Source organism: Nocardia tengchongensis (assembly GCF_054781395.1).
The window spans coordinates 111225-280523 of record NZ_BAAGUM010000019.1 but is presented as its reverse complement, the minus strand read 5'-3'; the positions used below and the strand labels follow the sequence as shown (position 1 = coordinate 280523).

Here is a 169299-nt window from a genome sequence, read left to right as displayed (position 1 = left end):
CGAGGAACTTCGCGGTCGTCTTCACCCCCGCCTTGTCGGGCAGGTTCCGGTTCTCGGCTTCCCGAACCAGCTTGTGCTCGAACGCCGCCATCTTCCGCCGCGCGACTTCCCAATCCCGCATCAATTCCACGACACCGTCATCGGAAATCGGATCGAGACTGTTGTTGAGCAGGATATCCACGGCATCGAACACCCGCTCGGCGGCAACAGCCACCGGGGTATCGAGCTCGAGAATCTCACCGCCCCAATTCATACACCAATTCTACCGCGATTCAATCTACGGAGACGGCGAATTCAATTGTTGCACAACGCGTTTCACATTCAATCTGTGTGCTGGGGCCGATTTCGACCCCGGCACACGACCGTCACGCAGGCTGAATGTCCGGTAGCTTCCAAGCCTTCTCGGAGAGCGCCGGCTGCGGCCCGTAGAAGCGGAACATGATTTCGAACGTCTTCCCGGATTTGGTAGGAATCCAGTTGGACTTCTTGCCGTCGGGCGCGCTGGGTCCGATGTAGAGGTCGACCAATCCGTCTGAATTGGTCTGCAGACCAGGGGTATTGGAGGCGCGGCTGGCCCAATCGACATCGCGGATAAGCGTATGGGTGCCGCGGTCGTAGGCGGTCGCCGACCAGTAGAGCGACACCGGAACGTGCGCCGGCACAGTGATCTTGTAGTTCTTGCCGCCCTCGAAGTCCTTGCCCTCGGAGTCGTGGATGGAAACCAGGTAGAACTGCCCCTTGCCAAGGTCTTTCGGGGCGAAGAAGGCGAACGAGTAGGCCATGCCGCGGGCGTCGACCGGATAGTTGGCAGGGTCGGCGAAGCCATCGTGCATGGCAGTGACCAGCTGCTGGTTCGCGGGAAGCGCCCAGTGGGTGCTGTCGAAATACGGGGGTTCGAAGGATTTGACGTACAACTCTTCGAGCCATTTGCCCGCATCGACCGCGGCACTGTCCAATCGGGTCAGCGTTGCCGAGTCCGGCTGGTACGGCGCGCCTTTGGTGATGCCGAGGCTGGAGAGCTGGTTGACCATCGCCATGTCGCGAGGTAGCCATCCCTCGGCTTGCACCACCCTGTTCAGCGCGGTGAAGAAGTCCCGGTTGTAAGGAATGGTGGCGTCGAATTCTTTGCCCGACGCATCGACATACGTTGTCGGGGGCGGGTTTCCGGCGGCGTCGAGGCTGTAAAGGCGGGCCCGCTTGCCGTAGTCCACGGCGGCGGCCACATCGGCGTCGGTCCCGCTCTTCAGATTTGAGCGCAGCAACGCGAATCCGGCTTTGGTTTCGGAATGCAGCGGAATGAACCCGTCGGGGATCTGCCCGTTGTAGCCGGGCGGCAGGATCAGATACCGTCCGCCCGCGCCCTTGTCGATACCGGCCGGGCCGACATCCGCCAGGGGCGTCTGCCAGCCCGAGTCGATGGAGCCCGTGATCGTGGAATCGCCTTCGGCGGGCGGGATGTCGAGCACTACCGGCCCGGCCGAGGTGTCGTAGAACGGCATCAGATAGATGGCGTTCGGGTTCGGGGTGAGGGTCTGGTTCTTCCAATCCACCAGTTTCGACCAGTAGACGATCTGGTTCGAGCCGCCGCCGATCCCGATCGCGGCCTGCAACATCCGGTCGTAGTTGACGGCGGGCATGCCCCACACGACCGCTTCGAATGCCCTGGACGAGATCGGATCGCGGTCGATGCTGGAGTCCGGCTTCGAGGATGCGTCCGATTTCGAGTCATCGTCGTCGCGCTTGGATATCGCGACCGCGCCGCCACCGATCGCCGCGCCGAGCGCCGCTGTGGCGACCGCCCCGAGCAGGGCCGCGCGCCTGGATACGGTGGGGCCGGAATCGCCGGATCTGGTTGCCGCTTCGTTATCAGGTGACATGGCCGGAAAGTAGCAGCGCGACCTCGATCTCAGCTTAATCGCCACAGGTTCGCTGCGGATCTCGAGTTCGATCGATAGATAACCGCGACGTGGCTATTCATCGGTTCCGTCGCCGCATGCTGTAGATGTGCTGATTGATAGCTGAAGCGGTATTGGCCGGAGCTGGGTCCGGGCTGGCCGTCGAACCGAGAAGGAGCGAGTGCGTGAAGACTCTGCGATCTGGAACGGCAGTGATCGGTGCGCTACTGGTGTGCGCCACCGCGGTCGCGTGCAACGATTCCTCGGGCTCGACTTCGAGCACCACCACGAGCGCTGCCGCCGGCGCGAAAGCCCAATCCGCACCGGACTATCCACCGAACCAGCCCGCGATCGTCACCGCAGAGAACTTCGCGCGCGCGGAGTCCGACCGCGAGTTCGCGATCTCGGTCGAGGAGGTTGGGATCGGCAATTTCCACCACATCCGCGAGCCCATGCCGATCGACCATCAGACCGTGGTTCGCGCGAACCGCGACACCCTCTACTCCTCGGCGGTCTTCGATCTCAACGCCGGTCCGGTCTCCATCACCCTGCCCGACGCGGGGGATCGGTTCATGTCCATGCAGATCATCGACGAGGACGAGTACACCCCGGACGTCGTCTACAAGGCCGGCACCTACACCTACGACCGCGACAAGGTCGGCACGCGGTACATGATCGCCGCGATCCGCACCTTCGTCGACCCGAACAACCCTGCCGACGTCGACGCCGTCCACAAGCTGCAGGACGCCGTCACCATCAAACAGGACAACAAGGGCACCTTCGAGATTCCCCAGTGGGACAAGCCCAGCCAGGACAAGGTTCGCGATGCCCTGATCACTCTCGCGTCGACGCTGCCCGACACCAAGAACGCCTTCGGTCCGCGCGGGCAGGTCGACGAGGTCCGCCACCTGATCACTTCTGCCTCGGCGTGGGGCGGCAACCCCGAGAAGGACGCCCTCTATCTCAATGTCACTCCGCCCGAGAACAATGGGCAGGTCAACTACAAGGTGCACGTGAAAGACGTGCCCGTGGACGGTTTCTGGTCGATCAGCGTCTACAACGCCCAGGGCTACTACGATGCGAACCCGTACAACGCGAATTCGATCAACAACGTCACGGCCAAGAAGAACGCCGACGGGTCCTTCGACATCCAGTTCGGCGGCTGCGACGGCCAAATCCCCAACTGCCTGCCCATCGAAGCCGGCTGGAACTACATGGTCCGCCTCTACCGTCCGCAGCAGAGCATTCTCGACGGCACCTGGGCCTTCCCGCAGGCGCAGCGGATCGGGTAATCCTCACCGGTGACCGCGGTGGGCCGTCTCCGGGCCGAGCGCGCGCAGTAGTTCGAGCGCTGCGATGCTCGCGGATCCCGGAGGCGGCGTGAACACGCGCAACCGCTGGTCCTCTGCCTGCGTCTGCAGCAGCTCGTAGTCGAATTCGATGGTTCCGATGGCCGGATGCACCACGCGCACTTGGCTTTCGCGGCGTACGGCCACCTCGTGCCGCTGCCACAGTTCGGTGAACTCCGGGCTCGCGGCCTGCAGCCGGTCGATCAGAGCGGTCGAGGCGGCGTCGTAGCCGCGCCGGGTGGCGGCGGCGCGCAGATCCGCGACTCGCACCCGGCCGAGGCGGTCGTGCTCGTCCTCGGGATACGCCGCGCGGACCGCGGGTTCGGTGAACCAGCGCCACGCGATATTGCGGTCCGCTTCGTCGATCGTGCACACGCATCCGAACAGGGCCTCGGCCAAGGCATTCTGGGCGAGCAGGTCACCCAGGTCGGTGATGAGCTGGACGGGGGTGTCGCCAAGTCGATCGAGCAGATAACGCAGGGCAGGCCGCACCGTGGTCCCGGCCTGTGTTCCGGCGGGCGGGCGGTGGCCGGCCAGCAGATACAGGTGATCTCGCTCGTCGGCGCTCAGTCTCAGGGCTCTGGCGAGGGCGGCGAGCAGCTGGACCGAAGGCTGGGAGCTGCGTGCCTGCTCCAGCCGCATGACGTAATCGGCTGATACCCCGGCCAGTTGGGCCAGCTCCTCGCGGCGCAGGCCCGGCGTGCGGCGGCGCGGTCCGGCGGCCAGGCCGGCCTCCTGGGGCTGGAGGCGCTCGCGGGACCTGCGGAGGAAGTCCGCCAGCTTGTCGCGATCCATCGTCATAGCGTCCATACTCCGCGACCCGGACCCACTCCTGCGCGACCGGGGACGCGGCGCCCGCACGTCGCGGCCACCGAAGCCCCTGCCGCGCACGCTAGGAGCCCCACTCCTAGGGCAAACTCTCCGCTCCTCAGCACCCGGATTTCCCGGCAACGTGTCCGGTATCGACAGACACGAAGGGAGCTGGACATGAGGGAGATCGCAGTAGGGGTCGCGCACGTGCCGTATCGGGTGCTGGGGGCGGGCCGCCCGCTGGTCCTGGTGCACGGGGCCGGTGCGGGGGCGCGAGCGTGGGACGGCGTGGCGGACGCGTTCGCGAAGTCCAACACGGTTGTGGTGCCGAATCTTTCGGGCAGCGACTCGGCGCGCGACGATGGGCGCGAGCTCACCGTCGACATTCTCGCCGAGCAATTGGCCGCCGTGGTCACCGATCTGGATGCGGGCCCCGTCGACTTGGTCGGGCATTCCCTGGGCGGCGTGGTCGTGTCCGCGCTCGCCGCGTCGCGGCCCGATCTGGTTCGCGCCGTCGTCCCGGTCGCGACCTTCGCCGGGCCGGGCGACGAATACGTGCGTAATTCACTGACCGTCTGGCGCGATCTCCTCGGCGACGCAGACACTTTCGCGCGCTACTCGATGCTGCTGGCGTTCAGTCGCGCGCATCTGCGGTCCCTCGGCTACGACGCCGTGGAGGAGCTCGCCGCCGCCTTCCGGCCCAACGAAGGCAGACGGCGGCAGATCGAACTCGCTCTGCGCCTGGACATTCGGGACCTGTTGCCCCGGATCGACGCCCGCGCCTTGGTGATCGGAGCGACCCACGACTCCTTCCTGCCCGTGGAGAACGCTCGTGAACTGGCGGCCGCCATTCCGGGTGCGGGGTACGAGGAGGTCGACACCGGACACGTCGTCATGGCCGAGCAGCCAAGGGAATTCGTGAAACTGATCCGCGACTTCCTCGCCTGACCGTAGATACGACCGGCAGACGGGAATTCGACGCCTACCGGCTGTGGTCGTATGTGCCCGCCGCCGAGCGTGCGGCCCGCGTGGCCGCAGCGGGCCTGCAGGGTGTCGCCGAGATGGTGGGCTAATCGCTGCGGGCTACGCGGCGGGCGGGATGTACTTCGCGTTGCCGTCTGATCGCCGCGTCCACGATCCCCTCCCGCGACACCATCCGAATCCCCCCGGCGCTGCCGCGAACCGGCATCGCGGTGCGGTGCGCGCGGTTGCGCCACATTCCGGCCGTCGCCGGGGCGCGGCAGGTCAGCTGGTCGGTTGCGGCCGCAGGGTGAGGCTCTGCTGGGCGTAGCCGACCGGTCCCCGCAGGTCGTGCAGGACGGTGGTGGTCAGCCCGTGGCCGTCGTGGCCGAACACGACCGAGGTGTCGAGCCCCACCCACGGGGTCTCGGGCTGCCGGTACAGGTGGACGGTCATATCCACGTTCGGGAACATCCATTTGGTGGGTTCCTGCCGGACGGCGATGCCGTTCGCGGTGTCGACCAGGGCGATGTAGGAGGCCAGGGGATCGGCCGCCTCGCCGGCGACCAGGTCCACGGGGCTGCTGATCCACGCGGTGGCGCGGCCCGGCTGGGGGATGCCGACCTGGCGGGCGTCGACCGAGGCGATGTAGCCGCCGGGCCAGACGGGGGTGAGTGACCAGGGCGCGAGGTCGTCGGGCGGGGGCAGGCGGTCGGGTTCGCCGCCGGCGACGATGCCGGTGTCCTGGGCGCCCAGGAACCAGGCCCGCGCGCTGACGGTGTCGCGGCCGCCGACGCTCACCGTGGCCTCCATCAGTTCGATGGTGCGGCCCGGCCGGATGGTCTCGACCCGAATCTCGAACTCCTCGAACGCGATCCGGCCGAGAATGTCGAACCCGATGCGGCTCATCGCGAGGTCGGGCCGCTGGGTGCGGGCGCGCAGCATCTCGTGGACGATCAGCCCGGCGACGGGGCTGAAGTGCTGCTCGTCGGAGGCCCACGCGCCGCCGGCGTGGTGCGTGGGGACGAAGCGGTTTTCGCCGACGCGCCGGAAGTAGGCGGTTTCGGGTGCGGTCGTATCCATCACGTTTCTCAACCTACGGGTCGAGTTTTGATATGACCAGTCGGTATACCACCTTTGTGGTTGATCTAACGGCCTCGGACTGCGGATATGATCGTGCGATGAGGACGACCGTGGACGAGGAGGCCGCCCCCGGGCGCGCGGCCCGCCGGCGCGATCGCCGCAAGGCGGAGATGATCGCGACCGCGCTGCAAATCCTGTCCGGCAGCGGCTATCAGGGCATGCGTTTCGAGGATGTCGCCGAGCGCACCGATATCGCCAAAGCCACGCTCTACCACTACTTTCCGAGCAAGGACGCGCTGGTCTCCGCGGCGCTGGAGAAGCTCACCGGCGATGTGCTCACCCGGCTGGGCGAGGCGCTCGACGCGGCCGCCGACCGCCCGCCCACCGAGCAGCTCCGCATCCTGATCGCCGAGCAGCTGCACATCCTGACCGTGCTCTACCCCGAAGTGGGCAAACTCTTCTCGTTCCCGGCGCCCTGGCCCGCCGAGCACAGCGAAGCGATCAAGACCATGCGTCGCCGCCACGACCGCCTCTTCCGCGAGGTCATCGACCGGGGCATCGCCTCGGAGGAGTTCGACTGCCGCGATCCCGCGGTGGCCCTGCACTGCCTGCACGGCATCCTGAATCACGCGTCGATCTGGCTACGCCCCGAGGCCGACCCCGACCATCGGACGCGTGACGTCGTCGTCGACGAATCCCTCAGGCTGTTCACTCGGGGCTGAGACGCTATGCCGTCGCGGCGGCGGGTTCGATCTTGTGGCGTCGCACCAGCAGGATGATCGCGAGTAGCGGGTAGACCAGGACCGGTAGCAGCGTGCCGGGGTAGAACGTCTGACCCGCGGTGATGGCGGTGCCGGTCAGCAGCGAGAAATCGAACAGGCCGTGCAGCACGGAGTTGAGGACGTTGCCGCGGCTGACGCGGCGGACGAGATAGAAGAAGTACCCGGCCAGGCTGACGATGATCGCCTGCGGCAGGGCCGAGATCCCGTGTCCGACAACGTTGGTCAGGTGCACCGCGCCGAAGATGATCGACGACCACAGTGCGACGCGGCCCTCGCTCAGCCCGTGCTCGCGCAGGACCGTCACGCCCAGCCCGCGGAACATGCCTTCCTCGCCCCAGCCGACGAACTGGGTCGCGATCAGCAGCACCACGACGTACAGGAATCCCTTGTCGGCCAGCTCCCCATAGTCGATGCCCACCGCGATGGCGGCTATGAAGACGATCGGCACCACCCACACCCAGCGCTGGGTCGGGCGATCGTCCCGCAGCACCGGGCGCAGCCGGCCGAGGTAGGCGGCGAGCCCGTAGACGAACACCAGCGCCAAGCCGAGCGGAATGATCATTCCGAAGAAGACGCCACGGGTGGTCTCGAAATCGCTCTCGTCGCTGAGGTTCTGTACCAGCAGGCCGATGCCCTGAATGATCGCCAGGTACACGATGACGGCAACAGCGAACAGCGGATAGGAGAACGGGCGGCGAGTCTGCGAGGGGCCGACTCGCGTGGCATCGGCGGTGCTCATCCGCAGAACGTACCGGTCGTTCCTTCCAAGTGGTGGTATTCCTGATCGCGGTGGATGTTGAGCCCGGCGGCCGATTGCAGTCCCACCCAGTCGGACGATTCCCCCGATGCCCTGCGCATCTGGCCGGGCGATTGCCAGGCTGAAGATTTGCCCCGTCAACGTGGAAGGAGCGGTGTGCTCGACCCTGCGCCGACCTCGAATGCGCCCCGATTGTCCGAACTGGGCGACGACGCGGCCGCCGTCCTGCGGATCATCGCCTACTTCGACGCCTTCGACGAGTCCGCCGCCAACGCCGACACCGTAATCCGCGCCGCCGCCCTCCTGGCCGAATGCCCGGCCGGCGCAACCTGGCCCGCCGGCCCCACGATCCGCTACGACGCCGCCGGCCGTCTGCTCCCTGCCGACCCGGCCGCACCCACCCCGGTCGGTCCCGACCCCACGGTCTGGCTCGAGCGCCCCACGGTGCCGGATCAGGCTGCGCACCAGACGTCGCCGGACTGGGCCGGACGCTGGGCAGCGGCGGACCAAGGCGAGCAGGCGGTTCCGGACCAGAGTGCGCGGCGCGGGACACCCGACCGCTCGGGTCGGCCGGGGCCGGACGGCGCACAGCCCAGGGGCGCGGCGTCGCATCCACTCGACGACGTCGTGCTGGATCGGTTGCGGCACTGCCTGCGGGTGGTGTCGGCGCGGCAGGTGGCAAATCCGCTGCGCATGGATGATCCCGCGCTGCTGGAAGTGGTGCTGTCGGAGAAGGAACGGCGTGAGGACCGGGTGCGGGCGATGCGGCTGCTCGGGCTGGATCCGGGGCGCGCCACGCGGGTGCTGGCGGTTGCCGGGCCCGGAGCGGCGGAGGCGGTTCGGATCATCGGCGAGCATGTGCCGATCCAGCGGCACGCCGTGATCGGGGCGACGACGGCCGTGCTGGTTCAGGATCTCGCGCCGCTCGACGGACGCGGATCGGTTGCGGCGCAAGGACATCGCTCGGCATCGGCGGTGGCGGCCAAGGCAGTCGCCGACAACGCGGCGTTGGCGGGCCGTACGCCTGGTGCGACCGGTATCGCTCGTCCGGCCGGCAGCGGTGGTGGGGCCGGCACGGTCGACGGAGTTGGCGCGGCCGGACCCGGGCGTCCCTCCATGGTGGATCGTGGTCTGTCGGACACCTTGAATGCCGCTGTGGTGCAGGCATTTCCGGCTTCGCAAGCCGGGGCTGTCGGTCCGTGGATCGGGGTGGGGGAGCGGTTGCCCGCGTATGCGGCGGCGACGTCGTGGGAGCAGGCGCGGCGGGCGTTGCGGTTCGCGTCGTCGACCTGGCACGGGCGGCGGGTGATCGCGTTCGAGCGGTTGGGGGCTTTGGAATTGTTGGCCGACCTTCCGGTGCAGCGGCTGCTGGGGACCGCCGATGTGATGCGCATCTCCGAGTTCGCGGCGACCGAGGCAGGCGCGCTCGCGGTCGACACGTTGGAGGCGTTCTGTGTTTTCGGTACGTTGCGGCGTACCGCGACCGAGCTGCATCTGCATCACAGCACGGTGGCCGCGCGAATCGCGCAGGTGGAGGCGGTTATGGGGTGGGATGTGGACGATGCGCTGGATCGGTTCACGGCCACGCTGGTGCTGTTCGTGCGGCGCATGGCGCTGTCGTCCGCGCAGTTGTCGGGTCCGCCGCCGGCCGACCCGACAAGCGTCGGGCAACCACGGTGATACCCGCGACGAACGGCGGGTGATCCAGGTCACCCCAATGGCCGACGATCGGTGGGCACGGCATCGCCGGTGCGGGAGAAGGAGATTCACACCATGGCCATCGTGGAACCGACCAAGACCTGGAAGCTGCTCGAGGAGCGGCTGGCCGTCACCACCAACGAGCGCCACCGCCAGGTGCTCGAGATCGTCATCGAGCACATGAAGGCCGAGGCCGTGCCGGATCTGGACGGTCTGATGAAGACGCTGGTCGCGGAGCCTGACTATCACTTCTGGCAGTTCGGTCAGGACGTCGGGCCGAAGGGCTGGGACGGGGTGCACGCCTATTACTCGGCGTTCGTGGCGAGCAAGTCGAACATCCTGGAGTTCGAGCTGGATCGCCTGCTGGTCGACGACGATTGCGTCGTCACCGAGGGCTACCTGCGTCAGATCTACCCCGGCGCGTACGCCGCCCAGATCGGCATTCCGGTCGACGACACCGAGGCCGACTACTTGATCTCGTTCCGTCAGCTGCTGCTGTGGCCGGTGGACGCCAGCGGCCTGATCGTCGGCGAGGACTCCTACCATTCGGGCCCGGTGGAGATCCGCAAGCTGTCCTTCGACGAACTGCCCAGCGAATACGTCGAACTCGTGTACCCGGGCATGTGACAGCGGCGAGACTCGGCATATGGAAGGCGAATCGGACATGACGGACCTATCGGTGGCGACCTCGGCTGCGAACGCGGCCCCGACACCGGCGCAGCCCCCGGCAACACGGCGCGCGGATATCGCGACCCTGCTGCTGGACCGCCTCGGCGACGAGCGGCTCGGGTTGCGTACCCGGGAGCAGGACTGGACCTGGGACGCGGTGGTGCGGGAGTCGGCGGCGCGCGCCGAGCTGGCTCGGGAGCTGCGGCGCGACGGGCCCTTCCACATCGGGGTGCTGCTGGAGAACGTGCCCGATTTCGTCTTCTGGCTGGGTGCGGCCGCGCTGGCCGGTGCGACCGTGGTCGGCATCAATCCGACCCGCGGAAACGCCCAGCTGGAGGCCGACATTCGCTATGTCGACTGCCAGCTGATCGTGACCGACGCGGCCGGGATGGCCCGGTTGCGCGCCCTGGATCTGGGCCTGGAATCGGACCGGTTCCTGCTGGTCGACGACCCGGCCTATGCCGAGCTTCTCGACGCGCACCGGGTGCAGCCGGTGGCGTACGCGGGTCCGGAGGCGTTGCTGCTGTTGCTGTTCACCTCCGGCACCACAGGCACCTCGAAGGCCGTGAAGTGCACCCAGCGCCGCCTGGCCGTGCTCGGTTACGCGGCCAGCGACAAGTTCGGGCACGTCCGCGAGGACGTCGACTACTGCTGTATGCCGTTGTTCCACGGCAACGCGATCATGGCGTTGTGGGCGCCGGCGCTGGTGAACGGCGCGACGGTGTGCCTGACCCCGAAGTTCTCGGCCACCGGATTCCTTTCGGACGTGCGGTATTTCGGCGCGACGTTCTTCACCTACGTGGGCAAGGCGCTGGGCTACCTGCTGGCCACCCCGGCAACCGCCGAGGACGCGGACACCACCCTGGTCCGGGGTTTCGGCACCGAGGCGTCGGTGGCCGATCAGGCCGAGTTCCGCCGCCGCTTCGCCGCCGAATTGTTCGAGGGCTACGGCTCCAGCGAGGGCCCGGCCTTGGCGGCGCTGGACCCGCAGGCTCCGGCCGCGGCGCTGGGCCGACCCGCGCATCCGGGCGTGGCCGTGGTGAATCCGGACACGCTCGAAGATTGTCCGCGAGCGGTATTGGATGAATACGGTCGCGTATTGAATCCGGACGAATCGGTCGGTGAGATGGTCGACAAGGCGGGCGCGATCGTATTCGAGGGCTATTACAAAAACGATGTCGCGGATGCCGAACGTTTGCGGAACGGCTGGTATTGGACAGGTGACCTGGGATATATCGACGAAGCCGGATTCCTGTATTTCGGCGGCCGTAAGGGCGACTGGCTGCGAGTCGACGGCGAGAACACCTCGACGCTGCTCATCGAACAGGTGGTCCGGCGGCATCCGGCGGTGATCGCGGCGGCGGTCTACGGCGTCCCGGATCCGCGGTCGGGGGACCGGGTGATGGCCGCGATCGAAGTGGCCGACCCGGATGCCTTCGACGTCACCGAGTTCGCCGAATTCCTCAGTGCCCAGGATGATCTCGGCAGCAAGGGTGCGCCCCGGCTGCTGCGGGTCTCGGGCAGTCTGCCGGTCACCGGATCGAACAAGGTGCTCAAACGTGAACTCCAGGAACAGCGCTGGCACACCGACGAGCTGCTCTATCGCTGGTTCGGTCGGGGCAAGCCCGAATATGAACCCCTGACCGATTCGGGCAAATTGGAACTCGAAGCCGAGTTCGTCTCATTCGGTCGAGCGAACCTGTTCTAACCCTGATTCGGTGACCTGCGCCGACTTTCGTTACGATGCCGTTATCGAAGGTTCTGCAGGGAGGGTTGCCTTGTCCAGTCATGACAATCACAGGTCCGAAGAGGGAACGAAGGGGCTCACCGACGGCGCGCCGTTGCATGTCGATCTCACCGATACCGATCGCCGCATTATCGACGCGCTGATGGCGCCGTCGCGGGCCTGGTTCAGCCCGCGCTTCTACGGGATGGAGAACTTCCCGCTCGAGGGTCCGGTGCTGCTCGTCGGCAATCACAGCCTGGCGGGCGGCACCGATGCCCCACTGCTCGCGCACGAGATCCTGGAGCGTCACGATCGGCTGGTGCGGGGGCTGGCCGAGAACGTCCTCATCGACGTGCCGGGTTTGCGAGATGTGTTGCACCGCTGGGGAATTGTGCGCGGCAACCGGCACAACTGCACCACGCTGCTGGAAAAGGGCGAGGCCGTGGCGGTGTTCCCGGGCGGCGGTCGCGAGGCCATGCGCGGCAAGGGGCAGAAGTACCAGCTGATGTGGGAGGGCCGCACCGGCTTCGCCAAGATGGCCATCGCGGCGGGCGCGCCGATCGTCCCGATCGCCATGGTCGGCGGCGACGACGTGTTCGACATCGTCTTCGACGGTGATCACCCGGCCATGCTGCCCATCCGTAAGGCGGTCGAGGGTCTGGGCCTGCGTTCGAGCCTGACCCCGCCGCTGATCCGCGGCCTGGGCCCGACCCTGGTGCCCAAGCCCGAGCGCTTCTACTTCTCGCTGGGCACGCCGATCGACACCAGTCCGTGGCGCGATGTCGAGGACACCGAGGTGGCCGCCGTCGAGTTGCAGGCCGTGGTGAAGAAGGCCCTCGAGGGCGAGCTCGACTTCCTGCTCGCCGAGCGTGATCGTGACCGCGGCCGCAGCCTGCTGGGCCGCACCCTGGGCCGCTTCGGCATGTAGCCCGCCACCGCTGACTTGTCGGTAGGTTTACCGAGGTTCAGCCCCTCCGTTCCGCGACGTCAATGAGGACTGTCGCAGTTCGGACCACTTTCTCGGCCCGTGAAGTTAACCTCCGTTCGACTTTCGAGTACGGTATTGAACACAGGCGATGGTGCCGATGTGGTCACTGTAGGAGGTTGGCGTGGAGCGCACCCTTTTCGAACCCGAACACGAGCTGTTCCGGGAGTCGTTCCGTAAGTTTCTCGATCAGCATGTGGCCGCGAACCACGAGCAGTGGGAGCACGACGGCATCGTCGATCGCTCGGTGTGGCTCGAGGCTGGCAAGCAGGGCTTCCTCGGCATGGCGGTGCCGGAGCAGTACGGCGGCGGGGGCGTGCTGGACTTCCGCTACAACGCCATCGTGACCGAGGAGGTCACCAAGGGCATGTATTCGGGACTGGGTTTCGGCCTGCACAACGACGTGATCGCGCCGTATCTGCTGGAGCTGGCCAACGAGGAGCAGAAGCAGCGCTGGCTGCCCGGCTTCTGTTCCGGCGAGATCATCACCGCGATCGCCATGACCGAGCCGGGCACGGGTTCGGACCTGCAGGGCATCAAGACCCGCGCGGTCAAGGACGGTGACGACTGGATCCTCAACGGCTCCAAGACCTTCATCACCAACGGCATCAATGCCGACATCGTGATCGTGGTCGCTCAGACCGATCCGGCCGCGGGCGCGATGGGCTTCTCGCTGCTGGTGGTCGAGCGCGGCATGGCCGGTTTCGAGCGCGGCCGCAATCTGGACAAGATCGGCCTCAAGGCGCAGGACACCGCCGAGCTGTCCTTCACCGACGTGCGTGTCCCGGGCAAGAACCTGCTGGGCACCGAGGGTCAGGGCTTCATCCACCTGATGCAGAACCTGCCGCAGGAGCGGCTGTCCATCGCCGTGATGGCCGCCGCCGCCATGGAGGGCTGCCTGGAGCTCACCTGCCAGTACGTGCGGGACCGCAAGGCGTTCGGCAAACCGATCGGCGCGCAGCAGAACACCCGTTTCGTGCTGGCCGAGCTGGCCACCAAGACCACCGCGGTGCGGGTCTTCGTGGACCGCTGCATCGAGCTGCTCAACGAGTCGAAGCTGACCGTCGAGGAGGCCGCCATGGCGAAGTGGTGGTCCACCGAGGAGCAGATCGACCTGATCACCAAGTGCCTGCAGCTGCACGGCGGCTACGGCTACATGCGCGAGTACCCGATCGCCAAGGCCTACATGGACGCTCGCGTCCAGACCATCTACGGCGGCACCACCGAGATCATGAAGGAGATCATCGGGCGCAGCCTGAAGCTGGCCTGACCCGGTGACGGCCGCCGCGGACCGCGACCGGAATACGTTCCGCGTCAGCGGTTTCCGCGGTGGCCGGGTCGGATACCGGCCCGAATGACCCCTCGGCCGACACGCGATGGTTTGCTCTAATGTTGCGTTATCGCCGATGGGCTCTGTCAAAATAGTCCGGAACTCGTCTTATGGCTGGACTTTCGCCTTGTCAGCGCCTACGCCACCATGGGTAGCCGCTGATGTTCCGGGGCGTCGGCAGAGCATCCTGGAGGAGTCGGGCATATGCAGGGATCGCGGAGCAACTCGCAGGGCGAGGGCGAGGTGACCCTGCCGGTGCTCCTGGCCGCCGCGGTGGCCGCGCAGCCGGACGGCGATGCGGTCGTCGACGGAGACCGCCGGATCACCTATCGCGATCTGGATCTCCGCTCGAATCAGCTGGCGCACTTACTCATCGAACTCGGGGTCGTGCCCGATGCGGTGCTCGCGATCGGCATGCCGCGCTCGCTGGAACGGGTGCTGGCGGCGTGGGCGATCACCAAGGCCGGAGCCGGTTGCCTGTCGGTGGATCCGACCCATCCTTACGAGCGCAATCGGTTCGTGTGCGCGGATTCCGGTGTGCGCCTGGGTATCACACTGGAACGATACGTAGACGAGCTGCCCTTCGAGGACATGTACTGGGTGGCGCTCGACGACCGGGCCGTCACGGGGCGGATCCGGCAATATTCGGAGGCCGGCGTCGGCGATACCGATCGGCACGTGCCGCTGCGCCCGCACCATACCGCGTGCCTCGTCTACTCCGGCGGCTCGGCCGGTCGGCCGGAAGGCGTTGCCGTCACTCACGCCGGGCTGGCCGCCGTCGCCGATCAGCGCCGTCACAACGCCGTCAGCCCCGGCGCGCACGTCCAGGGTGTCGAGCCGCGCACGTCGGTCGCGGCCATGCTCGAGCTTCTGCTTGCCGCCCCAGCCGCCAACCCGGTCATGGCCCCGCACGACGTCTCGGCCGCACCCTGATCGCCGCTGCACCCGACTTCGGTTGCACCGAGCATCCATTTGCTCGGTCTGGGCGCTCGGATCTGTCATGATCCACTCGGGACCGGCGGCCTGGCCGATTCCGGAGGAAAGGCGTGTCTCGTGAGTTCTGAGCTGATGACAAGGACGGTCGAAGACGGCGTAGCCACCCTCACCCTGAACCGGCCCGAGAAGCTGAACGCCCTGACCGCGGCCTCTTTCGAGGAACTGCGCGCCCACCTGGACGCCCTGGCCACCGCCGACGTGCGCTGCATCATCCTGACCGGCGCGGGCCGTTCCTTCTGCGCCGGCCACGACCTGGAGTCGCTGGCAGCCGGGGACGCCATGGAATCGCGCCACGCCGAGGCCCAGACCATCACCATGCTCGAGGAGTTCCCGGCGCCGGTGATCGGCAAGATCCGCGGCCACTGCTTCACCGGCGGCCTCGAACTCGCCCTGGCCTGCGACATCCTGGTGGCGGGCGACACCGCGCAATTCGGTGACACCCACAGCCAGTGGGGTCTGGCCCCGGTCTGGGGCATGTCCGTGCGGCTCCCCGAACGCGTCGGGATGGCCCGCGCCAAGGAACTCAGCTACACCGCCCGCCGCATCAGCGGCGTCGAGGCCGCCGACATCCGCCTGGTGAACCACTGCGTCTCCGACGTCGGCCTGGACGAATTCGTCGCCCGCCTCGCCGCGCAGATCGCCGCCAACTCCGCGGGTGCGAACCGAATCTACAAGTCGCTCTACGCCAGCACCCGCGAACTCGACCGCGCCCAGGCCCTGCGCGCCGAAACCGATCTGCCCTACGGCCTGCCCGACGACGCCCTGGAACGCCTGACCCGCCGCTGACCGCTCAGACCTCCAGGGTCTCCTCGATGTCGCGCAGCCGGTGTCGGGCCAGAGCCAGGTTGCCTCGGGCGCGGTCGATGGCCACGTAGAGGAACAGGCCGCGGGAACGCCGCCCGCGCAACGGGCGCACCAGGTGATACTGCGCGCCGAGGGTGATCAGCAGGTCCTCGATCTCCTCGTTGAGGCCGAGTTGTTCGATGGTCCGCAGTTTGGCGCGCACCACCTCGGTATTGCCGGCGGCGGCGACCTCCAGATCCAGGGATTTCGAGCCGCCGAGCATGCCCAGGGGCATCCCGCTGCCGTAGTCGACGACGGCGGCGCCCAGGGCGCCGTCCAGCATCATCATGTCCTTCAGGGCAACTTCCAAGTCCGCCATGGGTTTTCCTCTCCTAGCCGTGACGGGTTTGTCGCGTGCGGTGACGCTACGCCCGAACGGGCCCGGCGGTACGTGGTTTGCTGAAGAATTCCGCAAGGTACGCAATTAACAACTTACGCAATCAGATACAACGGTGGGCCGTGAAAAAACTGCGGGCGCAGCCGTTTCCGGCTGCGCCCGCAGGCTTCACATCACCGGCTCAGCCGCACAGGCTGCCCGCGGTGGTGGCCGCCTCCAGAATCAGCGCGGCCTCCGCGTCCTCGGCCGCTCCACCCGGCAGCTGCACCGACAGCTGCTCGCGCGACACCCCGGCCGCCAGCGCCGAGCAGTAGGCCTTGCCCACGTCCACGGCGGCCAGCTTCTGGTCGATATCGACCAGGACGTCCCCGTGCGCCTCCAGGTAACTCACGAACACCTGCTCAGGCGCCGTGAGCGCCCGCTCCGCCGCGGCCACTCCCGTGGACGCCCCCACCATGGCGACGGCGGCGGCCACCATTGCGAAACCCGAAGCGAGACGGCTCTTCTTACCCACGAACTCTCCTTCAACATCGAATGAACCCGGCGAGCGTACCGCGCGCCCCGGGGGCGGCGGGGCTGTCGAAGGAGGGGAGCCCGGCTACTTCAGGGCCGCGTGCAACAGCGTCACCCCGGCGGTGAGGGCCGCGCCCGCCGCCGACCAGCTGGTGCCCGCGGGCTGGGTGGACAGCACCACGACCGCGTACCGGTAGGGCTGATCGGCGGCGGGGCCGACCAGGCCGGTGGTGTCCAGGGTGGTCGAGGAGTCCAGGTCCATCCAGCCCTGTTTGACGGCCCAATTCGCGCCCGACAGCGCATCGGGGATGCCGAAGAACTGATCGGTGCCGTCGGCGGCGGTCTGCGCGGTGTTGTGCAGCGCGCCCAGGATCAGGTCGCGGGTCGCGGCGGGGGCCTGGGTGGTGATGTAGTGGAAGATCGAGACGACATCGCGTGGGGTGGTGAGGGTTTCGCCCCACTGCGCGGTGTCCTCGGGAGCGGTGGTGGCGTTCAGTCCGATGACCGCGACCATGCGGTCGATGATGGCGTTGTTGCCGCCGACGTCCCAGAGCTGATCGGCGATGTCGTCGTCGCTGGCCGAGAGCATCTGCGTGACCTTGGCGACGGTGTCCGGATCCGATTGCGCGCCGGGTTTTCCCAGCGTGTCGAGCGCGATGAGCAGTTTCACCACCGAGGCCGTGTAGAACTGCTGGTCGGCATTGAGGCTCGCGACGGCCGTGCCGGTGGTGGTGTCCACCACGTCGATTCCGACCGTGGTGCCCGGTGAGGCCGCCTGGATCGCGGTCTGCATCTGCTGCGCGATCGCCGTCGCGGAGATCGGATGCGCGGCAACGGCGGTCGTGGCGGCGGCGGCCTGCGGCACCTGACCCGGCCCGGCTTGGTCGTGCGAGGTGGCGAATGCGGCGGGCGCGCCCAGGGCGGACAGGGAGATCACGGCGGCGGTGGTGCCGGCCGCGGCCCAGTGCCATCGTGCGCGCGGTGCGCGGTCCTGAATCGAGCTCATGCTCCATTACATCGACACGAAGCTCGAGACATTTCCAGCGGAAGGCTGTCAATTTCCTGTTAACTGCGCGTCGATCTGATCTCGGTTCGGCGACGGCGCTGATCAGCTATTTTGCGGCGAACTAAGATCATTCCGGGGGTGGGAACCATCCCACTGGAGACGACAATGAGTGCATACCGTGAGATCTTCCGAAATGTCCTCATCAATAGCCTCGCCTCGATGGGATTCGGGGCGTTGGTTATGATTGTCCCGGTGTCCGCGCACGCCGACGCGGACTACGGAAACGGCTGTGTTCTGTACTCCGACAACACATCAGCAACTGTGGACTCATTGCGGTTCAGATGTGACCTCGGACAGCTGGACGCCGTCTATCGAGGCGCCCCCCTGGGCGACGTTCCGGTCGGCACGAAGGACGGCTGGGTCGCCGAGCCCCGCGGCATGCAGCCCTGGGCGCCCCTGGTCTGGATCGGCAAGAACTTCTACGGCGGTCCGGCCGGCGGATATCTGCTGAACCGCATGACCGGCGCGGGCCTGGAAGCCTGGCAGGCCAACGTCTACCCGGGTCCGTCGGTCGTCGACGGCGGGCCCACTTGGATCCTCGACTACGCCCCCTCCCCGACCCCGAATCTGTACGACGAGATCCGCGAAGTCACCCCCGGCGTATGGCTCGGGTATTCCTGGCTGCGCCAGGGCGGTGACTACGGGCAGCCGGTGAGTTTCATCCTGGCCTGACCCGGCGCGGCTTCGGATCAGAGCGCACGTAACCGTCGTGCCCGGTGGTCTCGAATTGATAGACGTGGACTCCATTGTCCACGAAAGGAATTCGATGACCACCGTGCCGCACATCCATGCTCCCGCCCCGCCGGGGCGCACCATCGGGGCCGTCTGCGCGGTCGGCATCCTGGTGGTCGGCCAGCTGTATGTGGTGCTGCCGGTGCTGAACCGGATCGCGGGGGACTGGGATACCTCCAAGTCCGCGGCCACCTGGACGACGACCGCGTTCGGGCTGGCCTACGGTGCGGGCTTCCTGGTGACCGGACCCCTCTCCGACCGGTGGGGCCGGCGGCCGGTCATCGTCGGCGGACTGGCGGCGAGCGTGATCAGCAGCCTGCTGGTGGCGGCCGCGCCGGGGCTGGTGACCGGGCTGTCGGCGCGAATCCTGCAGGGGCTCACCGCATCCTTCTTCGCACCGGCCGCGTTCGCGTACTTCTCGGAGCGGATCGCGCCCGAGCGCAGGATCTTCGCCCTCACCTGCTTGACGAGCTCGTTCCTCGGGGCGGGAGTGGTGGCACAGGTGCTGGCCCAGCTCATCGGGAACGCGCTGGGGTGGCGGGCGATCTTCGTCGCGGGCGCCGTGGCTTTCGCAGTGTCGGCGGTGACGCTGCGGTTGGTGCTGCAACCGCCCCGAGACGAGGCCGGGCTCGCGCCGGATTCCACGGAACCGACGGCCACGGCGCGGTCGGTGACACCGGGTGCGGTGTTCGGGCCCTTCCTGAGCCTGCTCCGGCAATCCCGCCTGGCCCTGCTGTATCTGAGCTGCCTGGCGATCCTGGGCTCCTTCGTCGGCGTCTACACCGGCATTCAGCTCGTTCCGCCCGACGGTGTCGGCTCCGGCAATGCCGCCCTGCTCGCGTTGCGGGCCAGTGCGATTCCCGCCATGGTGGCGATCCCGCTGCTGGCCGGACGGCTGGGGGTGATCGCCGCGCCCACCCGGCTCGTCGTCGCCCTCGGGGCGGCGGCCCTGGCCGTGGCCGTGACCGCGGTGCCGCTGGGCGGTGTGTGGGTGGCGGCGTGGTTGTTCGTGTTCGTCGCCGCCATCGCCGTGGCCGCCCCGGCGGCGGTCCAGACGATCACCGCCCGAGCCGGGGAGGCGCGCGGCGCCGCCACCGCGCTGTACACCTTCGCCCTGTTCTTGGGTGCGAGCGCGGGGCCGCAGCTGGCCGATCTGGTTGCGCGGCACGGCTATCCGGCGGTCGCGCTGGCCGTCGCCGCGCTCGCGGCCGCGGGTGCGGCGCTGGCGGCCGTCTCCGAACGCAACTGATCCAGGTTTCAATCGCCGTGGTCGAAATGATTCTCGAAAATAGCTGGGCCACTTAGCGTTTCGGTCACGGTCATCAGTTCCAGCGCGAAGCCCCGGCTCGCTGGGCGGCAACCCTCCACGACGGTGGGGTGCTCCGGGTGACGACCGGATGGCGGCGAGCGTCGCCATAAGCGTCTTGTTCTCGGAGGGAAAATGTCTGTAGCTCAACTCGATTCGGCGTCCGCGACCGCGGCGGTGGCGGACGTCGGCGAGGTGCTGCTGGTGGCCGACCGGTTCCGCGGGATCGCCGCGGATGATCGGGCCTTCACCGTGTCCGGGCTGGTGGCCGCGTTGCGCGGCGGCCGCTGGCGGGACGCGGAGGGGCCCTTGCGGGTTCGGCTCGGGCAGGGGGTGACCCGCCACGATCTCGACTACGTCGAGCATGTGGCGATCGTGCACGCCCCGGCCGGGCTGCGGATCGACGGCGCGGTCGCCGAACCGGCCCCGCGCCATCAGGTCCACAAGTATCAGCATTCGAATGTCCTGCTGGCCGGACTGGTCCGGGAATCGGAGACCGCGTTCCGGGCCGATCTGCGCATCCACGGTGACAACGAACTGTTGCTCGACCATCAGACCGGCGAGCACGTGCAGGGCATCGTGATCGTGGAGGCGGTGCGGCAGCTGTTCCTCGGCGCGTTCGAGCTGGAGTACGGCCGCCGCTGGCCCGAACAGCACTTCTACATCGTCTGGAACAGTATCGAATTGGAGTTCAAGTCCTTCCTGTTCCCGCTGCCCGCCACCCTGAACGCGACACTGACGCCGATCGCCATCGACGACCCGGCCAAACTGGAATTCACCATCGAGGTGGAGGTGCGCCAGCTCGGCCGCGCCGTCGCCACCACGCGCATCGGCTACGCCGCCCTGCCCAACGAGCGCATCACGCAGATCGAACGGCACAAGGCGGCCAAGGCGATCGCCGCCTACCTGGACGCGGCCGCATGAGCGCGGTGACGGGCGCGGCGTTCTTCGACGTCGACGAAACCCTGATCACCGTCAAGAGCATGTTCGCGTTCCTGCGCTTCTGGCTGGCCGAGAACGGCGACGACGGCAGCGAATACGCGCGGCTCACCGCGGAAATTCAGCAGCGGGCCGCGGCGGGCGCGCCGCGGGAGGAGGTCAACCGGCACTACTACCGGGCCTACCGCGGGGTCGCGACCGAAGCGCTGAGCGCGGCCGGGCAGCGCTGGTTCTCGGAATTCTCGGCGGGTGACGCTGTCTACTACGCCGACGCGGTGGAAAGGCTGCGCGCGCATCGTGATTCCGGGCACGCGACGGTGCTGCTGTCGGGTTCGTTCCGGGCGGCCGTCGCGCCGGTCGCCGCGGCCGTCGGGGCCGATCACGTCATCACCACCACGCCGGTCGTCGACGAGGACGGCGTGCTCACCGGCGAGGTGTGGCGGCCGATGATCGGTGCGGCCAAGGCGGCGGCGGTCACCGACTTCCTGCGCGAGCACGGCATCGATCAGGAGCACAGCTACGGCTACGGCGACCACGCCAGCGACCTGCCGTTCCTGAAAGCCGTCGCACACCCGGGATATCGCGGTGACGACGCCGTGCTCGCCGCGCACGGCACCGGCTGGATCCATCTCACCGATCGGGTCGGCGCGTCCGTCGGCGACCCGGGCCGTCTGCTCTCCGACGAGGAAGTGCTCTCCGTATGGTGACCAAGAGGTACGAACTCACCCCGACCACGCAGGGGCCGCTGTATCCGCCGAGCGAAGTGCTCGACGGCAAGGGCGATTTCATCGTCGTGGGATATCTGACCGAACCCGGGCCGGGCCACACCGTCACCCGGCGGTGGGGGCGGGCGATCGTCGCCGACGACACGCCGGTACCCGCCTTCGGCGGTCTGGCCCCCTACACGATCGTGCGCGAACTGCCCGAGGAGCTGACGGACGAGGATGCCGCGATTGTGTTGCACACGCTGCCGCTTCCGCTGCCCGCCAACAACTATCCGGTGGTGTTCGCGCCCGATCAGCGACCCGACGCGGCCGCGGTGACGCGGCCCAGCTACCCGTTCCACGAGACGCCGATCCCGGATTTCCGTCCCGAGGACGGGCGCAAGCTGTCCGGCCCGGTGACGCTGGGGGAGTGGCTGCGGGCGCGCGGCACCCTCGAGGTGACCGTCGATGAGGACGCGCGGCAGGGCGAGTTCCGGTTCGAGTTCGGCGGGCTCGTGCCGGATTCGCTCTACACGGTGATGTCCTTGCGGGCCAAGGACTTGGATCCGGCCGCGCCCACCCGGCCGGGGCCGCTGGGCGTGCCCAATGTGTTCGTCACCGACGAACGGGGGGCGGCGACCTATCGGGCCGTGCTGCCCAATCCGTTCCCGGATCCGGCGCTGCCGGACGCGAACCGCATCATCAGCGTGGTCGTGCTCTGGCAGAGCTATCAGCAGAACTACGGCGGCGCGATAGGACATTTCGGGCTGGGCGGTGATATCCACGCCCAGCTCAAACTGCCGGACCCCTCGTTCCAGGAGTTCGTGACCCGCGACTGAGAGCCTCGATCACCGCGCGGCGCGATAGATCTTCCGCGCGGTGATCACCAGGGGAATCTGCAGCGGGAGCCGGAGCAGGGCACCGGCTTTGAGCGGCAGGGCGCGGTCGCTGGTGAGCCAGTCGGAGGCCATGTAGAGGTTGCCGGGGAAGACCGCGATGAAGATCAGGGCGGCGAGCCGCGCGCCCAGGCCACGGGTGCGCGGGATGGCCAGCAGGGCTCCGGCGGTGAGTTCGGCCGCGCCCGAAACCTGGGTGTAGGTGCGGGGTTTGCCGGGGAGCTGGGGCGGGATCAGGGTATCGAAGGGTTTGGGCATCGCGAAATGCAGGACGCCCATGCCCAGCAGCAGGCCGGCCAGCGCGAGGGCGCGGCCGCGAATTCCATTGGTGCCGACCGGTTGGATTGTCGCAGGAGAGTGCGACAGATCTGCTGTCATTCGTGCAGCATAACCGGTCGGTATGTATCGTTCGGCGGGCGACGGCGATACGCGTTTCCACTCGGTGTGTCGCCGTGTGCGAGTGGCCGATCCCCAAGGGATGGCGCACAATTAGGCTGCTGTCCGGCACGAGCAGGGGAAGTTATGAAGGCGCACAAAGGGCTTGCGATAGCCCTGCTTGTTCTCGGCATGTCGGTCGGCTGTTCCACCGAAAGCGCCAAACATCCGGCCAACGCACCCGCCCAGGCGGTTCCGCAGCCCGCGCCCAAGGCGACCGGCGTCACCATCCCCGTCGGGCCCGGCCCGCAGGGCACCTACACCGTGCAGGCGCAGCCCGCGCCCGGCAGCTGCCACTACCGCAAGACCGCCGACGGCCAGCCGCTGCCCGACCCCGCCTGCACGCCGGGCGCGGTGAATCCCACAGTGACACCGGCGAATCTGGCCGACACCATCTGCAAGTCCGGCTACACCGCCTCGATTCGGCCCAACAGCAACATCACCGGCCGCGAGAAGACCGACAACATCAAGTCCTACGGCTACACCGGTGACCCGCGCGACGGCGAATACGACCACCTCATCTCGCTGGAACTCGGCGGCGACCCCAACGACGCGCGCAACCTGTGGGTCGAGCCGCCCTCCCCGGGTCACCAGGCCGGGGCCGGACCGAACAACCCCAAGGACGGCGTCGAGTCCAAGCTGCACACGCTGATCTGCGGCGGCAAGGTCGCGCTCACCGACGCCCAGGTCGCCATCGCGACCGACTGGACGACCGCGCTCGCGACGGTGGGCTTTCCTGACGGCAAGTGAGAACCGGGGGCGCGTCGAGTCCGGCGTGCCGCCCCGAAACGGCTTGGCGTTGGTCCCGCGAGCCTACGATCGAAGCATGTCAGCGCCGCAAGACCGCTCGACGATGATCGAGGGCCGGGTCGTGCACAAGGTGAACAACGCCCTGGAGATCACCTTCAGCGTCGGGCCCGAGGATGCGCTGGCCACCGGCGTGCAGGGCGCGGGCAACGGGTTCGGGGCCAAGGCCGCCATCCTGTTCGGCTTCAAGAACGGCGGCACCGGCAAGCACCGGATCACCTACGCCGACGGCACGGTGGTGTGGGTGGAATCCAAGGACGCCGCACCCACCGTGCTCACCCGCGGCGACGGGACCGCGGTCGGCACCATCCAGCGCGCGGACACCTCCACCGCGGTCGGCTCCACGGCCGGAACGCTTTTCCACTTCGTGCCCGACCCGGACGAGCCCCGCACCCCGGAACTGTTCCGGCTGGTGGTGCTCGACCGGATGGGCGCCGAAGTCGGCCGGCTCGACGTGGTGCGCACCGCGGGCGGGTGGACCCTGCGCAGGATGGCCGAGGACCTCTACGACGAGTCGTTCTGGTGGGATCGCGCCGGACAGCCACTGCCCGTGCCGATCCTGGGCACGCGGCTGTGGCTGAAGCATCCGCTCGACCCCGTGGAGCGCGATGTGCTGCTGGGGGTGTGCGTCGACATCGCGCTGGGGTTGCGGCCCTACGTCACGGCCATGAAATAGCGCCTCAGTCCGACACCTTGATGATCAGCTTGCCGACATTCTTGCCGGTCAGCAGGCCCTGGAAGGCTTCCACGGCCTGATCGAGCCCGTCGACGACATCCTCGAGGTAGGTGAGCTCGCCGTCCGCGATCCACTGCGCCGCCGCCGGCCGGAACTCACCGATCTGGTCCCAGAACTCCGACACGATGAACCCGCGCACGGTCAGGCTCTTGCGCAGGATGTTCGAGGTGAGCAGCGGCAGCCGGTCCGGTCCGGGCGGCAGGTCGGTGTCGTTGTAGTTGGCGACCAAGCCGCACAGCGGGACTCGGGCATAGGTGTTGAGTCGCGGCAGCACCGCGTCGAACACCGCGCCGCCCACATTCTCGAAGTAGACGTCGATCCCGTCCGGGGTGGCGGCGGCCAGCTGCTCGGCGAAATCGGGTGCGCGATGGTCGATCGCGGCATCGAAGCCGAACTTCTCGCGCAGCAGCGCCACCTTCTCCGGCCCGCCCGCGATGCCGACGGCCCGCGCGCCCTGGATCTTCGCGATCTGGCCGACGGTCGCGCCGACCGGACCCGTCGCGGCCGCGACCACCACGGTCTCACCCGGCTTCGGGCGGCCGATGGTCAGCAGACCCGTGTAGGCCGTCAAGCCCGGCATTCCCAGCACGCCCAGCGCGGTGGTGAGCGGCGCGGCGCTCGGATCCAGCTTCTGCAACGCCTGCACGTTCTCGACCGAATGCGTCTGCCAGCCCGCCCAGCCGAGCACGATATCGCCGGGACGCAGTGCGGGATCGGCGGATTCGAGCACCCGCGACACCGCCCCGCCGCACATGGTGTCGCCGACCTCCACCGGCGGCGCGTACGAGGGCGCGTCGCTCATCCGCCCCCGCATGTACGGGTCCAGGGACAGATACAGCGTCTGCAACAGCGCCTCACCCGGCCCCGGCGGCGCCAACTCCACCGTCTCGGTCCGGAAATTCTCCTGCTCCGGCATCCCGACCGGGCGGGAGGCGAGCACTATGCGAGTGGACTTCATCGTCGCAACGACCTTTCGGTAGGCATCGCGTTCATTGTGGCGATTTCCTGTGGGTTCGCGTCGGATTCCGCGCGCCCGTCCTCATCACCGGGATTCCCCAGCATGATGGTGGCATGGCTGAACAGATGAACGCATGCGCGCACTGCTGATCCTGCTCGTCGTCGTGGCGATCGCCCTGATCGCCGGCGACCGTGTCGCAGTGGGGATGGCGCAGAACGAGATCGCCCGGCAGATCGCCGCCGACTACAAACTTCCGCACCAACCCGCGGTCACCATCGACGGCATCCCCTTTCTCACCCAGGCCGTCGACGGCACCTACCAGAACATCGACATCCGCATCGGCGACTGGACCGACGCCGACATCTCCGTCGACGACCTCGACGTGAAACTGACCGGAGTCTCCGCGCCCCTGGATGATGTGCTGAACAAGCGCACCGAAAAGCTCACCGCCGAGACTGCGACCGCCACGGCCCGCGTCCCTTACGGCACCGTTCAGCGCTACGCGCCGGCCGGCGTCGAATCGATCTCGGACAGTCCCGAGGGTCTGCGCGTCGCGGGAACCTTCCCCGTGGCCGGTATCCCGGTCCCCGCAACGGTCTTCGTCACCGTCGCGCCCACCGACGACGGCATCGTCGTCACACCCGTGTCCGTGCAGGCCGCGGCCGGTGGCCCCACGGTCTCTCTGGCGGCGGTGAGCGAATCGCTCACCTTCACCATCCCTTTGGAGAAACTGCCGCTGGGTGCGCGCGTGACCTCCATCCAGCCCGCCGCGAACGGCCTGCACGTCACCGCGGAAGCCCACGCCGTCCGATTCTCCGACCTGGCCTGAGCGCGCTCAGCGTCCGAACCGCGCGTTCACCCAGGCGAGCGCATCGGGGTAGGAAGCCGCGATCAGCGACCGGTGATCGACGTCCGGGTAGGTCTTGTACGTGACAGGCTGGCCCGCCAATTGCAGCTGGGACACCATCGTGTCAGTCGCGGTGGGGAGAACGGTGGTGTCGGCCGAATCCTCATGAAGCAGTTTCTTTTGCGCTGGTCAGCAGATATCGAACGATCACTACATTAGTAGGGAGTGATCATCGGTGCGATAGATTCGGCGGACCTAGGTCTGGGGAGATCTGCTGATGACCGGGGATGAAGCCGGTTTGGGCACGCCGGTGGAGGACGTCACGAGTTTGCTGGCCGCGCAGGCGCTCGATGTTCCGGTGAAGCTGGTCGCGTGCGTCGGCTTCGGTATCGACGCGCACCACGGCGTCTGTCACGCCCACTTCCTCGAGAATGTCGCCGCGCTCGCCAAACTCGGTGCCTACCACGGGGTTTTCGCATTGACCCCCGGGATCCGGGCCGTCGACGAATGGCTCGACGCCGTCGCTCACGTGCAACGCCACACGCCCGGGCGGGAGAGCATCGTCTGTGCGTCGATCACCGATGCGGCGCGCGGGGAGTTCGGCGACCACCGTTCGGTGCCTCGGACGCGCGACGGGGAAGATGAGCTCTTCATCAATCCGCTGATGTCGATGGTGTGGGGATTCGACCTCGATGCCGTCGCGGGACAGGTGTTGTACCGCAAGGAGATCGAGGAGGCGGCGACGCCGTACGAGGTGGCGGCGGCCATCGAGGCGTTTCGGGATCGGATCGCGCTGCGGCCGTGGCGGGCGATTCCCGGCTGAGGGCCGGGGGTTACGGCTGGAGTTGGTCGGGGCGGGTTTTGCGGGCGCGGCGGGTGCGTAGCCAGCGGCGGGTGCGGAAGGTCAACCAGCCCAGCAGGATCAGGAGGAGCAGGATGGCGATGAAGGCGACCACGGGGAGGGCCAGGGCCAGGACGGTCAGGGCCAGGGAGGTGCCGTCCTCGGCGGTGGAGACGACCGGATTGCCTACGCCCGCAGTGGTTCCCGTGACGAAGGGGCGGGCGACGGTGCGGCCGGCGTGCACGCTGCCGGCGGTGACCGCGCCGAGGATGGCGGCGACCGCGGGGGACAGGTGGGAGGACAGGCTGCTCTCGGCGGTGAACAGGATCGCGCCGGACACGGGAGCCACCAGGGCGCCGATGCCGTGCAGAACCGAATCGACGGCGGGGATCTTGTCCCCGACCAGGTCGACCAGGAAGATCAGCCCGATCACGATCAAGGCCGGCGTCGAGGACAGCCACCCGTAGGAGCTGCCCAGATCGATCCAGCCGGCCCGGTCGGCGATACCCACCACCAACAGCGGCAACCAGGCATTGAGCCCCGCCGCGCCCGACAAGCCGAACGCCCCGAGGACCGCCCCGACGGCCGATGTGATCTCCATGCCCCCAGTGTGCCGCCCCACCCCGACACCAGCCGACATTTACCCACGGCCGGGCTGGGCGCGGGACCGGGAGTTCGGAGCCGGTTGCGAGACTGAGCGGTCGATTCTTAATGGGCGGTTACGGTTTGCGGTCAGGGGCGGCTTGCGGTGGCGGGGGTCGGGTGGCGGCGGGAGAATTTCGGGGTCGGCCCGGGGCACGCGGTCGGGGAGGAAGGGACCGCCATGGCGGAACGGCGACTGACGGCCGGCGACCTGCTCGGGCGCGTGCGGGCCAAGGCGGCCGAGGACGGACTGCTGTCGGTGTTGCGCGACATCGGGTTCGTGAGTCTCGGCAAGTATGGGCAGTTCCTGGTGACCGCGGTGACGGTGCCGCTGACCGCGCGGATGCTCGGCGTGAGCGGGGTCGGGCTGCTGGCCATCGGGATGTCGGCGTACTTCCTCGGGTCGCTACTGGTCGACCTAGGAATCAACACCTTCATGGCCGCGCTGCTCGACGACGACGGCATCGACGACCTGCGGGGCAGCTATCTCGCGGTCCGCGCCGCCGGACTCGGACTGCTCGGGGTGGCGCTCGCGACCGGACTCGCCTTCGGCGCCGGAACGCATCTGCGGATGATCCTGCTCGGACTGTTCGTCGGCGGATTCCTGTCGATGTCCGAGGACTGGCTGTTGGTGGGGCAGGCCAGGTTCGGAGCCTCGATGTCGTATCAGATCGCGGGGCGCGTGGTGTATCTCGGGCTGCTGGTCGCGGTGCTGCCGAGCTTCCCGCACGCCGCTGTCGTACTGCTGTGCCTACTGCTGTCGTCGGTGGTGACGGTGGCGTTGACCTGGTGGGACGCGAACAAGCGCTTCGGAAAACCCGGGCGGCCCACCAAAGTCGTGATGATCCTGCGCAAGGGCGCTCCGATCCTGGCCTCGCGCCTCCTGGTCACCAGCTACGGCCAGGGCACGGCCACCGTCTACTCCTCGGTCCTCGACGCCGCCTCGCTCGGGTTGTATTCGGCGGGAGACAAACTCGTGCGCGCGACCCAGTCGCTACTGGATTCGATCGGGCTGGCGCTGCTGCCGCGGATGGCGCGCGAGCGCTCCGAGCCCGGATTCTGGCGGCACGAGCTGCGCGCCCTGGCCGCGTGCGTGATCGTGGCGGCCGTCGCGGTGGCCGGGATCTGGATCGCCGCGCCGTTCGCCGTGCAGGTCATCTACGACGACGACTTCCGCGGTGTGGTCCCGCTGCTGCGGGTGGAGGTGTGCATTCTGGTCGCGACCGCCACCACCTCGTTCGTCACCACCGCCGTCCTGCCGGTGCGCCAGGACACCGTCGGCATCATGATCGGCGCGGTGCTCGGGACGGCGGTGGCGGCCACCGCGTTGCTGCTCACCCTGCGCACCCACTCGGTGTGGACGCTGGTGTGGGGCACGGTGGCCGCCGAATTCTGTGTCGCCGCCTGGTATCTCGCGCGGACCGGTCAGCTGGCCGCGCGCGAGCGGGTTCAGCGGGCGCTACCGGCCAGCCACTGATCCCAGGGCAGTGTCCAGTCGCCGTTCTGCCAGACCTCGAGCGTCGCGCCGCCGGTGTTGTGCACCTCCACCACGTCGCCGGGGTTGGCGAAGTTGAAGAACCACTGCGCGTTCTCCGCATTGAGGTTGAGGCAGCCGTGCGAGGTGTCGGTATTGCCCTGCGCCCACACCGTGGAATCGAGCTGGTGCAGATAGATGCCGTCGGTGCTGATCCGCGTGGCCCAGCCGATGGACTCCTTGTACCCGAGCCGGGAATTGACCGGCAGGCCATACGTGGAGGAGTCCATGATGACCGGGTTGGCCTTGTCCATGACGGTGTAGGTGCCGGGCATGGTCCAGAACGTGAAGGTCTTGCCGGCGATGGTCTCGCTGCCGCCGCGGCCCATCGAGGTGGGCATGGTGCGGATCAGCTGACCGTTCTCGAACACCTGCACCTGGTGGGTGTTGTCGTCGGCGATGGATACGTGCGAGGGGCCGATCACGAAGTTGGCCTTGGCGTCCTCCTGGCCGAACAGGCCGTTGCCGACCTCCACGCCGTACAGGTTGGCCGCCACGCTCACCTTGGTCCCGGTCTTCCAGTACTCCTTGGGCCGCCAGTGCGCATTGCGGTTGTCCAGCCAGTACCAGGCGCCCTCCACCGGCGGATCGGCGGTGACGACGAGCCGCTTCTCCGCGGCCGCCCGATCCGGGATGTCCTCGTCGAAGTGCGCGACGACGACCATGCCCACGCCGTAATTGTTGCCGTTCACGATGGCCTGACCGCCCGTGGTGTTCAGATACACCTTGGTCTGGTTCTTCGGATTGATGGTGGTGAAGCTGGAGGTGACCGGGCCGGTGGGACCGGTCACGTCCATGCCCGAAGCCTTCAGCGTGTACGTGCGCCCGTAACCCAGCTGGTCGTTCGGCTTCCACGCGGTCTTGTCCGGCGTGTAGGTGCCCTCGATGACCCTGCCGTCGTCATTGGTCAGCACGACATCGGTCAGCACACCCCCGGTCGTGCTCACTTTCACCGGCGCCGACGGGTCCACCTTGTCCGAGCCCTGCGCGGGCGTCACCACGATGGACTGCTCGACCGGTGTCCGCGGACCGACCTTCCCGCTCGGGAGATTGGACGAGCAGGCCGCCAGCACCAGGGCGAGCGTCACTATGACGCTCGCTGCGGCGTTCGTCCGAAAACGGCGGGGTGGCATGGCTTCCCTCCTGTAATCGCCGTGCGCCGCATTGCTGCACAGCATCTTGTTACTGCCCAGCCTAGTAGATTACCCGCCGTTCTAGATCTTCCAGCGCCCGGTCATGCCGACGAAATGACATCGATGTGAGACCCGCGTGCGACACGCCGTTCGGCAGTGGTCATTTCAGCGCCTGTTCTTTGATAGCGAGCTGCTGTTGCCCCTTCTGGTAGGTCACCTCGCGAATCCCCAGTGCCGCGTGCAACTTGCCCGCGGGCAGCGTCACCGGTTTGGGTGCGGGCCCGTCGCCGGGCTTCGGCAGCGGATACGCGGTGGTGGTCCCGCTGTAGAAGGTGACATTGCCCTCGGTCTTCGTGAACAGCTGGTGCACATGGCCGTTGAGGCAGGTGACCGAGGAGAACCGCTTCAGATAGCTGAGCGCCTGCGTGGCATCGTCTGTGCCCCAGCCCCATTGGGGGTACATGGCGAACAGTGGGATGTGGCTGAACACGATGATCGGTGTGTCACTGGACAATCCGGCCACGTCCTTCTGGACGAAGTCGAGCTGGTCCTGTCCGAGGTGGCCCAGGTTCTTCAAATTGAGCGTATTGACCAATCCGATCACGTGCACGCCGGCGATGTCGAAGCTGTACCAGCCGTCGCCGTGCGTTCCGTTGCCGAAGACCGACCGATATCTCGAGCCGCTGTCATCGCTCGAATCGTGTTCTCCCGGAACGGTGAACACGTGCGGCGTCGAGAGCCCGCCCATCATCTGCTTGACCTGATCGAACTGCTCCGCCGTCGCCAGATGGGTGAGATCGCCGGTGTGAATCACGAAGTCGGGCTGATACCCCAGCGAGTTCACCTGGGAGATCGCTTCGGAGAAGGTGTCGGTCACACTCGTGTTCGCGGTGCCGGTGAACCCGATGTGACTGTCGCTGACCTGTGCGAACCGTAGCGTCGGCCGCGCCGGAGCCGCCAGCGCGGAACCCGCCACGTGCGACACCACCTCGCCGCCCACCACCGCCAGGCCCACCGCCGCGCCGAACCAGGCGCTGTGCCGCATGAGCTGGCGGCGGGTCATCCCCTGCGGGTCCCGTGCCGCGTCCTCGCCGCTCACGGGGTCACCACCACGGTCGCGTGCATGAACGGATGAATCGAGCAGACGTAGGCGAAGCTGCCGGGCTTGGCGAAGGTGAAGGTGTAGGTCGCGCCGGTGCCCAGCGTCGGCGAGCGGAAGCTGCCGTCGTTCGCGACCACCGTGTGCGGTTCCTCGTCCTTGTTCGTCCAGGTCACGGTGGTTCCGGCCGCGACGGTCAGCGAGCCGGGCCCGAAGGCGAAATTGTCGATGGTGACGGCATCGGGTCCGGCCGGCGCGGGCGCCCCGGTGGCGGAGGTGCCCGCCGCCGAGGTCATGCCGGGCATGGCCGGACCCGCACCGTCCGGCACCATGCCGGGCGTGGCGGTGCCGGAAGCGAAGGTGAATCCGGGGGCGGCCGGATCCGCGGTCTTACCGCCGCCGCCGGAGCCGCACGCGGTCGCCGTCAGCAGGGCTGCCGCGGCGACGGTGGCGGCTACGGCTGCGCGCCGAGAGCTGCGGGTGGGTCTCATGGGTCCGGTCCTCCATCCGGGATGGGTCCGTTCGCTGTTGCGAACCGGTCATCTACAGATAGGGGAGGGGGTTACGCGGAACGAAAACCACTGTGCGCGAACACTGTTGACGACTAGGCGGGCTCGGTGGGCGCGAAAACCTCGATGGTGCCGTTGTTCTCGCGGACCTGGACCAGGGGCAGTGGCGCCGGGGCCACCGGCAGCTGATGGGTGACCACCTGGCCCTCGATCGAGAACGAGGTGGAGTGGCACGGGCAGCGCAGCCGCTCGGCCGGAGCGTCGAGCCACAGCTTGCAGCCCTGATGCGTGCACACCCCCGACACCGCGACCGGATTCCCCTTGTCGCGGCGCACGAATCCGTTGACCGTCCCCACGTCGAAGGCCACCGTCGCGCCCTCCGGCAGGTCGGCCGACCGCGCGATCGGCAGCCACGCTCCGGTATTGGGCGACAGCGGCGTCTGCTGGGCGGCGGGCGGGGAACCTTCCTGCCCGTGCCCGAGCAGGGTGCGGTCCGCCACCGCGCCCACCGTCGCGGCGGCCGCGGCGGCGGAGGTGCCGATCAGCAGGTTCCGGCGCCGGTAACCGTGGGCCGGAGGCGATTCCGGCTCCGGCTCGTCGAGCTCGGCCGCCAGCCGCCGGTGCAGACCGCTCAGGAACTCCTCGCTGGGCGCGTCGCTGCCCAGCCGGGCGGCGCGCAGCTCGATGGCCGTGCGCATCTCCTCGGCCTCGGTCTCGTCGGGGGTGAAACCCGTGGACTTCTTGCCGGCCAGTAGTTCGTCGACGAACCGCCGCACGTCCCGCCCGCTCACCGCACACCTCGCTCGTTCAGCTGGGACGCCATCTGCAACGCCCGATGCTGCAACACCTTCGCATTCGCCACCGTCACCCCGAGTGACTGCGCCGATTCCCGCACCGAGAGTCCTTGCAGGAAGCGCAGTTCCAGGATGCGCCGGTAGCGGTCCGGGAGTTCGGCCAGCACCGCCTTCGCCCGGGCCTGAGCCCCGGAATCGTGGAACTCCTCGGGTGGGTCGTCGGGGATGTCGTCCTCGATGGCGGTGATCTCCCGGCCCATCCGCGCCTTCCAGTGCGCCGCCAGCACGGTGCGGGCCGTGGCCCGCAGGTAGGCCCGCACCTCGGGGACGCTCGCGGTGATGCGCAGTGGTTTGAGCGCCGCGGTGAACACCTCGGCGGTCAGATCCTCGGCGTCGGGCCGGTTGCCGACCTTGCCGAACATCAGCGCGTACACCCAGGCGGCGTTGTCCCGGTACACCGCTTCCCAGCCGGGGTAGCTGTCACCGGACACCAGCCGCAACTCCCGACCCGAGCCGGAACTCGCGGCGGGCCGTGTCCGGCGCTCGGATTCGACCCGTCGCACCATGAACCGCCGCTTCCCGCATCCACCGAATACTTCGACGCGTGTTCACGTCTGTCAGTAGATAGCGGGCGGGGTTACAGCGCGACGGTTTCGGGCCCGATTGGTCCCGGACCGTGAACTAGCGGGCGGGCCGCAGCAACTCGCCGAGCACCAGGCCCCGGACGGTCTTGGCGGCGACCACCAGCCAGGCCCCGACCAGCAGCGCGTACAGGGCCACGGCGGTGACGGCGAACAGGTCCGCGCCGCTGTGCCCGTAGAGGGCGGTGCTGCCGGTGACACAGCAGCCCAGGGGGAAGGTGAAGCCCCACCAGGTCAGGTTGAACGGCATCGACGCGCGGGAATGCCAGGTGACCGCGACGGCCAACGCCAGCCACAGCATGGCGAATCCCCAGGTGGGAATGCCGAACAGCACGGCGAACACATCCATCCCGGCGGCGGTGCGCGCATCGACGACACCGGGGGCGACATGGGCCAGCGCGCTCGCGGCGGTCACCGACTGACCCAGCGGACCCAGCACCAGCCACACGGTCGCGACCATCCCGGCGGGCGGCAACCCGTGGTGCAGCAGCCGCGACCAGATCAGGGTGACGGTCACCAGCGAGGCGATCAGACTCAAACCGAACATGGCCAGACAGGCGACGAACATGGTCAGCCGCAGCTGCCCGGCGGGAGCGTGCGGCACCAGCAGCGCGCCCAGCGCCGCCGACACCATGGGCGGCACCACCGGCATCAGCCAGCCGCCGAACGCCGAATCGGCGTCGAAGCGATGACGGGTGATCATCCGATACGGAATGCTCGCCGCGGTCACCAGCCCGAGAACGGTTCCGGCCGACCACAACACCCAGTCCACGGTCACCGCCGCACCGAGCCCGATGACGTCCTTGCCCAGCATCAGGGTGCCGGCGCCGACGGTCATCAAGGCCATCGGGGCGGCGCCGTAGAACTGCATCATCACCGGGTGCATCCCGTGCCCGCGGGCCTCCTCGGGATAGCGCCGCCAATGCAGCACCCACGCCCCGGCCAGCACGATCAGGATCAGCGAGGCCAGTGCCCACGCTGCGGTCGCGGCGCCCTTCAGGCCGGGGAACTGCACCGGCAGGGTGGCGGCGGCGTTGCCGATGATCCCGGTACCCATGACCACGGCGAACCAGTTCGGTGCCAGATACCGCAACGGTTCCCGGTCCGCTCGCTGGCCCGCGCGCACCGCCGTCGCCGGGCCGGCCTCGGTGGCGGTGGCGGCTGGGGTGCGGCGGAAGCTCACTGTGGTCATGGCTCCACCCTCGTCCGATCCCGCATCCCCCGGTAGCACCCGCATTTCGATGGATCCATAGATTGGTTCTATGGCCCACCTTGCCCGGCCCTATGCCCGGCCGGACCGGGGCATCTCTGCCGGTTCGTCGCGTCAGCCGACGATCGAGGTCCGGCGCGCAGTCGGCGCGGTGCGCAGCCGGCGCACCACCGCCAGGTCGGTGGGCTGGGCATGGTCGCGGTCGTAGCGGTCGAAGACTTCCGCCAATTCCGGTGACCAGCGGGCGAATTCGGCGCGGATCGGGCCCTCGGTCCCGAGTTGGCAGACGACGCCGAGCGCGGTGAGGAAGCAGCGTGCGAAGGGGGTGAAGTAGGCGGGCATGTCCAGTTGACGGTGGACATTGGACAGGCGCGGAGCCAAAACCGAGCGGACGTGGCCGCGCAGCCAATCGGTGGTGAGACGAAACGTCGGGACGGTCAGCGGCTCGCCGACGGCATCGAGGCCCGCGGCCAGCGCGGCCACGTCGTAGTCGCGGCCGGGCCGGACGAAGGCGTGCCGCCGCACCGCCGCGTCCAGTTCGGGGATGCCGCCGTTGAACGCGGCGTCCATCACCTCGCCGACCAGTTCCTCGAAACCCGGGGGCGGCCAGGGCGTGCAGGCCCCGAAATCCACCACGCCCAGCCGCCCGTCCGGCAGGATCCGGAAGTTGCCCGGGTGCGGGTCGCAGTACAGCAGGCCGGTGCGGGTCCAGGCGGACAACAGGAATCGGATGATGAGCATGCCGACCCGGCTGCGCTCCTCCGGCGTGCCGGTGTCGATGATCCGCGAAACCGGTGTGCCGGTGAGCCATTCGGTGACGATCACGTCGCCCTGCTGGGTGATCACGTCCGGGATCGCGAAGTCCGGGTCGCCCGCGTACGCCTGCGCGAAACGCCGCTGATGCTCGGCCTCGGCGGCGTAGTCGAGTTCGTCGGCGACGCAGGTGCAGATGGCCTCGGTCACCGCGGGCACGTCCGCGCCCGGCGCGAACACGGTGGCCAGCACCGAGAGTCGGCGCAGCTGTTCGAGATCGGCGAGCACGGCGGTGTGCGCGCCCGGATACATGACCTTGACCGCCACCGGCCGCCCGTCCCGCCACACCGCGCGGTGCACCTGACCGATGGAGGCCGCAGCCGCGCGCCGGTCGTCGAATTCGGTGAAGTGCCGGCGCCAGTCCTCGCCCAGGCCCGCGATCATGGCCGCGTGCACGGTGCCGGGCAGCATGGTGGGCACCGAATCCTGTAGCTGGGTCAGCGCGGTCCGATACGGGGAGGCGATCTCGGCGGGCAGTGCGAGTTCGTAGAGCGAGAGCAGTTGCCCGAGTTTGGTTGCGCAGCCCTTCAATTCGCCGAGCACCTCGAAAATGTGCTGGGCGGTGCGCATCCGGATCTCGGCGTCCACGTCGGCGGGCGAGCGGCCCAGCGCGCGTTTGCCGACCCCGGCCGCCTGCCGCCCGGCGAATGCGACCGGGAGACTGGCGATCCGGGCATTGCGGACGGCAGCACGGATCGGCGGGCTGCCCCCGTCGCCCCCATTCCGTTCCAGGATTCGCCGAATCGGCATCTGCTCACCCCATTGTGTGCGCGGCAAGGCCATGGTGTGTGCGGCAGAGCCGGGTCTGCGGTATGGCGCATGCACGTGCAGTTTGGCACATGAAAGCTTAAACTGTCTGGGACGTATCCGAAAGTTGTCGAAAGGTGACGGGATGGGTGCCCAGACGGTCGTGGCCGATGTCGCGGACGAGCTGGCTCGCCGCGTCGCGACCGGACAGTACGCGCCCGGTGACCTGATGCCCTCGGTCCGTCAGGTTGCCGAGGAATTCGAGATGAACCGGGCCACCGCGCAATTGGTGCTGGGCCGCCTGGAGTCCTACGGCTTCGTCGACGCGCACCGCGGACGCGGGTTCAGCGTGCGGGACGTGCGCCGCACCGGCGGGGTCGACGTCTACCGGCGGCTGTTCCGGCTCTGCCTGCACGCGCCCGAAGCGGCCTCGGAGATGTTCGCCAATATCGTGGCGGCCGAACGCGGCATCGTGCTCGAGGCCCTGCTCGACTACACCGCCGGCGAACGCGGCATCGCCCCCGCGACGCTGGCCGCCGCGGTCGACGAACTCGAAACCCAGGCTCGCGCCGCCGAACCCGACCAGGCGCGCATGCTGGAGATCGAGATCGGCCTGGTGCGGGCGATTCTCACCGATCTGGGGCACACCATGCAGCGCGCGGTGTTGAACTCGGTGGGGGAGATGCTGTTCGAGGTGCCCGAGGCGGTCGGAGCGTACTTCGCGGTCTCCGCCGATCTGCACGTGCTGGTCTGGCGGTCGCTGCTGGCGGTGTGGGAATCGGCGGGCGGGCCCACGCCGGCGCAATTGGCGCTGTTCGAGGACCTGTTCGCCATGTATCACGAGAAGGTGCTGGCCCGATTCGACGAACTGGCGGGCCTGGATCCCGATTCCGGCTCCCACCGGCGCAGCGCGACGGCCTGACTACCCTCGCGCTCGCGAACCTGACGTCTCAGACACCACCCGCCATCATGGCTGCCGCGACGAGCGCGCTGATGATCGCCACCGCGAGCACGGCCAGGATGACCCGGGCGCTCTTGGTGGGTGGTTCGGCTGGTGGTTGGTCGGCCATGCGTCATCTCCTCATCGGTAACGGGTCGTGCGCCGCTATCGTATTCCGGCGGCTCCCAAGATGTTTGGTCTCCCCGGCGATCCGGCATTCAGTCTGCCTTTTCCCCGGCCACACCGGGGAAACCGGGGTGGCCGAACATCAAACGCACGACCCGCTGACCTATAGTCCGATCCGCACCGCACAAACGCCAGCCGTACCGGTCAGTAACGTCCGAACAGCACCGCCGCATTGTGGCCGCCGAATCCGAACGAATTGTTCAGCGCGAACTCCACCGGGGCCCGGCGCGCCTCGGTGTGCACCACATCCAGGTCCACCTCGGGGTCCTGGTTCTCCAGATTCAGCGTCGGCGGAATCACCTGATCCCGCAGGGTGAGCACGGAGATGATGGCCTCGAGTGCGCCGACCGCGCCCACCGAATGCCCCAGCGCCGACTTGGGCGCGTACACCGACGGGTGATTGCCGACCGCGGCCGCGATTCCCTTGGCCTCGGACAGGTCTCCGATGCTGGTGCCGGTGGCGTGCGCGTTCACGTGATCCACCTCCTCGGGCCGCACGCCCGCGGACTCGATGGCCCGGCGCATGGCCCGGGCGCAGCCCAGGCCCTCGGGGTCGGGGGCCACCATGTGATAGCCGTCGGCGGTCAGTCCGGCCCCGAGCAGCCGGGCCAGGGGCTGCGCGCCGCGGGCTCGCGCGTGCTCCTCGGATTCGATCAGCAGCAGCGCCGCGGCCTCGCCGAAGACGAAGCCGTCGCGATCCCGGTCGAACGGGCGGGAGGCGCGTTCGGGCTCGTCCAGGCGGGTGCTCAGGGCCCGCGCCATGGAGAATCCGGCGATGGCAACCGGATTGATGTAGCCCTCCACGCCGCCGGCCACCACCATGTCGGCCTCGCCGAGCACGATCGAGCGCCAGGCGTGCACCAGCGCCTCGTTGCCGGACGCGCACGCCGAGACCGGGGTGACCAGTCCGGCACGGGCCCCGATCTCCAGGCCGACCACGCCGGAGACGCCGTTGGGCATGGACATGGGGACCGCGAACGGCGACACCTTGCGGTAGCCGTGGTCGCGCATGGCGTCATTGGCGTCCACGATGGTGTCCGCGCCGCCGAGCCCGGTGCCGATGCACACACCCAGCCGGTCCTTGTCGACCTCCGGGTTGCCCGCGGTATTCCACAGACGCTTTCCCATCACGTACGACATTTGCTGCACGTAACACATGCGGCGCTTCTTGACCCGATCGAGTTCGGCGGTCGGATCCGCGGCGAGTTTGCCGCCGATGGTCACCGGCAGATTCAGCCGGGTGATTTCCGGGTCTTCGAGGGTGGCGATGCCACTGGCTCCGGACAAAAGTCCTTGCCAGGTGCCGTCGGTGTCGGGGGCGATGGAGGTGGTCATCTCGACGGCGGTGACCACGACATTCCGGAATCCGCCATTGCGGGTGGAGAATTCTGCGAGGCTATTCACTTTTCGTGTTGTCCTTTTCGGCCAATTGGCATGTCCTGCAGAGAATTCGCGAGCGCCTGCGAGGTTAGCCCGAGAATCGCCGAAGCGCGGCAGCGACACTCAGAACCCGGAAGTAACCTGTCGCGCCGAATGAGCGAAATGCGACCGACCGGATTTCGAGGGGGTCCCGGCGTCCGCTCGACTGTCGCGTCCCGACACCTCCGGGTACATTGTCTCAGACGGAGATTCGCCGCAAGGAGACCGATCGTATGACCGAGACGCCGCATCGGCCGACCGTGACCAGCCCACCCCTGTTCGCCCGCCGCTGGACCGTCGCCGACATCCCCGACCAGACCGGCCGCACCGCCGTGATCACCGGCGCCAACAGTGGACTCGGCCTGCGCACCGCGGAAGCCCTCGCCGCCAAGGGCGCCCACGTGCTGCTGGCCTGCCGCAACGAGCTCAAGGCCGCCGCCGCGCTGGAACAGGTGAGCGCCGCCGCCGCCGGCCCGAAACCCGAAGTGCTGCCACTGGATCTCGCCGACCTCGCCTCCATTCGCCGCGCCGCCGACCACCTCGACGTCCGCGGCACCCCGATCGACATCCTGGTCAACAACGCGGGCGTGATGGCGCTGCCGCGGCACCAGCGCACAGCCGACGGCTTCGACGCCCAATTCGGCACCAATCACCTGGGCCACTACGCGTTGACCGGATCGTTGCTGCGGCTACTGCTGCGCGCCCCCGAACCGCGCGTGGTGACGGTCTCCTCCATCGCCGCCTGGGGCGGCATGATCAATTGGCTGGATCCGAATTGGCGGCGCGTGTACTTCCGCTGGCCGGCCTACAGCCAATCGAAACTCGCCAATCTCCTGTTCACCGCCGAACTGCACCGCCGTGCCCGGGCCGCCGGCGCGAATCTGACCGCGGTGGCGGCACATCCGGGACTCTCGGCCACCAATCTCTACAATTCCGCCCCGGAAAAGGGCGCCGCGGCCGCGCTTGCGGCGGTGCAGCAGCGAATGTTGTTCTCCCTGGCCCAATCCGACGCCAAGGGCGCCCTACCGCAGCTGTATGCGGCGACCACGCCCGGCCTCGCCGGAAATTCCTATTGTGGTCCGGCGTTCGAGGCCTTCGGATATCCGCGCAGAACCATCCGAAATCCCTTTGCCTACAGCCGTTTCCAAGCCCGTCGGCTGTGGGAACTCAGTGAGAAGCTGACCGGAGTGACCTACGGGTGGTCGTGAACGCCAGGCCTCTCGATGACCTTGTCGTCCGGATCGTGGCGATGCTGCGAGATCAACGGCGGCGCAGCAGGATTCCGCGGATGTAGGCGGCCTGGCCGGAGTGCTGGATGTCGTCGTCGATGACGCTGATCAGGCGGACGCCCAGGGTGACGGGTGGGTCCCAGCGGGTGTCGACGATGCGGGGGAGGTCGGCGTCGGTGAGGGTGGAGACATAGGCGATGGTCTGGTCGTGGACGGCGTCGTAGTAGCCGAGCAGCAGTTCGGCGGGGACGGTGGCGAGCTGGGCGACGTCGGCGGAACTGTGGCCGTAGCCGTGGGCGGCGTCGTCGAAGGGGAGGTCGAAGCGCTCGGCCCAGCCCTGGGCGGTCCAGACCTGGTCGATGCCGGCTACATCGGCGACATGGTCGTCCTGGACGCGGGTGAGATGCCAGATCAGCCAGGCGATGGAGTTGGCGTCCGGATCGGGGCGGGCCGCCAGTTCGTCCTGGGTGAGGCCGGCGACCGCGCCGTGCACGTTCTCCTTCACCCGGCCGAAGGCGTCCACCAGCAAGTCAGCGCTCGTCATGACCTGATCCAATCGTCGCGGGGCGGAGGATATTCCGGGTGATCAGAGGCTGTAGGCGATGGCCCGCAGCACCAGCACGGCGATGAAGACGACGGTGAAAGCCAGATCGATCTGCATCCCGCCGAGACGGACCGGTTTGAGCACCTTGCGGACCGGCGCGATCACCGGCTCGGTCAGCCGGTGCACGACATCGCGCGCCTTGCCCAGCGCCGGGGGCGTATCGCCCAGCACCCCGATCCAATCGATGATCAACCGTGCGATCAGCACCAACATGAACAGCGTCAGGGCGAGCCCGAGCAGCGAACCGAGCAGTGACATGGAGAACTCCTTCTTCGTGGTCACCCTTACCGCGCTCAACGCCCGGCGTCGGTCGAAAGTGCCCCCATCGTCGATCATGGCCGCCGGGTTGGGCGGCGGGCTCGCCGCGTACGTGCGAGAATCTGGGCTGCTGTTCGCCCGGCTCACCCGCGACCGCACAAGGAGTCCCCGTGCGCATGAAATATCTGGTCGGCCTGCCCGTCGCCGTCATCTCGATGACCCCGGTCGTCGCGTCCGTCGCCGCGGCGCCCGCGCAGGCCGCCGCCCCGACCTGGACCTGCAACGCCCAGACCTGGGGCGGGGAGACGCTGCCCACCCTGACCGTCGAGGCCAAGAAGAAGCGTCAGGCGCAGGGCGTCGCGCAGACCACGTGGGGCGGGGTCGCGAAGTTCGCGACCATCGACTGCAAGCCCGGCAACTGATTCCGCTCCCGCCGCGTCAGATGGCGCGGCGGTGGTTCAGATAGCCGAAGGACGCGAGGCCCAGCGGGATCTGGCACCAGAAGGTGAGGAGCCGGAACCCCAGGGCCGCGCCGACCGCCACTCCCGCGGTCAGGCCCGCGACCGCGGTGAGACCGGCCGCGATGGTGATCTCTTTGGTCGCGACGCCGTTGGGCGAGGGCAGCAGCGGGGCCAGCGCCACGGTCACCAGTTCCACCACGAAGGTGTCCGGCAGGCTGAGATTCGCCCCGACCGCGTGCAGCACCGCCCACAACGCCACCACCATGAGCAGCGGCTGCAACAGCGCGCAGATCCACAGCGCCGCCGCCCGGCGCGGCCGGAAAGCGGTGGTGGCCACCGACTTCCAGGCGAATTCGGCATCCGAGCGGGCGCCGCGCAGGCGTGCGGGCAGTCGCCGCCACCCGCCCCGCGCGACCACCCGGCGATGCAGGGCCACGGCCGTCACGGCGATGACGGTGATCAGCGCCGCGATCATGATCAGGGTTGTGCGCCAGGGATTCTCACCCGCGAGGTGATGCCACCAGCCGGAGGTCCGGGCGCCCAGGTCGTGCCACGGCGGCTGCGCGCCGTTGCGGCGCATCAGGCCGGGCGCGGCCAGCACGGCGACCACCACCAGCGGCACACGCACCATGAGCGCGGCGAACCCCATCAACCCCATCGACGCGACCGCCCCGGTGTGGCTGAGTCCGGTCCGCCGCAGGAAGCGCAGCCGCAACAGCAACGACGCCGCGGGCACCAACCCGATGGCCGGCACCGCGAGTTGCAGCGCGAACAGCTGCCCGGTGGTCGGCTTCGCGGGAATGGATCCGCGCAGCATGAAGACCGAGGTCGGCCACAGGGCGAGGGTGGCGAGCCCGGCGACCAGCAGCCAGCGCGGATCGGCCCCGGCGAGGGCGTGCACTCCGGTCGATACCGCGTCCCGTTGCCACACCGCCGCGGCCGCCACCAGCATGGTGCAGGCGACGGTCGGTAGTGCCTTCCGCGCAGCTGCGGGAACGGCCGCCATCTGCATCTCCTCGGGTATCGCAGACGTATTTCCCCCGGTGAATCGCATACGCGCGGGTCAACATTAACCCCGTATGGCGACCCCCGAGCCGTGTTGTCCGAATTGTCCGGTGAGGCTGCAGTCACGGAACGGTCGTCTTGCATGAGCGCCCCGCCGACCGGCGATTATCCGAGTAGGCTCACGAGCGAGTGGGAAGCAAGTCGTAAGCCAGGGACACGACATGACGAAATCCATGACTCCGGCGACACCGTCCATGACTCCGCAAGCCGTGCTGACCGAACTCGAACCGGTGGCGGAGGCGAATCTGAACCGGCATCTCTCGCTGGCGAGGGAATGGCATCCGCACGACTACGTGCCCTGGGACGAGGGTCGCAACTTCGCCGCCCTCGGCGGAACCGACTGGGAACCAACCCAATCCCGGCTCAGTGAGGTGGCCCGCGCCGCCATGGTCACCAACCTGCTCACCGAGGACAATCTGCCCTCCTACCACCGCCTCATCTCGACCGCGTTCTCCCGTGAACGCGCCTGGCGCACCTGGGTGGACCGGTGGACCGCCGAGGAGAACCGGCACGGTATCGCGATCCGTGACTACCTGGTCGTCACCCGCGGCGTCGACCCCGTGGCGCTCGAGCACGCCCGCATGGTCTGCATATCCCAGGGCGTCGACGACCCCACCGGCACCGGCAATCACGCCGTCCTGCACGGGGTCGCGTACGTGACGTTCCAGGAGCTGGCCACCCGCGTCTCGCACCGCAATACCGGCAAGGTCTGCGGGGATCCGCGCGCCGACCGCCTGCTCACCCGCATCGCCGCCGATGAGAACCTGCACATGATCTTCTACCGCAACCTCTGCGCGGCGGCGCTGGACCTGGTCCCCGACGACGCGCTCGAAGCCATCGCCGCGGTGATCGAGCACTTCCGCATGCCCGGCGCCGGCATGCCCGACTTCCGCCGCAACAGCGTCCTGATCGCCAAGCACGGCATCTACGATCTGCGCCAGCACCTCGAGGAAGTGCTGCTCCCGGTGCTGCGCCAATGGAACATCTTCGACCGGAACGACTTCTCCGGCCGCGGTGAGCGCATCCGCGACGAGCTGGGCGCCCACCTCGACAAGCTCGCCGTCGACGTCGTCCGCTTCGAGGAACAGCGCGACCGCGCCCTGGCCCGAGACGCCGCCCGCCGCGACAAGTGATCGACCCGCACGACATGTGAACAGCCGCTGTGCTGTCCACAGGCCGCCGTTTTCGCCGAGCCCACCGGGTCCACCGCCGCTAGGGTGGGCACGACGAAGGGGGAAGCATGGCGGACATGCTGCGTGCCGATATCACGGCGCTTCGAATCATGGCGGCGGGAATCCGGGGTGAGGCCGCCGCCATCTCCGGTATCGATCCGGTGGATCTGATCGCGAAAGTCGGCCTGGCCATGCCGAATTCGGCCATCGGCGCGGCCGCGGTCACCATCGGTGAACCGCTTCTCACATCCTTGCGCCGGATGGGGGAGCACCTGCACTCGTTCGCCGACACTTCCGAGCGTTGCGCCACCACTTATGAGGCCACTCAACTAGCACTCACCGCGGAGCTGGACGGCTACCTCCACACCACGTCCTGACGGGCGACACCGCTCGCGCACGGCCTGATTTTGCGAATTCGACTGGAGCCGTGCGGATTCGGTGAACCGATCGGGCTCTGCGCTTACAGGTCTGGGCTGCCGAGTGCGTGTCGATCGCGCCTAGCCGCAGGATCGGGCGCTCGATACTGACCCGCTGCGTCCCTGGCCGGGCCGACGGGGATGCGCAAGGGCGACCGAGTGGCGGCCACGCCCGAGATGGTGTGCAGGGGGTGGCGCCTGGACAGCCGGTGGCGGGCGTTGCGGCGGGACAGGTTCGGGAGGTGACCGGGGCGCGGGGGAGGTGTGGTGACGCGGGCGAGCCTTTCGCAGGTGTGCGGGTGGGATCCCGAGGTCGCAGCGCGGGCCGGTGACGGTGTGGTCGTGGCCGCATCCGCGTTCTCCGAGGCGATGGCACGGGTCGGGCGGGCGGTCGACGGGGCGATCGGCGGGTGGCGGGGAGCGGCGGCGACCGCGGGAGCGCTGCGGGGGTGGGAATCTCAGGTCGCGGCGAACCACCTCGGCGCGGCGCTGCTCGATGTCGCGGATGCGCTCGCCGAGGCGGGTGCGCTCGATCGGGTGTGCGCGCTGGTCGGCCAGATCCGCGACGAGGCGCACGCCAACGGGTGCCGGATCGCCGAGGACGGCACGGTATCGGGTCCGCACTCCCAGATCGGAGATCTGGTGCTGGACTGCATCTTCCAGGCGGGATTCGATGCGAAGGCGCAGGCCTTGCAGGCGCGGCTGATCCCGCTGCTCGATACCGCCGGGGAGATCGACGAGCGGGTCGGCGCCCGGCTGGCCGCGGCCGCGACGGCACTGGCCGGATTGCGAGCCGATCCGACTGGCGGCGGACCGAGTACCCGCCTCGCCGCGTTCGTCGACCGGACCGCGAGGCTGCCCGACAATCCGAAAACCCTGAGCGCGCTGTGGAAGTCGCTCGGCCCGGCCGATCAGGACGCACTGTTCGCAGTCGATCCGCTGATCGGTGATAGGGCGGGTCTGCCCGCCCTCGCCCGCGACCATTACAACCGGCGGGCGCTGCGCAAGCTGCGCGATGCCGCCGTCGCGGCGGATCGATGGCTGGTCGAGCAGCATCCGGACTGGGTCCGCGGCGAGAATCTGCCCACAAGCAGTCAGGGCTGGGCACGCCTGCGGGAGTGGGAGAGTTCGCGTGCGCGGGTGCTCGCCGAGCTCGCGGGATACCGGGCACTGGAAGATCAAGCCGGTCCGAGTGCGGGACACCGGCTGCTGTTGACGGTCGACGCGGACGGCCACGGCGCGATCGCGCTGAACAATCCGGACACCGCGGCCAATGTCGCGACCTTCGTGCCGGGGACCGGGTCGCCGCTCACCGCCATCGGCGTCGGAATGTGGCGCGCGAGAGCCCTGCTCGACGCCGCGAGCCGGTCCGATCCGTCCGCACGGACATCGGTGATCGCGTGGTACGGCTACGACGCGCCACCGGATCCGGTCGCCGCGATGGGAGATCGGCGGGCCCGTGCGGGTGCGGCCGCATTGGATCGGTTCGAATCCGGACTGCGGGCAAGCCATGTCGGCCAGGCCGCCCATCAGACCGTGCTCGGACACAGTTACGGGAGCACGGTGATCGGAGCGGCGGCCAGCGGAGCGAACTCCTTGGCCGCCGATGATGTGGTGCTGGTGGGCAGTCCTGGGATTGGTGTTAATGATGTTTCAGAATTGCGTTTGACGGGTATTCCGCCGGGCCACAACGGCGCGCATGTCTATGCCACTGCCGATCCCGCCGATCCGGTGCCGGTGCTCGGACAGTTAGTACACGGTGTTAATCCGGTCGATCGCGAATTTCGCGCAACGGTTTTCACTTCTTCCGGAGCCACCCTGGACCTGCCTGTGTTGCGGGCCATACCGATCGATGTGCGGGCGCACGGAAACTACTGGGAGCCGGGCAATCCGGGCCTTCGAAGTCAGGGCGACATCATCGCCGACCGCTATCGCCGATGAGGCCGAACGGCCGGTTCGTTGCGGTGTGATAGCCGTAACTGATGGTAGCGGATTCGTTGCGGACCATGCCGTACCACTAGTCTGAGCGGCCGACCAAACTAGTTTGAAACGGTTGGGTTCATGCTAGGGTTTCGTGAAGTTGGAGTGGGAAGTCGGAGACAAATGCGCACTGAGAACATCAATAGGAAGTTCAAACTGCATGACGAGCGCAGGATCGCCGCCCAACTTCCGGAACAGCTTCTTGGTTTGGATGTCGTCGGTTTTGGGAAACCGGATGAGTTTCCGGGTGAGTTGCTGAGTGCCTTCGGCGAATTCGCGAACGGCTCTGTGGCGCCGCGGTCGCGCATCTACCGCAATGCCCAGCCCAATCTCATCGACGCCTGGCTGCTGGAACTGTTGCGCGGCGGGCAGATCGGTGATCGCTTCTACCTTCGCACCGGCCTCGAATACTTCCCGTGGGCCGACTGCCGTGTACTCGACCATCGCTGGCTCGAATCCCTGCGCCGCGTTCTCGGCACCAATCAGGGATTTATCGCGCATGACAAGAGCTCGGCGGTCATGACCATCGGCACCCAATACGAGGTGCTCGGATTCGTCACCGGCGCCGCGCTGCCGGGCGTCGCCGACCCCGCGCCGAGCGAGGAAGCGCCGACCCGCCGCATCGTCCATGCCCCCACCGTCGCGGCCGTCCATGATCTGACCCCGGCCGCCGCGCTGATCCCCACGCCGGACCTGTCCGCACCCGCCACTCCGGACCTGTCGATCCCGCCGGTCGCCGAGGTGCTTCCGATCCCTGAGCCGGTCGCGGTGGCCGCTCCGGAACCGGCACCGGCCCAAGCCGTCGCACCGCAGGCCGCTCCCGAGCCGGTCGTCGCCGTGTCCGCGGCCCCGGCCGACGAGGCGCCGACCCAGTTGATTGCCCGCATCGTGGATCCTGTCGAAACGGACTGAATCGGGGCGCCCGTCGGGATCGACCGAACGGGCGTGGCTCGAGATCGAACCGGCCGGGCCCGGCATACGTTGTTCGTATACGCCGGGCTTCGTTCGCCGAGTTCGAAAGAGCCGATACATGTCGACATTCAATGGGCTGCCCGCCCACGTCCTGCTGGTGCACGCGGTCGTCGTGCTGGTGCCGCTGACGGCTGGCCTGCTGATCCTGTGCGCGTTGTGGCCGGCGGCCCGCAGCCGGTTGCTCTGGCTGGTGGTCGCGCTGGCGGTGCTGGTGACGATCCTGACCCCGATCACCGTCGAGGCGGGGGAGTGGTTCCAGCAGCGGCTCGGGATGCCGCCGACGGTCGACGAGCACGCCAGACTCGGTCGTCAGATGCCGTATTTCGTTGCGCCACTGCTGATCTCGGCCGTGCTGCTGGTCTTCGTGCAGCTGCGGTCACGGCGGCAGCCGGTCGGCCGGGCGGTGGTGGCGCTGATCGCGGTCCTCGCGCTGGCGAGCGGCGGGGCGGCCACCTGGCAGACGTTCCGGACCGGGGACTCGGGGGCTCACGCGGTGTGGAACGGCGTGGTCGACCACTAGTCGGCGGGATGCGCCGCGGGGTGGAAATCCTCGGGGTGGAAACACGACTGTCGTGACCCGGCGGCCGGTCTGCGGGGCGGCCACCGAGTCACGACAGTGCGGCACGGTCAGATCTTGCGGATGACCGTGACGACCTTGCCGAGAACCTGGGCGTCATTGCCCGGAATCGGCTCGAACAGGGGGTTGTGCGGCATCAGCCACACCTGGGAACCGGTGCGCTTGAAGGTCTTGACGGTGGCCTCGCCGTCGATCATGGCGGCCACGATGTCACCGTTGTCGGCGACGTTCTGCTGACGCACGACCACCCAGTCGCCGTCGCAGATGGCGGCGTCGATCATGGACTGACCGACGACCTTCAGCAGGAACAGCGAACCCTCGCCGACCAGTTCGCGCGGCAGCGGGAAGACATCCTCCACGGCCTGCTCGGCCAGGATCGGGCCACCGGCGGCGATCCGGCCCAGGACCGGGACGTAGGTCGGGATCGGGTGGTCGTCGGAGGACTCCGCCTCGGCGTTGACCGCGCGTAGCTGCGATACGCCCCCGGTGGCGCGCACCACCGTCTCGTCCAGACCGCGGACGTCCACGGCGCGTGGACGATTCGGGTCGCGGCGTAGGTAGCCCTTGCGCTCGAGCGCTCGCAACTGGTGCGCCACCGACGACGTCGAGGTGAGGCCGACCGCATCGCCGATCTCACGGATGCTGGGCGGATAGCCGCGGTCGTGCACCGACGTGCGGATGACCTCCAGGACCCGGCGCTGCCGCACGGTCAGATCGGCGCCGGCGCCGGACGATTCGGACAGGGGGACATTACCGCCGGGACCAAGGGGCCCGTTCTCACCATCCGCGCCGCCGTGTTCGCTCACCGCCGCCGTCCTCCGTTCACTGCTGTCGCTCACCGGATTTCGTTCCGCACGCGCTGTGTCGTGCGTCCGGGCAACTCGTGACTCGACTGTAGACCGTGTGACGCGTGTGATCAAACATCTGTTCGACGCATGTCGCGGAAATCAGTGACTTTGTCGTCGGGCCATGGTAGAAATTCGAACATCAGTTCATCGAACACATGATCGAGTCAGTTGTCCAGCACCCTGCGGCCCGCCCTACACAGGAGGATCTTTCGATGCGCGCCATGGTCAGCGAGATCGACACCCTCGGAAGCGATTTGGGATTCGACAGCCTCCCCTGGGAGCTGCGTTCCGACCGGTCCCCGGCCACGCCGTCCGCGGCCGTGACGCGGCCTGTCACCGACCGCCGCCCGTGCCGGGCGCGGGTCCGGCCGATTTCTCGCGCGGGTGTTCGACGCGACCATGTCGTCGTGCGACACGCCGCGGGTCGCGTCCAGGGCCGGCATCCGCTGGACCGGATGCAGCGCGCCCAGGCCGGTCTCGCGGCGCTTGCGGTGACCGCCCTGGTGAGTGCGCTGGCCGTGGCCGGCTTGATCGGACTGGCCCAATTACGTTCCGGTGACTTCGGTTCGCAGACCACCCCGCCTACGGTGCAGGTGGTCCAGCCGCCTGCGCGGTAGCGGCGGCGGTGCTCGCCCGGTTGCCACGTCGTAGCCGGTTTTCCGTCTCGGGATACCCGGCCACGGGGTGGCCGAAATTGCAGATTGAAAACTGAAACGTGTTGCTACGGTCCCCCTGAATGTGACAGAGGCTACAGCCGCGCCGGCCGTGTGAACGGCCCGCGCGCGAGCGACAGGGGGCGTAAATGCCGAGAGTTCGAGGGTTGGTCCGGGTGGCCGGAGTGCTCACCTGCCTGATGATCGGGTTGGTGACCGCACCGGCGGTGCACGCGGAAGCCGGCTATGCCGCCTACCTTGATCTGCCGTCGGTCAACGGTGACGGCACGGGCGGCGGCGGCCTCAATCCCGCCCTGCCCCTGGATCCGGACACCCTGCGCGACGCGCTCGACGCGGCACGGGCGGCGGGCGTCGAACCGCGCCACTACGCCACGCTGCTGCATCAGTACTGGCTGGCGGTCGCCACCCGCAATGCCGATATCGATCTGGCCGGGTGGGATCCCGGACGCGGCGTCGCGGCCAACACCGCCACCTTCACCCAGGTCTACGTGAACTACCTGCGGCTGAACAACTCTCACCCGGAGTACTGGTGGACCGGCCTGGCCGGGTTGGCCGGCGGCTCCTTCGCCTCCGGCTTCTTCGACATGGGCGACGTGTCGTCGATCATCAGCGTGCCGGGCATCCACCAGCTCGGTGACGCCGTCGCCGACCTGCTGCACGGCACCCCCGCGCCGCTGCTCGACATTCTGCCCGCCGACATCCGCACGCTGGGCACCGAGGGCGAACGGCTCACCGCCGAGGACCTGGTCTGGTACCAGACCAGGTTGATGATCATGCAGAAGCACATCTTCATCGATCAGGTGCCCATGCACGAGGCCTACGCGGCGGCGGGCCGGGCCGGGGTCGAGGAGATGTACCAGGCCGGCGTGCTCGACGAGAACGCCATCACGGCCTGGCGGGAGATCGCCGACGGCACCCCCGGCGGGCTGGCCGACGCGGCACTGCGCATGACCGACCGGGAACAGAACCAGATCATCGCCGACCAGTGGGACGTCACCTCCCGAGGTCGCGGGGTCATGGGCCGGGTCCTGACCTATGTCAGCACCATCGCGGGCAAGGCCGCCGTCCCCGGCGTGCGCGCGCCCGGCGTCTTCGCGCCCACCACCCTCACAGCGGGAACCATGTCGCTGCGGGCTCCGCTGCCCGCCTTCAACTGGGCCGACCGCGACACGCGGTGGACCTACATCACGGGCGACCTGCTGCCCCGGTATCTGGAACTGTGCGCGAACCCGGCCGTCGCGAGACCGGTTCTGGCCGAACCGTTCTCCGCCATGCTGTGGCACGGGCGGCTGTTCCAGCGGTTGCCGGACCTGCTGGCCGACATGACCGCGCAGTGGCAGTTGACGACCTGATTCGGGCCCGCCGACCCGGGCGGACGCCGCGGACCGCGTCCGCCACGGTATCCTCGAGATTGCTCGAGGTTGCTGTGGAACCCAGGCATCGACGAAGGATCCCGGATGCATTGCCCGTACTGCCGCCATCCCGATTCGAGGGTGGTCGACTCGCGTGAGGCCGAGGAAGGCACCGCCATCAGGAGGCGACGTGCCTGTCCGGAATGTGGACGCAGGTTCACCACCGTCGAGACCGCCATCCTGTCGGTGGTGAAACGCAGCGGTGTCACCGAGCCGTTCAGCCGCGAGAAGGTGATCCGCGGTGTCAGCCGCGCCTGCCAGGGCCGCGAGGTCGACTCCGATGCCCTGAACCTGCTGGCCCAGCAGGTGGAGGATGCCGTGCGGGCCAAGGGTTCCCCCGAGGTGCCCAGCCACGAGGTCGGCCTGGCCATCCTCGGACCGCTGCGGGATCTCGACGAGGTCGCCTACCTGCGCTTCGCCTCGGTGTACCGATCCTTCAGTTCCGCCGAGGATTTCGAGCGCGAGATCGCCGACCTCCGCAAACACCGCGACGAACAGGCGGTCGGCGCCACCGCGGAGTAAGCGCGCCATCGGTACGGGCGGCTCGGCCGCACGTCCCACGATTCACGGTCCGGCCCCGAACAATTCGGGGCCGGACCGCTCCGTTTCCGGTGAGATGGCTGGGCCGCGGGCGCGACTCCGGGCTCGGGATACGGCCGCTCGATGTCCGGTGCCGCCGCTCGGCTCCAGCCTCGACCCCGTGCTTCCCGGTCGGCCTCCGCGCGCCGCCGCTGGGATTCGGCCGGGCTGCGGTCGCCCCGCCGATGCCGTGTATCGCGGTAGGCGCGGCGTTGTTCAGCGCTTCTGGGGTGGGCGGCGCGCGGTGTCGATCGCCTTCTCGATGCGCTTGGCCGAGACCGGGTAGGGCGTGCCGAGTTGCTGGGCGAACAGGCTCACCCGCAGTTCCTCGATCATCCACCAGATCTCGACGATGTCGCGACCCCCGTGGCGGCCCTCCGGCAGGTTGGCGACCAGGCGGTCGTAGGCCGCGTGCACGCGATCGAGTTCGATCATGCCCGCGCGGTCACGGTTCGCGGACGCCGGCAGCGCGTCCAGCCGCAGCCGGGCGGCCTCCAGATACCGTGGCAGTGCCCGCAATCGGACGCTGCCCCACTCGGAGATGAAGCCGGAGAAGATCAGATCGTCGAGCTGGTGCGCGACATCGTCGGTGGCGTCGGGGTCGCGGGAGTCGGCGAGGGCGGCGCGCACCCGGTGCGCCTCGGCCAGCACCGGCACCACCGAGCGCACGATGGCGGCCACGGCGCTGGTGAACTGCGGGCGGACCTTCTCCACCAGGGCCTGGAACTGTTCGGGGCTGCGCACCGGACCGCCGTTGGCGGCGATCAGCTCGTCCGCGGCGCAGGCCCGGCAGTCCTCGACCAGGGCATCGAGGGTGCCGTACGGATTCTGGCTCAGCGCAAGCCGATCCGTGGGCGGCAGGCCAGCGGTGACAGCGCGGGCACTGGTGGTGATCGCGCCCAGCAGCAGCGCGCGGGTGCCGGTGCGCATGGCGGTGGCCTGCTCCACGGGGGAGCTGAGCACCCGCACGGCCACGCCCTCGGATTCGGCGACCAGGGCCGGATAGCCGGTAATGGTCTGCCCGCCGACCTGGCGTTTCACCGCGGACGGCAGGGTGCCCAGGGATTCGGAGGTCCACACCGCGGCGGGGGCGCGCTCGGCGGCATTGTTGGCGCGCGCCACCGACTTCGAAACCTGTTCGGCCAGGCGGGTTTTCAGGTCGGCCAGGCTCTTGCTGCGGGCCACGATCGCGCCCGACGGGTCGGTGGCGGCGAAGGTCATGCGCAGGTGGTCGGGCAGGCCCGCCGGATCCAGCGCGGCCGCGGCGATGGTCACCGAGCCGAGCTGGGACAACTCCCGCGCCAGCCCGGTGCGCAGCGGCTCGGCGCGCGGGGTGAGCCGGTCCAGCGCCGCCTTGGCGAAGTCGGGGGCCGGAACCACGGTGCGGCGCAACTGCTTGGGCAGCGTCTTGATGAACGCGGCCGCCAGCTCCTCGCGCATGCCGGGCACCAGCCAGTCGAAGCCGACCGAGCGCACGTGCGCCAGCTGGGCGATCGGAATGTGCACGGTGACACCGTCGTCGGCCTGACCGGGCTCGAATTGGTAGGTGAGCGGTAGGGTCAGCTCACCCTGCCGCCAGCTGTCGGGGTAGGCGGTCGGATCCAGCAGCGCCGCATCCTCGTTCACCACGGTGGAGGCGGTGAAGTCGAGCAGGTTCGGCTCGTTGCGCTGGGCCTTGCGCCACCAGCTGTCGAAGTGCCGCACCGAGACGATGTCCGACGGGACGCGCCGGTCGTAGAACTCGAACAGCACCTCGTCGTCGACCAGGATGTCGCGCCGCCGCGCCCGATGCTCCAGATCGGCGACGTCGTCGAGCAATTCGCGATTGCGCGCGAAGAAGTCGTGCGTGGTCTGCCACTCGCCCTGCACCAGGGCGTGCCGGATGAACAGCTCCCGCGACAGTTCCGGATCGATGCGGCCGAAATCCACCCGGCGCTGGGTCACCAGCGGAATCCCGTACAGCGTGACCCGCTCGTAGGCGGCCGCCGCGCCCCGCTTGGCCGACCAATGCGGCTCGGAGTAGGTGCGTTTCACCAGATCTCCGGCCAGCCGCTCGGCCCACTCCGGCTCGATCCGCGCCGCGGTCCGCCCCCACAGTCGCGAGGTCTCCACCAGCTCGGCCGCCATCACCCACCGCGGCGGCTTCTTGGCCAGCGACGACCCCGGGAAGATCATGAACTTGGCATTGCGCGCCCCGAGGAACTCCCGGCTCTCCGCCTCCCGCACCCCGATATGCGACAACATGCCCGCCAGCAACGCCTGATGAATCGACGTCACATCCCACGGCAACGAGTCATCCGCGAGCCCGGCCTTGGCAGCGAGCGACTCGGCTAGCCCGCGTCCTGCCCTGGAGCCGGATGCGCCACCGCCGGAGCTGCTTCCGCGCCCGGACCCCGTACTGCGCGCCGCCGCGCTGCTGCGGTCGGCCGAGTCTCCGGCCGATGCGGCCGCGAGATCGCTACCGGCTCGTCCGCGCCGCGCCCCACGACCGCGCGCGCCGTCGCGAGCACCGCGGCCGGCTTCGAGGTCGTCGCGCCCGGAACTCGCCGCGCCGGTGGCCCTGCGCCCGCCGACCTCGTCTACGCCACCGGACTTCTCCGCGTGGCGGCTCGAATCTGCGGCGGGCCGACCATCATCCGCGCGGCGCGGGTTCCGGCCGCGGCGGTTGCCGGAACCGTCGTCGGAAGTGGTTGCGGTGCGGTCGAACTGGGCGTCGGAGCCTTCGGTGTTCCAGCCCAGTCCACGGGTGATGGTGCGGAGTTGCCCGTGCAGGTCCTGCCACTCCCGGATGCGGAGGTAGTGCAGGAACTCGTCGCGGCACATACGGCGGAACTGGTTGGAGGACAAGGCGTTGCGCTGCTCGCGCAGGTAGTCCCACAGGCGCAGGTACGACAGGAAGTCCGAGCCCTCGATGGTGAAGCGCGCGTGTTTGGTGTCGGCGGCCTGCTGGTGCTCGACGGGGCGTTCGCGCACGTCCTGGATGGACAGGGCCGCGACGATGATGAGGACCTCGGCCAGGCAGCCGCCGCGGTTGGCCTCGACCAGCATGCGGGCCATCCGCGGATCGACCGGGATCTGCGCCATCTCGCGGCCGATGGGGGTGAGGATGAGTCCCGCGTCGGGGACCTCGCGCTGCGCGGAGGCCTCGGCTTCCGCCCGGGCCAGCGCGCCGAGCTCCTCGAGCAGGGCGATGCCGTCGCGGATGGCGCGACCGTCCGGCGGTTCGACGAACGGGAAGCCCTCGATGTCCCCGAGCCCGAGCGCGGTCATCTGCAGGATCACCGCGGCCAGGTTGGTGCGCAGGATCTCCGGTTCGGTGAACTGCGGCCGGGATTCGAAGTCGTCCTCGGAGAACAGGCGGATGGCGATGCCGTCGGCCACGCGGCCACAGCGGCCCGAGCGCTGCCGCGCCGACGCCTGCGAGATCGACTCGATCGGCAGCCGCTGCACCTTGGTGCGCATGGAGTAGCGCGAGATGCGGGCGGTGCCGGGGTCGATCACGTACCGGATGCCCGGCACCGTCAGCGAGGTCTCGGCCACGTTGGTGGCCAGCACCACGCGCCGCCCGGTGTGCGACTCGAACACCCGGTGCTGCTCGGCGGCCGAGAGCCGCGCGTACAGCGGCAGGATCTCGGTGCGCGGCAGGCGCATGTCCCGCAATGAGTCTGCGGTGTCGCGGATCTCGCGTTCGCCGGACAGGAATACCAGGATGTCGCCGTCGCCCTCGGCCTGCAGTTCCCGCACCGCGTCGCCGATGGCGTCGGTGGGGTCGCGGTCGACGATCTCGGTGTCCTCGTCGTCGGGATCCTCGGAGGTGACCGGAACCTCCAGCGACAGTGGCCGATACCGGACCTCCACCGGATACGACCGGCCCGACACCTCGACAATCGGTGCGGGCGTGCCGTTCTCGTCACTGTTGGGGTCGTCTGTTTGCTTCGCAAAGTGGCGTGCGAACAGTTCCGGGTCGATGGTCGCCGAGGTGATGACGATCTTCAGATCCGGCCGCTGCGGCAGCAACTGCTTGAGATACCCGAGCAGGAAGTCGATATTGAGGCTGCGCTCGTGCGCCTCGTCGATGATGATCGTGTCGTAGCGGCGCAGCAGCCGGTCGCGCTGGATCTCGGCGAGCAGGATGCCGTCGGTCATCAACTTCACCAGCGTGCGATCCGACGCCTGATCGGTGAAGCGGACCGTATAACCGACCACGTCGCCGAGTTCGGTGCCCAGTTCCTCGGCGATGCGCTCGGCCACGGTCCGCGCGGCCAATCGCCGCGGCTGGGTGTGGCCGATGGTGCCGCGAATCCCGCGCCCGAGTTCGAGGCAGATCTTGGGCAGCTGGGTGGTCTTGCCGGAACCGGTCTCGCCGGCCACGATCACGACCTGGTGCTCGGCGATGGCTTTGGCGATGTCGTCGCGGCGCGCGGAGACCGGTAGCTGCTCGGGGTAGACGATGGCCGGGACGGCGGCCCGGCGGGCGTCCACCCGGCGCGCGGCGGCGTCGAATTCGGCTTCGAGGGAGGTGAGATCGCTGCCGCGGGCCTTGTCGAGCCGGCGACGCAAACGATGTTCGTCGCGGATCGAGAGATCGGCCAGGCGGGAACGAAGCTCGCGAGAGGTGGCGGCGGTCCTGGTCATTGCACTGTCAACGATAGCGAAGAGTCGGTCCGTGCCGGTCGGCGCGGTGTCCGGCGGCCCGGACCAGGGCTTGCCGGAAGTGTGCCGCATCGGCGTATCGTCCGCATTCGGGCCGTTCGACATGCGACGATCTGGCCATGGTCGTCAGAGGTGGTACGCCCGCGTGGATTCGGGTGCTGCGCATTGCCTTCGCAATCCTGGGCATCGTCGCGCTGGTCTGGATCCCGGCGCGCAATCTAGGGAATCCGGACTACTCGTATGTGAACTTCTTCAGCTACTTCACCATCCAGTCCAACATCATCGGTGTGGTCGTGCTGCTGGTCGGCGGCTTGCGCGACCCGGACGGGCGACGCTGGCAGGTAATCCGCGGCGCAGCCACCCTGTACCTGACCATCACCCTCATCATCTACGCCGTTCTGCTGGCGAATATCGACGTTCAGTTGCAGGAGCGATGGATCAACGACACCATGCACCGGGTGATCCCCATCGTGTTGATCGCCGATTGGTTGCTGGTGGCCGGGGGGATCAAACCGACCATCAAGCTGGTCCTGGGGTGGCTCGCGTACCCCCTGGCCTACGGCGCGTACATCTTGATCCGAGGCCCCTTCGCCGACTGGTACCCGTATCCCTTCATCGACCCGCGCGATCAGGGCTATGGGGCCTTGACCGTCGGCCTGGTGGTGATGGCCGTCGTGTTCGCCCTGCTCGGCGTCATCGTGGCGGCGGTGAACGGGCTGATCCCCAAAGCGGTCGCCCGTCGCTGAACGACGCGCGGTCGCCTCACAGCGCGCGGGTCATGAACACGCTGTGCGGGTCCTCGGCGTAGTCCGCGAACGGCCCGCAGTGCTCGAACCCGTAGCGCTCGTACAACCGCACCGCGGGCAAGTAGAACTCCGACGATCCGGTTTCCAGGCTCAAACGCCGGTACCCGCGCGCGCCGGCCTCGGCGAGGATGTGGCGCAACAACTGTGACGCGACCCCGCGCCCGCGGTAGGCGGCGGTGGTCCGCATGGACTTGATCTCCCCGTGCGCCGGATCCAGCTCCTTGATCGCCCCGCACCCGGCCAGCGCGCCACCGTCCCACGCGGACCAGAAGGTGATCTCCGGCTTGCGCAGCGCCGCCACGTCGAGGGCGTGCATGCTGTCCTCCGGCGAGTTCGCCAGCATCTCGGCCACGTGTGCCTCGAGCAGCCCGATCACCTCGGGCCCGGTCAGATCGTCCACCTCAATCCGCATGTCGCCAGGCTAGCGAGCACCCGCTCGGGCCCGGTCGCGGGACTGACCTACCGCGCCAACCAGCCGACCAGGAGTGCCGTCCGCGCCGGTGTCGCGCACATTCGCCGCACTGACCGGCCACACTCGGTGTGGCCGGAAGGGTTTCGCGATGATCTCGGGTTACCCGGCCGGTTGTTCGGAACGTCGTGGGGCGAACCGTAAGTGCACATTTCCGAGAGTGCCGGCGCGGGGCGTCGGATACGTGCACGGCGGCCCGAAGCATGAAGACGGCCCGGCAGCCGCAAGGCCGCCGGGCCGTTGCCATGCCCGCGGCGGCCCGGGTCACCGCTCGCCGGCGCCGGCCTCCAAGGCGCTCAGCCGCGCGTCGAAACTCCGCATCTCCTGCAGGATGCCCCGCATCGCCTCGGTCGTCTGCTCGACCGAATGACGCAGCAGATTGAGGCTCGCACGGAGATCGGCGATCGGGTCGACGGGCTCGTCGGTCCGCCGCGGACGCTCGGTTCGGCTGTGACGCATGCAGTGACTCCTCTGTTCGCTGTCTCGATACGAACGTTTCAGGGCAGTCGATCCAGTGAATCGGCCGGGTAATCGGTCACCAGTGGCGGTGCGCGGGCGGGGGATTCGGCAGGGGAAAGGCCGGGCGTCGGACGCTGATGCTGTCAGCATGGAAGGGAAGCCGGTCGCCGCGGTGAGAGGTGGTGGGCGTGGGGTTGTTCGTGGAGCAGTCCGGGATGGTGCGGTGGATGGCGGTGACCGCCTTCTGCCTGGCCGCAGTGCTGGTGGTCGCCAGGCTGGCGCGGGTGCGCCCGGTGGCGTGTGCCGGGCCGCGCGCGGATCGGGAGTCCGATGCCGCGCATCTGGTGATGTGCCTGGTCATGGTGGGCATGCTGGTGTTCCCGACGGCCGTGGACCCGCACGCGGTGCGCGGTGTGCTGACGGCCATGGTGGTCGTGTACACGCTGTTGCTGGGGGAGCGGATACTGCGGTGGCGCAACGGGATTGCGGACGCCGATGCCGGGGCGGCGACGCCCGGCGCGTTCGCCTATCACGTGCTGGCGGCCGCGGCGATGTGGTACGCGATGAGCGGGCACGGGACGCACGAGCAGGGTATGCCCGGGCACGGGGGCCCCGCGCCCGCCCCGCTGCTCGCGCTGGCGGCGCTGTTCGTTCTCGACGCCGTCGTCATGCTGACGCCGGGCCTGCGCCGCCGTGTGCCGGGAGTGTTCCCGCATCCCGGCGGCGCGGCCGGATCCCCGGCCGTGGTGCCGCACCTGGTGATGGACCTCGGCACCGCCTACATGCTGGTGGCCGCCGCGGCCGGCTGAGGCCGACCAGGTTCCGGCATTCGATTCCGGCGCACCCGGGGGCCGTTCGAGCTGTTCACCGTCGTAGTGGTGAGATGGTGAGTAATGGTCGGTTCGCCCGGTTGGGGGTGGCCGGTATCGGGTGATGGAGGTGCTCTGGATGGGTTCGCTGTGGCATGGCTTCGCCGATATGGGTGCGGTGGAGCGGGACGGGTCGTTCGTGGTCGCGCGCGGTGAGGGCGCGCACATCTGGGACGAAAGTGGCACGCGGTACCTCGATGCCACCGGTGGTCTCTGGTTCGCCAATGTCGGCCACGGCCGCCGCGAGATCGCCGACGCGGTGGCCGCGCAGCTGACCCAGGTCGCGCACTACTCCAACTTCGGTGACCTGGTCTCGCCGGTGACCCGCGATCTGGCCGAGCGGCTCTCCGCGCTCGCGCCGGTGCCGGGCAGCAAGATCTTCTTCACCTCGGGCGGCTCCGACGGCATCGACACCGCCGCCAAGCTGGCCCGCCGCTACTGGCAGGAGATGGGCCGCCCGGAGAAGACCATCCTGGTCGGCCGTCAGAAGGCCTACCACGGCATGCACGTCGGCGGCACCTCGCTGGCCGGGATCCCGGTCAACGGCGAGGGCTACACCGGCGTCTTCATGCCCGACACCCGCACCATCGAATGGGATCAGGCCAAGGCGCTGACCGCGCTGATCGAGGAGATCGGCGCCGAGCGCATCGCGGCCTTCTTCGCCGAACCCATCATCGGCGCGGGCGGGGTCTACCTGCCTCCGGAGGGCTACCTCACCGAGGTCCGCCAGATCTGCCGCGACAACGACATCCTGTTCGTCGCCGACGAGGTCGTCACCGGCTTCGGCCGCATCGGCGGATCCTGGTTCGCCTCCTCGCGTTTCGGCCTCGAACCCGATCTGATGACCACCGCCAAGGGCCTCACCTCCGGCTACGTGCCGATGGGCGCGGTGTTCATCGCGCCGCGCATCGCCGAGCCGTTCTTCGCGGGCGGCGTCTGGTGGCGGCACGGCTACACCTACGGCGGTCACGCCGGTGCGGCCGCGGCGGCCATGGCCAACCTGGACATCTTCGAGCGCGAGAATCTGCTCGACGCCAGCAAGAACCTGGAATCGCTACTGCACGAGCACTTCTCGCCGCTGGCGGAGCATCCGCGGGTGGCCGAGGTGCGCAGCGGCCTGGGCGCGGTCGCCGCCGTCCAGCTCGCCGATCCGGCCGAGGCCCTGGGCATGGTGAAGACGCTGCGCGCCCACGGCGTCTCGACCCGGGCCGCGGGTCAGGGCGCGCTGCAGATCTCGCCGTCGTTCGTCATCACCGAGGCCGAGGTCGCGGAGATGGCCGAGCGCTTCGCCCGCGCCCTGGGCTGATACCCGCCGACACCGCCGGCGCGAGCGTTTTCGCATCCGAATGCGCTCGCGTACGGGCGGTAGGCTGCGGCAATGGCCGAGTTCGAGAGTTATCGCGCCAACCTCGAGGTGGCCGATCTCGCGCCCACCGTCGACTTCCTGCGCGACGTGCTGGGTTTCGTGGTCGAGGTGCACGAGCCCGCGATGGGCTTGGCATTGCTGCGCCGCGACGGAGTCGGCGTGGGTGTGGTGCGCACACAGAATCCGGCCGTGAACGAGACCACCGCCGGATACGTGGGCGTCTCCGACGTGGACGCGCTGTACGCGCACTGCCGGCGCCACGGCGGTGAGATCACCACCGAACTCACCGAACACCCGTGGGGGCTGCGCGATTTCGTGCTCCGCATCCCCGGCGGCCACCGCCTCGCCTTCGGGCAGCGCATCGCCCCGGCGAGCTGAGGGCGGCGCCGGGCGCTAGATGACGATCGGGTGGTCGGCGACCACGCGGCCGCCGATGCGGGCCCAGCCGTCGGAATCCCATTCGGTGAAGATCTGTGAGCCCTGGCCCTGGGTGATGTGCAGGCCGCGGGTGAGCAGTGCGGTGAGCGCGATGGCGGCCGCGCCGGTGGCCTCGTCCTCGGGAATTCCGATGCCGGGGGCGAACATTCGGGCGCGCACGGCCCCGCGCGGTTCGTCGGTCCAGACCCAGCAGTAGTGCTGGCCGCCGGGGAAGTCGGCCGGATCCAGGGTGGCGAGCAGCGCCGCGTCCTCGAACTGGTGGAATTCGAAGGGCGGCGACCAGGTCGCGCGGGCGCGGGCCCAGGCCAGCCCGTCGCTGAGCGCCACCTCGACGGGTCCGGCCGCGACGTCGATGACCTTCACCGGACTGAGCTGCTCGTTGAGCCACCACGCGGCGCCGATGCTGGGCCGCCCGGCGAAGGGCAGTTCCACAGCGGGGGTGTAGATGCGCATCGCCGCCCGCCCGTCGGCCGGGTCGTCGACCACCGCGGTCAAGGCCTGCCCGACGCGGGCGGCGAGCGCCTGGTGGTCGATGTCCGCCACGGCGGAGTGCCGGACGATGCCGAGTGGACTGCCGAATCGACCTGCCGCGTCGGTGAACACACGCACGACCTCGATCTGGGCGCTATCACTTTCCGGAACGGTCATGTGACGCGAGCTTACCGACAGTTATCGATTCGCGGGAGGTCCGCAGGTATCGAGCATGTCGGACAGGGCGCTCTTCTCGGTGGGTTGCACGCTCAACCCCCAGCGGGCCTTCACGCTGATCCACCGGCGGGCGTAGTCGCACTGGTAGGCCTGCCGTGGCTGCCATTGATCGGGGGTCTTGGACCCCTTGTCCTGGTTGGCCTGTTTCTGGACCGCGAGCAGGTTGCCGACGTCGTTGGCGAATTTCTCCCGCTGCGCGGGCTCCCATCCGGAGGCTCCCGAGCGCCAGGCGTCGCCGAGGGCGACCACATGATCGATCTCGATGTCCGAGGACTTGAACCGGTCGTACGGCAGTCGTTCGCCGGTATACGGATCGTCCAGGGTGCCCGACAGTACCAGGCACGAATTGCTGTCTCCCACACGCGTTCCCGTGAGGTCGCGCTTCATCACCTGCTCGCGTGCGGTGCAGCCGCCGGTGAGGACGGGTTCTCCGCCGCGCCCGGACCAGCCGGGGCCGAAGGCGTTGCGGTCGTAGGACTCCCAGTTCCGGTTCCAGGCGACGGTGAGGCGGTCGAGCCCGATGCGCGCGCGGGCGGCGTCCAGGATCGGGGTGGCCGCCTGTTCAGGCGGCGGTGGCGTTTCGGAGTCGGGTGTCTCGTGGCGGTTCAGATACAGCGCCAGGCCGCCCGCGGAGAGTGCGATGACGAGCACGGAGGAGGCGAAGAGTCTGCGCCAACGACGCCGGGCAGGGGTCCGGGAGCGCGGAGGCATGCGGGGGAGTCTAAGCGGGCAATTGGTATGTTTCGGGCATTGTTGCCGGATTGAAGCAATCTACTGGCAAATAAAACCAGGGGCCGGACACCTCGAGGTGTCCGGCCCCTGAGCCGGGAACCGCGTCCCGGGCCACGCCCGATGCGGCTAGACGGTGGCCGTGGCCAGCGCCTCCGTCGACGCCACCGCCTGGCCCACACCCGCCACGATCGCGGCCGCGCGCAGCGCCTCGAAGATCACCTCGCGCGACACGCCCGCTTCACGCAGCGTGTGCTCGTGCGCCTCCAGGCAGTGCTGGCAGCCGTTGATCGAGGAGACCGCGAAGGACCACAGCTCGAAGTCGACCTTGTCCACGCCCGGCGTGCCGATGATCTGCATGCGCAGGCCCGCGCGCAGATCGTCGTACCGGCCGTCCAGGAACGCCTTGCTGCGGTAGAACACATTGTTCATACCCATGATCGACGCGGCGCCCAGCGCGGCGTTGTAGGCCTCGGCCGACAGCACGTCGGCCGCCTCCTCGGCGATCTCCCGCAGCGTGGTCGCGGACTTGGTGGCCGCGGCCGAGGCCAGCAGGGTGCCCCACAGCTGCTGCTCGTTGAGCACCGTGGTGCGCGCCAGCGAGGACAGGTTGAGCTTGAGGTCCTTGGCGTACTCGGGGAGCGAGTTCTTCAGATTATCGATGGTCACGACGAATTCCCTTACGAGCCTTGATTACACCGACGCGGTCATGAGCTCGCCGGCCTGGATGGTCGGGTCGCCCTTCTTCCAGTTGCAGGCGCACAGCTCGTCGGACTGCAGTGCGTCCAGCACGCGCAGCACCTCGTCGACATTGCGACCCACCGAACCGGCGGTGACGGACACGAACTGGATCTCGTTGTTCGGGTCGACGATGAAGGTGGCGCGGTCGGCGACGCCGTCGGCGTTGAGAACGCCGGTGGCCGCGGCCAGTTCACGCTTCAGGTCGCTCAGCATCGGGAACGGGAGCGTCTTGAGCTCCTCGTGCTGGGCGCGCCACTGGAAGTGGACGAACTCGTTGTCGACGGAGGCTCCCAGCACCTGTGCGTCGCGATCGGCGAACTCCTCGTTCAGCTTGCCGAAGGCGGCGATCTCGGTCGGGCACACGAAGGTGAAGTCCTTCGGCCAGAAGAAGACGATGCGCCACTTGCCGGCGTAGTCGTCGCTCGAGATCTGGGTGAAGTAGTCGTCGGGCTGCTGAGCGTTCACCTTCGAGAGATCACCGCCGATGACAGCCTTCAGGTTGTACGCGGGGAACTGATCGCCGATGGTCAGCAGGGCCATGAATGCTCCTCATATGTAGTCGTGCCGATTGTGTCGAGACTTCTGTATACGATCCTTGCCGAACTGCGGTGAGAGGTAAAGGTGATGGGTGGCACTACACTGATAGGCGTGACTGATCAAACTTATCAGCCCACCCTGTCACAGCTGCGTGCGTTCGTGGCCGTCGCGGAATACCGGCACTTCGGTACCGCGGCGACCCGGCTCGGCGTGAGCCAGCCCACGCTATCGCAGGCGTTGGCATCACTGGAAAACGGACTGGGGCTCTCGCTGATCGAGCGCAGCACGCGTCGGGTGCTGGTCACCGCCGACGGCAAACGTTTGCTGCCGCAAGCCATTGCCACCCTCGAGGCCGCCGACCGATTTGTCGCATCCGCTGCCGGCGAGGGTCTGCGCGGCACGCTGCGGCTGGGCATCATCCCGACCATCGCGCCCTACGTGCTGCCCACCCTGCTTCCCGAATTGCGCAGGCGGGTGCCCGCTCTCGCGCCGCACGTCATCGAGGACCAGACCGCGCGACTGCTCGACGGACTGCGCTCGGGCGTGCTCGACGTGGCCATGCTCGCGCTGCCCGCCGACGCACCCGGCCTGATCGAGATACCGCTCTACACCGAGGAGTTCGTGCTGGTGGTGCCGCGCGGCCACGACCTCGCCGGGCGTGCGGACCTGACGCCGGCGGACCTGGACGCGCTGCCGCTGCTGCTCCTCGACGAGGGGCACTGCCTGCGCGATCAGACCATGGATCTGTGCCGCGCCCACGATGCCCACCCGGGCGCGGTCGGCGACACCCGCGCCGCGTCACTGGCCACCGTGGTGCAGTGCGTCGCGGGCGATCTCGGCGTCACCCTGATTCCGGCCATGGCGGTGCCCGCCGAAACCGGGCGCGGGACGCTCGACATCGCGACCTTCGCCGCGCCGGCGCCGGGCCGCACCCTCGGGCTGGCGTTCCGTTCGTCCACCGCGCGCGGCGACGATTACCAGCTGCTCGCCGAGATCATTCGCGAAGTGCGGACGCATTGACGACAGTGCCCGAAAGGACCGTGACAATTCCGGCAACCTGCGCGGTTGCGTCACCCTGGGGCGTCTGAAACGCTCGGGCCATGCGGATTCACCACCTGAACTGCGGCACCATGGGATTCGGCGTGATCGATCACTGCCTGCTCCTCGAGACCCGCGACGCGCTCGTGCTCGTCGACACCGGATTCGGGCTCGAGGCCGTGCGGCAGCCCGCGAAGATGCTGGGTGCGAGCCGTTTCCTGATGGGTGCGAAACCGGCCGAGGGCGAGACCGCGATCCGCCAGATCCAGGCGCTGGGATTCGATCCGCGCGACGTCCGGCACATCATCCTCACCCACCTCGACCTGGACCACTCCGGCGGACTCTCGGACTTCCCCGAGGCCACCGTGCACGTGCACGGACCCGAATTCCGGGCCGCCACCGCCACTCCGACCCTGTCCGAGCGGCTGCGCTACCGCGCCGCGCAGTGGTCACACGGGCCCAAGTGGATGGTGAACGAGGTCGACGGCGGCGAGGACTGGTTCGGCTTCACCGCGGTGCGCGACCTACCCGGACTGCCGCCGGAGATCCTGGTGGTGCCGCTGCTCGGTCACACCCGCGGTCACGCCGGGGTGGCCATCGATCACGGCGACGGGTGGCTGCTGCACGCCGGCGACGCGTTCTTCACCGAATCCAGCATCCATCCCGAGGAGCCGTTCACACCGTTCTGGTGGAAGGTGTACGAGACCGGAGCCATCGCCGGGGACTCGTACCGGCTCAACCAGCGGCGGCTCCAGGAATTGCGGAAGCTGCACGGCGACACCGTGACCGTCGTCAACTCGCACGACGCCGGCCTGTTCGCGCGGGTCGCCGGGCGATGAGCGCACGGCGGGCGCGCGGGCTGCCCTTCGCGAGTGACCCGCTGTTCGTCTACGGAACCTTGCGGTTCCCGGCCGTGCTGAGCGCGTTGATCGGCCGGGTTCCGGCGATGGAGCCCGCGCGGCTGATCGGGCGGCGCGCCGCCGCGCTGCCCGGGAAGGCGTATCCGGGGCTGGTCACCGCCACCGATTCCGTGACCGACGGCTTCCTGCTCACCGGGCTCGGCCGCGACGACTGGCGGGTGCTCGACGCCTTCGAGGACGACGAATACGACCTGACGCCGGTGCCGGTCCTGGCGGGGGAGCGCGCCGGGTACGCCTGGACCTACACCTGGACCGCCGAGGTCGCCGACGATGATTGGTCGGCAGCGGACTTCGAAGCCGGGCACCTGCCGTATTACTCCTCGAAATGTGCTGCGTGGCGGCGCGATCTGATCCTGCTCAGCGAGACTGTATGACACGGGCCACACTCGTGCGGTAGAAGTTGGTCGCATGGATGCACAGCGCAGTGAGCCGACCGTGACGCGCACCGATCCGACCGTGGCGGGCGCACGCTCGCAGGCGCTCGGAGATCTGCTGCGGCGCAGCGCCGCCCGGGTCCCGGACAAGACCGCGCTGGTCTGGCGCGAGCGCCGGGAGAGCTACGCCGAGCTCGACGCGGCGGTCAACCGGGTCGCGCAGAGCCTGGCCGATCGCGGTGTGGCGCAGGGGGATCGGATCGCGATCTACTCGCACAACTGCCGTGAGTTCGTGCTGCTGTACTTCGCGCTGGCCCGGCTCGGCGCGATCTCGGTGCCGATCAACTTCATGCTCACGGCCGACGAGGTGGCGTTCATCCTCGCGCACTCCGGGGCGGTCGGTTTCATCGCCGAGGACGGCCTGGCCACCGAAGCCGCGGCCGCGGTGAAACAGCTGAGCGACAGCGAGATCCGGCTGCTCGGCTGGATCGGCCTCGGCGGCCTGCCCGCGGCCGCCGGGTGGGAGGACGTGAGCGCCTGGGAACACCACCCCGACGCCTCCGCGCCCACGGTGTTCGTCGCCGACGACGACCCGATCCAGATCATGTACACCTCCGGCACCGAGTCGCGGCCCAAAGGCGCTGTGCTGTCGAGCCGCGCCCTGATCGCGCAGTACACCAGCGTGGTCGTGGACGGCCGGATGAGCGCCGACGACATCGAGGTGCACGCGCTGCCGCTCTATCACTGCGCTCAACTGCACTGCTTCCTCATCCCCGACCTGTGGCTGGGCGCGACCAGCATCCTGCTGCCGGGCCCCGACCCGGCGACCGTGCTGCGCACCATCGAGACCGAACGCGCCACCAAACTGTTCTGCCCGCCGACGGTGTGGGTTTCGCTGCTGCGCCATCCCGGCTTCGACAGCTACGACCTGTCCTCGCTGCGCAAGGGCTACTACGGCGCGAGCATCATGCCCGTGGAGGTCCTGCACGAACTCGCCGAGCGACTACCCGGCGTCGGCCTCACCAATTTCTACGGCCAGACCGAACTCTCGCCGTTGGCGACGGTGCTCGCCCCCGAGGATCAGCTCACCAAACCCGGTTCGGCGGGCCGCCCGGCGCTCAATGTCGAAACCCGGGTGGTCGACGACGACGACAACCCGGTCGCCGTCGGTGTCGTCGGCGAGATCGTGCACCGCTCACCGCAGGCCATGCTCGGCTACTGGAACGATCCCGCCAAGACCGCGGAAGCCTTCCGCAACGGCTGGTTCCACAGTGGCGACCTGGGCGTCCTGGACGCCGACGGCTATCTCAGCGTCGTCGACCGCAAGAAGGACATGATCAAGACCGGCGGCGAGAACGTGGCCAGCCGCGAGGTCGAGGAAGTCCTCTACGAGCACCCCGACGTCTCCGAAGCCGCGGTGGTCGGCATCCCGCACGCCCGCTGGATCGAGGCCGTGGCCGCGATCGTGGTGGCGCGCACCGGAACCGCGCCGGACGCCGCCGCGGTCATCGCGCACTGCAAGCAGCGCCTCGCCGGCTACAAGGTCCCCAAGTATGTGACCTTCGTCGAGGCCCTGCCCAAGAACCCCAGCGGCAAAATCCTCAAGCGCGAATTGCGCACGCAACACGCGGATCTCGCCGCCGAGGGCTGACCGGCCGAACCGAGCGGGCTGATCAGCTGATCAGATCCACGTGCGCGATGTTCGCCCGATCGCCGGGGTCCTCGCTCGGGGCCCCGGCGAACCAGGCGTCGAGGATCTCCTCCAGCTGCGCGCGGGAGGTCAGGCGCAGGCTCAGGGCCAGCACATTCGCGTCGTTCCACTTCCGCGCTCCCGCAGCGGTATACGCGTCCACGCACAGGGCCGCGCGCACCCCGGCGACCTTGTTGGCCGCGATCGAGGCGCCCGTGCCGGTCCAGCAGCACACGACCGCCTGCTCGGTGCGGCCCTCGGCGACGTCGCGGGCCGCGGCCGCGCTGGCCCACGCCCAGTCGTCGCGTTCCTCCGGCGCCAGGGCCCCGTGCGTGATCACTTCGTGCCCGCGCCGCCGCAGCTCCTCGACCACGGCCGCGGCCACCCCGGTGTCCTCGTCGGCGGCAACCGATATCTTCATGCGGTTATTCTCCTCACCGGTGGTCGCGAGCGGGGTGGTCCGGGAACTATCGGTTCGTCACGCGGGCGAGCCCTTCGGGATAGCGGGCCCCGGCGACGGATTCGGCCGGCGCCGCGGCTTCGATGCGGGCCAGATCCTCCGCGGACAGGGCGATCTCGGTGGCGGCCACGTTCTGTTCGAGGTAGGTGCGGCGTTTGGTGCCGGGGATCGGGACCACGTCGTCGCCGCGGGACTGCACCCACGCCAGGGCCAATTGGCCCGCGGTGAGGCCCTTTTCGTCGGCCAGCTCCCGCAGGGTCGCGACGATGGCGAGGTTGGCGTCGATATTGCCGTCGGCGAAACGGGGGAGCCGGCGGCGCATGTCGTCGGCGGGCAGGTCGGCGGTGGAGGTGATCGCGCCGGTGAGGAAGCCGCGGCCCAGCGGCGAGAAGGGCACGATGCCGATCCCGAGTTCACGGCAGGCGGGCACGATCTCGGCCTCGATGTCGCGGGTCCACAGCGACCATTCGCTCTGCAGGGCGGTTACCGGGTGGACCGCGTGGGCGGCGCGGATGGTGGCGGCGGAGGCTTCGGAAATGCCGAGGTAGCGGACCTTGCCGGCCTGCACGAGTTCGGCCAGGGCGCCCCAGGTTTCCTCGATGGGCACGCCGGGGTCCACGCGGTGCTGGTAGTAGAGGTCGATGTGGTCGACGCCGAGACGGGCCAGCGACTCGTCGCAGGATTGCTTGACGTAGGCGGCGTCGCCGCGGGCGCCCAGGGTGCCTCCCTCGCCCCAGACGATGCCGAACTTGGTGGCCAGCACGACGCGGTCGCGGCGGTCGGCGATGGCGCGGCCGAGCAGCCGCTCGTTGGTTTCCGGGCCGTAGACGTTCGAGGTGTCGAGCAGGGTGACGCCGAGGTCCAGCGCACGGTGGATGGTGGCGATGGACTCGGCGTCGTTGTCCTGGACGCCGTAGGCGCCGCTCATGCCCATGCAGCCGAGGCCCTGTGCGCCGACGGTCAGTTCGCCGAGCTTCCTGGTCGCGATCATGCGATGAATCCTCCTCGGTAGGACTGGAATTGGCGGCGGGCCGCCGCTCGTGACCCCGACGCTACGACCTGGAGTGCGCTCCAAGTCAACCGTCGGCGCCCGATCAGCGGCGGTTGGGCATGTGGTGGTGCAGCAGAACGGAGAGCTGGGTGCCGGCGTCGGTGAAGGGGAGGGCGGATTTCAGGGCCCGGCTCTGCACGATCGCGCCCTCGATCACCGAGAGCGCGAAGCCCGACAGCGAGCAGGCGGTGGCGCGTTCGATGCCCGCGTCGACCAGGCCGTCGGCCAGGCGGGCGGTCCATTCGGAGAAGGCCTGACCGGCCGCGGACTGCAGCGTCGGGTCCAGCTCGTCCAGCGCCGCGGCCATCATGAACGATCCGGCGCGGAACTCGCTGGTCTCGAGTTGGCCGCGCCAGAAGCCGAGTAACTCGTCGACCCAGGCGTCCAGCGAGGGCGCGACGGGCAGGGCGTCGGACATGCGGCTGACGTGCGAGTAGACCATGCGCGACACGATGCGGGCCGCGGTCGCCACCAATTCGCCCTTTCCGGAGGGGAAGTGCTGGTAGAGCGAGTTTCTGGAGGCGTTGCTGCGTTTGAGGAGTTCGTTGAGTCCGGCCGCGTGCACGCCGTGTTCCTGGACGGTGGTGATGGTGCTCGCGATCAATCGGGCGCGTGGTCCCGCCGTCATTGCAATTTCCTCCAGCCCCAGTGTTAACCGATCAGCCCCTTGCGTGAACCGATCGGTCCATGTTAAACCTAAGCCATGTGGACCGATCGGTTCATATGGGAAAAGAGGAAATCCGCGCATGTCAGCCCAGATCGCCACCGCCTCCCCGGTAGCCCACGCCGCCCTGCTCGGCCTGGGCGTGTACCGGCCCCGCCGGGTGGTCCCCAACGCCGAGATCGTCGACCGCATCAACTCCTCCGACGAATGGATCCGGACCCGCTCCGGCATCGAAGCCCGACATTGGGCCGATGACGACGAGACCATCGTCGGCATGAGCGCCGCCGCCGCCCGCGACGCGCTCGCCGCCGCCGGCATCACCGCCGACCAGATCGACGCGGTCATCCTGGCCACGTCCTCGCAGATGGTGCTCGGCCCGTCGGCCGGCGCGGTGGTCGCCACCGAACTCGGCATGCACGACACCGCCGCCTTCGACGTCTCGGCCGGCTGCGCGGGCTTCTGCTACGCCCTGGCCAACGGCGCCAACCTGGTGCGCGCCGGACAGGCCCGCCACGTGCTGGTGATCGGCGTCGAGCGGCTCTCGGACCTGCTCGACCAGGACGACCGCACCTGCGCGTTCATCTTCGCGGACGGTGCGGGCGCGGTCGTGGTGGGCGCCTCGGACGTCGAGGGCATCGGCCCGGTGGCCTGGGGCTCGGACGGCAGCCAGACCGCGGCGATCAAGCAGGACAAGGACTTCAAGACCTACTTCGCCGAGGTGGCGGCGGCCGAGGCCACCGGCGGCACCACCGAGCGGCCCTACATCCGGATGAACGGCGCGGCCGTATTCCGCTGGGCCGTCACGTTCTTGGAGAAGGCCTGCCGCGACGCGCTCGATCAGGCGGGCGTCGGCGTCGAGGATCTGGACGCCTTCGTGCCGCACCAGGCCAACGGCCGCATCACCGACGCGCTGGTGCGCACGCTGCATATGCCCGAAAACATCGCTGTCGCAAGGGATATCGCGGAAGCGGGCAATACCAGCGCCGCGTCGATCCCGATGGCGATGGAGCAGCTGCTGCGCTCGGGCGCGTCCAAGCCGGGGGACACGGCGCTGCTGCTGGGCTTCGGCGCGGGGCTGGCCTACGCCGGCCAGGTGGTCACCCTCCCCCCGATCGCGTGACGATCGGCCCTCGTACAACGAAATCCGTTGTCTGAAACGACGAAAAACGAAGCGCCCCGCACAGCCAAGCTGTGCGGGGCGCCCGGGTGGTACCGCGTCGACTAGACGGTCACGCTCGCCCGCAGCGCGTGCGGCTCGATCGCGCCGCGGACCAGGGCCCGCTCGTCGATGGTCTCGGCCTTGTAGGGCAGCGTCGAGAGGGTCTCGGTCATCTTCGCGACCGGATCCGCGATCGCCTTCGGGGTACCGAAGATGAACGTCCACTCGTGCTCGTCGCTGACGTAGGGCACGACGGTCTCGAACAGGTTGTGGAAACGGGTCCACGAACGCTTCAGGGTCTCGTTGCGCCACATGGTCTGACAGCCGGCCTGCGCGGCGAGCACGCCGCCCTCGGCCAGCAGCGCCTTGCAGCGGTTGAGGAAGTCGTCCTCGTAGAGGCGGTTGTGCTGCGCGTCCTCGACCCGCTCGTCGGGCAGGTCGATGCAGATCATGTCGTAGCGCACGCCCGCGGCCTCGGCCTTGGCCAGGAAGTCCCAGCCGTCGGCGTAGTGCATCTTGATCGGACCGTTCTGCGCGACCGCCTCGGCCAGATCGGCCTGGCTGTAGCCGTAGGGGAGGTGCTCGGCGCACAGCTCCACCTCCAGCTGGTCGATGTCGACGTGGTCGACGAGCGAGGCGCCCGCGGCCACCGACATCTGCGAGGCGACACCCTCACCGGAACCGATGATCAGCACCTTGTCCAGCTTCGCGGCCAGCGCGTACCCCGGGACCAGCATGGCCTCGTGGTAGGTGAGCTGCGAGAACTCGGTGGACTGGCGGTCGTCGTCGGAGAACAGGGAGATGCCCTGCTCGGTCCGCGCGATCACCATGTGCTGGTAGGGGGTGTTGGTGTCGACGATGGTCTCCGTCGTGTTCCACACCCGGGTCAGACCCTCGCCGACCGGCTCGTGGATCCGGCGGGCGGTGTGGCCGCGCTGGATGACCTCGATGTTCACCGAACCCGGGGACAGCTCCTGCTGCAGCAGTTCGACGGCCTTGGTGGCGCCGGAACCGATGCTGCCGCAAGTGAATACGTCGACGAAGATGTCGCCGGACTCAGGGTAGGTGTGGATCGAGGCGTGCGACTCGGCCAGCAGAGCCAGGATGGTGACACCCTGCGGCTCGAACTTCTTGCGCACGACATCGCAGATGGTCACCCCCGCGGCGACCAACGATTTTCGCAGCGCGGTTTCGAGTCGTTCCAGGTCGTCGCAGAGACCAGCGTCGACACCACCGAACTCGGCCAGCACGTGCCAGCCGGTGAATTCTGCCGTGATCATGGCTAAAACTCACTCTCGCTCAGCGCCAGTGACATGGACTGTCAGTGGCGGAAAACCGTTGAAGGACACCGACGAATAGCTCGCCGTATAGGCGCCGGTTTCGAGGATCCGAACGGGATCACCGGCTTGCAACGTGGTCGGAAGGAGGACACGCGTGCGTTGATAGAGTACATCGTCGCCGTCACACGTAGGACCGGCAACCACTGCCTCGTCCTTCGGATCCGTGTCCCGATCGGTTTCGAATCGGTAGGCGATGTACTCGTTCTCGGTTTCGGCCATGCCGTTGTAGCGGCCGATGTCGAGGTATACCCAGCGCCGCCCGTCCGGCGCTCTGCGAACATTCACCACTTCGGCGTGAATCACACCGGTGTTGCCCACCAGGGCGCGACCGGGTTCCACGACGAGCGCGGTGTGTTCCGGGAGATAGCGGGCCGCCGCATCGGCGATCGCCGCACCCAGCTCCGAGACCCCCGGAGCTGGATCGACATACGAAATCGGCAGTCCCCCACCGATATTCACCGCACTGACCGGAATGTCCTTGACCGCCAGCGCTTCCGCGATGGCTCCGGCCTGCTCGATACCGATGCCCCAGGCCTTCGGGTCGAGCTGCTGCGAGCCGACGTGGAAGTAGGGGCCGACCACCCGCAGGCCCAGATCGTGCGCCCGCACCAGCAGCCGGGCGGCCTCGCCCGGCGCGCAGCCGAACTTGGTCCCGAACGGCGTCTGCGACTGCGGGGCCGACGACAGGAACCGGCACTCGACCTCCGAGCCCGGCGCATGCTCGGCGATGCGTTCCAGGTCGGCCTCGGTGTCGAAGGCGTAGCGCCGCACACCCGCCGCGTAGGCGGTGGCGATCTGCGAGGCCTTCTTGATCGGATTGCCGTAGCACATGACGGCCGGATCGACGCCCTGCGCGAGGCAGAGTTCGATCTCGCCGACGCTGGCGACGTCGAACTCGGCGCCCTCGTCATTCAGCAGCCGGATGATCTCCGGTAGCGGACTCGCCTTGACGGCGAAGCGAATTCGCGCCGCGGGCAGGGCGGCTTGCAGTGCGCGGTAGTTCGCGCGCACCCGGTTCAGGTCGACGACCAGACAGGGCGACTCGGGCAGGTTTGCGTCGGTCAATCTAAGGGAACTCTCCGTGGTTCGGTGGGCGAGCCGGAAAACGGCAACAGTGCGCGAGAATAGCAGCGTTCGCCCTCGAAAAACGAACCGGTGTGACCGGGGTTGCACTCAGCCCGCGCTGATCGACACCTCGTCGAAGACCACTTCGCCCGCTGCGTCCGATTCGGCCAGATCCACCACGCCGTCGAGCGACCAGCCGTGATCCCCGGCCGGGTCGTCGAGCACCTGGCGCACATGCCAGAAGCCGGGCCGCTGTTCCACCTGGAAGAGTTTCGGGCCCCGGGCATTCGGCCCGGTGCCGATGGTGGCGTACTCGTCGAAATAGGGCCCCAATTCGGCCTCCCAGTCCAGGTCGTCACCCAGCTCCTCGAGCGCCGCCCAGCGCCGCAGCGCCGCCAGGTCGACCCGGCGGAACATGGCGTTGCGCACCAGCACCCGGAAGGAGCGCTCGTTGGCCGAGATCGGGCGCACCGACTCCGCCCCGAACGCGATCTGCTGATCGTCGCCTTCGGCGCCCGGATTGGTGAGCTGCTCCCATTCGTCGAGCAGGCTCGAATCCACCTGCCGGATCAATTCGCCCAGCCATTCGGTGATGTCGTCGAGTTCCTCGGTGCGGGCCTGTTCGGGCACGGTGCGCCGCAGCGCCCGGTAGGCGTCGGCCAGATACCGCAGCACCACGCCCTCCGAGCGGGCCAGCTCGTAGCCCGACACCAGCTCGGCGAAGGTCATGGACCGCTCGACCATCTCGCGGACCACCGACTTGGGGGAGGGCTCGAACTCCGACACCCAGGGATGCCCGCCCTTGTAGGTCTCGAACGCCGGCTCGATGAGCTCGGTGGCCAGCGGCTTGGGCCAGGTCACCTCTTCGAGCAGTTCCATCCGCTCCTCGTATTCGATCCCGTCGGCCTTCATCTCCGCGACCGCCACCCCGCGCGCCTTGTGCTGCTGAGCCATCAGCAGCTGGCGCGGATCCTCGAGGGTGGACTCGATGAGCGAGATCACATCGAGGGTGTAGGTCGGCGACTCCTTGTCGAGCAGCTCCAAGGCCGCCAGCGCGAACGGCGACAGCGGCTGATCCAGGGCGAAGTCGCGCTGCAGATCGACCATCAGCCGGGCGTGGCGGCCGTCGGCGTCGGGTTCGTCGAGCTGCTGCACCACGCCCGCGTCCCGCAGCGCCCGGTACAGCCGGATCGCCTTGAGGATGTGCTTGCGCTGCGCCGCGCGCGGCTCGTGGTTCTGCTCCAGCAGATGCCGCATGGCGTAGAAGCAATTGCCCTTGCGCGCAATCACATTCAGCAGCATGGAGTTGGTCACGTTGAACCGGGACACCATCGGTTCGGGCGAGGCCGCCACCAGCCGGTCGAAAGTCTCCTCCGACCAGGACACGAATCCCTCGGGCGGCTTCTTCTTCTGGACCTTCTTGAGCTTCTTGGGATCGTCACCGGCCTTGGCGATCAGCCGCGCGTTCTCCACCTCGTGCTCGGGGGCCTGCACGACCACCGTGCCCATGGTGTCGTAGCCCGCGCGGCCCGCGCGCCCGGCGATCTGGTGGAACTCGCGGGCATTGAGCCGCCGGGTGCGCACACCGTCGAACTTGGTCAGCCCGGTCAGCATGACGGTGCGGATCGGCACGTTGATGCCGACGCCGAGGGTGTCGGTGCCGCACACCACTTTCAGCAGCCCGTCCTGCGCGAGCTTCTCGACCAGGCGGCGGTACTTGGGCAGCATGCCCGCGTGGTGCACGCCCACCCCGTGGCGGATGAACCGCGACAGCGTCTTGCCGAATCCGGTGGCGAAACGGAACTCGCCGATGGCCGCGGCGATGGCCTCCTTCTCGGCCTTGGTCGACATGTTCACGCTCATCAGCGCCTGCGCCCGCTCCATGGCCGAGGCCTGCGTGAAGTGGACCACGTACACCGGCGCGAGACTGGTGGTGACCAGGTCTTCCAGCGTCTCGGTGATGGGGGTGCGGACGTAGGAGAAGCTCAGCGGCACCGGACGTTCGGAGCCGGACACGATGGAGGTCTCGCGCCCGGTCCGCTTGGTCAGATCCTCGGCGAAGAAGTCGACCTCGCCGAGAGTGGCCGACATCAGCAGGAATTGGACGTTGGGCAGCTCGATCAGCGGCACCTGCCACGCCCAGCCGCGATCGGGATCGGCGTAGTAGTGGAACTCGTCCATGACGACCTGGCCGACCTTGGCCGCGTCACCCTCGCGCAAGGCCAGGTTGGCCAGGATCTCCGCGGTGGCGCAGATGATCGGCGCGTCCGGGTTCACCGCCGCGTCGCCGGTCACCATGCCGACCCGGTCGGCGCCGAAGACCTCGCACAGCGCGAAGAACTTCTCGCTCACCAGGGCCTTGATCGGCGCGGTGTAGTAGCTGCGCACGCCCTTGTTCAGCGCCGCGAAATGCGCGCCGAGCGCGACCAGCGACTTCCCCGACCCGGTCGGGGTGTTGAGGATGACATTGGACCCGGTGACCAGCTCCAGCAGCGCTTCTTCCTGCGCCGGGTACAGCTCGAGACCCGCCTGGCTCGCCCAGTCGGCGAAGGTCTCGTACAACCAATCCGGGTCCACGTCGGGTACGGCACGGTCGGGAACCAATTCGGACAGTTGCTGCACGCCGCCCAACGTTACCGGGCGGCGTCACGAAAGCCGGTAACGACCACTAGCGCAGCGGCGGGTTCTCCGGACCGTCGCCGTCGGCGAACCCGGTCTGCTCGGCCAGGAAGCGCTCGAACTCCGCGCCCAGCTCGTCGCCGGTGGGCAGATCGTTCTCACTGGCCAGCAGGCTGGACTGACGTTCCTGGGCGGTGACGAAGCTGTCGTACTGGCGTTCCAGCGCCGAGACCACGGTCTCCACCTCGGAATTGCCCGCGATCTGCTCGTTGACCTGCTCGCGCACCCGCGCGGCGGCGTCGGTGAGCGCGGCCAGCGGTAGCTCCAGACCCGCGTTCTCGGCCACGTTCTCCAGCAGCGTCTGCGCGGCCTCGGGGTAGGCGGTCTGGGTCAGGTAGTGCGGCACGTGCACCGAGAAGCCGACCGACTCGTGGCCGTGCTGGGCCATCCGGTACTCCAGCAGCGAGGAGGCGCTTCCGGGTACCTGCAGCTCACCGGGCCAGCGCTGGTGCTCGCCGACCAGATCCGAGTCCGAGGCGTGCGCGGTGACGCCGAGCGGGCGGGTGTGCGGGATCGCCATGGGAATCGCGCTCAGTCCGATGGTGCGGCGCACGCCCAGCTGTTCGGCTAACAGGCGCACCGCGGTGACGAAGCGCTCCCAGCGCAGATCCGGTTCCAGCCCGGCCAGCAGCAGGAACGGCGTGCCGGCGGTGTCCTTGAGTGCCCACAGGCTCAGTTCCGGCTGGGTGTAGTCGGAGAAGTGGTCGGTCTTGAATGTCATGAGCGGACGCCGCGAGCGGTAGTCGAGCAGCTCGTCCATGTCGAACGAGGCGACCAGTTCGTGCTCGAGGCTGTCCTTGAGATGCGTGGTGGCCAGGCGAACCGCGTGTCCGGCATCGGTGAAGCCCTCGAGGCCGTGCACCAGGACCGGGCCCGCGCCGTCGGCGGAGGACAGCTGCGGAGCCGGGAATTCCAGCTCGTACATTCGCGATTCGTAGTCCATCGCGTACTCCTTCCTGCGTGGCCCACTTTCGCGACCAACCCCATTGTCCCTCATGCCGTTGACAGGCGCGCAGCACCCGCACCGCTGTGCAACACGCCGGACCCGGACCCGCATTCCCGAGGCCCCCGGTACGCGGCGTGGCATTCGGTGTGAACAGCCGATTTTCGGCATAGTGGGCGGCGTGACCCAGCCCTTCCGCACCCCCGAACGCAGTCGCCGCAGGACCTCGTACACGGTGGGGGTCGTGGCGCTGGGCGGGTTGCTGGCGGCGTGTGGGACCTCGGTGTCCGGACATCCGATCGCGGCGCGCGATCCGGCGCCGGTCGCCACCGTGGACAAGGGTCTCTCGGCGCTGCTGCCGGATCCGTCACAGTTTCCGTCGCGCTACACCGCGATCGTGCTGTCGCCCGAGACGGCGGCCCAGGCCGCGAATGATCTGGAGGGGTATCTGCCGGGGGCGCAGGTGGATCCGAGCACCTGCGCGCCGGTCGCGCCGACGTCCGGGCCTGCCGTGGAGGTGGGCACCGACGACCATGGCCAAGCCACGCTCACCGTGGTCCTCACCCGATCCGGCAAGCCGCTGTCGGCCCTGCGGGAACAGTTGCAGCGCTGCGGGACCGTGCGGGTCGGGCACACCGGGGTGACCTCGGTGGTCACCACACAGCTGGATCCGCCGCCGCCGGTCATCGCCGACGACTCGCTCGCCCTGCGTCGCACGGTGGGCGCCGAGAACAATGCGCCCGGCCTCACCCGGACCATGCAGACGCTGGTGGGCCAGGTCGGGGACGTGCGGGTCGCGGTGACGTACATGACCTCCGGGACCACGTCCGACACCGCGGCGCTCGACACCCTGTTCACCGCGGCGGTCCGCAAGGTTCGCAAGGGCTGACGGGGGAGGGAGCCGACCCCCTGCCTTCTCGGCTCCCGACCCGAATCAGCAGGCCGGAAGCGGCGTGTTCGAACCCGAAGACGAACCGTTGCCCGAACCCGATCCCGCCGAACCACTTCCACCCGAGCCGGTGCCCGAACCGCTGTCGCCCGAGCCGCTGGCCGAGCCGGCGCCCGAGGAGCCGCCGGACGCGGAGCCCGGGAGCAGCGAGGAGATCGGCGGGCAGGTGCCGCCCTTGCCGACGATGTAGACGGTCTGCACCGTGGACACGCCCTGCCGGACGCCGATGGTGTACGTGCCGTCGTTACCCGGGTGCCAGGGCAGGTTCGCGGCCGCGCCGGCGCCGTACGAGGTGGGGGTGAGGGTGCCTACGACCGCGCCGTTGACCAGGAAGTCGACCGGGCTCAGCTGGTCGGAGCCGCCGAGGGAGGCCTGGATGACGCAGCCGTCGGCCACGCTGCAGGGCTTGTCACTGGTGAGGCCGGCGACCTGGATGCCTTCGATGGAGGCTCCGGCGGGCGCGGCCAGGATCGAGCCGGCCACCAGGGCGAGCGCGGCAGCCGCGCCCGCACCGACGGCCGAGCGTCGCAGATCGGGGGAGAGCTGATTTCTCACGGGTAATCCTTTCGGCGCGTTGAAGGGGTCGCGCCGGGCGGACTGTAACAGTGGCGGACTGTGAAAGTTCACGAAATCGACACTGCTGCAACGTGATTCGATTTTCGCATAACTGGGCAGCGGTTACTCGCCGGTACGGTAGCGCCGCACCAGTTCCGCGCCCAGGCGCGCGAGTTCGGCGCGCACCGATTCCGGCTCGATCACCTCGACCGCCGCGCCCCAGCCCGCCAGCTGCTGCGCGATCATCAGCGGCGTCGGCGCGGTGACGCGAGCCCGCACCCGCCCGTCGTCGGCCGGGCCGTCCAGGATGCAGTGCCGCCCTTGCTGTTTGCGCAGCACCGGCGCCAGGTCGGCCTGGATCAGCACCGTCGCCGCCAGCGTCGAGCGCTGCCGTTCGACCTGCTCCACCACCTCCGACCAGGCCGCCGACAGATCGAAATCCTGCGGCCGGAAGGCGATCTCGCCGGTGGGCTCGACCGTCGCGATCCGGTCGACCCGGAAGGTCCGTTGTCCGCGTTCGGTTCCGGCCACCAGGTACCAGATGCCGTCCTTGTCGACCAGGCCCCACGGATCGACCACCCGGTGGGTCCGCTGTCCGCCGCGGTCGTAGTCCATCCGGATCCGGTTGCGGCGCACCACGGCTCGTTGCAACTCGGCCACCATCGCCGGAGCCTGTTCGTCGGCTTCGCCCCAGCGGGCCGGGTCCACCACGATCGCGCCCGCCGCCGCCTCGGCCGCACCGCGGAACGGTGGCGGCAAGGCGCGCAACAGTTTCCGCAGCGCGGACTTGGTGGCCGGGTTCGCCGTGGTCACCGGGCCGAGCAACAGGAACAGGGCCTGGGCCTCGGTGGCGGTGAGACCGCTGAGGTCCGTGCGCGCCCCGCCGACCAGTGCCCAGCCGCCGCCGCGTCCGGGCTGCGGATAGACCGGGATGCCGGCCGTGGACAGGGCCTCCAGGTCTCGGCGCGCGGTCGCCACCGACACCTCGAGCTCGGCCGCCACCTCGGCGGCGGTCACCCGCCCCCGGGTCTGCATGAACAACAGGGTCGCTACCAGACGGTCCGCGCGCATGCCCGGAATTCTGCCCGGAAAAGTGCTCATTCGGTGAGCACTTTGCGCGTGATGATGGATTACGAACCGAGCATCACCGACCGAGGAGAACGACCATGCTGCGTGGAATGGCCACCGTCAACTACTTCGCCGACGACCTCGAGGCCGCCAAGGACTGGTACCGCGAACTGCTCGGCGTCGAACCGTATTTCGCGGTGCCGGGCGGGTACTACGAGTTCCGCATCGGTGACTACCAGGCCGAACTGGGCATCATCGCCAAGAAGTTCGCGCCCTCGCACCCGGATCTCCCGGGTGGTCAGATCGTGAACTGGCACGTCGACGACGTCGCCGCCACCTTCGCGCGGCTGCTCGAGCTGGGCGCCACCGTGTACGAGCCGATCATCGAACGCGGTGAAGGCACCGGTTTCGTGACGGCGTCGGTGGTGGACCCGTTCGGCAATGTCCTGGGCATCATGTCCAATCCGCACTACCTGGCGATCCTGGCCGAGTCCCGGGCCGGCTAGGCGCTTTTCAGTGCATGCACGTGATCTCCTTCCGGCGCCGGTGACCACCGGTGCCAGGCGGACAGTAGCAGTGCGAAACCGCCGGGGCGGTCAAAATGAAATGAATACATTTCACGTTTGCGTCCCGAGGGTTCGGGGCGGAGGTCGCGGCCGGGTCGACCCGCGGGCGGGCGCACGATAACAACGGGCACCGACAGATCCGGGCCGCGAGACCCCGGGCCACGCCGAGTAGTCCACGGCGCGCGTCCCGACGACATGAATCATCCACAGCCCCGGCAAAACCCGAGGTCGCCGATCCGGCCTCGGGGACGGGCCGGCGCACGCTCGACGGCATGAACGCACCCATCGATCCCACCGCGCCCTTCGAACCCGATCGCCCCGACCCGGCCGCCGACCCGCCACCCGAGGACCCCGGCCACTGCGGGGACCGGCTGCGGGCTCCCGGCGATCTCATCGCCGCGGTACCGGCCATGCTCGGTTTCATGCCCGTGCGGTCGCTGGTGGTGACGGTGCTGCGGGCCGACGACGAATCGCCCGGCGCCGCGGCGGTCGAGGTGCTGACTCGGATGGATCTGGACAACCCGGGCCGATCCGCGACCGGGGTGCTGGTCGAGCGGGTCGCGGGCATCTGCGTGCGGCACCGGGCCGTCGCGGCCCTGGCGCTCGTGGTGGACGACCGCGCGACCGAACCGCACGGGCGGCACGCGGGCGTGCGGGCCCGTAAGCACGGGGATCTGATTGCGGCGCTGGAACATCGGCTGGACGCCGATGCCGTGCCGCTGGCCGGGGCCTGGGCGGTGCAGGCCATCGGAGCGCGACTGCCGTGGTGGACGCTGTCGGGACCGTGGTCGCGGGGGCTTCAGCACGATCCGGCGACCTCGCTGGTGACCGTCCGGCACGTCCTCGACGGCCGGCCGCTGCGCGGCTCCCGGCGGGAGCTGACCGATGTCCTCGCCGTCGACCCGGTGGCGCGGGACGCGACCGCCGCGGCCCTGGAGATCGCGGCGACCGCGTCGGCCCGGCGGCTGGCCCGCCTCGTGCGGCACGGTGATCCGCGGGTGCAGTTGCGGTTCGAGCTGTGCCGAGTGCTGCGCTATCTGGAGCGAGTCGAGGCCGGGGCCCGGCTCACCCCCGCGGAGATGGCGGATCTGGCTGTGGCCCTGCGGGATCCGGCGCTGCGCGACATCATGTACGGTCTCGCGCCCGGCCCGCACGCCGACGGCGCGGAGGTGCTGTGGGCGCAGCTGGCCCGGGCGCTGCCCGACCCCGATCGCGCCGAAGCGGCGGCGCTGCTGGGCTATTGCGCGTACGCGCGCGGCGATGGACCGCTCGCCGGGGTGGCCTTGGACGCCGCGCTGAGATCCGATCCGCAGCATCGGATGGCGACGCTGCTGGAACTGGGGTTGCAGACCGGCATGCCGCCGGAGCGGTTACAGCGGCTCGCAGACTCCGGCCGGGAAACGGCCGCCGATCTCGGCGTCCGCCTCGGGCCGGAGTCGCGGTGACGAGGGCTGCGGTGACGCGGGCTCAGCGCGCGCTGTGCGCGCGCTCGCCCAGGGAACGCAGGAAATCCCAGGCGTCGGAGACGATCTCGTCGAGATCGGTGTGCTCGGGCCGCCAGCCGAGTTCGGCGATGGCCTTGGCACTGGAAGCGATCAGCACGGCCGGGTCACCACCGCGGCGCGGCGCGTCCACCACATCGATCGGCAGGCCGGTCACCCGCGCGCAGGCCGAAATGACCTCGCGCACCGAGAAACCGGTGCCGCTGCCCAGATTGAAGATGCGGTGCGTGCCCGGCTGCGACTGCTCGAGCGCCTTCAGGTGCGCCTGCGCCAGATCGAGGATGTGGATGTAGTCACGCACCGCGGTGCCGTCGGGCGTCGGGTAGTCGGTGCCGAACACCGAGATCGACTCGCGATGACCCAGCGCGGTCTGCAACACGAGGGGGATGAGATGGGTTTCCACCACACGGTTCTCGCCGAGCCCGGCGTAGGCGCCGGCCACGTTGAAGTAGCGCAGGCTGGTCGCGGCCAGTCCGTACGCGGCGGCGTACGAGGTGATCGCGTAGTCGATGGACAGCTTCGACGCGCCGTAGGGGTTGGTCGGCGCCTTGGGAGCGTCCTCGACGATCGGCACCTGCTCGGGCTCGCCGTACACCGCTGCCGTGGAGGAGAACACGAGCTTCGGCGTGCCCGCCGCGCGCATGGCCTCGAGCAGGGCGAGGGTCTTGACCACATTGCCGTGCCAGTACTTCTCCGGCGCCACCACCGATTCGCCGACCAGCGACTGGGCCGCGAAATGCAGCACCCCGTCGAAGGATTCGGCGGCGATCAGCTCGGCGCCGACGGTGGCGATATCGCCCTCGACGAACTTGGCGCCACCGGGAACACCGTCGGCATTGCCGGTGGACAGATCATCGACGACGACGACCTCGTGGCCGTCCTCGAGCAGCACCTGCGCGCAGACGCCGCCGACGTAGCCGGCGCCGCCGGTCACCAGAAGTTTCACGTATCAGACCAATTTCACCTGGACGGCGTGCGCCATCTCGTCGGACAGTTCGAATCCCTCGTGCCCGGGCACCGAGATGACCACACCGCCGGGCTTGTTCTCCACGGTGACGCGCGCGTCGGGCACCACACCGGCCTGCCGGAGCTGGTTGATGGTCTCCGGTTCGGTCTGGATGTGCTCGGACAGCCGGCGCACCACCACGGCCTGGGCCTGCCCGGTCGGCAGATCGCTGAGCCGGACCAGCTTCTCCTCGACACCGCTGCCGGACGTGAGACCCAGTTCGTCCAAGCCCGGAATCGGATTGCCGTAGGGGGAGGTGGTGGGGTGGTTGAGCACCTCGACCAGGCGGCGCTCGACCTCCTCGCTCATCACGTGCTCCCAACGGCACGCCTCGGCGTGCACGTTCTCCCAGTCGAGCCCGATGATGTCGACCAGCAACCGCTCCGCGAGCCGGTGCTTGCGCATCACGGCGACCGCCATGGCGCGGCCCTTCTCGGTCAGTTCGAGGTGGCGATCACCGGCGACGTTCAGCAGACCGTCGCGCTCCATCCGCGCGACCGTCTGGCTCACCGTCGGGCCGCTCTGCTCCAGACGCTCGGCGATGCGCGCACGCAGCGGCGTGACGCCCTCTTCCTCGAGGTCGTAGATGGTACGGAGGTACATCTCCGTGGTGTCGACCAGATCCTTCACCTGTTAAACCCCTTCGTCGGCACGAATTCTACCCATGCGCGGCGGCTACACCGGGCGACAGCTTATTTCGCGAACGCACAGTCAACAGCCAGGACGGGCAGCGTGTTCCCTGCAGGTTTCCTCGCGGCGTCCCGCGCGCGCACAGCGGTGCGCCAAGCCTACGAACTCGCGCGACGCATTAGCGTGGCAGGTATGCCTGGCTCCGCTGGTGGTGACCCGAACCCCGCAGTCGATGGAACGGTCGTCTGGACCGATCGATTCCTCGACTACACCTGGACCCCCGAGCATCCGATGCGGCCGGTCCGGCTGCAGTTCACCATGGCGCTGGCCGAGGGGCTGGGGCTGCTCGACGGTGTGGAGCGGCTCACACCCGTCGCGGCCGGTGAATCGGAACTGCTGCGGGTGCACACCCACGACTACATCGAGGCCGTCAAGCACGCTCGGCAACCGTCGGGCGCCGCGCCCACCGCGCCGCCCTTCGGGCTCGGCTCGGCGGACAACCCGGTCTTCCCGCACATGCACGAGGCGGCGTCGGTGATCGTGGGCGGCACCCTGGCGGCCGCGCAGGCCATCGCGGCCGGACGCACCCGGCGGGCGGTGAGCATCGGTGGTGGCATGCATCACGCCATGCCGGGCTCGGCAGCGGGGTTCTGTGTGTACAACGATGTAGCGGTGGCGATTTCGTGGTTGCTCGACAACGGTTTCGACCGCATCGCCTATCTCGATGTGGACGTGCACCACGGTGACGGGGTGCAGCGGGTGTTCTACGGGGACCCGCGGGTGCTGACGGTGTCCATCCATCAGCATCCGGCGACGCTGTGGCCCAACACCGGATGGCCGGAGGAGACCGGCATGGGCGCTGCCGAGGGCACCGCCATCAACCTGCCGATCATGCCCGGCACCCGGGACTCGTTGTGGCTGCGCGGCTTCCACGCCGTGGTTCCGGGAGCCCTGGCGGCGTTCCGGCCGCAGATCGTGATCAGCCAGTGCGGCGTCGACACCCACCGCGAGGATCCTCTCGCGGATCTGGAACTCAGCATCGACGGCCAGCGCGCGGCCTTCATCGCCATGCGTGAGCTCGCCGACCGCTACGCCGAGGGCCGCTGGCTGGCGGTCGGCGGCGGCGGGTACGGCCTGATCCGGGTGGTGCCGCGGGCCTGGACCCACCTGCTGGCCACCGCATTGGACCGCACCATCGAGCCGGCCACCGCGACACCGCTGGAATGGCGTGAACAGGTCGGCCGGTACGCGCCGATGGTCGCGGTGCCCGAGACCATGGGTGACGGCGCCGACACCAGCTTCGCGCGCTGGGACGGACCCGGCGGCGGTCGCGACACCGGCGACGAGCGCGTCGACCGCGCCCGGCGGGCCCTCGACACATCCGTATTGGCAACGCGCCGGGCAAGTTTCGGACTGCTCGGCCTGGATCCGGAGGATCCCCGTGACTGACCCCGCCGACTCGCCCTCGGTTTCCGGCAACGGCCAGGCGGCCGCCGAGGGCGGCGCGCCCCCGGCTGCCGCCCCGCCGCTGCCGCCCGACACTCCGGGCACACCGGTGAATCCGCCTCCGCCGCCGGAGCATTGGTTCGCCGACGTGCTGGCCTCCGACGGCGGCGTGGTCGGGCTGCGGCCGATCACCCCCGAGGACGCGCCGGCCCTGGAGCGCTTCCACACCGCGCTCTCGGATCGCACCCGGTATCTCCGCTACTTCGGTCCGTATCCGCGCATGACGCCCAAGGACCTGTACCGGACCACGCACGTGGACTACCGGGATCGGGTGGGTCTGGTGACCGAGCTCGGCGACGAGATCATCGCGGTGGGCCGCTACGAGTACCTGGCCGATCGCCCGGGACCGCGCGCGGCCGAGGTGGCGTTCGTGGTGGCCGACGAGCATCAGGGGCGTGGGCTGGGCTCGATCCTGCTCGAACATCTGGCGGGCGCGGCCGCGGAGAACGACATCGAGACCTTCGTGGCCGAGGTGCTGGCCGAGAACAACGCCATGGTGCAGGTGTTCCGCGACGCCGGCTATCAGGTGCAGCGCAGCCGCGACGGGTCGGTGCTGCACCTGGAGTTCGCCATCGACCCCACCGAGGCGCTGCTGTCGGTGCGGGATTCGCGCGAGCGGGCCTCGGAGGCGCGCAGCGTCGGGAACCTGTTGTCGCCCAAGTCCATCGCGGTGATCGGGGCCACTCCCTCCACCAGCCGGGTGGGCGGCGCGGTGCTGGCCAACCTGCTCTCGGGGGCCTATCAGGGGCCGGTGTTCCCGGTGAACCGCAACCGCACCGCGGTGCGCGGGGTGCGCGCGTACCCGACGGTGCGCGACATCCCCGACGAGGTCGATCTGGCGGTGATCGCGGTGCCCGCCACCGAGATCGGGTCGGTGCTCGACGACTGCATGGCCAAGGGCGTCAAGGGCCTGGTGGTGCTGACCGCCGGTTTCTCCGAGACCGGTCCGCACGGCTATCAGGCCGAGCGCGAGCTGGTCGACGCCGCCCGGGCGCACGGCATGCGGGTGGTGGGTCCGAGCGCGCTCGGCATCGCCAACACCGATCCGTCGATCGCTTTGAACGCCACCCTCGCGCCGGTGCTGCCGGGCCGCGGGCGGATCGGATTCTTCTGCCAGTCGGGTCCTTTGGGCGCGGCCATCCTGGGTGAGGCGGCGGCGCGGCAGCTGGGACTGTCCACCTTCGTCTCCGCCGGCAATCGCGCCGACGTGTCCGGCAACGACCTGCTGCAGTACTGGGACAGCGATCCCGACACCGATGTGGTGCTGCTGTATCTGGAGACCTTCGGCAATCCGCGCAAGTTCTCCCGCATCGCGCGCCGGGTGGCGCACACCAAACCCATTGTGGCCGTGAACAGCGGCCGCAACACCGCGCGGGTGGACGGGGATCAGGACCTGGATCGCTCGCTGGTGCGCAATCTGTTCGCGCAGGCCGGGATCATCCAGGTCGACTCCATCACCGAGCTGTTCGACTGCGCCATGCTGCTGGCCTATCAGCCGCTGCCCGCGGGGCCGCGGCTGGCGGTGATCGGCAACAGCGCGGCGCTGAGCTGGCTGGCGGTCGACGCGGCGCGCGGCGAGGGGCTCGCGGCGGGCGAGCCCATCGACCTCGGACCGCAGGCCGGTCCGGCGGACTATCTGACCGCGGTGGCCGGCGCGGTCACCGATCCGTCCGTGGACGCGGTCATCGTCATCTACTCGCCGCCGGTGCCCGCGGCGGTCGCCTCCTTCGCCGAGGCGATTCGCTCGGGCGCGCAATCGGATCCGGCCACCCCGGTGCTCACCACCTTCGTCGCCGATCAGGGCATGCCGAATCTGCTGGCCACCCGCGGGCTGGGCGGCATTCTCGAACGCGGATCCATTCCCTCCTACGGCGATCCGGAACGGGCCGCGCGGGCACTGGGGCGGGCGCGGCGCTACGCCGAGTGGCGCACCCGCCCGCTCTCACCGATAGCCAGGCCCGGCGGAGTGGACACCGCCCGGGCGCGGGAACTGGTGGCGGAGTGGAACTCCGGCGACACCACCCGATGGATCACCGATCTGCAGGCGGCGGAACTGCTGGGCTGCTACGGGATCGGGGTGGTGGAGTTCCGGGAGGTGCTCGACGCCGACGCCGCGGTGGCGGCCGCCGACGAGCTGGGCTTCCCGGTGGCCGCCAAGGCGACCGGCGAGATCTGGCGCAACCGGCCCGATCTCACCGGCGTGCGGCTCGACCTGTGGCGCTCGGACGCGGTGCGCCGGGCCTTCACCGACCTGGCCGAGATCTCCGGCAATCCGGTGCACATCCAGCGCATGGCCACCAAGGGCGTGGGCTGCACCTTCCGGGTGCAGGACGACCCCTCCTTCGGTTCGGTCATCAGCTTCGGCCTGTCGGGCACCATCATCGATCTGCTCGGCGACCGGGTGTACCGGGCGCTGCCGCTGACCGAGGCGGAATCGGCCGAACTCATCGACGCCCCGCGCGCGGCCCCGCTGCTGTCGGGCACCGTCGGCGGCCGCGATATCGGCAAGCCGGTCGACAAGGGTGCGCTGGCCGAACTGGCGCAACGGATCTCGGCGCTCTGCGACGACCTGCCGGAGGTGCGGGAGTTGCAGTGCGAGCCGGTACTGGCCTCGCCGGAGGGCGCCGCGGTGCTGTACGCGCGGGTGCGGATCGGGCCGGAACCCAACCGGTTCGACATCGGGCCGCGCCGGATGGGTTGAGCAACACCCCGGTCGAGTGGATCGGGCAGTGACCGAACGTCGGAGAGGTGAAGTAGTGCAGGCGAATCAGATCGAGACAGCGACCGCGCCACTGCGCGACGACATCCGATTCCTCGGCGGAATCCTGGGCGATACCATTCGCGACCACGAGGGCGCGGAGATCTTCGACCTGATCGAGCGGGTCCGGGTGGAGGCGTTCCGGATTCGCCGTTCCGAGGTCGAGCGCAGTGCGGTGGCCGACATGCTCCGCGATGTCGACATCCGCACCGCCATCCCGGTGATCCGCGCCTTCAGCCACTTCCTGCTGCTGGCCAATCTGGCCGAGGACCTGCAACGCGATCGCCGGCGCGCGGTGCACATCGCGGCGGGGGAGCCGCCCCAGGACTCCAGCCTGGCCGCCACCTACCGCAAATTCGACGACTTCGGACCCGATGGGGAGGTGGTCGCCGACCTGCTCACCGACGCGCTGGTGTCGCCGGTCATCACCGCCCATCCGACCGAGACGCGCCGGCGCACCATCTTCGACGTACAGGGCCACATCACCGAGCTGATGCGGCAGCGCCAGCGCTACAACAAGTACGAGCCCGAGTTCGCCGAACTCGAGATCGACATCCGCCGCCAGGTGCTGCAACTGTGGCGGGCGGCGCTGATCCGGTTGGCGCGCTTGCGGATTCAGGACGAGATCGATGTGGGCCTGCGCTACTACGACCTGACCTTGTTCGATGTCATCCCGCGCATAAACGACCAGGTGCGGGCCGCGCTGCGGTCCCGCTGGCCGGGCCACGACCTGCTGGCGCGGCCGATCCTGCGGCCCGGCTCCTGGATCGGCGGCGACCGCGACGGCAACCCCAACGTGACCGCCGACGTGGTGCACCGCGCCACCCACCGCGCGGGCGCGATGGCCTTCGAGCGGTATCTGAGCGCGCTCGTCGAACTGGAGAAGACGCTGTCGCAGTCGGCGCGGCTGGTGCCGGTGACCCCGGAGCTGTCGGCTTTGGCCGACGCCGGATTCGACGAGTCGCCGCAGCGCGCCGACGAGCCCTACCGGCGCGCGGTCCGCGCGATCCGGGCTCGGCTGAGCGCCACCGCCGCGCGGGCGCTGGGCGAGATCCCCGCCGACGGTATCGATGCCGGCGCGCAGCCCTACGTCGGTCCGGGGGAGCTGCTGGCCGATCTGGGCGTGGTCGACGCGTCCATGCGGGCCTCGGGTGACGGGCTGCTGGCCGACGACCAGCTGGCCACCCTGCGAGCGGCCGTGGAGACCTTCGGTTTTCACCTGCAGGGCCTGGACATGCGCCAGAACTCCGAGACCCATGAGCAGGTGGTGGCCGAGCTGTTCGCCTGGGCCGGAGTGCATTCCGACTACGCCGCACTCGACGAGACCCAGCGCGTGGCGCTGCTGTCGGCCGAGTTGACCACGCGCCGTCCGCTCGTCGGTCCGAACGCGCGGTTGAGCGAGCTGGCAGCCAAGGAGCTGGGCGTGGTGCGCGCGGCCCGGACGGCGCTCGACGATCTGGGGCCGGACACGGTGCCCAACTACATCATCAGCATGTGCACCTCGGTCAGCGACATGCTCGAGGCCGCATTGTTGTTGAAGGAGGCGGGAATTCTCGATCCGGGTGACGCGGACACCGCGCCGTCGAGTCCGGTCGGGGTGGTGCCGCTGTTCGAGACGATCGACGACCTGCGCCACGGCGCCGACATCCTCGCCGCCGCTCTCGAGGTGCCCGCCTATCACCGACTGGTGGCCGCGCGCGGCATGCAGCAGGAGGTGATGCTCGGCTACTCGGACTCCAACAAGGACGGCGGGTATCTGGCCGCCAACTGGGCGCTCTACCGCGCAGAGCAGAATCTGGTGGAGGTGGCCCGCAAGACCGGAATCCGCTTGCGGCTCTTCCATGGTCGCGGCGGAACCGTCGGCCGTGGCGGCGGCCGCAGCTACGACGCCATCCTGGCCCAACCCGCCGGCGCGGTGCGCGGCGCGTTGCGCCTGACCGAGCAGGGCGAGGTGATCTCCACCAAGTACGCCGATTCCGGTACCGCCTACCGCAATTTGGAGGCACTGGTCGCGGGCACGCTGGAATCGACCCTGCTCGACGTGGAGGGTCTGGGCGCCGATGCCGAGCCCGCCTACGAAATCCTGGACGAGCTGGCCGAATCCGCGCGTGTGGCGTACTCGAAGCTGGTCCACGAAACGCCGGGCTTCGTCGAATACTTCCGGGCGTCCACCCCCGTGGCGGAGGTCGCGGACCTGAATCTGGGCAGCCGCCCCGCCTCCCGCAAACCCACCGGCTCGGTCTACGACCTGCGCGCCATCCCGTGGGTGATGGCCTGGAGTCAATCCCGGGTCATGCTGCCCGGCTGGTACGGCACCGGAACGGCTTTCGAGCAATGGGTCGGCGACGACCCCGAACGGCTGGCGACCCTCTCCGACCTGTACCGCCGCTGGCCGTTCTTCAATACGGTCATGTCCAACCTGGCTCAGGTGATGGCCAAGGCGGACATGGACATCGCCGCCCGCTACGCCGACCTCGTCCCCGATGAGGCGTTGCGCGACACCGTCTTCAGGATGATCTGCGACGAGTTCGCCCGCACCGCACGGATGCACGCCGCCATCACCGGAGCCGACGAACTGCTCGCCGACAACCCGGCGCTGGCGGAGTCCATTCACAACCGCTTCCCCTACCTGGAACCGCTCAACCAACTCCAGGTCGAGCTGCTACGCCGCCGCCGCGCGGGGGACACCTCCGAACTCGTCGAACGCGGCATCCTGCTCACCATGAACGGCCTGGCCACGGCCCTGCGCAACTCGGGATAACCGATCCGATCGCCGATCCGCTGCCCCGGAAAGCTGGGGCAGCCCAACAAAATGGAATCCTCATGCTTCACGTTCTGTGAACGTTAGTGTTCGTGAAACCCCGGAGGCGGGGTCCACGAACAGGAGATTCAGATGAGTGCGAGTACGACGTCCCGCCATGGGATCGGCTGGGGCGCAGCGAGTGTGATGGTGGCGGCGATGCTGGCCGGCTCGGCGGTCGCGTCCGCGGCTCCGGTCACTTCCGCCGACGGCATGCTGAGCATGGAGGTCTTCCCGCCCGCCGGCGGCTATGTCGTCGGTGCGCAGGCCGGAATTCAGGCGTCGATCGTCGGCTCACTGCTGAACACCCCGCAGTCGAAGGTGACCTTCAGCGACAACGGAACTTGCTTCAAGGCATTCTTCCCCGGCATGGACGCCTCGGGTGTCGGCGCCGTGTGGGTGCCCACCACCGCCGGCACCCACACGATTACGGCCACCCAGTACGGCAGGACGGTTTCGCAGACCGTCACCGTCGCCGCCGCGCCTGCAGGCACGCCCAAGCCGACTCCGGATGCTCCGGGTTGCCGCGGCGGCGGCAGCATCGGCATCGGTGACCTCAACTTCTGACCGTCGAGTCCTGGAACGCTCCTCCGCCCGGTCGGGGCGTGGCCCTCAGGCGGTGAAGGCGGTGCGGTGGTCGCGCACCCAGTCGGCGTACGCGCGGGGCGCGCGGCCGAGGACCTGCTCGACATCACCGGTGACGACAGCGTTCCCGCCATCGCGGACGAACGCCTGACCGGCGAGAGCGCCGTCGGCGAACTCCTCGGACATGCCCGACTCCAGCATGAATTCGCGTGCCGCGTCGAGCGGGATGTCGGCGACGGCGATCGGGCGATCCAGGGCGGCGGCGAGCGCGGCGGCCTGCTCGTGGGTGGTGAGGGCCGCGGGGCCGGTGAGAGTGTAGATCCGGCCCGAATGCTCGTCCGACAGCAGTGCTTCCGCCGCCACGGCCGCGACATCGCGCGGATCGATCACACCCTGCGCTCCGGTCCCGGTCATGTTCGGGACCGGTTGCCCGGCCCGGATCGGGGCGATCCAGCTGCGCGTGTTCGAGGCGAAACTGCTGGGCCGCAGGATCGTCCACGCCACCCCGCTGTCCTGCACCGCCTGCTCACCGGGCAGGTGCCAGGTGCCGACGCGACCTAGTTCCGGATCGCCGGTGCCGATCGCGGAGAGCTTCACCAGGCGCTGGACTCCCGCGTCGCGGGCCGCGGCGACCAGGGCGCGATCCAGCTCCACGTAGTCGGGACCGAGCAATCCGACCAGGAACGCGGCCTCCGCGCCGGCGAAGGCCGCGGCCAGAGATTCGGTATCGGCGTAATCGCCGCGGACCACCTCGACTCCGGCGGGCACCCGTGCCTGCTCCGGATCCCGGCTCACCGCACGGACTTTCACTCCCCGCTCGGACAACAGACGGACGACTTCACTGCCGATGGTGCCCGTGGCACCGGTGATAACGATCATGTCCATCACCCTGCCGCCGCGCACCGGCCGGGACATAGGAAAAACCGGCACAGCCGGGGCCGTGGAAGCTGCCTAGAGTGGATTCGGTGACCACCGCGCAAACCCTGGCCCCCGCCATGTCCGCCGAGGACCTCGAGCGCCGCATCGCCCCGTCCGCCGGGCTGCGGCCGTGGATCACCGAGATCGCCCACATCCCCACGGTCGAGCCGGGTCCGGTGACGTTCACCCACATTCCGCAGGCGGCCACCACCATCGTGTTGCGCCGCGAGGAATCCGGTCGCCGGGACGCCTGGGTGCTGGGCCCGCGTACCCGCGCCACCTACGCCCACCCGGAACAGCCCGCGGGTTGCACCCGGATCCGGCTCGCGCCCGGAGCGTCGCAGCCGCTGCTGGGTATCGCGGCCGCCGAGCTGACCGATCGCGTAGCGCTGTTGTCGGAGCTGCCCGGTCCGGCGGGCGATCTCGCCGACGCGCTGCTCGCGCTGGACCCGGAGCAGGTGACGGCCTTCCTGGAAGCCGAACTCCCGCACCGGCTCACCGAGGACCCCGTCCGCCGCGACCACCGCCGATTGCTGAATTCGGCGGTGACCGCCATGGACACGACCGCTCCGATCGGCGATCTCGCCGCCGACCTGGCCGTCTCCGAACGCCAGCTGCGCAACCTGTTCACCGCCGGAATCGGCCTGTCTCCCAAGCACTACGCCCGCATCACCCGCCTGCGCCAGGTCCTGGCCGCCGCGGGCAACACCCCGTGGTCGGACGTGGCACACACCTCCGGCTACTACGACCAGTCCCACCTGAGCGCGGATTTCCGTTCGCTCATGGGCGTCGCGCCGACCGCCTACTTCCGCGGCGACATCCCGGCGCCGACCCCGTGCCAGACCCTGTCCCGGTTCTAGCCCGATCCGAGCGGCGCAATCCGGTCAGGGCAGGGTGATCAGCGGCTGGGTTTCGCCTGCGGGCCAGAGGGATTCGATGACGGCGGTGAGCCGGATGCGCGAGTCGCCGAGGCTACCGGTGAAGACGCGCCGCCCGGCGGAGCGTCACGCAGGTCGGTGGCGACCCGGGGCCGGGCACGGAAACGCCGACCGACTCTGCTCGCCCGGAGGGGACGGACTGGGGAGCGGAATCGGCCGGCGGAATCGGGCCAGCGCCTCGAGATGGCCCGATGACCGAGGTGGAGCCGGGCAGGGGGACCGGCTCCACGGGGTCGGAATTACGGGGACTAGCTGGCGTAGGCGCGCAGGCGGTCGGCGCGCTCGCCCTTGCGGAGCTTGGACATGACTTCGCGCTCGATCTGGCGAACCCGCTCGCGGGAGAGCCCGAAGAGCTTGCCGATCTGATCCAGGGTGCGGGGCTGGCCGTCGTCGAGGCCGTAGCGCAGGCGGATGACCTGCTGTTCGCGCTCGTCGAGGGTGGCCAGCACGACGCGCACGTCGCGGTGCAGCAACCCCGCGATGACCGCGCTCTCCGCGGAGGTGGCCTCGGAGTCCTCGATGAAGTCGCCGAGGGGAGCCTCTTCGTCATTGCCGACGGGCATGTCCAGCGATACCGGGTCGCGGCTGTGGTCGAGCAGATCGGCGATCTTGTCGACCGGAATGCCGGACTCGCGCGACAGTTCCGCGTCGGTCGCCTCGCGGCCCAGCTGCTGGTGCAGCTCACGCTTGATGCGGGCCAGCTTGTTCACCTGTTCGACCAGGTGGACGGGGAGGCGGATGGTGCGGGACTGATCGGCCATGCCGCGGGTGATGGCCTGACGGATCCACCAGGTCGCGTAGGTCGAGAACTTGAAGCCCTTGGTGTAGTCGAACTTCTCCATCGCGCGGATCAGACCCAGGTTGCCCTCCTGGATCAGGTCCAGCAGCGGCATACCGCGGCCGGTGTAGCGCTTGGCCAGCGACACCACGAGGCGGAGGTTCGCTTCGAGCAGATGCTGGCGGGCGGACTGACCTTCGCGAACCAGGATCGCCAGATCCTTCTTCTTCGCGGCGGACAATCGCTTGCTCGTCTCCAGCAGGTGCTGAGCGTAGAGGCCCGCCTCGATGCGCTTGGCCAGCTCGACCTCGTCGGCCGCCGTGAGCAGCGCCGTCTTGCCGATCCCGTTCAGGTACACGCGTACCAGGTCGGCGGCGGGGCTGGCGGCATCGAGGTCTTGTTCGCTGGTGCGCACGTCAGTGGTGGCGGGGCTTGTCATGACTTGCCTCCTGTCGGTGGTGTCTCGCTCCGTACAACGGGCCCGACTTCAGGAAAGTTCCCCGCCGGAGCCCCGGTAAACCGCATCTGAGCTGCGGTTTTTACGGCGCACGGCTGAGAAGTTCCTGAGAAGCGCGCGGTGCCGGGAACACGCGCCTCCGGCGGAGGGCCCCTCGGTGTCCGGGTGGTTGCCATCGCCGAACTCGAACTTCCTGACGCGACAATCGAATACGTGTGAACGGGCCTTGCGCGGGGTGTCGTCAAGCGAGTACGCGATAAAACGAAACGGGGTTCGACCGCATTCCCGCCTCCGACCGGATCGGTATCCGCGCGACATGTGATCGTGACTGACCTCACCGCCCGTCAGTGCCGGTTTCCTGCGGAAACGCCGACGGCCGCCGGGGAATGCCCGGCGGCCGTCGAAGGAAAGCTCTCAGCTGGGATGCACGAGGCCGTGGCGGACCAGCCCGGCCACCACGGTCATGACCGCGGTCTCGAATTCGGGGGTCGCGGCGTCCCCGGTCTCGCTGAAGGCCAGCAGCTCGACGAGTTCCCGCAGCGGAAGGCCGTCGGGTCGCATGCCCGCCAGCAGTGCCGCGGTGGTGTCGTCGACCTCGTGCTGCCAGCGCGGCCCGTCGCCGCGGTGCAGCCGGGCCACCGCCTGTGCCCAGCCCTCGTCGCCGGGCAGGTAGACCCGTTCGAGCGCGGTGGCCGGATCGACCCGGTAGCGCGAGTCGAGGATGAGGTCCGGGTCGGCGGCCGCGGCCCGCAGCCACGCCGAGCGCTCGAAGTAGGCCAGGGCCTCCGGGCCGAGCGGATCGTCGAAGCCGTGGGTGAGGTCCTCGGCGAGCAGTTCGGTCGGGCCGTCGATGGCGCGCAGGTAGACGAAACCGAAGCCGATGCCCTCGACCCCGGATTCGCGGAAGGCGTCGAGCCAGCGTTCGGCGCGGGCCTGGGCGGCGGGCTCGCGCGGGTCCAGTCCGGCGTCGCGCAGCCAGGTTCCGACGTAGAGGGCCGGATCGGCGACGTCGCGCTGCACGATCCAGGCGTCGATGCCGTGGTCGGGCAGCCAGCTCGCGACGCGGCTGCGCCAGTCCTGGCCTTCGAGGTGCACCCAGGACGCCAGCAGAGCGGCGGTGCCGCCGGGCGCGAGCAGGTCCGGGATGCCGGAGATGACGAGTTCGCTCGCGCCGTCGAGGGCCAGGCCGGAGTCCCGGTAGGTGTGCTCGACCCGGGCGGGCCCGACCACGAACGGGGGATTGGCCACCACCTGATCGAAGCGGCGGCCCGCGACCGGCTCGAACCAGGAGCCTTCCAGCAGCTCGATCTCGAGGCCGTTGAGCGCGGCGGTGGCCTCGGCCAGCCAGATGGCGCGCTTGTTCACGTCGGTGCCGGTGACGGTGCGCCCGTAGGCGGCGGCGTGCACGGCCTGCACGCCGCAGCCGGTGCCCAGATCCAGCACCGTGCCGGTCTTCGCGGTCGGGGTGGCGCGCAGCAGCGACAGCGAGGCCTGGCCGACGCCGAGCACGTGGTCGGCGTCGAGGCTGCGCCGGCGCATGGAGTCGTCGAGGTCCGACAGCACCCAGCGGGTGCCGTGGCCGAGGTCGATGGGCCGCAGGTCCAGGGCGGCGCGGACCTGGTCGCCGTCCTGTTCGAGGAATCCGGCCGCGACGGCGCGGTCGATGCTCACGGGTGAAAGGGCCGCTGCCGCTTCGGGTTCGGGGATCGGGTCGCCGAGCAGCAGCAGTCGCACCAGGGTGCCCAGGTCGCCGAGTTCGGCGGCCGCGCGCCGGACGGGGACGGGTTCGCCGCGGCCGAGGGCGGCGTGGGCGGTGTCGCCGAGCGCCTCCAGCAGGGTGTCCGCGTCGTAGCGGACGCGGGTCAGCGCCGCGCGTAGGTCGGGCGCGAGGTCGGCGAGCAGGGACGAGGTGGTCGTCTGATTCGTCGGCATGCCCGGAACTCTGCCACCGCTAGCTGTGGGCATCCGGCGGTGGGCCCGGTTCGGCGGTCCGGAGCCGGGTGATGCGCGCGGCCGGAACCGAAGAAACCGGTTGGTTGCTGGCCGCCGAGTGGCCCGAATCCCGGCTCACTTTCCGATCAATTCATGATCTCACCTGCGGTTATTCGCCATTGTCACAACCACTTTCGTTGCTACTGTGACCGGCATCACCAGGAGGTATCGCAGTTGACAACTGAAACCCAGACCGGCGGACCGGATCCCGACTGGCCCCAGGCCTTCGACAGCCCCGAGTTCCAGCGGCTGCGGCGTCGCTTCCGCCGCTTCGTCTTCCCCATGACCGCCCTGTTCCTGGCCTGGTACGCGCTGTACGTGCTGCTCGCCGACTACGCGCACGGCTTCATGTCGCACAAGGTGGGCGGCAACATCACCGTCGGCCTGATCTTCGGCCTGCTCCAGTTCGTCTCGACCTTCGTCATCACCGGCCTCTACGTCCGCTACGCCGACCGCACCCTCGACCCGATCGCCGAGGGGATCCGCGCCGAACTGGAAGGAGAGACCCGATGACCACCTATCTGGCCGCCGCCGTCGAGGGCAGCCGTCCCGGCCTCAACATCACCATCTTCGCGATCTTCGTCGCCATCACCCTGGGGATCGTGGTGTGGGCCAGTCGCGACAACCGCACGGCCGCGGACTATTACGCCGCCGGGCGCGCCTTCTCCGGCCCGCAGAACGGCATCGCCATCTCCGGCGACTACCTGTCCGCCGCCAGCTTCCTCGGCATCGCCGGGGCCATCGCGGTCTACGGCTACGACGGGTTCCTCTATTCCATCGGATTCCTGGTGGCGTGGCTGGTGGCTTTGCTGCTGGTCGCCGAATTATTGCGCAACACAGGGAAATTCACGCTCGGTGACGTGCTGGCCTTCCGTATGCGGCAGCGGCCGGTGCGAGCGGCGGCCGCGACCTCGACGCTGGCGGTGAGTCTGTTCTATCTGCTCGCGCAGATGGCGGGCGCGGGCGTGCTGATCTCGTTGCTGCTGGGCGTGTCCGGTTCGGCGGGACAGAATCTGGTGATCGCGGTGGTCGGCGCGATCATGATCGTCTACGTGCTGGTGGGCGGGATGAAGGGCACCACCTGGGTGCAGATCGTGAAGGCGGTGCTGCTGATCGGCGCGGCCGCGGCCATGACCGTGTGGGTGCTGGGCCGCTACGACTTCAACTTCTCCAGCCTGTTGCAGGACGCGGTGAACCACGGCGGCAAGACCGGCGCCAAGCTGCTCGAGCCGGGTGTGCGCTACGGCAAGACCGGCACCAGCAAGCTCGACTTCCTTTCCCTCGCACTGGCTCTGGTGCTGGGGACGGCCGGGCTGCCGCATGTGCTGATGCGGTTCTATACGGTGCCGACGGCCAAGGAGGCGCGCCGGTCGGTGGTGTGGGCGATCGGGCTGATCGGGGTCTTCTACCTGTTCACGCTGGTGCTCGGCTACGGCGCGGGCGCGCTGGTGGGGCCGGAGAAGATCGCCAAGGCGCCGGGTAAGGAGAATGCCGCCGCGCCGCTGCTGGCGTTGGAGCTGGGTGGGCCGGTGCTGCTGGGATTCGTTGCGGCCGTGGCGTTCGCGACGATTCTGGCGGTGGTCGCGGGGCTGACGATCACGGCTTCGGCGTCCTTCGCGCACGACGTGTACGCCAACATCATCAAGCGCGGCAGTGGCGAGAACAAGGACAGCGAGGTGCGGGTCGCGCGGATCACCGCGGTGGTGATCGGGGCGCTGGCGATCGTGGGCGGCATTCTGGCGAAGAATCAGAATGTGGCGTTTCTGGTGGCGCTGGCGTTCGCGGTGGCGGCCTCAGCAAACCTACCGACCATTTTGTATTCACTGTTCTGGCGGCGCTTCAACACCGCCGGCGCACTCTGGAGCATCTACGGCGGACTGGCCGTCACCATCGTGCTGATCGTGTTCTCCCCGGCGGTCTCCGGGGCGCCCACCGCCATGATCAAATCCCATGACTTCCACTGGTTCCCGCTCGCCAACCCGGGCCTGGTGTCCATCCCGGTTTCGTTCGCTCTGGGCTGGCTGGGAACCATGCTGTCGAGGGAGCACGACGACGGCAAGTACGCGGAGATGCAGGTGCGGTCTCTGACCGGCGTCGGAGCCGAAAAGGCTGTGCAACACTGATGTCCGAATTGATTGGCGGAAAGTTCGCTGAAAAGCGTTTCAGAATTTCAAGATCAACAATTTGAAGATCAAAAATACTGCCCCGCAACGAGGTTGGGCTGTGTATGCTATTGATCATGCACGGCCCCACTACGAGGTGGGATGACGGCGAGGCGGTGTCGTATTGGACCTCAACAAGCTCCGGATGCGGAGAGCGACTGCAATTGCAATCGCTTTCGGTGTACTGGCATTGATGGTCACGGGTGCGTTGGATCGATTGTTGCTGGGTGTTTTCATGGCCACCGGTCTCACGCTCGGCTGGGTGAATGCCCGGCTCACCTGGATGTCCATCGTGCGCATCACTGATGCGGAAACTCCCAGCAAACAGAAATTGGCGCTGTCTTCGGCGTCCCGATTGATCATCCTGACCGGACTGTCGATTCTGGTGGCATTCCTGACCCGTCCCTACGGCGTCGGAATCTTCTTCGGGCTGGCGGTCTTTCAGCTGATCCTGGTTCTCCATACCGCTCTGCCCGAGGTGAAAGGTCTTCGACAGCAGTCATGAGCATCTACGCGATACTGGCCGCCGAGGAACCCTCGGGTGAGGCCAAGATCCACGTCGGCGATCACGCCCAGGCGCACCTGCTGGGCATGACCTTCAATGTCGACACCATCGTGTCCACCGCGGTGGCCGCGCTGATCGTGCTGGGGCTGGCCTTCTACCTGCGGGTGAAGATCACCTCGGGGGTGCCCAACGGGGTGCAGCTGTTCTTCGAGACCATCACCGTGCAGATGCGCTCCCAGGTGGAGACCGCCATCGGCATGAAGGTCGCGCCGTTCGTGCTGCCGCTGGCGGTCACCCTGTTCACCTTCATCCTGTTGTCGAACTGGTTGTCGGTCTTGCCCGTTCAGTACGGTTCGGGTGAATTGATCGCGCCGCCGGCGTCGGACTTCAACTTCACGCTGGCGCTCGCGCTGTTCGTGTTCCTGCTCTATCACGCCGCGGGCGCGTGGCGGCGCGGTCCGGGCGGGCACGCGAAGCAGTTGCTCAAGGGCCACACCGGCTGGGGTCCCATGGTTTTCATCAATGTGGTCGAGGAAATCGCCAAACCGTTGTCGCTCTCGTTGCGACTTTTCGGCAACATGTTCGCGGGCGGCGTCATGGTTTCGGTGATCACGTTGTTCCCGTTCTGGATCAGCTGGGGTCCGAATGCCGTCTGGAAACTCTTCGACCTTTTCGTCGGAGCGATTCAGGCATTCATCTTCGCCCTGCTGACCATCCTCTACTTCAGCCAGTCGATGTCGCTGGAGAGTGAAAACCACTGAGCGGCTGCAGTCGTTCAGCGTTGCATCAATTTTTTTTTCACAAAGGAAGTGAACAATGGCAGACCCAGCAACCGCGAGTATCGTCCAAGGCGCCCTCATCGGCGGCGGCATCATTCTGGCGGGCGGTGCCATCGGCGCGGGCATCGGTGACGGTCTGGCCGGCGCGGCGTTGATCAACGGCGTCACCCGGCAGCCGGAGGCGGAAGGCCGCCTGCGCGTGAACTTCTTCCTGACCGTCGGTCTGGTCGAAGCGGCATACTTCATCAATCTAGCGTTCATGGCATTGTTCGTATTCGCTACTCCCGGTAAGTAGACGTCATCATGTCTCCCAGAACGGATGTGGAGGCCGCGGGGAACTTCCTGGTTCCCAACGGCACCTTCGTCGCCGAGTTATTGATCTTCCTGATCGTGCTCGCAGTCATCTGGTTCTTCGTGGTTCCGCCGATCCGGAAGGTGCTGGCGGAGCGGGAGGCACGTGTCGAGGTCACGACGGCAACCGCCAAGGAAGCCAGCGAAACCTTCGCCGAAGCCGAGGCGCGCTACGAGTCCGCGCTCGAGAAGGCCCGTGCGGAAGCGGCCGACATCCGCAACCAGGCACGGGCCGAGGGACGGGCCATACTCGACGAAATGCGCGGCGAGGCCCAGAAAGAGGCCGACCAGATCGTGGCCGAGTCCACGGCGCACCTGCGCGCCGAGGCCGACCAGGTCGCCGCCGAACTACGCGAAGCCGTCGAACCACTCGCTCAGGACCTGGCCGGCCGGGTCCTGGGCGGGAACGATCGTGCCCGGACCAGTGCGGGCCAGCAGAGAGGCAGGGGGTCTGCATGATCCTCACCGATACCCATCTCGCCGAGGGTATTTACGACATCACCTTCGATTGGCCCGTTTTTCTCAGCCAGCTGTTCGGCTTCGGTGTCATCGTCTGGTTTGTTGTGAAATACGTTGTGCCACCGGTGAAGCGGATCATGAACAACGCCCAGGACCAGATCCGCCGGCAGCTCGAGGAGAGCGACGCGGCGGCCGACCGGCTGGCCACCGCCAAAGCCGCCTACGACAATGCCGTCGCCGAAGCCCAAGCCGAACTCGAGCGCATGCGCGAGGAGGCTCGCGCCGACGCCGACCGCATCATTCTCCAGATGCGCGAGGCCGCGGCGGCCGAAGTGGAGCGGGTCCGCAAGCAGGGCCGCGATCAGATCCTGCAGTACCGCAGGCAGATGATCCGGGATCTGGAACAGGATCTGGCGGCCGCCATGCTCGCGCTCACCGAGGAGAAGGTGCGCGAGCAGATCGGGTCCCCGCAGTCGCGGGCCGACAGCATCGAGAGGTTCCTCGAAGATCTGGAGGCCCTGGCCAATTCCGGCGAGGCGCGGCGGCTGCCGCAAACCGAGCGGAAATGACCGACTCGCGGTAGGGCTCTCCGGAGTTCCTGATCACCGATCAACCCGGCACCCCGGATTCGCTCCGGGGTGCCGGGTTGTTTCACGCCGGTTGGCGGCTGGTCAGGCAGTAGGGCAGGCCGGAGGGGTCCGCCATGACGAGCCAGTGCTTGCCGCTGTCGACGCGGCTCGCGCCCAGCTCCTCGTGCCAGGTGGCGGTCGCCTCGATGTCGGTGCAGGCGATGTCGGGATGCGCGGAGGCGGGCCGGTTCTCGCCGAGGCGCTGCATCAGGAAGTCCAGGGGGATGCTGGGGCGGGCGGACAGGCGCGCGAACTCCGGGAGGCTGGTGGGCTTCCAAGCCCATCCGGTCAGTTCGCTCCAGAAACGGGACTCGGTGTCGTAATCGCTGTCGCCGATGTCCAGGCAGATCTGATCGAGGCGGCTGCGGTCACCGCCGGGGCCGGTGACGGTCGGGGTGAGGGGGCCGTTGGCGTCGCGAAACGGCGTGAAGCAGAACGGCATTCCGGCGGGGGAGCGCAGCACGGCGTAGCCGATCCGTTCGGTGAGGATGTAGTCCCCGTCGAGGGTGGCGCCGAGCCGCTCGGCGCGTTCGGTGGCGGCCACGACATTGTCGACGTCGAGATCCAGGTGGACGCGGCCGGGGCCGCCGACGGACTGCATCTTGAGCGTGGCCGCGCCGGAAGCCGGGAGCAGCGTGAGGAATTCGTCGTGCTCACCGCGCGGCGCCGAAGGGGTGGTGCCGGTGACGGTGGTCCAGAATTCGGCGCAGTCGTCGAATTCCGTGGCGGGCCGGTCGAGAAAGGCCCACACCCAGCGAATCGTCATGCTGTCTCCAGGGTTTCGCGTTTGCGGAAGGTCTTGCGGTAGGTCAGTGGCGGGACGCCCAGTTCCAGGCGCATGTGGTGGCGCAGTGAGGCGGAGGTGCCCATGCCCGCGCTGCGCGCCACCTCGTCGACCGGCAGGTCGGTGGTCTCGAGCAGGTGCCGGGCGTGGCGGACGCGCTGCTGCAGGATCCATGCGCCCGGCGCCATCCCGGTCTCGGCCTTGAAGCGGCGGGTGAAGGTGCGCACGCTCATATGGGCGTGCGCGGCAAGGGAATGCAGATCCAGTTCGTCGTCGAGATGGTGCAGCGCCCAGCGGCGGGTGGGTGCGGTGCCGTCGCTGCCCGCCTCGGGGACCTGCCGTTCGATGAACTGCGATTGCCCGCCTTCCCGCCACGGCGGCACCACGCAGTAGCGGGCCGCGCCATTGGCGGCGGCGGTGCCGTGGTCGGTGCGGATCAGGTGCAGGCACAGGTCGATCCCGGCCGCCAGTCCCGCTGAGGACCAGAGGTTTCCGTCCTGCACGAACAACTGGTTCTCGTCGAGCCGGACATCGGGGTAGAGGGCGCGGAACTGGTCGGCGAAGCGCCAGTGGGTGGTGGCACGGCGGCCGTCGAGCAGGCCTGCCGCGCCGAGTACGAAGGCGCCCGTGCAGATGGAGACGATGCGCGCGTCGGGGCGGATGGTGGCGAGGGCGTCGGCGAGCGTGGCCGGCAGGGTGCCCAGCTGTCGCGGCTCGGGGATGCGGGTGCCCGGCACGATCACGGTGTCGGCGCGGGCCAGCAGTTCCGGACCGTGTCCGGGGATGACGGTGTATCCGCCCACGGCCTCGATGGGGCCGGGGCCGAGGCCGCAGATGCGCACGTCATAGAGCGGATCACCGGCTTCGTCGGTGGCCGCGCCGAGCACCATCGACGGGATCGTCATGTCGAACCCGACCGCCGGTTCCAGGACGAGGACGGCGACGAGATGCGGTGCCGGCACGGTTGCTCCTCTCACGGTGGCTAGATCTTGACGCATTGTGGCATTCAGGCCACTCGTTCCGGTAGAGGATTTCGGTCACGATCGATCGGTGAGTGAGCTGACAGACCGCCTCGACCCGGAATCGCCGTCGGGCGCAACCCCGTTGGACGGCACACCCTCCGCCGCGCGCCGCGGACCGCATCCGGCGTGGATCGTCGCCGCGGTCGGCTTCGTCGCGCTGCTGGGCGCGGCCGGGTTCCGTTCGGTGCCCGGGGTGCTGATGGATCCGCTGCATCAGGAGTTCGGCTGGTCGCACGGCACCATCGGGGCGGCGGTGTCGGTGAACGTGCTGTTGTTCGGCCTGATCTCACCGTTCGCGGCCGCGCTGATGGAACGGCTGGGTCTGCGGCTGGTCGTGTCCTGCGCGCTGGTCCTGGTCGCGGCGGGTGCCGGGCTGACGGTGTTCATGACCCAGCCGTGGCAGTTGATGGCCACCTGGGGTGTTCTCGTCGGGGTCGGGGTGGGCTCGATTTCGATGCCGTTCGTCGCGACCATCACCGGCCGCTGGTTCGTGAAGCAGCGCGGTCTCGTCACCGGCGTGCTGACGGCGGCGGGAGCGACCGGGCAATTGGTCTTCCTGCCGCTCATCGCGAGTTTGGCGCGTGATCACGGCTGGCGGACACCCTCGCTGGTGGTGGCGGGGACGGCGTTGGCGGTGGTGCCGTTGGTGCTGTTGTTCCTGCGCGACTTTCCCAGCGATATCGGGGTGCGCGCTTACGGTGCCGAGCCCAGCAGCGCGGTGGGTGTGCGGACGTCGGCTCCCGGTGGCGCGGCTCGCGCCGTGACAGTGCTCGCGACCGTCGTCCGCAAGCCCGTGTTCTGGATGCTGGCAGGCGGTTTCGCGATCTGTGGCGCGTCCACCAACGGCCTGATCGGCACCCATTTCGTCAGCGCCGCCCACGATCACGGGATGCCCGCGACGACTGCGGCCGGATTGCTCGCGGTGGTCGGCGCTTTCGATGTCGCCGGCACCATCGCGTCCGGCTGGCTCACCGACCGCGTCGATTCCCGCTACCTGCTGGTCGCCTACTACAGCCTGCGCGGTGTTTCCCTGCTGGTGCTGCCGATCCTCTTCGGTCCGGACGTACAGCCGAGCATGTGGGCGTTCATCATCTTCTACGGCTTGGACTGGATCGCGACCGTGCCGCCCACGGTCGCCCTGTGCCGCAAACATTTCGGCGACGACGGTCCGGTCGCCTTCGGCTGGGTGTTCGCCTCGCACCAGATCGGCTCGGCGCTGGCCGCCTTCGGTGCGGGTGTCATCCGGGATGTGCAGGGGAGCTACACGACGGCCTGGTTCATCGCGGGCGCCCTGTGCGGATTCGCCGCGCTGCTCTCGGCCGCGATTCCCGTGATGGTGAAGAGCTCAGCTGTCGATGGACTTGTGAGGTCGTGACTCCAGGGCCGTCTGATCGCGCCGCCCGTCCCAGCGACTCGGTTCGTCGTGGGTGCGGGGCGGCCGGTCGTTGGCGATGAGCACCGCGATCCACGGCAGCGGCACCGAGACGCCGATGATGAGCAGCGACAGCCACCAGCTGTGCCAGATGCCATAGGCCGCGGCCGCGCCGATCAGGCACGGAATCCGGAACGACATGATGATGATGTATCGGCGAACCCGGGCCCGGTGCTGCTGTTCGAGCGAGGTCTGCGCCTCGGTGATCAGTGCCGGGTGCTTCTTCTCCTCGCCCGGAAAATAGCCCTGTGACGGCCGGGGCGGTTTCGGTATCGAACCGGCGGGATGGAACTCGACGTCCGGGCGACCCGCGCCGCTACTGCCGTCGGCCTGGGATTCGCCGTCACGCTGCATACCCCCGAGTCTTCCACTACAGCGCGTCGGATGCACACGCCGCCCGCCCCGCGACAGGCCGACCTGGCATCATTGAACCCGTGAGCACAGACACCCTGGTGCGTCCGGAAGAGACCACCGACAACTCCACCGACAACGACACCCCCAAGGTCTTCCACTACGTCAAGAAGAACAAGATCGCCGAGAGTGCCGTCATGGGCACCCACGTCGTGGCCCTGTGCGGCGAGGTCTTCCCGGTCACCCGCTCCGCCAAGCCCGGCTCCCCGGTCTGCCCGGACTGCAAGAAGATCTACGAGCAGATGAAGAAGGACTAGCTCGTTTCGCTGGTCCGGCCCGTGTCCCCTGGTCTGCCAGGGGGAGACGAGCGGCCGGACCTGGCAACCCACCGGCCTGGCAGATCTGGCCGCCACCGCCTGACAGGGCGGTGACCAGGCCGCCCCCGCTCCGAGCTCGACCTGCGCCGCGGACCGGCTCTGCGCGGATCGCTCAGGCTCGGATCGCCGGGGCGAGAGTCTGCTCGCACCAGGTGCGGAAGGTGGTCGGGCTCGTGGTTGTCGCGGTGCGGGGGACACCGTCGTCGAGGCCGTTTTCCTTGGCTCGCATCATGTCGACGTAGCCGGTGGCGATGGGTTCGCCGGCGCCCCGGGCGATCTGGATGGCGCGGAGGTCTTCGAGCGACTGCCGTCGGTAGCGGATGGGGCGGCCCAGGACTTCGGACATGATGTGCGCCATGTCGTTCGGGGTGAGGTCCTGCGGCCCGAGTACCGCGACCTCGCCGACCCCGGTCCAGGAGCGGTCGAGCCGCAGGCGGGCGGCGGCTGCGGCGATATCGCGGGTGGCGGCGATGGGAGCCGGGCGATCGGCGGCCAGGGTGCCGGTGAACTCGCCGTTGTCGCGGATCGAAACCGCCTGCCACAGTAGGTTGTCCATGAACGACGGGTTGGCGAGTGCCCGGTAGGCCACGCCGGTGCTCGCGATCAGGTCGTCCATTGCCAGTGAGGCTGTTACGTGCCCGGCATTGCCCGCGAGGGAAGTGCCGCGCCCGAGCGCCGAGACGCCGACGACATGCTTGACGTCGTGGATGGTGAACGCCTTGGCGGCGGCGCTGCTGAATCCGGAGAACGCGGAGTCCAGGCTCGGGGCGGACATGTCGGGCGGTACGAGCCAGAAGACCGCGTCTGCTCCGGCGAAGGCCCGGTCCACGACGCCGGGGTCGCCGTGGGATCCGGTGACGATGTCGACTTGGGCGCGGACCGATTCCGGAAGTCCGCCGGGGTCGCGGGCGATGACGCGCAATTCCTCACTGCGAGTAGATGTTTCGAGCAGGATGTCCAACAGCCGGCTGCCGATGTGGCCCGTGGGGGCGGTGATGACGATCATGCTTCGAGTCTCGTGACGGTTCGTCGCGGCGTCCAAGACCCTTTCCATCGATTGATACCGTAAGGGTATGGATCTGGACCTGCGCAAGCTCCGCTACTTCGCCGCGGTGGCCGAGCACCGGCACTTCGGCCGGGCCGCCGAGCAGCTCTACATCGCCCAGCCCGTCTTGAGTCGTCAGATCAAGGCTTTCGAGCAGGAGCTGGATTGCGCGCTGCTGACGCGAACCACCCGCGCCGTGGAACTGACCTCCGCCGGCAAGCAGCTCTACGAGGAGGCGCAGGGAATTCTGGCCGCCGTCGATGCGGCGGTGCGACGCGTCCACGACGCCGACCGCGACGTGCGGCGGCTGATCATCGCCTTCTCCGCCGGACTGTCGGTCTCCGAACCGATTCGGGAATTCTCCACGCGACATCCCGACGTCGAGACAGACATCGTCCCGGCGCGCTGGTGGGAGCCAGACGCACCACTGCGCGACGGCCGAGCCCAGATCGGTTATCTGCGTAAACCTTTCGACGAAACCGGAATGCGGGTCGTCCCGGTCGGCCACGACCCCCGGGTCGCCTGCCTGCCCGCGACCCATCCGCTGGCCGCCCGCCGTGAACTCACCCTGGCCGACCTCGACGGCGAACGGATGCTCGACCCCCAGAAGCGACGCGCGTCGTCGCTGGAGGAGAAATTCGAGCTCATCGCCTCCGGATTCGGCCTGGCACTCGTCCCGCTGAGCGTGGCCCGCGCCTATGTCCGCCCCGACCTCGTCCACCGCCCCGTCACCGACGCCCCGGCATCGGAAACCTGCCTGGTCGTGCCCGCGGACCAGCGCGGCAAACTCGTGCGCGAGTTCCTCGATATCGCCGTCTCGGCGTTGTGGTAGCGCTTGCTCCGCAGGATCGGCGCGCGGGTCGGCTGGGCCGCATAGACTGCCGTCATGACCGCGGCGCGTGAGATTCCCGATCCGTGGGCGGTGCGGCGCACCACGCCGCACTGGATTCCGTCGCGGGGGTTGAGCAATGGGCTCGCGGCACACGGGTGGGGAGTGCTCGCGGACTTGGACGAGTCGCAGGTCTACCGGGTGCTTTTCGCGCTGTCGGATGCGGGTATCGCGGGGTATGTGCTGCCGGTGCGCGCGACGGTGCTGGAGGCCGGTGACCCGGCGATCGTGTGGCGGCTGTCGGTCGACATCCCGCGGTATCGGGCCGCGGAGGACCTGTTGATGGAGTTGCTGCGCTACGGGCGGGCCAGGCGGTCGCGGCAGCCGGTCGAGCCGCGTCGCCGGCGGCGTCGGCGAGTGGCGCTGGTTCGCCAACCGCGGTGAGCGTTGGTCGCGCGGCCGGGTGCGGGCAGCTCGTACGGTGTGAGTCATGAGCGAACGCGTGGTGATCATCGGTGGGGACGCGGCGGGGATGGCGGCGGCGTCGCAGGCGCGCAGGTTGAAGAGCGCGGGGGAGCTGGAGATCGTCGTTTTCGAGCGGGGGCATTTCACCTCGTATTCGGCGTGCGGGATCCCGTATTGGGTGGGTGGCGATGTCGACGGCCCGGACGCCCTCATCGCGCGGACTCCGGCCGAGCATCGGGCGCGGGACATCGATCTGCGGTTACGGACCGAGGTGGTGGAGATCGATGTCGCCGGGCGGCGGGTGCGTTTCCGCGGGCTCGATACCGGGCTGGAGGGCTGGATCGGGTACGACAAGCTGGTGATCGCCACCGGGGCGACGCCGATCCGGCCCGTCCTGCCCGGCATCGACGCGGACGCGGTGCACGGGGTCCAGACCCTCGATGACGGGCAGGCGCTGATCGATACCCTGGAATCGATCCCGGGTCGGCGCGCGGTCGTGGTGGGTGCGGGCTATATCGGCGTGGAGATGGCGGAGGCGCTGATCAATCGCGGATTCCAGGTCACCATGATCAACCGCGGCGCCGAGCCGATGTCCACCCTCGACCCGGATATGGGTGCGCTGATCCGGAAGGCCCTGCAGGGCATGGGAGTTCAGGTGATCGGTGACACCGAGCTGACCGCCGTCCGCACCGACGCGCAGGACCGCGTCATCGCTGTCGTCACCGCCGACGCCGAGTATCCCGCCGATGTCGTGATTCTCGGTATCGGAGTCCGTCCCGCCACCGATCTCGCCCGCGCCGCGGGTCTCCCGCTCGGGGAGTCCGGGGGCCTGCTGACCGATCTCGCGATGCGGGTGCACGGGCACCAGAACATCTGGGCGGGAGGCGATTGCGTGGAAGTGCTCGACCTCGTCTCCGGTTCCGAACGGCACATCCCCTTGGGCACGCACGCCAACAAGCACGGTCAGATCATCGGCTCGGGGGTCGGCGGCGACTATGCCGTCTTCCCCGGTGTGGTGGGTACCGCGGTCAGCAAGGTGTGTGACCTGGAGGTTGCCCGGACCGGTCTGCGTGAGCACGACGCCCGGGTTGCCGGGTTGCAGTTCGTCGCCGTCACCATCGAATCCACCAGTCGCTCAGGCTATTTCCCCGGTGCCGCGCCGATGACGGTGAAGATGCTCGCCGAGCGCCGCACCGGTCGGCTGCTGGGCGTGCAGATCGTCGGCCGTGAGGGTGCGGGCAAGCGCATCGACATCGCCGCCGTGGCCCTCACCGCCCGCCTCACCGTCGATGAGATCGTCGCCCTCGACCTCGGCTACGCGCCGCCCTTCTCCCCGGTCTGGGACCCGGTCCAGGTCGCCGCCCGCAAGGCCGTGACCGCGGTCCGCCGCGACGCCACGGCGGGGAATCGACCGCAGTAGGGCCGCCTCTGTAAAGGGGCATGAACAGGCGGTTCGTTTCGGGCCGCCGAATGGTTCTTCACCCTGGGGGGAGGTTTTCCCACCCTGGGAGGGACCGGGTGAGCGCCGGGGTGACTGTCGACGACCCGTTCCGGCGGCGACAGTTGAAGCATGGCCGCCACCTCCGGTCGCGGATCGGCTGTCGCCGATTCGGTAGCGCGGCGCCATCGTGCGGATTCGAATGCGTCCATCGCTGTAGCCGACCGCATCGGATCCCGGAGGCCGGCCTGATCCGGATCCACCGATCCGGCATCGTCCGTGACGCAGATCGTGCCCCGGCAACGGCTGTGCGGTCGGAACATAGGATCTTCATGCAGCAGCCGGCTCCCGCGATAGTCGAATCGACCCCCGATATTCCCGAAGGCGCGTTTCCGCTGTCGGCGGCGCAGCGCGGAATCTGGTTCGCCCAGCACATAGCGGGTGATGTCCCGTTTTCCATCGCGCAGTACATCGAGCTGATCGGTCCGCTCGATATCGGGCTCCTGGAGTCGGCCGCGCGGCAGGCCGGCCGTGAGTTCGGTACCGGCTATCTGCGCCTGACCGAGATCGACGGCCAGCCGTACCAGTTCGTCGACACCGATCTCGTCGATCGGCTGGTCGTCATGGACTTCCGCGGCGAGCCGGACCCGGACGCGGCGGCGCATGCCTGGATGCGCTCGGAATATTCGGCGCCACTGCACCTTACGGCCGACCGGTTGGTGTGTGTGCGGGTGCTGCGCCTGTCCGAGGACCGCTGGTTCTGGTACTCGCGAATTCACCACATCGTGCTCGACGGTATGGGTGCGATGTCCATGATCCAGCGCACCGGCGAGCTCTACAGCGCGGCCCTGGCGGGCCGGGAACCGCCCGCCGCCAAGGCCGAGGACCTGCGCGGGATCATCGCCGCCGACCTGGCCTATCGCGGCTCGGACCGGTTCGCGGCCGACCGGGAGTATTGGCTCGAGCACCTGCACGGGGCAGCCGACCCGGTGAGCCTGGCCGGGCGTGCCGCCGACGTCGACGCGCACCCCGCCCGCGTCGCGGGAGAGCTGACGCAGGCCACCTCGGAGCTGCTCGAATCCGTCGCGAAGGCGGCGGCCTCGGGTGTCGCGCCCACCCTCGTCGCCGCGTTCGCCGCCTACCTGGCGGCCATGACGGGAACTTCGGAAGTGATGCTGAGCCTGCCGGTCTCGGCGCGCACGACGGCGGTCCTGCGGCATTCGGGCGGGATGATCGCCAATGTCGTGCCGCTGCGGCTGCGGCTGGAGCCGGCCATGACGGTCGGCGCTCTCATCCGCGCCGCGCAGGGTGAGCTGACCGGCGCACTGCGGCGGCAGCGCTACCGCCAAGAGGACATCCTGCGCGATCTGGGCAGGCTCTCGGACGCGACCGCGACGTTCGGTCCGTCGATCAACCTGATGATGGTGGACACCCGCATCGAGCTCGGCCCGGTCACCGGACGATTGCACGTGCTGTCCTCCGGCCTGATCGACGACATGTTCGTCAACTTCTATCCGGGTGTGGGCGGCGAGAGCACGCACATCGACTTCCAGGGCAATGCCAACCTCTACAGCGATGCCCGGCTGGCGGCGCACCACAGCCGGTTCCTGACCTACCTGCATCGGTTCCTGGCGGCGGGCCCGGATGCGCCGCTGTCGACGCTGTCGGTCACCTCGGACGCCGAACGCGCCGAGCTGGCCCCGGTCCGCGGACCCGCGGGCGTCGAGCCCTCGACGCTGCCGGACATCCTGCGGGCCGGCGCGCTGGTGAACGCGGACGCGGTGGCGATCGTCGCCGACGCGGCATCGCTCACCTATCGCCAGGTCGACGAGTACACCAACCGGCTGGCCCGTGTCCTGATCGCGGACGGCGCGGGCCCCGAAACCACGGTGGCCATCGCGATTCCACGGTCGATGGAGTCGGTGCTCGGGATGCTCGCGGTGGCCAAGACCGGTGCGGCCGCCGTGCCGATCGACCCCGGCTATCCGGCGGACCGGATCGAGCACATGCTCGGCGACAGCGGAGCCGTCACCGGCATCACCGTCGCCGCGGTCGGTGCGTCGCTGCCGGACCGGGTCGACTGGATGGTTCTCGACAGTGTCGAGACCGTCGGGCGTCGCGCGGCCCAGGACGCGGGACCGATCACCGACGCCGATCGCCGGGCGGCGCTGCACCCGGACCAGGTCGCGTACCTCATCTACACCTCGGGCTCGACCGGATTGCCGAAAGGCGTGGCCGTATCGCATCGCGGACTCGCGAATCTGGTCGCGGGTTCCGGCGCGGGATTCGGCGTCACCGCCGAATCGGTGATGGCGCATGCTGTTTCGCCGAGTTTCGATATCTCGGTCGAGGAGATCCTGGTGACCCTCGCGACGGGCGCCACCCTCGTGGTCGTCCCGCCGTCCGCCTACGCCGGAGCGGAGCTCGCGGATGTGCTGCGCGCGCACCGCGTCACCCACCTCAATGTCACTCCGGCGGTAGTCGGTTCGCTGGATCCCGAGATGCTGCCCGAGCTGCGCACGGTCATCGTGGGCGGCGACGCCTGCCCGGCGGACCTGGCGGCGACCTGGTCCGGGCGCACCCTCGTGAACGGATACGGGCCGACGGAGACGACGGTCACCGTGACCCTGACCGAGCCGATGGTCCCCGGCGCGGCGGTCACCCTCGGCGGTCTCACCCCGGGTGTCCGCGCACTGGTGCTCGATCCGTGGCTGCGGCCGTTGCCGGTCGGCAGGGTCGGTGAGTTGTACCTCGCGGGACCGGGTTTGGCGCGCGGCTACCATCGTCGCGCCGGGCTCACCGCGGCGCGTTTCGTCGCCGATCCCTGCGAGCCCGGACAGCGGATGTACCGCACGGGCGATCTGGTGCGCTGGGTCGCGCGCGGTGACCGGCTCGAGCTCGAGTATCAGGGCCGCGACGACTTCCAGGTGAAGGTGCGAGGTTTCCGGATCGAGCTCGGCGAGATCGACGCCGCGCTGCAACAGCAACCGGGGATCGACTTCGCGCTCACCCTCGGGGTCCGAACCCCGGGTGGCGCGACCGCGCTGGTCGCCTACGTGCTGGCCGAGCCGGGTGTGGACCTGCATCCCGAAGCGCTGAAAGCGGCTGCCGGGGAGACGCTTCCGGCGTACATGGTGCCCGAGATCGTCATCGTGCTGGACCGGGTGCCGCTCACCCCGCTGGGCAAGGTGGATCGAAAAGCGCTCCCGGCACCGGATTTCAGCCCTCGAACCAGCACGCACCGGCCGCCGTCGACGCCGAGCGAGGAGACGCTGGCCGCGCTGTTCGCCGACGTGCTCGGACTGGACACGGTCGGCGTCGACGAGAACTTCTTCGCGCTCGGCGGCGACAGCATCGTCGCCATCCAGCTGGTCACCAGGGCGCAAGAAGCCGGAATCCGATTCAGTCCGCGGGATGTCTTCGAACGCCGGACCGTTGCCGCGCTGGCCGCGGTGGCCGACACCTCGCACACGCGCGCGCTGCCCGAACTCCCCGGTGGCGGAACCGGTCTCGTGACCCTGACACCCGCGGTGTACGCGCTGCTGGACCGGGGCGACGCACTCCGATGCGGCGGTGACGCGGTCGCGGTCGACCTGCCCGGCGGATCGGATCCCCGCCGCGTCGGCGCTGCCGTGCAGACCCTGCTCGATCACCATGACCTGCTGCGCTCCCGGCTGCTGCGCACCGAGCGCGGCTGGGAATGGATCGTCGCCGAACGCGGATCGGTCGACGCCGCGACGGTGCTCGAGGTGGTGCCCGCGGGCTCAGGCATCGATCCGGACGCGGCGCTCGAACGTGCGCGTGCGCTACTGGACCCGGCCGCCGGTGTGGTGCGGGTCGTGCTGATCGACCGCGCCGAGCGGGAGCCGCTGTGCTGGATCGTCCTGCACCCGTTGGTGACCGATGACATCTCCCTGCGCATCCTGGTCTCCGATTTCGCCGACCTCGTCGCGGGCGTTCCGCTGGAACCGGCCGGCACATCGTTCCGGCGTTGGGCGCACGGACTGTTCGAGCACGCCGGTGAACACGCGGCCGAGCTGCCCGCGTGGCAGCGGATCTTGGCGACCCCCGATCCGGCCCTCGGGTCCGCCCCGCTGGATCCGGCGGTCGATGTGACCGCCACCGCGGCGGAACTGCGAACGACCGTCGAGGCCGACTCCGCGGAGGCGGTCCTCACCACGATCCCGCAGCGATTCCACTGCGACCCGCAGGAGGTGCTGATCGCCGCGCTCACCCTGGCGGTAAGCCGTTGGCGCACACGGGGAACCGTATTGCTGACCCGCACCGCCGATGGTCGCGGCACGCACGTCGTGCCCGGCGCCGATGTCGCTCGCACGGTCGGTCCGTTCCAGAGCGCGTTTCCGACGGCCGTGGATCTGGCGGGTATCGATCTCGACGAGGCGTTCGGCGGCCACGCCGCGGCGGGCGCGGTGATCAAGGCCGCCAAGGAGCAACTGCGGGCGGTGCCGGGCGAAGGCGCGGGCTTCGGCATCCTGCGCTATCTCTACGCCGACGGCGTGCTCGCACTCATGGATGCCCCGACGCCGCAGATCGGATTCACCTACCGGGACCGCGCGGCTGCCGGTGCGGAATCGTCACGGTGGCAGCATGAGCCGCTGACCGCGGTGCTGTCCCTCGACGTGGTGCGCCTGGACACGGGTCTGGAAGTCGAGTGGCGCTACGCCTCCCGGCTGCTGAGCGCCGCCGACATCGGCGAGCTGGACCGGCTCTGGGCGGAGGCGCTGCGCGCGTTCGCCGACCACGCGGCCGACCCCGCGGCGGGCGGCCACACCCCGAGCGACTTCGACCTCCTCCCGGTGACGCAATCCGACATCGACGGCTGGGATCGCGCCTACCCGAACCTGACCGAGGTCTGGCCGCTCTCGCCCTTGCAGTACGGCATGTACTTCCACACCCTCTACGACGCGGACACCGCCGATGTCTACACCGTGCAATCCCTGCTCACCCTCGAAGGCGACGTGGACGCCGCGCGATTGCACAACGCCGCAAGGGCATTGGTGGCCCGCCACGACAATCTGCGGGTCGCCTTCGTGGAATCCGCTGACGGGCCCCGCCAGCTGGTCCTCGCCGATGCCGAGATCGCTTGGCAGGAATTCGATCTGACCACGATCGAGGACGACGACGACCGCGCCTCGGAACTCGCGCGGCTGCTCGCGCTCGATGCCCGGGAGCACTTCGACCTGTCGCGACCGTTGCCGCTGCGCTGCACGCTGATCCGAATGACCGCCGACAGTTTCCGTTTCGTTCTCACCAACCATCACATCGTGCTGGACGGCTGGTCCGGGCCGCTGCTGGTGGGCGAGCTGTTGGCGCTGTATCTCACCGCGGGCGACCCCACCGCGCTGCCGCCCGTGCCCGCATACCGCCGCTACCTGTCCTGGCTGCACGACCAGGACGACGCTGTCGCGTTGGCGGCATGGACGCGGTCGCTGGCCGGAATCGAGAGTCCGACCCGGGTGGTGCGGTCGCCTGCGGGAATCGAGTCGACCGAAACCGGAACTGTCGCCGTCGATTTGCCGCCCGCGGCGGTCGCGCGATTGGAGACGGTGGCCCGTGAATCCGGCGCGACGGTCAACACCGTGGTGCAGGTGGGCTGGGCGATGCTGCTGGCCATGCTGACCGGTCGCACCGACGTGGTGTTCGGCGGCACGGTGTCCGGCAGGCCACCCGAGGTGGCCGGCATCGAGGACATGGTGGGGTTGTTCATCAACACCCTGCCGGTGCGGGTGCGGCTCGATCCCGCGGAACCGGTGGCCGACCTGCTGGCTCGGGTACAACGGGAACAGGCCCGGCTGATGGACTATCAGCACGTGGGGCTGGCCGCGATCCAGCAGGCGGTCGGTCTGCCCGAATTGTTCGACACCCTGGTCGTTTTCGAGTCCTACCCGATCGACCTGGCCGGGCTGTCGCAGGCGCTCGAGCGCGCGGACCTGCGCGTGCTCGACGCCGACACCACCGATGCGACGCCGTACCCACTGAGTCTCATCGTCGTCCCGACGCCCGGCGACGGGGTGCGAACGCTACGAATCAGCGTGAAGTACCTGGTCGACGACGTGCCGCCCGCCGAGGCGCGGTCGTTCCTCGATCGTTTCGTCCGGCTGCTCGATCAACTCACCGACCATCCGAGCGCCCCGACGTCGCGGCTGCAGTGCTGCGATGACGCCGAGCGCGCCGCCTTGCTGCCTGTGCGCGGACCGGCCTCGGCGCCGCCGCGGACCCTCCCGGAGATCCTGTGTGCCGGTGCGGCTCTCGACGGTGCGGCTATCGCGGCCCGCGCGGGTGACATCGCCCTGTCCTACGCCGAGCTCGACGCCTGGTCGAACCGCTTCGCCCGGGTGATGCTCGCCCGGGGGATCGGCCGCGAGACGTTCGTGATGGTCGCGCTCACCCGGTCATTGGAATCGGTGGTGGCCGTGTGGGCCCTGGCCAAGACCGGGGCAGCGTTCGTTCCACTGGATCCCTCGTATCCGGTGGAACGCATCGAGCACATGCTCGCCGATTCGCGCGCGCCGCTGGGCATCACGATCACCGAGATCGGCGAAACCCTGCCCGGGAGCGTCGACTGGCTGCTGCTCGACGACCTCAGCACCCTGCGCCGGGCCCTGACGGTCTCCGACGCACCCATCACCGACGCCGACCGCGGCGGCCACATCGACCTCGACCAGATCGCGTATCTGATCTACACCTCCGGCTCCACCGGAAAGCCGAAGGCCGTGCTGTGCGGTCACCGCGGCCTGGCCGATCTGGTCGCGGCCCAGCGCGAGACCCTCGACCTCGATCCAGGCGCCCGCACGCTGCAGGTGGCGTCGCCCAGTTTCGATGCCTCGGTGTTCGAAATGCTGACGGCGCACGCGACGGGCGCCACGCTGGTGATCTCGCCGCCCGACGTCTACGGTGGCGCGGCATTGGAGGCGCTGCTGCGCGACGAGCAGGTCACGCATGCGGTCATCACTCCGTCGGCGTTGGCCACGATGGACCCGGCCGGACTGACGCGGCTGCGTGTGCTCGCGGTCGCGGGCGAGGCGGCCACGCCCGAACTGATCGCGCGCTGGTCGGCGGGCCGGCGCATGGTGAACCTGTACGGTCCGACCGAATTCAGCATCTGGGCGACCGGTCCCGGCGAACTGGTGGAGGGCGAACCGATCACCCTCGGCGGTCCGATCCGCGGCGCGGCGGTCATGGTGCTCGACGGCTGGTTGCGCCCGGTGCCGGCGGGGGTGGCCGGTGAGCTGTACCTGGCAGGTCACGCCCTGGCGCGCGGCTACTTCGGCCGGTTCGAGATGACCGCGAACCGTTTCGTCGCGAATCCGCACGGCGCGCCCGGCGACCGCATGTACCGCACCGGTGACATGGTGCGCTGGGTGGCCGGGAGCGAGCCCGAATATCAGCTGGAGTACCTGGGGCGCAGCGATTTCCAGGTGAAGATTCGCGGGTTGCGCATCGAGCTCGGTGAGATCGACGCGGCGCTCTCGCGCGACAGCGAGGTCGAATACGCGGTCACCCTGGGCGTGGAGGGACCCGCGCGGGCGACCGTGCTGGTGGCGTATGTGCTGCCGGTCGCCGGCGTGCACGTCGACACCGAGCGCCTGCGCTCCCGGATCGCCGCGGAACTGCCCGGATACATGGTGCCGGACCACCTGGTGGTGCTGGACGCCGTCCCGCTGACCCCGGTCGGCAAGCTGGATCGCAAAGCCCTTCCGGCGCCGGACTTCACGCGGGCGGATCGGCCGTACCGCGCGCCGCGCACCCCCGCCGAACAGGCGGTCGCGCAGGTGTTCGCCGAGGTGCTCGGCACACTGCGGGTCGGCGTCGACCATTCGTTCTTCGAGCTGGGCGGCAATTCGCTCAGCGCCACCAAGGTGGTCGCCCGGGTCAATGCGGTACTGGGCGCGGCCATCGCGCTGCGCGACCTGTTCGACGCGCCCACCGTGGCGGAGCTCGCCGCGCGGGTCGCGCAGGGCGACGGCGGTCGCGGCCGCCGCGCCCTCACCGCACGCACGCGGCCGGAACGAATCCCGTTGTCGCCCGCGCAGCAACGCATGTGGGTGCTCAACCGGCTCGATCCCGCCTCACCCGCGTACAACATCGCCATCGCGCTGCGGCTCACCGGCGAGCTGGATGTCGAGGCCCTGCGGCTGGCGCTGGCCGACGTGGTCGCCCGGCACGAGAGCCTGCGCACCCGTTACCCCGTGGACGCCGACGGGCCACGCCAAGAGGTGATCGCCCCGGAGTCGGCCGCCCCTCCGGTGCCGTTGGTCGACACCGGGATCGGGGCGCCGCTGCGGGATCGGATCAATGAACTGGCGGGCAAGGGATTCGACCTCGCCACCGAATTGCCGTTGCGTGCCGGGTTGTTCCGCCTCGGCTCCGATACCGTGCACGTCGTGGTGCTGGTGGTCCATCACATCAGCGCCGACGGCGCGTCCATGGCTCCGCTGGCGGCCGATCTGGCCGCCGCGTACGCCGCGCGTTCGACCGGAAGCGACGGCGTGCGAGCGCCGCTCGCCGTCCAGTACGCCGATTTCGCGCTGTGGCACCGCGAACTGCTCGGCAGCGAAGCCGATCCGGAATCGATTGCCGCGCAACAGATCGATCATTGGAAAGCGGTGCTCGCCGACGCACCCGAGGTGCTGGAGTTGCCGGCCGACCGCCCGCGCCCCGCGGTGCAGACCATGCGCAGCGCCGAACTCACCTTCCCGATCGATGCCGAAACACACAGTGCCCTGCTGGAATTCGCCCGAGCGCACAACGTCAGCCTCTTCATGGTGGCGCACGCGGCCCTCGCGGTGCTGCTGGCCCGGCTGGCGGGCACCGACGACGTCGTCATCGGCGCGCCGATCGCGGGTCGCGGCGAGCAGGCGCTCGACGAGCTCGTCGGCATGTTCGTCAATACGCTGGCGCTGCGCACCCGGGTCGACCCCGCCGCCGGGCTCGACGATTTCCTCACCGCCGTCCGGTCGGCGGATCTGGACGCGTTCGCCAACGCCGACGTGCCCTTCGAACGGCTGGTGCAAGTCCTGGACCCGAGCCGCTCCACCGCCCACCACCCGCTGTTCCAGGTGTCGCTGACACTGCAGAACTACGCCGAGCCGGTCCTGGAACTGCCCGGCCTGCGCTTCGAGATCGAGGATTTCGACCGCGACACTTCGCAATTCGATCTCATGCTCGACCTGCGTGAACGTTTCACCGGCGCGGAACCGGCCGGCCTGGACGGTGTCGTCACCTACGCCACCGACCTGTTCGACCCGGCGACGGCCGCCGCCCTCGCCACCCGCTGGCAGCGCGTGCTCACCGAGTTCCTGACCCGGCCCGACGTGCGACTGGCCGAGATCGACATTCTCGACGAGACCGAGCGTGCGACCCTGGCCCCGGTGCGTGGCCCCGAAACCGCCGGGACGACAACGCTTCCCCGGCTGCTCGCGGCGACCGCGGCCCGCCATCCCGATCGCCCGGCACTGGTCGTCGAGGGTGTGGTCACCACCTATCGGGAGCTCGTCACCCGATCCGAGGCGCTGGCGCGGATCTTGCTCGAGGCCGGTCTCGGACCGGAAACCGTGGTGGCACTGGCTCTTCCGCGGTCCGCCGAACTGTTCACCGGAATCTGGGCGGCGGCCGCGACGGGAGCGGCGTTCCTGCCGATCGATCCCGGGTATCCAGCGGACCGGATCGAGCACATGCTCGCCGATTCCGGCGCCGCGGTGGGGTTGACCCTCGACCGGTATCGGCCCGCCCTGCCCGGCGGCACCCGGTGGCTGGTGCTCGACGATCCGGAATTCGTCGAACGGCTGGTCCGGGCCGGTGCCCGCCCGCCGGGCGCGGACCGGCCCTCGGCCCCGATCCGCCCGGAGAACGCCGCCTGGATGATTTACACCTCGGGCTCCACCGGAACCCCGAAGGGCGTGAGCGTTTCCCACCGCGGCCTCGCGGATCTGGTCGCGGCCCAGCAGGAGTCGCTCGGCCTGGACCACACCTCGCGGGTCCTGCAGGTGGCCTCGCCGAGTTTCGACGCCTCGGTCTTCGAAGCGCTGATGGCCTTCGGCTCCGGCGCCGCATCGGTGGTCTCGCCACCGGACGTGTTCGGCGGCAGCGCCTTGGCCGAGCTGATCGACACCGAACAGGTCACCCACATGGTCATCACGCCCTCAGCGCTGGCCACCGTCGAACCCGCCGCGGTGCCGAGTGTGCGGGTGCTCGCGGTGGCCGGTGAGGCCGTCGGCGCGGAGCTCGTCGAGCGGTGGGCCGCCGATCGCGTGCTGCTGAATCTCTATGGTCCGACCGAATTCACCATCTGGGCGACGGGTTCCGCGGCGCTCGCCGCCGACCGGCCGGTCACCATCGGTGCACCCGTGCGGGGCGCGGCGGTGCTGGCGCTCGACGATCGGCTGCGGCCGGTGCCGGTCGGTGTCGCGGGGGAGTTGTATCTGGCCGGTCCCGCACTGGCCCGCGGCTACCACGCCCGTCCGAGCCTGACTGCCGCCCGGTTCGTCGCCAACCCCTTCGGCGCGCCGGGCGAAACGATGTATCGCACCGGGGATCTGGTGCGGTGGACGCGCACCGGATCGGGTCTCGAACTCGAGTATGTGGGCCGCACCGACTTCCAGGTCAAGGTGCGGGGTCAACGGGTGGAACTCGGTGAGATCGACGCCGTGCTCGGCCGTGTCACCGGTGTCGATTTCGCGGTGACCCTCGGCGTCGCGGGCCCGACCGGCGCTACGGCTCTGGCCGCCTATCTGGTTCGCACGCCGGGCGCCGACCTCGATGTCGCGGCGGTGCGGGCCATGGCGGCCGACAGCCTGCCCGCCTACATGGTTCCCGCCGCCTTCGTGGTGCTGGACTCGATTCCACGCAACGCCGTGGGGAAGCTGGACAGGAATGCTCTTCCCGCACCGGATTTCACCATCGATCGCACCGAGTACCGGCCGCCGGCCATCGGTACGGAGCAGGCCCTCGCGCAGATCTACTCCGAGCTGCTCGGCATCGAACGGGTCGGCGCGGACGATTCGTTCTTCGCGCTCGGCGGCGACAGCATCCTGGCCATCCAGCTGGTGTCACTGGCCCGGCAGCGGGACCTGAACTGCACTCCGCTGCAGGTGTTCGAGCATCGCACCGTGACCGCGCTGGCCGCCGCGATCGAGGCGGAGGCGCCGGTGGCGGTCCTCGAGGAACTGCCCGGCGGCGGCGTCGGCGAACTGCCGCTCACACCGATCGTGCACTACATGCTCGAGCGCGGCGGCGACCACCGTCGCTTCGCCCAGACCGCCGTGCTCGACCTGCCGGCCGGAATCGACCGCGTCGGCCTGCTAGCGACCCTGGCGGCGGTGATCAACCACCACGACATGCTGCGGTCCCGGCTGATTCGAGCCGAGGACGGTGAGATGCGCTTGCTGGTAGCCGAACCCGGCACGGTCGACGTTGACACGCTGGTGCACCGCGTCGAATTCGATGCCGCGGCCGACCCTGTCGACACGCGCGAGTTCATCGAAACCACAGTGGATTTCGCGGCGAATCGGCTCGATCCGGCGAACGGCATCGTCCTGCAGTTCCTCTGGCTCGTCCCGGCCGGCCCCGCCGACTCCGGGCCCGGCCGCCTGGTCGTGATCGCCCATCACCTGGTGATCGACGGGGTGTCCTGGCGCATTCTGGTGCCTGACCTGATCGCGGCCTGGGCGCAGGTGTCGGCGGGCGCGGATCCGGTCCTGACCTCGACGGGCACCTCCATGCGGCGCTGGGCGCACGCGCTCACCGACGAATCACGCACCGATCGAAGGGTTTCCGAACTCGGCCATTGGTGTCGGGTCATCGAGGGCCCGGACCCGCTGATCGGGTCCCGCGCACTGGATCCAGCGATCGATCAGACGCACACCTTGCGCCGGATCGACCGCGAGCTCTCCGCGGAGGTCACCGACGCGCTGCTCACCACCCTGCCCGGACTCTTCCATGGCAGCGTCGAGGACGCGCTGCTCGCCACGCTTGGGTTGGCCATCGTGAGCTGGCGCGCGAATCGGGGGATCGCCGAGGGCACCGCGCTGCTGCGGCTGGAAGGCCATGGCAGACAACAGGACGTGATTCCGGGCGCCGACCTGTCCCGAACCCTGGGCTGGTTCACCACCCTGTATCCGGTCCGACTGGATCTCGGCGACATCGACCTCGACGATGCCCTGGCGGGCGGCCCGGCCATGGGCGCGGCCATCCGCGCGGTGAAGCATCAACTGCTCGCAGTGCCGGACAAGGGCATCGGATACGGCCTGCTGCGCTATCTGAATCCCGAGACCACGCCCCGGCTTCCGCATCGGCTGCCCGGGCAGATCGGGTTCAACTATCTCGGCCGATACTCGACCACCGATGTCCCGGCGGGACTGGCGGGCATCGGCTGGCTGCCCACCGATGACTTCGGCGATCCGACGCCCGCCGAATGCCCGGACGTGCCATTGCAATCGGCGATCGATGTGAACGCGGTGGTGATCGGATGCCGGATGCAGGCCAGCTTCGGGTTCCCGGAAACCGTGCTGCGCGAGGACGAAGTGTCGGAATTGGCTGATCTGTGGATTGCCGCGCTGGGCGCCGCCGCCGAGTTCGCCCGCACTCCGGCCGCGCGTGCGGCCGCCGCCGAGGAGAGCGCGGCACTCGCGGCCGCGGCCCAGGTCGATTCCGCACCAGCCGGACTCGGACTGGACGTGCTGCTGCCGATCCGGCTGGACGGCACCGAGCCCGCACTGTTCTGCATCCATCCGTCCTCCGGTGTCGCCTGGACCTACCTGGGACTGGCGGACGCGTTGCGCCCGGGACGGCCGATCTACGGTCTGCAGGCTCCCGATCTCAGCGGTCACGAACCTCCCGCGGGTTCCATCGAGGAGTTCGCGGACCGGTATATCCGCGAGATCCGCCGCGTGCAGCCGACCGGGCCGTATCACCTGCTCGGTTGGTCGTTCGGTGGCCTCATCGCCCATGCGATCGCCACCAAGCTGCGGCAGGACGGGGATGTCATCGGCACCGTGGCCCTGCTCGACGCCGACACCACCGACATCGACGGCGACAGCATCGAACGGCTGACCGCGGGCGGTTTCGTCAGCTCCTTCGGCTCGGTCTTCGGCATCGACGACGTGCCCGAAGACGCCACCGCGGAGGAGGCCGCCGAAATGATTCGGCAACGGCTGGGCGGTGTCTCGCTCATCGACGCGGCGACCCTGGAACGGATGGCCGAGTCGTTCAACGCGGCCGCCCGCACCAGAACCGGTTACCAGCGCCCCGTATTCGACGGCGACGTCGTGTACTTCAGCGCGACCGTCGACACCTCCGATATTTTCGGCCCCGAGGGCTGGCGTTCGTATGTGACCGGCGAGATCACCAATCACGACATCGAAGTCGCGCACCTCGACATGACCGGTCCGCAGGCGCTGGCGACCATCGCCGACGTACTCGACGAGCAGTATCTCGGACCGACACGGTGATACCGCCGAACGCGGTCCGGCCACGGTTCCGGATCAGGTCCGGTCGCGCTCACCGCGGGGTGGGCGCGACCCACCCGCCGAAGGCGCGTTCCAGTTCGAGCGCCGCGGCGATCGTCAGATGGTCGTTGCCGATGCCCGCGGCCACCTGCACACCCAGGGGCAGCCCCGCCGAGCCCAACCCCAGCGGCACCTGGGTGACCGGCACGCCGGCCAGGCTGAACGCGGCGACGGCATTGGCCGACCAGGGGCGTCCGACGGTCCGACCGTGGCGCGGCGCGACTGTCGGCATGGTCGGATGAAGCAGCAGGCCATCACCGATGGTCGCCGTCAGCTCGTCCGAAATCGAGCGGGCGGCGTCGACGATTCGCCTGGTCAGCGATTTCGGCAAGCGACGCTCGACCTCCTCGCCGAACAGTAGTGATCGCATCGCGGTGGTGTGATCGCTACGCGGCGAGAGCAATTCGCGTCCGAAGCGCGGTCCCGCTCCTTCGCCCCGGAGGGTGTCGGCGAACCTGACGCCGGTTTCCTCCGCGAGGAAGATCGCGGCGTACATCCCGACCGCTCGCAGCGATTTCATGCTGACGTGGTTCACCTTCGCGCCCGCCGCCTCGAGCGCTGCGGCGGCACGGTCGCGCGCTCCGAGCATCTCGCCGGCGACGCCGGGCAGGAACGCGTCGTCGATCAGGGTCACCCGGGTGCCCGCCAGATCGGTCGCGGAGGGGTCCGGCCAGCCGGGCGCGCCGGTGACCAGCGGGTCGATCGAGTCCGGTCCGGCGATGATGCGCAACGCGGGCATCAGATCCTCGGCCCGGCGGGCCAGCACTCCGTTCGAACACATCGTGGCCACGCCGTGCGGCGGCGGCCATGCACCGGTCAGCGGGACGCGACCCAGCGACGGCCGGTGCCCGAACACGCCGTTGTAGAAGGCCGGGATTCGAATCGAGCCGAGGGTGTCGGTGCCCAGACCGAGCGGCGAGCCGCCGCTGCCGACGGCCGCACCCTCGCCGCCGGACGATCCGCCCGCGGTTCGGCGCGGGTCATAGGCGTTGCTGGTGCGCCCGTACACGCGGTTGTCGGTTTCGATCCACATGCAGCCTTCGGCGGTGTTCGTCACCGCGATCGGGATCGCACCGGCGTCGATCAGACGCTGCACGACCGTCGCGTGGGTGTCCGGGCGCAGGTGCTTGCGCGCGACGACGCCCGCGCTGTGCGGCATGCCCGCCACCGCGATCGACTCCTTCACCGTGACAGGCACGCCGAGCAGCGGCGGGAGGGTGGCGGGATCGCCGTCCGCGATCCGGGCGTCGGCGCGATCGGCGTCCAGCCGGGCTTGCCGGTAGCGGTCGGCGGCCACGGCGTTCAGCGTCGGAGCGACGCGTTCCAGCAGCTCGATGTGGGCGTCCACGACCGCGCGGGCGCTGACCGTTCCGGCTCGAATCGACTGTGCCAGAACAACACCCGACTGCTCGGTGATTCTCATGTGGACGTGCCCTCCGGATCATCGCGTAGTGCGCGCCCGCGAACCACGTCGTTACATTTTGACATCAAATGGCAAGATGTACTACCCGGGTGCTTGGTCGGGGTCCACGCCGGTCGGCTGATTTCGGGCGAATTCGCGATCCAGCGGTGGCGCTACCAGCGCGCCGCTACAGTGGGCGTTCGAATCGGAAGCGTTTCACAATGGATCGATACGAGGTACACGGCTAGTGAAGAGTTCGGCTCGGTTGCGGTTGCTCGCGGCATCAACGGCCTGCGGCACCGCAGCGGTGCTCGCCGCGATGGCGCCCCCGGCCACGGCGGACGCCCCCGACGGTAAAACCCTCGTGGTGATGGGCGATTCCTTCTCCGCCAACGGGGAGATCGTCGACCTGCTGAACGCGGGCGGCGATCCCGACTGCAAACACGTGGCGACGTCCTGGCCGACACAGCTGACCCAGCGCATCGGCTTGTCACCCGGCGACGTCGAGGACACCTCTTGCCAGGGCGGGACCATCGACACCTCGGGCTGGACCCTGACGCACCAGGTCAAACGAGCCATGGCCGACGGCGCGTTCGGTCCACGCACCCGGACGGTGACGATTCAGCTCGGCATGAACGACGCCTGGGGAACCGACAACCCGATCGCCCTGTCCAAGGCGTACTCGTGCCTGATCGACCTGATCGACGGTTGCGGTCCGGAAGCCGCGGCGCAGGGCCGCGCCCCCGACCCCGCCACCATCACCGGCCAGGCCTACGCCGCCCGAGTCCGCCAAGCGGTCACCTACCTCCGCTACTACGCCCCGAACGCGCGGATCGTCTTCGTCGGATACCCCGAGATCCACACTCCCGGAGGGGATTCCGCCTGCGCGGGCATCCTCGGCGTCGACGCGGTCCAGCCCCGAGCCGGCGCGATCACCGGGTTCCTGGACCGGATCGACACCGCCCAGCGCGAAGCCGCCGCCATCCTCGACGTCGACTTCCTCGACAGCCGAGCGATCACCGCGGGCCACGGCGCCTGCACCCCGGACGCCTGGGTGGCCGGAGCCCTCGACCCCCGCACCGAACTGCTCGGATTCCCCTGGCACCCCACCGCACGCGGCGACTCGATGGTCGCGGCCGCCATGCAGGACCGGATCACCCGAGGCTGAAACAGCTTCCCCCGCAATCGCATCGACACCGATGATCGTGCGATCGGCTAGGGGAGTTCGCGCAGGATGTCGACGCTGAGGAAGTCCGGGGCCCGCAGCACGTAGCGCAGCATGAGCCGGATGGGCAGCGGCATATCGGCGGCCCGCGCGTCGCGGTAGACGCGCGGGGACCCGACCTCGTAGTGGCGTAGCCGGGTCCGGAGCTCGCAGCCGTCCGCCGCGAGAACGTTGCGCACCCAATCCGATTCGGATCCGTAGGTCAGTGCGATCACGTAGCGGTTCTGGCGGCGGAAGGCCCATAGCGGCGTTCGGAAGACTCGCCCGGATTTCCGGCCGCGATGCACCACCAGGGCCCATCCGGGAGCCCATGGCGCGATGTACCTGGTGATCAGATTGAGGCTGAACTTGTTGGCGTGGGCGACCCATCGTGGCGTGGGCATCGAGTAACTCCTCGCGTGTGGAATTTCTCCTTCGAGCGTAACCCTCGAAGGCCCAGAACTCCACGGTTGTAGAATTTCTCCCCATGCCTCCGACAGGACGACGACCGGGCAAGGCCGACACGCGAAAGCTCTTGGTGGACACCGCCCGCCGAGCCTTCGCCGAGACCGGCTACGAGAAGGCGACGGTCCGCGGCATAGCCTCCGCCGCCAGCGTCGATCCGGCGCTGATCCGCCACTACTTCGGCACCAAGGCCGACCTGTTCCGCGCCGCCATGGGCTGGCCGTTCGAGCCCGCCGAGGTCGCCGCCCGCCTCACCGCCGGCGATCCGGCCGGCCTCGGCGAACGCCTCACCCGCTTCTTCTTCGAAGCCTGGGAACAGCCCCGGACCCAGGCTCCATTGCTGGCCATCATGCGCGGCGCGGCCACCCACGACGAGTCGGCCGCACTGGTCCGCGAGTTCCTCGAACAACAGCTCTACGCACAGCTGACAACCGCCCTCCCCGGCCCGGACGCCGCGCTGCGCCTCAACCTGGCAATGGGCCAGTTGCTGGGAATCGCCTACCTCCGCCACATCCTGCGCGTCGAACCCCTCGCCTCGGAACCGGTGGACAACCTCGTCGCCCGAGTTTCACCGGTGATCACCGGCCATCTCACGCCGGAATGACCGAACCTGGTGACATCACGCTTCATCGAAAATCGGTGTGCCCGGGAGGATTCGAACCTCCGGCCCCTTGCTTCGTAGACAAGTGCTCTATCCGCTGAGCTACGGGCACGTGACCCCGCGCGGATGTCGGCGTTGACATCTACTCGGCACTGAGGTGCGCGGGGTTGGATGGATTGGTTCCCTCGGTGAGATTCGAACTCACACAAGACGCATTCTGAGTACGCCGCCTCTGCCGATTGGGCTACGAGGGAATGACATCGGACGAATAGTGAAAGAGCCGCTGTCCGTGGCTTGTGCCCGGCAGCGGCCCCTGGTGGGTCGGTGATACCGATCCGCTAGGACACGCTGCGGCCGAGTCGGGCACGGAGTCGGCGGGCGAGGTCGAACAGGGATGCGGGCTGGTTCAGCTCGGTCACGGGGGCCGCCTTTCCGGTGTCGTCGGGTGGAGATGTTGGAACTACGGTAGCAACGAGCTCCGAAGCGGTAAAACGATTTACGGGTGACTGCACGGTCGGCGGACTGGTGTGCTGATCACCGTAGTGAAGCACCGGAAACTGATTCCGGTTGGCGGCGGGGTGTCAGAACTTGCCGCGCATCCGACGAATCGTGCCCATTTTCGGCGCAGCGAAGATTCGGCAATCGTGTGCCGACCGCTGCGCTTCGTGCAAGGCAGTCGGTGTGCCGCCGTTGATCTTGCGGAATGGCGTGGTGGCTGAATTCCGCAGAAGTTTGCCCGGTCGTCGCTCGACGGTAATCCGGTATGTCCGTTTCGTGCGATCGGCACCCGGCCGGTCGCTATCGTTCCGTTCGGTTGGTTCCAAGCGGAAGGGGATTGGTGTCCGGCATGGTTGGTTTGATCGAAGCGGTGCCGCCGCCCACGCCGAGTTTCGGGGATTTTCTCCGGCACTTGCGGGATGAGCGGAGTCTGTCTCGGGAGGGGTTGGCGAAGTCCGCGGGTGTCAGCGCCAGCTATATCAATCATCTGGAGATCGGACGCCGCGACCGCCCGACTCGCCCGGTAGTCGAGGCGTTGGCCGGGAGATTGGAACGGGCGCTGCCGCTTTCGGAGGACGAGCGGAGATACCTGTTCGACCTGGCGGATCTGCGGGACATCGAGGTGCCCGAAGTTGCCGATTTGCGCGCCGACATCTCCCCTGAGATGTTGCGCCGTATCGATCGCTGCGGATCTGATCCAGCCGGATACTTCGACCTGCGCTGGAACATCCTGGCCCTCAACGAAGCAGCCCACCAAGCCTTTCCAGGATTGCAGGAAATCGGGAACGTCATGCACTGGCTGCTGTCAGACAGGCGTTCGGATGCCGTGCTGGCCGAACACGACCGGGTCGTGGAGTCCGCCGTGGCCGCACTCCGCGCCCGCATCGCTCTGCCCCGCAATTCCGTCTGGGCGGGGCAATTGCTGGCCGAACTGTGCCGCTATCCCGAATTCGCGCGGCGGTGGGCGGCCGGGCGAGTGACCTACTCGCTCGCACAGCCTGCCCTGCACCTGCGAGATTGCGTGTCCGGCAAATCATTCCGGATTGAACTGCAACTCTACGACGTCGACACCGCCCGAAATCCCGGCTGGACAAGGATGTTCTGGGGAATCGGCGTGCGCTGAGGCGGCGCCGATCTGGGCTGCCCGCCCACGGGCTGTTGTTCAGTTTGCTGGACTGGCGTAGCTGCGGATGGTGTCCTCGATCGCTTGCTGCCGGCCTCGGTTGTCGAATGGGTCCGCGCCGTCGAGAATTTCGTCCAGAATCGCGGCGCGATCCAATGTGGCCGGGACGCGGTGTGATTGCCGTGCGCTCACCACGACGGCGAGCAGAACCGTGGCGTAGATGCGCGACCGCGGCACGGTCAGTCGCCAACCGCGCCGTTCCAGCTCTCGAATCCGGGACTCCACCATGTCGAGTACGTCCTGGATGACTTGCAGTTCGATCTGCTCGGGGTCATCGGGGTCATCGGGGTCATCAGGGGAGCGGTGGGCGTGCGGGTCCATATCCTCACCCGGCCCGGTGTCGGCCGTGGCGGCGGTGGGTGTTGGCGAGCGGGATGCGGTGGAATCGTTGGCCGCCCGCACTCAGCGGCGAATCACTGAGTGTGGCTGCGGTTTCGGTGTGGTCGACGCTGACTCCCCATGCGGTGGCGACGCACAGGAGTAGCGCGACGATGGTCGAGAGCAACTGGAGCACGGCTGACATCATGCGAATCCCCTTGAAATGGAGGTATTTACGAAACAGGTGAGTGGTCCATACGAGCGTGTCGACAACGACACCACGTCCTGAGACCGGGGGACCTGGTTGTTCTGGAATTCCACTGGAGAATTGCCATTTACCCAGGTTCATTTCCGGGAACGGTGTCAAACTGATTCCGTTCGCTGCGGTCCAAATATTCCGTGTACCAGGGGGTAACCGTGACGGCCGACGAGGACAGTACCCTTCCGCGCCGACAGCTCGGGCGATTCCTGCGCCAATATCGCGAGGAAGTCGGTTTGACGATGGCCCAGGCGGCCAAGCTCGTCGAGATCGGAACGAGCACACTGCACCGGCTCGAGAAGGGCACCGCCGACAAGGTGCGTGTCCGAATCATCGGGCACCTGTGCGAGATCTACGAATGCTCGGCGGACGACACCGCCGCGATGCAGAAGCTCGCCGAGCAGGCTGCGGTCAAGACGTGGTATCAGGAATACGGCGACCTGTTGCCGGGCGGCTTCGATCACTACGTTGGCCTGGAAGCTGCTGCACGGCACTTGATCTCGTATCAGGAACTGGTGCCGGGGTTGCTGCAGACACCGGAATACGCGCGCACCATGATTCGCAACTTCCGGACAGATGTGTCCGACTGTGATGTCGAGCGCCGAGTGGAGTTGAGGCTGCGACGGCAAAAGATCATCACGCGAAAATCCGATCCCGTCCGGCTCGACGTGGTGCTGCACGAATCGGCGCTGCGCCGGGTCGTCGGCAACCCCCGGATCATGGCGAATCAATTGCGGCACTTGGCCAATGCCGGAACCAGGCCCACGATCGAGCTGCGAGTGCTGTCCTTCACCGCCGGTATGCCGATGGGCTTGCTGCCGGGACCGTTCGTGATCCTCGACTTCGGTCTCGACCTCAAAGGTCGCTGTCCGGAGCCTCCGGTCGTCTACGTCGAGAGTGTGCTCACCGCGCAGATCTATCTTCAGAAGGAAACGGACATTCAGCGCTATCGTGCGGTATCGGCCGCGCTTCATGACGCATCGCTGGATGCCGAGGACAGCCGAGCGCTGCTGAGGAAGATCGCAAAGGAGTACGAGACGTGAACGCGAACCCTGGCATCTGGTTCAAGAGCAGTCACAGCCAAGGGGATCAGGAATGCGTCGAGGTCTGCCACGCGGTCGACCGGGTGGGGGTCCGCGATTCCAAGGATTGCGGTGCGGGCCCTGAGCTCTGGTTCTCGGCGGCCGCGTGGGATGCCTTCCTGGCCGGCGGGATGTGGCGGGGTTGAGCGATCCGCGACCACCCGAGCTGAAGTGCTACGGCTCGAACCTGGGCTGACAGAACCGGAGTCTGCCATTTACATTGACACTGTCACATTGGTATGTGACAGTGTCAGTATGCAGTGGACGATCGCGGAACTGGCCTCTGAAGCTGCGGCGGCAGTGGAGCGTCTCGGGATCGAGGCGCCCAACGGCAAGGTGGGGGAGGTGCCGGACGTGCGGATGTTGCGCTATTACGGGTCGCTCGGATTGCTCGATCGACCCGCGGAGGTACGGGGGCGGACCGCGTATTACGAGCGGAGGCATCTACTACAGGTCATCGCCGTCAAACGGTTGCAGGCTGAAGGGGAGACGCTGGCACAGGCTCAGCGCCGGCTTATCGGCTGCACCGATAGCGAGCTCGAGGACATCGCTCGCCTCGATGAAGCCGGGCCGCGCAAGCGGTTCTGGGCCGAGCGCCCGGTGCAGCGCAGCGTCGCGCCCCTGGCCGAGATGTCCGTCGGTGTGCCGCTGGCTCCGGGGTGCACGGTGCTGTTCACACCCGACCGCACGCTCGATGCCGACGATCTCGCGGCCATCCAGCACGCGGGCCGGGAACTTCTCCGAACGCTCGAAAGTCGCGGGCTCGTTACCGCAGAACGGAATACGCCATGACCGCCATCCCCACTGTCATCGATGAAGAGTTGACTCGCATCGCGGGCTCGCGCGCCGGCGACGAGCTCGTCACCGGCGTCCTGCGCGGCAGCGCGGGCGAACGCGATGGACTGCCGCTGGTGGCCATGGATGTGCACGTGTCCGTCGTCGGTCTGGTGGCGACCACCACTGTTCGCCAGGTCTTCCGCAATACGCGCGGCACCGGAATCGAAGCGGTGTACATCTTTCCGCTGCCCGATCGTGCCGCGGTCACCGAGTTCACCGCCGATCTGGCCGGTCGCCGGATCGAGGGCGTTCTCCAGGAACGTCAAGCGGCCCGAGACACGTATGACCAGGCCATTGCCGGCGGTCATCGCGCCGCGCTCGCCGAGGAGGACCGGTCCGGGGTCTTCACCACGACGGTCGGCAACCTGCAACCGGGGGAGGAGGCCGCGCTCACCCTGGTACTGACCGGTCCACTGCCGGTCGACGGTGGTGAGGCGACCCTGCGCTTCCCGCTCGTGGTCCCGCCCCGCTACATCCCGGGCACACCGCTGGACGGTCCGTCCGTCGGCGCCGGTACCGCCCTCGACACCGATGCCGTGCCCGACGCGAGCCGCATCACCCCGCCCGTGCTGTTGCCCGGCCAATCCTCGCCTGTCGCACTGTCTTTGACCGCGACCATCGACTCGGCGGGGCTCGGTCCGGTAGCGGTCCGCTCCAGCCTGCACGCCGTGGCGACGGACACCGAGGGTGGGACCACAACGGTCCGCCTGCATCCCGGCGAACGACTGAATCGCGATGTCGTCCTGCGCCTGGCGTTCGGTAGTGGTGTGGAGCTCGGATGCGCCGCCGTCCTCGCCGAGGACACCATCCAGGTCACCCTTGTTCCCGCGGTGGCCACCGCGGCCGCGCGACGCGACCGCGACGTGGTCGTGCTGCTCGATCGCTCGGGTTCCATGGACGGCTGGAAGATGGTGGCAGCGCGCCGGGCCGCGGCCCGGGTCGTGGATACCCTCACCGATCGGGATCGCTTCGCGGTACTGGCTTTCGATCACATGGCCGAACACCCGACCGGCCTGGATCGCGGGCTCGTCCCCGCCCTGGACCGGAATCGTTTCGCGGCTGTCGGCTGGCTGGCGGGACTCGAGGCGCGCGGCGGCACCGAACTCGCCGGTCCGCTCGAGGAATGCGCCGATCTCCTGCGCGTCGACGAAGGCCGCGATCGTATTCTGGTCCTGGTCACCGACGGGCAGGTGGGCGACGAAGACCGAGTACTGGCGCGAATCAGCCCACGTATCAACGGAACTCGTGTCTTCACTCTCGGTATCGACCGGGCCGTCAACGCGGGCTTCCTGCAGCGGCTGGCCGACGCCGGCGCGGGCCGTTGCGAACTCGTGGAAACCGAGGACCGGCTCGATGAGGTGCTCACCGGCATTCATCGCCGGATCGCCCCGCCGATCCTGACCGATGTCGTCGTGGAGGTCGACGGTCACGCGGTCACCGATCCGGCTCCGGCGCACAGTGATCTGTTCGAGGGCGCGCCGCTGCTCCTCGGCGGCCGGGTCGAGGGAGCCGTCAGCACCGTGACGGTGCGAGCCGAAACCGCCGCGGGCGAACCCTTCTCCATCACTCTCACCCCCACCCGCTCCGACGACAAGGCGGTTCGCGCCGTCTGGGCGCGGGCTCGGCTCCGCGACCTGGAGGATGCCTATGCCGCCGGAACCGGGCAGGTCCTCCCCGCCCGGATCGTCGAATTCTCCTTGGCCCATGGCGTATTGAGTCGGTTCACGGCGTTCATCGCGGTCGACCGCAGTCGCAAGACGATCGGTGGGCAGCAGACGGTCGTGCAGCCGGTCGAAGCCGCGGACGGCTGGGACATGCTCGCCACCCCGCATGTCGAAATCAACGCCATGCGGGGGCGTTCCGTGTCGGCACCCGGGAGCGCCTACCCGGCAGCGCCCGCGGCTGCCTACGGTTCGCCGCCGCCCCAGGCCAGTGCTCCACGTTCGGCGCCCCTGGCGGGTGCGCCGCTCCCCGCTGCGCCCTTCACGCAACACGCGCGTCGGCCGGAGCCGGGATCGCTGCCCTCCGATGGGCAGCGCCGCCTCTTCGGCCGCCGCCGAGCGAGGTCGGAGTCCAAGTCGGCAAACACATCCATACCGGATGTCGTCCTCCCCTTCATCGACCGGCTGCGCGCCCTGCTCGACGCACCCGACCCGGTGGTCGCGACCGAACTCGCCGACCTACTCCATACCGTCGGTGCTCCCGTGGACCTGGTCGAAGCCCTGCGCCGCCTGGCCGCGGCACTGACCATCGGAGACGCGACCGCCGTCGGAACAACTGTCGGCGAAATCCGAAGTCTGCGTACGGAACTTGCCTCGCCTCCGCCGGGAAAGCCGCGCCGCGAGTTCTGGCAGTGAGCGCGCGACCGCGCCCGCATCAGGTCGACCAGGCCTCCGATTCGGGCACGGTTGAACGATTCTCGGGTGGAGTCAGCGCAGGGAGTAGACGTAGCGGCTGGTGGGGATCACGTCGAGGTCGCGGTCGGCGCCGAAGCGGGAGATGCTGTCGAGCATGCGGGTGCAGCGGCGTTCCAGTTCGGCGTCGTCGCCGTCGGAGCCCCAGTAGGCGTGCGGGTCGGACATGGCGGCCATGGGGAAGAGTTCCTCGACGATGGCGTCGACTCGGCCGCCGGGGGTCATGGGGGCCAGCACCGGATTCTGGATGTATGCCAGGCTGGCCTGATTGGCGAGGGCGACCGGGGTGTGGTCGCCGATCCAGCTTTCCAGCCATTGCTCCCGTGTCATGTGCGAGGGGATTCGCAGGATCGCGATGCGGGACAAGGCTTCCGCGCGGCTGCCGCTGTCGGCGCGGGGCGGGGGCAGCGGGGTGAGCTCGTCGACGAGGAAGCCTTCGATTCGATCGGCGAGGGGCCGCAGCAGGGCGGCGATGTGATCGGGCTCCTCGACGCCGCGCACCGTGACAATGGCGTCGACGGGGGTGTCGTAGGTGCAGAACCAGAGTTCGGCCCCGGCCACATACTCGTCGCGGATATTGACCTGTAATTCGCTGACCCCGCATCGGGCCAGGGCCCTGCGCAATTCACCGTCGTGCAGATTGGTCTTCAGTTCGGCCCCCCACAGCAGATACGTCAGTTTCATAGCTTCGCTAACCGTGGTGTGATGTGGATCATCCTGCGTACTGAACGGTAACTCAGACTTTGCAGCGATGACCGGGCGGTCTCAGTGACCGGGACTGCCACATCGATCACGCACTCGACGTGTGGGAAGCTCTCGGGCTATTCGCCCCCCTCGACCCGCGCGGGCTCGTCCGCACCGAGCAGCTCGTCCTGAATCACCTCGAGCATGCAGGTGTTGTTGTCGAGCAACCCCAGCATCTCGTCCAGGCGGTCGTACTTCATCAGCCATCGTCGCGCGCTGCGCGCGGGGAATCAAGAATCGAGCCCTGCTCGATGACGGCTCGATTCCACCCCGTCCTGTCGGACCGCTCGCCCTACAATCCCCGGCGTGAGTCTTACCGCCGCCGACCTGGTCGGCTATATCGATCGCGACCTCGACAACGATCTGGCGCGCTGGTTCCCCGACGTGGAACCCGTGCGGGTCCCCGAGGAATCCCGCTCGGTCGCACCGTTTCTGGAGCGACTGGACGACGACCACGCCGCCGCGCTGGCCGCGTTCGACGATCGCGTCCGATCCGGTCGGATGCCCCAGTTCCTCGACATCTTCGACTGGTCCTACGCCTTCGATTTCGCCGGAAACGACTGCGGCATCCTCGATTCCGACTACGCCACCGAACTGACCGACGACGATGTCTACTCCGTCGGCGCCGACGGCGGCGGCAACCTGTACGTCGTGCTCACCAATGGTCAAGTGGCCGTGTGGTTTCACGAGGAGGAGGTGGTCGAGGCCGGCACCCGCTTCGACAACCTCGACGTCTTCGTGTGGTCGATGGTCCGCTATCGCGCGGTGCGAGCGGGCGTGCTGGAACGCTCGGCCGTGGAGGCCGACTTCCAGGCGCTGGGTCAGGATGGTGCGCTCCAACCGGAACTCGGGCTGCTGCGACTGATGCGGTGACGTTGCCGTCGTGCCGGGCGAAGCGGCGAATGCTCGCCCGGCACAACACGATCCACTGTGGGCGGTCGGCTACTATCGTCCGGAAGTACTGCACACCAGGGGGATTCCATGCGCAAGACCATCGCTTCGTGCCTATCCGCGGTCAGTGTGACGCTCGCCGCGCTGTCGGTAGCCGGTTGTGATCCGGAGAACTCCGCGGCGGCGACAACGTCGAGCCTGCCGACTGTTCCCAGCGTCGTCGTGCCCGACGTCTCGGGTGACAGGCCCACCAAGGCGAAGGCCGCGCTCGAGGCGGCCGGGTTCACCGTGAAATTCGCGAACGGTACCGGGCGCGCGCCGAACGGGTCGGAATGTGTTGTGAGCACGCAGGATCCGAAGGCGGGGACCCAGGCCGCAGCGGGCACGACGGTGACCGTGCGCACCAGCGGCATCGTGCCGCCGCACAGTCAGCCGGGGGATCCCGGCGCGGTCTGCTGATTCCACCTGATGCGGTAGCCGCGCGTCAGCGCTTCTCCCGGCTCGGCCGATTGCCGATGGTGCCCAGGAGGGCGTCCGCCTCCGCGTGCACCCGTGTGCGCAGCGCCTCGACCACCGCGGCCACCTCGGGGCGACGCAGCGTCTCGGCGCGGGAGACCAGCCAGTAGGCGAGGCGGACGCCGACCTGGTCGGGCAGCACGCGCACCAGATCGGCGTGCCGGTCGGCCATGAAACAGGGCAGCAGTCCCAGGCCGGCGGCGGCGCGGGTCGCCTCCACATGGACGAAAACATTGGTGGAGGAGATGGATTCGCGCATGGCGGGGGCGAATCCGGAAGCCAGGTCCAGATCGTCGACCTGGAGCATGGAGTCGATGAAGTAGATCAGGGGATGGTGCCGCAGGTCGTCGACGGAGGCGGGGATGCCGTGCTCGGCCAGGTAGGCCCGGGACCCGTACAGGCCGAGCACGTAATCGCCCAGGCGCACGGCCTCGGCGCGGCGCAGCCGTGGTTCGCCGACCACGACCTCGAGATCCAGGCCCGAGCGTTGGAGCGACGCGCGCCGGGTGCCGGTGACGATCTCGACGCTGATCCGGGGGTGCAGGCGCTGCACGCCCGCGATCGCCGGGGCGGCCAGATAGGCGCTGAAACCGTCGGTGGCCGAGATGCGGACCACGCCTTCGAGCACACGCACGCCGCGCGCGCCGGTCAGGGATTTGACCGCCGATTCGACGGATTCGGCGGCCCGCAGGGCTTCGCGGCCCAGATCGGTGAGTTCCCATCCGCCCGTGCCGCGGTCCAGCACCCGTCCGCCCAGAGCCCGTTCGAGCGCGGCGATGCGCCGCGAGATGGTGGTGTGGTTGATGCCGAGCTCCTCGGCCGCGGAGACGTAGCGACCGCTGCGACCGACCGCCAGCAGCACCAGAAGATCGTCGGGGCTCGGAGTGGCGGAGGTCACGCTCATTTCTGCAGCTTTGCAGATATCGGTTGCGAAAGTGGTCATTGCAGCGGCTTTCGTCTGCACGAATACTCTCTTTCAGTTCTGTGGGCCGCGTCACAACACGGCCCGTTCGTGAAGGAGATCAGGCATGAGCGTCCGAGAAGCGGTGCGGCAGGCCGGTACCGGCCCCGCCGCACTCCGCAGGGTGGTGGCGGCCTCCATGGCCGGGACCGTCGTGGAGTGGTACGAGTTCTTCCTCTACGGCACCGCGGCCACGTTGGTGTTCAACAAGGTGTTCTTCGCCAAGGGGACCAGCGATCTGGATGCCATCCTGGCCGCGTTCGTCACCTACGCGGTCGGCTTCGCCGCGCGGCCCATCGGCGGAATCGTGTTCGGGCACTTCGGCGATCGGCACGGCCGCAAGAAGCTGCTGCAGCTGAGCCTGGTGCTGGTCGGCGCGGCCACCTTCCTGATGGGCTGTCTGCCGACTTTCGGACAGGTCGGCTACCTGGCTCCCGTACTGCTGGTGACGCTGCGGTTCATCCAGGGCTTCGCCATCGGCGGCGAGTGGGGCGGGGCGGTGCTGCTGGTGGCCGAGCACAGTCCCAGTCGCGGGCGCGCCTTCTGGTCGTCCTGGCCGCAGGCGGCGGTACCGCTCGGGAACATGGTCGCCACCCTCGTGCTGCTGGTGCTGACCACATCGCTGTCGGACGCGGCGTTCCTGTCCTGGGGCTGGCGGGTCGCCTTCTGGCTCTCGGCCGTGGTCGTGCTGATCGGCTACTACGTGCGCAGCAAGATCACCGACGCGCCCATTTTCCTTGCGGCGCAACAACAGGCTGAGCAGGAGAAGGCGGCCTCGTTCAGCCCGTTCGAGGTGCTGAAGCGGTACCCGCGCGGCGTGTTCACGGCCATGGGTCTGCGCTTCGGCGAGAACATCATGTACTACCTGGTCGTCACTTTCTCCATCACCTATCTCAAGGTGCACGTGGGTGCGAACACCAAGGTGATCCTGTGGTGGCTACTGGCCGCGCACGCAGTGCATTTCGCGGTCATTCCACTGGCCGGACGGCTCAGTGACCGATACGGGCGCAAACCGATCTATCTCATCGGCGCGCTGGCGGCGGGAACCTGGGGCTTCTTCGGATTCGCGCTGATGGATTCCAAGCACAACGCCCTGATCCTGCTCGCCATCATCGTCGGGCTGGTGTTCCACGCCTTCATGTACGCGGCGCAGCCGGCGATCATGGCCGAGATGTTCCCCACCCGCATGCGGTATTCCGGTGTGTCTCTGGGCTATCAGGTGACCTCCATCGTGGCGGGCTCGGTCGCGCCGATCATCGCGGTGAAGCTGCTCGACGTCTACAAGTCCGCGGTGCCGATCGCGGTGTACCTGGCCGCGGCGTGTGCGGTGACGGTGATCGCGGTGCTGTGCGCGAAGGAGACCAAGGGCCTCGACCTCGAAGCCGTCGACCGCGCCGACGCGGAAGAGACCGCGCCGCAGGCTGATGCGAAGCCGGTGAACGCATGAACCCGGGCGGCGACGGCGACCTACGCGGGCGCACCGCGCTGGTCACCGGCGGCGGGAGCGGAATCGGCGCGGCGTGCGCGCGTGAACTGGCCGGTCGCGGCGCCGCGGTGCGGGTCGCCGACATCGACGGGGTGGCCGCCGAGACGGTGGCCGCCGAGATCGGCGGTACCGCCTGGGAAGTCGACCTGTCCGAGGTCGCCGCCCTGGAGCACCTGGAACTGGAGGTGGACATCCTGGTCAACAATGCCGGCGTCCAAACCGTAGCTCCCATCACCGAATTCCCGCCCGAGCGCTTCCGGACCATGCTCGCGCTCATGGTGGAGGCGCCGTTCCTGCTCACCCGCGCCGCCCTGCCGCACATGCAGCGGCAGCGGTTCGGGCGGATCGTCAATGTCTCCTCCGTGCACGGTCTGCGCGCCTCGGCCTTCAAGTCCGCGTACGTGACGGCCAAGCACGCCCTCGAGGGCCTGTCCAAGGTGACGGCGCTGGAAGGCGGCCCGTTCGGGATCACCAGCAACTGCGTCGATCCGGGATATGTGCGGACTCCCCTGGTAGACAAGCAGATCGCCGATCAGGCCAAGGCCCACGGGATCGCCGAGCAGGAGGTGGTGCAGACCATCATGCTCACCGAGAGCGCGATCAAACGGCTCGTCGAACCGGAGGAGGTCGCCTCGCTGGTCGGCTGGCTCACCTCCGCTATGGCGGGCATGGTGACCGGCGCTTCGTACACCATGGACGGTGGATGGAGCGCGCGATGACGGGGATCTTCACACCGGCGGCGGGCCACGAGCCGCAGTGGACACCGAGCCCCGACGTCATCGAGGGCGCGCAGATCACCCGGTTCGCGCGGTTCGTGACGGCGCGCACCGGCGTGCAGTTGCCCGACTATCGGGCGCTGTGGCAGTGGTCGGTCGACGATCTGCCCGGTTTCTGGCGGGCGGTGTGGGACTGGTTCGAGCTCGGCGAGGCGCCCGGTGTGGCGCTGGCCGACGACTCGATGCCGGGCGCCCGCTGGTTCCCGGGCGCGACGGTCAATTACGTCGACCAGGTGGTGCGGCAGGCATGCGCCGACCGCCCGGCCATCGTGGCGCTGCATGAGGAGTCCGCGCCGCGCGAGCTGTCCTGGTCGGAATTGCTCACGCGCACAGCAGCTCTCGCCCGGTCGTTGCGCACGCTCGGTGTCGGGCCCGGGGATCGGGTGGCCGGGTACCTGCCCGATATCGCCGAGACGGTGATCGCCTTCCTCGCCACCGCGAGCATCGGCGCGATCTGGAGCGTCTGTGGGCAGGACTACTCCGCGCAGGCCGCGCTGGATCGGCTCGGGCAATTGGAGCCGGCCGTGCTGATCACCGCGGACGGCTACCGGTACGCGGGCAGAGCGCACGACAAACGGGACGAGGTCGCCGCGTTGCGCGCCGGACTGTCGTCCCTGCGGGCGACCGTGGCCGTCTCCCGGCTCGGGCACGGCGTGCCCGGCGCGTTGACCTGGGACAGCGCCGCCTCGATGGAGGATGCCGGATGCGGAATCGATACGGTGGCAGTGGATTTCGACCATCCGCTGTGGGTCCTGTACTCCTCCGGCACCACCGGAAAGCCGAAGGGGATCGTGCACGGGCACGGCGGGGTGCTGCTCGAACACCTGAAATCGCTGTCCCTGCAATCGGATATCGGGCCCGAGGACACCTTCTTCTGGTACGCCAGCCCGTCGTGGATGATGTGGAACTATCAGGTCGCCGGGTTGCTGGTCGGGGCAACCATCGTCTGCTACGACGGCAGCCCCGCCCACCCCGCGCCGGACGGGCTGTGGCAGTTGGCGGCCCGTACCCGCGCGACCGTGGTGGGCACCAGCCCCGGATATCTGCTTGCCTGCGAGAAGGCCGGTTCGGTGCCCGGTCGTGACCACGACCTGTCGGCCCTGCGGTCGGTGGGCGTCACGGGTGCGGCGCTGCCGCCGTCGTCCTCACTCTGGGTGCGCGACACCGTGGGTGAGCACGTGTCGGTGTCCTCGATCAGCGGCGGCACCGATGTGGTGTCGGCTTTCTTCGGCGGCGTGCGGACGGTGCCGGTCTGGCCCGGTGAGCTGTCGGCGCCCTATCTCGGTGTGGCGCTGGACGCCTGGGACGAAAACGGCCGTCCGGCGCGGCGTGCGGTGGGGGAGTTGGTGATCACCCAACCCATGCCCTCGATGCCCCTGCGATTCTGGAACGACCCTGACGGCGTCCGATACCGCGAGGCCTACTTCGACGTCTACCCCGGCGTGTGGCGGCACGGCGACTGGATCACCCGCACCGAGCGCGGCAGTGTGATCGTGCACGGGCGTTCGGATTCCACCCTGAACCGCAATGGGATTCGCATGGGCAGCGCCGACATCTACCAGGCCGTGAGCGGCCTGCCCGAGATCGCAGAGGCGCTGGTGCTCGGCATCGAGCAGCCGGGAGGCGGCTACTGGATGCCGTTGTTCGTCGTGCTCGCCGAGGGCGTCGAGTTGACCGACGAGGTACGTCATCGCGTGAATACGGCTATCCGCAGCGAACTCTCGGCGCGGCACGTACCCGACGAGATCATCGCCGCCCCGGGCATCCCGCACACCCGGACCGGCAAGAAGCTCGAGGTCCCGCTGAAGAAGCTGTTCCAGGGCGGAGATCCCGCCGAGGTCGTTGCGCGCGGGGCCGTCGACCGACCGGAACTGCTGGACTGGTTCGCGGCGCTGCGGCCCGCGTAGGACAGTCCGCCCGCTTCGATCACTCGCCTACCGGACCACTCGATGCGGGCTCGGCCGGCTTACGGGACTGCCACCAGTGGCGCAGCTGGTCCATGCGGGTGGCGCGGGCGGGCCAGAACTCCTCGACGCTGGCGTTGAACTCCGCGCCGAGGATGATCGCGAAACCTAGGAAGAAGGTGAAGAGCAGGAACGCGATCGGGGTGGCCAGCGCGCCGTAGGAGATGCCGGTGCGGGTGACCCAGGCCAGGTAGCGGCGCAGCCCCTCGCTGGCGGCCATGAAGAAGACGCCCGCGACCAGCGCGCCGCCGAACAGCCGATGCCACGGCAGGGTGCGGTGCAGGGCCGTCTTGTAGAGGAAGGTCAGCCCGACGATGAGCAGCAGACCGGTGCCCGGATAGTAGAAGGCGTCGATCAGCCGCAGCCCCGGCTCCCGCCACCCATGCGGGAGCACCCGGCCCATCAGCGTCGGGCCCAGCGCGATCAACGGCAGGATCAGCACCGCGACGACGAGGAAGCCGACATAGAGCAGCAGCGCGAAGATCCGCTGCCAGACCGGGTGTCGCGCGGTCGCCTGCCCGTGCGCGGCGGTGATGGCGTCGACGAAGGTGGCCATCGCCGAGGACCCGGCCCACAGCGACAACACGAACCCCACCGACACCACCCCGCCGTGCCCACGCTGCAGCACATCGTTCACGGTCGGCTGGACCAGCGTGTCGACCACGCTCGGGCTGAACGCCTTACGCGCGAAACTCACGATCTTGGACTGCACGATGTTCACGGTGTTCGGCCCGAACCAGTGCCCGACGTAGCCCAGGCTGCCGAGCAGACCCAGCAGCAGCGGGGCCAGCGACAGCGTCTGCCAGAAGGCGGCCGCGGCGGATTTGGCGAAGATCGAGTCGGCCCACGCCTTGACCGCGACATGCGTGACGAGCTGCCGGATGCGGCCCCATCGGGTAGCGGCGAGCACGACGGGTGTGCCCGGTGCGGACGCGTCGGCGTGTTGCGGAGATTCGTCGTGCGCGTTCATCGTGGTCCAAGCATCGCCTACCAGGGCTTCGAATGGGATGGGACCCGCAATGTGTCGTGCGGCACTCGACGGGGCTGTGTCGGATTGGAAAGCAGTCGGTCGTACTCGCTAATCTCTTCCGAGTGACTTCGGGTGGTGGCGGTTCGCTACGTGCATGGCAACGCAGGGCACTGACGAAGTATCTGACGGCCAAGCCACGGGACTTCCTCGCCGTCGCCACGCCGGGCGCGGGTAAGACGACCTTCGCGTTGCGGGTGGCGGCCGAGCTGCTCAACGATCGCACGGTCGACCAGGTGACGGTGGTCGCGCCGACCGAGCACCTCAAGCATCAGTGGGCGGCCTCGGCCGCGCGTACCGGCATCCAGCTGGATTCGAATTTCTCCAACTCGACCGGTTCCACTTCGTCGGACTATCACGGCGTGGTGGTGACCTACGCGCAGATCGCGTCGCATCCGTTCAAGCACCGGGTGCGCACCGAGAACCGCAAAACGCTGGTGATCATGGATGAGATCCATCACGCCGGTGACGCCAAGAGCTGGGGTGAGGCGGTCGAAGAAGCGTTCAGCGACGCCACCCGCCGCCTGCACCTGACCGGAACCCCGTTCCGCAGCGACGACTCCAAGATTCCGTTCATCACCTACGAGGCCGACGAGTCCGGGTTCGAGAAGTCGCGCGCCGACCACACCTACGGCTACTCCGAGGCGCTCGCGGACGGCGTCGTCAGACCCGTGGTCTTCCTCGCCTATTCCGGTGAGGCGCACTGGCGCGACAGCGCGGGCGAGGAGTATTCGGCCCGCCTGGGTGAGCCCCTCAACGCCGAGCAGACCGCGCGCGCCTGGCGCACCGCCCTGGACCCGGCCGGCGACTGGATGTCGAAGGTCCTCACCGCGGCCGACACCCGGCTGCGGCAGTTGCGCGCGACCGGCATGCCCGACGCCGGCGGCCTGGTCATCGCCACCGACCAGGAGAAGGCGCGCGACTACGCCGAACTGCTGGAACACATCTCCGGCACCAAGCCGACCATCGTGCTCTCCGACGATCCCGACTCCTCCAGCCGCATCGGCGAGTTCAGCGAGAACACCGATCCCTGGATGGTCGCGGTGCGCATGGTGTCCGAGGGCGTCGACGTGCCGCGCCTGGCGGTCGGCGTGTACGCCACCAGCGCCTCGACCCCGCTGTATTTCGCGCAGGCCATCGGCCGTTTCGTGCGTGCCCGCAAGACCGGTGAGACCGCGAGTGTGTTCCTGCCCTCGGTGCCGGTGCTGCTGGATCTGGCCGCCCAGCTGGAGTTGCAGCGTGACCACGTCATCGGCAAGCCGCACCGGGAGGCGAACGGGCTCGAGGACGAGCTGCTGATCGACGCCAACAAGCAGAAGGACGAGCCGGGCGAGGAGGAGAAGAAGTTCATCGCCCTGGCCGCCGACGCCGAGCTCGACCAGGTCATCTACGACGGCGACTCGTTCGGCACCGCCACCTTCTCCGGCAGCGACGAGGAGGCCGACTACCTCGGCATCCCGGGCTTGCTCGACGCCGACCAGATGCGCGCCCTGCTGCGCGAACGCCAGTCGCGTCAGCTCCAGGACCGCACCGCCGCCGCCGAGGCTCGCCCGTCCGGGGCCGGCGTGGAGGCGGCCGCCGAACGCGCCGCCACCGCAGACCGGCTCTCCGAGCTGCGCCGCGAACTCAACAGCCTGGTTGCCATGCACCACCACCGCACCGGCAAACCCCACGGCGTCATCCACGGCGACCTGCGCCGCGAATGTGGGGGCCCGCCAACGGCTCTGGCCACCGCCGACCAGCTCGCTCAGCGGATCGCCAGCCTGCGCCGCGTCTGAGCGGCCAGGCTCACACGATCTGTAGCTCCACCTCGACGGGATCGCCCGCGGACAGCCCTTCGGCTGTCCGCACGGCCTTCTTCACCGGCAGGATGTATGTGCCTTCCTTGCGGGCCGGGAAGATCGATGTCGACCAACGACTGGCGCCCACGGTGACCTTCACCTTGACCGAACCGAATCCGCTCGAGGTGTGGCCGTACAGCTCGTCGATCTCGTCGGTGACCGCTTCGGGCAGGCTCACGAAATGCCACGCGGCCTGAGCCTCCCACTCCCAGAGCTCAGCGGTGAAGGTATACGTGGACTTCGCCATGACCCGACGATAACCGCGGGGTCCGACAGATCAGCCGGTGAAGTAGCGGGCGGGGGAGACGCCGACCTCGCGGTGGAAGGCGGCGACGTAGGCGCTCGGGGTGGCGTAGCCGACACGAGCCGCGATCCGGGCCACCGGCAGGCCCGCCGCCAGCAGCGGCAGAGAAGCGGCCAGGCGGAGCTGGGTTCGCCACCGGCCGAAGGTGATTCCGGTCTCGGCCAGGAAGCCCCGGGCCAGCGTGCGCGGACTGGTGGCGACCGCGTCCGCCAGCTCGGCCAGGGTGCGCTGGTCTGCGGGGTCGGCGCGGAGCAGCTCGGCGACGCGGCGGGTGCGCGGCTCCTCGGGTGTGCGTGCGCCGATCGGGATCACCTGCACCGGATCGAGCAGGTCGAACACCACCGCCTCGGCGCGCTCGCGCTGGGCGTCGGTGGTGGTGGTCGCGGTGAGGTGCAGGAACAATTCGTGCATGAGGCGGTCGACCCGGAGCATCACGGGCGCCGGGTAGTCCACCCGTGATCGCTCCGGGGTCAGGAAGATCCCGTGCATGATCGCGCCTTCGAGGGTGCCGGTGCGATGGACGGTCCCGCCGGGAATCCACAGTGCGCGGGTCGGCGGCAGCACCCAGTGCCCGCCCGGCGTCTGAACGGTCAGCACTCCCTGTGCGGCCCAGGCGATTTGATGCTGCGGGTGCTGGTGCTCGTCGAACCAGTAACCGGAGGGCAGGGTTCCGAGCCCGAACACCATGGCCGTCGGCCCCGAGGGCGGCGCGAGAACCTGGGTTTGGCCGTTTGGCGACATGATCTGTCACCATAGTCTCTCGCGGTCACACTGTGCCCGCCCTAGCGTTGAACCCATGGGCATGAACTACTTTCATCAGCATCTCTGCCGCTCGAGCCAGTGGGAACGCGCCAGCGCCACCCAGATCGTGCCGTGGGCGCTGAAGGGTCTCGACCTCGGTGACAACGCCCTCGAGGTCGGCCCGGGCTACGGCGCGAACGTGGCCACGCTGCGCGCCCGCGTCCCGGCGCTCACCGGCCTGGAGATCGACCCCGCGCTGGCCGCGCGCCTGCGCACCCGCAAATCCGATCAGCTGCGCGTCATCGAGGGTGACGCCACCGCGATGCCCTTGCCCGACACCGAATTCAGCTCCGTGGTCAGCTTCACCATGCTGCACCACGTCCCGACGCCCGCCCTCCAGAACGACCTCTTCGCCGAGGCGTTCCGAGTCCTCCGCCCCGGCGGCGTGTTCGCCGGCAGCGACGGTCTGGACCGCCCCACCTTCCGCCTCATCCATCTCGGCGACACCTGCGTCCCGGTGCCACCGGCCACCATGACCGCCCGCCTCACCCGCGCCGGTCTCACCGACGTCGAAGTCCACTCCGCCGCAACCTACTTCCGCTTCCGCGCCCGCCGCCCCGCGTAGCGCCGGTCGTCACCCGGGCCACATCGCGGGCAAGGCTGAGGTCAGGGCTGCTGCCGGGAACTTCGCCGCGTCCGGCCGAACGGGTTCGACGCGTTCGTCGGAGGAGCCCGATCGCACTCGGCGGCAGTGCTTCACGCGATCGGCCGGGGGTCTGGTCGCCGTCAGCCGAAGAACGTCGCCGGGTCGAGTGCGTCGATGGGGGTCCATCGGGATATCGACACCGCCGTGTCCGGTGCCTCGGCGGGTGGGGTGCTGCGGTAGCCCTGGAGATCCAGGGCGAGCCACGGGGTTTCGTCGATCAGCCGGACGACGGCGTAGCAGGCGGCGAGCATGTGCAGGCAGCGGGCGTTGCGGGCGCGGCAGGAGCAGTCGGTGGCGGCGAGGATGGGGGTGACCGAGATGCCCGCGGCGATGACGGCGGCGTGCAGGTCGTCGCTGAGGGTGAGGGCGTCGGCGGGCACCACCGCGGCGATGGCGTCGATGGTGGCGCGGGGGAAGGACGTCAGCTCCAGGTGGGTGATCGACGCTTCGTTGCCGCGGTGGATGTGGGCCCGCACCACGGTGCCCTCGATCTCGACGCGGACGCCGTTGTTGCGGGCGATGCTGCGGGCGCGGGGGAGCAGCGGCTCGGGTTTGGTGAGGCGCAACGGTTCCGCGAGCCGGACCCAATCCCTGCCCCAGGCCGTGTAGCCGAATTCGTTGTCGGGCATGTCAGTTCCCCCGCTTCCGGCGCAGCAGTTCCAGCAGTCGTTCGTCGTCGAGGCGGGCCAGTTCGGCGACCCCCGCCGCGTCGGTGAGGTCGGTGAGCGCGGATTTGCGGTCGTGCATGCCCGCGATGTGTTCCTCGATGGTGGTGCCTGAGGTCAGGGTGGTGACGGTGACGGTGCGGGTCTGGCCGATACGGTGGGCGCGGTCGGAGGCCTGCGCCTCCACGGCCGGATTCCACCAGCGGTCGAAATGGATCACGTCGGCGGCCCGGGTCAGGGTGAGGCCGGTGCCCGCCGCCCGCAGGCTCAGCACCAAGATCGGTGGGCCGTCCGGTGATTGGAAGCCGGTGACGATCTCGGCGCGCTGCTCGGCGTTCAGTCCGCCGTGGAAGAACGGCGCCCGCACCCCGAACTCCTCGGCGCAGTGCCGCACCAGCAGGTCGCCGGTCTTGCGGTACTGGGTGAACACCAGTGTGGGGGAGTCGTTGTCGAGGTTGCCGGCCAGGATGTCGGAGCAGACGTCGAACTTGCCGGAGCGCCCGGCCAATTCGTTCAGCTCCCCGGTGATCAGCCCCGGGTGGTTGCAGACCTGCTTGAGTTCGGTCAGCACGGCCAGCACCCGGGTGTGCCGTTGCGACCCGCTGCCGAAGCCCGTGGCCTCGGCTCGGTCGAGCAGTTGGTCGTAGAGCTGTTCCTGTTCCGCGGTCAGGTCGCACACCAGATCGGTGTGGATCTTGGGCGGCAGTGACGCGGCGACCTGGATCTTGCGGCGGCCCAGCACGATCGGTTCGAGCGCGTCGCGTAGTCGCAGCACCGCGCTCGCCGAGCCTTCGCTGATCGGCCGTACGAAGCGCCGCCGGAACTGCGCCTTGTGCGTGAACTCCGCCGGCGTGACCAGGTTCAGCAGCGCCCACAGTTCGTCGAGGTGGTTCTCCACCGGCGTACCGGTCAGCGCGATGCGCGCGTCGGCGGGAATCGCCCGCGCCGCCTTGGCCACCTGGGTGCGTGGATTCTTGAGCACCTGCGCCTCGTCGAAAACGACGCTCGCCCACTGCTGCCCGGTCAACGCGGGCCCGTGTCCGCGCACGGTCGGATATCCGGTCACCACGACGGTGCCCGCTGCGGCCTCCGGTGCGTCGCCGCCGCGCCACGCCACGGCGTGCAGTCCGGGCGCGAATCGCTCGATTTCATGCACCCAGTTGCCGACGAGTGATGTGGGACACACTACGAGTTGCGGCCCGTCCCCGGCCTTCCTGAGCAGGTATCCGATGGCCTGCACGGTCTTGCCCAGACCCATCTCGTCGGCCAGAACCGCGCCGCCGTGCGCGGCGGTGGTCTCGCGCAGCCAGGTGATGCCGCGCGCCTGATAGGGCCGCAGCTCGGCCTTCAGGCCTGACCGCAGTTCGGCCTCCAGCGTCAGGGTGTCCCGCAACGCGCGCAGGGTCCGGCCGGCGGACATGACGGCCGTGCCGGTGGCGTTCGGGACGGCGTGCGCGGCCGTGGGCAGCAGTCGCGTCTCGATGTCGCCGTCGAGGGCCTCACGTAACCGGTGTATCGATTCTCCGGGATCGGCGATAGCAAGAGCGAATAACCGTTCCGGTTCCACCAGAGCGCATTCCACGTCGGTGACGGCGATGCCGTCCCGGTCGGGGATGGCCAGGGCGAGGGTCTGTACTTCGCCGAGGTCTCGCGGTGCGCGTCCGGCGGTGTGGCCGTTCCAGGTCCAGAGCGCGACCATATGACGATCCTGCAGGTAGGTGGCTTGCGAGGTCTGCGGCACCAATCCGTTCTACCTGCCCGGCCCGGCTGTGCGCACATGACGCTTCTCGCGTTGCGCGCACCGGGATTCGCGTGTCTTGGGCCACATTTGTGACCACTACCACGAGTGATAGCCGTCATACATGAAAGCAGCGGGCGACCCGTAGGTCGCCCGCTGCGCGGTTTTCTGTTGGGAAGATGGAATTGTCGAGAGTTGGAGGAGCTGTTACAGCGCCGGTGCCGACTCCGAGTCGATCACGGCTTCGAGCTCACGGAGACGGTCCATGTGCTCATTGGCGTGATGCTGGCAGAAGAGCAACTCTCCACCTGCGGGCAGGGTCGCGCGCACGCGCGCAGCCGCCCCGCAGCGGTCGCAACGATCGACCGCGGTCAGTGGGGTGCTTGTCAGGGTTCCTGGCATGACTCCTCCGTCCTGGCTCTGGGTGTTCACGCACCGTTCGCCTGGTGTGGGGGTTCGCGGTCCATTCCGCGAACCTCGCTACCGCTACTTCCCAGCAGTGGCTTGTTGACTACTCTGTCAGACGTTCGGCGAGAGGACTTTGTTCCCGTGCAGTTTCCCGTGTGTTTTCAGTAACACGACCTGGGATTTCGCTGAAAGCGAACAGGTCCTGGTGACTGCCCGCGGAGACGCGGATACCTCCCGTTCGAACACGCTGATCGAGTTGTCTATCCGGAGACTACCCGGGCGCACCGACACTCACACTCCGATTGGCCTCCGTGCCCTCGGCGCCAGCAAACCGTAATCAAGGCGGGTGGATCGGAGACCTGGCCGCGACCGGCGCGACCTCGGGTTCACCTGCGACGTCGATACCATCAGGGGGTATGCCCTTCCTGCATCGTTCGCCCAGCGCGAAACGCCGTGTCGCCGCGCGTGTTCAGAACCAGGATTCGTCGAGTTCCACCGTGGTGCGATCGTCGGAGTCGAGCAGGTCGAATTGCGGTGCGGTGCGGGGGAGTTCCCACCGGAAGAAGTATCGGGCGGCCAGTTTCTTGCCCTCCCGGAAGGTCGTCTCCGGCAGGGCGTGCGCGGCCACCGCCTGCTCGAGCCAGATCCAGGCCAGCGCCACGTGGCCGAACGCCTCCAGATAGACCGCCGAATTGGTCAGCGCCGCTTCGGGGTTGCCGGTGGCCCACAGACCCGCCGTGGTGGCGGCCAGGCGGCCGGAAGCGGCTTCCAGGGCGGCCGCGAACCCGGCCAGCTCGTCGTCGCCGGTGCCGCGGGCGGTGGCGACGGTGGCAGCCATCGTCTCCAGCAGGGCCGCCAGTGCCGCGCCCTGATCCAGGGTGACCTGCCGGCCGAGCAGATCCATGCTCTGAATGCCGTGGGTGCCTTCGTGAATGGGGTTGAGGCGATTGTCGCGGTAGTGCTGCTCGACGTCGTAGTCGCGGGTGTATCCCGCGCCACCGTGAATCTGGATGGCCAGGTCGTTGGCGGTCAGGCACCACTGGCTGGGCCAGGACTTCGCGATCGGGGTGAGGATGCGCAGCAGGGTGCCCGCCCGGTCCCGCCCGGATTCGGTTGCCGCGGTGCGGTGCTCGTCGACCAGCTTCCCGCAGTACAGCTGCAGCGCCAGCGCGCCTTCGGCATAGGCCTTCTGGGCCAGCAGCATGCGGCGCACGTCGGGATGGGCGATGATCGGGACCTGCGCGCCGCCGCGGGCGCTGAGCGGGCGGCCCTGCGGTCGGCTGCGGGCGTAGTCGAGGGACTTGAGGTAGCCGGTGTACCCGAGCGCCGTGGACGCCAGCCCGACGCCGATGCGGGCCTCGTTCATCATCGTGAACATCTGGGCCAGACCCTGATTCGCCGCGCCCACCAGATACCCGACCGCGCCCGGCTCCCCGCCGGGCGTGAAGTTGCCGTCGCCGAACACGGGCGCGGTGTTGACCGTGCCGCGCCAGCCCATCTTGTGGTTGATGCCCGAGAGCGCGACATCGTTGTGGACGGTCGCCTGGCCGTCGGCGTCGGGCAGGAACTTGGGGACCACGAACAGCGAGATGCCGCGGGTGCCCTCCGGCGCGCCCGGGATGCGGGCCAGCACCAGATGGACGATGTTCTCCGACAGCTCGTGGTCGCCGCCGGAGATCCACATCTTGTGCCCGAAAACGCGGTACGAGCCGTCGGCGGCGGGCACCGCCCGGGTGGTGATGTCGGCCAGGCTGGACCCGGCCTGCGGCTCCGACAGCGCCATGGTCCCGAAGCTGCGGCCCTCCAGCATGGGGCGCACGTAGGCGTCGATCTGTTCCGGGCTGCCGTGCGCGGCAAGCAGATTCGCATTGCCGGTGGTGAGCAGCGCGTAGGCGGCGGTGCCGACGTTGGCGGCGTGGAACCACGACATGCACGCGGTGTAGACCGAGTGCGGCAGCTGCATGCCGCCGACCTCGTAATCCATTGCCGCGCCGATCATTCCGGCGTCGGCGAAGGCCCGCAGCGCCTTGCCGACCGCGGGGATGATGTGCACCCGCTCGCCGTCGAAGGTGGGCTCGTGCAGATCGCTGTCGCGATTGTGCGGCGCGAAGTAGGTGGTGGCCAGGTCCTGGCACAGCCGCAGCACCTGGTCGAAGGTGTCGCGGGAGTGGTCGGCGAAGCGTTCGCGCCCCGTCAGCGACTCCACGTCGAGCCAGTCGTAGAGCAGGAACTCGAGGTCACGCGCGGACATGATGGTGGAGGGGTTCATGGTTCCTCGGACGGTCGGGTACGTGGAGTCGTACCTGCCGGTCTACCAGATGACCTACCCGCCCCGCTGACCAGCATGGACGTGCGCAAACCTACCGGGGAGTGATCGGGTTCGGTAACCCGCCGCGGTAACGTTCACCGCGGGCGGCGACCGTCACGAACGCACCGTGTGGCGGCCTCGGTGGGAGCGGCCGAAGTGGCCGGGGGACTGGCCCTTCCAGGTGCGGAAGGCCGAGGCGAAGGCGGAGACGCTGGCGTAGCCCAGCCGGTCGGCGGCCTGCTCGACGGTGAGGCTGGCGATGAGCAGTTCCTCGGCCGGCATGCCGACCGTCTCCAGGCTCAGTTCGCGGAAGGTGGTGCCTTCCTCGGCGAGGCGGCGGCGCAGGGTGCGGACGCTGACGTCGAGGTCGGCGGCGATACGGGTCTGGTCGGCGGAGCCGCCGTGGCGGATGAGCAGCTGCCGGACCCGGCCGCTGAGGCCGCTGCGGCTGCGCCGCGATTCCATCAGGTCGGCGCACTGCTGCTCGTAGAAGCGGGCGGTGGACAGATTCGCCTGGGGGAGCAGAGTTTCCAGGGTGCTTGCCTGGAAGGCCATGCGGGACTGCGGTTTTGAGAAGCCGACCTCCTCGACGCCGAAGACCGCACCGAACATCTCGTAGAGGGGGTGCGCTTCACCGGACCGTGCGTGAGCGTCTGGACTCGCGACACCGTCACCGCGAACCGTGCCATCGCGTGCTTGGGGCCGGCCCGGGTGAGCATCAACGACATCTCCATTCACGTGGCCCGGCCGCAGCCCTGCTGAGGCGCGCGCCCGGATCGCGGCCGTTGTCACCTAGATTGGATCGGGTGGGAATCGAACCGGACACGACGCCGTCGACGCTGCTGCACATCTGCTCCCGCGACGAATGGGAGAGCGCCCGCGCCGCAGGCGAATACCGCGCCCCGTCGCTGGCCGAGGCCGGATTCATCCACCTGTCCGCCCCGTATCAGGCGCATCTGCCCGCCAACCGGCTCTTCGCGGGCCGCACCGATCTGGTGCTGCTGCACCTGGATCCCGCCGCGCTCGGCGCGCCGGTGAAATGGGAGCCGGGTGTCCCCACCGATCCGGAGTCGATGCGCTTCCCGCATCTCTACGGCCCGCTCCCGCTCGCGGCCGTCACCGCGGTGACCGATTTCGTGCCCGGTCCCGACGGCAGCTTCGCCCCGCTCGACGCGAGTTGATCGCCGCGCGGGAGGCGAACCGGTCGTGCTCCCGGACGTAGCTCCCCGCGATACGCGCGGATTGTCCTAGGCTGGACGGCGTGAACGTCGATGTGACAGCCCTGCCCGGTATCGGTGTCCGCAAGGACTTCGCGGTGAGATCGGGGCGGCGGATCGGAGTCGTCGCGCACCGGGACGGCGGCATCGACCTGATCGTCTCCCAGCGCGACGACCCGGACACCTGCATCGCGCAGGTGCCGCTGAACCCGGACGAGGCCGCGGTGCTGGCCAATCTGCTCGGTGCGCCGCAGCTGGTGCAGCAGCTCAGGGAAGAACACTCCGACTTACCCGGGATCACCACCCGACAGCTCAGCATCAGTGGGAGCTCGCCGTATCGGGGACGGATGTTGGGCGAGACCGGCATGCGGACCCGCACCAAGGCGTCCATCGTCGCGATCATGCGGGCCGGACAGGTACAACCCTCACCGGGACCGGATCAGGTGCTCGACTCCGGGGACATCCTCGTCGTGGTCGGGACACCGCACGGGCTCGACGCGGCCGCCCGCATCCTGGTCGACGGCTGAACCGGTGGATTCGACCGGCCTAGCCCTGTTCGAACTCGGCGCGATCTTGTTCGCGCTCGGCATGCTCGGGCGGCTGGCCGCCCGCTTCGGCATGTCGCCGATTCCCCTCTATCTGCTGGGCGGCCTGGCCTTCGGTGAGGGCGGCATCGTGACGATGAAGGCCGCCACCGAATTCGGGCACATGGCCGGGGAGATCGGCGTGGTGCTGCTGCTCCTGCTGCTCGGCCTGGAGTACACCGCCGCCGAACTGGTGACCGGGCTGCGCCGATCCTGGCTGGCCGGTCTGCTCGACATCGTCGCCAATGCCACGCCGGGCGTGGTGGTGGCGCTGGTGCTGGGATGGGGTGCGGTCGGCGCGGTCACCATGGGCGGCGTCACCTATATCTCCTCGTCCGGCATCGTCGCCAAGGTGCTCAACGACCTGGGACGGCTCGGTAACCGCGAGACGCCGGTGGTGCTGTCCATCCTGGTGTTCGAAGATCTCGCGATGGCGGTGTACCTGCCGATCCTCACCATGATGCTGGCCGGGCTCAGCTTCGCCAGCGGGCTGCGATCGCTGGCCATCGCCCTGGTGGCGATCACCGTGGTGCTCATCGTGGCGTTGCGCTACGGCCGCTACGTGTCGGCCATCGTGGACAGCAACGATCGGGAAGTGTTCCTGCTCAAGCTGCTCGGCGCGGCGCTGCTGGTGGCGGGCGCGGCCTCGGCGCTGAAGGTGTCGGCGGCGGTCGGCGCGTTCCTGCTCGGCATCGCCATCTCCGGTTCCACCGCGCAGGAGGCGGCCAAACTCCTCGAACCCTTGCGCGACCTGTTCGCGGCCATCTTCTTCGTCGCCTTCGGGCTCAATACCGATCCCACCGCGATCCCGCCGGTGCTGGGCTGGGCGGTGCTGCTGGCGGTGGTGACCGCGCTGACGAAGATCGGCACCGGCTGGTGGGCGGCCTCGCGCCAGGGCATCCGGAGGATGGGTCGCGCCCGCGCGGGCGCGGCATTGGTGGCGCGCGGCGAGTTCTCCATCGTCATTGCCGGGCTGGCGGTTTCGGTGGGCGGGGTGAATCCGAAGCTGGCGGCGCTGGCCTCGGCCTACGTGCTAATGATGGCCGTGCTGGGTCCGATCGCGGCCCGTGTCGTCGAGCCCGCCATCCGGCTCGTCCAGCGGGGCCGCACCGACGCCGTCCCCACCTGAATCGGCGCTGGTGCCGGGCGCGTCGGCGTCGGTCGCGCTCGAATCGGCCACCGCCGGTTTCGGATTCGCGGCCGCCCTGCGCTCGCGCGCCGCGATCAGGCGGTGCGAGAGCGCCACCGCGATCGCGCCCACCGTGAAACCGATGAGCAGCGCGAAGAAATGGCCGTAGTCGGTGAACGTGCGCCCGTGCCAGACCCCGTAGCCGTACCAGATCAGCACCGCCACCGCCCACACCCAGCGGGCCGGTCCCCGCAGCCGGAACGTCAGCACCGCCAGCATGGCCGAGATGCCGTAGCTGGGGCCGACATCGGAGGCGAACGCCACCCGCGTCGGGATCAGCTGCTTGTCCAGCTTGTGCGCGATACCCAGCACCGTGATCAGCGTGGCCCCCACATGGCCGAAGGCCACCACCACGATCCAGCGCAGCGACCCCAGCCAGCGTTCGGCCAGCGCCATCAGCGTGACCAGGATCAGGATCTCGCCCCACGGGAACCCGCCGTCGGTCCAGAACGCCGAGGCCACCAGCACCTGGATCGGATCCTTCTGCATATTGCGCAGATTCGTCGACGCCGAGAAGATCAGCCGCCGGCCCACGATGTCGCTGGCCCCGCGCAACGTCCACCAGGTGATGAACAGGGTGAACGCGTAGGCGATACAGGCCGGGGTGACGGCCAGCAGATCCCGATAGGCCTGGAAGCCGCGCCGCAACCGATGCGGCTGCCGCACCCAGTCGCCGAGCAGCCGGAGCTGTTCACCGAGATCGACGGTGCGCAGCCAGGGCGGCTGATAGGTGCCCAATGCCATTGCGCCATGCTAACCCGAGGTCACGGGCGCGCCCGTACATCACGCGGAGACGCGATGACTACCGTCGAGGCGGTAGCGATGGTTGCCCGAACTGTGTCTGGGAGGTGGCGGTGAGACTCTGGCGGGTCGTCATGATGCTGGCCGGGGCGGCGGTGCTGGTGCCGTTCGCCGGTTTCACCGCGTACACGCTCGGCCGAGCGCGGCGGTCACCGCGATCGGGCGCAGACGTGGTGGTCGTGCTCGGCTGCCGGCTGCGCGGGGACCGGGTCTCGCCGATGCTGGCCCGGCGGTTGAACCGGGCGCTCGACGTGGTGCGTGCGGAGCCGGGCCGCTCGCCGCTGCTGGTGGTATCCGGCGGGCAGGGCGGTCACGACCCGGTGCCCGAGGCCGCCGCCATGGCTGATTACCTGGTGGCGCAAGGGATTCCGGCCGAGGGCATCGTCGCCGAGAGTCGCTCACGCAATACCGAGGAGAACCTGCGGTACACGGTCGAGGAATTGCTCCGCCGTGGTGTCGATCCGCGGTCGGTGCGAATCACGGTGGTCACCAGTGACTTTCACGTACTGCGCACCCGGCGGCTCGCCCGGGGACTGGGGTTACGGGCGGAGGTCGCCGGGGCACGGACTACCCGTCTGCTGACCCGAAAGTCGTTCCTGCGAGAGTTCGTGGCCGTGCTCGCTACCCCCGGCAGGCGTGGGTAACTCCGCTGCTGGTTCTCGAACCGGGCAGATCAGTTCCGTGGCCTAGTTCGTGGCCGCGTGTCGAAGGTGTCGTGGATGCTCGAATCTGTTCGGCCGTAGCTCAATTGGCTGCGCCGCGCAGATCCAGGCGGCGCATCACCCGGTCCACGACATCCGGCGGCACGCCGGGTTCGCGGCGGGCGGCGAGGGCTTCGGCGCGGCCCGCCTCCAGCACGTCGTTGGAGATGGCGCGCATCTTCGCGGTGAAGGCCAGGGCGCGGTCGGTGGCCATGCGGGCGTTCTCGTCGGCGGCTTCGGGGTCGGCGTGCGCGAGGCGGCGTTCGAAGGTGGAGCGCAGCCGGTCGTAGACCTCCTCGGGCAGGTGCTCGGTGCGCGAGATCTCCTCGAGCCGTGCGAGTTCGGCCTGCAGTACCCGGGTCCACAGTTCGCGTTCGATGACGCGTTCGGCGCCGAGGTCGGCGCGCACGCCCGTGGCGCGCACCACCGCGGGCAGTGTCGGGCCTTGCAGCAGCAGGGTGAACAGCACCACCGCGAACGCGGTGAACAGGATCTCGGTGCGACCCGGGAAGGGCCGGCCGGCGTCGGTGCTCAACGGGATGGCCAGGGCAAGCGCGACGGTGGCCACTCCGCGCATGCCCGCCCACCAGGTCACCACGGTCTCGCGCCAGGTATAGGGTTCGTCGCGGTCGCGGGTGCGCCACCAGGACTGGAAGATCGCGGTGGTGGTCAGCAGCCAGATCAGCCGCAGCCCGACCACGACGGCGATGACGACCGCGGCGCTGCCCAGGAAGCGCGGCCAGTCGGGTCCGGCGTCGCGCAGTACCGTGCTCAGTTCCAGCCCGATCAGCCCGAAGGCGAAACCGGTGACCAGCATTTCGGTGATCTGCCAGAAGGAGTCGCCGACCAGCCGGTAGTCGCTGTCACCGAAATCGGTTGCGGCGTCGGTCAGATACAGCGAGCACACCAGCACCGCCAGCACCGCGGACCCGCCCCGCGACTCGGAGAACCCGTAGGCCGCGAACGGCAGCAGCAGGCCCAGCGCCACCCGCCACGGGGCTTCGTCGAGGCGGTGCATGAGTTTGCTTCCGGCCCAGCCGAACAGTAGCCCGACCGCACTCCCGACCAGCGCCGACACCCCGAAGTCGACGACCGCGCCCCAGGCGGAGAAGGTTCCCGACACCACCGCCTGCACCGCGACCGTGTACAGCACGATGGCGGTCACGTCGTTGAACAGGCCCTCGCCCTCGAGCACCGCCACCAGTCGTCGCGGCAGGCCCAGTTTGCCCGCCAGCGCCGACACCGCCACCGGATCCGGCGGCGCCACCAGTGCACCCAGAGCGACCGCCGCCCCGAGCGGGATCCCCGGATACCAGAGATGGAAGGCCCAGGCGACGGCCACGGTGGTGACGACGACCAGCACCACCGCGCGCAGGCTGATCGCGGCCCAGTTCTCCGCGAACTGCCGCCAGGAGGTGCGTCGCGCGGCCGCGTACAGCAGCGGCGGAAGGACCAGCGGCAGAATCAGTTTCGGGTCGATCTGGATGCTGGGGACCTGCGGGATGAGCGCGAGCACCACGCCGAAGGCGGTCATCAGGACCGCCGGGGCCTGACCCAGCCGTCGTCCGAGCGGCTGCGCCAGGATGGTCGCGAACAGGACCGCGAAGATCAATTCCAGCTGGTGGTGCTCCACGGCCCTCAGTTTGCTGTGGATGTGCCGGAAAGTCGAACACCGGACACCGATTCTCAGCGAACCGGGCGGGTGATTCTCAGCCTGCGCGGTAGCGGTCGGAGTGCCAGTCGGCCGAGTTCGCCAGCTCGTGGCGGCCCGGCGCCTGATAGTCGGCGGCCGGCGCGTACAGCCCCGCGGTCCGATAGTCCTTCGGTCCGAGTTCGTCCTGGCCCGAGCCGCGTTCGGTCGCACCCGGCATCGCCTGCAGCGACCAGCCGGGCCGGGTCTCCGGTGCGGGCCGGCTGGGCGCGGGCACCATGGACCGCTCGTCCACCTCGGTGAGGCCGACGTGGATCAGCAGCACCAGGGTCACCATCGAGACGCTGATCATGAGCGGGGCGAGCAACTCCATCGCGCCCGCGCCGTGCGGGGTCTCCGCGTGGTCCATGTGATGCGCGCTCATCGACGCCATGCCGGTGTAGTGCATGCCGCACACCGCCACACCCATGATCAGGGCCGCGCCGATGGTCGCCCAGATGCCTTTGATGACCAGCGTGAACCACAGTGCGACGGTGGCCGCGACCACCGCGATCACCATCGACAGCGTCACGATGCCGACGTCGTAGCCGATCATGGCGTCCGACCTCATGGCGTACATGCCCGAATAGTGCATGGCGCCCACGCCGAGACCGGTGACCGCGCCGCCCGCGAACAGCGACATGCGGCCGAACGGCTCGCGGGCCACCACGAACAGCCCGGCCCACACCACCAGGATCGAGATCACGGCGCTGAACAGGGTGAGCGGTACGTCGTAGCGGATCACGGCGCCGCGGATGGTGAATCCGAGCATCGCGATGAAGTGCATGACCCAGATGCCCGTGCCGCCGATGGCGATCGCCGCCGAGATGAGCCAGCCGCTGCGACCATCCCCAGACCGGGCGCGCGCCGTACACCGCAGACCGAGCAGGGATCCGGTCACGGACATGACGTAAGCCAGGACGGGGGTGATCCATCCGTAGCTGAAGTGGTGAATTTCCAGCACTCGAACTCCATTGCCAGAACAGGGGTTTCGCAATCGCAGACGCGACGGGGGCACACTACCGGGCAAGATTCGGATTGGGAAATTGAAAGGGAATGTTTCATCTTAATTAATTCCGGCTGGGAAGTTTCCGAGTGATTAGCAACCCGCTGGTTGTCGAAATGTCATGTCCCCGTGGGGGTTCGGCATGTGAAATATAAGCAATTCATGTGTCATACGCATGACGACTGGCTGAAATCTGTGGCGCAGTTATCACTCGGCAGTCTTGTGGGCGAACAGCTTTCGGTTGCGAGACAGACCGGTTCGCCTAGCGTGAGGTTTCGTTAGCCCTTCATTCACGAGCCGCGGTGGACATCTGAGTGCTCGACTGGCGACCTTCACCGACGGCGGCCCACATTTGACGTCGTCGACGAGGGTCCACTCGATGGTCACCCCCATCGTGTTGCTGCACGGTTTCCCTCAGACCGCCGCCGAACGGTCGCGACTGACCCTGCACCTCCCGCGAACGCGGATACCGCACGATTGCTCCCACCCAGCGCGGCTGTTCACCCCGCGCCCGGCCGCGCAGCCGCTCCGCCTACCGCGTGAGCGCGTTGACGTCCGACACCGCGGCCCTGATCATCGCGTGCGGGACTACTGCTTTGGCTCGGCCGAATCCTGCGCGGGCTTGCCGCGTGAGGCCGCCAAGGAGGAGGCCGCCGCGATCGTCGGCCGCGGCTTGCTCTGCGGCGGCTTGGCGGCATCGGCGCGAATCAGGTGGTCGCCGAAGGGTTTCGCGGCGTCCTCGTCGAGTCCGTGATCGGTGATGACGGTGTGGATCTCGTCGAGTCCGGCGACCCGGGCGAGGGCGCGGTGGCCGAATTTCGAGCTGTCGACGACGACGGCGGTGGCGCGGGCCGTCGCGATCATCGCCCGTTTGACCGGGACCTCGAGGGTGTTTGTGTTGGTGATCCCGGCGGCGAGGTCCACCGCGTCCGCGCCCAGGAACGCCCAGTCCGCCGCGTAATCGCGGAGGAACTCCACGGTGCGGTCTCCGGCGAGGGTGTATACGGACCCGAGTAGTTCGCCGCCCGCGACGAGCAGCCGGAAGCGCTGCAGCCCGGCGATGTACTCGGCGATGCGCAGGTCGTTGGTGATGACGGTCAGATGCTCGCGGCGGCTCAACGCGACCGCGACCTCGTAGGTGGTCGAGCCGCTGTCGAGGATCACGGTGTCGCCGTCGGCGACCAGGGTCGCGGCCACCCGGGCGATGGCCGACTTCTCTTGCAGCCGTGTGTTTCTCTTCGCCGAATACGGCAGATCCGAGGTGACCCCGGGGATCGGCCGCGCGCCGCCGTGGGTGCGCTGGATCTGGCCGTCGCGTTCGAGCGCCTCCAGGTCGCGGCGGATGGTCGAGGTGTCCACTCCGAGCTCGCGGGCGAATTCCTTCGCCTCGACGTAGCCGTCGGTGGTCAGCCTGTCGAGGATCTGACGCCGGCGGGTGCTGGAGAGCAACGGACCTCCTGTGTGGGTTGTCGAGCCATCGTCGCCGTCTCGGATGGTACGGCACGGTGCGCGAAACATTGACAGTAATCCACGCCGGTTGCATGATTTCGTGCAACATGTGCTCGGAAACGAGCAACCGCACTGTGCATCGCAGAGGTATTCGTTATGAGTGATCCGTTGCAGCTCCTCGCCGACGAGGGCGTCTCCATCTGGCTGGACGACCTGAGCCGGGACCGAATCGAGTCCGGCGAACTGGCCGGCTGGATCGATCGCGGCATCGTCGGCGTGACCACAAATCCCGCGATCTTCGAAGCCGCGCTGCGCGAGTCCGAGCAGTACGGCGCGCAGCTGCGTGAATTCGCGCAGCTCGGGATGGGGACCGCCGACGCGGCGCGCATCCTCACCAGCTGGGACGTCCGGGCCGCCTGCGACGTGCTGCGACCGGTGCACACCGCCACCGGCGGCGTCGACGGATACGTATCCCTCGAGGTCGACCCGGCCTGGGCGCACGACACCGAGCGCACGGTCAGCGAAGCGATACTGCTGTCGTGGCTGGTCGACCGGCCCAACCTGATGATCAAGGTCCCGGCCACACCGGCCGGACTGCCCGCGATCACCGCCATCCTCGGACGCGGCATCAGCGTGAACGTGACGCTCATCTTCTCGCTGGGGCGCTACCGCGACGTGCTCGACGCGTTCCAGGCCGGGCTGGAACTGGCCCGGCGAAACGGGCACGACATCGCTCGAATCGCCTCTGTGGCATCGTTTTTCATCTCGCGGGTGGACAGCGAAGTGGATGTCCGGCTCGACGCCCTGGGCAGTGACGCGGCGCGGGCGGTGCGCGGCGGGGCCGCCATCGCGAACGCCGTACTGGCCCATGAGGCCTACGAGCAGACGCTGCGCGCCGAGCGGTGGGCGGCATTGGCCGAGGCGGGCGCCCGGCCGCAGCGGCCGTTGTGGGCGTCGACCGGGGTGAAGGATCCCGCCTACGACGACACCCGATATGTGGTGGACCTGGTCGCGCCCGGCACCGTGAACACCGTTCCGGAGGGGACGTTGCGGGCGGTCATCGATCACGGCAAGGTCGTCGGCGACCGGGTCACCGGTCAATACGATGACGCGCACCGGGTTTTCGGTGAGCTCGACGCGCTCGGCATCGACATGAACGACATCTCCGGCAAGCTCGAGCGTGAGGGCATCGCCAAATTCCAGCAGGCCTGGCGGGAGCTGATCGCGGGCGTCGAATCGGCTCTGACCGCACGCGGTTTCGTGGCGCGGTCATGACCGACGAGTCCTCACTCGCCTGGACGCGGCTGCAAGCCCATCGGGAAAGTCTTGCGGGGGAGCGGATCTCGGATCTGTTCGACCGCGCGCCGGACCGCGGCACCGAGATGACCGTCGAACACGAGGGACTGGTCCTCGACTATTCGAAGAATCTGGTCACCGGCGAAACCATCGATCTGCTGGTCGAACTCGCTCGCGAACGCGGCCTGGCCGCCGGGATCGAGGCGATGTTCGCCGGTGCGCCGATCAATGTCACCGAGAACCGCGCCGTGCTGCACACGGCGTTGCGTGCGCCCGCCGATGCGGTGATCGAGGTGGACGGGGTCGATGTCGTGCCTGCCGTGCAGCGCACGCTCGGGCGGATGGAGGCCTTCGCGCGGGAGGTTCGATCGGGTCGTTGGCTCGGCGCGACGGGGGAGCCGATCTGGGCGGTGGTCAATATCGGGATCGGCGGATCGGATCTCGGCCCGGCGATGGCCTGCCAGGCGTTGCGCGAATACGGCACGGGCACAATGGAAGTGCGTTTCGTTTCCAACGTGGACGGCCACGACCTCCGGCGGGCGTTGCAGGATCTCGACCCCGCGACCACGCTGTTCGTGATTTCGTCGAAGACGTTCACCACCGTCGAAACCCTCGCCAACGCCCGCGCCGCCCGCGACTGGCTGCTGTCGTCGATCGACGACCCGGCCGCTGTCGCACGGCATTTCGTCGCGGTGTCGGTCAACGCGGCCGAGGTCGAAGCCTTCGGCATCGACCCGGCCAACATGTTCGAGTTCTGGGATTGGGTCGGCGGCCGCTACTCGCTGAGCTCGGCGATCGGCCTGTCCCTGATGACCGCGATCGGCCCCGAACAGTTCCGCGCGTTCCTCGCCGGCGCCCACTCGATGGACGTCCACTTCCGCACCGCGCCACCGCATCGCAATCTGCCGATCCTGCTCGGGCTGCTCGGTATCTGGTACCGCAACTTCTGGGACGCCCAGACTCACGCCGTCCTGCCCTACGATCAGCGGCTCGCCCGGCTGCCCGCCTACCTGCAACAGCTCGACATGGAGTCGAACGGCAAATCTGCCGACCGCGAAGGCAATCCGGTCACCGTCGCCACCGCGCCGATCGTGTGGGGCGAGCCCGGCACCAACGGTCAGCACGCGTTCTTCCAACTCCTGCACCAGGGAACCGTCATGGTCCCTTGTGATTTCATCGGTGTCCTGGTGCCCGCCCACGATCTGCCCGGGCACCACGATCTGCTGATGGCGAACCTGTTCGCGCAATCTCAGGCGCTGGCGTTCGGCAGGGGAGGCGAACCAGACGCCGGGGGCGAGCACCGTGCGTTCCCGGGTAACCGGCCGAGCAACACCCTGCTGCTCGACGAGTTGACCCCGTACAGCCTGGGCGCGCTCGTCGCCCTGTACGAGCACAAGGTGTTCACGCAGGGCTGGATCTGGAACATCAACTCGTTCGACCAGTGGGGTGTCGAGCTCGGAAAGATCCTCGCCACCCGCATATTCGACGACATCGACCTGGATCGTGAACTCGCGCACGACAGTTCGACCAATTCCCTCATCGATCGCTACCGGCGGCTCCGCAAGCCGTCCGGTCACACCCCGAAAGCAGCACAGCGATGACCCTGAAGATCGGCTACAAGGCCTCCGCCGAACAGTTCGGCCCCCGTGACCTTGTCGAATACGCGGTCCGCGCAGAAGAAGTGGGTCTGGACAGCGTCGTCGTCTCCGACCACTTCCTGCCTTGGCGGCACAACGGCGGCCACGCGCCCTTCGCCCTGTCCTGGATGTCGGCGGTCACCGAACGCACCAGTCGCGTCCAGATCGGTACCAGCGTCCTCACCCCGACCTTCCGCTACAACCCCGCCGTCATCGCCCAGGCTTTCGCCACCATGTCCTTGCTGTCCGAAGGTCGGGTGATGCTGGGCGTCGGTACCGGCGAGGCCCTCAACGAGATCGCCGTCTCCGGGCGCGAATGGCCGGAATTCAAGGAGCGATTCGCTCGCCTGCGTGAAGCCGTGACGCTCATGCGCAAGCTGTGGACCGAATCCGACGTGTCGTTCGAGGGGGAGTACTTCACGACCGTCAAAGCCAACATCTACGACCGCCCCGAGCAGCCCGTCCCCGTCTACATCGCCGCGGGCGGCCCGGTCGTCGCCAAGTACGCGGGCCGCGCCGGTGACGGCTTCATCTGCACCTCCGGCAAGGGCATGGACCTCTACATCGACAAACTCATGCCCGCCGTCGCCGAAGGCGCGGCCGCCGCCCAGCGCGACCCGTCGTCCATCGACAAGATGATCGAGATCAAACTCTCCTACGACCGCGATCCCGAACTGGCCCTGGCCAATACGCGTTTCTGGGCGCCACTGTCGCTGACCCCCGAGCAGAAGCACAGCGTCGACTCCGCGGTCGAAATGGAAGCCCTCGCCGACCAGCTCCCCATCGAGCAGGTGGCCAAACGATGGATCGTCGCTTCCGACCCCGACGAGGCCATCGCCGGCATCAAGCCCTACCTCGACGCGGGCCTCACCCATCTGGTCTTCCACGGCCCCGGCCACGATCAGGAACGCTTCCTCACCCAGTTCGCCACCGACCTCCTCCCGCGCCTGCGCGAACTCGGCTGAGCCACAACCGATCCCAGACTCCAATTCGAAGGATCTCCCATGCACATCGGAATGGTCGGCGCGGGCCGAATGGGCTCCGGCTTGGCCCGCCGACTGGTCCGCGCAGGCCATACCTGCACGGTCTACGACCCTAACCCCGCTGCGGTCGCCACCCTGACCGCCGACGGCATCCTCGCCGCCGCCTCTCTCCCGGAACTGGTTGCGGCCCTGCCGAAACCGTGCACGGTCTGGATCATGGTCCCCGCCGACCTGACCGGCACGGTAGTCGACGAACTGACCCCGCTGCTCACCGCCGGTGATGTGGTCATCGACGGCGGCAACTCCTTCTACCGCGACGCCGTCACCCGCTCCCACGCCTTGTCCGAGCACGGCATCCACTACCTCGACGTGGGTACCAGCGGCGGCACCTCCGGCCTCGACCGCGGCTTCTGCCTCATGATCGGTGGCCCCACCGAACCGGTCGAACGCCTCGACCCCATTTTCCGGGCGCTGGCCCCCGGCATCGACGCGGCTCCCCGCACCCCCGGCCGCGACGGCACCCCGGCTCCCGCCGAACACGGCTACCTCCACTGCGGCCCCGCCGGCGCAGGCCACTTCGCGAAGATGATCCACAACGGCATCGAATACGGCCAAATGGCAGCCCTCGCCGAAGGCATGTCCATCCTCCGCGCCGCCGGAATCGGCGTCACCCCAACCAATCCCGAACTGCCCGCACCCTCCGAAGCCGCCCACTACACCTACGACTTCGACGTCCCCGCCATCCTCGAACTCTGGCGCCGAGGCAGCGTCGTCACCTCCTGGCTCCTCGACCTCACCGCCACCGCCGTCCACACCGACCCCGACCTCACCGAATTCTCCGGCCACGTCCCCGATTCCGGCGAAGGCCGCTGGACCGCTCGAGCCGCGATCGACTTGGCCGTCCCCGCCCCCGTCCTCACCACCGCCCTCTACTCCCGCTTCGCATCGCGCGACGGCGCCGCCTACGCCAACAAGTCGTTGTCCGCCATGCGAAAAGCCTTCGGCGGCCACACCGAACCCGTCAAAACGATGACGTAGTCACCGCGCGGACACGGCCGCCGGCGCGGTCATCCGAGATGAAGGAGCACCTGGCCTGAATTGGTCTTCCAATACTTCCTGTTCAGCTGCGCAGTGCCGGTGCCTTCGGTGTACGGCACGAGCACCGGCAGACCGTTGGATGGCTTCAATGTGACGGACCAGGTCTCCACGCGGCCCGTGCACTGCAGGGTCAGTCCCGGCGGGGAGCTGGTCAACTGGATCGTGCCGCTGCCGCTGGTCGCCATCTGCGCGGACACGTCGAGGTATCCGATTCCCCCGTCGCACAGATAGGTTCCGGTGGCCTGCAAGCCGTCCGGCGATGACGTCACCGCGGAATTCAGGGTGATGAACTCATCCTCGGGGGCGGCATTCGCCGGGCCTGTTCCCAGCGTCATCGTCGCGGCCGCCGCTGCTGCGAACACCGCACACCTCGTTCCGAACATGGCTCAACCTCCTGAAACATGCACTGCCACGGGAAGAATCGACCCCGATGGTAATGCGGCGGCGCCTCAGGCCACGCAGAATTCGTTGCCCTCGGGATCGGCCATTGTCACCCAAGTGAACGGCCCTTGCCGCCCCTCGTGCAGCACCTTCGCGCCCATCCCGATCAGCCGCTCGACCTCCGCCGCCCGATTCTCGTCGCCGACCCGAATATCAAGGTGCAGCCGGTTCTTCACCGTCTTCGCCTCGGGCACAAGTTGAAACAAGACGCGTGGCCGATCAGAGTGCCGGATCGCACCCCCGACCTTCCACACGAGCTTCCCCCGATGAGTGGTGGTGTCACCCTCAGTCGCATGCCCCTGCTCGACCATGCTCCGAATGAACCCTTCATCCTGCGGCTCGACCTCCCACCCGAGCGCTTCCGCCCACCAGTCGGCTTGGGTATGCGGGTCGGAACAGTCCACGACGACCTGAAACTCGTATCCCATGTCCGGCACCCTAACCGTGTCTCCCGACAGCGGTGGCTATCCCGCTCAGCGCGGGTAGCCGATTTCGTCGATATCGCCTTCGAGATCGGCCGGCTCGAGCTCGGGATTGAGCCGGGCTAGGACGGCCGGGGTCAAAGGTCGCAGTGCATACACATGCTCCACCTCAGCCAGGCCGACGGCGGTTTCGTAGTAGTCCTCAGCCCATCGCTGATATGCCTGTGGAGTCCCTTCGATCAGTAGCTCGAATAGGCCATGCCCGCCGTGATCGGCTACCGCCACACCCCACTCGGTATCGGTGGCTTCACGCCAGAAGCACAAGGTCGCGCGTGGTGACCCGTCGTGGTCGGCGAAAGCAGGCTCCCCGACATGCGTTTCGAAGACTGCCGGAACGGCGTGCAGCACCTGCGGCGCATTCGGGACTTCGTGATCGAACCCGCGCCCATAGACGCCTGCACCGCTGAAGACAATGAACCAGTCATCACCAGAGCCGGTCCGCATCGACGCAACCTCTTCGCCCTCACCCCATTTGGAGTCGAAGGAGTAGTACCTCGACTCCCAGTCCGGGCTGAGGATCGCGTCCAGCATCGCCATCGCCCGGCAGCGGTCACGAAGCACCTGAATCTCGGGCAGCCCACGCATCATTTCGTCCACCACACCATCCAAGCGTGCCCCTACGACACATACGCCCCGCGGGCTACGCTGCTACTGAAATGGTTCGCAGCGAGAATGAAGGACCGAGGCAGGTCGGACTCATCGGTCCATATGCCGGTGTATTCGCCTACGCCACCGGAGCGTGCCTGACGTTGATCGGTCCACTCCTCGGTCTGACCGGCGACAGTTGGTTCGACGGTCTGTGCGTCGGCGTCTTCACATTCCCCATCGGACTCGTCCTGGTCGCCAGCGCGTACGAATGGCGTAGGGCAGAACGACGATTCCAGGCTGTCGGCGTCCCCGGCACCGGAGAAGTTCTCTCCGTCAATCAGATTCGCCCCGGCGGTGAGAACCCGGACATGGCCGACCTCACGATCCGCATCACAGGCCCGATGTTCGACACCTTCACCGCGGAATGCAGCCTGGAGAACCACTCCGGCATGAAAGCCGGCCACACCTTCAACCTCATGGTCGACCCCACCGACAACTCCTTCGCCATCGGCTTCGACCATCTCTTCCCCATCATCGATGACAAGGACGCTCCGCCAAAGGGATGAGCGGTTCGCCAGGGTTTACCTGGTTGCGATTTGGGCCGGAGATTCGTTCCGCTCGGCGCGAAGTCGCAACTCGCGAATGATGGGCAGCGTTGGGTCCGTGGCCGAGTCGTATCTCCGCATTCGGATACAACCGGGCTGCGACGGACTCGGTTGCGCGCGAGAGGAAATGGCTCGACCAGGCCGGACCCGGCTGCGTACGCTGCCGACATGTGCATCTACCCGAGCCGGACACATCGCGTCTGCCTGCACTGTCGAGTTTCCTATAAGGGCTTGATCGGTGTCGGTTCGGGCTGGTGCGTGCGATGTGCCGGGGAGCTCATTGACGCCGGGCCGCACCTCGAGGTTCCCAGAAGGACCGACACGGCCGGGTGGCGAGCACTCGCCGCTGTCCTCGACTCCGGCCTGACCTTCTACGGCAGTTGCTGTGGCACCGGTCCCGGCTACCGCCCGCGTACTCCGCGCGAGGTTCGCGAGCGGCTACTGCTGTCCGAACGTCGGGGGATCCCGATCGCCGAAGCATTGTCCACTGCCGACACCACCGACCCCAGACCCTTACGGCGATGAGGCATTAACCCGAACCGATATGTCGGTGTGCCATGCGACTATGCCCGCATGTCATTGGAGTTCTTCAACGGGTTGTCCGGAGCACTGTCGATCGAGCTGTCCGAGCCGACAGTAGACATCGCGGCGAACCTCTCGAATAAGCGGGCCAAAGCGACTGCGGAGATCAAAGCCCTCTCGTTCACACCGCAGGTATTCCAGGACAACAGTTTTCGTGACCTGGCCACCGACGAACTCGACCGTGTGGTTCTGGAATCGACCGTGCTGAACCTGCAGGGGGAGGGTGAACCCGTCGCCCACCGAGCTCCGAATGACAAATGGTTCACCGTCCGTGACCTTGTGGCCGCTGTCGCCGAAACAGAACGGCGTACTCGCCCCCAGTCGCAGTGGTTCGGCGGCATCGACGTGCATCATGTCTTCTTCGAAGGGATCGACCAGCAGGAGGACGGCACCTGGAGAATCTTCTGGGGATCGTGAGCCGATACTCGTCGACCAGATCGAACGTACCAACGCGGTCGAACCACGGCGATGCTGAATTCTGTTGCTGCTGTCCAGTGCTCGCGTACGCCTCGGTGCCGGATGCGGGTTCGGCTGGCATGTCGAAGCCGGGCGATCGAGCGTCGGCGTATGCAAGACTCGTTGGGTGAGTTTTGCTGTGCTGCACAGCAACCGGGATCAGATAGAACGCGAGGAGTCAGGTGTCCTTCGAAGAGTGGAGCACGGGTTGGGAATCAGTCCCGCTGGCCGAGGCGGCAGACCGCTACGACATCGGCGAAGCCAGCGACACCCGCGTAGAGGATCTGGAAGAACTCTTCGGGGACGAACCGGAGTGCTTCTTCGTTCATGAGGGTGATGTCACCATCGACGGGCCTTTGGTGATCGGGAACGACCCTGGTCTGGCGCCGGACACCGTTTACGTCATCGATGGCGACCTGACGGTCAACGGGCCGATGCGCTTCGTGAACGCAGACGTCTACACGCCGCTCTATGTCACCGGTTCGGTCACCGCTGAGCACCTGATGTCCCTCATGGACAGCAATCTGTTCATCGGCGGCTCACTCACCATCGGGGGCCTCCTCATGACAGAACTTTCCGACATGGGAATGCTCGTCGTACACGGTGCCGCATCTGCGAGCGCGTGGCTCGAGACCTGGGACAGGGGCGAGGTCATGTTTGCCGGGGATCTGAAGGCCCGCCGGCTGCGCGTATCCGAGGGCCGCTACCTCGAAGACGCCGACGCGGATGATGCGGCTGACATCCTGTTCCCCGAATTCCTGGGCGACAATGAGGATGTCGCGGAGAAGCTCTGGGCAGCCGCGCTCGACGGGCGTCCGATACTGCGCCAATGACTTCCGGTCGGCTGCGACCACAATCGCTGTTGAACGCACACTCACGCAGATGACCGCGGACGGTGCCATCTGCTACCTCGACTAGCCCCCGGAGATCGGGGCATTGAGTGTTGGGGCTGTTGTTGGTGGATCGGGGGTTGAATACTGGCTCGCGCCAGATTCGAGAAAGTGTGGGGTCATGATGAATTCGAAGAAGATTGTCGGGGCTTTTGCTGTGGCGGCAGTGTTGTGTTCGCCGGTGGCGGTGCTGGCTGGGCCTGCGCAGGCGACGCCGGTCGGTGGGGTGCAGCCCTTTGACTCGGGGATTCCTATGGGGTCGGCTGATTCGGCGTCGGGGGTTCTCGGGCCGCGCAGCGGGTCTGCCTATCAGACGTTGAACCATCTGGTCTGCGTGCTGTTCCACACCAGCCTGGATGGATCCGTGGGCGTTCCGTTCTGCTGACAGACCCGGTGAGAACGGGCATTCGCAGGTTGCCCGGGATCAGACACCAGAATGGGCCGCCGAGTTACAGCTCAGCGGCCCATTCTTGGGTTGGAACTAGTGCCGATATCTTTGTGAAACGGAAGCTCGGCAGGCGTTCGGCTCGCTGTCAGAACTGCCCGGCGAGAAACCCGCTGAACAGCACCAGGAAACCGCCGACCTCACCCACGATCAGCAGCCCCATCGATACTCGAGTGCCGAGCTTGTCCGTCTGCCCATGAAACTGATTCGTGGTATCGCGCCGCCACCCGTGATAGATGTATGCCGCGATCGCGGCGACGAAGAAGAAGAGGACCACCACATCGGCAGTCAGGTTCACTGCCGTCGACCAGGCACTCAGCTCGGTGAACACGGCGAGCAGCAAGGTCGCGAACGAGTACAGCAGGGTGGCCCGATGCGCGATGTCGACATACACATGTGCACTGGCGTCCGGAGATGTGCTGACCTGCTGATATTTCCACACTCCGAGCAGCAACGCCAAAATGAACAGCAATCCCGCCGCCACCAAGGTAACCCGGGTATCGATCCCGAGCTCGAAGCTCACCGCTGCCTCAATCTGTCCCACTATCGTTTCCCTCCGTCGTATCAGACATCAAGTGCCACTCGTTGATTCGGAGTCACACCGTTGTTCTTGCGGCCTCGTGCGGTTCGGTCGACCCGGTCTCTGTGATGCTGTCGGCGTCGGAGAGGGTGATGTTGGTCGAACCCCAATGTGCCCGCATCTGGATGATGTTGCCGGCGCGGTCGAACCTCATGACATCGACGACATCGATGGTCGCCGGCCTACCGTGCAACATCATCCGCAATGTGAACGCCATCGCCGCCGCGCTGCCGTCGTCAGTGGCCGATACCGGCGAAACGAGTTCGAGCCGAGGACGGCTGGGGAACGGTGCGGCGAAGAACTCGTGAGCCGATTTGGTTTCACTTCCGACTGGATCCTCGACGGTTGCGTCCGCCGCGAACAGCCGCAGGACGGCGAGGTTGTCGCCGCTGTTGATCGCGTCGAGGTACTCGTGCATCACCGCGGTGATTTGGTCTGCTGAGGCCATGCACTCCAGATTCGGACTTCTGAAATAGACTGGCAAGTTCAATCTCTGTGGGAAGGCAGCCGCCCAGATGGTCAGACCGCGCACAGCCAAGGGCGAGTCCGCGATGAACCGGATAGTCGAGGCCACCGCAGAACTCATCAGCCGCCACGGCCTGTCCGCGACCACTCTCGATGATGTCGTCGCTGCGTCGGGAACCAGCAAAGGGCAAGTGTTCCACTACTTTCCCGGCGGCAAGGACGAATTGTTGCTTGCTGTAGCGCAATACGAGGCCGACCGTGTTCACGCGCGCATGGACGAGCGGATGCCGGAGCTGTCGTCCTGGTCGGCGTGGACTCAATGGCGTGACCAGTTGGTCGGCGAGTACGACATACATGGAAACGACTGTCCCATGACCACTTTGGTCGTCGACCTGCATCGTGCCGGGCCGGGGGCCCGCGCATTGATCGCGGAGACTGCCGCACGACTCCAAAGCCGCATCCGGACCGGGATCCACCAGATGCAGGCGGAGGGGCTCGTCGGTGCACATGTCGACGCCGACGCGATCGCCCATTCACTGGTAGCCGGTATTCACGGCGCGACCTTGCTGCAACTCGCTACAGGAGCCGACTCCCACATCGGCACTGTCATCGACACGGTTGTCGAACAGCTCAGGAGCACAGCACCCCAGCGTACGGCGGTGCATCCGACATGATCGCGATCGCCTGAACCCGCACCCCTGATCGCCGCCCATCCCCGGATACGAGATTGGGCCGCTGAGCATCAGCTCAACGGCCCAATCTCGGGTTCGAACCAATCCAGGTAGTCGCGCAGTAGGTCCGCTGCGACGATTCCTCTAGGTGGTTGTGGTGCCCGACCATCCGAAGCTGAAACTGTGCCCCTTGGAAGTGCATTGGATCGCGCCGCGCCCACCGCCACTGCACGTGGCGCCCGCGTAGGTGATGGTCGAGCCGTACCCGTCGCCTTGCGGAAGGGCTTTGGCGTCGGCGCGCCCGTAGTGCCCGAACACCCCGAAGGTCGGGTGCGCGGGCAGGAAGGCCACATCGATGGCGAGATCGGTCACCGGAATGATGTTCAGCCACTTCGCGATCCCGGTCGCGATATCACACCCCGCACTCCCATCCGCCTTGATCGAACACTGTGCAGGCCCCGCGTTGAAATAAACGGTGTCCCCGATCGAGTAGTCGCCAGGATTCACCGCATCCGCGCTCGCGGTACCCGTCCCGACCAGCGAAATCGCCGCTGCGGACATGGCGATACCAGCGAAGGCACGCATTTTCATTCGTTCTCCCCTCGAAGCTCGGTCCCGACCCGCCCCGACACTACGCGCGGAACGCGCCTTGCGACCGAACCCCGCGTCACACGGATTGGGATTGGCGAGTAGGTAGCGCACTGGTTTCGTCGAGGTGCGGGACGCTGAATTCTATTGCTGCTCTTCAGGACTGGTAGCGCTGTACTGGGTCGTGATACGAGATTGGGCCGCTGAGCTGCAGCTCAGCGGCCCAATCTCGGGTGATCGCTAGTCCAGGTAGTCGCGCAAGACCTGCGAGCGGCTGGGGTG

163 protein-coding genes, 2 tRNA genes and 1 riboswitch (1 of these 166 cut by a window edge) are annotated in these 169299 nt (G+C 68.5%); of the genes, 88 read left to right on the top strand and 77 right to left on the bottom strand.

Features of this window, described 5'->3' with window-relative positions; all coding sequences use genetic code 11:
- Both ACYVKL_RS36935 and ACYVKL_RS36930 read right to left on the bottom strand, forming a co-directional pair.
- On the bottom strand, window positions 1-253 hold a 253-nt coding region (locus ACYVKL_RS36935; protein ID WP_460774125.1), incomplete at its 3' end, for a hypothetical protein.
- Window positions 254-365: 112 nt separating this feature from the next.
- Window positions 366-1877, bottom strand: coding sequence for a DUF1214 domain-containing protein (locus tag ACYVKL_RS36930; protein WP_379173151.1), 1512 nt, complete (start codon window positions 1875-1877; stop codon window positions 366-368).
- 368 nt (window positions 1878-2245) lie between these two features.
- Between ACYVKL_RS36930 and ACYVKL_RS36925 the strand changes: the two genes are divergently transcribed.
- Window positions 2246-3187: a DUF1254 domain-containing protein gene (locus tag ACYVKL_RS36925; RefSeq protein ID WP_379173178.1), complete on the top strand. Its 942-nt coding sequence runs from the start codon at window positions 2246-2248 to the stop codon at window positions 3185-3187.
- A gap of 3 nt (window positions 3188-3190) precedes the next feature.
- On the opposite strand, the gene ACYVKL_RS36920 is transcribed toward ACYVKL_RS36925, so the two are convergent.
- Window positions 3191-4039 carry an MmyB family transcriptional regulator gene (locus tag ACYVKL_RS36920; protein ID WP_379173177.1) on the bottom strand — a complete coding sequence of 283 codons (849 nt, stop codon included), beginning with the start codon at window positions 4037-4039 and terminating at the stop codon, window positions 3191-3193.
- Window positions 4040-4231: 192 nt separating this feature from the next.
- On the opposite strand from ACYVKL_RS36920, the gene ACYVKL_RS36915 reads away from it, so the two are divergent.
- On the top strand, window positions 4232-5002 hold the full coding sequence (locus ACYVKL_RS36915; RefSeq protein ID WP_379173149.1) for an alpha/beta fold hydrolase: 771 nt from the start codon (window positions 4232-4234) through the stop codon (window positions 5000-5002).
- A gap of 297 nt (window positions 5003-5299) precedes the next feature.
- On the opposite strand, the gene ACYVKL_RS36910 is transcribed toward ACYVKL_RS36915, so the two are convergent.
- Window positions 5300-6097 carry a thioesterase family protein gene (locus tag ACYVKL_RS36910; protein WP_379173147.1) on the bottom strand — a complete coding sequence of 266 codons (798 nt, stop codon included), beginning with the start codon at window positions 6095-6097 and terminating at the stop codon, window positions 5300-5302.
- Window positions 6098-6195: 98 nt separating this feature from the next.
- Here ACYVKL_RS36910 and ACYVKL_RS36905 point away from each other — a divergent pair, with 98 nt between their 5' ends.
- Entirely contained in the window at window positions 6196-6819 is a 624-nt protein-coding gene (locus tag ACYVKL_RS36905; RefSeq protein ID WP_379173145.1) for a TetR/AcrR family transcriptional regulator, read from the top strand.
- A gap of 4 nt (window positions 6820-6823) precedes the next feature.
- Here ACYVKL_RS36905 and ACYVKL_RS36900 read toward each other — a convergent pair whose 3' ends face one another.
- Window positions 6824-7618 (bottom strand): CPBP family intramembrane glutamic endopeptidase, encoded by a 795-nt coding sequence (locus tag ACYVKL_RS36900; RefSeq protein WP_379173143.1) that lies wholly within the window; start codon window positions 7616-7618, stop codon window positions 6824-6826.
- Between the two features lie 174 nt (window positions 7619-7792).
- Between ACYVKL_RS36900 and ACYVKL_RS36895 the strand changes: the two genes are divergently transcribed.
- From ACYVKL_RS36895 to ACYVKL_RS36865, 7 genes are all read left to right on the top strand, one after another.
- Window positions 7793-9316 (top strand): helix-turn-helix domain-containing protein, encoded by a 1524-nt coding sequence (locus ACYVKL_RS36895; RefSeq protein ID WP_379173141.1) that lies wholly within the window; start codon window positions 7793-7795, stop codon window positions 9314-9316.
- 93 nt (window positions 9317-9409) lie between these two features.
- Complete coding sequence (locus ACYVKL_RS36890; RefSeq protein WP_379173139.1) at window positions 9410-9961, top strand: nuclear transport factor 2 family protein; 552 nt, start codon at window positions 9410-9412, stop codon at window positions 9959-9961.
- A 37-nt stretch (window positions 9962-9998) separates the two neighbouring features.
- Window positions 9999-11711 carry a steroid-22-oyl-CoA synthetase gene (casI, locus tag ACYVKL_RS36885; protein WP_379173137.1) on the top strand — a complete coding sequence of 571 codons (1713 nt, stop codon included), beginning with the start codon at window positions 9999-10001 and terminating at the stop codon, window positions 11709-11711.
- A 70-nt stretch (window positions 11712-11781) separates the two neighbouring features.
- Window positions 11782-12657: a lysophospholipid acyltransferase family protein gene (locus tag ACYVKL_RS36880; RefSeq protein ID WP_379173135.1), complete on the top strand. Its 876-nt coding sequence runs from the start codon at window positions 11782-11784 to the stop codon at window positions 12655-12657.
- 181 nt (window positions 12658-12838) lie between these two features.
- Entirely contained in the window at window positions 12839-13984 is a 1146-nt protein-coding gene (locus tag ACYVKL_RS36875; protein WP_213556698.1) for an acyl-CoA dehydrogenase family protein, read from the top strand.
- A 264-nt stretch (window positions 13985-14248) separates the two neighbouring features.
- The gene (locus ACYVKL_RS36870) at window positions 14249-14977 is read left to right on the top strand and encodes an AMP-binding protein (RefSeq protein ID WP_379173132.1); all 729 of its coding nucleotides are present in this window, start codon (window positions 14249-14251) and stop codon (window positions 14975-14977) included.
- A 120-nt stretch (window positions 14978-15097) separates the two neighbouring features.
- A complete protein-coding gene (locus ACYVKL_RS36865) occupies window positions 15098-15826 on the top strand; it encodes an enoyl-CoA hydratase/isomerase family protein (protein WP_379173130.1) in 729 nt (242 codons plus the stop codon).
- Window positions 15827-15830: 4 nt separating this feature from the next.
- On the opposite strand, the gene ACYVKL_RS36860 is transcribed toward ACYVKL_RS36865, so the two are convergent.
- The 3 genes from ACYVKL_RS36860 to ACYVKL_RS36850 all read right to left on the bottom strand — a co-directional run bounded on the left by ACYVKL_RS36860 (window position 15831) and on the right by ACYVKL_RS36850 (window position 17739).
- Entirely contained in the window at window positions 15831-16202 is a 372-nt protein-coding gene (locus ACYVKL_RS36860; protein WP_213556692.1) for a hypothetical protein, read from the bottom strand.
- 199 nt (window positions 16203-16401) lie between these two features.
- A complete protein-coding gene (locus tag ACYVKL_RS36855; protein WP_213556691.1) occupies window positions 16402-16734 on the bottom strand; it encodes a DUF732 domain-containing protein in 333 nt (110 codons plus the stop codon).
- An 84-nt stretch (window positions 16735-16818) separates the two neighbouring features.
- The gene (locus tag ACYVKL_RS36850) at window positions 16819-17739 is read right to left on the bottom strand and encodes a serine hydrolase (protein ID WP_379173126.1); all 921 of its coding nucleotides are present in this window, start codon (window positions 17737-17739) and stop codon (window positions 16819-16821) included.
- Window positions 17740-17991: 252 nt separating this feature from the next.
- On the opposite strand from ACYVKL_RS36850, the gene ACYVKL_RS36845 reads away from it, so the two are divergent.
- The 5 genes from ACYVKL_RS36845 (at window position 17992) to ACYVKL_RS36825 (ending at window position 22319) form a co-directional block, all read left to right on the top strand.
- The gene (locus ACYVKL_RS36845; RefSeq protein ID WP_379173124.1) at window positions 17992-18471 is read left to right on the top strand and encodes a hypothetical protein; all 480 of its coding nucleotides are present in this window, start codon (window positions 17992-17994) and stop codon (window positions 18469-18471) included.
- Window positions 18472-18565: 94 nt separating this feature from the next.
- Window positions 18566-19780 carry an MFS transporter gene (locus ACYVKL_RS36840; RefSeq protein ID WP_379173122.1) on the top strand — a complete coding sequence of 405 codons (1215 nt, stop codon included), beginning with the start codon at window positions 18566-18568 and terminating at the stop codon, window positions 19778-19780.
- A 68-nt stretch (window positions 19781-19848) separates the two neighbouring features.
- Window positions 19849-19959: riboswitch (SAM riboswitch) on the top strand.
- 13 nt (window positions 19960-19972) lie between these two features.
- Window positions 19973-20761 carry an AfsA-related hotdog domain-containing protein gene (locus tag ACYVKL_RS36835; protein WP_379173120.1) on the top strand — a complete coding sequence of 263 codons (789 nt, stop codon included), beginning with the start codon at window positions 19973-19975 and terminating at the stop codon, window positions 20759-20761.
- Entirely contained in the window at window positions 20758-21483 is a 726-nt protein-coding gene (locus ACYVKL_RS36830) for an HAD family hydrolase (protein ID WP_379173118.1), read from the top strand. Before ACYVKL_RS36835 ends, ACYVKL_RS36830 begins: the two co-directional genes overlap by 4 nt.
- A complete protein-coding gene (locus tag ACYVKL_RS36825; RefSeq protein WP_379173115.1) occupies window positions 21477-22319 on the top strand; it encodes a hypothetical protein in 843 nt (280 codons plus the stop codon). Before ACYVKL_RS36830 ends, ACYVKL_RS36825 begins: the two co-directional genes overlap by 7 nt.
- Window positions 22320-22328: 9 nt before the next feature.
- Here the strand turns inward: ACYVKL_RS36825 and ACYVKL_RS36820 are convergent, their stop codons facing one another.
- Complete coding sequence (locus ACYVKL_RS36820) at window positions 22329-22655, bottom strand: DoxX family protein (protein ID WP_246598736.1); 327 nt, start codon at window positions 22653-22655, stop codon at window positions 22329-22331.
- A 243-nt stretch (window positions 22656-22898) separates the two neighbouring features.
- Between ACYVKL_RS36820 and ACYVKL_RS36815 the strand changes: the two genes are divergently transcribed.
- Together ACYVKL_RS36815 and ACYVKL_RS36810 are read left to right on the top strand one after the other, a co-directional pair.
- Entirely contained in the window at window positions 22899-23561 is a 663-nt protein-coding gene (locus tag ACYVKL_RS36815) for a hypothetical protein (RefSeq protein WP_379173112.1), read from the top strand.
- A gap of 76 nt (window positions 23562-23637) precedes the next feature.
- Entirely contained in the window at window positions 23638-24294 is a 657-nt protein-coding gene (locus ACYVKL_RS36810; RefSeq protein WP_379173109.1) for a hypothetical protein, read from the top strand.
- Between the two features lie 4 nt (window positions 24295-24298).
- Here the strand turns inward: ACYVKL_RS36810 and ACYVKL_RS36805 are convergent, their stop codons facing one another.
- Window positions 24299-25312 carry an NADP-dependent oxidoreductase gene (locus ACYVKL_RS36805; RefSeq protein WP_379173107.1) on the bottom strand — a complete coding sequence of 338 codons (1014 nt, stop codon included), beginning with the start codon at window positions 25310-25312 and terminating at the stop codon, window positions 24299-24301.
- A 133-nt stretch (window positions 25313-25445) separates the two neighbouring features.
- Between ACYVKL_RS36805 and ACYVKL_RS36800 the strand changes: the two genes are divergently transcribed.
- Window positions 25446-26141: an LmeA family phospholipid-binding protein gene (locus tag ACYVKL_RS36800; protein ID WP_379173105.1), complete on the top strand. Its 696-nt coding sequence runs from the start codon at window positions 25446-25448 to the stop codon at window positions 26139-26141.
- A gap of 6 nt (window positions 26142-26147) precedes the next feature.
- On the opposite strand, the gene ACYVKL_RS36795 is transcribed toward ACYVKL_RS36800, so the two are convergent.
- On the bottom strand, window positions 26148-26279 hold the full coding sequence (locus ACYVKL_RS36795; protein ID WP_379173103.1) for a hypothetical protein: 132 nt from the start codon (window positions 26277-26279) through the stop codon (window positions 26148-26150).
- Between the two features lie 157 nt (window positions 26280-26436).
- Here ACYVKL_RS36795 and ACYVKL_RS36790 point away from each other — a divergent pair, with 157 nt between their 5' ends.
- Window positions 26437-26982 carry a DUF1152 domain-containing protein gene (locus tag ACYVKL_RS36790; protein WP_379173101.1) on the top strand — a complete coding sequence of 182 codons (546 nt, stop codon included), beginning with the start codon at window positions 26437-26439 and terminating at the stop codon, window positions 26980-26982.
- Window positions 26983-26992: 10 nt separating this feature from the next.
- Here ACYVKL_RS36790 and ACYVKL_RS36785 read toward each other — a convergent pair whose 3' ends face one another.
- A complete protein-coding gene (locus ACYVKL_RS36785) occupies window positions 26993-27601 on the bottom strand; it encodes a DUF4126 domain-containing protein (RefSeq protein WP_379173099.1) in 609 nt (202 codons plus the stop codon).
- A 222-nt stretch (window positions 27602-27823) separates the two neighbouring features.
- Here ACYVKL_RS36785 and ACYVKL_RS36780 point away from each other — a divergent pair, with 222 nt between their 5' ends.
- Window positions 27824-29119 carry a lipopolysaccharide biosynthesis protein gene (locus ACYVKL_RS36780; protein ID WP_379173097.1) on the top strand — a complete coding sequence of 432 codons (1296 nt, stop codon included), beginning with the start codon at window positions 27824-27826 and terminating at the stop codon, window positions 29117-29119.
- On the opposite strand, the gene ACYVKL_RS36775 is transcribed toward ACYVKL_RS36780, so the two are convergent.
- The 7 genes from ACYVKL_RS36775 to ACYVKL_RS36745 form a co-directional block, all read right to left on the bottom strand.
- Window positions 29092-30309, bottom strand: a complete 1218-nt coding sequence (locus ACYVKL_RS36775) for a L,D-transpeptidase (RefSeq protein ID WP_379173095.1) — start codon at window positions 30307-30309, stop codon at window positions 29092-29094. The genes ACYVKL_RS36780 and ACYVKL_RS36775 overlap by 28 nt on opposite strands.
- A 160-nt stretch (window positions 30310-30469) precedes the next feature.
- Entirely contained in the window at window positions 30470-31372 is a 903-nt protein-coding gene (locus tag ACYVKL_RS36770) for a metallophosphoesterase family protein (protein WP_379173174.1), read from the bottom strand.
- A gap of 32 nt (window positions 31373-31404) precedes the next feature.
- Window positions 31405-31899, bottom strand: coding sequence for a cupredoxin domain-containing protein (locus ACYVKL_RS36765; protein ID WP_379173093.1), 495 nt, complete (start codon window positions 31897-31899; stop codon window positions 31405-31407).
- Window positions 31900-32012: 113 nt separating this feature from the next.
- The gene (locus tag ACYVKL_RS36760) at window positions 32013-32708 is read right to left on the bottom strand and encodes a Rieske (2Fe-2S) protein (RefSeq protein ID WP_379173091.1); all 696 of its coding nucleotides are present in this window, start codon (window positions 32706-32708) and stop codon (window positions 32013-32015) included.
- Window positions 32705-33277, bottom strand: a complete 573-nt coding sequence (locus ACYVKL_RS36755) for an RNA polymerase sigma factor (RefSeq protein ID WP_379173089.1) — start codon at window positions 33275-33277, stop codon at window positions 32705-32707. The genes ACYVKL_RS36760 and ACYVKL_RS36755 overlap by 4 nt, the downstream gene beginning before the upstream one ends.
- Before the next feature lie 115 nt (window positions 33278-33392).
- Window positions 33393-34544 carry a TDT family transporter gene (locus ACYVKL_RS36750; RefSeq protein ID WP_379173087.1) on the bottom strand — a complete coding sequence of 384 codons (1152 nt, stop codon included), beginning with the start codon at window positions 34542-34544 and terminating at the stop codon, window positions 33393-33395.
- Between the two features lie 132 nt (window positions 34545-34676).
- Window positions 34677-36125, bottom strand: coding sequence for an ABC1 kinase family protein (locus ACYVKL_RS36745; protein WP_379173085.1), 1449 nt, complete (start codon window positions 36123-36125; stop codon window positions 34677-34679).
- 142 nt (window positions 36126-36267) lie between these two features.
- Between ACYVKL_RS36745 and ACYVKL_RS36740 the strand changes: the two genes are divergently transcribed.
- Window positions 36268-37044, top strand: coding sequence for a GntR family transcriptional regulator (locus ACYVKL_RS36740; protein ID WP_379173083.1), 777 nt, complete (start codon window positions 36268-36270; stop codon window positions 37042-37044).
- Window positions 37045-37392: 348 nt separating this feature from the next.
- Here the strand turns inward: ACYVKL_RS36740 and ACYVKL_RS36735 are convergent, their stop codons facing one another.
- Window positions 37393-38652 carry a KasA/KasB family beta-ketoacyl-ACP synthase gene (locus tag ACYVKL_RS36735; RefSeq protein ID WP_379173081.1) on the bottom strand — a complete coding sequence of 420 codons (1260 nt, stop codon included), beginning with the start codon at window positions 38650-38652 and terminating at the stop codon, window positions 37393-37395.
- A 248-nt stretch (window positions 38653-38900) separates the two neighbouring features.
- Here ACYVKL_RS36735 and ACYVKL_RS36730 point away from each other — a divergent pair, with 248 nt between their 5' ends.
- Window positions 38901-39875, top strand: a complete 975-nt coding sequence (locus ACYVKL_RS36730; protein WP_379173079.1) for an oxidoreductase — start codon at window positions 38901-38903, stop codon at window positions 39873-39875.
- A gap of 52 nt (window positions 39876-39927) precedes the next feature.
- On the opposite strand, the gene ACYVKL_RS36725 is transcribed toward ACYVKL_RS36730, so the two are convergent.
- Window positions 39928-40440, bottom strand: coding sequence for a mycothiol transferase (locus ACYVKL_RS36725; RefSeq protein ID WP_379173076.1), 513 nt, complete (start codon window positions 40438-40440; stop codon window positions 39928-39930).
- A 42-nt stretch (window positions 40441-40482) separates the two neighbouring features.
- Window positions 40483-40782, bottom strand: a complete 300-nt coding sequence (locus tag ACYVKL_RS36720; RefSeq protein WP_379173074.1) for a YggT family protein — start codon at window positions 40780-40782, stop codon at window positions 40483-40485.
- Window positions 40783-40928: 146 nt separating this feature from the next.
- Between ACYVKL_RS36720 and ACYVKL_RS36715 the strand changes: the two genes are divergently transcribed.
- Complete coding sequence (locus ACYVKL_RS36715; RefSeq protein ID WP_379173072.1) at window positions 40929-41180, top strand: hypothetical protein; 252 nt, start codon at window positions 40929-40931, stop codon at window positions 41178-41180.
- Window positions 41181-41196: 16 nt separating this feature from the next.
- Here ACYVKL_RS36715 and ACYVKL_RS36710 read toward each other — a convergent pair whose 3' ends face one another.
- Window positions 41197-42225, bottom strand: coding sequence for a lysylphosphatidylglycerol synthase transmembrane domain-containing protein (locus tag ACYVKL_RS36710; protein ID WP_379173070.1), 1029 nt, complete (start codon window positions 42223-42225; stop codon window positions 41197-41199).
- Window positions 42226-42445: 220 nt separating this feature from the next.
- On the opposite strand from ACYVKL_RS36710, the gene ACYVKL_RS36705 reads away from it, so the two are divergent.
- From ACYVKL_RS36705 to ACYVKL_RS36685, 5 genes are all read left to right on the top strand, one after another.
- Entirely contained in the window at window positions 42446-43417 is a 972-nt protein-coding gene (locus tag ACYVKL_RS36705) for an acyl-ACP desaturase (protein WP_379173068.1), read from the top strand.
- 107 nt (window positions 43418-43524) lie between these two features.
- Window positions 43525-43833 (top strand): hypothetical protein, encoded by a 309-nt coding sequence (locus ACYVKL_RS36700; RefSeq protein ID WP_379173066.1) that lies wholly within the window; start codon window positions 43525-43527, stop codon window positions 43831-43833.
- Between the two features lie 306 nt (window positions 43834-44139).
- Window positions 44140-45813 (top strand): alpha/beta hydrolase, encoded by a 1674-nt coding sequence (locus ACYVKL_RS36695; protein WP_379173064.1) that lies wholly within the window; start codon window positions 44140-44142, stop codon window positions 45811-45813.
- Window positions 45814-45975: 162 nt separating this feature from the next.
- Window positions 45976-46764: a hypothetical protein gene (locus ACYVKL_RS36690; RefSeq protein ID WP_379173062.1), complete on the top strand. Its 789-nt coding sequence runs from the start codon at window positions 45976-45978 to the stop codon at window positions 46762-46764.
- Between the two features lie 118 nt (window positions 46765-46882).
- A complete protein-coding gene (locus ACYVKL_RS36685; protein ID WP_379173059.1) occupies window positions 46883-47344 on the top strand; it encodes a DUF2231 domain-containing protein in 462 nt (153 codons plus the stop codon).
- Between the two features lie 107 nt (window positions 47345-47451).
- On the opposite strand, the gene lexA is transcribed toward ACYVKL_RS36685, so the two are convergent.
- The gene (gene lexA / locus ACYVKL_RS36680) at window positions 47452-48240 is read right to left on the bottom strand and encodes a transcriptional repressor LexA (RefSeq protein ID WP_379173056.1); all 789 of its coding nucleotides are present in this window, start codon (window positions 48238-48240) and stop codon (window positions 47452-47454) included.
- A gap of 221 nt (window positions 48241-48461) precedes the next feature.
- Between lexA and ACYVKL_RS36675 the strand changes: the two genes are divergently transcribed.
- From ACYVKL_RS36675 to nrdR, 3 genes are all read left to right on the top strand, one after another.
- Window positions 48462-48866, top strand: a complete 405-nt coding sequence (locus tag ACYVKL_RS36675; protein WP_379173054.1) for a hypothetical protein — start codon at window positions 48462-48464, stop codon at window positions 48864-48866.
- 185 nt (window positions 48867-49051) lie between these two features.
- Complete coding sequence (locus ACYVKL_RS36670) at window positions 49052-50275, top strand: hypothetical protein (RefSeq protein ID WP_379173052.1); 1224 nt, start codon at window positions 49052-49054, stop codon at window positions 50273-50275.
- Between the two features lie 105 nt (window positions 50276-50380).
- Entirely contained in the window at window positions 50381-50857 is a 477-nt protein-coding gene (gene nrdR, locus ACYVKL_RS36665) for a transcriptional regulator NrdR (protein WP_213556656.1), read from the top strand.
- A gap of 273 nt (window positions 50858-51130) precedes the next feature.
- Here nrdR and hrpA read toward each other — a convergent pair whose 3' ends face one another.
- Window positions 51131-55549, bottom strand: a complete 4419-nt coding sequence (hrpA, locus tag ACYVKL_RS36660; protein WP_379173049.1) for an ATP-dependent RNA helicase HrpA — start codon at window positions 55547-55549, stop codon at window positions 51131-51133.
- A 137-nt stretch (window positions 55550-55686) separates the two neighbouring features.
- Here hrpA and ACYVKL_RS36655 point away from each other — a divergent pair, with 137 nt between their 5' ends.
- Window positions 55687-56313, top strand: a complete 627-nt coding sequence (locus ACYVKL_RS36655; RefSeq protein WP_379173047.1) for a Pr6Pr family membrane protein — start codon at window positions 55687-55689, stop codon at window positions 56311-56313.
- Window positions 56314-56329: 16 nt separating this feature from the next.
- Here the strand turns inward: ACYVKL_RS36655 and ACYVKL_RS36650 are convergent, their stop codons facing one another.
- A complete protein-coding gene (locus tag ACYVKL_RS36650) occupies window positions 56330-56785 on the bottom strand; it encodes a GNAT family N-acetyltransferase (protein ID WP_379173045.1) in 456 nt (151 codons plus the stop codon).
- Window positions 56786-57106: 321 nt separating this feature from the next.
- Entirely contained in the window at window positions 57107-57301 is a 195-nt protein-coding gene (locus ACYVKL_RS36645) for a hypothetical protein (protein ID WP_379173043.1), read from the bottom strand.
- A gap of 188 nt (window positions 57302-57489) precedes the next feature.
- On the opposite strand from ACYVKL_RS36645, the gene ACYVKL_RS36640 reads away from it, so the two are divergent.
- The 3 genes from ACYVKL_RS36640 to ACYVKL_RS36630 all read left to right on the top strand — a co-directional run bounded on the left by ACYVKL_RS36640 (window position 57490) and on the right by ACYVKL_RS36630 (window position 59914).
- Complete coding sequence (locus ACYVKL_RS36640; protein ID WP_379173041.1) at window positions 57490-58110, top strand: DUF5134 domain-containing protein; 621 nt, start codon at window positions 57490-57492, stop codon at window positions 58108-58110.
- A gap of 139 nt (window positions 58111-58249) precedes the next feature.
- A complete protein-coding gene (locus tag ACYVKL_RS36635) occupies window positions 58250-59476 on the top strand; it encodes an aminotransferase family protein (protein WP_379173038.1) in 1227 nt (408 codons plus the stop codon).
- A 72-nt stretch (window positions 59477-59548) separates the two neighbouring features.
- Window positions 59549-59914 (top strand): VOC family protein, encoded by a 366-nt coding sequence (locus tag ACYVKL_RS36630; protein ID WP_379173036.1) that lies wholly within the window; start codon window positions 59549-59551, stop codon window positions 59912-59914.
- 15 nt (window positions 59915-59929) lie between these two features.
- Here the strand turns inward: ACYVKL_RS36630 and ACYVKL_RS36625 are convergent, their stop codons facing one another.
- The 4 genes from ACYVKL_RS36625 to ACYVKL_RS36610 all read right to left on the bottom strand — a co-directional run bounded on the left by ACYVKL_RS36625 (window position 59930) and on the right by ACYVKL_RS36610 (window position 62692).
- Window positions 59930-60622, bottom strand: coding sequence for a PhzF family phenazine biosynthesis protein (locus ACYVKL_RS36625; RefSeq protein WP_379173034.1), 693 nt, complete (start codon window positions 60620-60622; stop codon window positions 59930-59932).
- Between the two features lie 21 nt (window positions 60623-60643).
- Entirely contained in the window at window positions 60644-61393 is a 750-nt protein-coding gene (locus tag ACYVKL_RS36620; protein ID WP_379173032.1) for an HNH endonuclease family protein, read from the bottom strand.
- A 147-nt stretch (window positions 61394-61540) separates the two neighbouring features.
- On the bottom strand, window positions 61541-62080 hold the full coding sequence (locus ACYVKL_RS36615) for an alkylhydroperoxidase, AhpD family (protein WP_379173030.1): 540 nt from the start codon (window positions 62078-62080) through the stop codon (window positions 61541-61543).
- Between the two features lie 24 nt (window positions 62081-62104).
- Window positions 62105-62692 (bottom strand): peroxiredoxin, encoded by a 588-nt coding sequence (locus ACYVKL_RS36610; protein ID WP_213556646.1) that lies wholly within the window; start codon window positions 62690-62692, stop codon window positions 62105-62107.
- Between the two features lie 108 nt (window positions 62693-62800).
- Here ACYVKL_RS36610 and ACYVKL_RS36605 point away from each other — a divergent pair, with 108 nt between their 5' ends.
- The 4 genes from ACYVKL_RS36605 (at window position 62801) to ACYVKL_RS36590 (ending at window position 66672) form a co-directional block, all read left to right on the top strand.
- On the top strand, window positions 62801-63709 hold the full coding sequence (locus tag ACYVKL_RS36605; RefSeq protein ID WP_379173028.1) for a hydrogen peroxide-inducible genes activator: 909 nt from the start codon (window positions 62801-62803) through the stop codon (window positions 63707-63709).
- An 80-nt stretch (window positions 63710-63789) separates the two neighbouring features.
- Window positions 63790-64566, top strand: a complete 777-nt coding sequence (locus ACYVKL_RS36600) for an MBL fold metallo-hydrolase (RefSeq protein WP_379173025.1) — start codon at window positions 63790-63792, stop codon at window positions 64564-64566.
- The gene (locus ACYVKL_RS36595) at window positions 64563-65021 is read left to right on the top strand and encodes a gamma-glutamylcyclotransferase family protein (protein ID WP_379173023.1); all 459 of its coding nucleotides are present in this window, start codon (window positions 64563-64565) and stop codon (window positions 65019-65021) included. The genes ACYVKL_RS36600 and ACYVKL_RS36595 overlap by 4 nt, the downstream gene beginning before the upstream one ends.
- Window positions 65022-65055: 34 nt before the next feature.
- Window positions 65056-66672: an acyl-CoA synthetase gene (locus ACYVKL_RS36590; protein WP_379173020.1), complete on the top strand. Its 1617-nt coding sequence runs from the start codon at window positions 65056-65058 to the stop codon at window positions 66670-66672.
- A 22-nt stretch (window positions 66673-66694) separates the two neighbouring features.
- Here the strand turns inward: ACYVKL_RS36590 and ACYVKL_RS36585 are convergent, their stop codons facing one another.
- The 3 genes from ACYVKL_RS36585 to ACYVKL_RS36575 all read right to left on the bottom strand — a co-directional run bounded on the left by ACYVKL_RS36585 (window position 66695) and on the right by ACYVKL_RS36575 (window position 68850).
- On the bottom strand, window positions 66695-67132 hold the full coding sequence (locus ACYVKL_RS36585; RefSeq protein WP_379173018.1) for an RpiB/LacA/LacB family sugar-phosphate isomerase: 438 nt from the start codon (window positions 67130-67132) through the stop codon (window positions 66695-66697).
- A 46-nt stretch (window positions 67133-67178) separates the two neighbouring features.
- On the bottom strand, window positions 67179-68162 hold the full coding sequence (locus ACYVKL_RS36580; protein WP_379173016.1) for an aldo/keto reductase: 984 nt from the start codon (window positions 68160-68162) through the stop codon (window positions 67179-67181).
- 103 nt (window positions 68163-68265) lie between these two features.
- Window positions 68266-68850: a TetR/AcrR family transcriptional regulator gene (locus ACYVKL_RS36575; RefSeq protein ID WP_357194782.1), complete on the bottom strand. Its 585-nt coding sequence runs from the start codon at window positions 68848-68850 to the stop codon at window positions 68266-68268.
- Between the two features lie 118 nt (window positions 68851-68968).
- On the opposite strand from ACYVKL_RS36575, the gene ACYVKL_RS36570 reads away from it, so the two are divergent.
- Window positions 68969-70006: a beta-ketoacyl-ACP synthase III gene (locus ACYVKL_RS36570; RefSeq protein WP_379173013.1), complete on the top strand. Its 1038-nt coding sequence runs from the start codon at window positions 68969-68971 to the stop codon at window positions 70004-70006.
- Between the two features lie 101 nt (window positions 70007-70107).
- Here ACYVKL_RS36570 and speD read toward each other — a convergent pair whose 3' ends face one another.
- From speD to ACYVKL_RS36550, 4 genes are all read right to left on the bottom strand, one after another.
- Entirely contained in the window at window positions 70108-71322 is a 1215-nt protein-coding gene (gene speD / locus ACYVKL_RS36565) for an adenosylmethionine decarboxylase (protein WP_379173172.1), read from the bottom strand.
- 12 nt (window positions 71323-71334) lie between these two features.
- Entirely contained in the window at window positions 71335-72435 is a 1101-nt protein-coding gene (locus ACYVKL_RS36560; RefSeq protein ID WP_379173169.1) for a type III PLP-dependent enzyme, read from the bottom strand.
- A gap of 123 nt (window positions 72436-72558) precedes the next feature.
- Window positions 72559-75027, bottom strand: a complete 2469-nt coding sequence (locus ACYVKL_RS36555; RefSeq protein ID WP_379173167.1) for a DEAD/DEAH box helicase — start codon at window positions 75025-75027, stop codon at window positions 72559-72561.
- Between the two features lie 91 nt (window positions 75028-75118).
- Complete coding sequence (locus ACYVKL_RS36550) at window positions 75119-76072, bottom strand: proteasome assembly chaperone family protein (protein ID WP_379173009.1); 954 nt, start codon at window positions 76070-76072, stop codon at window positions 75119-75121.
- A gap of 181 nt (window positions 76073-76253) precedes the next feature.
- On the opposite strand from ACYVKL_RS36550, the gene ACYVKL_RS36545 reads away from it, so the two are divergent.
- Entirely contained in the window at window positions 76254-76961 is a 708-nt protein-coding gene (locus ACYVKL_RS36545; RefSeq protein ID WP_379173007.1) for a sensor domain-containing protein, read from the top strand.
- Between the two features lie 45 nt (window positions 76962-77006).
- On the opposite strand, the gene ACYVKL_RS36540 is transcribed toward ACYVKL_RS36545, so the two are convergent.
- Together ACYVKL_RS36540 and ACYVKL_RS36535 are read right to left on the bottom strand one after the other, a co-directional pair.
- On the bottom strand, window positions 77007-77576 hold the full coding sequence (locus ACYVKL_RS36540) for a hypothetical protein (protein WP_213556639.1): 570 nt from the start codon (window positions 77574-77576) through the stop codon (window positions 77007-77009).
- Between the two features lie 123 nt (window positions 77577-77699).
- Window positions 77700-78647, bottom strand: coding sequence for a helix-turn-helix transcriptional regulator (locus ACYVKL_RS36535; RefSeq protein WP_379173004.1), 948 nt, complete (start codon window positions 78645-78647; stop codon window positions 77700-77702).
- A gap of 95 nt (window positions 78648-78742) precedes the next feature.
- On the opposite strand from ACYVKL_RS36535, the gene ACYVKL_RS36530 reads away from it, so the two are divergent.
- On the top strand, window positions 78743-79150 hold the full coding sequence (locus tag ACYVKL_RS36530) for a VOC family protein (RefSeq protein ID WP_357194794.1): 408 nt from the start codon (window positions 78743-78745) through the stop codon (window positions 79148-79150).
- A gap of 332 nt (window positions 79151-79482) precedes the next feature.
- Window positions 79483-80655 (top strand): DUF4192 domain-containing protein, encoded by a 1173-nt coding sequence (locus tag ACYVKL_RS36525; protein ID WP_379173001.1) that lies wholly within the window; start codon window positions 79483-79485, stop codon window positions 80653-80655.
- A gap of 22 nt (window positions 80656-80677) precedes the next feature.
- Here ACYVKL_RS36525 and galE read toward each other — a convergent pair whose 3' ends face one another.
- Window positions 80678-81658, bottom strand: coding sequence for a UDP-glucose 4-epimerase GalE (gene galE, locus ACYVKL_RS36520; RefSeq protein ID WP_357194799.1), 981 nt, complete (start codon window positions 81656-81658; stop codon window positions 80678-80680).
- A gap of 3 nt (window positions 81659-81661) precedes the next feature.
- Window positions 81662-82348, bottom strand: coding sequence for an iron-dependent transcriptional repressor DtxR (locus tag ACYVKL_RS36515; protein ID WP_357194802.1), 687 nt, complete (start codon window positions 82346-82348; stop codon window positions 81662-81664).
- A 192-nt stretch (window positions 82349-82540) separates the two neighbouring features.
- Between ACYVKL_RS36515 and ACYVKL_RS36510 the strand changes: the two genes are divergently transcribed.
- The 4 genes from ACYVKL_RS36510 to ACYVKL_RS36495 all read left to right on the top strand — a co-directional run bounded on the left by ACYVKL_RS36510 (window position 82541) and on the right by ACYVKL_RS36495 (window position 89979).
- On the top strand, window positions 82541-83797 hold the full coding sequence (locus tag ACYVKL_RS36510; protein WP_379172998.1) for an acetoin utilization protein AcuC: 1257 nt from the start codon (window positions 82541-82543) through the stop codon (window positions 83795-83797).
- Complete coding sequence (locus ACYVKL_RS36505) at window positions 83790-86555, top strand: bifunctional acetate--CoA ligase family protein/GNAT family N-acetyltransferase (protein ID WP_379172996.1); 2766 nt, start codon at window positions 83790-83792, stop codon at window positions 86553-86555. The genes ACYVKL_RS36510 and ACYVKL_RS36505 overlap by 8 nt, the downstream gene beginning before the upstream one ends.
- Before the next feature lie 55 nt (window positions 86556-86610).
- On the top strand, window positions 86611-89373 hold the full coding sequence (gene ppc / locus ACYVKL_RS36500; RefSeq protein ID WP_379172994.1) for a phosphoenolpyruvate carboxylase: 2763 nt from the start codon (window positions 86611-86613) through the stop codon (window positions 89371-89373).
- A 132-nt stretch (window positions 89374-89505) separates the two neighbouring features.
- The gene (locus ACYVKL_RS36495; protein WP_379172991.1) at window positions 89506-89979 is read left to right on the top strand and encodes a hypothetical protein; all 474 of its coding nucleotides are present in this window, start codon (window positions 89506-89508) and stop codon (window positions 89977-89979) included.
- Between the two features lie 45 nt (window positions 89980-90024).
- On the opposite strand, the gene ACYVKL_RS36490 is transcribed toward ACYVKL_RS36495, so the two are convergent.
- Window positions 90025-90876, bottom strand: a complete 852-nt coding sequence (locus ACYVKL_RS36490) for an NAD(P)H-binding protein (RefSeq protein ID WP_379172989.1) — start codon at window positions 90874-90876, stop codon at window positions 90025-90027.
- Window positions 90877-90962: 86 nt separating this feature from the next.
- On the opposite strand from ACYVKL_RS36490, the gene ACYVKL_RS36485 reads away from it, so the two are divergent.
- Complete coding sequence (locus ACYVKL_RS36485) at window positions 90963-91775, top strand: helix-turn-helix domain-containing protein (RefSeq protein WP_379172987.1); 813 nt, start codon at window positions 90963-90965, stop codon at window positions 91773-91775.
- Between the two features lie 326 nt (window positions 91776-92101).
- On the opposite strand, the gene ACYVKL_RS36480 is transcribed toward ACYVKL_RS36485, so the two are convergent.
- On the bottom strand, window positions 92102-93070 hold the full coding sequence (locus ACYVKL_RS36480; protein ID WP_213556631.1) for a sigma-70 family RNA polymerase sigma factor: 969 nt from the start codon (window positions 93068-93070) through the stop codon (window positions 92102-92104).
- A 432-nt stretch (window positions 93071-93502) separates the two neighbouring features.
- Complete coding sequence (locus tag ACYVKL_RS36475) at window positions 93503-95020, bottom strand: DUF7782 domain-containing protein (RefSeq protein ID WP_379172984.1); 1518 nt, start codon at window positions 95018-95020, stop codon at window positions 93503-93505.
- Window positions 95021-95254: 234 nt separating this feature from the next.
- Here ACYVKL_RS36475 and ACYVKL_RS36470 point away from each other — a divergent pair, with 234 nt between their 5' ends.
- The 7 genes from ACYVKL_RS36470 (at window position 95255) to ACYVKL_RS36440 (ending at window position 99905) form a co-directional block, all read left to right on the top strand.
- Window positions 95255-95593, top strand: a complete 339-nt coding sequence (locus ACYVKL_RS36470) for a DUF485 domain-containing protein (protein WP_379172982.1) — start codon at window positions 95255-95257, stop codon at window positions 95591-95593.
- Complete coding sequence (locus ACYVKL_RS36465; protein WP_379172980.1) at window positions 95590-97203, top strand: solute symporter family protein; 1614 nt, start codon at window positions 95590-95592, stop codon at window positions 97201-97203. Before ACYVKL_RS36470 ends, ACYVKL_RS36465 begins: the two co-directional genes overlap by 4 nt.
- A 163-nt stretch (window positions 97204-97366) precedes the next feature.
- The gene (locus tag ACYVKL_RS36460) at window positions 97367-97747 is read left to right on the top strand and encodes a hypothetical protein (RefSeq protein ID WP_246597935.1); all 381 of its coding nucleotides are present in this window, start codon (window positions 97367-97369) and stop codon (window positions 97745-97747) included.
- The gene (atpB, locus tag ACYVKL_RS36455) at window positions 97744-98508 is read left to right on the top strand and encodes a F0F1 ATP synthase subunit A (protein ID WP_213556628.1); all 765 of its coding nucleotides are present in this window, start codon (window positions 97744-97746) and stop codon (window positions 98506-98508) included. The genes ACYVKL_RS36460 and atpB overlap by 4 nt, the downstream gene beginning before the upstream one ends.
- Before the next feature lie 55 nt (window positions 98509-98563).
- Window positions 98564-98821 carry a F0F1 ATP synthase subunit C gene (locus ACYVKL_RS36450; RefSeq protein WP_040810042.1) on the top strand — a complete coding sequence of 86 codons (258 nt, stop codon included), beginning with the start codon at window positions 98564-98566 and terminating at the stop codon, window positions 98819-98821.
- Between the two features lie 8 nt (window positions 98822-98829).
- Complete coding sequence (locus ACYVKL_RS36445) at window positions 98830-99336, top strand: F0F1 ATP synthase subunit B (RefSeq protein WP_379172978.1); 507 nt, start codon at window positions 98830-98832, stop codon at window positions 99334-99336.
- Entirely contained in the window at window positions 99333-99905 is a 573-nt protein-coding gene (locus tag ACYVKL_RS36440) for a F0F1 ATP synthase subunit B family protein (protein ID WP_379172976.1), read from the top strand. The genes ACYVKL_RS36445 and ACYVKL_RS36440 overlap by 4 nt, the downstream gene beginning before the upstream one ends.
- Window positions 99906-99987: 82 nt before the next feature.
- Here the strand turns inward: ACYVKL_RS36440 and ACYVKL_RS36435 are convergent, their stop codons facing one another.
- Window positions 99988-100731 carry a VOC family protein gene (locus ACYVKL_RS36435; RefSeq protein ID WP_379172975.1) on the bottom strand — a complete coding sequence of 248 codons (744 nt, stop codon included), beginning with the start codon at window positions 100729-100731 and terminating at the stop codon, window positions 99988-99990.
- Window positions 100728-101711 (bottom strand): GlxA family transcriptional regulator, encoded by a 984-nt coding sequence (locus ACYVKL_RS36430; RefSeq protein ID WP_379172973.1) that lies wholly within the window; start codon window positions 101709-101711, stop codon window positions 100728-100730. Before ACYVKL_RS36430 ends, ACYVKL_RS36435 begins: the two co-directional genes overlap by 4 nt.
- A gap of 97 nt (window positions 101712-101808) precedes the next feature.
- Between ACYVKL_RS36430 and ACYVKL_RS36425 the strand changes: the two genes are divergently transcribed.
- Window positions 101809-103146: an MFS transporter gene (locus ACYVKL_RS36425; protein ID WP_379173165.1), complete on the top strand. Its 1338-nt coding sequence runs from the start codon at window positions 101809-101811 to the stop codon at window positions 103144-103146.
- Here ACYVKL_RS36425 and ACYVKL_RS36420 read toward each other — a convergent pair.
- A complete protein-coding gene (locus ACYVKL_RS36420; protein ID WP_379172971.1) occupies window positions 103117-103557 on the bottom strand; it encodes a DUF3099 domain-containing protein in 441 nt (146 codons plus the stop codon). The genes ACYVKL_RS36425 and ACYVKL_RS36420 overlap by 30 nt on opposite strands.
- 80 nt (window positions 103558-103637) lie before the next feature.
- On the opposite strand from ACYVKL_RS36420, the gene ACYVKL_RS36415 reads away from it, so the two are divergent.
- The gene (locus ACYVKL_RS36415) at window positions 103638-103871 is read left to right on the top strand and encodes a DUF3039 domain-containing protein (protein ID WP_213556622.1); all 234 of its coding nucleotides are present in this window, start codon (window positions 103638-103640) and stop codon (window positions 103869-103871) included.
- 172 nt (window positions 103872-104043) lie between these two features.
- On the opposite strand, the gene ACYVKL_RS36410 is transcribed toward ACYVKL_RS36415, so the two are convergent.
- Window positions 104044-104937 (bottom strand): NAD(P)H-binding protein, encoded by an 894-nt coding sequence (locus tag ACYVKL_RS36410; RefSeq protein ID WP_379172969.1) that lies wholly within the window; start codon window positions 104935-104937, stop codon window positions 104044-104046.
- A gap of 67 nt (window positions 104938-105004) precedes the next feature.
- Between ACYVKL_RS36410 and ACYVKL_RS36405 the strand changes: the two genes are divergently transcribed.
- From ACYVKL_RS36405 to ACYVKL_RS36390, 4 genes are all read left to right on the top strand, one after another.
- A complete protein-coding gene (locus ACYVKL_RS36405) occupies window positions 105005-105808 on the top strand; it encodes a LysR family transcriptional regulator (RefSeq protein ID WP_379172967.1) in 804 nt (267 codons plus the stop codon).
- Window positions 105809-105862: 54 nt separating this feature from the next.
- A complete protein-coding gene (locus tag ACYVKL_RS36400) occupies window positions 105863-106249 on the top strand; it encodes a hypothetical protein (protein ID WP_379172965.1) in 387 nt (128 codons plus the stop codon).
- Window positions 106250-106295: 46 nt separating this feature from the next.
- Window positions 106296-107690, top strand: a complete 1395-nt coding sequence (locus ACYVKL_RS36395; RefSeq protein WP_379172963.1) for an FAD-dependent oxidoreductase — start codon at window positions 106296-106298, stop codon at window positions 107688-107690.
- A 350-nt stretch (window positions 107691-108040) separates the two neighbouring features.
- Window positions 108041-121177 carry an amino acid adenylation domain-containing protein gene (locus tag ACYVKL_RS36390; protein WP_379172961.1) on the top strand — a complete coding sequence of 4379 codons (13137 nt, stop codon included), beginning with the start codon at window positions 108041-108043 and terminating at the stop codon, window positions 121175-121177.
- 49 nt (window positions 121178-121226) lie between these two features.
- Here ACYVKL_RS36390 and ACYVKL_RS36385 read toward each other — a convergent pair whose 3' ends face one another.
- Complete coding sequence (locus ACYVKL_RS36385; protein WP_379172959.1) at window positions 121227-122657, bottom strand: amidase; 1431 nt, start codon at window positions 122655-122657, stop codon at window positions 121227-121229.
- 226 nt (window positions 122658-122883) lie between these two features.
- On the opposite strand from ACYVKL_RS36385, the gene ACYVKL_RS36380 reads away from it, so the two are divergent.
- Entirely contained in the window at window positions 122884-123804 is a 921-nt protein-coding gene (locus tag ACYVKL_RS36380; RefSeq protein ID WP_379172957.1) for an SGNH/GDSL hydrolase family protein, read from the top strand.
- Between the two features lie 47 nt (window positions 123805-123851).
- On the opposite strand, the gene ACYVKL_RS36375 is transcribed toward ACYVKL_RS36380, so the two are convergent.
- Window positions 123852-124244 carry a nitroreductase family deazaflavin-dependent oxidoreductase gene (locus tag ACYVKL_RS36375; protein ID WP_379172955.1) on the bottom strand — a complete coding sequence of 131 codons (393 nt, stop codon included), beginning with the start codon at window positions 124242-124244 and terminating at the stop codon, window positions 123852-123854.
- A gap of 83 nt (window positions 124245-124327) precedes the next feature.
- Between ACYVKL_RS36375 and ACYVKL_RS36370 the strand changes: the two genes are divergently transcribed.
- Window positions 124328-124909 (top strand): TetR/AcrR family transcriptional regulator, encoded by a 582-nt coding sequence (locus ACYVKL_RS36370; protein WP_379172953.1) that lies wholly within the window; start codon window positions 124328-124330, stop codon window positions 124907-124909.
- Window positions 124910-124945: 36 nt separating this feature from the next.
- Here ACYVKL_RS36370 and ACYVKL_RS36365 read toward each other — a convergent pair.
- Window positions 124946-125018, bottom strand: a tRNA-Arg gene (locus tag ACYVKL_RS36365).
- A 65-nt stretch (window positions 125019-125083) separates the two neighbouring features.
- Window positions 125084-125160, bottom strand: a tRNA-Leu gene (locus ACYVKL_RS36360).
- A 593-nt stretch (window positions 125161-125753) separates the two neighbouring features.
- On the opposite strand from ACYVKL_RS36360, the gene ACYVKL_RS36355 reads away from it, so the two are divergent.
- The gene (locus ACYVKL_RS36355; protein ID WP_379173163.1) at window positions 125754-126527 is read left to right on the top strand and encodes an MmyB family transcriptional regulator; all 774 of its coding nucleotides are present in this window, start codon (window positions 125754-125756) and stop codon (window positions 126525-126527) included.
- A 39-nt stretch (window positions 126528-126566) separates the two neighbouring features.
- Here the strand turns inward: ACYVKL_RS36355 and ACYVKL_RS36350 are convergent, their stop codons facing one another.
- A complete protein-coding gene (locus ACYVKL_RS36350) occupies window positions 126567-126908 on the bottom strand; it encodes a hypothetical protein (RefSeq protein ID WP_379172951.1) in 342 nt (113 codons plus the stop codon).
- Between the two features lie 4 nt (window positions 126909-126912).
- On the bottom strand, window positions 126913-127113 hold the full coding sequence (locus ACYVKL_RS36345; RefSeq protein ID WP_379172949.1) for a hypothetical protein: 201 nt from the start codon (window positions 127111-127113) through the stop codon (window positions 126913-126915).
- Between the two features lie 209 nt (window positions 127114-127322).
- Here ACYVKL_RS36345 and ACYVKL_RS36340 point away from each other — a divergent pair, with 209 nt between their 5' ends.
- The 4 genes from ACYVKL_RS36340 (at window position 127323) to ACYVKL_RS36325 (ending at window position 131440) form a co-directional block, all read left to right on the top strand.
- Entirely contained in the window at window positions 127323-128207 is an 885-nt protein-coding gene (locus ACYVKL_RS36340; RefSeq protein ID WP_379172947.1) for a helix-turn-helix domain-containing protein, read from the top strand.
- Window positions 128204-128392 carry a DUF397 domain-containing protein gene (locus tag ACYVKL_RS36335; protein WP_379172945.1) on the top strand — a complete coding sequence of 63 codons (189 nt, stop codon included), beginning with the start codon at window positions 128204-128206 and terminating at the stop codon, window positions 128390-128392. Before ACYVKL_RS36340 ends, ACYVKL_RS36335 begins: the two co-directional genes overlap by 4 nt.
- A gap of 109 nt (window positions 128393-128501) precedes the next feature.
- On the top strand, window positions 128502-129038 hold the full coding sequence (locus ACYVKL_RS36330) for a MerR family transcriptional regulator (RefSeq protein ID WP_379172943.1): 537 nt from the start codon (window positions 128502-128504) through the stop codon (window positions 129036-129038).
- Window positions 129035-131440 (top strand): VIT domain-containing protein, encoded by a 2406-nt coding sequence (locus tag ACYVKL_RS36325; protein WP_379172941.1) that lies wholly within the window; start codon window positions 129035-129037, stop codon window positions 131438-131440. The genes ACYVKL_RS36330 and ACYVKL_RS36325 overlap by 4 nt, the downstream gene beginning before the upstream one ends.
- Window positions 131441-131512: 72 nt before the next feature.
- Here the strand turns inward: ACYVKL_RS36325 and ACYVKL_RS36320 are convergent, their stop codons facing one another.
- The gene (locus ACYVKL_RS36320) at window positions 131513-132181 is read right to left on the bottom strand and encodes a hypothetical protein (RefSeq protein ID WP_379172939.1); all 669 of its coding nucleotides are present in this window, start codon (window positions 132179-132181) and stop codon (window positions 131513-131515) included.
- A 137-nt stretch (window positions 132182-132318) separates the two neighbouring features.
- Window positions 132319-132441, bottom strand: coding sequence for a hypothetical protein (locus ACYVKL_RS36315; protein WP_379172937.1), 123 nt, complete (start codon window positions 132439-132441; stop codon window positions 132319-132321).
- Between the two features lie 106 nt (window positions 132442-132547).
- Between ACYVKL_RS36315 and ACYVKL_RS36310 the strand changes: the two genes are divergently transcribed.
- Window positions 132548-133114 (top strand): hypothetical protein, encoded by a 567-nt coding sequence (locus ACYVKL_RS36310; protein WP_379172936.1) that lies wholly within the window; start codon window positions 132548-132550, stop codon window positions 133112-133114.
- Window positions 133115-133222: 108 nt separating this feature from the next.
- A complete protein-coding gene (locus ACYVKL_RS36305) occupies window positions 133223-133591 on the top strand; it encodes a PASTA domain-containing protein (protein WP_379172934.1) in 369 nt (122 codons plus the stop codon).
- A gap of 25 nt (window positions 133592-133616) precedes the next feature.
- Here the strand turns inward: ACYVKL_RS36305 and ACYVKL_RS36300 are convergent, their stop codons facing one another.
- Entirely contained in the window at window positions 133617-134552 is a 936-nt protein-coding gene (locus ACYVKL_RS36300; RefSeq protein WP_379172932.1) for a LysR family transcriptional regulator, read from the bottom strand.
- A 124-nt stretch (window positions 134553-134676) separates the two neighbouring features.
- Between ACYVKL_RS36300 and ACYVKL_RS36295 the strand changes: the two genes are divergently transcribed.
- The 3 genes from ACYVKL_RS36295 to ACYVKL_RS36285 are packed head-to-tail and all read left to right on the top strand — an operon-like array spanning window position 134677 to window position 138778.
- Entirely contained in the window at window positions 134677-136056 is a 1380-nt protein-coding gene (locus ACYVKL_RS36295) for an MFS transporter (RefSeq protein WP_379172930.1), read from the top strand.
- Window positions 136053-136814, top strand: coding sequence for a 3-hydroxybutyrate dehydrogenase (locus ACYVKL_RS36290; protein WP_379172928.1), 762 nt, complete (start codon window positions 136053-136055; stop codon window positions 136812-136814). Before ACYVKL_RS36295 ends, ACYVKL_RS36290 begins: the two co-directional genes overlap by 4 nt.
- Window positions 136811-138778: an acetoacetate--CoA ligase gene (locus ACYVKL_RS36285; protein ID WP_379172926.1), complete on the top strand. Its 1968-nt coding sequence runs from the start codon at window positions 136811-136813 to the stop codon at window positions 138776-138778. The genes ACYVKL_RS36290 and ACYVKL_RS36285 overlap by 4 nt, the downstream gene beginning before the upstream one ends.
- A gap of 19 nt (window positions 138779-138797) precedes the next feature.
- Here ACYVKL_RS36285 and ACYVKL_RS36280 read toward each other — a convergent pair whose 3' ends face one another.
- Window positions 138798-139805 (bottom strand): YihY/virulence factor BrkB family protein, encoded by a 1008-nt coding sequence (locus ACYVKL_RS36280; RefSeq protein WP_379172924.1) that lies wholly within the window; start codon window positions 139803-139805, stop codon window positions 138798-138800.
- 122 nt (window positions 139806-139927) lie between these two features.
- On the opposite strand from ACYVKL_RS36280, the gene ACYVKL_RS36275 reads away from it, so the two are divergent.
- The gene (locus ACYVKL_RS36275) at window positions 139928-141640 is read left to right on the top strand and encodes a DEAD/DEAH box helicase (protein WP_246597933.1); all 1713 of its coding nucleotides are present in this window, start codon (window positions 139928-139930) and stop codon (window positions 141638-141640) included.
- Between the two features lie 10 nt (window positions 141641-141650).
- On the opposite strand, the gene ACYVKL_RS36270 is transcribed toward ACYVKL_RS36275, so the two are convergent.
- Together ACYVKL_RS36270 and ACYVKL_RS36265 are read right to left on the bottom strand one after the other, a co-directional pair.
- Window positions 141651-141950, bottom strand: coding sequence for a DUF1905 domain-containing protein (locus ACYVKL_RS36270; protein WP_213556598.1), 300 nt, complete (start codon window positions 141948-141950; stop codon window positions 141651-141653).
- Window positions 141951-141980: 30 nt separating this feature from the next.
- Complete coding sequence (locus ACYVKL_RS36265; RefSeq protein ID WP_379172921.1) at window positions 141981-142748, bottom strand: AraC family transcriptional regulator; 768 nt, start codon at window positions 142746-142748, stop codon at window positions 141981-141983.
- Window positions 142749-142803: 55 nt separating this feature from the next.
- Here ACYVKL_RS36265 and ACYVKL_RS36260 point away from each other — a divergent pair, with 55 nt between their 5' ends.
- Window positions 142804-143373 carry a class I SAM-dependent methyltransferase gene (locus ACYVKL_RS36260; RefSeq protein WP_379172919.1) on the top strand — a complete coding sequence of 190 codons (570 nt, stop codon included), beginning with the start codon at window positions 142804-142806 and terminating at the stop codon, window positions 143371-143373.
- Between the two features lie 161 nt (window positions 143374-143534).
- On the opposite strand, the gene ACYVKL_RS36255 is transcribed toward ACYVKL_RS36260, so the two are convergent.
- The 5 genes from ACYVKL_RS36255 to ACYVKL_RS36235 form a co-directional block, all read right to left on the bottom strand.
- Window positions 143535-144083: a hypothetical protein gene (locus ACYVKL_RS36255; RefSeq protein WP_379172917.1), complete on the bottom strand. Its 549-nt coding sequence runs from the start codon at window positions 144081-144083 to the stop codon at window positions 143535-143537.
- Window position 144084: 1 nt separating this feature from the next.
- On the bottom strand, window positions 144085-145818 hold the full coding sequence (locus ACYVKL_RS36250; RefSeq protein ID WP_379172915.1) for a DEAD/DEAH box helicase: 1734 nt from the start codon (window positions 145816-145818) through the stop codon (window positions 144085-144087).
- A gap of 246 nt (window positions 145819-146064) precedes the next feature.
- On the bottom strand, window positions 146065-146259 hold the full coding sequence (locus ACYVKL_RS36245; RefSeq protein WP_246597932.1) for a DUF7455 domain-containing protein: 195 nt from the start codon (window positions 146257-146259) through the stop codon (window positions 146065-146067).
- A gap of 475 nt (window positions 146260-146734) precedes the next feature.
- On the bottom strand, window positions 146735-148534 hold the full coding sequence (locus ACYVKL_RS36240; RefSeq protein ID WP_379172913.1) for an acyl-CoA dehydrogenase: 1800 nt from the start codon (window positions 148532-148534) through the stop codon (window positions 146735-146737).
- A gap of 153 nt (window positions 148535-148687) precedes the next feature.
- Window positions 148688-149185 (bottom strand): helix-turn-helix domain-containing protein, encoded by a 498-nt coding sequence (locus tag ACYVKL_RS36235; RefSeq protein WP_379172911.1) that lies wholly within the window; start codon window positions 149183-149185, stop codon window positions 148688-148690.
- Between the two features lie 200 nt (window positions 149186-149385).
- Here ACYVKL_RS36235 and ACYVKL_RS36230 point away from each other — a divergent pair, with 200 nt between their 5' ends.
- The 3 genes from ACYVKL_RS36230 to ACYVKL_RS36220 all read left to right on the top strand — a co-directional run bounded on the left by ACYVKL_RS36230 (window position 149386) and on the right by ACYVKL_RS36220 (window position 151503).
- On the top strand, window positions 149386-149754 hold the full coding sequence (locus tag ACYVKL_RS36230) for a DUF952 domain-containing protein (RefSeq protein ID WP_379173161.1): 369 nt from the start codon (window positions 149386-149388) through the stop codon (window positions 149752-149754).
- Between the two features lie 80 nt (window positions 149755-149834).
- Window positions 149835-150317 carry a cation:proton antiporter regulatory subunit gene (locus ACYVKL_RS36225; protein ID WP_213556594.1) on the top strand — a complete coding sequence of 161 codons (483 nt, stop codon included), beginning with the start codon at window positions 149835-149837 and terminating at the stop codon, window positions 150315-150317.
- Between the two features lie 4 nt (window positions 150318-150321).
- On the top strand, window positions 150322-151503 hold the full coding sequence (locus ACYVKL_RS36220; RefSeq protein ID WP_357194935.1) for a cation:proton antiporter: 1182 nt from the start codon (window positions 150322-150324) through the stop codon (window positions 151501-151503).
- On the opposite strand, the gene ACYVKL_RS36215 is transcribed toward ACYVKL_RS36220, so the two are convergent.
- Entirely contained in the window at window positions 151408-152307 is a 900-nt protein-coding gene (locus tag ACYVKL_RS36215) for a rhomboid-like protein (protein ID WP_379172907.1), read from the bottom strand. The two genes, ACYVKL_RS36220 and ACYVKL_RS36215, sit on opposite strands and share 96 nt — an antisense overlap.
- Before the next feature lie 110 nt (window positions 152308-152417).
- Between ACYVKL_RS36215 and ACYVKL_RS36210 the strand changes: the two genes are divergently transcribed.
- Window positions 152418-153008 (top strand): YdcF family protein, encoded by a 591-nt coding sequence (locus ACYVKL_RS36210; RefSeq protein WP_379172905.1) that lies wholly within the window; start codon window positions 152418-152420, stop codon window positions 153006-153008.
- Between the two features lie 100 nt (window positions 153009-153108).
- On the opposite strand, the gene ACYVKL_RS36205 is transcribed toward ACYVKL_RS36210, so the two are convergent.
- The 3 genes from ACYVKL_RS36205 to ACYVKL_RS36195 all read right to left on the bottom strand — a co-directional run bounded on the left by ACYVKL_RS36205 (window position 153109) and on the right by ACYVKL_RS36195 (window position 157210).
- Window positions 153109-154698: a Na+/H+ antiporter gene (locus tag ACYVKL_RS36205; protein WP_379172903.1), complete on the bottom strand. Its 1590-nt coding sequence runs from the start codon at window positions 154696-154698 to the stop codon at window positions 153109-153111.
- 76 nt (window positions 154699-154774) lie between these two features.
- Window positions 154775-155719: an MHYT domain-containing protein gene (locus tag ACYVKL_RS36200; RefSeq protein WP_379172901.1), complete on the bottom strand. Its 945-nt coding sequence runs from the start codon at window positions 155717-155719 to the stop codon at window positions 154775-154777.
- 630 nt (window positions 155720-156349) lie between these two features.
- A complete protein-coding gene (locus ACYVKL_RS36195) occupies window positions 156350-157210 on the bottom strand; it encodes a DeoR/GlpR family DNA-binding transcription regulator (RefSeq protein ID WP_379172899.1) in 861 nt (286 codons plus the stop codon).
- A gap of 156 nt (window positions 157211-157366) precedes the next feature.
- Between ACYVKL_RS36195 and tal the strand changes: the two genes are divergently transcribed.
- Genes tal through gnd form a run of 4 tightly spaced genes read left to right on the top strand, consistent with a single transcriptional unit; the run spans window position 157367 to window position 162164 of the window.
- Window positions 157367-158485, top strand: coding sequence for a transaldolase (tal, locus tag ACYVKL_RS36190; protein ID WP_379172898.1), 1119 nt, complete (start codon window positions 157367-157369; stop codon window positions 158483-158485).
- Window positions 158482-160107 (top strand): glucose-6-phosphate isomerase, encoded by a 1626-nt coding sequence (gene pgi, locus ACYVKL_RS36185; RefSeq protein ID WP_379172896.1) that lies wholly within the window; start codon window positions 158482-158484, stop codon window positions 160105-160107. Before tal ends, pgi begins: the two co-directional genes overlap by 4 nt.
- Window positions 160104-161108 (top strand): glucose-6-phosphate dehydrogenase (coenzyme-F420), encoded by a 1005-nt coding sequence (gene fgd, locus ACYVKL_RS36180; RefSeq protein ID WP_379172894.1) that lies wholly within the window; start codon window positions 160104-160106, stop codon window positions 161106-161108. Before pgi ends, fgd begins: the two co-directional genes overlap by 4 nt.
- Before the next feature lie 39 nt (window positions 161109-161147).
- Window positions 161148-162164, top strand: a complete 1017-nt coding sequence (gene gnd / locus ACYVKL_RS36175) for a phosphogluconate dehydrogenase (NAD(+)-dependent, decarboxylating) (protein WP_379172892.1) — start codon at window positions 161148-161150, stop codon at window positions 162162-162164.
- Window positions 162165-162193: 29 nt separating this feature from the next.
- Here gnd and ACYVKL_RS36170 read toward each other — a convergent pair whose 3' ends face one another.
- The 3 genes from ACYVKL_RS36170 to ACYVKL_RS36160 form a co-directional block, all read right to left on the bottom strand.
- Window positions 162194-162586 (bottom strand): hypothetical protein, encoded by a 393-nt coding sequence (locus ACYVKL_RS36170; protein ID WP_379172890.1) that lies wholly within the window; start codon window positions 162584-162586, stop codon window positions 162194-162196.
- 87 nt (window positions 162587-162673) lie between these two features.
- Window positions 162674-163093: a VOC family protein gene (locus ACYVKL_RS36165; protein ID WP_379172888.1), complete on the bottom strand. Its 420-nt coding sequence runs from the start codon at window positions 163091-163093 to the stop codon at window positions 162674-162676.
- Window positions 163094-163138: 45 nt separating this feature from the next.
- The gene (locus ACYVKL_RS36160; RefSeq protein ID WP_379172887.1) at window positions 163139-163744 is read right to left on the bottom strand and encodes a hypothetical protein; all 606 of its coding nucleotides are present in this window, start codon (window positions 163742-163744) and stop codon (window positions 163139-163141) included.
- Window positions 163745-163896: 152 nt separating this feature from the next.
- Between ACYVKL_RS36160 and ACYVKL_RS36155 the strand changes: the two genes are divergently transcribed.
- The 4 genes from ACYVKL_RS36155 to ACYVKL_RS36140 all read left to right on the top strand — a co-directional run bounded on the left by ACYVKL_RS36155 (window position 163897) and on the right by ACYVKL_RS36140 (window position 166653).
- The gene (locus ACYVKL_RS36155) at window positions 163897-164301 is read left to right on the top strand and encodes a hypothetical protein (protein ID WP_379172885.1); all 405 of its coding nucleotides are present in this window, start codon (window positions 163897-163899) and stop codon (window positions 164299-164301) included.
- A gap of 612 nt (window positions 164302-164913) precedes the next feature.
- The gene (locus ACYVKL_RS36150) at window positions 164914-165339 is read left to right on the top strand and encodes a hypothetical protein (RefSeq protein WP_379172883.1); all 426 of its coding nucleotides are present in this window, start codon (window positions 164914-164916) and stop codon (window positions 165337-165339) included.
- A 221-nt stretch (window positions 165340-165560) separates the two neighbouring features.
- Window positions 165561-166211 (top strand): hypothetical protein, encoded by a 651-nt coding sequence (locus tag ACYVKL_RS36145; protein WP_379172881.1) that lies wholly within the window; start codon window positions 165561-165563, stop codon window positions 166209-166211.
- 178 nt (window positions 166212-166389) lie between these two features.
- A complete protein-coding gene (locus ACYVKL_RS36140; protein ID WP_379172879.1) occupies window positions 166390-166653 on the top strand; it encodes a hypothetical protein in 264 nt (87 codons plus the stop codon).
- Between the two features lie 148 nt (window positions 166654-166801).
- Here ACYVKL_RS36140 and ACYVKL_RS36135 read toward each other — a convergent pair whose 3' ends face one another.
- A complete protein-coding gene (locus tag ACYVKL_RS36135) occupies window positions 166802-167236 on the bottom strand; it encodes a hypothetical protein (RefSeq protein ID WP_379172877.1) in 435 nt (144 codons plus the stop codon).
- Between the two features lie 73 nt (window positions 167237-167309).
- Complete coding sequence (locus ACYVKL_RS36130; protein ID WP_379172875.1) at window positions 167310-167867, bottom strand: nuclear transport factor 2 family protein; 558 nt, start codon at window positions 167865-167867, stop codon at window positions 167310-167312.
- Between ACYVKL_RS36130 and ACYVKL_RS36125 the strand changes: the two genes are divergently transcribed.
- Window positions 167845-168432 carry a TetR/AcrR family transcriptional regulator gene (locus ACYVKL_RS36125; protein WP_379172872.1) on the top strand — a complete coding sequence of 196 codons (588 nt, stop codon included), beginning with the start codon at window positions 167845-167847 and terminating at the stop codon, window positions 168430-168432. The genes ACYVKL_RS36130 and ACYVKL_RS36125 overlap by 23 nt on opposite strands.
- Window positions 168433-168573: 141 nt before the next feature.
- Here ACYVKL_RS36125 and ACYVKL_RS36120 read toward each other — a convergent pair whose 3' ends face one another.
- A complete protein-coding gene (locus ACYVKL_RS36120) occupies window positions 168574-169014 on the bottom strand; it encodes a hypothetical protein (protein ID WP_379172871.1) in 441 nt (146 codons plus the stop codon).
- Between the two features lie 243 nt (window positions 169015-169257).
- Window positions 169258-169299: the end of an RNA polymerase sigma factor gene (locus ACYVKL_RS36115; RefSeq protein WP_379172869.1), read on the bottom strand. It continues 1389 nt past the right edge of the window; the window shows 42 of its 1431 coding nt (coding positions 1390-1431); its start codon lies beyond the right edge, outside the window; it ends in the stop codon at window positions 169258-169260.

Bases quoted from the DNA above. Each gene is read 5' to 3' on its own strand.
- ACYVKL_RS36305 (WP_379172934.1), top strand. From the start codon at position 133,223: ATGCGCAAGACCATCGCTTCGTGCCTATCCGCGGTCAGTGTGACGCTC.
- ACYVKL_RS36570 (WP_379173013.1), top strand. From the start codon at position 68,969: ATGTCAGCCCAGATCGCCACCGCCTCCCCGGTAGCCCACGCCGCCCTG.
- ACYVKL_RS36320 (WP_379172939.1), bottom strand. From the start codon at position 132,181: ATGAAACTGACGTATCTGCTGTGGGGGGCCGAACTGAAGACCAATCTG.
- ACYVKL_RS36300 (WP_379172932.1), bottom strand. From the start codon at position 134,552: ATGAGCGTGACCTCCGCCACTCCGAGCCCCGACGATCTTCTGGTGCTG.
- ACYVKL_RS36525 (WP_379173001.1), top strand. From the start codon at position 79,483: ATGAACGCACCCATCGATCCCACCGCGCCCTTCGAACCCGATCGCCCC.
- ACYVKL_RS36795 (WP_379173103.1), bottom strand. From the start codon at position 26,279: ATGGTGTCCCAGCTGCAATTGGCGGGCCAGCCTGTCACGTACAAGACC.
- ACYVKL_RS36740 (WP_379173083.1), top strand. From the start codon at position 36,268: ATGGGTGCCCAGACGGTCGTGGCCGATGTCGCGGACGAGCTGGCTCGC.
- ACYVKL_RS36120 (WP_379172871.1), bottom strand. From the start codon at position 169,014: ATGCGTGCCTTCGCTGGTATCGCCATGTCCGCAGCGGCGATTTCGCTG.
- ACYVKL_RS36595 (WP_379173023.1), top strand. From the start codon at position 64,563: ATGAGCGCACGGCGGGCGCGCGGGCTGCCCTTCGCGAGTGACCCGCTG.
- ACYVKL_RS36215 (WP_379172907.1), bottom strand. From the start codon at position 152,307: ATGGCATTGGGCACCTATCAGCCGCCCTGGCTGCGCACCGTCGATCTC.
- ACYVKL_RS36655 (WP_379173047.1), top strand. From the start codon at position 55,687: ATGGTCGTCAGAGGTGGTACGCCCGCGTGGATTCGGGTGCTGCGCATT.
- ACYVKL_RS36810 (WP_379173109.1), top strand. From the start codon at position 23,638: ATGTCAGCGCCGCAAGACCGCTCGACGATGATCGAGGGCCGGGTCGTG.
- ACYVKL_RS36775 (WP_379173095.1), bottom strand. From the start codon at position 30,309: ATGCCACCCCGCCGTTTTCGGACGAACGCCGCAGCGAGCGTCATAGTG.
- nrdR (WP_213556656.1), top strand. From the start codon at position 50,381: ATGCATTGCCCGTACTGCCGCCATCCCGATTCGAGGGTGGTCGACTCG.
- ACYVKL_RS36585 (WP_379173018.1), bottom strand. From the start codon at position 67,132: ATGAAGATATCGGTTGCCGCCGACGAGGACACCGGGGTGGCCGCGGCC.
- ACYVKL_RS36825 (WP_379173115.1), top strand. From the start codon at position 21,477: ATGGTGACCAAGAGGTACGAACTCACCCCGACCACGCAGGGGCCGCTG.
- ACYVKL_RS36375 (WP_379172955.1), bottom strand. From the start codon at position 124,244: ATGCCCACGCCACGATGGGTCGCCCACGCCAACAAGTTCAGCCTCAAT.
- ACYVKL_RS36290 (WP_379172928.1), top strand. From the start codon at position 136,053: ATGAACCCGGGCGGCGACGGCGACCTACGCGGGCGCACCGCGCTGGTC.
- ACYVKL_RS36620 (WP_379173032.1), bottom strand. From the start codon at position 61,393: ATGCCTCCGCGCTCCCGGACCCCTGCCCGGCGTCGTTGGCGCAGACTC.
- ACYVKL_RS36630 (WP_379173036.1), top strand. From the start codon at position 59,549: ATGGCCGAGTTCGAGAGTTATCGCGCCAACCTCGAGGTGGCCGATCTC.
- ACYVKL_RS36150 (WP_379172883.1), top strand. From the start codon at position 164,914: ATGTCATTGGAGTTCTTCAACGGGTTGTCCGGAGCACTGTCGATCGAG.
- ACYVKL_RS36830 (WP_379173118.1), top strand. From the start codon at position 20,758: ATGAGCGCGGTGACGGGCGCGGCGTTCTTCGACGTCGACGAAACCCTG.
- ACYVKL_RS36915 (WP_379173149.1), top strand. From the start codon at position 4,232: ATGAGGGAGATCGCAGTAGGGGTCGCGCACGTGCCGTATCGGGTGCTG.
- ACYVKL_RS36250 (WP_379172915.1), bottom strand. From the start codon at position 145,818: ATGGTCGCGCTCTGGACCTGGAACGGCCACACCGCCGGACGCGCACCG.
- ACYVKL_RS36730 (WP_379173079.1), top strand. From the start codon at position 38,901: ATGACCGAGACGCCGCATCGGCCGACCGTGACCAGCCCACCCCTGTTC.
- ACYVKL_RS36315 (WP_379172937.1), bottom strand. From the start codon at position 132,441: ATGAAGTACGACCGCCTGGACGAGATGCTGGGGTTGCTCGACAACAAC.
- ACYVKL_RS36245 (WP_246597932.1), bottom strand. From the start codon at position 146,259: ATGCCAGGAACCCTGACAAGCACCCCACTGACCGCGGTCGATCGTTGC.
- ACYVKL_RS36900 (WP_379173143.1), bottom strand. From the start codon at position 7,618: ATGAGCACCGCCGATGCCACGCGAGTCGGCCCCTCGCAGACTCGCCGC.
- ACYVKL_RS36725 (WP_379173076.1), bottom strand. From the start codon at position 40,440: ATGACGAGCGCTGACTTGCTGGTGGACGCCTTCGGCCGGGTGAAGGAG.
- ACYVKL_RS36785 (WP_379173099.1), bottom strand. From the start codon at position 27,601: ATGGAGATCACATCGGCCGTCGGGGCGGTCCTCGGGGCGTTCGGCTTG.
- ACYVKL_RS36495 (WP_379172991.1), top strand. From the start codon at position 89,506: ATGAGTGCGAGTACGACGTCCCGCCATGGGATCGGCTGGGGCGCAGCG.
- ACYVKL_RS36850 (WP_379173126.1), bottom strand. From the start codon at position 17,739: ATGAGCTCGATTCAGGACCGCGCACCGCGCGCACGATGGCACTGGGCC.
- ACYVKL_RS36755 (WP_379173089.1), bottom strand. From the start codon at position 33,277: ATGGTGCGACGGGTCGAATCCGAGCGCCGGACACGGCCCGCCGCGAGT.
- ACYVKL_RS36690 (WP_379173062.1), top strand. From the start codon at position 45,976: ATGCGCACTGAGAACATCAATAGGAAGTTCAAACTGCATGACGAGCGC.
- ACYVKL_RS36685 (WP_379173059.1), top strand. From the start codon at position 46,883: ATGTCGACATTCAATGGGCTGCCCGCCCACGTCCTGCTGGTGCACGCG.
- ACYVKL_RS36745 (WP_379173085.1), bottom strand. From the start codon at position 36,125: ATGCCGATTCGGCGAATCCTGGAACGGAATGGGGGCGACGGGGGCAGC.
- ACYVKL_RS36235 (WP_379172911.1), bottom strand. From the start codon at position 149,185: ATGTTCGGTGCGGTCTTCGGCGTCGAGGAGGTCGGCTTCTCAAAACCG.
- ACYVKL_RS36790 (WP_379173101.1), top strand. From the start codon at position 26,437: ATGACCGGGGATGAAGCCGGTTTGGGCACGCCGGTGGAGGACGTCACG.
- ACYVKL_RS36240 (WP_379172913.1), bottom strand. From the start codon at position 148,534: ATGAACCCCTCCACCATCATGTCCGCGCGTGACCTCGAGTTCCTGCTC.
- atpB (WP_213556628.1), top strand. From the start codon at position 97,744: ATGAGCATCTACGCGATACTGGCCGCCGAGGAACCCTCGGGTGAGGCC.
- ACYVKL_RS36705 (WP_379173068.1), top strand. From the start codon at position 42,446: ATGACGAAATCCATGACTCCGGCGACACCGTCCATGACTCCGCAAGCC.
- ACYVKL_RS36700 (WP_379173066.1), top strand. From the start codon at position 43,525: ATGGCGGACATGCTGCGTGCCGATATCACGGCGCTTCGAATCATGGCG.
- ACYVKL_RS36420 (WP_379172971.1), bottom strand. From the start codon at position 103,557: ATGCAGCGTGACGGCGAATCCCAGGCCGACGGCAGTAGCGGCGCGGGT.
- ACYVKL_RS36385 (WP_379172959.1), bottom strand. From the start codon at position 122,657: ATGAGAATCACCGAGCAGTCGGGTGTTGTTCTGGCACAGTCGATTCGA.
- ACYVKL_RS36890 (WP_379173139.1), top strand. From the start codon at position 9,410: ATGGCCATCGTGGAACCGACCAAGACCTGGAAGCTGCTCGAGGAGCGG.
- ACYVKL_RS36345 (WP_379172949.1), bottom strand. From the start codon at position 127,113: ATGATGTCAGCCGTGCTCCAGTTGCTCTCGACCATCGTCGCGCTACTC.
- ACYVKL_RS36580 (WP_379173016.1), bottom strand. From the start codon at position 68,162: ATGATCGCGACCAGGAAGCTCGGCGAACTGACCGTCGGCGCACAGGGC.
- ACYVKL_RS36510 (WP_379172998.1), top strand. From the start codon at position 82,541: ATGCCTGGCTCCGCTGGTGGTGACCCGAACCCCGCAGTCGATGGAACG.
- ACYVKL_RS36165 (WP_379172888.1), bottom strand. From the start codon at position 163,093: ATGGGATACGAGTTTCAGGTCGTCGTGGACTGTTCCGACCCGCATACC.
- ACYVKL_RS36750 (WP_379173087.1), bottom strand. From the start codon at position 34,544: ATGACCACAGTGAGCTTCCGCCGCACCCCAGCCGCCACCGCCACCGAG.
- ACYVKL_RS36370 (WP_379172953.1), top strand. From the start codon at position 124,328: ATGCCTCCGACAGGACGACGACCGGGCAAGGCCGACACGCGAAAGCTC.
- ACYVKL_RS36610 (WP_213556646.1), bottom strand. From the start codon at position 62,692: ATGGCCCTGCTGACCATCGGCGATCAGTTCCCCGCGTACAACCTGAAG.
- ACYVKL_RS36270 (WP_213556598.1), bottom strand. From the start codon at position 141,950: ATGGCGAAGTCCACGTATACCTTCACCGCTGAGCTCTGGGAGTGGGAG.
- ACYVKL_RS36800 (WP_379173105.1), top strand. From the start codon at position 25,446: ATGCGCGCACTGCTGATCCTGCTCGTCGTCGTGGCGATCGCCCTGATC.
- ACYVKL_RS36765 (WP_379173093.1), bottom strand. From the start codon at position 31,899: ATGAGACCCACCCGCAGCTCTCGGCGCGCAGCCGTAGCCGCCACCGTC.
- ACYVKL_RS36675 (WP_379173054.1), top strand. From the start codon at position 48,462: ATGCGCGCCATGGTCAGCGAGATCGACACCCTCGGAAGCGATTTGGGA.
- ACYVKL_RS36255 (WP_379172917.1), bottom strand. From the start codon at position 144,083: ATGCCCGACAACGAATTCGGCTACACGGCCTGGGGCAGGGATTGGGTC.
- ACYVKL_RS36805 (WP_379173107.1), bottom strand. From the start codon at position 25,312: ATGAAGTCCACTCGCATAGTGCTCGCCTCCCGCCCGGTCGGGATGCCG.
- ACYVKL_RS36670 (WP_379173052.1), top strand. From the start codon at position 49,052: ATGCCGAGAGTTCGAGGGTTGGTCCGGGTGGCCGGAGTGCTCACCTGC.
- fgd (WP_379172894.1), top strand. From the start codon at position 160,104: ATGACCCTGAAGATCGGCTACAAGGCCTCCGCCGAACAGTTCGGCCCC.
- ACYVKL_RS36920 (WP_379173177.1), bottom strand. From the start codon at position 4,039: ATGGATCGCGACAAGCTGGCGGACTTCCTCCGCAGGTCCCGCGAGCGC.
- ACYVKL_RS36530 (WP_357194794.1), top strand. From the start codon at position 78,743: ATGCTGCGTGGAATGGCCACCGTCAACTACTTCGCCGACGACCTCGAG.
- ACYVKL_RS36295 (WP_379172930.1), top strand. From the start codon at position 134,677: ATGAGCGTCCGAGAAGCGGTGCGGCAGGCCGGTACCGGCCCCGCCGCA.
- ACYVKL_RS36475 (WP_379172984.1), bottom strand. From the start codon at position 95,020: ATGCCGACGAATCAGACGACCACCTCGTCCCTGCTCGCCGACCTCGCG.
- ACYVKL_RS36590 (WP_379173020.1), top strand. From the start codon at position 65,056: ATGGATGCACAGCGCAGTGAGCCGACCGTGACGCGCACCGATCCGACC.
- ACYVKL_RS36465 (WP_379172980.1), top strand. From the start codon at position 95,590: ATGACCACCTATCTGGCCGCCGCCGTCGAGGGCAGCCGTCCCGGCCTC.
- ACYVKL_RS36140 (WP_379172879.1), top strand. From the start codon at position 166,390: ATGATGAATTCGAAGAAGATTGTCGGGGCTTTTGCTGTGGCGGCAGTG.
- ACYVKL_RS36400 (WP_379172965.1), top strand. From the start codon at position 105,863: ATGACCGCGGCGCGTGAGATTCCCGATCCGTGGGCGGTGCGGCGCACC.
- ACYVKL_RS36395 (WP_379172963.1), top strand. From the start codon at position 106,296: ATGAGCGAACGCGTGGTGATCATCGGTGGGGACGCGGCGGGGATGGCG.
- ACYVKL_RS36390 (WP_379172961.1), top strand. From the start codon at position 108,041: ATGCAGCAGCCGGCTCCCGCGATAGTCGAATCGACCCCCGATATTCCC.
- ACYVKL_RS36870 (WP_379173132.1), top strand. From the start codon at position 14,249: ATGCAGGGATCGCGGAGCAACTCGCAGGGCGAGGGCGAGGTGACCCTG.
- ACYVKL_RS36125 (WP_379172872.1), top strand. From the start codon at position 167,845: ATGAACCGGATAGTCGAGGCCACCGCAGAACTCATCAGCCGCCACGGC.
- ACYVKL_RS36910 (WP_379173147.1), bottom strand. From the start codon at position 6,097: ATGGATACGACCGCACCCGAAACCGCCTACTTCCGGCGCGTCGGCGAA.
- ACYVKL_RS36330 (WP_379172943.1), top strand. From the start codon at position 128,502: ATGCAGTGGACGATCGCGGAACTGGCCTCTGAAGCTGCGGCGGCAGTG.
- ACYVKL_RS36410 (WP_379172969.1), bottom strand. From the start codon at position 104,937: ATGATCGTCATCACCGCCCCCACGGGCCACATCGGCAGCCGGCTGTTG.
- ACYVKL_RS36480 (WP_213556631.1), bottom strand. From the start codon at position 93,070: ATGACAAGCCCCGCCACCACTGACGTGCGCACCAGCGAACAAGACCTC.
- ACYVKL_RS36405 (WP_379172967.1), top strand. From the start codon at position 105,005: ATGGATCTGGACCTGCGCAAGCTCCGCTACTTCGCCGCGGTGGCCGAG.
- ACYVKL_RS36840 (WP_379173122.1), top strand. From the start codon at position 18,566: ATGACCACCGTGCCGCACATCCATGCTCCCGCCCCGCCGGGGCGCACC.
- ACYVKL_RS36770 (WP_379173174.1), bottom strand. From the start codon at position 31,372: ATGACCCGCCGCCAGCTCATGCGGCACAGCGCCTGGTTCGGCGCGGCG.
- ACYVKL_RS36435 (WP_379172975.1), bottom strand. From the start codon at position 100,731: ATGACGATTCGCTGGGTGTGGGCCTTTCTCGACCGGCCCGCCACGGAA.
- ACYVKL_RS36325 (WP_379172941.1), top strand. From the start codon at position 129,035: ATGACCGCCATCCCCACTGTCATCGATGAAGAGTTGACTCGCATCGCG.
- ACYVKL_RS36625 (WP_379173034.1), bottom strand. From the start codon at position 60,622: ATGACCGTTCCGGAAAGTGATAGCGCCCAGATCGAGGTCGTGCGTGTG.
- ACYVKL_RS36835 (WP_379173120.1), top strand. From the start codon at position 19,973: ATGTCTGTAGCTCAACTCGATTCGGCGTCCGCGACCGCGGCGGTGGCG.
- hrpA (WP_379173049.1), bottom strand. From the start codon at position 55,549: ATGACCAGGACCGCCGCCACCTCTCGCGAGCTTCGTTCCCGCCTGGCC.
- ACYVKL_RS36535 (WP_379173004.1), bottom strand. From the start codon at position 78,647: ATGCGCGCGGACCGTCTGGTAGCGACCCTGTTGTTCATGCAGACCCGG.
- ACYVKL_RS36820 (WP_246598736.1), bottom strand. From the start codon at position 22,655: ATGGGCGTCCTGCATTTCGCGATGCCCAAACCCTTCGATACCCTGATC.
- ACYVKL_RS36905 (WP_379173145.1), top strand. From the start codon at position 6,196: ATGAGGACGACCGTGGACGAGGAGGCCGCCCCCGGGCGCGCGGCCCGC.
- ACYVKL_RS36440 (WP_379172976.1), top strand. From the start codon at position 99,333: ATGATCCTCACCGATACCCATCTCGCCGAGGGTATTTACGACATCACC.
- ACYVKL_RS36780 (WP_379173097.1), top strand. From the start codon at position 27,824: ATGGCGGAACGGCGACTGACGGCCGGCGACCTGCTCGGGCGCGTGCGG.
- ACYVKL_RS36600 (WP_379173025.1), top strand. From the start codon at position 63,790: ATGCGGATTCACCACCTGAACTGCGGCACCATGGGATTCGGCGTGATC.
- ACYVKL_RS36815 (WP_379173112.1), top strand. From the start codon at position 22,899: ATGAAGGCGCACAAAGGGCTTGCGATAGCCCTGCTTGTTCTCGGCATG.
- ACYVKL_RS36450 (WP_040810042.1), top strand. From the start codon at position 98,564: ATGGCAGACCCAGCAACCGCGAGTATCGTCCAAGGCGCCCTCATCGGC.
- ACYVKL_RS36710 (WP_379173070.1), bottom strand. From the start codon at position 42,225: ATGGCGGCCGTTCCCGCAGCTGCGCGGAAGGCACTACCGACCGTCGCC.
- ACYVKL_RS36285 (WP_379172926.1), top strand. From the start codon at position 136,811: ATGACGGGGATCTTCACACCGGCGGCGGGCCACGAGCCGCAGTGGACA.
- ACYVKL_RS36930 (WP_379173151.1), bottom strand. From the start codon at position 1,877: ATGTCACCTGATAACGAAGCGGCAACCAGATCCGGCGATTCCGGCCCC.
- ACYVKL_RS36445 (WP_379172978.1), top strand. From the start codon at position 98,830: ATGTCTCCCAGAACGGATGTGGAGGCCGCGGGGAACTTCCTGGTTCCC.
- ACYVKL_RS36490 (WP_379172989.1), bottom strand. From the start codon at position 90,876: ATGATCGTTATCACCGGTGCCACGGGCACCATCGGCAGTGAAGTCGTC.
- ACYVKL_RS36650 (WP_379173045.1), bottom strand. From the start codon at position 56,785: ATGCGGATTGAGGTGGACGATCTGACCGGGCCCGAGGTGATCGGGCTG.
- ACYVKL_RS36280 (WP_379172924.1), bottom strand. From the start codon at position 139,805: ATGAACGCGCACGACGAATCTCCGCAACACGCCGACGCGTCCGCACCG.
- ACYVKL_RS36575 (WP_357194782.1), bottom strand. From the start codon at position 68,850: ATGACGGCGGGACCACGCGCCCGATTGATCGCGAGCACCATCACCACC.
- ACYVKL_RS36260 (WP_379172919.1), top strand. From the start codon at position 142,804: ATGGGCATGAACTACTTTCATCAGCATCTCTGCCGCTCGAGCCAGTGG.
- ACYVKL_RS36350 (WP_379172951.1), bottom strand. From the start codon at position 126,908: ATGGACCCGCACGCCCACCGCTCCCCTGATGACCCCGATGACCCCGAT.
- ACYVKL_RS36860 (WP_213556692.1), bottom strand. From the start codon at position 16,202: ATGGCGGACTTGGAAGTTGCCCTGAAGGACATGATGATGCTGGACGGC.
- casI (WP_379173137.1), top strand. From the start codon at position 9,999: ATGACGGACCTATCGGTGGCGACCTCGGCTGCGAACGCGGCCCCGACA.
- ACYVKL_RS36355 (WP_379173163.1), top strand. From the start codon at position 125,754: ATGGTTGGTTTGATCGAAGCGGTGCCGCCGCCCACGCCGAGTTTCGGG.
- ACYVKL_RS36550 (WP_379173009.1), bottom strand. From the start codon at position 76,072: ATGGACTACGAATCGCGAATGTACGAGCTGGAATTCCCGGCTCCGCAG.
- gnd (WP_379172892.1), top strand. From the start codon at position 161,148: ATGCACATCGGAATGGTCGGCGCGGGCCGAATGGGCTCCGGCTTGGCC.
- pgi (WP_379172896.1), top strand. From the start codon at position 158,482: ATGACCGACGAGTCCTCACTCGCCTGGACGCGGCTGCAAGCCCATCGG.
- ACYVKL_RS36265 (WP_379172921.1), bottom strand. From the start codon at position 142,748: ATGTCGCCAAACGGCCAAACCCAGGTTCTCGCGCCGCCCTCGGGGCCG.
- tal (WP_379172898.1), top strand. From the start codon at position 157,367: ATGAGTGATCCGTTGCAGCTCCTCGCCGACGAGGGCGTCTCCATCTGG.
- ACYVKL_RS36645 (WP_379173043.1), bottom strand. From the start codon at position 57,301: ATGCGTCACAGCCGAACCGAGCGTCCGCGGCGGACCGACGAGCCCGTC.
- ACYVKL_RS36635 (WP_379173038.1), top strand. From the start codon at position 58,250: ATGGGTTCGCTGTGGCATGGCTTCGCCGATATGGGTGCGGTGGAGCGG.